The 224,293-nt window shown below is 60.7% G+C and carries 223 protein-coding genes and 2 tRNA genes (1 of these 225 running past the window's edge); 108 read left to right on the forward strand and 117 right to left on the reverse strand.

The annotated features are described in order from the left end of the window. The coding region (locus AC07N4_RS07280; protein WP_493065476.1) for a retention module-containing protein at positions 1–3,304 on the reverse strand (3,304 nt) is incomplete at its 3' end. A 533-nt stretch (positions 3,305–3,837) separates the two neighbouring features. On the opposite strand from AC07N4_RS07280, the gene AC07N4_RS07285 reads away from it, so the two are divergent. The 3 genes from AC07N4_RS07285 to AC07N4_RS07295 are packed head-to-tail and all read left to right on the forward strand — an operon-like array spanning position 3,838 to position 8,757. Next, the gene (locus AC07N4_RS07285) at positions 3,838–5,196 is read left to right on the forward strand and encodes a TolC family outer membrane protein (RefSeq protein ID WP_096819329.1); all 1,359 of its coding nucleotides are present in this window, start codon (positions 3,838–3,840) and stop codon (positions 5,194–5,196) included. A 30-nt stretch (positions 5,197–5,226) separates the two neighbouring features. Continuing rightward, positions 5,227–7,386, forward strand: a complete 2,160-nt coding sequence (locus AC07N4_RS07290) for a type I secretion system permease/ATPase (RefSeq protein WP_096819330.1) — start codon at positions 5,227–5,229, stop codon at positions 7,384–7,386. A 9-nt stretch (positions 7,387–7,395) separates the two neighbouring features. Next, positions 7,396–8,757, forward strand: coding sequence for an HlyD family type I secretion periplasmic adaptor subunit (locus tag AC07N4_RS07295; protein ID WP_102620302.1), 1,362 nt, complete (start codon positions 7,396–7,398; stop codon positions 8,755–8,757). Positions 8,758–8,874: 117 nt separating this feature from the next. Here the strand turns inward: AC07N4_RS07295 and AC07N4_RS07300 are convergent, their stop codons facing one another. Both AC07N4_RS07300 and AC07N4_RS07305 read right to left on the reverse strand, forming a co-directional pair. Beyond that, positions 8,875–9,468, reverse strand: coding sequence for a tRNA-uridine aminocarboxypropyltransferase (locus tag AC07N4_RS07300; RefSeq protein WP_493065475.1), 594 nt, complete (start codon positions 9,466–9,468; stop codon positions 8,875–8,877). A gap of 18 nt (positions 9,469–9,486) precedes the next feature. Continuing rightward, the gene (locus AC07N4_RS07305) at positions 9,487–10,380 is read right to left on the reverse strand and encodes a LysR family transcriptional regulator (protein ID WP_039772530.1); all 894 of its coding nucleotides are present in this window, start codon (positions 10,378–10,380) and stop codon (positions 9,487–9,489) included. A gap of 296 nt (positions 10,381–10,676) precedes the next feature. Here AC07N4_RS07305 and speB point away from each other — a divergent pair, with 296 nt between their 5' ends. The 6 genes from speB to AC07N4_RS07335 all read left to right on the forward strand — a co-directional run bounded on the left by speB (position 10,677) and on the right by AC07N4_RS07335 (position 16,192). Next, entirely contained in the window at positions 10,677–11,627 is a 951-nt protein-coding gene (speB, locus tag AC07N4_RS07310) for an agmatinase (RefSeq protein WP_003222717.1), read from the forward strand. Between the two features lie 10 nt (positions 11,628–11,637). Continuing rightward, the gene (locus AC07N4_RS07315) at positions 11,638–12,060 is read left to right on the forward strand and encodes a YybH family protein (RefSeq protein ID WP_192563937.1); all 423 of its coding nucleotides are present in this window, start codon (positions 11,638–11,640) and stop codon (positions 12,058–12,060) included. A gap of 55 nt (positions 12,061–12,115) precedes the next feature. Then, positions 12,116–13,627 (forward strand): purine-cytosine permease family protein, encoded by a 1,512-nt coding sequence (locus AC07N4_RS07320; protein ID WP_493065474.1) that lies wholly within the window; start codon positions 12,116–12,118, stop codon positions 13,625–13,627. 79 nt (positions 13,628–13,706) lie between these two features. Next, on the forward strand, positions 13,707–15,086 hold the full coding sequence (locus AC07N4_RS07325; RefSeq protein WP_096819335.1) for a sodium:solute symporter family protein: 1,380 nt from the start codon (positions 13,707–13,709) through the stop codon (positions 15,084–15,086). A gap of 86 nt (positions 15,087–15,172) precedes the next feature. Beyond that, positions 15,173–15,898 carry an MBL fold metallo-hydrolase gene (locus tag AC07N4_RS07330; RefSeq protein ID WP_493065473.1) on the forward strand — a complete coding sequence of 242 codons (726 nt, stop codon included), beginning with the start codon at positions 15,173–15,175 and terminating at the stop codon, positions 15,896–15,898. 45 nt (positions 15,899–15,943) lie between these two features. Further along, on the forward strand, positions 15,944–16,192 hold the full coding sequence (locus tag AC07N4_RS07335) for a phosphopantetheine-containing protein (protein ID WP_096819337.1): 249 nt from the start codon (positions 15,944–15,946) through the stop codon (positions 16,190–16,192). Between the two features lie 106 nt (positions 16,193–16,298). Here AC07N4_RS07335 and AC07N4_RS07340 read toward each other — a convergent pair whose 3' ends face one another. Further along, entirely contained in the window at positions 16,299–16,427 is a 129-nt protein-coding gene (locus AC07N4_RS07340; protein WP_007914492.1) for a PA1414 family protein, read from the reverse strand. Positions 16,428–16,569: 142 nt separating this feature from the next. Then, positions 16,570–17,463, reverse strand: a complete 894-nt coding sequence (gene ptrR, locus AC07N4_RS07345) for a putrescine utilization regulator PtrR (RefSeq protein WP_493065472.1) — start codon at positions 17,461–17,463, stop codon at positions 16,570–16,572. Positions 17,464–17,567: 104 nt separating this feature from the next. On the opposite strand from ptrR, the gene AC07N4_RS07350 reads away from it, so the two are divergent. Next, entirely contained in the window at positions 17,568–18,749 is a 1,182-nt protein-coding gene (locus tag AC07N4_RS07350) for an MFS transporter (RefSeq protein WP_493065471.1), read from the forward strand. On the opposite strand, the gene AC07N4_RS07355 is transcribed toward AC07N4_RS07350, so the two are convergent. From AC07N4_RS07355 to AC07N4_RS07365, 3 genes are all read right to left on the reverse strand, one after another. Next, positions 18,694–19,626 (reverse strand): DMT family transporter, encoded by a 933-nt coding sequence (locus tag AC07N4_RS07355; RefSeq protein ID WP_493065470.1) that lies wholly within the window; start codon positions 19,624–19,626, stop codon positions 18,694–18,696. The two genes, AC07N4_RS07350 and AC07N4_RS07355, sit on opposite strands and share 56 nt — an antisense overlap. Positions 19,627–19,777: 151 nt before the next feature. Next, positions 19,778–20,188 carry a DUF2177 family protein gene (locus AC07N4_RS07360; RefSeq protein WP_273536862.1) on the reverse strand — a complete coding sequence of 137 codons (411 nt, stop codon included), beginning with the start codon at positions 20,186–20,188 and terminating at the stop codon, positions 19,778–19,780. A gap of 45 nt (positions 20,189–20,233) precedes the next feature. Next, entirely contained in the window at positions 20,234–21,070 is an 837-nt protein-coding gene (locus AC07N4_RS07365) for a CvfB family protein (RefSeq protein ID WP_096819341.1), read from the reverse strand. Positions 21,071–21,420: 350 nt separating this feature from the next. On the opposite strand from AC07N4_RS07365, the gene AC07N4_RS07370 reads away from it, so the two are divergent. The 3 genes from AC07N4_RS07370 (at position 21,421) to AC07N4_RS07380 (ending at position 23,490) form a co-directional block, all read left to right on the forward strand. Beyond that, a complete protein-coding gene (locus AC07N4_RS07370) occupies positions 21,421–21,609 on the forward strand; it encodes a PFL_1563 family small protein (protein ID WP_016985943.1) in 189 nt (62 codons plus the stop codon). A gap of 217 nt (positions 21,610–21,826) precedes the next feature. Beyond that, entirely contained in the window at positions 21,827–22,543 is a 717-nt protein-coding gene (locus AC07N4_RS07375) for a TorF family putative porin (RefSeq protein ID WP_493065469.1), read from the forward strand. A gap of 77 nt (positions 22,544–22,620) precedes the next feature. Continuing rightward, positions 22,621–23,490 carry a DUF6279 family lipoprotein gene (locus AC07N4_RS07380; protein WP_493065468.1) on the forward strand — a complete coding sequence of 290 codons (870 nt, stop codon included), beginning with the start codon at positions 22,621–22,623 and terminating at the stop codon, positions 23,488–23,490. A gap of 82 nt (positions 23,491–23,572) precedes the next feature. Here AC07N4_RS07380 and AC07N4_RS07385 read toward each other — a convergent pair whose 3' ends face one another. Continuing rightward, positions 23,573–23,965 (reverse strand): transcriptional regulator, encoded by a 393-nt coding sequence (locus AC07N4_RS07385; RefSeq protein WP_096819344.1) that lies wholly within the window; start codon positions 23,963–23,965, stop codon positions 23,573–23,575. A gap of 176 nt (positions 23,966–24,141) precedes the next feature. On the opposite strand from AC07N4_RS07385, the gene AC07N4_RS07390 reads away from it, so the two are divergent. The 4 genes from AC07N4_RS07390 to AC07N4_RS07405 all read left to right on the forward strand — a co-directional run bounded on the left by AC07N4_RS07390 (position 24,142) and on the right by AC07N4_RS07405 (position 26,669). After that, positions 24,142–24,876: a DUF899 domain-containing protein gene (locus tag AC07N4_RS07390; protein WP_493065467.1), complete on the forward strand. Its 735-nt coding sequence runs from the start codon at positions 24,142–24,144 to the stop codon at positions 24,874–24,876. Positions 24,877–24,957: 81 nt separating this feature from the next. Further along, complete coding sequence (locus AC07N4_RS07395) at positions 24,958–25,233, forward strand: hypothetical protein (protein WP_493065466.1); 276 nt, start codon at positions 24,958–24,960, stop codon at positions 25,231–25,233. Positions 25,234–25,472: 239 nt separating this feature from the next. Beyond that, a complete protein-coding gene (locus tag AC07N4_RS07400; RefSeq protein ID WP_102620291.1) occupies positions 25,473–26,057 on the forward strand; it encodes a C39 family peptidase in 585 nt (194 codons plus the stop codon). A 12-nt stretch (positions 26,058–26,069) separates the two neighbouring features. Beyond that, complete coding sequence (locus tag AC07N4_RS07405; protein ID WP_493065465.1) at positions 26,070–26,669, forward strand: hypothetical protein; 600 nt, start codon at positions 26,070–26,072, stop codon at positions 26,667–26,669. A gap of 63 nt (positions 26,670–26,732) precedes the next feature. Here AC07N4_RS07405 and AC07N4_RS07410 read toward each other — a convergent pair whose 3' ends face one another. Continuing rightward, complete coding sequence (locus tag AC07N4_RS07410; RefSeq protein WP_096819350.1) at positions 26,733–28,073, reverse strand: DEAD/DEAH box helicase; 1,341 nt, start codon at positions 28,071–28,073, stop codon at positions 26,733–26,735. Positions 28,074–28,264: 191 nt separating this feature from the next. Here AC07N4_RS07410 and AC07N4_RS07415 point away from each other — a divergent pair, with 191 nt between their 5' ends. After that, positions 28,265–29,563 (forward strand): mechanosensitive ion channel family protein, encoded by a 1,299-nt coding sequence (locus tag AC07N4_RS07415; RefSeq protein WP_493065464.1) that lies wholly within the window; start codon positions 28,265–28,267, stop codon positions 29,561–29,563. Positions 29,564–29,625: 62 nt separating this feature from the next. On the opposite strand, the gene AC07N4_RS07420 is transcribed toward AC07N4_RS07415, so the two are convergent. After that, a complete protein-coding gene (locus tag AC07N4_RS07420) occupies positions 29,626–30,270 on the reverse strand; it encodes a hydrolase (RefSeq protein WP_085648570.1) in 645 nt (214 codons plus the stop codon). Between the two features lie 169 nt (positions 30,271–30,439). Here AC07N4_RS07420 and AC07N4_RS07425 point away from each other — a divergent pair, with 169 nt between their 5' ends. After that, the gene (locus AC07N4_RS07425) at positions 30,440–31,345 is read left to right on the forward strand and encodes a LysR family transcriptional regulator (RefSeq protein WP_085605645.1); all 906 of its coding nucleotides are present in this window, start codon (positions 30,440–30,442) and stop codon (positions 31,343–31,345) included. Here the strand turns inward: AC07N4_RS07425 and AC07N4_RS07430 are convergent. The 3 genes from AC07N4_RS07430 to AC07N4_RS07440 all read right to left on the reverse strand — a co-directional run bounded on the left by AC07N4_RS07430 (position 31,290) and on the right by AC07N4_RS07440 (position 33,463). Next, the gene (locus AC07N4_RS07430) at positions 31,290–32,171 is read right to left on the reverse strand and encodes a carboxylate/amino acid/amine transporter (protein ID WP_493065463.1); all 882 of its coding nucleotides are present in this window, start codon (positions 32,169–32,171) and stop codon (positions 31,290–31,292) included. The two genes, AC07N4_RS07425 and AC07N4_RS07430, sit on opposite strands and share 56 nt — an antisense overlap. A 212-nt stretch (positions 32,172–32,383) precedes the next feature. Beyond that, entirely contained in the window at positions 32,384–32,983 is a 600-nt protein-coding gene (locus tag AC07N4_RS07435) for an FMN-dependent NADH-azoreductase (protein ID WP_096819354.1), read from the reverse strand. 165 nt (positions 32,984–33,148) lie between these two features. Beyond that, positions 33,149–33,463: a 3-phosphoglycerate kinase gene (locus AC07N4_RS07440; protein WP_493065462.1), complete on the reverse strand. Its 315-nt coding sequence runs from the start codon at positions 33,461–33,463 to the stop codon at positions 33,149–33,151. A 49-nt stretch (positions 33,464–33,512) separates the two neighbouring features. Between AC07N4_RS07440 and AC07N4_RS07445 the strand changes: the two genes are divergently transcribed. The 5 genes from AC07N4_RS07445 (at position 33,513) to aqpZ (ending at position 38,625) form a co-directional block, all read left to right on the forward strand. After that, entirely contained in the window at positions 33,513–34,436 is a 924-nt protein-coding gene (locus tag AC07N4_RS07445) for a PA3225 family LysR-type transcriptional regulator (RefSeq protein ID WP_007956543.1), read from the forward strand. Between the two features lie 14 nt (positions 34,437–34,450). After that, positions 34,451–35,254 (forward strand): alpha/beta fold hydrolase, encoded by an 804-nt coding sequence (locus AC07N4_RS07450; protein ID WP_096819355.1) that lies wholly within the window; start codon positions 34,451–34,453, stop codon positions 35,252–35,254. A 3-nt stretch (positions 35,255–35,257) separates the two neighbouring features. Next, entirely contained in the window at positions 35,258–35,821 is a 564-nt protein-coding gene (locus AC07N4_RS07455; RefSeq protein ID WP_096819356.1) for a peptidylprolyl isomerase, read from the forward strand. 88 nt (positions 35,822–35,909) lie between these two features. After that, positions 35,910–37,742 (forward strand): ABC transporter ATP-binding protein, encoded by a 1,833-nt coding sequence (locus AC07N4_RS07460; protein WP_096819357.1) that lies wholly within the window; start codon positions 35,910–35,912, stop codon positions 37,740–37,742. Between the two features lie 187 nt (positions 37,743–37,929). Beyond that, complete coding sequence (gene aqpZ / locus AC07N4_RS07465; RefSeq protein WP_192560046.1) at positions 37,930–38,625, forward strand: aquaporin Z; 696 nt, start codon at positions 37,930–37,932, stop codon at positions 38,623–38,625. 15 nt (positions 38,626–38,640) lie between these two features. Here aqpZ and AC07N4_RS07470 read toward each other — a convergent pair whose 3' ends face one another. Then, positions 38,641–39,765 (reverse strand): GNAT family N-acetyltransferase, encoded by a 1,125-nt coding sequence (locus AC07N4_RS07470; protein ID WP_096819359.1) that lies wholly within the window; start codon positions 39,763–39,765, stop codon positions 38,641–38,643. 280 nt (positions 39,766–40,045) lie between these two features. On the opposite strand from AC07N4_RS07470, the gene AC07N4_RS07475 reads away from it, so the two are divergent. Then, entirely contained in the window at positions 40,046–41,377 is a 1,332-nt protein-coding gene (locus tag AC07N4_RS07475) for a putative porin (RefSeq protein WP_096819360.1), read from the forward strand. Between the two features lie 135 nt (positions 41,378–41,512). On the opposite strand, the gene AC07N4_RS07480 is transcribed toward AC07N4_RS07475, so the two are convergent. The 5 genes from AC07N4_RS07480 to aceK form a co-directional block, all read right to left on the reverse strand. After that, positions 41,513–41,749, reverse strand: coding sequence for an anti-sigma factor family protein (locus tag AC07N4_RS07480; protein ID WP_096819361.1), 237 nt, complete (start codon positions 41,747–41,749; stop codon positions 41,513–41,515). Further along, positions 41,743–42,357 (reverse strand): RNA polymerase sigma factor, encoded by a 615-nt coding sequence (locus AC07N4_RS07485; RefSeq protein ID WP_102620240.1) that lies wholly within the window; start codon positions 42,355–42,357, stop codon positions 41,743–41,745. Before AC07N4_RS07485 ends, AC07N4_RS07480 begins: the two co-directional genes overlap by 7 nt. A gap of 80 nt (positions 42,358–42,437) precedes the next feature. Next, positions 42,438–43,559, reverse strand: coding sequence for a beta-ketoacyl-ACP synthase III (locus AC07N4_RS07490; protein WP_096819363.1), 1,122 nt, complete (start codon positions 43,557–43,559; stop codon positions 42,438–42,440). Positions 43,560–43,877: 318 nt separating this feature from the next. Next, entirely contained in the window at positions 43,878–47,789 is a 3,912-nt protein-coding gene (gene hrpA / locus AC07N4_RS07495) for an ATP-dependent RNA helicase HrpA (RefSeq protein WP_493065461.1), read from the reverse strand. Between the two features lie 135 nt (positions 47,790–47,924). Further along, positions 47,925–49,646: a bifunctional isocitrate dehydrogenase kinase/phosphatase gene (gene aceK / locus AC07N4_RS07500; RefSeq protein ID WP_493065460.1), complete on the reverse strand. Its 1,722-nt coding sequence runs from the start codon at positions 49,644–49,646 to the stop codon at positions 47,925–47,927. A gap of 417 nt (positions 49,647–50,063) precedes the next feature. Here aceK and AC07N4_RS07505 point away from each other — a divergent pair, with 417 nt between their 5' ends. Then, positions 50,064–51,689: a methyl-accepting chemotaxis protein gene (locus AC07N4_RS07505; RefSeq protein WP_102620237.1), complete on the forward strand. Its 1,626-nt coding sequence runs from the start codon at positions 50,064–50,066 to the stop codon at positions 51,687–51,689. 84 nt (positions 51,690–51,773) lie between these two features. Then, positions 51,774–52,682, forward strand: coding sequence for a DMT family transporter (locus AC07N4_RS07510; protein WP_096819367.1), 909 nt, complete (start codon positions 51,774–51,776; stop codon positions 52,680–52,682). 57 nt (positions 52,683–52,739) lie between these two features. Here AC07N4_RS07510 and AC07N4_RS07515 read toward each other — a convergent pair whose 3' ends face one another. Continuing rightward, a complete protein-coding gene (locus AC07N4_RS07515) occupies positions 52,740–53,603 on the reverse strand; it encodes a DMT family transporter (protein WP_493065459.1) in 864 nt (287 codons plus the stop codon). Positions 53,604–54,134: 531 nt separating this feature from the next. On the opposite strand from AC07N4_RS07515, the gene AC07N4_RS07520 reads away from it, so the two are divergent. Together AC07N4_RS07520 and AC07N4_RS07525 are read left to right on the forward strand one after the other, a co-directional pair. Further along, positions 54,135–54,581 carry a hypothetical protein gene (locus tag AC07N4_RS07520; protein ID WP_493065458.1) on the forward strand — a complete coding sequence of 149 codons (447 nt, stop codon included), beginning with the start codon at positions 54,135–54,137 and terminating at the stop codon, positions 54,579–54,581. Continuing rightward, positions 54,578–54,775: a hypothetical protein gene (locus AC07N4_RS07525; protein WP_493065457.1), complete on the forward strand. Its 198-nt coding sequence runs from the start codon at positions 54,578–54,580 to the stop codon at positions 54,773–54,775. Before AC07N4_RS07520 ends, AC07N4_RS07525 begins: the two co-directional genes overlap by 4 nt. 60 nt (positions 54,776–54,835) lie before the next feature. On the opposite strand, the gene AC07N4_RS07530 is transcribed toward AC07N4_RS07525, so the two are convergent. Continuing rightward, positions 54,836–55,774 carry an aspartyl/asparaginyl beta-hydroxylase domain-containing protein gene (locus AC07N4_RS07530; protein WP_096819371.1) on the reverse strand — a complete coding sequence of 313 codons (939 nt, stop codon included), beginning with the start codon at positions 55,772–55,774 and terminating at the stop codon, positions 54,836–54,838. A 187-nt stretch (positions 55,775–55,961) separates the two neighbouring features. Beyond that, positions 55,962–56,936, reverse strand: coding sequence for a cysteine synthase A (gene cysK, locus AC07N4_RS07535; protein ID WP_493065456.1), 975 nt, complete (start codon positions 56,934–56,936; stop codon positions 55,962–55,964). Between the two features lie 128 nt (positions 56,937–57,064). On the opposite strand from cysK, the gene AC07N4_RS07540 reads away from it, so the two are divergent. From AC07N4_RS07540 to AC07N4_RS07550, 3 genes are all read left to right on the forward strand, one after another. Continuing rightward, positions 57,065–58,141 carry a DUF748 domain-containing protein gene (locus tag AC07N4_RS07540; protein ID WP_493065455.1) on the forward strand — a complete coding sequence of 359 codons (1,077 nt, stop codon included), beginning with the start codon at positions 57,065–57,067 and terminating at the stop codon, positions 58,139–58,141. Between the two features lie 142 nt (positions 58,142–58,283). Then, on the forward strand, positions 58,284–59,129 hold the full coding sequence (locus AC07N4_RS07545; protein WP_007911294.1) for an AAA family ATPase: 846 nt from the start codon (positions 58,284–58,286) through the stop codon (positions 59,127–59,129). Between the two features lie 12 nt (positions 59,130–59,141). Then, positions 59,142–60,320 (forward strand): vWA domain-containing protein, encoded by a 1,179-nt coding sequence (locus AC07N4_RS07550; protein ID WP_493065454.1) that lies wholly within the window; start codon positions 59,142–59,144, stop codon positions 60,318–60,320. Between the two features lie 86 nt (positions 60,321–60,406). On the opposite strand, the gene AC07N4_RS07555 is transcribed toward AC07N4_RS07550, so the two are convergent. From AC07N4_RS07555 to AC07N4_RS07570, 4 genes are all read right to left on the reverse strand, one after another. Continuing rightward, complete coding sequence (locus AC07N4_RS07555; RefSeq protein ID WP_493065453.1) at positions 60,407–61,324, reverse strand: 5-oxoprolinase subunit C family protein; 918 nt, start codon at positions 61,322–61,324, stop codon at positions 60,407–60,409. Continuing rightward, a complete protein-coding gene (gene pxpB, locus AC07N4_RS07560; protein ID WP_493065452.1) occupies positions 61,321–62,025 on the reverse strand; it encodes a 5-oxoprolinase subunit PxpB in 705 nt (234 codons plus the stop codon). Before pxpB ends, AC07N4_RS07555 begins: the two co-directional genes overlap by 4 nt. Further along, positions 62,022–62,774, reverse strand: a complete 753-nt coding sequence (locus AC07N4_RS07565; RefSeq protein ID WP_493065451.1) for a 5-oxoprolinase subunit PxpA — start codon at positions 62,772–62,774, stop codon at positions 62,022–62,024. The genes pxpB and AC07N4_RS07565 overlap by 4 nt, the downstream gene beginning before the upstream one ends. 61 nt (positions 62,775–62,835) lie before the next feature. Then, on the reverse strand, positions 62,836–64,122 hold the full coding sequence (locus tag AC07N4_RS07570; protein ID WP_096819377.1) for an MFS transporter: 1,287 nt from the start codon (positions 64,120–64,122) through the stop codon (positions 62,836–62,838). 144 nt (positions 64,123–64,266) lie between these two features. Between AC07N4_RS07570 and AC07N4_RS07575 the strand changes: the two genes are divergently transcribed. Further along, complete coding sequence (locus tag AC07N4_RS07575) at positions 64,267–65,181, forward strand: LysR family transcriptional regulator (protein ID WP_493065450.1); 915 nt, start codon at positions 64,267–64,269, stop codon at positions 65,179–65,181. Positions 65,182–65,185: 4 nt separating this feature from the next. On the opposite strand, the gene AC07N4_RS07580 is transcribed toward AC07N4_RS07575, so the two are convergent. From AC07N4_RS07580 to AC07N4_RS07590, 3 genes are read right to left on the reverse strand one after another with little or no spacing between them, the layout of a single operon-like run. Then, on the reverse strand, positions 65,186–65,728 hold the full coding sequence (locus AC07N4_RS07580) for a DUF2937 family protein (protein ID WP_102620227.1): 543 nt from the start codon (positions 65,726–65,728) through the stop codon (positions 65,186–65,188). Positions 65,729–65,742: 14 nt separating this feature from the next. Beyond that, positions 65,743–66,519, reverse strand: coding sequence for a class II glutamine amidotransferase (locus AC07N4_RS07585; protein ID WP_493065449.1), 777 nt, complete (start codon positions 66,517–66,519; stop codon positions 65,743–65,745). 16 nt (positions 66,520–66,535) lie between these two features. Beyond that, a complete protein-coding gene (locus tag AC07N4_RS07590) occupies positions 66,536–67,048 on the reverse strand; it encodes an MFS transporter (RefSeq protein WP_493065448.1) in 513 nt (170 codons plus the stop codon). A 99-nt stretch (positions 67,049–67,147) separates the two neighbouring features. On the opposite strand from AC07N4_RS07590, the gene AC07N4_RS07595 reads away from it, so the two are divergent. Further along, positions 67,148–69,202, forward strand: coding sequence for a S9 family peptidase (locus tag AC07N4_RS07595; RefSeq protein ID WP_493065447.1), 2,055 nt, complete (start codon positions 67,148–67,150; stop codon positions 69,200–69,202). Positions 69,203–69,310: 108 nt separating this feature from the next. Further along, complete coding sequence (locus AC07N4_RS07600) at positions 69,311–69,784, forward strand: cyclic nucleotide-binding domain-containing protein (RefSeq protein WP_096819382.1); 474 nt, start codon at positions 69,311–69,313, stop codon at positions 69,782–69,784. Here AC07N4_RS07600 and AC07N4_RS07605 read toward each other — a convergent pair. Beyond that, the gene (locus AC07N4_RS07605; RefSeq protein WP_096819383.1) at positions 69,781–70,065 is read right to left on the reverse strand and encodes a hypothetical protein; all 285 of its coding nucleotides are present in this window, start codon (positions 70,063–70,065) and stop codon (positions 69,781–69,783) included. The two genes, AC07N4_RS07600 and AC07N4_RS07605, sit on opposite strands and share 4 nt — an antisense overlap. A 79-nt stretch (positions 70,066–70,144) precedes the next feature. Between AC07N4_RS07605 and AC07N4_RS07610 the strand changes: the two genes are divergently transcribed. The 4 genes from AC07N4_RS07610 to AC07N4_RS07625 all read left to right on the forward strand — a co-directional run bounded on the left by AC07N4_RS07610 (position 70,145) and on the right by AC07N4_RS07625 (position 72,390). Next, on the forward strand, positions 70,145–70,831 hold the full coding sequence (locus AC07N4_RS07610; protein ID WP_011332930.1) for a spermine/spermidine synthase domain-containing protein: 687 nt from the start codon (positions 70,145–70,147) through the stop codon (positions 70,829–70,831). Between the two features lie 50 nt (positions 70,832–70,881). After that, positions 70,882–71,253, forward strand: coding sequence for a YajD family HNH nuclease (locus tag AC07N4_RS07615; protein ID WP_007944009.1), 372 nt, complete (start codon positions 70,882–70,884; stop codon positions 71,251–71,253). 208 nt (positions 71,254–71,461) lie between these two features. Next, entirely contained in the window at positions 71,462–71,932 is a 471-nt protein-coding gene (locus AC07N4_RS07620; protein WP_007958066.1) for an RNA methyltransferase, read from the forward strand. 80 nt (positions 71,933–72,012) lie between these two features. After that, on the forward strand, positions 72,013–72,390 hold the full coding sequence (locus AC07N4_RS07625; protein WP_493065446.1) for a YgaP family membrane protein: 378 nt from the start codon (positions 72,013–72,015) through the stop codon (positions 72,388–72,390). Between the two features lie 3 nt (positions 72,391–72,393). On the opposite strand, the gene AC07N4_RS07630 is transcribed toward AC07N4_RS07625, so the two are convergent. Further along, the gene (locus tag AC07N4_RS07630; RefSeq protein WP_493065445.1) at positions 72,394–73,623 is read right to left on the reverse strand and encodes a hypothetical protein; all 1,230 of its coding nucleotides are present in this window, start codon (positions 73,621–73,623) and stop codon (positions 72,394–72,396) included. 81 nt (positions 73,624–73,704) lie between these two features. Next, the gene (locus AC07N4_RS07635) at positions 73,705–74,154 is read right to left on the reverse strand and encodes a YcgN family cysteine cluster protein (protein WP_025110643.1); all 450 of its coding nucleotides are present in this window, start codon (positions 74,152–74,154) and stop codon (positions 73,705–73,707) included. Positions 74,155–74,436: 282 nt separating this feature from the next. Here AC07N4_RS07635 and AC07N4_RS07640 point away from each other — a divergent pair, with 282 nt between their 5' ends. After that, entirely contained in the window at positions 74,437–75,030 is a 594-nt protein-coding gene (locus AC07N4_RS07640) for a nitroreductase family protein (RefSeq protein ID WP_085605592.1), read from the forward strand. 132 nt (positions 75,031–75,162) lie between these two features. Here the strand turns inward: AC07N4_RS07640 and AC07N4_RS07645 are convergent, their stop codons facing one another. From AC07N4_RS07645 to AC07N4_RS07660, 4 genes are all read right to left on the reverse strand, one after another. Then, entirely contained in the window at positions 75,163–76,095 is a 933-nt protein-coding gene (locus AC07N4_RS07645; protein WP_096819386.1) for a D-2-hydroxyacid dehydrogenase, read from the reverse strand. 106 nt (positions 76,096–76,201) lie between these two features. After that, positions 76,202–76,495 carry a YcgL domain-containing protein gene (locus AC07N4_RS07650; protein ID WP_096819387.1) on the reverse strand — a complete coding sequence of 98 codons (294 nt, stop codon included), beginning with the start codon at positions 76,493–76,495 and terminating at the stop codon, positions 76,202–76,204. After that, positions 76,492–77,625 carry a ribonuclease D gene (gene rnd / locus AC07N4_RS07655; RefSeq protein ID WP_096819388.1) on the reverse strand — a complete coding sequence of 378 codons (1,134 nt, stop codon included), beginning with the start codon at positions 77,623–77,625 and terminating at the stop codon, positions 76,492–76,494. Before rnd ends, AC07N4_RS07650 begins: the two co-directional genes overlap by 4 nt. A gap of 131 nt (positions 77,626–77,756) precedes the next feature. Beyond that, the gene (locus AC07N4_RS07660) at positions 77,757–79,406 is read right to left on the reverse strand and encodes a phosphoethanolamine transferase (RefSeq protein ID WP_493065444.1); all 1,650 of its coding nucleotides are present in this window, start codon (positions 79,404–79,406) and stop codon (positions 77,757–77,759) included. Between the two features lie 309 nt (positions 79,407–79,715). Here AC07N4_RS07660 and AC07N4_RS07665 point away from each other — a divergent pair, with 309 nt between their 5' ends. Together AC07N4_RS07665 and AC07N4_RS07670 are read left to right on the forward strand one after the other, a co-directional pair. Then, positions 79,716–80,900, forward strand: coding sequence for a cyanate transporter (locus AC07N4_RS07665; protein WP_493065443.1), 1,185 nt, complete (start codon positions 79,716–79,718; stop codon positions 80,898–80,900). Between the two features lie 212 nt (positions 80,901–81,112). Next, a complete protein-coding gene (locus AC07N4_RS07670; protein WP_096819391.1) occupies positions 81,113–82,048 on the forward strand; it encodes a LysR family transcriptional regulator in 936 nt (311 codons plus the stop codon). A 3-nt stretch (positions 82,049–82,051) separates the two neighbouring features. On the opposite strand, the gene AC07N4_RS07675 is transcribed toward AC07N4_RS07670, so the two are convergent. From AC07N4_RS07675 to AC07N4_RS07705, 7 genes are all read right to left on the reverse strand, one after another. Further along, positions 82,052–82,417, reverse strand: a complete 366-nt coding sequence (locus tag AC07N4_RS07675; protein WP_096819392.1) for a 5-carboxymethyl-2-hydroxymuconate Delta-isomerase — start codon at positions 82,415–82,417, stop codon at positions 82,052–82,054. A gap of 53 nt (positions 82,418–82,470) precedes the next feature. Further along, positions 82,471–83,679, reverse strand: coding sequence for a low temperature requirement protein A (locus tag AC07N4_RS07680; protein WP_493065442.1), 1,209 nt, complete (start codon positions 83,677–83,679; stop codon positions 82,471–82,473). A gap of 62 nt (positions 83,680–83,741) precedes the next feature. Further along, positions 83,742–84,662 (reverse strand): LysR family transcriptional regulator, encoded by a 921-nt coding sequence (locus AC07N4_RS07685; RefSeq protein ID WP_493065441.1) that lies wholly within the window; start codon positions 84,660–84,662, stop codon positions 83,742–83,744. 72 nt (positions 84,663–84,734) lie between these two features. Then, positions 84,735–86,831, reverse strand: coding sequence for a DUF6311 domain-containing protein (locus AC07N4_RS07690; RefSeq protein WP_493065440.1), 2,097 nt, complete (start codon positions 86,829–86,831; stop codon positions 84,735–84,737). Continuing rightward, a complete protein-coding gene (locus tag AC07N4_RS07695; RefSeq protein ID WP_219737340.1) occupies positions 86,828–87,211 on the reverse strand; it encodes a GtrA family protein in 384 nt (127 codons plus the stop codon). Before AC07N4_RS07695 ends, AC07N4_RS07690 begins: the two co-directional genes overlap by 4 nt. Further along, entirely contained in the window at positions 87,211–87,921 is a 711-nt protein-coding gene (locus AC07N4_RS07700; RefSeq protein WP_493065439.1) for a class I SAM-dependent methyltransferase, read from the reverse strand. Before AC07N4_RS07700 ends, AC07N4_RS07695 begins: the two co-directional genes overlap by 1 nt. Positions 87,922–87,924: 3 nt before the next feature. Further along, complete coding sequence (locus tag AC07N4_RS07705) at positions 87,925–88,893, reverse strand: glycosyltransferase family 2 protein (RefSeq protein WP_096819398.1); 969 nt, start codon at positions 88,891–88,893, stop codon at positions 87,925–87,927. Between the two features lie 278 nt (positions 88,894–89,171). On the opposite strand from AC07N4_RS07705, the gene AC07N4_RS07710 reads away from it, so the two are divergent. Continuing rightward, on the forward strand, positions 89,172–89,363 hold the full coding sequence (locus AC07N4_RS07710; protein WP_064383113.1) for a YegP family protein: 192 nt from the start codon (positions 89,172–89,174) through the stop codon (positions 89,361–89,363). Between the two features lie 87 nt (positions 89,364–89,450). Here the strand turns inward: AC07N4_RS07710 and ppk2 are convergent, their stop codons facing one another. From ppk2 to AC07N4_RS07725, 3 genes are all read right to left on the reverse strand, one after another. After that, positions 89,451–90,275: a polyphosphate kinase 2 gene (ppk2, locus tag AC07N4_RS07715; protein ID WP_273539675.1), complete on the reverse strand. Its 825-nt coding sequence runs from the start codon at positions 90,273–90,275 to the stop codon at positions 89,451–89,453. 102 nt (positions 90,276–90,377) lie between these two features. Further along, complete coding sequence (locus AC07N4_RS07720) at positions 90,378–90,710, reverse strand: type II toxin-antitoxin system HicB family antitoxin (protein ID WP_323150934.1); 333 nt, start codon at positions 90,708–90,710, stop codon at positions 90,378–90,380. Next, on the reverse strand, positions 90,707–90,961 hold the full coding sequence (locus AC07N4_RS07725) for a type II toxin-antitoxin system HicA family toxin (RefSeq protein ID WP_111283517.1): 255 nt from the start codon (positions 90,959–90,961) through the stop codon (positions 90,707–90,709). The genes AC07N4_RS07720 and AC07N4_RS07725 overlap by 4 nt, the downstream gene beginning before the upstream one ends. Positions 90,962–91,476: 515 nt before the next feature. Between AC07N4_RS07725 and AC07N4_RS07730 the strand changes: the two genes are divergently transcribed. Beyond that, positions 91,477–91,770: a DUF3077 domain-containing protein gene (locus AC07N4_RS07730; RefSeq protein WP_493065438.1), complete on the forward strand. Its 294-nt coding sequence runs from the start codon at positions 91,477–91,479 to the stop codon at positions 91,768–91,770. A gap of 89 nt (positions 91,771–91,859) precedes the next feature. Here AC07N4_RS07730 and AC07N4_RS07735 read toward each other — a convergent pair whose 3' ends face one another. The 6 genes from AC07N4_RS07735 to dapA all read right to left on the reverse strand — a co-directional run bounded on the left by AC07N4_RS07735 (position 91,860) and on the right by dapA (position 96,395). After that, positions 91,860–92,144 (reverse strand): hypothetical protein, encoded by a 285-nt coding sequence (locus AC07N4_RS07735; protein WP_273539670.1) that lies wholly within the window; start codon positions 92,142–92,144, stop codon positions 91,860–91,862. Positions 92,145–92,705: 561 nt separating this feature from the next. Then, positions 92,706–92,795, reverse strand: a tRNA-Ser gene (locus AC07N4_RS07740). An 83-nt stretch (positions 92,796–92,878) separates the two neighbouring features. Next, positions 92,879–93,592, reverse strand: a complete 714-nt coding sequence (gene purC / locus AC07N4_RS07745) for a phosphoribosylaminoimidazolesuccinocarboxamide synthase (RefSeq protein ID WP_077571533.1) — start codon at positions 93,590–93,592, stop codon at positions 92,879–92,881. Between the two features lie 28 nt (positions 93,593–93,620). After that, positions 93,621–94,379, reverse strand: coding sequence for an MBL fold metallo-hydrolase (locus AC07N4_RS07750; protein WP_096819404.1), 759 nt, complete (start codon positions 94,377–94,379; stop codon positions 93,621–93,623). A 4-nt stretch (positions 94,380–94,383) separates the two neighbouring features. Next, positions 94,384–95,499, reverse strand: a complete 1,116-nt coding sequence (bamC, locus tag AC07N4_RS07755; protein WP_096819405.1) for an NlpB/DapX family lipoprotein — start codon at positions 95,497–95,499, stop codon at positions 94,384–94,386. A 17-nt stretch (positions 95,500–95,516) separates the two neighbouring features. Next, on the reverse strand, positions 95,517–96,395 hold the full coding sequence (dapA, locus tag AC07N4_RS07760; RefSeq protein ID WP_096819406.1) for a 4-hydroxy-tetrahydrodipicolinate synthase: 879 nt from the start codon (positions 96,393–96,395) through the stop codon (positions 95,517–95,519). A gap of 312 nt (positions 96,396–96,707) precedes the next feature. Between dapA and AC07N4_RS07765 the strand changes: the two genes are divergently transcribed. Continuing rightward, complete coding sequence (locus AC07N4_RS07765; RefSeq protein WP_096819408.1) at positions 96,708–97,268, forward strand: glycine cleavage system transcriptional repressor; 561 nt, start codon at positions 96,708–96,710, stop codon at positions 97,266–97,268. A gap of 10 nt (positions 97,269–97,278) precedes the next feature. Then, a complete protein-coding gene (locus AC07N4_RS07770; protein ID WP_096819409.1) occupies positions 97,279–97,752 on the forward strand; it encodes a peroxiredoxin in 474 nt (157 codons plus the stop codon). Between the two features lie 34 nt (positions 97,753–97,786). Here AC07N4_RS07770 and AC07N4_RS07775 read toward each other — a convergent pair whose 3' ends face one another. Both AC07N4_RS07775 and AC07N4_RS07780 read right to left on the reverse strand, forming a co-directional pair. Next, positions 97,787–98,857 carry an AI-2E family transporter gene (locus tag AC07N4_RS07775; protein ID WP_096819410.1) on the reverse strand — a complete coding sequence of 357 codons (1,071 nt, stop codon included), beginning with the start codon at positions 98,855–98,857 and terminating at the stop codon, positions 97,787–97,789. A 32-nt stretch (positions 98,858–98,889) separates the two neighbouring features. Then, entirely contained in the window at positions 98,890–99,129 is a 240-nt protein-coding gene (locus AC07N4_RS07780; protein ID WP_249485001.1) for a sulfurtransferase TusA family protein, read from the reverse strand. A gap of 97 nt (positions 99,130–99,226) precedes the next feature. On the opposite strand from AC07N4_RS07780, the gene AC07N4_RS07785 reads away from it, so the two are divergent. After that, on the forward strand, positions 99,227–100,660 hold the full coding sequence (locus AC07N4_RS07785) for a M48 family metalloprotease (RefSeq protein ID WP_102622211.1): 1,434 nt from the start codon (positions 99,227–99,229) through the stop codon (positions 100,658–100,660). 78 nt (positions 100,661–100,738) lie between these two features. Here the strand turns inward: AC07N4_RS07785 and AC07N4_RS07790 are convergent, their stop codons facing one another. From AC07N4_RS07790 to rpoE, 4 genes are all read right to left on the reverse strand, one after another. Continuing rightward, positions 100,739–102,187 carry a DegQ family serine endoprotease gene (locus AC07N4_RS07790; protein WP_102622210.1) on the reverse strand — a complete coding sequence of 483 codons (1,449 nt, stop codon included), beginning with the start codon at positions 102,185–102,187 and terminating at the stop codon, positions 100,739–100,741. Positions 102,188–102,394: 207 nt separating this feature from the next. Then, on the reverse strand, positions 102,395–103,357 hold the full coding sequence (locus tag AC07N4_RS07795; RefSeq protein ID WP_102622209.1) for a MucB/RseB C-terminal domain-containing protein: 963 nt from the start codon (positions 103,355–103,357) through the stop codon (positions 102,395–102,397). 8 nt (positions 103,358–103,365) lie between these two features. Continuing rightward, a complete protein-coding gene (locus AC07N4_RS07800; RefSeq protein WP_096819414.1) occupies positions 103,366–103,953 on the reverse strand; it encodes a sigma-E factor negative regulatory protein in 588 nt (195 codons plus the stop codon). Positions 103,954–103,984: 31 nt separating this feature from the next. Beyond that, positions 103,985–104,566 carry an RNA polymerase sigma factor RpoE/AlgU gene (rpoE, locus tag AC07N4_RS07805; protein ID WP_003172477.1) on the reverse strand — a complete coding sequence of 194 codons (582 nt, stop codon included), beginning with the start codon at positions 104,564–104,566 and terminating at the stop codon, positions 103,985–103,987. 558 nt (positions 104,567–105,124) lie between these two features. Here rpoE and nadB point away from each other — a divergent pair. Continuing rightward, positions 105,125–106,741: an L-aspartate oxidase gene (gene nadB, locus AC07N4_RS07810; RefSeq protein ID WP_102622208.1), complete on the forward strand. Its 1,617-nt coding sequence runs from the start codon at positions 105,125–105,127 to the stop codon at positions 106,739–106,741. On the opposite strand, the gene AC07N4_RS07815 is transcribed toward nadB, so the two are convergent. Both AC07N4_RS07815 and AC07N4_RS07820 read right to left on the reverse strand, forming a co-directional pair. Further along, positions 106,710–107,162, reverse strand: a complete 453-nt coding sequence (locus AC07N4_RS07815; protein WP_273541121.1) for a protein YgfX — start codon at positions 107,160–107,162, stop codon at positions 106,710–106,712. The two genes, nadB and AC07N4_RS07815, sit on opposite strands and share 32 nt — an antisense overlap. Then, a complete protein-coding gene (locus tag AC07N4_RS07820) occupies positions 107,146–107,400 on the reverse strand; it encodes an FAD assembly factor SdhE (RefSeq protein WP_007957989.1) in 255 nt (84 codons plus the stop codon). Before AC07N4_RS07820 ends, AC07N4_RS07815 begins: the two co-directional genes overlap by 17 nt. A gap of 149 nt (positions 107,401–107,549) precedes the next feature. Here AC07N4_RS07820 and ygfZ point away from each other — a divergent pair, with 149 nt between their 5' ends. Then, positions 107,550–108,491, forward strand: a complete 942-nt coding sequence (ygfZ, locus tag AC07N4_RS07825; protein ID WP_096819417.1) for a CAF17-like 4Fe-4S cluster assembly/insertion protein YgfZ — start codon at positions 107,550–107,552, stop codon at positions 108,489–108,491. Positions 108,492–108,525: 34 nt separating this feature from the next. Continuing rightward, positions 108,526–109,347, forward strand: coding sequence for an HDOD domain-containing protein (locus AC07N4_RS07830; protein ID WP_096819418.1), 822 nt, complete (start codon positions 108,526–108,528; stop codon positions 109,345–109,347). 3 nt (positions 109,348–109,350) lie between these two features. Here the strand turns inward: AC07N4_RS07830 and AC07N4_RS07835 are convergent, their stop codons facing one another. Beyond that, positions 109,351–110,736, reverse strand: a complete 1,386-nt coding sequence (locus AC07N4_RS07835) for a sensor histidine kinase (RefSeq protein ID WP_493065437.1) — start codon at positions 110,734–110,736, stop codon at positions 109,351–109,353. Beyond that, positions 110,729–111,400, reverse strand: a complete 672-nt coding sequence (locus tag AC07N4_RS07840) for a response regulator (protein WP_192560019.1) — start codon at positions 111,398–111,400, stop codon at positions 110,729–110,731. Before AC07N4_RS07840 ends, AC07N4_RS07835 begins: the two co-directional genes overlap by 8 nt. A gap of 237 nt (positions 111,401–111,637) precedes the next feature. Here AC07N4_RS07840 and AC07N4_RS07845 point away from each other — a divergent pair, with 237 nt between their 5' ends. From AC07N4_RS07845 to AC07N4_RS07865, 5 genes are read left to right on the forward strand one after another with little or no spacing between them, the layout of a single operon-like run. Further along, a complete protein-coding gene (locus tag AC07N4_RS07845; protein ID WP_192560018.1) occupies positions 111,638–112,930 on the forward strand; it encodes an OprD family porin in 1,293 nt (430 codons plus the stop codon). 39 nt (positions 112,931–112,969) lie between these two features. Next, complete coding sequence (locus tag AC07N4_RS07850) at positions 112,970–113,947, forward strand: Bug family tripartite tricarboxylate transporter substrate binding protein (protein WP_096819422.1); 978 nt, start codon at positions 112,970–112,972, stop codon at positions 113,945–113,947. Positions 113,948–114,005: 58 nt separating this feature from the next. Beyond that, positions 114,006–114,464 carry a tripartite tricarboxylate transporter TctB family protein gene (locus AC07N4_RS07855; RefSeq protein WP_273539142.1) on the forward strand — a complete coding sequence of 153 codons (459 nt, stop codon included), beginning with the start codon at positions 114,006–114,008 and terminating at the stop codon, positions 114,462–114,464. Between the two features lies 1 nt (position 114,465). After that, positions 114,466–115,980, forward strand: coding sequence for a tripartite tricarboxylate transporter permease (locus tag AC07N4_RS07860; RefSeq protein WP_102622204.1), 1,515 nt, complete (start codon positions 114,466–114,468; stop codon positions 115,978–115,980). Then, complete coding sequence (locus tag AC07N4_RS07865) at positions 115,973–117,007, forward strand: AbrB family transcriptional regulator (protein WP_493065436.1); 1,035 nt, start codon at positions 115,973–115,975, stop codon at positions 117,005–117,007. Before AC07N4_RS07860 ends, AC07N4_RS07865 begins: the two co-directional genes overlap by 8 nt. Before the next feature lie 136 nt (positions 117,008–117,143). On the opposite strand, the gene ung is transcribed toward AC07N4_RS07865, so the two are convergent. Beyond that, a complete protein-coding gene (ung, locus tag AC07N4_RS07870) occupies positions 117,144–117,839 on the reverse strand; it encodes a uracil-DNA glycosylase (RefSeq protein ID WP_085605867.1) in 696 nt (231 codons plus the stop codon). 132 nt (positions 117,840–117,971) lie between these two features. Here ung and dspII point away from each other — a divergent pair, with 132 nt between their 5' ends. Next, positions 117,972–119,084 carry an enoyl-CoA hydratase/isomerase DspII gene (gene dspII / locus AC07N4_RS07875; RefSeq protein WP_273539139.1) on the forward strand — a complete coding sequence of 371 codons (1,113 nt, stop codon included), beginning with the start codon at positions 117,972–117,974 and terminating at the stop codon, positions 119,082–119,084. A gap of 51 nt (positions 119,085–119,135) precedes the next feature. On the opposite strand, the gene AC07N4_RS07880 is transcribed toward dspII, so the two are convergent. After that, complete coding sequence (locus AC07N4_RS07880) at positions 119,136–119,537, reverse strand: hypothetical protein (protein ID WP_096819427.1); 402 nt, start codon at positions 119,535–119,537, stop codon at positions 119,136–119,138. A gap of 177 nt (positions 119,538–119,714) precedes the next feature. Beyond that, positions 119,715–119,978: a hypothetical protein gene (locus AC07N4_RS07885; protein ID WP_096819428.1), complete on the reverse strand. Its 264-nt coding sequence runs from the start codon at positions 119,976–119,978 to the stop codon at positions 119,715–119,717. A 207-nt stretch (positions 119,979–120,185) separates the two neighbouring features. On the opposite strand from AC07N4_RS07885, the gene AC07N4_RS07890 reads away from it, so the two are divergent. From AC07N4_RS07890 to AC07N4_RS07925, 8 genes are all read left to right on the forward strand, one after another. Further along, positions 120,186–121,673, forward strand: a complete 1,488-nt coding sequence (locus AC07N4_RS07890) for a sensor domain-containing diguanylate cyclase (RefSeq protein ID WP_493065435.1) — start codon at positions 120,186–120,188, stop codon at positions 121,671–121,673. Positions 121,674–121,677: 4 nt separating this feature from the next. Beyond that, positions 121,678–121,896, forward strand: coding sequence for a cysteine-rich CWC family protein (locus AC07N4_RS07895; protein WP_493065434.1), 219 nt, complete (start codon positions 121,678–121,680; stop codon positions 121,894–121,896). 33 nt (positions 121,897–121,929) lie between these two features. Beyond that, entirely contained in the window at positions 121,930–122,622 is a 693-nt protein-coding gene (locus AC07N4_RS07900; protein ID WP_096819430.1) for a pseudouridine synthase, read from the forward strand. A gap of 315 nt (positions 122,623–122,937) precedes the next feature. Continuing rightward, positions 122,938–123,822 (forward strand): alpha/beta fold hydrolase, encoded by an 885-nt coding sequence (locus AC07N4_RS07905; RefSeq protein ID WP_249485023.1) that lies wholly within the window; start codon positions 122,938–122,940, stop codon positions 123,820–123,822. Positions 123,823–123,991: 169 nt separating this feature from the next. Continuing rightward, positions 123,992–124,065, forward strand: a tRNA-Gly gene (locus tag AC07N4_RS07910). Between the two features lie 441 nt (positions 124,066–124,506). Continuing rightward, positions 124,507–124,686: a type II toxin-antitoxin system HicA family toxin gene (locus tag AC07N4_RS07915; RefSeq protein ID WP_095049193.1), complete on the forward strand. Its 180-nt coding sequence runs from the start codon at positions 124,507–124,509 to the stop codon at positions 124,684–124,686. A 36-nt stretch (positions 124,687–124,722) separates the two neighbouring features. Continuing rightward, on the forward strand, positions 124,723–125,130 hold the full coding sequence (locus AC07N4_RS07920; protein ID WP_493065433.1) for a type II toxin-antitoxin system HicB family antitoxin: 408 nt from the start codon (positions 124,723–124,725) through the stop codon (positions 125,128–125,130). Positions 125,131–125,365: 235 nt separating this feature from the next. Further along, entirely contained in the window at positions 125,366–126,094 is a 729-nt protein-coding gene (locus tag AC07N4_RS07925) for a class I SAM-dependent methyltransferase (protein ID WP_493065432.1), read from the forward strand. A gap of 40 nt (positions 126,095–126,134) precedes the next feature. On the opposite strand, the gene tam is transcribed toward AC07N4_RS07925, so the two are convergent. After that, positions 126,135–126,905, reverse strand: a complete 771-nt coding sequence (gene tam, locus AC07N4_RS07930) for a trans-aconitate 2-methyltransferase (RefSeq protein ID WP_493065431.1) — start codon at positions 126,903–126,905, stop codon at positions 126,135–126,137. A 373-nt stretch (positions 126,906–127,278) separates the two neighbouring features. On the opposite strand from tam, the gene AC07N4_RS07935 reads away from it, so the two are divergent. The 3 genes from AC07N4_RS07935 (at position 127,279) to AC07N4_RS07945 (ending at position 128,997) form a co-directional block, all read left to right on the forward strand. Beyond that, entirely contained in the window at positions 127,279–127,782 is a 504-nt protein-coding gene (locus tag AC07N4_RS07935) for an inclusion body family protein (protein ID WP_007957947.1), read from the forward strand. Between the two features lie 123 nt (positions 127,783–127,905). Next, positions 127,906–128,445 (forward strand): AidA/PixA family protein, encoded by a 540-nt coding sequence (locus tag AC07N4_RS07940; RefSeq protein WP_493065430.1) that lies wholly within the window; start codon positions 127,906–127,908, stop codon positions 128,443–128,445. Positions 128,446–128,586: 141 nt separating this feature from the next. Further along, a complete protein-coding gene (locus tag AC07N4_RS07945; RefSeq protein WP_102622193.1) occupies positions 128,587–128,997 on the forward strand; it encodes a low affinity iron permease family protein in 411 nt (136 codons plus the stop codon). A gap of 44 nt (positions 128,998–129,041) precedes the next feature. Here AC07N4_RS07945 and AC07N4_RS07950 read toward each other — a convergent pair whose 3' ends face one another. From AC07N4_RS07950 to AC07N4_RS07985, 8 genes are all read right to left on the reverse strand, one after another. After that, positions 129,042–129,545, reverse strand: coding sequence for a DUF4142 domain-containing protein (locus AC07N4_RS07950; RefSeq protein WP_102622192.1), 504 nt, complete (start codon positions 129,543–129,545; stop codon positions 129,042–129,044). Between the two features lie 75 nt (positions 129,546–129,620). Then, on the reverse strand, positions 129,621–129,776 hold the full coding sequence (locus tag AC07N4_RS07955; RefSeq protein ID WP_077045875.1) for a KGG domain-containing protein: 156 nt from the start codon (positions 129,774–129,776) through the stop codon (positions 129,621–129,623). Positions 129,777–129,892: 116 nt separating this feature from the next. Beyond that, positions 129,893–131,242: a sensor domain-containing protein gene (locus AC07N4_RS07960; RefSeq protein WP_493065429.1), complete on the reverse strand. Its 1,350-nt coding sequence runs from the start codon at positions 131,240–131,242 to the stop codon at positions 129,893–129,895. A gap of 77 nt (positions 131,243–131,319) precedes the next feature. Then, positions 131,320–131,958 (reverse strand): LysE family translocator, encoded by a 639-nt coding sequence (locus tag AC07N4_RS07965; RefSeq protein WP_096819439.1) that lies wholly within the window; start codon positions 131,956–131,958, stop codon positions 131,320–131,322. Between the two features lie 60 nt (positions 131,959–132,018). Then, positions 132,019–132,435: a fosfomycin resistance glutathione transferase gene (fos, locus tag AC07N4_RS07970; RefSeq protein ID WP_102622190.1), complete on the reverse strand. Its 417-nt coding sequence runs from the start codon at positions 132,433–132,435 to the stop codon at positions 132,019–132,021. 4 nt (positions 132,436–132,439) lie between these two features. Then, entirely contained in the window at positions 132,440–133,159 is a 720-nt protein-coding gene (locus tag AC07N4_RS07975) for a PA3715 family protein (RefSeq protein ID WP_493065428.1), read from the reverse strand. A gap of 35 nt (positions 133,160–133,194) precedes the next feature. Beyond that, on the reverse strand, positions 133,195–133,926 hold the full coding sequence (locus tag AC07N4_RS07980; protein WP_493065427.1) for a PA3715 family protein: 732 nt from the start codon (positions 133,924–133,926) through the stop codon (positions 133,195–133,197). 20 nt (positions 133,927–133,946) lie between these two features. Then, positions 133,947–134,858 carry a LysR family transcriptional regulator gene (locus AC07N4_RS07985; RefSeq protein ID WP_493065426.1) on the reverse strand — a complete coding sequence of 304 codons (912 nt, stop codon included), beginning with the start codon at positions 134,856–134,858 and terminating at the stop codon, positions 133,947–133,949. A 78-nt stretch (positions 134,859–134,936) separates the two neighbouring features. On the opposite strand from AC07N4_RS07985, the gene AC07N4_RS07990 reads away from it, so the two are divergent. From AC07N4_RS07990 to AC07N4_RS08000, 3 genes are all read left to right on the forward strand, one after another. After that, positions 134,937–135,425 carry a DMT family transporter gene (locus AC07N4_RS07990; RefSeq protein ID WP_493065425.1) on the forward strand — a complete coding sequence of 163 codons (489 nt, stop codon included), beginning with the start codon at positions 134,937–134,939 and terminating at the stop codon, positions 135,423–135,425. A 209-nt stretch (positions 135,426–135,634) separates the two neighbouring features. Continuing rightward, positions 135,635–136,870 carry an aminotransferase class I/II-fold pyridoxal phosphate-dependent enzyme gene (locus AC07N4_RS07995; RefSeq protein WP_493065424.1) on the forward strand — a complete coding sequence of 412 codons (1,236 nt, stop codon included), beginning with the start codon at positions 135,635–135,637 and terminating at the stop codon, positions 136,868–136,870. A 17-nt stretch (positions 136,871–136,887) separates the two neighbouring features. Further along, a complete protein-coding gene (locus AC07N4_RS08000; RefSeq protein WP_493065423.1) occupies positions 136,888–138,054 on the forward strand; it encodes an MFS transporter in 1,167 nt (388 codons plus the stop codon). On the opposite strand, the gene yiaY is transcribed toward AC07N4_RS08000, so the two are convergent. Next, positions 138,051–139,199: an L-threonine dehydrogenase gene (gene yiaY / locus AC07N4_RS08005; RefSeq protein WP_493065422.1), complete on the reverse strand. Its 1,149-nt coding sequence runs from the start codon at positions 139,197–139,199 to the stop codon at positions 138,051–138,053. The two genes, AC07N4_RS08000 and yiaY, sit on opposite strands and share 4 nt — an antisense overlap. 154 nt (positions 139,200–139,353) lie before the next feature. Here yiaY and AC07N4_RS08010 point away from each other — a divergent pair, with 154 nt between their 5' ends. After that, positions 139,354–140,373: a DUF4917 family protein gene (locus AC07N4_RS08010; RefSeq protein ID WP_493065421.1), complete on the forward strand. Its 1,020-nt coding sequence runs from the start codon at positions 139,354–139,356 to the stop codon at positions 140,371–140,373. On the opposite strand, the gene AC07N4_RS08015 is transcribed toward AC07N4_RS08010, so the two are convergent. Further along, entirely contained in the window at positions 140,374–140,916 is a 543-nt protein-coding gene (locus tag AC07N4_RS08015) for a helix-turn-helix domain-containing protein (protein ID WP_085747256.1), read from the reverse strand. 108 nt (positions 140,917–141,024) lie between these two features. On the opposite strand from AC07N4_RS08015, the gene AC07N4_RS08020 reads away from it, so the two are divergent. Together AC07N4_RS08020 and AC07N4_RS08025 are read left to right on the forward strand one after the other, a co-directional pair. Further along, a complete protein-coding gene (locus AC07N4_RS08020) occupies positions 141,025–141,807 on the forward strand; it encodes an aldolase (protein ID WP_007957912.1) in 783 nt (260 codons plus the stop codon). 26 nt (positions 141,808–141,833) lie between these two features. Further along, a complete protein-coding gene (locus tag AC07N4_RS08025; protein WP_273538443.1) occupies positions 141,834–142,715 on the forward strand; it encodes a dihydrodipicolinate synthase family protein in 882 nt (293 codons plus the stop codon). 73 nt (positions 142,716–142,788) lie between these two features. Here AC07N4_RS08025 and AC07N4_RS08030 read toward each other — a convergent pair whose 3' ends face one another. Further along, positions 142,789–143,133, reverse strand: a complete 345-nt coding sequence (locus AC07N4_RS08030; protein WP_096819450.1) for a YegP family protein — start codon at positions 143,131–143,133, stop codon at positions 142,789–142,791. Between the two features lie 156 nt (positions 143,134–143,289). Between AC07N4_RS08030 and AC07N4_RS08035 the strand changes: the two genes are divergently transcribed. From AC07N4_RS08035 to AC07N4_RS08045, 3 genes are all read left to right on the forward strand, one after another. Then, positions 143,290–143,826 (forward strand): RNA polymerase sigma factor, encoded by a 537-nt coding sequence (locus AC07N4_RS08035; protein WP_096819451.1) that lies wholly within the window; start codon positions 143,290–143,292, stop codon positions 143,824–143,826. Further along, positions 143,823–144,782: a FecR family protein gene (locus AC07N4_RS08040; protein WP_493065420.1), complete on the forward strand. Its 960-nt coding sequence runs from the start codon at positions 143,823–143,825 to the stop codon at positions 144,780–144,782. The genes AC07N4_RS08035 and AC07N4_RS08040 overlap by 4 nt, the downstream gene beginning before the upstream one ends. Positions 144,783–144,904: 122 nt before the next feature. After that, entirely contained in the window at positions 144,905–147,463 is a 2,559-nt protein-coding gene (locus AC07N4_RS08045) for a TonB-dependent receptor (RefSeq protein WP_493065419.1), read from the forward strand. A 48-nt stretch (positions 147,464–147,511) separates the two neighbouring features. Here AC07N4_RS08045 and AC07N4_RS08050 read toward each other — a convergent pair whose 3' ends face one another. Beyond that, positions 147,512–148,093 (reverse strand): DJ-1/PfpI family protein, encoded by a 582-nt coding sequence (locus AC07N4_RS08050; protein WP_096819454.1) that lies wholly within the window; start codon positions 148,091–148,093, stop codon positions 147,512–147,514. 169 nt (positions 148,094–148,262) lie between these two features. On the opposite strand from AC07N4_RS08050, the gene AC07N4_RS08055 reads away from it, so the two are divergent. After that, positions 148,263–149,177 carry a DMT family transporter gene (locus AC07N4_RS08055; protein WP_096819455.1) on the forward strand — a complete coding sequence of 305 codons (915 nt, stop codon included), beginning with the start codon at positions 148,263–148,265 and terminating at the stop codon, positions 149,175–149,177. Here AC07N4_RS08055 and AC07N4_RS08060 read toward each other — a convergent pair. From AC07N4_RS08060 to AC07N4_RS08075, 4 genes are all read right to left on the reverse strand, one after another. Next, a complete protein-coding gene (locus AC07N4_RS08060; protein WP_493065418.1) occupies positions 149,167–150,393 on the reverse strand; it encodes a class I SAM-dependent methyltransferase in 1,227 nt (408 codons plus the stop codon). The genes AC07N4_RS08055 and AC07N4_RS08060 overlap by 11 nt on opposite strands. Before the next feature lie 311 nt (positions 150,394–150,704). Next, positions 150,705–151,322: a TPM domain-containing protein gene (locus AC07N4_RS08065; RefSeq protein ID WP_007957902.1), complete on the reverse strand. Its 618-nt coding sequence runs from the start codon at positions 151,320–151,322 to the stop codon at positions 150,705–150,707. Positions 151,323–151,350: 28 nt separating this feature from the next. Beyond that, a complete protein-coding gene (locus AC07N4_RS08070) occupies positions 151,351–152,103 on the reverse strand; it encodes a TPM domain-containing protein (protein WP_493065417.1) in 753 nt (250 codons plus the stop codon). 13 nt (positions 152,104–152,116) lie between these two features. Then, positions 152,117–152,725: a LemA family protein gene (locus tag AC07N4_RS08075; protein ID WP_096819459.1), complete on the reverse strand. Its 609-nt coding sequence runs from the start codon at positions 152,723–152,725 to the stop codon at positions 152,117–152,119. A gap of 260 nt (positions 152,726–152,985) precedes the next feature. Here AC07N4_RS08075 and bglX point away from each other — a divergent pair, with 260 nt between their 5' ends. Beyond that, positions 152,986–155,277, forward strand: coding sequence for a beta-glucosidase BglX (gene bglX, locus AC07N4_RS08080; RefSeq protein WP_192559986.1), 2,292 nt, complete (start codon positions 152,986–152,988; stop codon positions 155,275–155,277). 133 nt (positions 155,278–155,410) lie between these two features. Here bglX and AC07N4_RS08085 read toward each other — a convergent pair whose 3' ends face one another. The 9 genes from AC07N4_RS08085 to AC07N4_RS08125 all read right to left on the reverse strand — a co-directional run bounded on the left by AC07N4_RS08085 (position 155,411) and on the right by AC07N4_RS08125 (position 164,551). Then, on the reverse strand, positions 155,411–156,568 hold the full coding sequence (locus tag AC07N4_RS08085) for a phospholipase D-like domain-containing protein (RefSeq protein ID WP_493065416.1): 1,158 nt from the start codon (positions 156,566–156,568) through the stop codon (positions 155,411–155,413). 1 nt (position 156,569) lies between these two features. After that, positions 156,570–157,160: a YceI family protein gene (locus AC07N4_RS08090; protein ID WP_493065415.1), complete on the reverse strand. Its 591-nt coding sequence runs from the start codon at positions 157,158–157,160 to the stop codon at positions 156,570–156,572. Between the two features lie 81 nt (positions 157,161–157,241). After that, positions 157,242–158,012 (reverse strand): IclR family transcriptional regulator, encoded by a 771-nt coding sequence (locus AC07N4_RS08095; protein WP_493065414.1) that lies wholly within the window; start codon positions 158,010–158,012, stop codon positions 157,242–157,244. Positions 158,013–158,071: 59 nt separating this feature from the next. Beyond that, on the reverse strand, positions 158,072–159,529 hold the full coding sequence (locus AC07N4_RS08100; RefSeq protein WP_493065413.1) for an amidase: 1,458 nt from the start codon (positions 159,527–159,529) through the stop codon (positions 158,072–158,074). Further along, positions 159,526–160,836: a citrate-proton symporter gene (locus AC07N4_RS08105; protein ID WP_096819465.1), complete on the reverse strand. Its 1,311-nt coding sequence runs from the start codon at positions 160,834–160,836 to the stop codon at positions 159,526–159,528. The genes AC07N4_RS08100 and AC07N4_RS08105 overlap by 4 nt, the downstream gene beginning before the upstream one ends. A gap of 79 nt (positions 160,837–160,915) precedes the next feature. Then, positions 160,916–162,091: a M20 aminoacylase family protein gene (locus AC07N4_RS08110; RefSeq protein WP_493065412.1), complete on the reverse strand. Its 1,176-nt coding sequence runs from the start codon at positions 162,089–162,091 to the stop codon at positions 160,916–160,918. Positions 162,092–162,235: 144 nt separating this feature from the next. Then, entirely contained in the window at positions 162,236–162,538 is a 303-nt protein-coding gene (locus AC07N4_RS08115; protein WP_096819467.1) for an amidase, read from the reverse strand. After that, positions 162,535–163,614, reverse strand: coding sequence for a serine hydrolase domain-containing protein (locus AC07N4_RS08120; protein WP_493065411.1), 1,080 nt, complete (start codon positions 163,612–163,614; stop codon positions 162,535–162,537). The genes AC07N4_RS08115 and AC07N4_RS08120 overlap by 4 nt, the downstream gene beginning before the upstream one ends. A gap of 31 nt (positions 163,615–163,645) precedes the next feature. Further along, on the reverse strand, positions 163,646–164,551 hold the full coding sequence (locus tag AC07N4_RS08125) for an acyl-CoA dehydrogenase middle domain-containing protein (RefSeq protein ID WP_493065410.1): 906 nt from the start codon (positions 164,549–164,551) through the stop codon (positions 163,646–163,648). A 153-nt stretch (positions 164,552–164,704) separates the two neighbouring features. On the opposite strand from AC07N4_RS08125, the gene olsB reads away from it, so the two are divergent. Together olsB and AC07N4_RS08135 are read left to right on the forward strand one after the other, a co-directional pair. Next, a complete protein-coding gene (olsB, locus tag AC07N4_RS08130) occupies positions 164,705–165,460 on the forward strand; it encodes an L-ornithine N(alpha)-acyltransferase (protein ID WP_096819470.1) in 756 nt (251 codons plus the stop codon). After that, entirely contained in the window at positions 165,460–166,254 is a 795-nt protein-coding gene (locus AC07N4_RS08135) for a lysophospholipid acyltransferase family protein (protein ID WP_493065409.1), read from the forward strand. The genes olsB and AC07N4_RS08135 overlap by 1 nt, the downstream gene beginning before the upstream one ends. A 14-nt stretch (positions 166,255–166,268) precedes the next feature. Here the strand turns inward: AC07N4_RS08135 and AC07N4_RS08140 are convergent, their stop codons facing one another. Continuing rightward, positions 166,269–166,841 (reverse strand): acyl carrier protein phosphodiesterase, encoded by a 573-nt coding sequence (locus AC07N4_RS08140; protein WP_096819472.1) that lies wholly within the window; start codon positions 166,839–166,841, stop codon positions 166,269–166,271. Positions 166,842–167,012: 171 nt separating this feature from the next. Between AC07N4_RS08140 and AC07N4_RS08145 the strand changes: the two genes are divergently transcribed. The 3 genes from AC07N4_RS08145 to AC07N4_RS08155 are packed head-to-tail and all read left to right on the forward strand — an operon-like array spanning position 167,013 to position 169,594. Then, positions 167,013–167,315: an ArsR/SmtB family transcription factor gene (locus AC07N4_RS08145; protein WP_007957866.1), complete on the forward strand. Its 303-nt coding sequence runs from the start codon at positions 167,013–167,015 to the stop codon at positions 167,313–167,315. Between the two features lie 33 nt (positions 167,316–167,348). Then, a complete protein-coding gene (locus AC07N4_RS08150) occupies positions 167,349–168,512 on the forward strand; it encodes an MFS transporter (RefSeq protein WP_493065408.1) in 1,164 nt (387 codons plus the stop codon). A gap of 32 nt (positions 168,513–168,544) precedes the next feature. After that, entirely contained in the window at positions 168,545–169,594 is a 1,050-nt protein-coding gene (locus AC07N4_RS08155; RefSeq protein ID WP_102621466.1) for an alkene reductase, read from the forward strand. Between the two features lie 250 nt (positions 169,595–169,844). On the opposite strand, the gene emhR is transcribed toward AC07N4_RS08155, so the two are convergent. Next, a complete protein-coding gene (gene emhR, locus AC07N4_RS08160) occupies positions 169,845–170,477 on the reverse strand; it encodes an efflux system transcriptional repressor EmhR (RefSeq protein WP_102621467.1) in 633 nt (210 codons plus the stop codon). A 267-nt stretch (positions 170,478–170,744) separates the two neighbouring features. Between emhR and emhA the strand changes: the two genes are divergently transcribed. From emhA to emhC, 3 genes are read left to right on the forward strand one after another with little or no spacing between them, the layout of a single operon-like run. Continuing rightward, entirely contained in the window at positions 170,745–171,899 is a 1,155-nt protein-coding gene (gene emhA, locus AC07N4_RS08165; protein ID WP_085712979.1) for an efflux RND transporter periplasmic adaptor subunit EmhA, read from the forward strand. A gap of 3 nt (positions 171,900–171,902) precedes the next feature. After that, on the forward strand, positions 171,903–175,052 hold the full coding sequence (gene emhB / locus AC07N4_RS08170) for an efflux RND transporter permease subunit EmhB (RefSeq protein ID WP_102621468.1): 3,150 nt from the start codon (positions 171,903–171,905) through the stop codon (positions 175,050–175,052). Continuing rightward, positions 175,049–176,509, forward strand: coding sequence for an efflux RND transporter outer membrane subunit EmhC (emhC, locus tag AC07N4_RS08175; RefSeq protein WP_102621469.1), 1,461 nt, complete (start codon positions 175,049–175,051; stop codon positions 176,507–176,509). The genes emhB and emhC overlap by 4 nt, the downstream gene beginning before the upstream one ends. Positions 176,510–176,571: 62 nt before the next feature. Here emhC and AC07N4_RS08180 read toward each other — a convergent pair whose 3' ends face one another. From AC07N4_RS08180 to AC07N4_RS08195, 4 genes are all read right to left on the reverse strand, one after another. Beyond that, positions 176,572–178,521 (reverse strand): multinuclear nonheme iron-dependent oxidase, encoded by a 1,950-nt coding sequence (locus tag AC07N4_RS08180; protein WP_493065407.1) that lies wholly within the window; start codon positions 178,519–178,521, stop codon positions 176,572–176,574. A gap of 15 nt (positions 178,522–178,536) precedes the next feature. Beyond that, complete coding sequence (locus tag AC07N4_RS08185; protein WP_493065406.1) at positions 178,537–179,697, reverse strand: aKG-HExxH-type peptide beta-hydroxylase; 1,161 nt, start codon at positions 179,695–179,697, stop codon at positions 178,537–178,539. Positions 179,698–179,712: 15 nt separating this feature from the next. Next, positions 179,713–180,189, reverse strand: coding sequence for a GNAT family N-acetyltransferase (locus tag AC07N4_RS08190; RefSeq protein ID WP_493065405.1), 477 nt, complete (start codon positions 180,187–180,189; stop codon positions 179,713–179,715). A gap of 99 nt (positions 180,190–180,288) precedes the next feature. Beyond that, complete coding sequence (locus AC07N4_RS08195) at positions 180,289–180,549, reverse strand: Os1348 family RiPP precursor (protein WP_096819482.1); 261 nt, start codon at positions 180,547–180,549, stop codon at positions 180,289–180,291. Between the two features lie 586 nt (positions 180,550–181,135). Here AC07N4_RS08195 and AC07N4_RS08200 point away from each other — a divergent pair. Continuing rightward, positions 181,136–182,392, forward strand: a complete 1,257-nt coding sequence (locus AC07N4_RS08200; RefSeq protein ID WP_493065404.1) for an OprD family porin — start codon at positions 181,136–181,138, stop codon at positions 182,390–182,392. Between the two features lie 167 nt (positions 182,393–182,559). Here AC07N4_RS08200 and pcaC read toward each other — a convergent pair whose 3' ends face one another. From pcaC to pcaR, 11 genes are all read right to left on the reverse strand, one after another. After that, complete coding sequence (gene pcaC / locus AC07N4_RS08205; protein WP_025110738.1) at positions 182,560–182,952, reverse strand: 4-carboxymuconolactone decarboxylase; 393 nt, start codon at positions 182,950–182,952, stop codon at positions 182,560–182,562. 10 nt (positions 182,953–182,962) lie between these two features. Then, complete coding sequence (pcaD, locus tag AC07N4_RS08210; protein ID WP_493065403.1) at positions 182,963–183,754, reverse strand: 3-oxoadipate enol-lactonase; 792 nt, start codon at positions 183,752–183,754, stop codon at positions 182,963–182,965. Between the two features lie 12 nt (positions 183,755–183,766). Further along, positions 183,767–185,131, reverse strand: a complete 1,365-nt coding sequence (locus tag AC07N4_RS08215; RefSeq protein WP_493065402.1) for a 3-carboxy-cis,cis-muconate cycloisomerase — start codon at positions 185,129–185,131, stop codon at positions 183,767–183,769. Between the two features lie 46 nt (positions 185,132–185,177). Beyond that, complete coding sequence (locus tag AC07N4_RS08220) at positions 185,178–186,473, reverse strand: MFS family transporter (RefSeq protein WP_096819486.1); 1,296 nt, start codon at positions 186,471–186,473, stop codon at positions 185,178–185,180. Between the two features lie 244 nt (positions 186,474–186,717). Further along, the gene (pcaG, locus tag AC07N4_RS08225) at positions 186,718–187,284 is read right to left on the reverse strand and encodes a protocatechuate 3,4-dioxygenase subunit alpha (RefSeq protein ID WP_493065401.1); all 567 of its coding nucleotides are present in this window, start codon (positions 187,282–187,284) and stop codon (positions 186,718–186,720) included. Position 187,285: 1 nt separating this feature from the next. Then, positions 187,286–187,990: a protocatechuate 3,4-dioxygenase subunit beta gene (gene pcaH, locus AC07N4_RS08230; RefSeq protein ID WP_007957831.1), complete on the reverse strand. Its 705-nt coding sequence runs from the start codon at positions 187,988–187,990 to the stop codon at positions 187,286–187,288. 36 nt (positions 187,991–188,026) lie between these two features. Beyond that, positions 188,027–189,232 (reverse strand): 3-oxoadipyl-CoA thiolase, encoded by a 1,206-nt coding sequence (gene pcaF, locus AC07N4_RS08235; RefSeq protein ID WP_249485078.1) that lies wholly within the window; start codon positions 189,230–189,232, stop codon positions 188,027–188,029. Then, on the reverse strand, positions 189,229–190,008 hold the full coding sequence (locus AC07N4_RS08240) for a CoA-transferase subunit beta (RefSeq protein ID WP_096819489.1): 780 nt from the start codon (positions 190,006–190,008) through the stop codon (positions 189,229–189,231). The genes pcaF and AC07N4_RS08240 overlap by 4 nt, the downstream gene beginning before the upstream one ends. Beyond that, positions 190,008–190,865: a CoA transferase subunit A gene (locus tag AC07N4_RS08245; protein ID WP_003222404.1), complete on the reverse strand. Its 858-nt coding sequence runs from the start codon at positions 190,863–190,865 to the stop codon at positions 190,008–190,010. Before AC07N4_RS08245 ends, AC07N4_RS08240 begins: the two co-directional genes overlap by 1 nt. Positions 190,866–191,059: 194 nt before the next feature. After that, complete coding sequence (pcaK, locus tag AC07N4_RS08250) at positions 191,060–192,406, reverse strand: 4-hydroxybenzoate transporter PcaK (RefSeq protein WP_096819490.1); 1,347 nt, start codon at positions 192,404–192,406, stop codon at positions 191,060–191,062. 294 nt (positions 192,407–192,700) lie between these two features. Further along, the gene (gene pcaR / locus AC07N4_RS08255) at positions 192,701–193,543 is read right to left on the reverse strand and encodes a pca regulon transcriptional regulator PcaR (protein WP_007963153.1); all 843 of its coding nucleotides are present in this window, start codon (positions 193,541–193,543) and stop codon (positions 192,701–192,703) included. A gap of 642 nt (positions 193,544–194,185) precedes the next feature. On the opposite strand from pcaR, the gene AC07N4_RS08260 reads away from it, so the two are divergent. After that, positions 194,186–194,386: a hypothetical protein gene (locus AC07N4_RS08260; RefSeq protein WP_007957826.1), complete on the forward strand. Its 201-nt coding sequence runs from the start codon at positions 194,186–194,188 to the stop codon at positions 194,384–194,386. A gap of 375 nt (positions 194,387–194,761) precedes the next feature. Next, a complete protein-coding gene (locus AC07N4_RS08265) occupies positions 194,762–196,237 on the forward strand; it encodes an inorganic phosphate transporter (RefSeq protein WP_096819492.1) in 1,476 nt (491 codons plus the stop codon). A 566-nt stretch (positions 196,238–196,803) separates the two neighbouring features. Here the strand turns inward: AC07N4_RS08265 and ccoM are convergent. Both ccoM and AC07N4_RS08275 read right to left on the reverse strand, forming a co-directional pair. Beyond that, positions 196,804–196,917, reverse strand: a complete 114-nt coding sequence (gene ccoM, locus AC07N4_RS08270) for a cytochrome c oxidase subunit CcoM (RefSeq protein ID WP_003222396.1) — start codon at positions 196,915–196,917, stop codon at positions 196,804–196,806. 145 nt (positions 196,918–197,062) lie between these two features. Continuing rightward, positions 197,063–197,224, reverse strand: coding sequence for a hypothetical protein (locus tag AC07N4_RS08275; RefSeq protein ID WP_096819493.1), 162 nt, complete (start codon positions 197,222–197,224; stop codon positions 197,063–197,065). Between the two features lie 183 nt (positions 197,225–197,407). On the opposite strand from AC07N4_RS08275, the gene AC07N4_RS08280 reads away from it, so the two are divergent. The 3 genes from AC07N4_RS08280 to AC07N4_RS08290 all read left to right on the forward strand — a co-directional run bounded on the left by AC07N4_RS08280 (position 197,408) and on the right by AC07N4_RS08290 (position 200,042). Then, on the forward strand, positions 197,408–198,274 hold the full coding sequence (locus AC07N4_RS08280; RefSeq protein ID WP_493065400.1) for a LysR substrate-binding domain-containing protein: 867 nt from the start codon (positions 197,408–197,410) through the stop codon (positions 198,272–198,274). An 89-nt stretch (positions 198,275–198,363) separates the two neighbouring features. After that, positions 198,364–198,834 (forward strand): RidA family protein, encoded by a 471-nt coding sequence (locus AC07N4_RS08285; RefSeq protein WP_096819495.1) that lies wholly within the window; start codon positions 198,364–198,366, stop codon positions 198,832–198,834. After that, positions 198,831–200,042 carry an aminotransferase class V-fold PLP-dependent enzyme gene (locus tag AC07N4_RS08290; RefSeq protein WP_493065399.1) on the forward strand — a complete coding sequence of 404 codons (1,212 nt, stop codon included), beginning with the start codon at positions 198,831–198,833 and terminating at the stop codon, positions 200,040–200,042. The genes AC07N4_RS08285 and AC07N4_RS08290 overlap by 4 nt, the downstream gene beginning before the upstream one ends. On the opposite strand, the gene AC07N4_RS08295 is transcribed toward AC07N4_RS08290, so the two are convergent. Continuing rightward, positions 200,012–200,353, reverse strand: coding sequence for an aspartate-semialdehyde dehydrogenase (locus tag AC07N4_RS08295; RefSeq protein WP_096819497.1), 342 nt, complete (start codon positions 200,351–200,353; stop codon positions 200,012–200,014). The genes AC07N4_RS08290 and AC07N4_RS08295 overlap by 31 nt on opposite strands. 241 nt (positions 200,354–200,594) lie before the next feature. Between AC07N4_RS08295 and rapA the strand changes: the two genes are divergently transcribed. After that, a complete protein-coding gene (rapA, locus tag AC07N4_RS08300; RefSeq protein ID WP_493065398.1) occupies positions 200,595–203,441 on the forward strand; it encodes an RNA polymerase-associated protein RapA in 2,847 nt (948 codons plus the stop codon). 204 nt (positions 203,442–203,645) lie between these two features. On the opposite strand, the gene AC07N4_RS08305 is transcribed toward rapA, so the two are convergent. Further along, the gene (locus AC07N4_RS08305) at positions 203,646–204,995 is read right to left on the reverse strand and encodes a spinster family MFS transporter (RefSeq protein ID WP_102621483.1); all 1,350 of its coding nucleotides are present in this window, start codon (positions 204,993–204,995) and stop codon (positions 203,646–203,648) included. A gap of 302 nt (positions 204,996–205,297) precedes the next feature. Here AC07N4_RS08305 and AC07N4_RS08310 point away from each other — a divergent pair, with 302 nt between their 5' ends. Together AC07N4_RS08310 and AC07N4_RS08315 are read left to right on the forward strand one after the other, a co-directional pair. After that, the gene (locus AC07N4_RS08310) at positions 205,298–205,651 is read left to right on the forward strand and encodes a YkgJ family cysteine cluster protein (RefSeq protein ID WP_102621484.1); all 354 of its coding nucleotides are present in this window, start codon (positions 205,298–205,300) and stop codon (positions 205,649–205,651) included. 164 nt (positions 205,652–205,815) lie between these two features. Then, positions 205,816–208,098 carry a putative bifunctional diguanylate cyclase/phosphodiesterase gene (locus AC07N4_RS08315; RefSeq protein ID WP_096819501.1) on the forward strand — a complete coding sequence of 761 codons (2,283 nt, stop codon included), beginning with the start codon at positions 205,816–205,818 and terminating at the stop codon, positions 208,096–208,098. Here AC07N4_RS08315 and AC07N4_RS08320 read toward each other — a convergent pair. Continuing rightward, on the reverse strand, positions 207,989–208,885 hold the full coding sequence (locus AC07N4_RS08320) for an NAD(P)-dependent oxidoreductase (protein WP_493065397.1): 897 nt from the start codon (positions 208,883–208,885) through the stop codon (positions 207,989–207,991). The genes AC07N4_RS08315 and AC07N4_RS08320 overlap by 110 nt on opposite strands. Positions 208,886–209,082: 197 nt before the next feature. On the opposite strand from AC07N4_RS08320, the gene AC07N4_RS08325 reads away from it, so the two are divergent. Then, complete coding sequence (locus tag AC07N4_RS08325; RefSeq protein ID WP_102621486.1) at positions 209,083–211,284, forward strand: hypothetical protein; 2,202 nt, start codon at positions 209,083–209,085, stop codon at positions 211,282–211,284. Positions 211,285–211,577: 293 nt separating this feature from the next. Here the strand turns inward: AC07N4_RS08325 and AC07N4_RS08330 are convergent, their stop codons facing one another. After that, on the reverse strand, positions 211,578–211,883 hold the full coding sequence (locus AC07N4_RS08330; protein WP_096819503.1) for a DUF2288 domain-containing protein: 306 nt from the start codon (positions 211,881–211,883) through the stop codon (positions 211,578–211,580). 352 nt (positions 211,884–212,235) lie between these two features. Here AC07N4_RS08330 and AC07N4_RS08335 point away from each other — a divergent pair, with 352 nt between their 5' ends. The 9 genes from AC07N4_RS08335 (at position 212,236) to AC07N4_RS08375 (ending at position 219,841) form a co-directional block, all read left to right on the forward strand. Beyond that, positions 212,236–213,363, forward strand: coding sequence for a branched-chain amino acid ABC transporter substrate-binding protein (locus AC07N4_RS08335; RefSeq protein ID WP_096819504.1), 1,128 nt, complete (start codon positions 212,236–212,238; stop codon positions 213,361–213,363). A 231-nt stretch (positions 213,364–213,594) separates the two neighbouring features. Continuing rightward, on the forward strand, positions 213,595–214,518 hold the full coding sequence (gene livH / locus AC07N4_RS08340; RefSeq protein WP_085729918.1) for a high-affinity branched-chain amino acid ABC transporter permease LivH: 924 nt from the start codon (positions 213,595–213,597) through the stop codon (positions 214,516–214,518). Then, positions 214,515–215,771 (forward strand): high-affinity branched-chain amino acid ABC transporter permease LivM, encoded by a 1,257-nt coding sequence (locus AC07N4_RS08345; RefSeq protein WP_493065396.1) that lies wholly within the window; start codon positions 214,515–214,517, stop codon positions 215,769–215,771. The genes livH and AC07N4_RS08345 overlap by 4 nt, the downstream gene beginning before the upstream one ends. Next, positions 215,768–216,535, forward strand: a complete 768-nt coding sequence (livG, locus tag AC07N4_RS08350; RefSeq protein ID WP_096819506.1) for a high-affinity branched-chain amino acid ABC transporter ATP-binding protein LivG — start codon at positions 215,768–215,770, stop codon at positions 216,533–216,535. The genes AC07N4_RS08345 and livG overlap by 4 nt, the downstream gene beginning before the upstream one ends. Further along, positions 216,536–217,237 (forward strand): ABC transporter ATP-binding protein, encoded by a 702-nt coding sequence (locus AC07N4_RS08355; RefSeq protein ID WP_096819507.1) that lies wholly within the window; start codon positions 216,536–216,538, stop codon positions 217,235–217,237. 157 nt (positions 217,238–217,394) lie between these two features. Further along, the gene (locus AC07N4_RS08360) at positions 217,395–217,703 is read left to right on the forward strand and encodes a BufA1 family periplasmic bufferin-type metallophore (protein WP_096819509.1); all 309 of its coding nucleotides are present in this window, start codon (positions 217,395–217,397) and stop codon (positions 217,701–217,703) included. Between the two features lie 25 nt (positions 217,704–217,728). Then, positions 217,729–218,616 carry an MNIO family bufferin maturase gene (bufB, locus tag AC07N4_RS08365; protein ID WP_493065395.1) on the forward strand — a complete coding sequence of 296 codons (888 nt, stop codon included), beginning with the start codon at positions 217,729–217,731 and terminating at the stop codon, positions 218,614–218,616. Then, positions 218,613–219,371, forward strand: coding sequence for an HvfC/BufC N-terminal domain-containing protein (locus AC07N4_RS08370; protein WP_493065394.1), 759 nt, complete (start codon positions 218,613–218,615; stop codon positions 219,369–219,371). The genes bufB and AC07N4_RS08370 overlap by 4 nt, the downstream gene beginning before the upstream one ends. Next, a complete protein-coding gene (locus AC07N4_RS08375) occupies positions 219,368–219,841 on the forward strand; it encodes a DoxX family protein (RefSeq protein ID WP_102621489.1) in 474 nt (157 codons plus the stop codon). The genes AC07N4_RS08370 and AC07N4_RS08375 overlap by 4 nt, the downstream gene beginning before the upstream one ends. Here the strand turns inward: AC07N4_RS08375 and AC07N4_RS08380 are convergent. Next, positions 219,832–220,746 carry a LysR family transcriptional regulator gene (locus AC07N4_RS08380; protein ID WP_102621490.1) on the reverse strand — a complete coding sequence of 305 codons (915 nt, stop codon included), beginning with the start codon at positions 220,744–220,746 and terminating at the stop codon, positions 219,832–219,834. The two genes, AC07N4_RS08375 and AC07N4_RS08380, sit on opposite strands and share 10 nt — an antisense overlap. A gap of 103 nt (positions 220,747–220,849) precedes the next feature. Between AC07N4_RS08380 and AC07N4_RS08385 the strand changes: the two genes are divergently transcribed. The 3 genes from AC07N4_RS08385 (at position 220,850) to AC07N4_RS08395 (ending at position 223,871) form a co-directional block, all read left to right on the forward strand. Further along, complete coding sequence (locus AC07N4_RS08385; protein ID WP_102621491.1) at positions 220,850–221,449, forward strand: short chain dehydrogenase; 600 nt, start codon at positions 220,850–220,852, stop codon at positions 221,447–221,449. A gap of 59 nt (positions 221,450–221,508) precedes the next feature. After that, positions 221,509–222,162 (forward strand): COG3650 family protein, encoded by a 654-nt coding sequence (locus AC07N4_RS08390; protein WP_102621492.1) that lies wholly within the window; start codon positions 221,509–221,511, stop codon positions 222,160–222,162. A 95-nt stretch (positions 222,163–222,257) separates the two neighbouring features. After that, the gene (locus tag AC07N4_RS08395) at positions 222,258–223,871 is read left to right on the forward strand and encodes an NAD(P)/FAD-dependent oxidoreductase (protein ID WP_493065393.1); all 1,614 of its coding nucleotides are present in this window, start codon (positions 222,258–222,260) and stop codon (positions 223,869–223,871) included. Between the two features lie 66 nt (positions 223,872–223,937). On the opposite strand, the gene AC07N4_RS08400 is transcribed toward AC07N4_RS08395, so the two are convergent. Then, on the reverse strand, positions 223,938–224,293 hold the final stretch of the coding sequence (locus AC07N4_RS08400) for a PLP-dependent cysteine synthase family protein (RefSeq protein WP_096819518.1). 739 nt of this gene lie beyond the right edge of the window; 356 of the gene's 1,095 nt are visible here — the last part of the coding sequence; its start codon lies beyond the right edge, outside the window — the gene reads right to left on this strand; its stop codon occupies positions 223,938–223,940.

Below are 224,293 nucleotides of genomic sequence, written 5' to 3' on the forward strand. Positions count from 1 at the left end.
TGATCAGAACGTTGCCAGTCAGCGTCAGGCTGGTTTCCGAGGCGGTGCCGGCGTTGCTGTCATCCACGCCTTTCGGCAAGTCGTCGACGATGTTGACGTCCAGCGACGCATTGGCGGTAGTGCCGTTGTCATCCACTACGGTGACGGCGAACTGTTCGCTCAGACTGTTCGCGCCGTTGGCGGTTGGGTGCGCATCGTTGTGATCCAGGGTGTAGCTGTAACTGACGACACCGGTCGTGGCGTTGAAGCCGGTGATGGTCAGCGTGCTGCCCAGCGGAGTCGTGACCGATTGCGGAAAGCCTGCGGCTACACCGTTAGTGACAACGGCAATGCCACCCACGGTCAGCGTGGTCACACCGTCCAGCGCCGTGATGGTGAACGTGCCGCTCTGAGTCAGGGCGGTGGCATCCGGTGCGCTACCGGTGCTGAGGTTTTTCTCGAAGACGGTGAGTTCACCGCCGTTCACATCGAGGCCACTGATGGTTACCGGATCGTCGTTGTTGTGGATTTGCAACACCAGATTCGCGGTGCTGGTATCGCCGTCGGAATCGGTGATGGTGTAGGTGAAGGTTTCAGTACCGTTGCCATTGCCGTGCAGGTTTTTGAAATCCGCATCGTTGGTGTTCAGCGTGTAGGTGTAAGTGCCGTTGGCGTTCAACACCAGCGTGCCGTAGGTCCCAGTGAAAGTACCGGCAGTGATCGGCCCGGCATTCGGTCCAGTTGGGACGCGGTCGGCGCCTTGTACATCGTTGGTCAGGACGTTGCCGGTCAGCGTCAGGTTGGTTTCCGAAGCGGTGCCGGCGTTGCTGTCGTCCACGCCTTTTGGCAGATCGTCGACGATGTTCACGTCGAGGTTGGCGTTGGCGGTGGTGCCGTTGTCATCCACCACGGTGACGGCGAACTGCTCGCTCAGACTGTTCTCGCCGTTGGCCGTCGGATGGGCATCGTTGTGGTCGAGGGTGTAGCTGTAACTCACGACGCCAGTCGTGGCATTGAACCCGGTGATGGTGAGCGTGCTACCCAGCGGAGTCGTGACCGATTGCGGGAAGCCTGCGGCTACACCGTTAGTGACAACGGCGATGCCGCCGACAGTCAACGTGGTGACACCGTCCAGTGCAGTGATGGTGAACGTGCCACTTTGGGTCAATGCGGTGGCGTCCGGCGCACTGCCGGTGCTGAGGTTTTTCTCGAAGACGGTGAGTTCACCACCGTTCACGTCGAGGCCGCTGATGGTCACCGGATCGTCGTTGTTGTGGATCTGCAGAACGAGGCTCGCAGTGCTGGTATCGCCGTCCGAATCAGTGATCGTGTAGGTAAAGGTTTCAGTCCCATTTCCGCCGCCGTGCAGCGCTTTGAAGTCCGCATCGTTAGGGTTGACGGTGTAGGTGTAAGTGCCATTGGCATTGAGCACCAAGGTGCCGTAAGTCCCGGTGAAAGTACCCGCAGTGATCGGGCCGGCATCAGGGCCGGTTGGGACGCGGTCGGCGCCCTGCACGTCGTTGGTCAGGACGTTGCCAGTCAGCGTCAGATTGGTTTCCGAGGCAGTACCGGTATTGCTGTCATCCACGCCTTTTGGCAGGTCGTCGACGATGTTGACGTCCAGCGATGCATTCGCGGTGGTGCCGTTATCGTCCACCACGGTGACAGCGAACTGCTCGCTCAGCGTGTTCGCGCCACTGGCAGTCGGATGAGCATCGTTGTGGTCGAGGGTGTAGCTGTAGCTCACGACACCAGTGGTCGCGTTAAACCCGGTGATGGTCAGCGTGCTGCCCAAAGGGGTGGTGACGGATTGCGGAAAACCCGCAGCCACGCCATTGGTGACCACGGCGATTCCGCCAATGGTCAGCGTCGTGACGCCATCGAGAGCTGTGATGGTAAACGTGCCGCTCTGAGTCAACGCCGCCGAATCCGGGGCGCTACCGAGGGAAAGGTTTTTCTCGAAAACCGCCAGTTCGCCACCCTCGACGTTCAAGCCGTTGATGAGCACCGGATCGTCGTTGTTGTGGATCTGCAACACCAGATTCGCGGTGCTGGTGTCGCCGTCCGAATCGGTGATGGTGTAGGTGAAGTTCTCGGTGCCGTTGCCACCGCCGTGCAGGTTTTTGAAGTCCGCATCGTTGGTGTTCAGCGTGTAGGTGTAAGTGCCATTGGCATTCAGCACCAAGGTGCCGTAAGTCCCGGTGAAAGTGCCCGCAGTAATCGGGCCGGCATTGGGGCCGGTTGGGACGCGGTCGGCGCCTTGTACGTCATTGGTCAGGACGTTACCGGTCAGCGTCAGGTTGGTTTCCGACGCGGTGCTGGCGTTGCTGTCACCGACCGCTTTTGGCACATCGTCGGTGATGTTCACATCCAGCGAGCCGGTGGCGGTGTCGCCATTGCTGTCGCCAGCAATCACCGTGAAATGTTCGCTGAGGCTGTTGGCGCCGTCACCTGCCGGATGGGCGTCGTTGCCGTTGAGGGTGTAGCTGTAGCTGACCGTGCCGTTCGCCGGGTTGTAACCGGTGATGGTCAAGGTGTTGCCCAATTGCGTGGTGATCGATTGCGGGAAACCGACGGGCACGCCGCCGACGATCACGCTGATGCCGCCGATGCTCAGGCTGGTCAGACCGTCAGGCGCCGAAATGCTGAAGCTGCCAGCCTGGGTCAGCGCGCCGGGATTGGCGGCGGAGCCATCCGGCAGATTGGCTTCATTGAGCGTCAGTTCCCCCCCCGGCACGTCGAGGCCCGTGAGGGTGACCAGGTTGTTGACCGGTGGCGGGATGACCGGCGCAGGCGTGTTGTCACCGTTGTCGATGACCGCGTTGTGGCGTTCTTCCGGAAACTCGGGAATGCCACCAAAACCGGCCGTGGGGAAACCGATGACCGGATCGACCCGGCCACCCACTTCGGTCAGCAATACGAAACTGTGGCCGCCACCCTTGCCGCCGTTGGTGTCACCGGGGGCATCGGGGCCTGCGGCAGTGGCTTCGGCAGATTTGGTCGGGTCTTCACCGGCGGCGATGGCTTTCTGGATCTGGGCGACATCGGTGAGTTGAGCATCGCTCGGGGTCAGCGCTTCCGGGGCATCCACATGCGGCGCATGGTTGGCCAGCAATTGTCCGGTCATGGTCAGGCTGCTGTCCCGGCCCAGGGTCAGTTCCTGGCCGTTTTGCAGATGGACGGCGACCGCCCCCTCCGCGCCCGTGATCAATTGATCTCCGGCAAACAGTCGATCGCCTTCAACCAATGCGCGCCGACTTCCGTCAGCCGATTGAGCGAAAACCTGACCGATGACTTTAGTGACGATCCCGATGAGCGTTGCCATGTGCATTTCCTCCGCTGCCGACCACCGTCGGCACTGGTTCGCGAAGCAGCCCATGGCTCAAGCGGGTTGTCGGGGCGACGCTCGCACCTCGACAGTTCGTTTCGCAGGGTATGCAAATTCAGAAACCCCAGCGCCATCAAGCACTTGGAATCCCTGATCGATGCAGCACGCCCACTAGCGCTACGTAACGGTGGTGAATCACCCGAGTGACAAAAAACTGTCGCTCATTGGCCGCTACGCGTCCCTCCCCTTTAGCAGTACTTCGCCCGTATGTCGCAAAGTGAGTGGAACTTTCCTCAAGCCTTTCTGCACTCCCTAAAGCACATAAAACAAAGGCTTTCGAGAGGAACAATGTGCTGGATTTGGCGAAGCGCATAAGTTTTTTTTGGCATAAGCCATATGAAAATTTTTTCTTAGCTACGCTTCAGGATGTTCTTAGCTCTGTTGTAACAGCGATGAAACGCCAAACCTAAAAAATATCGTCAATAAATTGGCGACAGCAATACACCATCAGGACTCAGGGAGATGCACCCATGCGCGTTCTAACCCCCCTTTGCAGTGCGGTTTTGCTGGCCATGGCTTGCACTTCTCAAGCCCAGGCCATGAACCTCACCGAAGCGATACAAAGCACCATCGCGACCCACCCGGAACTGGCTTCGCGCGTAGACGCCAAACTGTCGGCCGATGAACAGGTGAAAGTCGCCAAGGGCGGCTTCTATCCATCGGTGGATCTGAACGCCGCTTATGGGCGCGGTTACAGCGACAACACCAACACCCGGGCCCTCGGTAACCACCACACCGAAATTCTCAACTACACCCAGTCCGAGCTGCGTCTGCGGCAGATGCTGTTCGACGGTTTCAATACCGCCAACGAAGTCGAGCGCACCAAGGGCGTTTCCAACTCGCGCGCGTACTACGCGCAAGGCACCGCCCAGGACCTGGCCCTGCGCACCATCGAGGTCTATCTCGAAGTGCTCAAGCGCCGCGAACTGGTGACCCTGGCCAAGAACAATCTGCAGGCGCATTTGCGCGTCAATGACCAGATCGGCCTGCGCACCCAGCGCGGCATCGGCAGCACCGCCGACTCCGATCAGTCGGTCGCCCGTAAGGCGCTGGCGCAGAACAACCTCGACACCGCCGAAGTCGATCTGGCGGATGCCGAATCGAACTTCTACGCCGTGGTCGGGCGCATGCCCGATGAACTGGAAGCGCCGGCTTCGACCCGTGGTGAATTGCCCACCAGCCTGCCCGAAGCCCAGCAGAGCATGGTCGAGAACAACCCGTATCTGAAATCCGCCCAGGCCGACGTGCAATCGGCCGAGAGTCAGTACGAAGTCGCCAAGTCGCCGTTCTACCCGCGCTTCGATGCCGAAGCGGCGGTCGGTGCCAACAACAACGTGCAGGGCGACGAGGGCCACGACAATGAATGGCGCGTCGGCGTGGTGATGAACTACAACCTGTTCCGTGGCGGCAGCGACAAGGCGCGACTGGCCTCCGATGCGCACCAGATCAACCAGGCCATGGACATCCGCAACAACGCCCTGCGCCAGCTCAACGAGAACATTCACCTGGCCTGGAACGCCATGGTCAACGCCAAGAAGCAGACCCCGACCGCCCGCGAATACGCCGAAACCACCAAGCGTGTACGCGCCGCGTATCAGGATCAGTTCGGCCTCGGCCAACGCACCCTGCTCGACCTGCTCGACAGTGAAAACGAGCTGTACAACGCCAATCGCCGCTACACCGAAATCCGCTACACCGAGGAGTTTTCGATGTACCGCGTGCTGGCGAACATGGGTCAGTTGCTGAGCAAGCAACGGGTGGTGCTGCCGGCCGACGCGATTGCCGCTGCCGAAGTGAAGAACGAGGCGCGCTTGCCCGAACTGAAGTAGTCCCGATGATGTAGCCAGGGAGCGATCAATATGACCAGCATGGAACCCGGTGTTTCCGGGGTCGATCCGCGGCTGAGCTTCGATGATCCGTTACTCGACGGTCTGTTGATCCTCTGCAAACTGCACGGCGCGACAGTCAGTCGCGCCAGCCTGAGTGCCGGGCTGCCCCTGGACAAACAACGCCTGAGCCTGGACCTGCTGCCCCGTGCGGCGGCCCGGGCCGGTTTGCAGGCGCGGCTGCTGCGCCGCGACCTCAAGGACATTTCCCCGCTCAACCTGCCGGTGCTGTTGCTGTTGGGCAATGGCCGCACCGCCGTGCTGCGGCGTTTTGCCGATGACGGCAAAGCCCTGATTCTGCCCAGTGAAGCCGATGGCGGCGAACAGTGGGTCAGCCACGAAGAACTCACCGAACACTACACCGGCCAGGCCCTGTTCGCCCGGCCACGGCATGAACTGGAAGACCTGCGTTCACCGTTGGTGCCAAGGGTGCAAGCGTGGTTTCGCGACACCCTGAAGCTGTCGAAATGGCTGTACAGCGACGCGATCCTCGCCAGTTTCCTGATCAACCTGCTGGGCCTGATGGTGCCGCTGTTCGTCATGCAGACCTACGACCGCGTGGTGCCGAACCAGGCGACGTCGACCCTGTGGGTGCTGGCCATCGGACTGCTGATCGGCACCGGTTTCGAACTGGTGCTGCGGGTGGTGCGCGCTCACCTGCTGGACACCGCTGGCAAGAAGACCGACGTGATCCTTTCCGCGACTTTATTCGAACGCATCACCGGCATGGCGATGAAGGCCCGGCCGGCGACCATCGGCGGATTCGCCCAGAGCATTCATGACTTTCAGGGCCTGCGGGAGTTTCTCACCGCCGTGACCCTGACCAGCCTGATCGACCTGCCCTTCGTGGTGCTGATGCTGGTGGTGATCGGCCTGCTGGGCGGCTGGCTGGTGGTGATTCCGCTGCTGGCGTTTCCGATCACGATCGTGTTCGCGATGATCATTCAGGTTCGCCTGCGCGACACCGTGCAGAAAAGCCTGAGCCTCGGTGCCGAGCGTCAGGCATTGCTGATCGAAACCCTCGGCGGACTGGAAACCCTCAAGGCGTGCAGCGCCGAAAGCGAGCGCCAGCACAAGTGGGAAAGCACCCACGGCGCCCTCACCCGCCTCGACAGCCACGCACGCAACCTCTCGGCGCTGGCCACCAACGGCACGCTGTTCATCCAGCAGTTCTCGGGGATGGCGACCATCGTCGCCGGGGTTTACAGCATCATCGCCGGCAACCTGAGCGTCGGTGCGCTGGTAGCCAGTTACATGCTCGGCAGCCGCGTGCTCGCGCCACTGGGCCAGATCGCCGGGTTGATAACCCGCTACCAGCAAGCGCAACTGACGATGAAAAGTACCGACGCCCTGATGTCTTTGCCCCAGGAGCGCGACGGCAAACAACGGCCGCTGGAGCGCACGCAATTGCAAGGGGCGCTGGACGCCAATGCGGTGACCTTCCATTACAACGGCCAGAACGCCCCGGCCCTGAGCAACATCAGTTTCAGCGTCAAGCCCGGCGAGCGGATCGGCATCATCGGCCGCAGCGGTTCCGGCAAGAGCACCCTCGCACGGCTGGTCATGGGTTTCTACGAACCGGAAGAAGGCCAATTGCTGCTCGACGGCCTCGACCTGCGGCAACTGGATGTCGCCGACCTGCGCCAGCAGATCGGTTACGTCGCCCATGACCTGCCGCTACTGGCCGGCAGCCTGCGTGACAACCTGACCCTCGGCGCCCGTTATGTCAGCGATTCGCGGATGCTCGAAGTCGCCGAACTGACCGGCGTCACCGAGCTTGCCCGCCAGCACCCGCAAGGCTTCGACCGACCGGTGGGCGAACGCGGGCAATTGCTTTCCGGCGGTCAACGCCAGGCAGTCCTGCTGGCCCGGGCGCTGTTGCTCGATCCGCCGATCATGCTGCTCGACGAACCCACCAGCGCCATGGACAACAGCAGCGAAGACGTCCTGCGCCAGAAGCTTCACGGCTGGGTGCAGGGCAAAACCTTGCTGCTGGTCACGCACCGCACCTCGATGCTGAGCCTGGTGGACCGGTTGCTGGTGCTGGACAACGGCCGGATCGTCGCCGACGGTCCGAAAGAAGCGGTCATCGATGCACTGCGCAAGGGCCGGGTCGGCTCGGCGGCGGTCTAGGAGTTGCCCATGTCTGCTTCCTCATCGTCAAAACAGCGCGGTTACTTCGACAGTTTCGGCAAAAGCGCCGAAGCCGAATTCATGCCGGAAACTGCCGGCGCTTCGTTGCAGGATTCGCCGCGCTGGTCGCGCATCACCGTGTGGCTGGCGGCGGCACTGCTGATCAGCGCGCTGGTCTGGGCCAAATTCGCGGTGCTCGAAGAAGTGACCATGGGCGAAGGCAAGGCGATTCCGTCGAGCAAGGTCCAGGTGATCCAGAACCTCGAGGGCGGGATCGTCACCGAGATCTTCGTGCGTGAAGGGCAAATGGTGAACAAGGGCGACACCCTGCTGCGCCTGGATGACACGCGGTTTCTGTCGAACAAGGGTGAGAGCGAGGCGGATCGCTATGCATTGATGGCCCAGGTCGAGCGACTATCCGCCGAGTCAGAAGGCCGGCCGATGAAACTCTCGGACGAAGTCGTCAGCAAGGCGCCACAAGTGGCCGAAGACGAACGTGCGCTGTACGACCAGCGTCAGCGGCGGCTGGCCAGCGAACAACGCACCCTCACCGAACAGTTGCGGCAGAAGACCCAGGAGCTGGCGGAGTTTCGCTCCAAGCAGGGTCAGTACAGTTCCAGCCTGGCGCTGCTCCAGCAAGAAATGAACATGTCATCGCCACTGGTAGGCACCGGGGCGGTGTCGCCAGTGGAGATCTTGCGACTCAAGCGCAGTGCGGTGGAAATTCGTGGCTCGTTGAACGCCACGACCCTGGCCATTCCCCGGGCCGAATCGGCGATCAACGAGATCAAGAGCAAGATCGACGAATCGGAACAGACCTTCCGCTCCGACGCGGCCAAGGACCTCAACCAGAAGCGCACCGACCTGTCGAAAATCACGGCGTCGAGCATCGCCATCGACGACCGCGTCAGCCGCACCACCGTGACCTCGCCGGTACACGGGGTGATCAAGCAGTTGAAGGTCAACACCATCGGCGGCGTGGTCCAGCCGGGCAGCGACATGGTGGAAATCGTGCCGCTGGAAGACAACCTGCTGATCGAAGCCAAGGTCCGTCCGCAGGACGTGGCGTTCCTGCATCCGGGCCAGAAAGCCATGGTCAAGTTCAGTGCCTACGACTACACGATCTACGGTGGGCTGAGCGCCAAACTTGAGCTGATCGGTGCCGACACCATCACCGACGACAAGGGCAACAGTTTCTACCTGATCCAGGTGCGCACCGACAAAAACCATTTGGGTGGGGATGTGAAACCGTTGCTGATCATTCCGGGGATGGTGGCGACGGTGGACATCATTACCGGGGAGAAAAGCGTGCTGGATTACTTGCTCAAACCGGTGCTGAAGGCGCGCACCGAGGCGATGCGCGAACGCTAGCCTCATCTGATCGCTCCCACGCTCCGCGTGGGAATGCCGCCCGGGACGCTCCGCGTCCCTTCGCGACGGTGACGCAGAGCGTCACTGTATGCATTCCCACGCAGAGCGTGGGAACGATCAGTATCCGTGATTCTTTTGGAAAGTCTCCTCCCCCATCGCCGCAATCTGCCCTTCAATCAGCGCCTCAAACGGCTTGAGCAACGGATCGAAAGAGACCGGCGCTTCCAGGGTCTGCAACGCCTGAACGATCGCCTCGATGGTCGACAACGCCCCCGGCCCCGGTGCCTTGCGCAGCCGATACCGCGAAACCCCGCCCTCCGCCAGCGTCACCCGTGGCAACGCCGCCAACAGCGGATTCAGATGCAACATCTTGCGCGCCTTGCGCCACGTGCCGTCCGGCACCACCAGCAACAACGGTTCATCGGACGTAGCATAAGCCTGCATCGGCTGCGCATCGTCCGCCGGAAACAGCAACCGCGCCCGATACCCCGGCCGATTCAGCAGCACGGGCAGATCCTCGAACACTTCGCCGACGATCAGTTCGGCATTGTTCAAACCGAGCGCTGCCAGCCGTGCAGTGTTGAGCGCGTGATTGACCTCGCTCGGGTGCTGCAAGAGCAACACCCGAGTGCGGCTGTCGAGGCTGGGGATCAGCGGGCACAGGCAGTGGGTTTGTGGGCGCAGGCAGCGCGGGCATTGAGGTCTGGACATACTTCTTGTTCCTGAAAGCTAGGCCTGATTGAGCTGCGCTTTGAGCAGATCGCGGAACGTCTGGATCAGCGGCTCGCGGCTGCGGCCACGGCGCATGATCATGGAAAACGGCGCCTGATAACCGAAGGTCGCCGGCAGCAGCACCCGCAAATCACCCTTGTCGGCCCAGGCCTGAGCGTAGTGCTCCGGCAGATAACCGATGTAGGCACCGGACAGCACCAGAATCAACTGCGCTTCCATACTTTCCACAGTCGCGGCGCTGTGTTTGAAACCGTGGCGCGCCAGTTCCGCCTGGCTCCAGTAACCGCGCCCGACCATGCGTTGCTGGGTGATGACCTGCTCGGGAATCCGCCGTTCGTTGAACAACGGGTGACGGTTGCTGCAATACAGCCAGTGCTGCTCGCGGTACAGCGGCATGTACACCAGACCGCTCATGCGTGTGGAAAACGCGCCGATGGCCAGATCGAGGCGGTTGTCCTGCACGCCAAGTTGCAGTTCGTAAGGGCTCATCACCGACAGGTGCAAATGCACCGCTGGGTGTTCCTGGCTGTAGGCGCCGATGGCTTCGGCGAACGGCAGGGCCTTGTCACTGACGGTGGAGTCGATCACCCCGAGGTTGAGCGTACCGCGCAGTTCACCCTTGAGCGCCGCGGCGTATTGCTCGAAACCTTCGAGTTCGGCCAGCAGGCGCAGGGTTTCCTGATGGAACAGCTCGCCTTTGCTGGTCAGGCTGAAACCGCCGCGCCCGCGATGGCAAAGCACCAGACCGAGCGCGGCTTCGAGCTGGCTCATGTAGGTGCTGATCGCCGAGGTCGACAGGTTGAGTTCCTGCTGCGCGTTGGCAAACCCCTGATGACGCACGACGCTGACGAAGATGCGCAAAAGTTTCAGGTCGGGTAAAGCGTTGGCCATGTCTACTCCAAGGATCGTTCCCACGCTCTGCGTGGGAATGCCGCCCGTGACGCTCTGCGTCACCTGTGATTACGGCTGGACGCGGAGCGTCCGTGGATGCATTCCCACGCAGAGCGTGGGAACGAGCACGTAGGGGGGAAGTCTGGCATTAGTTTAGAAAAATCTGAACTAAGTATTTGCCCGTAGCGATTCTTCCGCCTCACTGCATTTCGCAGAATCGGCCCCACAGCGGTGCCCGTGACCTTGCGAATGCGGTGCGCCGACATAAATAAAACAAAGACGATGAGGCCCTACCCGTGGACAAGATTCTTCACCAACCACTGGGCGGCAACGAAATGCCGCGCTTCGGCGGCATCGCCACCATGCTCCGACTCCCCCATGTACCGACCGCTGCCGGCCTGGACGCTGCCTTCGTTGGCGTGCCACTGGACATCGGTACTTCGCTGCGCCCCGGCACCCGCTTCGGGCCACGCGACATCCGCACCGAATCGGTGATGATCCGCCCGTACAACATGGCCACCGGCGCTGCGCCGTTCGACTCGCTGTCGGTTGCCGACATCGGTGACGTGGCGATCAACACCTTCAACCTGCTCGACGCCGTGCGCATCATCGAAGAAGCCTACGACAACATCCTCGAGCACAACGTCATCCCGATGACCCTGGGTGGCGACCACACCATCACCCTGCCGATCCTGCGTGCGATCCACAAAAAGCACGGCAAGGTCGGTCTGGTACACATCGACGCTCACGCTGACGTGAACGATCACATGTTCGGCGAGAAGATCGCCCACGGCACGACCTTCCGTCGCGCCGTCGAAGAAGGCCTTCTGGACTGCGACCGCGTGGTGCAGATTGGTCTGCGTGCGCAGGGTTACACCGCTGACGACTTCAACTGGAGCCGCGATCAGGGCTTCCGCGTTGTTCAAGCCGAAGAGTGCTGGCACAAGTCGCTGGCACCGCTGATGGCCGAAGTGCGCGAGAAAGTCGGTGGCGGCCCGGTGTACCTGAGCTTCGACATCGACGGCATCGACCCGGCCTGGGCGCCTGGCACCGGCACCCCGGAAATCGGTGGTCTGACGACCATTCAGGCAATTGAAATCGTTCGCGGCTGCCAGGGCCTCGACCTGATCGGCTGCGATCTGGTAGAAGTCTCGCCCGCTTATGACACCACCGGCAACACCTCGCTGCTGGCCGCCAACCTGCTGTACGAAATGCTCTGCGTACTGCCGGGCGTCGTCCACCGCTGAGGGTCGGGTCATGAACGAACGCGATCAGGTTCTGAAAGCGGCCGCCGATCTGGTGTCCGCCTTCGCCCGCAACGATCGCGAAGCCTACTTCGGCGCGTTCAGCGCCGATGCGAGCTTCGTGTTCTACACCCTCGAACAGCCCCTGCTGTCGCGCGATGCCTATCAGGCGTTGTGGGACAGCTGGCGCGCCGAGGATGGCTTCGAGGTGCTGTCCTGCATCTCGAGCAACGCCTTCGTCAGCCTGCAGGGTGACGTGGCGATTTTCATCCATGACGTGGCCACCGAGCTGCGCATGCAAGGGGAGCAACACTTCAGCCAGGAGCGCGAGACGATTGTTTTCAAGAAACAAGCGTCAAGCCTAGAACAACAAGGCCATTGGCTGGCCTGCCACGAACATTTGTCCGCAATGCCGGAAGGGCTGCCATCCCCTTAGCCAAGACAGGTGACGCTCACGCACGATGAGCGCGCCTTTATGATCGGAGCAGATCATGAATAACAACAACAAAGACCAAAGCCTTACGCAGATTGAAACCCACGGGGTCGAACAGATCCCGGACAACGAACGCACCGCCGGTCCCGTGGATTTGTTCCGCATGATCTTTGGCGGCGCGAATACCTTTGCCACCGCCGTGCTCGGCAGTTTCCCGGTGCTGTTCGGCCTGTCCTTTCAGGCGGGCGTCTGGGCGATTGTCTCGGGCGTACTGCTCGGCTCGCTGATCCTCGCACCGATGGGCCTGTTCGGCCCGATCAATGGCACCAACAATGCGGTGTCGTCCGGTGCGCACTTCGGCGTGCACGGGCGGATCGTCGGTTCGTTCCTGTCGCTGTTGACCGCCATCGCCTTCTTCTCGCTCTCGGTGTGGAGTTCGGGGGATGCGTTGATTGGTGGTGCGAAACGCCTGATCGGCCTGCCGGAAACCGACCTGACCCTGGGCCTGGCCTACGGTCTGTTCGCGATTCTGGTGCTGACCGTGTGCATTTACGGCTTCCGCTTCCTGCTGTGGGTGAACAAGGTCGCGGTGTGGAGCGCGAGCCTGCTGTTCCTGCTGGGCATCTTCGCTTTCGCCGGTCCTTTCGATTCGCACTACGCCGGCACCGTCAGTCTCGGCCAGCCAGGCTTCTGGGCAGCCTTCATCGGCGCCGCGCTGGTGGCGATGAGCAACCCGATTTCCTTCGGCGCGTTCCTCGGCGACTGGGCCCGCTATATCCCGCGTGAAACCTCGCGTCAGCGGATCATGGCAGCGGTGATTTTCTCGCAGATCGCCACGTTCATTCCGTTCCTGTTCGGCCTGACCACCGCGACCATCGTAGCGATCCAGGCACCGGACTACATCGCGGCCAACAACTACGTCGGCGGCCTGCTGGCGGTGTCGCCGAGCTGGTTCTTCCTGCCGGTGTGCCTGATTGCGGTGATTGGCGGCATGTCCACCGGCACCACGTCGCTGTACGGCACCGGGCTGGACATGTCGAGCGTGTTCCCGCGCCTGCTGTCGCGGGTCAAGGCGACGTTGCTGATCGGCGTGCTGTCGATTGCCTTCATCTTCATCGGGCGCTTCGCGGCAAACCTGGTGCAGAGCGTGTCGACCTTCGCCGTGCTGATCATCACCTGCACCACCCCATGGATGGTGATCATGATCATCGGCCTGGTGGTGCGTCGCGGCTTCTACTGCCCGGACGACCTGCAAGTGTTCACGCGCGGCGAGCAAGGCGGACGCTACTGGTTCAGCCACGGCTGGAACTGGCGCGGCCTGGGCGCGTGGATCCCGAGCGCGGCGGTCGGCCTGTGCTTCGTCAACCTGCCGGGGCAGTTCGTCGGCCCGCTGGGTGAACTGGCCGGCGGCATCGACATCAGCCTGCTGGTGACCCTCGGTCTGGCCTCGGTGATGTACCTGATGCTGCTGAGCCTGTTCCCGGAACCGGTGCTGGTCTACGGCCCGAAGGATCCCCGGAGCAAAGGCGTGCATGCGCCGGCTGAAGCGGCGCTGCGTCAGGCTGCCTGAATAAACGAATCGCCTGTGGGGGTCAGCCTTCTCCCACAGAGTTCCACCCCATAAAAAAGACAATCGGAGACACGCCATCATGGCTTTGGATTTATTCGTCGTCCTCATTTACGCCGCCGGCATGCTCTTGCTCGGCTACTTCGGCATGCGCAAGGCCAAGACCAACGAGGACTTCCTGGTTGCCGGGCGTAACCTCGGCCCGAGCCTGTACATGGGCACCATGGCTGCGACCGTTCTCGGTGGCGCGTCCACCGTCGGCACCGTCCGCCTGGGCTATGTGCACGGCATCTCCGGTTTCTGGCTGTGCGCGGCACTGGGTTGCGGCATCGTGGCGCTGAACCTGTTCCTGGCCAAGCCGCTGCTGAAACTGAAGATCTACACCGTTACCCAGGTGCTGGAAAAACGCTACAACCCGATGGCCCGCTCGGCGAGCGCGGCGATCATGCTGGCCTACGCGCTGATGATCGGCGTGACCTCGATCCTCGCCATCGGCACCGTGCTGCAAGTGCTGTTCGGCCTGCCGTTCTGGATCTCGGTACTGCTCGGCGGTGGCGTGGTGGTGGTGTACTCGGCTATCGGCGGCATGTGGTCGCTGACCCTGACCGACATCGTCCAGTTCATCATCAAGACCGTCGGCCTGATGTTCATCCTCCTGCCAATCTGCCTGTACCGCGTCGGCGGCTGGGACGAGCTGGTGCTGAAACTGCCGGCCACCGCCTTCAGCTTCACCACCATCGGCTGGGACACGATCATCACCTACTTCATGATCTACTTCTTCGGCATCCTGATCGGTCAGGACATCTGGCAACGGGTGTTCACCGTCAAGACCGCTAAAGTCGCTCAATACGCCGGCAGCATCGCGGGCATCTACTGCATCCTCTACGGTCTGGCCTGCGCCCTGATCGGCATGGCGGCACACGTGCTGATCCCGGATCTGGACAACGTCAACAACGCCTTCGCCGCGATCGTCAAACTGTCGCTGCCGGACGGTATCCGTGGTCTGGTGATCGCCGCCGCCCTGGCCGCGATGATGTCCACCGCCAGCGCCGGCCTGCTCGCCGCCGCCACCACCCTGACCGAAGACCTGCTGCCGAAACTGCGTGGCGGCAAACAGTCGAGCCTGGGCATCAACCGCCTCTTCACTCTGCTGACCGGTGTCGTGGTGCTGGGTATCGCTCTGGTGGTCAACGACGTGATCAGCGCCCTGACCCTGGCCTACAACCTGCTGGTGGGCGGCATGCTGATCCCGCTGATCGGTGCAATCTTCTGGAAGCGCGCCACCACCGCCGGCGCCATCGCCAGCATGGGCACTGGTTTTGCCACCGCCCTGCTGTTCATGGTCAAGGACGGTCTGGACGCCAACACCCCGATCTACTACAGCCTGGCTGTGGGTCTGGTGAGTTTCGTGGTGGTCAGCCTGATGTCCCGCCGCCCAAACGTGGTGGCCAGCGCGATCTAAGCTGGAACATAACGACTTGATGCTTTCTTCGACGGGTGTGGCGTCGGTTGCCACACCCGTTTTTTTTCGTCTGGAGAAAATGCTTTATGAAGATTGTTTCTCGCGATCAGTGGTTCGAAGTGCAGCACCTGAGCGACGGCATTCGCCTGATTCACGAGCCGTACATCCGTCCCTTCTACCGCTGCAACCTCTGGCATGTTCAGGGGCGTGACAAGGATCTGCTGCTCGACAGCGGTTCCGGGCTGGTCAGCCTGCGCGAACAACTGCCGTGGCTGACCGAGCGGCCGCTGGTGGCGGTAGCCAGTCATTGCCACTTCGACCACATTGCCGGGCATCACGAATTCACCGAACGACTGGTGCATCCGGCCGAAGCGGACATTCTGGCGGCGCCGGATGGCGAGAATGACTTGAGCCGTGCCTTCGTCGGCGACGACATGTTCGAAGCGCACCCGGATTGCCCGCTGTGCTACGCCGAATACCGGGTCAAGGCTGCGCCGGCCACCGGATTTGTCGAGGACGGCGATGTGCTGGACCTGGGCAATCGCACGCTGCAAGTGCTGCACACACCGGGGCATTCGCCGGGCGGCATCAGCCTCTACGAAGCGACCAGCGAAACCCTGTTCAGCGGCGACATCATCTACGACGGGCCGTTGATCGAGGACGCCTACCACTCGAATCTTGAGGATTACGCCGCCAGCCTGCAGCGTTTGCAGGCTCTGAAGATCCGCACCGTGCATGGCGGGCATTTCGGCAGTTTTTCAGGGGAGCATCTGCGTTCGATGATTGACGAATGGTTGCGCCGGCACGCCTGAGGCCTGCTGTACTCCAGTCAGACCCACCACTTTTGAAAATCTGCCATGAGAAGAGCTGCCGTGCGTGCCGCCGTGCACAGGTTCATCAAGCGTCTGCTGGAAAACCGCGAATTCAATGACCGCACCAGCCTGGCGGAGCTGGGTCTGGAGAAGGCGGATATCGAGGATCTGATCTTCCATCTGGAAGATGAATTCGGACTGACGGCATTCACCGCCGAGGAAGATCACATGCTCAAGACCGCGAAAACCGCGAACGACTTGAGCCGGTTTCTGATCGAGATCGGGCGACACTGAAAAGCAAAAGATCGCAGTCTTCGTCAGCGCCTGCACATTTTCATGCAGGCGCTGACGAAGACTGCGATCTCTCTATCTTCAAATCCTTGTTATTCAGATCGGGGCATTAGCGCCGACGCTGCTGACGCCGACGCTGTTCGTCATCAGTGCGAATCGGGACCGGTTGCAGAGGCGGTTCGATCAAGCCGAGGGCAACACCCAAATCGTGCAGCCAGTTTTGAATTTTCTCTTTCATCGTCATGCCCCCTTCAGGGTGGTGCTGAGCGTCCGGAATTCTGAGGCCGCTTCGCACTGATAATAGTCCGAAGTCCTACGCAATGCTCGGTGAAATCCGCAATGATCTGTTACCAGATTGATCAGAATCCCTGACCGATCGCTCAAGCGATTTCCCGGGTGTCTTCGCCAGCCACGGGATAGAGCGCCTGCTGCTGTTCAATCCACGCATTGAGATTGGCGCCGACCATGCCCCGGCGCCACATGAGCCATGTTGTCGCACTGGCAAACGGCTCGGCCAGCGGATGCACCGCGACACTTTCGCGGCCCGGCAGGCTGGCGAGCATCGACTCCGACATCAGCGCCACACCGCTGCCGGCAATCACGCAAGCCAGCATCCCTTGGTAGGACTCGATCTCCATCGCCCGGCCCATTGCCGCGTGATAATGCGCAAACCACGACTCCAGCCGCGCACGGTAGGCGCAGCCATGGCGAAAGGTGAACACCGCCCGCCCCTCGACATCCTTGGCACTGTGCACCGGCGGGTGATCCGGCTCGCTGATCAGCACCAGCCGTTCATTGCACAGCGGCACTCCGTCGATCCCGGCCAACTGCGGCGGGCCGTCCACCAGCGCCGCGTCGAGACGCCCGGTGAGCAACCCTTCCAGCAATTCGCCACTGGGCCCGGACTGCACCTGCAGATTCACCGCCGGATATCGCTTGTGATACCGCGCCAACAGCGCCGGCAAATGAATCGCGGCGGTGCTGTACAGAGTGCCGAGCACGAAATCCCCCGCCGGTTGCCCGCCCATCACCGCCGCACTGGCCTGATCGCGCAGGGCGAACAGTTTGCCGGTGTAGTCCAGCAGGACTTTTCCTGCGGGCGACAACTGCAAACGCTGACGCTCGCGGACGAACAGTTCGACGCCCAATTGCTCTTCGAGCTGTTTGAGCCGGGTCGACAGGTTCGACGGCACACGGTGCAGGCGTTCGGCGGCGCGAGTGATCGAGCCCTCCTCCGCCACGGCCTGGAAGATCCGCAATTGGCTGAACTCCACAACCATTCTCCTGAACTGAACAAGTTACTCACTATTATTCAATTTTAAAGAAAGTCAATCAGTCCTAGCCTGACGGTCATTGAACCTCCAACGGAATCCAGACCATGTCGCCGCTGATTCGCTTATCCGCCAGTTTCATTGCCCTGATGATGGCCATGGGCATCGGGCGTTTCGCCCTCACGCCGCAACTTCCCCACCTGATCAGCGAAGGGCAGATCGACCTGACCGCCGCCGGTCTGATTGCGGCAGCCAACTACCTCGGTTATCTGCTCGGCGCGATAGACGCGATGTTTTCCCGTCGACCCGATCAGGTGCAACGACGTCTGCACAGTGGCTTGTGGTTATGCATGCTGCTGACGCTGGCGTCGTTCTGGGCCAATGGTTTCTGGTCGCATCTGCTGCTGCGCTTCGGCACTGGCGTGGCGAGTGCGTGGGTGCTGGTGATGATCACTGCACTGAGCCAGCCGTTGGCTGCGGCGGCCGGTCGTCCGAGATTGGGAGCGCTGGTATTTGCCGGGCCGGGGCTGGGGATTTTTCTGACGGGGTTGCTGGCGCTGTTCTCACATCTGGCGCAGCAGACTTCCGCCACCCTGTGGCTGATCTATGCCGCCGTGGCACTGGTGATGTTGCTGGGAATCGTGCGGATCCTGCCGCAATCGGGCGTCGGCGCAACCGTCACACCTTCCGTCGTCAATCATTCGAATCACGGCATTGCGCGGTTGGCGGTGGTATATGCCTTGTACGGCGTGGGCTACATCATCCCGGCCACGTTCCTGTCGCAGATGGCCAACGCGCAGTTTCACGGGCAATGGCAGGCCGATCTGTTCTGGCCATGCTTCGGCCTTGGCGCCGCAATCGGTGTGTTGCTGGTGAGTTTGCGTCGGCATGATCCGGACACCACCCGTCACTGGTTGATGGCGACGTTGTGGCTGCAGGCCGCCGGGGTGTTTGCCTGCCTGTTGGGCAGCGGCCTCGGTCTGGCTTTGGGCGTGATCCTGTGCGGCACGCCGTTCCTGGCCTGCATGCAACTGGTGATGCAACGTTCCCGGGAACTGGCGCCCCACGCCACCCAGCGCAACGCCGGTCTGCTGACCGCGTGCTTCGCCGTCGGTCAGCTCAGCGGGCCGCTGCTGGCGGCGGTCAGCAGCCACTTCAGCGGCGGCCTGCAACCGGCGCTGGTGATCGCCGGCAGCGGGCTGCTGATTGCCGGTGGCCTGGCGTGGAAACCGCTTACGACTGGCCGAGCGCTTTGCGCAAACGCCGACGTACCCACTGTTCCGCGCTGACGAAAGTGATGCCGAGCAACACCAGCACGGCACCGATGATGAAGTTCATGCTCAGCTTTTCACCGAGCAACACCACGCCGAACGTGACGCCGAACAACGGCGTCATGAAGGAAAACACTGCCAGATTGGCTGCCAGATAACGGCGCAGCAGCCAGAACCAGGTCAGGTAACTGAAGAACGACACCACCAGGCCCTGGAACAACACGCTGCCCACCGCCACGACGGTCAGGCTGACGTGGGTGATCTGGCCGCTGAGCAGTGCGATCAACAGCAGGCCGACGAAGCCGACAATCAGTTGGTAAAAAAGCGTCAACGTCACCGGCGCTTCCGACAGGCGCGAGGCGCGCACCACCACGGTGGTCGCGCCCCAACTGGCCCCGGCCAGCACGCCGAGGGCATCGCCCAACAGCATGCGGTGATCGAGGTTGTCCCACGACACGCCGCCGGCAAAGGCCACAGCGATCCCGACGAACGCCATGAAAATCCCCAGCCATTGCACCGGTCGCAGACGCTCGCTGGGCAACAGGAAATGCACACCCAGCGCGGTGAAGATCGGTGCGGTGTAAAGGAACACCGACATGTGCGCGGCCGTGGTCAACTGCAAGCCTTCGGAGATAAACAGGAACTCCAGACCGAACAAGGCACCGGCCAGCAAGCCGCCGCGCCATGTGGTGCCGACCTGATCCCAGCCGCCCTTCCAGCAGATGAGCAGTCCTACCAGCAATGCGGAAATCCCCGACCGCCCCGCCGCCTGCATCACCGGCGCGATATCGGTCGCCGCCCACTTGATCATCACCTGCTGCACGCCCCAGATCAGGCACAGGCCGACCATCACTTGCAGCGCAAACCCGTCGGCACTGCGCCGACTGACGCTCACCGCAACACCTCGAACACACACAACATGGCAGTTTTTCCAAAGGTCAAAACAAAGCCCCGGCTCTTCGTCCGGGGCGAAAAATGATGCGTGGATTATTAACCAGTCAGCCAGAAAAAGCCGTCTGGAAGAGACATTTCATGCTCCTCAAACGTCAGCGGTGAATGGCTGATCTGCCAAACCGGCCGGCCACGACAAATCCGACCGAACAGGCCAGCGCCGTGGCAAACGTCCCCCATGCCCAATCCATCAATGTCACCTGCACCGACCAGCCGCGCAACGTCGCCCAATTGGTCAGGTCATAAGTGCCATAAGCGACCAGCCCGAGCAGCGCGCCCATGCGGGCGGCTCGCTGCCAGCTCACTGCCGGCAACACCACAAACGCCACACAGCCGAAAACGTACAGGCAATAAAAAACCGCTGCTGGCACCAGCAACGGTTTTTCGAGCATCAGCGAACCGAGCAGTTCGCGATAGGTCGGCGCCATCAGCACGCCGAGCCAGATGCCGTCGAGCAGAAGAAACGTCAGCAGCGTGGCGACGTAGGCAATCAACGTTTTTTTCATCTGCCCGACCTCAAGTGAGCCCATGCAACATGGGCCACGTCAGGCTCAGGTTAGTTCAATGCGATCGGCATGAATGACGATCTTGCCTTCCTTGTACAACGAACCGATGGCCTTCTTGAAGTTGCCCTTGCTGACACCGAACAGGCTGCTGATCAGCGCCGGGTCGCTCTTGTCGCTGACGGCCAGGGTGCCATCGTTCTCGCGCAACTTGGCGAGGATCTTCGAACTCAGGCTGCTGGCCGCTTCCTGCCCCACCGGTTGCAGGCTCAGGCTGATCTTGCCGTCGGCACGCACTTCCTTGATGAAACCTTTCTCGCGCATGCCGGAACGCATGAACTTGAAGATTTCGTTCTTGTGAATCAAACCCCAGTGCTTGTTGTTGATGACGGCCTTGAAACCCATGTCGGTGGATTCGGCCACCAGCAGATCAACTTCCTGGCCCACGCTGTAGTTGGCCGGGGTCTTGTCGAGGTAGCGATCAAGACGCGCGGTGGCGGTGATGCGGCGGGTGTGTTTGTCGAGGTAGACATGCACCACGCAGTACTCGCCGGCGGTCATCTGGCGTTTTTCTTCGGAGTAAGGCAGCAGCAGATCCTTCGGCAGGCCCCAATCGAGGAACACACCGATGCTGTTGACTTCAACAACTTTCAAACTGGCAAATTCACCGACCTGAACTTTTGGTTTTTCAGTGGTGGCAATAAGTTTGTCATCGCTGTCCAGATAAATGAAAACATTGAGCCAGTCTTCATCTTCGCTGGGAATATCTTTAGGGATATAACGGTTGGGCAAAAGAATTTCGCCGTCGGCACCGCCGTCCAGATATAAACCGAAGTTAGTGTGTTTAACCACTTGCAAACTGTTGTAGCGCCCGACTAAAGCCATTTCCAATACCCTCATTGCGTGGGCGGCATTCTACCCGGTTTTGCCGGGTTCGTTGGCCGGCAGATCCTCCCGCCGACGGAAATTTGCGCGAAGCCTTGATTTTCCTTGGTTTGCCGCCGAGCGGGCGCCACTCGTCAGACTACCTGGAGGACTTCCCGGCGCGCCGCCCCCTCGAAAAAGCCACCGATCCCGATAAATGTTGTTATTTAAAACAGCAGGTTAGCGGGATATTTCGAATAATTAATCGAGAATAATCCACCCGCACGCTGGGTTATTCCGGGGGATATTTACCAAGCAATTGTCAAGTTATTCCTGTACGATGCCTGGCCGAGTTACTTTTCTACAGGTTAATGGCCGCCATGCGTGTAAAAGCATCCACCAGCAAAGCAAAGCCAGCTCCAGCCGTTGAAACCAGCGAATCGATCAACGATCAGATCGCGGCATTCCTCAAGTCCGGCGGCGAAATCCAGCAAATTGCCAAGGGCGTCAGCGGCCAGACGTTCGGCCCGTCCAAGCAGATCAGCCTGGGCAAGAAGTAACACCCCGCAACACACCAGTCCCAAGGCGCTTTGAGCTTCGAAGCGTCTGGACCGGAACCCTCGCAAGACCTCTCTCGCGTTTAATCAAACTCAACAAAACAACAGAAATCGACGAACGGCCCTCGATGCCGATCATTCGCCGGTATCCTTGCACGCGTCTGGATCAAGCGTTTCAGCAGTCTTTATCGCACTGCGCTCGCTGTTCAAGGAGTGACGCATGCTCAAACCCCTCTGTTTATTTCTTGCAGGCCTGCTGGCGAGCCCGATGACGCACGCGCAGATTTTCCAGCGTGAACTTGGCGACTTCGACCTCAAGCTCGGCACCACGCCCAGCCGCAGCATGGCCCAGGGACTGGTCAAACCTTCTGCCGCCGGTTCGTTCCACGGCGGCCTCGATCTGAGCCATGACAGCGGCCTCTACGTCGGCCAGTACGCGCCGAGCATGGGACTGACGCCGGGCAAGAATCTGGAGATCGATTCCTACGTCGGCTTTAAACAACCCTTCGATCAAACCCTCGGCTACGAAGTCGGGATGATCCACTACAGCTATCCCAAGGTCGACACCCTCGACAGCCAGGAATTGTTCGGCGGCCTGACCCTGCTCGGCAGCCGTTTCGGCATCGCACTGAGCAACGATCCGGACAAACAGAACAACACCTTGTTTGCCGATCTGCGCGGCAACCAGCCGTTCGGCATCGGGATCAGCATGAAATACACCACCCATCAGCTCAATACACCGGTCTCGGTGGACGGCGGGTATGTCAGCAGTTTTACCGACTGGTCGGTGAAATTTTCCCGGCCGGTGATGGGCATCGACCTGGATCTGATCTACAGCAACTCCAGCCTCAGCGGCAGCGATTGCTCTGCCTATTCCGGGCACAACAGCCAGTGCGACGGGCTGGTCACGCTCAAGGCCGAACGCGCGTTCTATTGATTGGCTGAACTGCCGGGCTCATCCTGCGTTCACATAAGCATCAGACTTCGAAGCCAGGCTCACGCAAGGATTCGCCCATGTCTCGCTGGTTCAAACAGATTGCCGCCCTGCTGGCTTTCACCCTCGCCCTCGGCGCCTGCAGCCGCGTAGGCCTCGCCTATCGCAATCTCGACGTGATCATTCCGTGGACGCTCAGCGACTACCTGGACATGAACGGCGAGCAGAAAGGCTGGTTCAACGAACGCCTCAAGGAACACCTGAGCTGGCACTGCAGCACGCAGTTGCCGGGTTATCTGGACTGGCTCGATCGCCTGCAAACCATGGTCGAGACCAATCAGGTCACCGACGCCGCGCTCCAGGCCCGTACCTTGGAGGCCAAGCAGGCAATTGCCGAGACCGCCCGAGAGATCACGCCGTCGGCCATTGAGTTGCTGCAAGGACTGGATGACAAACAGGTCGCGGAAATGAACGACGCGTTTGCCAAGGATCTGCGCAAACGCCAACAGGAATATGTGAAGCCACCCCTGGCCCAGCAGATTGCCGAACGCGGCGCACGCATGGACAAACGCCTCAACGACTGGCTCGGGCCGCTGAGTCCCACACAAGAACAACGCGTGATGGCGTGGTCGACAGCATTGGGCGACCAGAACACTCAATGGATCGCCAACCGCGCGCACTGGCAACAGCAGTTCAGTGCAGCCGTCGCCCAGCGCAACAGCCCGGAATTCCCACAGCGGATCGAGACCCTTCTGGTCTATCGCGAGCGCTTATGGACAGCGGATTACCGCAAGGCCTACGCCGACACCGAAGCCCAGGCACGCTCGCTGGCGGTGGATCTGATGGCTGAAAGCACACCGCAACAACGCCAGCGCTTGTTGAAGAAAATCGAAGGGGTGCGCAAGGACTTCAATGATTTGAAGTGTTTGAAGGCCGCTAAACAGAATTAGAAAACCACAAGATCGCAGCCCTCGGTAGCTCCTGCAGAATTTGCGAAGCTACCGAGGGCTGCGATCTTTTGCTTTCCTGGATTCAGGCAATCTGCGCCTTGGACGCCACACGATCGAACGTCGCCTCATCCAGCGCATCCTGCTGCTCATCCAGCACCTGGCGCGGATGATCATTACCGGGAATGCTGCTGTCGATCAGGCTCAACAGACTTGAACCGCGCGGGGTCAGGCTGAAGTTGTTGCCAGTGCTGCCCTCATCCTCCCCACGGGGCCCGATGTAACCGCGCAGCAGCAACAGTTGCTCATATTGGCAGGCGATGGTTTTCAGATGATCCAGATTCTCGATCGGCTCGCCCGCCGCCGCTTTTTCCGCCGCATAGTCTTCTGCGTAAGAGCGCGGTGCGAAGCTGTGGCCTGCGCCGTTCTGTACTTCATGCAGCAGGCGTTCAATCAAATCCCAGTTATACGTCGTCATCCTGATTCAACCTCCGGTGCGCGTGATTAATGGCGCCTTCAAAGGTTGTGACCCGAGCGGACAAGAGCCGTTCAGCTTCATTTACCGCCCCGGCCGACCGGCGGTCTGTCGATTTCCGACAGCGGCGAGCGACTAGTCTGAGACAGACGGTTTCAACCCCCGCAGGAGAAATCATCATGAACGTTGAGAATCATCCGGTGGTGTCGCGCGAAGAATGGCTCGCCGCCCGCAAGCAGCATCTGGCCGATGAAAAGGCCTTCACCAAAGAACGCGACCGCCTCAGCGCCAAACGTCGCGCCCTGCCCTGGGTGAAGGTCGACAAGGATTACCGCTTCATGGGGCCGAACGGCGAATTGAAACTGGCTGACTTGTTCGGCCAACACAGCCAACTCGTCGTTTATCACTTCATGTTTGCCAAAGGCTGGGAGGAAGGCTGCCCGGGCTGCTCGTTCCTCAGCGACCACATCGACGGCGCCAATCAACACCTGGCCCATCACGACATTGCGCTGGTGGCGGTGTCCCACGCGCCATTCGCCGAATTCCAGGCCTTCAGGCGGCGGATGGGCTGGAAATTCGACTGGGTGTCGTCGGACGGCTCCGATTTCAACTACGACTTCGGCGTTTGCGCCCACGCTGATGATGCCGAAGCCGGAAAGGCTACATACAACTACGAAAAGACTGACAGTGGCGAAGAGGAAATGCCGGGGCTGAGCGTGTTCTATCGCGCCAACAACGGCGAGATTTTCCACACCTACTCGACCTACGCTCGAGGCCTGGACATGCTGGTCGGTGCCTACAACTACCTCGATCTCACACCAAAAGGCAGGAACGAGGACGAGATCATGGAGTGGGTGCGGTATCACGATCGGTATGACGGAGAACAAAAATCCAGTTGCTGTCACGAGGACTGAGCCAACAAAGATCCTGAACTTTTCATTGGCCACAGCCCTCAACCGGTTAACCCGCCTTAACCGGATCTGAGGCCTGCCGCCATGAAAACCCTGCTCAAACTCACACTCGCCGCCACGCTCGCCTGCGCCCTGCCCGTCTGGGCCTGCACCCCGGAAGAAGCCACCGTCAAGCGCGAGCAACTGGCCAGGGAAGTCGCCAAGCTCACCGAGCAAAACCCGACCAAGGCCAAGGAAATCAACGCCGAGTTGCAGAAGATGGACCTGGACACGGCAGCCGCCGACCTGCCGGACAAATGCCAGTTGATCAATCAGCGGCTGAAGGAACTGGATTCGGCCGAGAAGAAAACCGAGGGCTGACATCTCGCTCAACGCCGCAGGCTTCGGCATCAACCGGTCAGAATCGATGCCAAAGCCCGCGTCCTTTCGTCTGGATATTTGCATTAATGCATTTTTATATTTGCATAAATGCATATTCAGACCTAGGGTTACCTCGAGCCTGATCGGAACCGGCCATCGGAGATGGCAACCCATTCACCACCGATCGCTCGCAACATCCACACGTTGGACGTTTGTTTTCATTCATGGAGGATTGAAAAATGTTAACCACTGAAACAACGCAATTCACCGGCAACACGTTGCCCGGGTGCCTGACCGGCCATCTGCTCGATGCGCAACTGGTCGAAGTCGAAGCGGCCCCACAGGCCAAGGCCCTGGCCGCCTCGAGTCTCAACTTCACGATGCAGCAACAGACCCAGACCAACTGGTGCTGGGCCGCGGTTTCCGCTTCGGTCGGCAACTATTACGGCACCGGGTCCTGGACCCAGTGCGGCGTTGCCAGCACCCAACTGAACCGCAACTGCTGCAGCCAGCCGGGGCCGTGCAACGTCTACGGCTATCTGGATTCGGCCCTGCAAACCACCCGCAGCTACAACGGGATGAATCAGGGTTCGTTGCAGATGTCGGCCATCCAGAACCAGATCAACATGGGCCGGCCTGTCGGTCTGCGTTGCGCCTGGTACGGCGGCGGTGCGCACTTCCTGACGATCTACGGCACCAACGGCAACTACGTGCTGGTCGCGGATTCGATCTACGGCTATTCGACCCGCGCGCTGAACTCGTTCCCCGGTTCCTACAACGGTGGCGGCAACTGGACTCACACTTACTTCACGGCGAAAAACTAGGAGGGCGACATCATGCAACTGACTTATCCAAAGGCGCCTTCCAACGGCGTACAGACCTTGCGTCCGGTGTTGCAAGCCGCGCTGCAAACCCAGGGCTTTGGCATCAATCGCCAGTTCGCCAGTGCTGCACCGGCGAAAATCAGCCTCAGCGAAGCCTATCGCGGCTACTCGCTCAGCCTGGAAGACCTGAGCAATGGCAAAGGCCTGAAGGACGCCCGGCTCGGCGACTGGCATTACCTGGTGTTTGCCGACGGTGTGTCGATTGCCGATGCGCAATTGGCCGAAGTCCGTGGTCACGTCGAGTTCGCCTCGTTGAACCACGGCAACCTGGCGGCGGCCACGGTCGATGCACTGAAACTGGCCGAGCAATCTCCACAGTTGCAGGGCAAAACCGTTGAGCTGCGAGTGTTGTTCGTTTCGGCTCTGCACGTTGTTGCGATCTGGCTGCACGCGGCGGGTGAAGATGTGCTGATCCCGATCGAACCGACACCCAAGGAACTGGCTCTGACCGGTTTGTACAGCGAGGCAGCCCTGCTCGCACAGCTCAAACCAAAAGCGGATCAGGCCAAGCAGCGCTTTGATGCCGACACCCGTGGGCAGCTGGGCAGCTGACAAACTCAGGGAATAAAAAAACCCGGACAGTGTCCGGGTTTTTTATTGCCTGCCTGAAACGCCTTACTCGGCCGCAGGTGCAACCGGCTTGCGGCGCTTGAGCGGAGCCATGCCGTCGCTGCTTACCAGAGAATCCGGCTTCGGACGGTTGGCGCTCTTGCGCTTGGTCGGGGTCTTGGCGGCGGTTTTCTTCTTGTCGCCCTTGGCGTCGGTCTTTTTCTTCTTCACGCCGACGGCCTTGCCCGAGGCCTTGACCTTTTTCGGTCCGCCGTAGGTGCCTTTGACTTCCTTGATGGTGCGGCGCTCGAAGCTCTGCTTCAGATAACGCTCGATGCTCGACATCAGGTTCCAGTCGCCGTGGCAGATCAGCGAGATCGCCAGACCGTCGTTGCCGGCACGGCCGGTACGGCCGATGCGGTGCACGTATTCGTCGCCGCTGCGTGGCATGTCGAAGTTGATCACCAGATCCAGACCATCAACGTCCAGACCACGGGCCGCGACGTCGGTAGCCACCAGGATCTTCACGCCGCCCTGCTTCAGACGATCGATCGCCAGTTTGCGATCCTTCTGGTCTTTCTCGCCGTGCAGCACGAACGCCTTGTATTCCTGGGCGACGAGGCGACCGTAGATGCGGTCGGCCATGGCCCGGGTGTTGGTGAAGACGATGGCCTTCTGGTAGGTCTCGTTGGCCAGCAGCCAGTTCACGATCTGTTCTTTGTGCTGGTTGTGGTCGGCGGTGATGATCTGCTGACGAGTGGTCGAGTTCAGCTGGCTGACCGCGTTGAGCTGCAGATGCTCAGGGTTGTTCAGCACCTTGGCGATCATCTCGCGCAGGCCGGAACCGCCGGTGGTGGCGGAAAACAGCATGGTCTGCTGACGGTTCGGGCATTCGTCGACCAGACGCTGTACGTCTTCGGCGAACCCCATGTCGAGCATGCGGTCGGCTTCGTCGAGCACCAGCACTTCGACTTCTTTCAGGTCGAGGTTGCCGGCGTTCAGTTGCTCGATCATCCGGCCCGGGGTGCCGATCAGGATGTCCGGCACCTTGCGCAGCATCGCTGCCTGGACCTTGAAGTCTTCACCGCCGGTGATCAGGCCGGACTTGATGAAAGTGAACTGCGAAAAGCGCTCGACTTCCTTCAGGGTCTGCTGGGCCAGCTCGCGGGTCGGCAGCAGGATCAGGGTCTTGATGCTGACGCGGATCTTGGCCGGGCCGATCAGGCGGTTGAGGATCGGCAGGACAAACGCGGCGGTCTTGCCGCTACCGGTTTGCGCCGTCACCCGCAGGTCACGCCCCTGAAGCGCCAGCGGAATGGCCGCGGCTTGCACAGGCGTTGGCTCGACAAATTTCAGCTCGGCCACGGCTTTGAGCAGGCGTTCGTGCAGGGCGAATTGGGAAAACACGGGTGCTACCTCGAAGATATGCAAAAAATCAGCTGCATAGGTTACCGGTTTCGAGCGCTCAGGCCGAGTTTCTTTGTGAAATCAGCCGTAATCAGTGGCTTTTTTGTTGCTCAATTTGTCTCCAACGGTAATACACAGCGTCTTAAATGCTCTAATCGTCCGTCGCGTCTTACAGAAGAATCGTCTCTCTCATGGATTTCAAACAGCTCTGGCTCAACGCCCAAGACCTCTGGGGTGCCCTCGATCAGCACCCGCTCCTGCACGCCGGCCTGGCGCTGATCCTGCTGCTGGTGATCGCGCTGGTTCTCGGACGAGTGGCGCGTTACCTGATCCTGCATGCCAGCCGCATGCTCGGTCGCCAGCCCGCCCTGCACTGGCTCAACGACTTTCGGCATAACAAGGTGTTCCAGCGTCTGGCGCAGATGACGCCATCATTGGTAATCCAGTTCGGCCTGCACCTGGTGCCGGAACTGAGCAAGACCGCCACGGTGTTTCTCGGCAATGTCGCGCTGGCGTTCACCATTCTGTTCCTGCTGCTGTCGGTCAGCGCCCTGCTCAATGCCCTGCTGGACATCTACGCCCGCACCGAACACGCCCGCACCCGCTCGATCAAGGGCTACGTGCAACTGGCAAAAATGGTCTTGTACGTGTTCGGCGCGATCATCATCGTTGCCACCCTGATCGACCGCTCGCCGCTGTTGCTGCTGTCCGGCCTGGGTGCGATGTCGGCGGTGATCCTGTTGGTCTACAAGGACACCCTGCTGTCGTTCGTCGCCAGCGTGCAGCTGACCAGCAACGACATGCTGCGGGTCGGCGACTGGATCGAAATGCCGCAGGTCGGCGCCGATGGCGATGTGGTCGACATCACCCTGCACACGGTCAAGGTGCAGAACTTCGACAAGACCATCGTCTCGATCCCGACCTGGCGCCTGATGTCCGAGTCGTTCAGAAACTGGCGCGGCATGCAGCAGTCCGGCGGGCGGCGGATCAAGCGCAGTCTGTTCATCGACGCCAGCGGTGTGCGTTTCATCCGCGACGATGAAGAAGAAAAACTCTCCCAGGTACACCTGCTGACCGCCTACATGGGCCGCAAGAAAGCCGAGCTCAAGGCCTGGAACGAAGCGCAGGGCAATGTCGCGGCGATGTCGGCCAACCGCCGGCGCATGACCAACATCGGCACCTTCCGCGCCTATGCGCTGGCCTATCTGAAGAGCCACCCGGAGATTCAGCCGAACATGACCTGCATGGTCCGCCAGATGCAGACCACAGCCCAGGGCATTCCACTGGAAATCTACTGCTTTACCACCACCACGGTGTGGGCCGATTACGAGCGGATCCAGGGGGATATTTTCGATTACCTGCTGGCGGTGCTGCCTGAGTTTGGCCTGAGTCTGTATCAGCAGCCGAGCGGCGGGGATCTGCGCTCCGGGTTGTTGCCGGCAGTCCTGGGTGCAAGCCACATTCCCGAGGCCGAAAAACAACGAATGTAGACCTTTCTCGCGGACAACAAAAAAGACGCAACCCCGGTTGCGTCTTTTTTTGTCCTGCCGACTTACTTGGCCTGCCGCTGCGGTGCCTTGTGCACCATGGTGTAGGCGTAGTCGACGCCCATTCCGTATGCGCCGCTGTGTTCCAGCACCAGGTCCATCACCGCCTGATAAGTGTCTTTGTGCGCCCAGTCACGCTGGTACTCGAGCAGGACTTGCTGCCAGGTCACCGGTACGGCGCCGGCCTGAATCATTCGCTGTACCGACATGTCGTGGGCTTCTTTGGTAGTGCCGCCGGACGCGTCGGTGACGATGTACACCTCGTAGCCTTCGGCCAGGGCTTCCAGGGCCGGGAAGGTCAGGCAGACCTCGGTCCACAGCGCGGCGATGATCAGCTTCTTGCGGCCGGTGGCCTTCACCGCGTCAACCAGCGCCTTGTCTTCCCAGGAGTTCATCGAGGTGCGCTCGATCGGCTTCTGCTCCGGATGCACCGCCAGCAGTTCCGGCCAGATGTAGCCGCTGAAGCTTTCGGTTTCGACCGAGGTGTAGATGGTCGGCACGTTGAAGATCTTCGCTGCCTTGGCCAGGCCGACGGTGTTGTTCTTCAGGGTCTGACGGTCGATCGACTGTACGCCGAAAGCCATTTGCGGCTGGTGGTCGATCAGGATCAGGGCGGAGTTGGTTGGGTTGAGCAGTTCACGGATAGACATGGCGCGTTCCTTTTGATGTCGATTCAGAGTTTCGATTGAGTAATGAGTGAGTCGAGTCGCTTGCCGTCTTCGGCGTTGTTGTCTCGGCTTGGATGTCACTTTAGGGGCTAGCCGATAAAGGGACAATTCCATAAAATCGAGAATCATTGATTCTAAAACAGGGACAATCATGGATCGTATCGAATGCATGCGCGCCTTCGTGGTGACGGTCGGCGAAAACGGCTTCGCGGCTGCCGCCCGGGCCATGGACGTGCCCCGGTCGAAAGTCAGCAAACAGATTCAGGCGCTGGAAGAAGCCATCGGCGTACAACTGCTGCAACGCACCACCCGCAGCCTGCACCTGACCGAGGCCGGCGCCGAGTATTTCGAAGCAGCACGGGAAGTGATTGCGGCATTGGACGAGGCCGAGCAGCGAGCCCGGGACGGGGTTGGCGAATTGCGTGGTGTGTTGCGGGTGAACGCGCCGATGTCGTTCGGCCTGCGGCGCTTGGGCAAGCTGATCCCGCTGTTCCACGAGCAGCACCCGAACATCGAGCTGCAACTGGTACTCAGCGATCAGCAGGTCGATCCGGTGCGCGGCGGGTTCGACGTGACCATCCGCATTGCCAGCCTGCCCGACTCGACCATGATCGCCCGACAACTGGCGCCAGCGCCGCGAATCATGGTCGCCTCCCCCGCTTACCTCGAACGCGCGGGCACGCCGCAGACCCCGCAGGATCTGCGCTCGCATCAATGCTTGAACTACGGCTATCTGCAGAGCGGCGTGAGCCTGCAACTGTGCAACGGCAAGGAGACCCAGCGAGTCAACGTCACCGGGCCGCTGCACGCCAACAACGGCGACCTGCTGGCGCAAGCGGCGGAGGCCGGCATGGGCATTGCGCTGCTGCCGGACTTCATCGTCGAAGAAGCGCTGGCCGCCGGGCGGCTGGTGCCGGTGCTGTGCGAATGGCAAGCCCCGGCGATCACCATCAACGCGGTGTATTCGTCAGCACGGCGGGTGCCGCAGAAGACCCGGGCGTTTATCGAGTTTCTGGTGGGGCAACTGGCGCCGGCTTGCGAATCCCCAACCGGCTGATCCACACCGCCGCCAGAATCACGCCGCCACCGAGGAACAACCGCCCCAGTTCCTCATGCTGATTCCAGATCAGCAGGTTCAGCAGCAGCCCCACCGGCACGTGCAGGTTGTTCATCACCGCCAGGGTGCCGCCGTTGACCAGGCACGCGCCCTTGTTCCACCAGTACAGACCGAGTGCGGTCGAGACCAGGCCCAGGAACACCAGCACGCCCCATTGCAACGGCGCTTCGGGCAGGAAGTTGGATTTGCCGAACAGCAGGAACGCCGGCAACGCCACCGCGAGTGCGCCGAGGTAGAAGAAGCCGAAGCGCCGGTAGTGCGGCAGATCGCTCGGGTGCTTCGCCACCAGATGTTTGTACAACACCTGCCCGGCGGCGTAGGTGAAGTTGGCCAGTTGCAGCAGCAGGAAGCCCATGAAGAAGTCCGGGTTGATCCGGTCATAGCGAATCACCGCCGCACCGCACACGGCCACCAGCGCCGCGATCAGCGCCCATGGATTGAAGCGGCGATTGAGCGCGTCTTCGATCAGGGTCACGTGCAGCGGCGTGAGGATGGTGAACAGCAGCACTTCCGGCACCGTCAGCACCCGGAAGCTCAGGTACAGGCAGACGTAGGTCACGCCGAACTGCAACGCGCCGATCAGCAACATGCCGCGCATGAACGCCGGCTCCACCGAACGCCAGCGGGTCAGCGGGATGAACACCAGCCCGGCCAGCACCACGCGCACCAGCACCGCGAAGTAGCTGTCGACATGCCCGGCCAGGTATTCGCCGATCAGACTGAAGGAAAACGCCTGGATCAGCGTGACAATAAGTAGATAGCCCATGGTCGCCTCGATTTCGAATGGCGGCGACGATAGCGGTTTTTCCCGGCCATCGCTAAATCCCGGGCAAAAAAAAGCCCGATCTCGCTAAGGCGTTCAATCGGGCTACAGCACTCAGGAGCAACAAGTGCAAAGGGAGGTTCGATGCGCGTAGAGCCTTGAAGGGGTTGCGCCAGGTCACTAGAACAATCGGCGATTATCTGGCGATTAACATATCAAGCGACCTGGGACAGTTTGGCGTTGGCCTGGTTGAGGCCCTTCTCCTGGAAGTCGCCGCCCAGGTTCATGCCTTCGGCGTGGATGAAGGTCACGTCGTGGATGCCGATGAAACCCATCACCTGACGCAGGTACGGTTCCTGGTGATCCGCCGGGCCGCCGGCGTAGATGCCGCCGCGAGCGGTCAGCACGTAGGCACGCTTGCCGCTGAGCAGGCCTTGCGGGCCGGTTTCGGTGTACTTGAAGGTGACGCCGGCACGCAGTACGTGGTCGAGCCAGGCTTTCAGGGTGCTTGGAATCGCGAAGTTGTACATCGGCGCGGCCATCACCAGCACGTCGGCGGCCAGCAGTTCATCGGTCAATGCGTTGGAACGATCCAGCGAGGATTGCTCGCTGTCGTTGCGCTGTTCGGCGGATTTCATCCAGCCGCCCAGCAGGTTGATGTCCAGGTGTGGCACCGGGTTCACGGCGAGGTCACGTACGGTGATCTGATCAGCCGGGTGTGCCGCTTTCCACTGACTAATGAAGGTCTGGGTCAGTTGACGGGATACCGAGTCTTGCTGGCGGGCGCTGCTTTCGATGATCAGAACGCGGGACATGGTGTGTAGCCTCCATCCGAGAATGTTGTAAGTCGATGGAGTGAAGGTTAAACAGAGTCGTATCGATGAAAAAGCGCAAATAACTGCTATAAAGCATCGATAAATTCGTTTATAAGCTGACGCATACCTTGTGGGAGCACACGGGCTCCCACAACGAGGCGGGTGTTATTTCGGGTTGCAGCTCAGTTCGACGCGCAGCTTGATGATCTCGCGGGAGAACTTGGCGGTGGCATTGGTATGTTTGCCGGCCGGCACTTCGATATTGCGAGTGCGCGGCGCCTCCGGGCCGTTGCTGAATACGACTTTGCAGAGTGCGTCGACCTCGCCGTAGTTGGCGACCCGGATGGAGCCGATGTCTTTATCGGTATCGAAGGACTCGTAGTCGATCTTCAGGCCATTGAGATTCTTCTGCACATCGATCGGATACGCAAACGCGGTCAGCGGCAGCAGCGCCAGCACCACACAACAGAATTTTTTCATTCGGCAGTCTCCATGAGGGACAGCCAGCTTAGGACAAGAGGAGCTATTGATGAAAGCGCCCCGCGTGACCCTTGATCAATGGCGAACGTTGCAGGCGGTGGTCGACCACGGCGGATTCGCCCAGGCCGCCGAGGCCCTGCACCGTTCGCAATCGTCGGTGAGCTACACCGTCGCCCGCATGCAGGACCAGCTCGGTGTGCCATTGCTGCGCATCGACGGCCGCAAGGCAGTGCTGACCGAAGCCGGCGGCGTGTTGCTGCGGCGTTCGCGACAACTGGTGAAGCAGGCCAGCCAACTGGAGGACCTCGCCCATCATATGGAGCAAGGCTGGGAGGCCGAAGTGCGGCTGGTGGTCGATGCCGCCTACCCGAGCGCCCGCCTCGTTCGCGCACTGACCGCGTTCATGCCGCAGAGCCGTGGCTGCCGCGTGCGTCTGCGTGAAGAAGTACTGTCGGGTGTCGAGGAAGTGTTGCTTGAAGGTGTAGCCGATCTGGCCATCACCGGTCTGAGCATTCCCGGTTACCTCGGCGCGGAGTTGAGCGACGTGGAATTCGTCGCCGTCGCCCACCCCGAACACGCGCTGCATCGGCTGAACCGCGAGCTGAATTTCCAGGACCTGGAAACCCAGATGCAAGTGGTGATCCGCGACTCCGGCCGCCAGCAACCCCGGGACGTCGGCTGGCTCGGTGCCGAACAGCGCTGGACCGTCGGCAGCCTCGCCACCGCCGCCAATTTCGTTTCCAGCGGCCTGGGCTTTGCCTGGCTGCCACGGCACATGATCGAACGTGAATTGAAGGAAGGCCTGCTCAAGCTGCTACCGTTGGATCAGGGCGGCAGCCGCAATCCGAGTTTCTATCTGTATTCGAACAAGGACAAACCGCTGGGCCCGGCCTCGCAGATCCTCGTCGAACTGTTGCGCACCTTCGACACCTTGCCGCTGGACGCACCGTTCGCCGCCCCCGAACAAGCCTGACACGGAGTTCACCGATGGCGTATTTCGAGCATGAAGGTTGCAACCTGCACTACGAGGAATATGGCCACGGCGATCCGTTACTGCTGGTTCACGGGCTCGGTTCCAGCACGCTGGACTGGGAAATGCAGATCCCGGCACTGGCCGCGCAATACCGGGTGATCGTCCCAGACGTGCGCGGCCATGGCCGTTCCGACAAGCCCCGCGAACGCTACAGCATCGCCGGGTTCAGCGCCGACATCGTCGCCCTGATCGAACACCTGAAGCTCGGCCCGGTGCACTACGCCGGGCTGTCCATGGGCGGCATGATCGGTTTTCAGTTTGCCGTCGATCAGCCGCAGATGCTCAAGAGCCTGACCATCGTCAACAGCGCGCCCGAGGTCAAGGTGCGCAGCCGCGACGATTACTGGCAGTGGTTCAAGCGCTGGAGCCTGATGCGCCTGCTGAGCCTGGCCACCATCGGCAAAGCCCTTGGCGCCAAGCTGTTCCCCAAGCCGGAGCAGGCAGATTTGCGACAGAAGATGGCCGAGCGCTGGGCAAAAAACGACAAACGTGCTTATCTCGCCAGCTTCGATGCGATTGTTGGCTGGGGGGTTCAGGAACGACTTTCGAGGATCTCCTGTCCAACGCTCGTCGTCAGCGCCGACCGGGACTACACCCCCGTTTCGCTGAAAGAAACCTATGTCAGACTGCTGCCCGATGCGCGGCTGGTGGTGATCGCCGATTCACGCCACGCCACCCCGCTCGATCAACCCGAACGTTTCAATCAAACGCTGCTGGAGTTTCTCGCCACAGCCGATATTCACCCTCAGGATCACTGAACCATGCTGAAAAAAATCGCCCTCGCCGCCGGCACCGTGCTGTTCGCCGCCAACCTGATGGCTGCCACGCCGGCCAAGGCGCCACACGTCGAACTGGTGACCACCAACGGCACCATCGAAATCGAGCTGGACCCGGTCAAGGCGCCGATCAGTACCAAGAACTTCCTTGAGTACGTCGACAGCGGCTTCTACACCAACACCATTTTCCACCGCGTGATCCCGGGCTTCATGGCTCAGGGCGGCGGTTTCACCCAGCAGATGGCACAAAAAGACACCAAGGCACCGATCAAGAACGAAGCCAGCAACGGTCTGCACAACGTTCGCGGCACCCTGTCGATGGCCCGTACTTCCGATCCAAACTCGGCCACCAGCCAGTTCTTCATCAACGTTGCCGACAACGCGTTCCTCGATCCGGGCCGCGACGCCGGTTACGCCGTGTTCGCCAAAGTGGTCAAGGGCATGGACGTGGTCGACATCATCGTCAACTCCCAGACCACCACCAAACAGGGCATGCAAAACGTGCCTGTCGACCCTGTGATCATCAAGTCGGCCAAGCGCATCGACTAAGCTTTACAGGGCGTATCGAGCGGCGCTGACCTGATGTCACGCCGCTCACACTGATAAAAGGAGAGCCCGTACTCCGGGCGGTTATCTGATGCTCTATCGCCGTTTCGAACAACTGATCGACATATTCCGTGACGCCCCGACGGCGGCTCCGCCGAACCGTGTTCTGCCCTTCTATACCTATTACCTGAAACAGGTCTGGCCAAGTTTCGCCGCCCTGCTGGTGGTCGGCCTGTTCGCCGCACTGATCGAAGTGGCGCTGTTCAGTTACCTGAGCCGCATCATCGACCTGGCCCAGGGCACGCCGAACCCGAATTTCTTCCACGACCACGCGTTCGAACTGACCTGGATGGTGGTGGTTGCACTGGTGCTGCGCCCGATCTTCTTTGGCCTGCACGACTTGCTGGTGCACCAGACGCTGAGCCCGGGCATGACCAGCATGATTCGCTGGCAGAACCACAGCTACGTGCTCAAGCAGAGTCTGAACTTCTTCCAGAACGACTTCGCCGGGCGCATCGCCCAGCGCATCATGCAGACCGGCAACTCGCTGCGCGACTCCGCCGTGCAGGCGGTGGATGCGCTGTGGCACGTGCTGATCTACGCGGTCAGTTCGCTGGTGCTGTTCGCCGAGGCCGACTGGCGCCTGATGATCCCGCTGCTGACGTGGATCGCCGCTTACATCGGCGCACTCTATTACTTCGTGCCACGGGTCAAGGATCGCTCGGTCGCGGCTTCGGATGCGCGTTCGAAGCTGATGGGCCGGATCGTCGATGGTTACACCAACATCGCCACCCTGAAGCTGTTCGCCCACACCAATTTCGAACAGCACTACGCCCGCGAAGCCATGCAGGAGCAGACCGAAAAGGCCCAGATGGCCGGGCGCGTGGTCACCAGCATGGACGTGGCGATCACCACCATGAACGGCCTGCTGATCGTCGGCACCACCGCGCTGGCGCTGTGGCTCTGGTCGCAGTCGCTGATCACCGTCGGCGCCATCGCCCTGGCGACCGGTCTGGTGATTCGCATCGTCAACATGTCCGGCTGGATCATGTGGGTGGTCACCGGGATCTTCGAAAACATCGGCATGGTCCAGGACGGTCTGCAGACCATCTCGCAGCCGGTCAGCGTCACCGATCACGAACAGGCCAAACCGCTGGCCGTGGCCCGTGGCGAAGTGCGTTTCGAGCACGTGGATTTTCACTACGGCAAGAAGAAAGGCATCATCGGCGACCTCAACCTGACCATCAAACCGGGGGAAAAGATCGGTCTGATCGGCCCGTCCGGTGCCGGCAAATCGACCCTGGTCAACCTGCTGCTGCGCCTGTACGACGTCGAGGGCGGGCGGATCCTGATCGACGGCCAGAACATCGCCGAAGTCGGCCAGGAAAGCCTGCGTGCACGGATCGGCATGATCACCCAGGACACTTCGCTGCTGCACCGTTCGATCCGCGACAACTTGCTGTACGGCAAGCCTGACGCCACCGACGCCGAACTCTGGGAGGCGGTGCGCAAGGCCCGTGCCGATGAGTTCATCCCGCTGCTGTCGGATGCCGAAGGTCGCACCGGTTTCGATGCCCATGTCGGCGAGCGCGGGGTGAAACTGTCCGGCGGCCAGCGCCAGCGGATCGCGATTGCGCGGGTGCTGCTCAAGGACGCGCCGATCCTGATCATGGACGAAGCGACCTCGGCGCTGGACTCGGAAGTCGAAGCGGCGATCCAGGAAAGCCTGGAAACCCTGATGCAGGGCAAGACCGTGATCGCCATCGCCCACCGCCTCTCGACCATTGCCCGAATGGATCGGCTGGTGGTGCTGGAAAACGGCAAGATCGCCGAAAGCGGCAACCATGCCGAACTGCTGGCCCATGGCGGGTTGTATGCGCGGTTGTGGGCGCACCAGACCGGAGGGTTTGTCGGCATCGACTGACCCTGCGCGAAACACAAAAACCGCCACAGCCCCTCTGCCACGGGCTCTGGCGGTTTTTTATCGCCTGCTGGAAATCCCTTGAATCCCTGCTGTAATCAGCGAAGGTTCTGGAGATGAACCTGTCGTAATTCTGCAAGGAAGCACAACTCGATGCAGTCTCGATAGCACGTCTATCAAGGACACTCTCATGTCTCTGTTCAAACGTTCAGTCACTGAGTTGTTGGGTACGTTCTGGTTGGTGTTGGGCGGGTGTGGCAGTGCGGTGATCGCCGCGTCTTCACCTACGGGTATCGGCGTGCTGGGGGTCGCCCTGGCGTTTGGTCTGACGGTGCTGACCATGGCGTTTGCCATCGGCCACATCAGCGGATGTCACCTCAACCCGGCCGTGTCGGTCGGTCTGGTCGTCGGCGGTCGGTTTCCGGCCAAAGAGCTGCCTGCCTACATCATCGCCCAGGTGATCGGCGGGATTCTGGCAGCGGCATTGCTCTACCACATCGCCAGCGGCAAGGAGGGTTTCGACATCGCCGCCGGCCTTGCCTCCAACGGCTATGGCGAGCACTCGCCGGGCAAATACTCGATGGCCGCCGGGTTCGTCACCGAACTGGTGATGACTGCCATGTTCGTGGTGATCATCCTCGGCGCCACCGACAAGCGCGCGCCGGCCGGACTGGCACCGATTGCCATCGGCCTGGGCCTGACGCTGATCCACCTGATCTCGATTCCGGTGACCAACACCTCGGTCAACCCGGCCCGCAGCACGGGCCCGGCGCTGATGGTCGGTGGCTGGGCGATCGCACAGTTGTGGATGTTCTGGGTCGCGCCGTTGCTGGGCGCGGTGGTTGGCGGCGTGGTCTATCGCTGGCTGGGCAAGGAAGACAGTTGAGGGCAGCGGCGAGGATCAGGCTTGCCGATACGGCAAGGCGCTCCTCGCCTCTTCCGCGTAAGCCAGAACACCGGCGCGTTCCTGCTGAAGGAAATCCTTCACGGCGGCTTTCAGGCCGGGATGACGCAGGTAGTGCCAGGAATGGGTGATCACCGGTTCAAAGCCGCGAATCAGTTTGTGTTCGCCCTGGGCGCCGGCGTCGAAGCGCTGGAAACCCTGGGCAATCGCGTAGTCCATGCCCTGATAGAAACAGGTTTCGAAATGCAGCCGGTCGAACTCGGCCAGGCAACCCCAGTAACGGCCGTAAAAGCTGTCGCCGCCCACCAGACTGAAGGCCATCGCCACCGGCCTTGAGCCCTGTTTGGCCAGCACGACACGAATCGATTCCGGCATGCGCTCGGCCAGCAGGCTGAAAAACTCTCGTGTCAGATACGGCGCCTGACGACGCACCGCATAGGTGTTGGCGTAGCAGGCGTAAACAAAATCCCACTGCGCCTCGTCCAGTTCTCGTCCTTCCAGCCACTCGAATTCGAAGCCCTGCCCCGCCACTTGCTCGCGCTCCTTGCGCATCTGTTTGCGCTTGCGCGAACTGAGCACGTCGAGAAAGTCCTGAAAATCGCGATAACCGCGATTCTGCCAGTGATATTGACAGCCGATGCGTTGCAGCCAGCCCGGTTGTTCGGCCATGGCAGCGTCGGTGAAGGGGTCAGTGAAATTGATGTGGGCACTGGAGAGTTCTTCGATTTGCAGATAGCCCGGCAGGCTCTTGAGCAATTCGAATCCGTCCTCGACGTTCGCCGCCAGCAACCGCGGACCACTGACCGGGCTGAAGGGCACGGCGCTCAGGAACTTGGGGTAGTAATCAATGCCGGCGCGGGCGCAGGCATCGGCCCAGCCGTGATCGAACACGTATTCACCGTAGGAATGCCACTTGCGATAACCGGGCAGTGCCGCGATCAGACGCCCGTCTTCGACATGCAGCAAATGCTCCGGCTGCCAGCCGGTGTGCGGGCCGACACTGCCGCTGTCTTCCAGCGCGCCGAGGAAGGCATGGCGCAGAAACGGCTGGTTGTCCGGCACCAGTGCATCCCAGAGCGCCGGTTCGATTTCCGACAGTTTTTGCAGGCGCTGCAACGGCATTTTCCTCTCCACATCCGGGCCTGAAAGCCTCGCGAGTATCGCCCATCGCCTTGATCTTGCACACGACCAATTGCGCGACAGCGCTCTAAATCAATAGTTCACGGAAGTTTTGTATCGTCATCAACCTGCCATCATCGTGCCACTGCTCTGTCATAAACCATCGCGATACTGGCGCCTGTTTTTAGAGCGCCGGGTTCTACCCGGACACAGTTTTCCGACGTTCAAATCGTCGGTTGTGCCCAGGATGGTTCAGCCATCCCTCTCATCTTCGGAGATTGCTATGCGTCTTGCTTCCACGAAAACTGCGGCAGCCCTGTGCGGTGGCCTGTTGCTGGCCATGAGTGTTCCGGCCAGTGCCGCAGTCGACGCCAAACTGCTCGAAATGCTCAAGGCCAACGGTTCCATTACCCAGGCGCAGTACGTAGAACTGCAAACTGAACTGGCCCAGGATCAGAAGGCCCAGCAAATCGCGCAGCAGGCGCAGCAAGAGACCAACGAGCAGATCGCGGCGACCGCGAAGAAAACCAACGAACTGAGCACCTTCGACCAGAAACTGGCCTGGGCTGCCAAGACCCAGTTCAAAGGCGACGTGCGTTTCCGTCAGGAAACCGTCAAGAACGATGGCGTACCGAACGCCAAGGACCAGGACCGTCAGCGCATTCGTGCCCGTCTGGGTGCCTACACCGAAATCAACCCGCAGGTGGACACCGGTATCCGTATCGCCACCGGCAGCAGCGACGACGCCCGCTCCACCAACCAGGACCTGAACAACTACTTCGACAAGAAGCAGATCTGGCTCGACCAGGGTTACGTCGACTACCACCCTGACGCCATCAAGAACCTGCACCTGATCGCCGGTAAAATGAACCAGCCTTGGGTGAGCATGGGCGACATCATCTGGGACAGCGACATCAACCCGGAAGGCCTGGCCGTCACCTACAAGTACCCGCTGAACGGCAGCGCCGAGCTGTTCGGTAGCGCCGGTCACTACACCCTCAAGGACAACGTCGATGGCGAAGGCGTGCAGTTCAAGCACGACCTGCGCCTGTACGCCGGCCAGTTGGGCGGTCGTTTCGCACTGACCGACAGCCTGAAACTGACCCTGGGCGGCAGTATCTATTCCTACGACAACGACAAGGACAGTGCCTGCCCGACCACCGGCACCGTGACCGCGCCATGCGCCCTGGCCGTCAACGGCAACAGCCCGAACGAAACCTTCAAACTGTATGAAGGCTTTGGTCAGCTGGACGTCGCCAACCTGCCAGTACCGCTGTCGATCTACGGTCAGTACGTCAACAACAACGACGCCAGCAACGACCAGGACACTGGCTGGCTGGCCGGCGTCAAGACCAAGGTTTACGGCTTCGGGATCGACTACAACTACCGCGACGTACAGCGTAACGCTGTGGTGGGTGCCTTCACCGACTCCGACTTCGCCAACGGCTACACCGGTTCGCGCGGCAGCAAGCTGAAAGTGAGCTACGAGCTGGACAAGAACTTCACCCTGGGCGCCACGTATTTCATGGCTAACTCGGACTACACCAACGCCAGCCTCAAGAAGACTGACTCCGACATCAACACCCTGCAACTGGATGCCGAAGCCAAGTTCTAAAACAGCAATGCCAGGCTTCAAGCCGCGAGTGAATGCCTCACTTGTCGCTTGAAGCTGCTTTTCTCCTACAGCCCGGCGCAGCAGCAGCGATCCCCATCATCCGTTCGCCGCTGTTGTGCCGGGCTGTTTTTTGCCTCAGGAATTGTCTTTTCGTCGCTGCTCGGCCAAGCGCTCGGCCAATGCGTCCAGATCCCCTTCCGGTTTCTCCGGCATCTTGCGCAACGTCGCCTGCATCAGCCGCATCTGGCGAATGAAACGCCGGCAATTGGGGCAGAACATCAGGTGATGACGCACCATCAGCTTCTCGCGAAAGCTCAATTGGCCATCGAGATAATCGCTGGATCGTGCCACTTGCTCCTTGCAGGTCAACATTCGCCGGTCTCCTCAAAATGTTCCACGGTCGCGAAGACCTTCAAGCGTGCCCGATGCAGCAGCACACGGACATTGGAGAGCGAGATCTCCAGAAGATTACAGATCTCTTCCAGCTCCAGGCCCTGACGCTCGCGCAGCAACAGCACACTGCTTTGCAGTTCTGACAGGCTCAGCAGCGTGTGCTCCAGGCATTCGCGCAGTTCATTCTCGGTGAGCAGCGCTTCGGGCGTGTCCTGGTGCCAGGCGAACGGTGCGACCAGCCAGTGACCGTCGCCGGGAGAAAAACGGTCGTCGTCGATGGTGCCGTGGGGCGACGGCAGATCATCCATCAGCACTTCCCGGCGATTCTGCTTGTAGCGACCCTTGGCCGAGTTGGCGGTGATGGTCAGCAGCCAGGTCTTGAGACTGGAGCGGCCCTCGAAGCTACCGATATGGCGCACCACCGACAGCCAGGCGTCCTGCACCACTTCTTCGACGTGGCGCTGGCCGACAATCGCATAGGCCACCGCGCGCATGGCGCTCTGGTAGGTGGTGACCAGTTCCTTGAAAGCCTTTTGCTCGCCAGCCAGCAGGCGTTCGAGCAATTGAGTGTCATCCGTTGCAGCCATCGATACCTCACGGGCAAAAAAAATCGCAGCCTGCGACGGCTCCCGAAGAAGCGCGCAGGCTGCGATCTTTTAACACGGACTCAGCGTTTGCGCAGAATCACGCTACCAATCGAATAACCGGCACCGAACGAGCTCAGTACCGCCAGCGAACCGGCCGCCAGATCGTCCTGATACTTGTGGAAAGCAATCACGGAACCGGCGGAGCTGGTGTTGGCGTAGGTGTCGAGAATCACCGGGGCTTCTTCTTCGGTGGCTTCGCGGCCCAGCAACTTGCGCACGATCAGGTGGTTCATGCTCAGGTTGGCCTGGTGCAGCCAGAAACGCTTCACGTCGCCAACGTTGAGCTTGTTCTCTTCCAGATGCTCGCCGATCAGCTCGGCCACCATCGGGCAGACATCCTTGAACACCTTGCGGCCTTCCTGCACGAACAGTTTGTCGCGGGCACCGATGCCCTCTTCCGCCGCGCGGTTGAGGAAGCCGAAGTTGTTACGGATGTTGTTGGAGAACTTGGTCAGCAGTTTGGTGCTGACCACGTCGAACTGGTGTTTCGACGTCGCCGTATCGGCACGCTCGATGACGACGGCGGTGGCGGCGTCACCGAAGATGAAGTGGCTGTCGCGGTCGCGGAAGTTCAGGTGACCGGTGCAGACTTCCGGGTTGACCATCAGGATCGCCCGGGCCTGGCCCAGTTGCACGGTGTTGGCGGCTTGCTGGATGCCGAAGGTCGCCGACGAGCAGGCGACGTTCATGTCGAAACCGAAACCCTGGATGCCCAGTGCTTCCTGGACTTCGATGGCGATGGCCGGGTAGGCGCGTTGCAGGTTGGAGCAGGCGACGATCACACCGTCGATGTCGGCGGCGGTCTTGCCGGCACGCTGCAGGGCTTGTTCGGCAGCGCCGATGGCCATCTGGCAGAGCACCGACCACTCGTCGTTGGAACGCTCCGGCAGGCGTGGCGCCATGCGCGCAGGGTCGAGAATGCCGTCCTTGTCCATGACAAAGCGGCTCTTGATGCCCGAGGCTTTTTCGATAAACGCGGCACTGGATTCGGTCAGGGCCTGGATTTCACCGCTGGCAATAGCGTCAGCGTTGTCGGCGTTGAACTGCGCGACGTAGGTATTGAAAGACTGCACCAGCTCTTCGTTGGAGATGCTGTTGGCCGGGGTGTACAGGCCGGTGCCGCTGATGACGACGTTATGCATGGTCGTTTCTCTAATCTGTTCAGGCAGAAAGTGCTGGCACCGACGTGCCAACACGCAAAGGGTCTATTCCCATAGAGGGGACGCAAAAACCTGGCATCGCTTTATTCCGACCTCGCCCGCGGCTGACAAGGCTCAAAACCGCGGGGCCGGCGTTTATAGGCGCGAAGTTTGCCATAAACCTTGGCATTTGGCGCCTTTTGGTGATCGTTCCCACGCTCCGCGTGGGAATGCAGCCAGGGACGCTCCGCGTCCCAAAAGCGGACGCAGAGCGTCCGGGGAAGCGCTACCACGCAGAGCGTGGGAGCGATCAGGCACTCGCTAGGGTTCGACCTGTGTCCACTGTTTGTTCAGGCGCTTGTCGGAGATCGGCACTTTCGTCCCCAACTGCTGGGCGAACAGCGAAACCCGATACTCTTCCAGCCACCAGCGATACAGCTCGAGCTGCGGATCGCGTTTGCCTTCCTGAGCATGTTTGGCCGCGCGCGTCTGGTATTGCGTCCAGAGCCCGGCGAGCTCGCCGCTCCAGACCCGATCCTTCTGCACCTGTGCGCCAAGCTTCTCGAAACGTTGCTCGACGGCCTTCAGATAACGCGGCAACTCCTTGAGCCACAGCATCGGCGTTTCGCGGACGAAGCCCGGATACACCAGATGGCTGAGCTGCAGCTTGATGTCGTTAAGCGCCACCGCCTGAGCCAGGTCGATCTTGCCCTTGAAGCGTTTTTGCAGACCGTGCCAGAGCTTGAGGATTTCCAGGGTCAGACGCGCCACCCGTTCGGCGTGCTCGGTCCAACTGCCACGCTTGCGCTCGGCCAACGCGGCCAGCCCTGCGCCGTCACGAGGCAACGGATCTTCGCCATCAAGAATGCAGCTGTCGAGGCTGGCCAGCAGAATGTCTTCCACCAGCGCATCGACCCGGCCCAGTTCGCGGTACAACAAGCCCAGTTCGGTCAGGCCCGGCAACTTGCCGCGCAGGAACTTGGCCGGTTCAGCCAGTTGCTGCATCAACAGTCGCTGCAAGGCGCGGCGATGCTGGAACTCGGCTTCGGCCGGGGTCGAGAAGCGACCTTCCTTGACCGTACCGCCCTCCTCCACCAGCGCCGGATAGACCGTCATCGACAGCCCGGCAATCTTCTGCTGAGTCTTTTCCGCCACCGCTGCGAAGACCTTGGCTTCCACCGGTTGCTGGCTTTTCGCGCTCTGCGGCACGGCCAATGCAGCCTGGCTGGCTTCGGCGAAACGTGCCGTCAGCTCCGCCAGATCACGCCCTTCGCCAAGGAACTTGCCCTGGCCGTCGACGATTTCCAGGTTCATCCGCAGATGGCTTTCGACCTGTTGCTCAGCTTCCGCCCAGGCTTCGTCGCTGACCCGCGCACCGGTCATGCGCAACAGTTCACGGCCCAGCGCCTGCGGCAACGAACCTTCGGCAAAGGTCATGCGTTGCAGCGCAGCCTTGATGAAGTCCGGCACTGGCACGAAATTTTTGCGCAAGGCCTTGGGCAGGTTGCGCACCAGCGCAATGCACTTGGCCTCGATCAGCCCCGGCACCAGCCATTCCAGGCGTTCCGGCGGCAGCATCGGCAACAGCGGTGCCGGTACGCGCAGGGTCACGCCGTCACGCGGGTGATTCGGTTCGAAGTGATAACTCAGCGCCAGTTCCAGGTCGCCGATGTGCAGTGTGTCCGGGTAATGCTGGGCGGTGACTTCGCTGGCTTCGCGGGCCAGTACGTCTTCCTCGCGCATGATCAGCAGTTGCGGGTCTTTCTGGCTTTTGACGCGATACCAGCTGTCGAACGTCGCGGTCTGGTGGATCTCCGCCGGCAGTCGCGCATCGTAGAACGCGAACAGGGTTTCCTCGTCGGCCAGAATGTCCCGGCGGCGAGCCTTGGCTTCCAGTTCGTCGAGTTGTTCCAGCAGTTGCTTGTTGGCCATCAGGCATTTGGCCCGGGACTGAATCTCGCCACGCACCAGGCCTTCGCGGATGAACAGCTCCCGCGAGACCACCGGATCCACCGGCCCGTAATGCACCGGCCGGCGACCGACCACGATCAGCCCGAACAGAGTGATCTGTTCGAACGCCACAACCTGGCCGCGCTTCTTCTCCCAGTGCGGTTCGAAGTGGTTCTTCTTGATCAGGTGCCCGGCCAGCGGTTCGATCCAGTCGGCGTCGATCTTGGCCACCATCCGCGCATAGAGCTTGGTGGTTTCCACCAGTTCGGCGGTCATCACCCACTGCGGGCGCTTCTTGCCGATGCCCGACGACGGGTGAATCCAGAACCGCCGCTGACGGGCGCCAAGATAGTCGCCGTCCTCGGTTTTCTGACCGATCTGGCTGAGCAGACCGACCAGTACCGCTTTGTGCAGCTTCGGATAGTCCGCCGGCTCTTTATTGAGGCTCAGCTGCAAGTCGCGGCAGATCAGGCTCAACTGACGATGGGAATCGCGCCACTCGCGCAAGCGCAGGTAGTTGAGGAAATTCTTGCGGCACCAGTTGCGCAGCGGGCTCGCCGTCAGCGCCTGGCGCTGCTCTTCGAAACCGCGCCACAGATTGACCAGACCGGCGAAGTCCGAATCGATGTCCTTCCACTGGGCGTGGGCCTGATCGGCCGCTTGCTGACGCTCCGGCGGACGCTCGCGTGGGTCCTGAATCGACATGGCGCTGGCGACGATCAGCACTTCCTGCAGACTGCCAAGCTTGGCGGCTTCGAGCAGCATGCGGCCCATGCGCGGGTCCACCGGCAGGCGCGCCAACTGGCGGCCGAGCGGGGTCAGCTGACTGTTGCGATCCACCGCCGACAGTTCTTGCAGCAGGTTGAAACCGTCGCTGATCGCCTTGCCGTCCGGCGGCTCGATGAACGGGAAATCCGTGATCTCGCCGAGGCGCAGATGCAGCATCTGCAGGATCACTGCAGCAAGGTTGGTGCGCAGGATTTCCGGATCGGTAAATTCCGGGCGACCGAGGAAATCCTCTTCGCTGTACAAGCGCACGCAGATACCCGGCTCGACCCGGCCGCAACGACCTTTACGCTGGTTGGCGCTGGCCTGGGAAATTGCTTCGATCGGCAGCCGCTGGACCTTGGCGCGGTAGCTGTAGCGGCTGATGCGCGCGGTGCCGCTGTCGATCACGTAACGGATACCCGGCACGGTCAACGACGTTTCGGCGACGTTGGTCGCCAGCACCACGCGACGGCCCGGATGGGACTGGAAAATCCGCTGCTGCTCGGCCGGCGACAGGCGCGCGTACAGCGGCAAGATTTCGGTGTGTTTGAGCTGGGCCTTGCGCAACATATCGGCGGCGTCGCGAATCTCGCGCTCGCCGGGCAGGAACACCAGCACGTCGCCGGGACTGCGACGTTCGCTGCGCTCATAGGCGGCGATTTCGTCGAGGGTGGCGAGGATCGCCTGATCCACGGTCAGATCGTCCTCGACGCGGTTGCCCTCTTCGTCCTGCTCCAGGGTCAGCGGGCGATACCAGGTGTCCACCGGGAAGGTGCGGCCGGACACTTCGACAATCGGTGCATCATCGAAATGCTTGGAGAAACGCTCCAGATCGATGGTCGCCGAGGTGATGATGACTTTCAGGTCCGGACGGCGCGGCAGCAGGGTTTTCAGGTAACCCAGCAGGAAGTCGATGTTGAGGCTGCGTTCGTGAGCTTCGTCGACGATGATCGTGTCGTAGCGTTCGAGGTAGCGGTCGTTCTGGGTTTCCGCCAGCAGAATGCCGTCGGTCATCAGTTTGATCAGGGTGTTGGAATCGCTCTGGTCTTCGAAGCGCACCTGATAGCCGACCAGCGCGCCCAGCGGCGTACCGAGTTCTTCGGCGACCCGGCTGGCCACGCTGCGCGCCGCAATTCGACGCGGCTGGGTGTGGCCGATCAGGCCATGTTGGCCGCGACCGATTTCCAGGCAGATTTTCGGTAACTGGGTGGTTTTACCCGAGCCGGTTTCGCCCGCGATGATCAGCACCTGGTGCTTTTCCAGGGCCTTCTTGATTTCGTCACGCTTGGCTGCAATCGGCAGGCTGTCGTCGTAACGGATCACCGGCAGGCTGGCCTTGCGCGCCAGCACCTGATCGCAGGACGCCTGCATGCGCGCCACCCACTGGGCCAGTTTGGCCTCGTCGGGTTTCTTGCGCAGCTCAAGCAACTGCCGCCGCAGCCGGTGGCGGTCGGCGAGCATGGCGTGATCGAGGTTTTTCAGCAGTTTGTCGATGGAGGGCGATTCGTCGGTCATCGGGTACGCAATTCGGTCGTCTAGTGGCGCAAGGACGCGATTGTCGCAGAAAAGCAGCTACAAGCGCCAAGCTACAAGCCGCAAGTTGAAAGCGGCCTTTGACTTGACGCTTGTAGCCTGCTGCTTGCGCCTGCTTTATTCGTTATCCAGCCCCTTGCGCCGATACGGAAAGACGTCGATAACCTTTCCGGCCCGGATCGCCTCCTGCAAGCCCTTCCAGTAATCGGCGTTGTACAACTCGCCATGCAACTGATCGAACAGTTTGCGCTGCGCCGCATCGGCAAACAGGAACGGCGGAAACTCTTCAGGGAACACATCCAGCGGACCGATCGAGTACCACGGTTCGGAGGCCATTTCGTCCTCTGGCGTGCGGGGTGCCGGGATATGACGGAAGTTGGCTTCGGTAAGAAAGCAGATTTCGTCATAGTCGTAGAACACCACCCGACCATGACGGGTGACGCCAAAGTTCTTCAGCAGCATGTCGCCGGGGAAGATGTTGGCCGCCGCCAGTTGCTTGATCGCCAGACCGTAATCCTCCAGCGCTTCGCGTACTTGGGCTTCGTTGGCGTTGTCCAGATAGAGGTTCAGCGGGGTCATCCGGCGTTCGGTCCAGCAGTGGCGGATCAGCACGGTTTCGCCTTCTAGCGACACCGTGGACGACGCGACTTCCAGCAATTCCGCCAGACACGCCGGATCGAATTTGCTCAGCGGAAAACGGAAGTCGGCGAACTCCTGGGTATCGGCCATGCGCCCGACGCGGTCGACGCTTTTCACCAGTCGGTACTTCTCGATCACCGTGGCGCGGTCGACGTTTTTCGACGGCGAGAAACGGTCCTTGATGATCTTGAACACGGTGTTGAAGCCCGGCAACGTGAACACGCTCATGACCATACCGCGCACGCCCGGCGCCATGATGAATTGGTCATCGGTGTTGGCCAGGTGGTTGATCAGCGCGCGGTAGAACTCCGATTTACCGTGCTTGTAGAAACCGATCGAGGTGTACAGCTCGGCGATGTGCTTGCCCGGCAGGATGCGTTTGAGGAAGCCGATGAACTCCGCCGGCACCGGCACATCCACCATGAAATACGAACGGGTGAACGAGAAGATGATCGATACATCGGCTTCGTCGGTGATCAACGCGTCGATCTGTATCCCCCGCCCTTCGCGGTGCAACAGCGGAATCACCAGCGGCCACTGATCGTCGTTGGTGTAGATGCGTCCGACCAGATAGGCACCCTTGTTGCGGTACAGCACCGAGGAAAACAACTCGACGCTCAGTTCCGGGTCCTTGCACACCCAGTCCGGCAGGTTCTCGCGCAGTTGCGCTTCCAGGCGCTGCAAGTCGCGGGGCAAGTCGGCATACGCCTCGCTGAAACGGTAATCGGCAAAGATGCTCGCGAGCATGCCCGACAACTGCCCTTGTGGCTTGTAGGTGCGGGTCTGTGCCGCCCGGGCGCGACGCAAACTTGGCCGGGTGGTGTGGATGAACATGCAGCCGTCGCTGATCAGGTCGTGGCTGAACAGGCCGCAGAAAATCGAGTTGTACCAGGTCTCGGAGAGTTCATCGTCGAAGCGCAGGTCGATGATGCTGATGTAGGCGCTTTTCACCAGCGGCCAGCAACTGACCTCCATCAGCGTGTCCGGCTCGAAATACTCGCGCAGGCGCGCGATGGTTTCGTTGACCTTGTCTTCGTAGAGGTTGATCCGCGCCGCCGACGCGGTTTGCGTCTCCTGCCACCGCGCCTGCTCGAAGCGTTCCCGGGCGCCGTCGGTGATCCGCCGGAAATGCTCGCGGTAATCGTCAAAGCCATCGAGGATCATGCGGGCGATGTCGGTGGCTGGCCATTGCTGCGGCATAGATGAGACCTCTGCGGGAATTGAAGAATCTGCGCTCGAAGGCCTGAGCTTAGCCACGGAAGCGGGGGCAGGAGAAGTGCAATTTCTGCCAAATCCTCGACCGGGTTGTACAGCGACACAGTTTTTATCAAAGTTTTTTGAATCGACCGTTCGGTCAGTAAACATCCCGAACGGCACTTCCCCCTGCACGGCGCCAGCCCGCGTTTTCTCTGGGTTTCGGATCCAACTTATCAACGACATCTCTAGTCCGCGCCTTTGCACGAGGTGTTCACGCCTGTCCATTCCTCGCGGCGTCGATCAAAAACGGCCCTTACCAAGATACTGGCACTTTGATATACAGCCCGCCATCACCCGCCTCACAACAAGATCCTCGGCCCACGAGGACGACCTCTCCCCCAATGCCCAAGGAGCACATTGATGTCTATCCGGAATCTGCGCATAGGTTTGCGCGCCAGTTTGAGTTTTGCCGTTCTGGCCAGCCTGCTGGTGGTGGTTGGCCTGTTCGGCCTGGGACAGATGAAAACCCTGCGCGAGAGCGCGGCGGTGATTGAAGAATCGTGGATGCCCAGCATCGAAAGCATCCATGACGCGGCAGCGAACATCGCCAGCATCCGCCTCGAATCCCTGCGCCTGATCACCAGCACCCAGGCGGCCATTCGCGAACGAAGCAAAGGCATTCTCACCGCGCAACGCCAGGAATTGCTCAAACGCCTCGACGACCATAAAGCCCTGATCGCCAACGATCAGGAACGGGCGATGCTGGAAGGTCTGGGCGCCGACACGGCCAAGTACCTGAGCATCCTCGACCAGATCCTCAAGCAGATCGACGCCGGACAGAACGATCAGGCCTACGCGCGCCTGACCAATGAACTGGCGCCCCAGGGCACGGTGCTCGACAAGACGCTGGAGCAAATGATCAGCCTCAATCAGCAAGGCGCAGATGCCGCCGCCAGGTCTGCGGCGGCGATGTACCAGCAGGCGCTGTGGATCGTCGCCACAATCATCGTCATCGCCCTGATCGCCACGTTATTGCTGGCCTGGTTGCTGACCCGCAGCATCACCGCGCCGATCAATCAGGCGCTGAACGTGGCGCGGCGCATTGCCTCGGGAGACCTCAGTGGTCGCATCGACAGCGAGGGCCGGGACGAAGCCGCGCAGTTGCTCAACGCTCTGGCTGAAATGCAGGGCAATCTGCGCTCGACCATTCGCGGCATCAGCGAGTCAGCCCAGCAACTGGCCTCCGCCGCCGAGGAAATGAGTTCGGTGATGGAACAAAGCACCCGCGGCCTGCAACAGCAGAACGACCAGATCGAACAAGCCGCCACCGCGGTTACCGAGATGAGCACGGCGGTGGATGAAGTCGCGGCCAATGCGGTGTCCAGTGCCGAAGCGTCCGAAGCCTCGAACGAAGACAGCAAGCACGGGCACGTGCAGGTCAGCGAGACCATCAACTCGATTCAGGAACTGGTCAGCGCGGTGCTCGGCGCCTCCGAACAGGCTGAGGGTCTTGCGACCCAGGCCCAGGACATCAGCAAGGTGCTGGAGGTCATTCGCGGCATCGCCGGGCAGACCAACCTGCTGGCACTCAACGCCGCCATCGAAGCGGCGCGGGCCGGAGAGGCAGGACGTGGATTTGCAGTCGTCGCCGACGAAGTCCGTTCGCTGGCGCAACGCACGCAAAATTCCACCGAAGAAATCGAGCTGATGATCAGCAGCATCCAGCAAGGCACCGGCGCCACCGTCGGCGCGTTGCAAAGCAGCGCCGAACAGGCCAGCCAGACCCTGCGCCGAGCCAACAGCGCGGGCCATGCACTGGAGAAAATCACCGCGTCGATTTCGCAGATCAACCAGCGCAACCTGGTGATCGCCAGCGCCGCCGAACAACAGGCGCTGGTGGCCCGGGAAGTCGACGAAAACCTGGTGACCATCCGCGACCTGTCGACCCAGACCGCCGCCGGTGCGACCCAAACGTCTGCCGCCAGTCAGGAACTGTCGCGCCTGGCCGTCGACCTGAACGGCCTGGTGACGCGCTTCGTGCTCTGACGGGAAAATTAAATGCCCGTTTAGCGGTTGCCATCGTCAGGGCGCTCGGCAACACTCTCGTCCCCATCAAGGAAGGAGTTGCCCGTGAGCCCTGTCGATATTTTCCGCATGTTGTCGCTGGCCGCGATCTGGGGTGCGAGCTTCCTGTTCATGCGCATCATCGCCCCCACGATCGGCACCGTTCCTACCGGATTTTTCCGGGTCTCGATCGCGGCGGTCGGTTTGCTGGTGATCCTCGGCCTGATGCGCATCAGCTGGGACTTCAAAGGCAAACTCAAGACCGTGATGCTGCTGGGTGTGATCAACTCCGGCGTTCCGGCCACCCTGTATTCCGTCGCCGCCCAGGTGCTGCCGGCCGGGTACTCCGCAATCTTCAATGCCACCACACCGCTGATGGGCGTGTTGATCGGCGGGCTGTTCTTCAGCGAAAGACTCACAGTGGCCAAACTGGCCGGGGTTTTCCTTGGCCTGCTTGGTGTGGGCGTGCTGACCCGCGCCGGCCCGGTCGCGTTCGACCTGCCGCTGTTGATGGGCGCTGTTGCCTGCCTGCTCGCAACGACCTGCTACGGCTTCGCCGGGTTCCTCGCTCGACGCTGGCTGGATCAGGCCGGCGGGCTCGACAGCCGTCTTTCGGCGCTGGGCAGCATGCTCGGTGCGACGTTGTTTCTGCTGCCATTGTTCGGCTACAGCGTCATCACTCAGCCGCCGGTGAGCTGGGGTGGCTGGAATGTCTGGCTGTCACTGCTGGGCCTGGGTCTGGGCTGCACCGCATTTGCCTACATCATCTACTTCCGCCTGCTGAGCTCCATCGGGCCGGTGAAATCGATGACGGTGACCTTCATGATCCCGCCGTTTGGCGTGCTGTGGGGCGCGTTGTTTCTCGATGAACCGCTGTCGATGGCCCACGTGTATGGCGGGGTATTGATCGCGATTGCGCTGTGGCTGGTGTTGAAGCCGGCGGCGGTGAAACCGGTAGAAGTCGCGACTCGCTGATCGGCAGATGTAAAAAGGCCCGGGAGTTTCCTCCCGGGCCTTTTTCATGCGCGTTTCTTATGCCGACTTACGGAAGACAAATACCAGACCGACGATGATCAACAGCATCCCTAACACGCTCAACGCCGCCAGGCGATTGCCGAAGATCAGATAATCCATCACCGCCGTCACCGCCGGTACCAGATAGAACAGACTGGTGACATTCACCAGATTGCCCCGGGCGATCAGGCGGTACAGCAGCAAGGTCGCCAGCACCGACACCACCAGTCCCATCCACAACACCGGCACGATGAAGCCGGCGCTGTGCTCGAAGTGAAAAGGCTGGAACGGCACGAAGATCCCGCACAACAACAGCCCCGCCAGATACTGCACCGGCAGCGTGCCGAGGGGATTGTCGGTGATGCGCTTCTGCATGATCGAGCCGAACGTCATGCTCGCCAGTGCCAGCAGACCGAACAGCATTCCCGCCAAAGACATCCCGGCCAGACCAATGCCCTGGTAGACCACCATGATCAGACCGGCCAGTCCCAGCGCCAGACCGAAAATGCGGCTCGCCGAGCGCTGACGCTCCATGATCACCACCGTGAGAATCGGTTGCACACCCATGATGGTGGCCATCACGCCGGGGGTGACCTTCAGGTCCAGTGCCAGCAGATAGAAGATCTGGTAAGCCCCCAACAGCACCACCCCGGTGGCCATCGCATACAGCATCGGCTTGCCACCCTTGGGCAGCTTCAACTTGAGCAACGGCACCAGCAGCACCAGCCCGCACAGGGCAATCACAAAACGGATCAGCAGAAAGGCAAAGAGCGAAGCGTGGGCCAGCCCCCACTTGGAGAAGATCGCCCCGCTGCTCCACAGCAGAACGAACAGGCTCGTGGACGCCGCCGCGAGCGCGGACTTTTTCGAAAGGACAAACATGAATACCACCTGTAGTCAGGCAAATAGCCAACTCAGCCGAAGCTGAAATTCAGTAGGTTTTTTCAGGCAGGCACAGGGGTCAGCAGAAAACGCTGATCAGCCCGAAACGCCAACGCCCGGCGGTGATACGACTGCGCACACCGGCGTGCTACTGACAGGTGGGGGGTAATGACTGATCTGCACAGGCTGCTGATTCCCGCACGGCACGACGCCAGCGTTGACCGCTGAATCGACTACCGCGTTGATGAGGGATGCAGGCATTGGGCTGATCTTTTTTGAAGGGTTGAAAGGTGAGCCGTAGAACTCACGAGCGCCGACTATAACCAGCCCGCGACATGGATTGCAATGAGTTGGGCAAAGGGCCGCTAGCGACGGATGGACCCGAGCTGAATAGGCTGATGAGCAACGGCTAGACCCACTGATGGGGAGACATGGAATGCTCGAAATCATATGCCAAGAGAACGGACGTATTTGCGGTATCAGTTGTATCGATCAGAGGCCAGAAAGCAGGCAGGTATCGCTACTCACAGAATGCAGTTTCATGAAGGAGCAGATTTTTCGAAGATCCGCTTCGAACCTATTGATGCCATAGCACTGAGCGCGTTCGAGCTTTGGGAGAGTCCGCATTTTTGCTGGCGAGAGATTGCCACATGGAAGTCACGAGAACCCTTGTCCCTGGATATCGCGATCTGGTTTGAAGAACAGCTGTGCGGACTGTGTTTCGTCAACCCGAATAAAAGCCGTCAGAGAATTCGAATCGTACGATTGGAGGGACAACCCGGAGCGTTTCACCCGCTTAAAAAGCGTATTGCGGTTTTGGCGATGATAGCCATTGATCAGTTTGCGCAGATAATCGGCAGTCAGTGGATTGAAGTCCAGGAGCCGCTACAAGAGGCAATGCCTGTTTATACAAAACTCGGCTTCAAATTTGATTTAGAAGGCCGCCTTGTCCTCGCAGTGGAGAGTAAAGTATCGTGAAAACTGTTCAAGTAATGATCAACGAGGGCGGGCTCATGCGCAAATCTGTGAAAAAATCCCCCACTAAGAAAAGATCAATCAAAACGGATGAAAAGCTTATCTCCTCTGAGCTCTCAACCAATCAGCAGCGCTTTCTTCAGCTACTGATTACGGGTATCGAAGACGAGCCCGACGTTCTCGCTGGACGGCGCTGACTCGCAGACAATAAAAAACCGCTCACAAGGAGCGGTTTTTTTACGCGTCTGCATTCAGCCTCAACCAAACAGCCAATACCCCAGCAACGTCAACACCACCACCGCCAGCACCGGCCGCATTACGCGGTAGGCCTTTGGATTGCGGCGTTTCCACTGTTTGACCACACCGCTGAACCGGTCGCTGAAGTTCTTGGTCCAGGCATAAGCCTGGTTGATCCCGCCGACGCGTTCGTCGTCGAGGTTCTGCGGTGCGGTGGCGCGACCCAGCCAGGCGCTGATGAAGCGGTTGATGCGGGTCATCAGGCGGTTGCTCAGCGGACGCTCGATGTCGCAGAACAGGATGACGCGGGTCTTTTCGGTTTCGTTCTTGACCCAGTGCACGTAGGTCTCGTCGAACATCACATCCTCACCGTCGCGCCAGGCGTAGACCTGACCGTCGACGAAGATCCGGCAATCGTCGGAGTTGGGCGTCGACAGACCGAGGTGATAGCGCAGGGAACCGGCGAACGGATCGCGGTGCGGGTTCAAATGGCTGCCGCCCGGCAACAGCGCGAACATCGCGCCCTTGACGTTGGGGATGGCACTGACCAGCGCCACGGTCTTCGGGCACAGGGTTTCGGCCGATGGCAGCGGTTTGTCGTACCACTTGAGGTAGAAACGCTTCCAGCCCTTCTTGAAGAATGAGCCGAAACCGGCGTCGTTGTTCTTCTCGGCGGCGCGGATGTAGCCCTCGTCGAACAGGTGCATCGCTTCGTCGCGGATGGTTTCCCAGTTGTCGCGCAGCACGTCCAGTTCCGGAAACTTGCTGCGATCCAGATAGGGCTTGGACGGCACGCCGGAGAACAGGTACATCAACGCGTTGTACGGAGCGAACAGCGCCGAATGGTTGACGAACTGACGCAGCACCGGCAAACGCGCCTTGCCGCGCAAATGCACGTAGAGGATGCTGCCCACAAACAGCAGCAACACCGACACCTTGGCGGCTAACGAAAAGGTCATCAACAACTCCTTGAAAAAAGACAACGCCACGCAATGTCATTTACCCGACATGGCGGCCGGCCATGATAAACACTACCGGCTCCGGGAAAAACCCGCCCGACCCAAGATTCAGTGTTAAGAATTGCGCAACAAAGCATTAATTAACATAACGGTCCTGAACCCTGGCTGACCTGAATCAACGGGACGCTTACTGCTGGTTTTCCTGATCGGTGAACAGATCGCTGAACAGCATGCTCGACAGATAACGCTCACCGGAGTCCGGCAGCACCACCACAATGGTCTTGCCCTGCATTTCCGGGGTTTCCGCCAGGCGCACTGCAACGGCCATCGCGGCACCGCAGGAAATGCCGCACAAGATCCCTTCCTCCTGCATCAGGCGCAAGGCCATCGTCTTGGACTCTTCATCAGTCACGCGCTCGACCCGGTCGACCATCGACAGATCCAGGTTCTTTGGTACGAAACCGGCGCCAATGCCCTGAATCTTGTGCGGGCTCGGCTTGATCTCTTCGCCGGCCAGCGCCTGAGTGATCACGGGCGAAGACACCGGCTCCACCGCCACCGAGATAATCGGTTTGCCCGCCGTATTCTTGATATACCGCGACACACCGGTGATGGTTCCGCCGGTGCCGACGCCCGCCACCAGTACATCGATCGCACCGTCGGTGTCGTTCCAGATTTCCGGACCGGTGGTTTTTTCGTGGATGGCCGGGTTGGCCGGGTTGTCGAACTGGGACGGCATGAAGTATTTGCCCGCGTCGCTGGCGACGATCTCGTTGGCCTTTTCGATTGCGCCTTTCATGCCTTTGGCGGGCTCGGTCAATACCAGCTCGGCACCCAGCGCCTTGAGCACCTTGCGCCGCTCGATGCTCATCGAGGCCGGCATGGTCAGCATCAATTTGTAACCGCGAGCGGCCGCCACAAAGGCCAGGCCGATGCCGGTGTTGCCCGAGGTCGGCTCGACGATGGTCATGCCCGGCTTGAGTTTGCCGCTGCTTTCGGCGTCCCAGATCATGTTCGCGCCGATCCGGCACTTCACCGAATAGCCCGGGTTGCGACCTTCGATCTTGGCCAGGATGGTCACGCCACGGGGCGCAATGCGGTTGATCTGCACCAGCGGCGTATTGCCGATGGAATGGGCGTTGTCAGCAAAAATGCGGCTCATGGCTGGGTCCTTATGCAGCGTTGAATTCAGCTCTCCAAGGTAAGCCTGTTGCTCCTGCCAGTCCAGTCGGGTCGAACGTCTGCTACAGGCGGCAGTCCATCGCTTAACACCGTTCGGGAATTGCCGCCATGAAGCGTCGCTACCGCTGGCCGTTGTGGATCCTCGCCACTATCGTTGTGCTACTGATCGCCCTGCACATCGCCCTGCCCTTTCTCGTGCGCGACTATCTGAATGACAAGCTGGCCAACATGGGCGACTACCGTGGGCAGGTCACCGATGTGGACCTGGCCCTGTGGCGCGGTGCGTACAAGATCAACGGACTGAAGATCGTCAAGGTCGACGGCAAGGTGCCGGTGCCGTTCGTCAACGCACCGTTGATCGACCTGTCTGTGAGCTGGCATTCGCTGTGGTACGACCACGCGGTAGTAGCGCAGGTGAAGTTCTTCAGACCCGAAGTCAATTTCGTCGATGGCGGTGCCAACAAACAGAACTCCCAGACCGGTAAAGGCACTGACTGGCGCGCGCAGTTGGGCAAGCTGCTACCGATCACCCTCGACGAAGTGCAGATCAATGATGGCCGCATCAGCTTCCGCAACTTCAACTCGAAACCGCCCGTGAACATGAACGCTACGAACGTCGAAGCGAGCATTTACAACCTGACCAACGTCGTCGACACCCAGGGCAAGCGTGATGCCCGCTTCGAAGGCAAGGCCCTGCTGCTGGGCCAGGCGCCACTGGAAACCTCCGCCACCTTCGACCCGCTGAGCAATTTCGAGGATTTCGAATTTCGCCTGCGCGCCCGTGACCTCGAACTCAAGCGCATGAACGACTTCGCCTCGGCCTATGGCAAGTTCGACTTCAGCGCCGGCCACGGCGACGTGGTCATCGAGGCCCAGGCCAAAAAAGCCCAGCTGACGGGCTACATCAAGCCGTTGCTGCGGGATGTCGAAGTGTTCAACTGGCAACAGGACGTGGAAAACAAGAACAAAAGCATTTTCAGATCAGTCTGGGAGGCGCTGGTTGGTGGTACTGAAACCGTGCTGAAGAATCAGGCCAAAAACCAGTTCGCAACCAAGGTCGAACTCAGCGGCAGCGTCCATCAGCAAGATATCAGCGCGTTCGAAGCGTTTTTGCAGATTTTGCGCAATGGATTCATCCAGGCATTCAATGCCCGGTATGAGCGTCCGAAGCCGGATGCGGGTTGAGTCAACATGTGACGCCCCATTCAGAGACTGAATAAGCCGTCTGCGTTCACAGTCGACCGGGCCGCGCGTTATAGTCGGGCATCCGATTATTTCGCCCCCGCCCTGCCCGTTCAGGTCGGCGTTACCGTTCGAGGATTAGCAGATGAAGTTCGAAGGCACCCAGGCCTACGTCGCCACCGATGACCTGAAGCTGGCGGTCAACGCCGCCATCACCCTGGAGCGGCCGCTGCTGGTCAAGGGCGAGCCGGGCACCGGCAAGACCATGCTCGCCGAGCAACTGGCCGAATCGTTCGGCGCCAAGCTGATCACCTGGCACATCAAGTCCACCACCAAGGCCCATCAGGGCCTGTACGAGTACGATGCGGTCAGCCGTCTGCGCGACTCGCAACTGGGCAATGAAAAAGTCCACGACGTGCGCAACTACCTGAAGAAGGGCAAGCTCTGGGAGGCGTTCGAGTCTGAAGAACGCGTGATTCTGCTGATCGACGAAATCGACAAGGCTGACATCGAGTTCCCCAACGATCTGTTGCAAGAACTCGACAAGATGGAGTTCTACGTTTACGAGATCGACGAGACCATCAAGGCCAAGAAGCGTCCGATCATCATCATTACCTCCAACAACGAGAAAGAGCTGCCGGACGCCTTCCTGCGCCGCTGCTTCTTCCACTACATCGCGTTCCCGGACCGCACCACCCTGCAGAAAATCGTCGACGTTCACTACCCGGACATCAAGAAGGACCTGGTCAGCGAAGCGCTGGACGTGTTCTTCGACGTGCGCAAGGTGCCGGGCCTGAAGAAGAAGCCGTCGACCTCGGAACTGGTGGACTGGCTGAAACTGCTGATGGCCGACAACATCGGCGAAGCGGTGCTGCGCGAACGCGATCCGACCAAAGCCATCCCGCCGCTGGCCGGTGCGCTGGTGAAGAACGAACAGGACGTGCAACTGCTTGAACGCCTGGCGTTCATGAGCCGTCGCGGCACCCGCTAAGAGGCTGACGCCATGTTGCTCAACCTGTTCAACGAAATGCGTGCAGCCAAGGTGCCGGTGTCGGTGCGCGAGCTGCTCGACCTGATCAACGCGCTGAAACAGCGCGTGACGTTCGCCGACATGGACGAGTTTTACTACTTGTCCCGAGCGATTCTGGTGAAGGACGAACGGCATTTCGACAAGTTCGACCGTGCGTTCGGCGCCTACTTCAACGGCCTGGAAAAACTCGACGACCACTTGCAGGCGCTGATTCCCGAAGACTGGCTGCGCAAGGAGTTCGAGCGTTCGCTGACCGACGAGGAACGCGCACAGATCCAATCCCTCGGCGGCCTGGACAAGCTGATCGAAGAATTCAAGAAACGCCTGGAAGAACAGAAAGAACGCCACGCCGGCGGCAACAAATGGATCGGCACCGGCGGCACCAGCCCGTTCGGCTCCGGCGGTTTCAACCCGGAAGGCATCCGGGTCGGCGATGCCGGCAAGCGCCAGGGCAAAGCGGTGAAAGTCTGGGATCAGCGCGAGTACAAGAATCTCGACGACTCGGTGGAACTGGGCACCCGCAACATCAAGGTCGCCCTGCGCCGCCTGCGTAAATTCGCTCGTCAGGGCGCGGCGGAAGAGCTGGATATCGACGGCACCATCGAGCACACCGCCAAGGACGCCGGCCTGCTGAACATCCAGATGCGCCCGGAGCGGCGCAACACGGTGAAACTGTTGCTGCTGTTCGACATCGGCGGTTCGATGGATGCCCACGTGAAGATCTGCGAGGAACTGTTCTCGGCCTGCAAGACCGAGTTCAAGCATCTGGAGTACTTCTACTTCCACAACTTCATTTATGAATCGGTGTGGAAGAACAACATGCGCCGCACCTCCGAGCGCACCTCGACCCAGGATCTGCTGCACAAGTACGGCGCCGACTACAAAGTGATCTTCATCGGTGACGCTGCAATGGCGCCCTATGAAATCACCCAGGCCGGCGGCAGCGTCGAACACTGGAACGAAGAGCCGGGTTACGTGTGGATGCAGCGCTTCATGGAAAAGTACAAGAAGCTCATCTGGATCAACCCATACCCGAAAGATACGTGGGGCTACACCTCATCGACCAATATCGTGCGGGATCTGATCGAGGATCAGATGTATCCGCTGACGTTGCGCGGGCTGGAAGAAGGGATGCGGTTTCTGTCCAAGTAAGCGGATCGTTCCCATGCTCTGCGTGGGAATGCATCAAGTGACGCAGAGCGTCCCGGGCGGCATTCCCACGCGGAGCGTGGGAACGATCAAGTAAAGCGCTGTAGATATTCGATATGTTCCCGGTGTGCAACTTCTTGTACCACCGGGCGCAACCTGACCTTCGCCCCCGGCAGACACTGCGCCAGGCGTGCCAGCGCCAACGGCGTCAACGCTCCCAATCGCGGATACCCGCCAATGGTCTGCCGATCATTGAGCAACACGATCGGCTGCCCGTCCGGCGGCACCTGCACCGCGCCCAGCGGAATGCCCTCGGAAATCATTGGCTGGCCCTGATACTGCAACGCCGCCCCCAATAGACGAATGCCCATGCGGTCGGCACGGCTGTCCAGCGTCCAGGCGCTGTTGAATGCATCGAACAGGCTCTGTCCGCCGAACTGGCCGATTTGCGCGCCGAGCACCAGATCGAGCGGTGCGTCGAGGCGCAGATCCGGCCGATGCTGTGCCGAAACCTCACGCACCAACAGGGTTTCGCCCTGATAACTCAGCGAAGCACCCTTGGCCAGCGGCAAGCCAAAACTATCGAGGCCGCCGAGCTCTTCGCGCACCACCGTGGCACTGCTGCCCAACACTTTCGGCGCAGTGAAACCACCGGGCGCCGCCAGATAGGCCCGAGCCCCCAACAACGGTTGGGTGAACTTCAAGGTCTGCCCTTTGCGCAATTTGAAACTGCGCCACGGTGCCAACGTTTCACCGTCAATCTGCGCGCCAAGATCGGCGCCAGCCAACGCCATTAGACAGTCGTCCTCAGCCACAACCGTAAACCCACCGAGGGTGATTTCGATCACCGGCAAATCCAGGCCATTACCCAGCAGCCAGTTGGCCCAGGCCATCGACCGCCAGTCCGCCGCGCCGCCCTGGGTCACGCCCAGATGCCGCACGCCGAATCGTCCGGCGTCCTGCAACAGACACAGCGGTGTGCTCGCTTCAATTGTCAGTCGGCTCATGCCAATGCCTCCAGAGGCGTGTCGTCACCGCCAAGACGGATGAATTCGGCGTGGCTCACTGCTTCGAAACGCACGGTATCGCCGGGCTGCATCAGGCTGTAGCCCTCGCGTTCACGGTCGAACAGTTTTGCCGGCGTGCGACCGATCAGGTTCCAGCCGCCGGGAGACACCACCGGATACGCGGCAGTTTGCCGTTCGGCGATGCCGACGCTGCCGGCGGCGACTTTCTTGCGAGGTGTGTTCAGACGCGGGGCCGCCAGGACTTCGTCCACCAGCCCCATGAAGGCAAACCCCGGTGCAAAACCCAGGGCGAACACCTGATATTCACGCGCACTGTGACGGCGGATCACTTCTTCCACCGACAAACCACTGCGCTGCGACAGCAGGCTCAGTTCCGGGCCGACACTCAAGTCGTACCACACCGGCAGCACGTGACACTGGCCGCCGGTGTGCGCATTCGGCGACAGGTCGATCAAGGCTTCGGCAATCAAATCCCGAGCCTGACTCGGATTCAATTCGGTCAGATCGTAATGCACCATCAATGTGGTGTACGACGGCACCAGATCAATCAAATGCTCGCCGAACACCGCGCGCAACCGCTCGCTGGCGGCGAGCATCCACGGCATGTTGGCTTCGGCGATTTCATCGAACAGGCGCAGCATCAGGCAATCCAGTGCCACCACTTCCACCCGCGGATTCATGGCGCGCTCTGCTCGTTCAAGGCCTGACGAATGCGTTGCACGGCCGCAACCGAACTGGCGTTGTCGCCGTGTACGCACAAGGTGTTGGCTTGCAGGTGCAGCGCGCTGCCGTCGCTGGCGGTGAGATTGTCGCCCCGGGCGATGGTCAGTGCTTGCCCGATGATGGTTTCGGCGTCGTGATGCACCGCCCCCGGCAGTTGCCGCGACACCAGTCGGCCAGCGCTGTCGTAGGCGCGGTCGGCGAAGGCTTCGAACCACAGGGTCACGCCGTATTCGTCACCGATCTGTTGCGCCGCCGTGTTGTCGCGGGTTGCCATCAGCATCAGCGGCAAGCTGCGGTCGTAAGCTGCGACTGCCTGGATCACCGCCCGCAACTGCGCCGGGTTGGCCATCATGTCGTTGTACATTGCGCCGTGGGGTTTGACGTAACTGACTTTTCCACCCTGGGCACGGCAAATGCCGTCGAGGGCGCCGATCTGGTAATGCAGGATGTCTTGCAGTTCCTGGGCGGTGTACGCCATGGAGCGCCGACCGAAACCCACCAGATCCTGATAGGCCGGATGCGCGCCGATCTGCACGCCATGACTCAAGGCCAGGCTGACGGTCTTGCGCATGATGCTCGGGTCGCCGGCGTGGAAACCGCAGGCAATGTTGGCGCAATCGATGAAGGGCATGACCTCCGCGTCCAGACCCATGGTCCAGTTGCCGAAGCTCTCGCCGATGTCACAGTTCAATAGCAGGCGGCTCACGGTGAACACTCCTGTAGCTGTTATCTTTTTATGCTGTAGGACAGTTGTCGCAGGTTATCAGTTACTGCGCGTCCAGTTGCTTGCCACGGGTTTCCGGCAGGCTCAATGCCGCAAGAATCACCACGCCGTAGGACACTGCCGCAAAGGCACCGATGCCTACACTCAGCGGCACCTTCTGGCTGAGCAGCCCGATCAGCAGCGGGAACAATGCCGCCAGCGCCCGGCCGATGTTGTAGCAAAAGCCCTGCCCCGAACCGCGAATCCGCGTAGGGAACAGCTCGGTGAGAAACGCGCCCATGCCGCTGAAAATCCCCGAGGCAAAGAAGCCCAGCGGGAAACCCAGCCACAGCATCACGCCGTTGCTGACCGGCAATTGGGTGTAGAGCAGAACGATGGTGAACGAGCCGACCGCGAACAGGATGAAGTTCTTCTTGCGCCCCAGCAGGTCGGTCAAATAGGCGCTGATCACATAACCGACGTAGGAACCGACGATCACCATCGCCAGATAACCGCCGGTGCCGAGTACGCTCAAGCCGCGTTCGTTCTTCAGAAAAGTCGGCAGCCAGGAGGTGATCGCGTAATAGCCGCCGAGGGCACCAGTAGTCAGCAACGAAGCACGGATCGTGGTGAAGAGCATGCCGGGGGCGAAGATCTCGTAGAACTTCGACGGGCTTTCCGGAGTTTGCCTGGCCTTGGCTTCGCGGTAGATCTCCGGATCTTTCACCAGTCGGCGGACGAAAATCACGAACACCGCCGGCACGATGCCGAGGATGAACAATGCGCGCCAGGCATCTTCCGGCGGCAGCACCGAGAACAGCAGCGCATACAGAATGGCCGTCAGGCCCCAACCCAACGCCCAGCCGGATTGCACCATGCCCACCGCCTTGCCGCGATCCTTGGCCCGGATCACTTCACCGATCAGCACTGCGCCGGCGGTCCATTCGCCGCCGAAACCGAAGCCCATCAGGGTGCGGGCGATCAGCAATTGCTCGTAGTTCTGGGCGAAGCCGCAGAGGAAGGTGAAGAAGGCGAACCACAACACCGTCAGTTGCAGGGTGCGCACGCGGCCGATGCGGTCGGAGAGAATCCCCGCCACCCAGCCGCCGATGGCCGAGGCGATCAGAGTACTGGTGTGAATCAACCCGGCCTGACCGGTGGTGATGCCCCACATCGCGATCAGGGTCGGCACCACGAAGCTGAGCATCTGGGTGTCCATGCCGTCCAGACCGTAGCCGATCTTGCAACTCCAGAAGGTGCGACGCTCCTGCTGATTGATGTTGCGATACCAGTCGAACGGTCCGGGACGGGCCGTGGCCTTTGACAAAGGGAGGGTGTCGGGAGCACTCATGGCAAATCTCCGCAATTATTATTGGTCTTGTTCGTAGCCCCGACGACGCCTATCGTGGGACCGGATGCGTCGATTTTTGGGTGCGTCACCCGGTCGCGTCCAACGAATAAAAACCCGCCCAAGACATAAGAAAAATTTGTTGCCATGAACCTGAAGTTTCTCGAGACCTTTGTCTGGGTCGCCCGGCTGAAGAGTTTTCGCCTGACCGCTGACAAGCTGTTCACCACCCAGGCTTCGATCTCCAGCCGGATCGCGGTGCTCGAGGGCGAGCTTGGGGTGAAGCTGTTTCTGCGCGACTCACGCGGTGTCAGCCTGACCCCCGAAGGCCTGAAAGTGCTGGAATACGCCGAGCAGATGCTCGACACGATGCAGGCGCTGAAGCAGTCGATCGAAACCCGATCGAGCAAGGTCGGCCGAGTACGCATCGGGGTGATGGACACGGTGATTCACACCTGGCTCAGCCCGCTGGTGGCGCAGATGACCGATCTGTATCCACGGGTGGAAATCGAGCTGGTGGCGGATACGTCGCTGAACCTCTGCGATCAGCTGCAAAAAGGCTTTCTCGATCTGATCCTGCAAACCGATCTGGTACGCCATGAAAGCGTGCGCAGCCTGGAACTGGCCAGTCACCCCATCGGCTGGATCGTCGCCAGCAATTCGATCTACAACCGTGACTACGCAAACCTCGCCGACCTGGCGCAGGAACGGATCATCACCTACTCGAAAAACTCCCGGCCACATCAGGACATTCTGGCGCTGATGCAGGCCCAGGGCGTGCTGGCGCCACGGTTGAACTGTGTGAATTCGGTGTCGGCGATCACCCGGTTGTTGCGTGACGGTTTTGGTATTGGCGCGCTGCCACCGGTACTGGTGGCCGAGGAACTGGCGCGGGGCGAACTGACCTTGCTCGACATCGAACAGCGCCCGCCGAACCTGCAGGTCGTGGTGTCGTGGCGGGTCGGTGTGGAATGGGTCGAGGAGATTGTGACGCTGTGTCAGCAAGTGCTGGAGGGGTACGCGCAAAAAATGGGCGAGAACTACGTCGTCCTCGCCCCTTGATCAGTTACAGCCCGCGCACATCCCGGTCTTCGATCGGCCGGCTCTGGCGCAGGCGCTTGCCGCCCAGCACCACCCAGTCGATCAGACGGAACAGGCATTCGAGGCCGAACGACAGCAACAACGCGCCACTCATGCCCCAGATCATCGCTTCCGGCGTCAGCAGAATCTGATAGCTGTAGCCGTTCCAGGTCTCCTTGCGGATGTCCGGATCAGCGGCCAGCGCCACTTGCAGCACACGGATGTACCACGGGCCCTGCATGGCCTGGAACTGCTTATCCAGTGCGGTCTGACGCGCGAGCAAAGTGCTCAGGCTGTCGGCATCGCTGCGAAACACAGGGTCTTCACTGGCGCGATAATGAGCGACCAGGGCCTGAATATCACCTTTGAAAAACTGCTCGGCAGTGCCCTGGAAGCCGCGCAGACCGGTCTGCGCCTCGATCAGATGCGCTTCGACCCGTTTGGCGTAATCGTTGATGAATCCCGGCACCTGGACACCGATCAACAGGCCCGCCGCAAACAACACCAGCCGTAGATAACTGAGCAACATCGGGGAGAGATCCTTTATTCGGTCGTGCCCTGGCTTACGCATTCGCCGCGTCGCCACAGGCTCCATTGGCCCGGTTCGTAGCGGGTCCAGGTTTCATTTTCGGTCAAGGGTTCGGTGGCAATCACCGTGACCACGTCGTTGGGCGTGGTTTCGGCCTGGAAGTCGACAATCACATCGACGTCCTTGAGCCGCGCCGGGCCGAACGGTGCGCGACGGGTGATCTGCGCAAGTTTGGTCGAGCAATAGCAGAACAGCCAGTCGCCGTCGCTGAGCAGGCAGTTGAACACGCCTTTGCTGCGGTATTCGGCGCAAGCGGCGACCAGATCCGGCAGCAGCACTTCTATATCGACCGGTTCCGGAAACGCTGCACGTACACGGTTGAGCAAATCGCAGAACGACGCTTCGCTGTCGGTATCGCCGACCGGGCGGTAGAAACTCTTGATCGGGGTGAAATCGGCGAGCTGGCCATTGTGTGCGAAGCACCAGTTGCGCCCCCACAGTTCGCGGACGAACGGGTGGGTGTTGGACAGGCAGACCTTGCCGACGTTGGCCTGGCGGATATGGCCGATGACCACTTCGCTCTTGATCGGATAACGCTGCACCAGATTGGCGACTTCCGACTCGCAGCTGGCCGCCGGGTCCTGGAACAGCCGCAACCCGCGACCTTCATAGAACGCGATGCCCCAGCCGTCGCGGTGCGGGCCGGTGCGACCGCCGCGCTGCATCAGCCCGGTGAAGCTGAACACGATGTCGGTCGGCACGTTGGCGCTCATGCCCAATAGTTCACACATGTGCGGACTCTCGTGATTACAGACGCGGCTCGACGCGCATGCGCTGCGGATTGTTCGGCAGCGGTGGACGGCCATAACGATCATCGCCGGCGGCGCCGAACGGTTGATCGCCGTCGCGTTCGTCGTCGGCACGGGCGGCAGCGCGGGCGGCAGCGCGGGCGGCCTCGGCCTGTTCCTTGCGAGCCTTCGAAGCGCGTTCGATCGGGAAGCGGATCAGTACGAAAATCAGGTACAGGCCGAACGCGATCATGGCGTACATGAGCAATTCGGAAATCGCACGAAAGGCGTTGTTGCCCACCTTGAACGCCAGATCCAGCGCCGTGATGGCGATGGACGGGGCGAATTTTTCCTTCACCGGGTCGATGATGGTCGGGCTGAACAGCAGCACCGCCATCAGCACACGCAGCGGCTCGCGCAGCCAGCGCCACATCCAGCGGGTCATGCGCATCCACACCAACAGGCAGCCCACGGCGGCAAAGGCATAAAGGCCCCAGGCGATCAGATAGTCGTTCTCGGTCATGGTGTCCATGGCAAGGCAGGCAAAGAGGCGCTTATAGTAACGACTTTTCGCACATCAGGCTTCCCCGCCGTCCGTGCGGTCCTCATTTGTCATGTTCGAGAGCCCTCCATGCCCGTATCCGCCAACGTCACCAGCGCCCCGATTGCCCGCAAGGATGCCGGTCACGACCCGTATGCCTGGCTGCAGGAACGCGACACCGACGCGGTGCTCGACTACCTCAAGGCCGAAAACGACTACCAGCAGGCGCAGACCGCCGATCAGACCGGACTGCGCGAAACCCTGTTCGAAGAGATCAAGGGCCGGATTCTCGAAACCGACCTGTCCCTGCCGTCGCCATGGGGCCCGTATCTGTATTACACGCGCACCACTGCGGGTGACGAATACCCCCGCCACTACCGCTGCCCGCGTCCGGCCGACGACAGCCTGACCCTCGACGAAAGCCGCGAACAGCTGCTGCTCGATCCGAACGCCCTGGCCAATGGCGGCTTTTTCTCCCTCGGCGCGTTCAGCATCAGCCCGGATCACCAGCGTCTGGCCTACAGCGTCGATGCCTCGGGCGACGAGATTTACACGCTGTTCGTGAAGGAACTGTCCAGCGAGCGTGTCAGCGAACTGGAATTCCAGGACTGCGACGGCAGCATGACCTGGGCCAACGACAGCCTGACGCTGTTCTTCGGCGAGCTCGACGACACCCATCGTCCGCACAAGCTGTTCCGCTACCGCCTCGACGGCACTGCCGCCGAAGAGGTGTTCCATGAGCCGGACGGGCGTTTCTTCCTGCATTGCTATCGCGCCAGCTCCGAACAGCAATTGCTGCTGTCGCTGGGCAGCAAGACCACCAGTGAAGTCTGGGCACTGGATGCCAATCAGCCGCACCAGCCGTTCACCTGCCTGGCACCACGGGTAGAAGATCACGAATACGACGTCGACCACGGCAAGCTCGACGGCGAATGGACCTGGTTCATCCGCACCAACCGCGACGGCATCAACTTCGCCCTGTATCAGGCGCCGGACACCGGCATCGCGCCGAGCGAAGCCGACTGGCAGAACCTGATTCCCCACAGCGATTCGGTGATGCTCGATGGCGTGACCCTCAACGCCGAAGCTCTGACCCTGAGCCTGCGCGAAGGCGGTCTGCCGATCATCGAAGTTCGCCCACACGGTCTGGCGCCTTATCGCGTGCAATTGCCGGACGCGGCCTACAGCCTCTATGTGCAAAACAGCCTGGAATTCGAAAGCGACCGTATCCGCCTGCGCTACGAGGCGTTGAATCGTCCGGCTCAGGTTCGGCAACTGATCCTCGCCAGCGGCGCGCAGGAAGTGCTCAAGGAAACCCCGGTACTCGGCCCGTTCGACGCCGACGCCTACGTCAGCCAGCGCCTGTGGGCCAGCGCACCGGACGGCACGCTGGTGCCGATCAGCCTGGTGATGAAGCGAGAAATGGTCGGCAAACCGGTGCCGCTGTACCTGTACGGTTACGGCGCCTACGGTTCGAGCCTCGACCCTTGGTTCTCCCATGCACGCCTGAGTCTGCTGGATCGTGGCATGGCGTTCGCCATCGCCCACGTGCGCGGCGGCGGTGAACTGGGCGAAGCCTGGTATCGCGCCGGCAAGCAGGAGCACAAGCAAAACACCTTCAGCGACTTCATTGCCTGCGCCGAGTTCCTGATCCTCAACGGCATCACCACCGCGCAGCAACTGGCAATCAGCGGCGGCAGCGCCGGCGGTTTGCTGATCGGTGCGGTGCTTAACCAGCGCCCGGATCTGTTCGGTGTGGCGATTGCCGAAGTGCCGTTCGTCGATGTGCTCAACACCATGCTCGATCCGGATCTGCCACTGACCGTCACCGAATACGACGAGTGGGGCAACCCCGAAGAGCCTGACGTCTACGAGCGAATCAAGGCCTACGCGCCGTACGAAAACGTTACCGCGCAGGCTTATCCCGCAACCCTGGTGATCGCCGGCTACAACGACAGCCGCGTGCAGTACTGGGAAGCGGCCAAGTGGGTGGCGAAATTGCGCGCGACCAAGACCGACGACAACCCGTTGCTGCTCAAGACCGAACTGGGCGCCGGCCACGGCGGCATGAGTGGTCGTTATCAGGGATTACGTGACGTAGCCCTCGAATATGCATTTGTTTTCAAGGTTCTGGGCATCGCCTGAGGAACTCCGCCGGTCAGTCAGGTCTTAATTCCCGACGCCGGGCGCCGATAATCAACTCGGCGCCCGCTCGCGAGCCTGCAAACCGACACAACAAAAAGACCGCACGACATGTCAGAACCAACCCTGCTGAACAACGAAATCCGCGACTGGCTGATGGACTGCGGCCTGTTCGATCAATTGCAACTGGCGGATTTCGCCGCCGCTTCGGGCTACTTCAGCATCAGCACCGTGGCCGAGGGCGAAGCGATCTTTCGCGAAGGCGACGCCGGCAGTTTCATGTGCATCATCCACACCGGCCAGGTGGCCGTGCAGAAAACCGGCAGCGACGGCCAGGTCGTGACCATGGCCACCCTGCGCAGTGGCCGGGCGTTCGGCGAAATGGCGGTGCTGGATGGCGAACGCCGCTCAGCGACTTGCGTGGCGGCGAGCAACTGTCAGTTGCTCAACCTCGGCAAGGATTCACTGGAAAAAATGCTCAACGACGCGCCGAAAATCGCCGCCAAGATCATCCGCGCCCTCGCCGTCTCCCTGTCCAAACGCCTGCGCATGGCCGACGGCCAACTGGCGGCGCAACAGATCTAGCCGCCGGGGGATTTGCTCTTGCCGTCGTTCTGTTCGAGGCCCGGCAATGGCTGATCCTTGGACGGCGGGCTGGGCATCTCGATCGGCACCAGCGGTGGCCCGCCACTGCCGGAACCAGTCTTGGGAATCGGTACCGGGCTGATCTGCGGATACGGGGTTGGCGTCGCGGTGCCGGGCGAACCCGGTTGCGGCGTCGGGCTGACGGGAATCGTCTGTTGGGCCTGCACTGCAGTTATCGAGAGCGCGGCCAGGGTAATGACCGTTAGAATGGTGCGCTTCATCAAGGGCTCCGTTGGCCTGAAGTCTGCGTTCAGGCTACTCCCAACGCGCCTGCTTGCCTCCCCCTCTTTAGAGATTTCCATGAAACGTTTCGTTCTGCTCGACACCACGCCGATCCCTGACAACGGCGGAGCCCTGTGCCTGTTCGAGTATGGCGAGGACTTTGTCATCAAGATCCAAGGCGGCGACGGCGGGCAATTGATGAACACCCGCATGCACGGTTCCGAAGACGCACTGGCCGAGATCCCGTGCCGCAAGGTTGCCGGCCGACCGAACTCGCGCGTGCTGATCGGCGGCCTGGGCATGGGCTTCACCCTCGCTTCCGCGCTCAAGCATCTGGGCAAAAGTGCCGAAGTGGTGGTCGCCGAACTGGTGCCCGGTGTCGTTGAATGGAACCGTGGCCCGCTCGGTGAAAAGTCCGGGCGCCCGCTGCTCGACCCACGCACCGTGATCCGTCAGGAAGACGTGGCCAAGGTGCTGCAAAGCGAGCCGAACGGTTTCGACGCAATCATGCTCGACGTCGACAACGGTCCCGAAGGCCTGACCCAGAAGGCCAACAGCTGGCTGTATTCCGCCGCTGGTCTTGCCGCTTGCGCCAAGGCGATGCGGCCCAAAGGCGTGCTGGCGGTGTGGTCGGCCAGCGCCGACCGGCAGTTTTCCGACAAATTGAAGAAGGCCGGTTTCAAGGCCGAGGAAGTGCAGGTCTTCGCCCACGGCAACAAGGGCACCCGCCACACGATCTGGATTGCCGAGAAGCTCAAGGGCTGAGCTAAACTTGCGTCATAACCGTCATTTAGTCTTTCTACAAAGGTGAACCCATGAGTTCGTCCACCCCGACCAACACTTCGAAGCTGGATCGCATCCTCGCCGACAACCAGCGCGACAAGGAAATGGGCTACCGTGACAAGGCCCTGAAGATGTACCCGCATGTGTGCGGCCGCTGCGCCCGTGAGTTTTCCGGCAAGCGCCTGAGCGAGCTGACCGTGCATCACCGCGACCACAACCACGACAACAACCCGCAGGACGGTTCCAACTGGGAACTACTGTGCCTGTACTGCCACGACAACGAACACTCGCGCTACACCGACCAGCAGTACTTCGGCGAAGGCTCGCTGAGCACGCCGAAAATCGCCAAGGCCACGCACAACCCGTTTGCGGCGCTGGCCGGGTTGATGAAGAAAGAAGACTGAGTCCACCACTCTGATCGTTCCCACGTCGAGGCGTCGAACCGTCCGCGTGGGAACGCCTCTTCGGACGCTCCGCGTTCGGCTTTGAAGGGGACGCGGAGCGTCCCGGGCTGCATTCCCACGCGGAGCGTGGGAACGATCTGTCCTGAATCTGCCCGCCCTCCCCCAATCCCCGTATAATCGCCCTCTTTTTCCCGAAGGCACCCCGCTCGTGGCAGACAAACGGTACAGCTGCATTGGTTTGTATAACCCCAAATCACCGGAAAACGTCGGTTCGGTGATGCGCGCCGCAGGCTGTTACGGCGTGTCGACCGTGTTCTACACCGGCAAGCGCTATGAACGCGCCGCCGATTTCGTCACCGACACCAAGCGCGTGCACTACGACATCCCGCTGATCGGCATCGACGACCTGAAAAAGATCCTGCCGCTCAATTGCGTACCGGTCGCCGTGGAACTGGTCGACGGCGCCCGCCCGCTGCCGGAATACACGCACCCGGATCGCGCCCTGTACATCTTCGGCCCCGAAGACGGCTCGCTGGATCAAGAGATCCGCGACTGGTGCGAAGACGTCGTGTACATCCCGACCACCGGTTGCATGAACCTCGCCGCCACGGTCAACGTCGTGCTTTACGACCGCATGGCCAAAGGCTTGAACACCCGTTCCGGGCCGAAATTCCGCTGAAACGCCGCACATCCGATGGAACGAGCTGACCGCCCACGCAGTCAGCTTGTTTATCCATTACTCATTCCTGGAGAAAGATCATGACCGAGCTCAAACGCGTCGAGCGTATCGAATCCACCCCGTTCCAGACCCGCTCCGAGCAGAACGTCGAAGGCTGGGAGCGCATCGGCTCGCTGGCCGGCGGCGTGATCATGGTCGGCAAGGGCCTGCGCCGTGGCGGCGTGTTCGGTTTGATTCAGGTGGCGATTGGCGGCGTGGCCATGGCCCGTGGCATCACCGGGCACAGTTCGGTGAAAAGCCTGCTGGAGAAAAGCCGTCAGGACATGAACAACGTGCGCACGAAGATCGAGCGGGCCGGTGAAGAGCTGAGCAAGCTGAAAGCCAATGCCGAAGTGGCGACCAGAACCGCCACCATGACCGGCAATGATTCGGTGAAATCGCCGAAGGCCGGGGTCTGATCGCTACTGAAGCAACCCGCTATCAAGCACCTTGGACGACTCGCCGATGACACTCTCGGCGAGTTGCACAAACGCCTTGGTATCCACCGTCCCCAGATGCATCGCCCCGCGCAGCACATCGTCCAGCGACCGTTTGTTGCGGGTCTTCAGACGGATTTCGCGATCCAGTTCCTGTAACAGCAGAACCGCTTTGGAGACCTGCGCCGAGCTGATCTGCTCACCACGCAGCGTGCTGACCTTTTGGCTGTCCTTAGCCAGTTTTACCTGCAATGCCTGATAACGCTCGTCGCTCATGCCGCCAGCACGACGCACCAGTTCGACGGCGTAATACTCGGCGAAACCTTCCTTGATCCAGTCACTGCGCTGCTCGTCGTTGATCCGCCCGAACACCTGCGCCAATTCCCGAACCAAAGGGCTGCTGCCGCTTTCGCTGACCAGCGGCAACCGGGTGTTGAGGTAGATCGACTCCCGCGCCGCCAAGCTGCCGCGCCACATCGGGTCGTTGGCACCGACGATCAGCAGTTTGGTCGGATGGCGGGGAAACACCGCTTGCACCTGCGGCCAGACAAACGTCAGCAATGTCAGCACGTCCATCCGGCGCATGCCCTGCCCCTGCGGCGAAGCCACCGTCACTTCGGTTTCCCCCAGCCGCGTGCGGCGGCTGCCGAGGTGCCCGGCGAGCATCCAGCCAGTGGGCCGGTCGAACAGACGGGACGGATTGTCGATGCGGAATTTGTTCTTGCCGATGCGCGGCCAGGCAGTTTCGACGCTTTTCCAGCCGTCGGGCAGATCGAAGTGCAGGCGCGAGACCAGTTCGATGCCGTCCTGCTGATCGAGCCTGGCTGGCGGCACCAGTTCATCGCCGCGCATCAACGCCCAGGTCGGGGTCATGCGCGTGTCGAAGCTGCCGTTCTTGCGGCCGTGGCTGATGCGTACGCGGTAGGTCAGGCTGGCCTTGTCCGCCGTCGGGCGCCATATGCCGCGCGCCTGCTGGCCCGGCGTCAATTGCCATTGGCCGTCGGCCTTGAAGTCGCTGTAGTGGCTGCCGTCGCCGAGGTCGAAATCCAGACTGCGCACGGCCTCGCCTTTGGCAAGGGTCAGGCGCACTTCCGCCTGATCGCTTTGCGGCAACAGACGCACGTGGTAATCCAGATCGACCTTCTTCGCCGCCCACACCGGCGCGCTCAGCATCAGCAGTCCGACGATCAGCGTCCGGCGCAATCCCACAGCCATACACACTCCTTGTTGAAACTTGAATCCTCGGCGGGGCTTATTCCTCAGAACTTAACTCCTCAGAACTTAGCCCCTCAGAACTTAGCCGGCCCGGAAAATCAGGTGATCTTCCCAATCGTCTTCCGGCACGCTGCCTTCGGCGAGCATGCGCCCGGACTGGGAAATCCGTTCGTGGTGCACGGCGTCGCGATCACCGCAGACCAGGTGGTGCCACAACGGAAGATCCTTGCCCTCGCTGACCAGCCGATAACCGCAGGTCGGCGGCAGCCATTTGAACTCTTCGGCCTGGCCCGGGGTGAGCTGGATGCAGTCCGGGACAAACTTGATGCGGTTCGGGTAATCGCTGCACTGGCAGGTTTTCAGGTCCAGCAGTTTGCAGGCGATGCGCGTGTAGTAGACGCTGTTGTCTTCTTCATCCTCGAGCTTCTGCAGGCAGCACAGGCCACATCCGTCGCACAGCGATTCCCATTCCTCGTGATCCAGTTGATCGAGGGTTTTGCGTATCCAGAACGGTTCGACTTTGGCGGCCATGGCTCAAGCATCTACATCAGGTGGTGAAAAGGCCGCCAGTCTAGTGCCCAAGGCCCCGTGGGCCAAGCGCTGGCGACTGCCGGTTGTGCGGGGCTTGTCAGTTTTTGCGCGGCCAAGTAGCTTTGCCAGTCTCAAGAAGCCCTGGCTGGGTGCCATTAACGCTCGACCGCGTTGCATTCCGGTGAACTGCACGGCTTCAGATACAGCCCCCATCGTTCAGCCCAACTGATCCCGCCGGGTTTTGCTTCAAACCTATCCTCAAACGTAGCAAGGAATCTCTCGATGAGTGCCAACCCTCGCGTTGCCGAATACGCCATTCACCCGCAGTTCACCGATCGCTGGTCGCCCCGCGCCTTCACCGGCGAAGCGATTTCCGAGGAAACCCTGCTGAGCTTCTTCGAAGCCGCGCGCTGGGCGCCATCGGCGTACAACTCGCAGCCGTGGCGTTTTCTCTACGCCCGTCGCGACACGCCGAACTGGGAGCGTTACCTGGGCCTGCTCAACGAATTCAACCGCAGCTGGGCGCAGCACGCGTCGGCGCTGGTGATCGTGATTTCGAAAACCACCTTCACCGCACCGGGCGCCACCGAAGAAACGCCGGCGCTGTGGCACACCTTCGACACCGGTTCCGCGTGGGGCCACCTGGCGCTGCAAGCGAGCCTGAGCGGCTGGCACACCCACGGCATGGCCGGCTTCGATCAGGAGCTGACCCGCAAGGAGCTGAACATTCCGGAAGGTTATGCGCTGCACGCCGCTGTTGCGGTAGGCAAACTGGGTGACAAGGCAACCCTGGCGGATTACCTGCAAGCGCGAGAAACACCGAGCCCGCGTCGTCCGCTGAGCGAGCTGGCGGCTGAAGGGGATTTCACCCTCTAAAGCTTCACCACGTGATCGTTCCCACGCTCTGCGTGGGAATGCAGCCCGTGACGCTCCGCGTCACTGGACGCGGAGCGTCCCTTGAGGCATTCCCACGCAGAGCGTGGGAACGATCTCTCACGATCTTCGTAGTCAGTAACCGCGTGCGAAATCCACTTCCCCACGCAACGTTTCACCCGCCTGATATGCCCGCAAGTTATCCAGAAACAACTGCACCATCATCGGCGGCGATGTCGGTGCCGAGCTGTGCCCGGTCAACAGCAGGCCCCACGCGGTCCAGAACGGATGACGTTGTGGCAACGGTTCCTGACGGCAGACGTCAATCACCGCGCCGGCCAGATGGCCTTCCTTCAACGCTTCGACCAGATCCGCATCGACGACGGCCACACCGCGCCCGGCGTTGATGAACAACCCGGTCGGCTTGAATTGCTTGAACAGCGCCGCGTCGTAGATGTCGTGGGTGTGCTCGGTGTTGGGCAGCAGATTGACCACGTAATCCACCTCGCCCACCAGCCGTGGCAGGTCCGCCATCGAACCGACTTCGACAAACGGCGCCTGCTCCCGGGCGCTGCTGGCGATGCCGTACAACTCGACGCCGAACGGCAGCAGAAACTGCGCCACGCTCTGGCCGATGTCACCGGTGCCGACGATCAGCACCTTGCGCCCGACCAGACTCTGGCCGGTGCGACTGTCCCACTTGCGCTCGACCTGGCTGACCAGCCGGGCCAGCACTTCGCGCTCGTGACCGAGCATGTAGGTCAGCACGTACTCGGCCATCACCTGACCGAAAATGCCGACCGCCCGGGTCAAGCGGTAATCCCGGCGCAGGCCGTCGGCCAAGAGCGGCGTAATGCCGGCCCAGGTCGATTGCAGCCATTGTGGCTGATGGCCCTGACGCAGCAGAGTCGCCAACAGATCCGGCTGACCCAGCCACACCGGGCAATCGACTGCCTGGCGAGCCAGCTCGGCAGAGTCGCCGCTGGTCAGCACTTCAAGCTCCGGGGCCGCCTGACGCAGCAGTCGGGCATATATCGCGTGGTCGTGTTCAGCAATCAGAACGCGCATGTTCAAACCTTTCGCAAACCGTGCAGACGGCCGCCCACTTCGTGGCGGTCGTCGCCGTAAAAACAGTTCCAGGGATTACAGGAGGCCCAGGACAGGGCCTCGCAGGTCAGACCGGGTCGTTGCGTCGCAGCAACTCTTCGGGCAAGTGTTCGATGTACTCGTCCTCGGCCGGCGGCATTTGCAGGTGGTAACCCTGCTTGTCGAGGTTTTCCAGCACGACGACGATGTCTTCACTGGCCAGCTTGCGCTCGGGAGTCAGCACCAGATCGAAGGAGTGCCTGGCCTTGCCGAACGCCAGCATCAAGGCTTCCGGCACACGCTCCAGCGCATCGCTCTTGAGCACGTAAAGGTACATGCCGCTGCGTTTCGAACTTTGGTAAATCGAGCAAATACGTTTCAAGGCTGTTCTCCGGCGGTGGCCAGGCTGTCGAGCAGCATCTGGCCCATCAATTCGCGGCGCCAGCCACGCAGCGAATCAGGCAATTGGTAAGGCCCCTCGGGGAAGCCGCTTTTGACCAGCGCTTCGAGGGTTTTCTTGCGCAGCATCAGTTCCGGCGCGATGCTCAGGCGTTCAGCTTCGGCCTGACCGAGCGCCCGCAGCTGTTTGATCAGCGCAGCGGCTTCGATCGGCAGCGGCTCTGGCACGGCTGGCGGCCATTGATCTGGCCCCACACTGCCAGAGCGCTTGATCAGATCAAGCAGAAACTCGCCGTCCTGACGCACGGTACGCGGGTGCATGTCTTCGATCTTGCCCAGCGCGCTGAGGTTGTCCGGTTGCGTGCGCGCCAACGGCCACAACGAATGCTCACGGACGATGCGGTTGCGCGGCAGATTGCGGGCACGGGCCTCGCGCTCACGCCAGGCGCACAGCTCGCGCAGAACGGCGAGTTGGGCGCGGGACAGTTTCCACGCCAGCTTCGCCTCGCGATACACCTCGTACGGATCGGTCTCACGGCGCAGGTTGGCGACCAGTTCGGCGCCGTCCTCCAGCACCCAGGCGTATTTGTCGTCGGACAGTTTCGGACGCAGTTGTACGAAAACCTCCGCCAGATGCACGGCATCTTCTGCGGCATAGCTGATTTGCGTGTCGGACAACGGGCGCTGCAACCAGTCGGAACGGGTTTCGCCCTTGGGTAGTTCGATGCCTAGCACTTCCTGCACCAGACGCGAGTAACCCATCGAGAACCCGAGGTTCAGGTAGGCGGCGGCCAGTTGCGTGTCGAACAGCGGCGCCGGCAGGCTGCCGGTCAGGCGCAGCAGGACTTCGAGGTCTTCGCTGCACGCGTGCAGGACTTTGAGCACCGCCGGGTTTTCCAGCAACGCCGCCAGCGGTTGCCAGGCGTCAATGGTCAGCGGGTCGATCAGATAGGCGCGTTTGCCGTCGCCGACCTGCAACAGGCCGGCAATCGGGTAGAAGGTGTCGACCCGCATGAATTCGGTGTCGAGGGCAACGAAAGGCAGCTGCTGCCACTCGGCGCAAAACTGCGCGAGGCTATCGTTGTCGCGAATCCAGTGAATATCGATGGCCACACGGCTCTCCCTTCAAGAATGGCGCGCAGTATATATCGCCACCGGCGCTTTCTGCGCCTCCGCAGGGCAAGTGCTTTGATGAAATCTCCTGCTGGATAGCAAGAATAGTCTTACAGAAAGATTCCGCAGGCTCAGTCCTTGGCCAGAACCCCGTCGATGACCGCACCGCGGCAACCGGCAAACATGTCCAGATCGTGCTGATAGACCTGGCTCTGCACTTCCAGCAAACCGAGCATCGAATGGAACAGGTTGTCCTGGCTCAATGGCTTGTTGCGGCTCAATTGCAGGCAATGGGTGTCGACCGAGTAGGACTTCTGATAGCTGTCGGAGAACCAGGCCAGCATCGCCACATGTTTCTGTTGTTCCGGCGCCAGCATGTAAGGCGTGCCGTGCAGGAACAGGTTGTACTCGCCCAGCGACTCGCCGTGATCGGAAAGATACAGCATGGCGGTATCGACTTTTTCCTGATTACTGCGCAAGACATCGATCAGGCTCGACAGCACATGGTCGGTGTACACCAGCGTGTTGTCGTAACCGTTGACGATGCTGTCGCGGCTGCAATTGTTCAGTGCGTTGCTTTCACACACCGGGGTGAAGTGTTCGTATTCCTTCGGATAACGCTTGAAGTATTCCGGGCCGTGGCTGCCCATCTGGTGCAGCACCAGCACGGTGTCCTTGTCCAGGTGATCGATGAAGCTCTGCAGGCCTTGCAGAAGGATTTCGTCGCGGCATTCGCTGTTGGCGCACAACGCCGGATCTTTCAGATTGCTCACGTCCTGCAGGGTGACGCGATCGCAGGTGCCTTTGCAGCCCGACTGGTTGTCGCGCCAGATCACATCGATGCCGGCACGCTTGAGCACGTCCAGCAGCCCTTCTTGATTCTTCGCCTTGCTGGCGTCGTAATCCTTGCGGCCCATGTTGGAGAACATGCACGGCACCGACACGGCCGTTTCAGTGCCGCAGGAATGCACGTCGGTGAAGGCGATCAAACCGGCTTCCTTGTCCAGTTTCGGCGTCGTATCACGTCCGTAACCGAGGATGCCGAAGTTCTCTGCCCGGGCACTTTCGCCCACCACCAGCACGGTCAGCGACTTGCGCGGACGGTTTTGCAATGCAGGGTTGCGCTGGGCGTCTTCACCGATCTTGATGAACGGTTGCTGGGCGGAAACCACCTGTTCACGCAGATAGCCGGCCGACGCGCCGATGTAATTGCTCGGCACCAGCATCAGGCGCAATTCATGGTGGTTACGAAACAGCGAGGACAGGCCCTGATAGTTGGCCAGTGCCACACCGCCAATGACGGCGACCGATGCTGCACACACCACAACTTTGCTTAATAACTCTCGGTGCCAGCGACGATAGTTGACGGGCAACTTCCACAATAACCAGGACGGCAGGACACCCAGGAACATGATATAAGCGAACAACTTCAACGACAGTAGATCGCGAACTTCCGTGGCATTGGTTTCAGCGAAGTTGCGAAACATGCCGGCGTCTATCATCACGCCATATTGGCTCATGAAATAAGCCACGCCGGCACTGATCAGAAACAGTACCGTCAACACCGGTTTCAATACCGGGCGAAAGCTCAGAAACGTCAGCACGATGTTGTACGCCGCGAAGATCATCACCCCGAACGCAATGCGCATGGCGATGCCCTTGCCGTCGGCCGCAGTAATCTCGAAGAGGTGTTCCCAGAGTACGAAATTGAATCCGGCCAAAAGAAAGGCGCTGGCAAACAACGTCACCCATTCCGGGCGCACGGCTTTTAACTTGAACATGATGAAGAGGCGATTTCCTGAAAAGAAGCGCCTTCGCCAATTGTGAAAATTTCATTGACTAAGGCGACAAAAACTCTACGCAGAAAACCATCAATATTTTGTGAAAAAGAAGCCAACGATTAGTTAGCTCATGAAATAACCATGAAACTTGAAAATGCGTCAGGCCTGATTCAGTAAAAAATCGCTGCTGGCTTGCGCAGAGGGCTCGGGAGACGTATCGACTTTTTAAATACCCCTCGGGATTTTCTGATTTGCCGGCCCCCGCACCACGCCCGCCTAATCGACAGCCTCTGATTCAAAGGTCTGAAGATGGAAAACGTTCGCGCCACTGCCCGCCCCGCCATCTGGCTGATGCTCGGTATCGTCCTTGTCGCCCTTAACCTGCGCCCGTCGATGGCCGCCGTCGGGCCTTTGCTGTCGGCGATTCGCGGCGACATACCGTTGAGCTTCAGCCTCGCCTCGCTGCTGACCATGCTGCCGGTGATGGCAATGGGGCTGGCGATGTTTTTCGGGATAGGCATCAGCCAGCGCCTGGGCGAGCGACGCGCGGTGGTGCTGTCGTTGTTGATCATCGGCCTGGCAACCCTGTCGCGGCTGTTTCTCGACTCGGCGGCGCAACTGATCGTCAGCGCCGTACTCGCCGGGATCGGCATCGCGCTGATTCAGGCGTTGATGCCAGCCCTGATCAAATCGCGTTTTGCCGACAACGTGTCGCTGTGCATGGGGCTGTATGTCACCTCGATCATGGGCGGCGCCGCGCTGGCCGCCTCCTTTGCGCCACGGGTGATGCTCGACACCGGCAGTTGGCGGGCAGGTCTGGCGATCTGGGCGGTACTGGCGTTGCTCGCGCTGCTGTTCTGGTTGTTGCAAGGCAACGACACAGCGCCTGTCACAGCCACCAAGGCAAAGAAAGAAACCTTCTTCACCCATTCCCGCGCGTGGCTGCTCGCAATCTTCTTCGGCCTGGGGACGGCGTCCTACACCTGTGTGCTGGCATGGCTCGCACCGTACTACGTGGAAAACGGCTGGAGTGAACAGAACGCCGGTCTGCTGTTGGGTTTTCTGACGGCCATGGAGGTGATTTCCGGACTGGTGGTTCCCGCTATCGCCAACCGCAGCCGTGACCGACGCCGGGTGCTGGGTGCCCTGCTGGTGCTGATCATTGGCGGTTTTTGCGGCTTGATCCTCAGCCCGCAACACCTGAGCCTGCTCTGGCCGTGTCTGCTGGGTCTGGGGATTGGCGGGTTGTTCCCGATGAGCCTGATCGTCTCCCTCGATCACCTCGACAATCCGCAGCGCGCCGGCGGTCTGACCGCCTTCGTGCAAGGCATCGGCTATCTGATTGCGGGCCTTTCACCGCTGCTGGCAGGGATGATCCGCGATCGACTGGGCAGCTTCGAATGGGCCTGGTGGTCACTGACAGCCATCATGGTGCTCATGCTGTTGATCGTGTGGCGCTTTGACCCTCGGCATTACGCCCGGCACTTTCGCTGATCGGGCGTTGTGCACGGGGCTCACCCCTCTAGCTAAAGGCTTCTGGCCATCTTTGCCAGGTTTGATTCGACACGTCGTATTCCTAAAACTTTCTGTCCCACAACTGTCCGTGAAAAATCCTACAGGGCTTTCTCCTGGGACCATCGTTCCGTTACGATCATGCGCACACGTTTGCGCGGATTCAGCGCAAGGAGCACAGCGAGACAGAACGGATGCTGAACAGTAACTTGCTTAGAAAGCTCGACATGCAGGATCTCATGGTGTTTGTCGCCGTGTATGAGCAAAGCAGCGTCACCGATGTGTCGGAGGCGCTGTTTGTCAGTCAGTCCACCGTCAGTTACTGCCTGAAAAAACTGCGCACCAGTTTCGAAGACGAATTGTTCGTCAACACCCGCACCGGCATGCGCCCGACCTACAAGGCCAGCAGCATGTATGGCCATGTGCAGAAGATCCTCGAAAGCATCAACCTGTGCCACGCCGGCGCCCCGACTTTCGACCCGATGGCGCAACCGGTGACGTTCAACATCTGCGCACCGGAATACTTCGAACAACTGATCCTGCCGCGGCTGTTGAAGCGTTTCGACTTCGACGATCTGCCGGTGATGGTCAACATGCACAAGTTCGAAACCGACGTGCCGGCTGAAGAACTGCGCGATGGCAGCCTCGACCTGGTGGTCTGTTTCGGCCCCAACTTCCATCGCAGCCATACCGATCTTAAATCCCGGATGTTGCTGGAAGATGACCTGGTCTGCGTCTTCGATAAACGCGCAACGCCACTGGAGCCGCGCCTCAGCCTGCAAGCCTTCACCGAACGCCGGCATGTGTTCCCGACGCCCTGGACGTCCACCACCAACATGGTCGATGGCTGGCTCGCGCGTCAGGCGCAGAAGCGCCAGATCGTCGCCCGTTCCAACAGCTACAGCGCCGCGTTGAAGATGATCACCGGCACCGATTTCATCCTTACCCTGCCCCGGCGGATCCAGCGTTTGCTGACCAACGACGCGGTGTTCAATCACTGCGAGGCGCCGAACGGCCTGCCGGGTTTCACCCTCGACATGCAGTGGAGCCACAGCGTCGATCAGGACAGCGCCAATCTGTGGCTGCGCGAGCAGGTCATCAAGACCTGCGCGGAGCTGGAGGCGGCCTGAGTCTTACACGCCGATGGCGACTTTGCTGTAGGACTCGCGATCGATGTCGAGCAGTTCCACACTCAACTGCACTTCGACACCGGCCGGCCATTCGCACAGGTCCTGCAGCACCGCCAACAGGTTTTGCGAGAGTTGTTTCTTGATCTCCGGGGAACGACCGCTGAGCAGCGCCAGCCTCACCGCCACAAAGGCACGCTCACTCATGGCGGTACCGACCTTGAAGGATTCCACCTTGACCGCACGGCTCTTGATATCGAACTCCGCCGCGAACTGACCGGAACCCACCAGGGTGTTATTGAGCCGGATCAACGCCACGTCGGCGTTCAGTTGCGGCAGGTTGGCGGTGTATTCCATGTGCAGGTGTGGCATCGGGAGACTCCAGTCAGTCGGCAGAAAGGTCGTACATATAACACAGCCCCGCCCTACTCTCCTGCGGCTTTTTCCGACGCGGGAACCGGTAGCGCCCGACGCAGCGCCAGGGTTTCCCAGATCGCCACCAACACCACGGCTGCCGTGGTCAACGCACCAAGCGCCAGCGCCGAAAACCAGTGATTCAGTGCCAGCGGCAACAGCAGCATGAGCGCTATCAGCCCGACCACATGCGATAACGGTGGAAACGGTCGGTCAGCCATGACCCACTTGAACAATGCATTGCCGAGCAGGAACAACCACGGCCCGGCAACGATCACGACGATGCCGGCGTCGCTGGCGTGATCCGGATGAACCAGCACCAGTTCATCGGCCACCGCGCTGACAATGACCCCGGCGACGATCAGCACATGCAGATAGGTGTAGGCGATTCGCGCTTGTCGCCCGGGGTCGGCGGAATGGGCGATACGGTGGTGCGCGCGCTCCGCACCGCTGTCGAAGTACACCCACCACATGGCGATGCTGCCCAGTACCGCCACCAGAAACGCCAGCAGTCCATCGCGGCCCGGCGTCAGCTCGGCGAAGGTCGCGCCAGTCACCAGCAACGATTCACCCAAGGCAATGATCACGAACAGCGCGCAACGCTCGGCCATGTGATTGCCTTCGACGTTCCAGTCACTCAAAGACGATCGGCCCAGTCCCGGCACCCAGAAATACAGCGACGGCGAAATCAGTTCGATCAGCAGTGCCAGCGCCCAGCAGAACAGCCGCTGTTCGCCTTCGACAAACGCTCCGCCGATCCAGAACACCCCGGACAACGTCAGCCACGCGAGGATGCGCTGAAAGTTGCGGGTCATGTTCAATGACTCCCCGCGAACCGCCCAGATCGCGAACGACGTGCGCCCGACCTGCATGAACACGAACGCGGCCGCGAACATCAGACCGCGCTCGGTGAACGCCTTGGGGATCGAAGACGAAAGCAGCAAACCGGCGATCATCAGGCCGAACAGCCCGAGGCGCACCGGCAGCTTTTCCGGGTCGAGCCAGTTGGTGATCCAGGACGTGAAGATCCACACCCACCACACGGCGACCATCAGCAGCGCCACGTGTACCGCGCCCTCGATCGACAGGTGCGCGAGCAGCGTGTGGGACAGTTGAGTCACGGCAAACACGAACACCAGATCGAAAAACAGCTCGACCATGCCGACCTTGCCACTGTCGAGACTGCCGCGCCCACGCAGCAAACCACGGGAAATGCTCATGGGTGGAGGCTCCGCCGAATTCAGGTGTACTCAGCAAAGCAGCCGGACAACAGGTCGGCAAGTCAGAACGGCGCGTGCGGTCGCTCGCTCATGAATTGCTCCAGCCGCGAGCGCAGCCAGCGCTCGGCCGGGTCACTGTCGACATGGCTGAGCCAGACCATCGACAGGTCGAGGGTCGGGGTCTTGAACGGGAACGGTTCCTTGAACAGCAGGCCCGAGGCAGCCATGGCTTCGGCGGCGTAGTCCGGCAGGCTGGCGATCAGGTCGGTGCCGGCCAGCAACGCCGGCAACGAACTGTACTGCGGCACCGACAGCACCACCTGACGGGTGCGACCGATGTCCGCCAGCCATTCATCGGCATAACCACTGACATTGGCGGTGTGAGAAACCAGCACATGGGGGCGTGCGCAATATTCATCGAGGGTCAGCGGCGCGTCGGACTTGTCGGCGCGCAGGATGCTCGGCTGGATATGCCGCAGCAGTTTGCGCTTGGCATTGGCGGGCAGGCCACGGGTCTGACTGATGCCGACGGTGATATCGCCAGCGGCCAGCAGATCGGGAATCCGCCAGTAATCGACGTGCTGTACCACGAACACCACGTTCGGTGCTTCCTGGCGCAAGGCGCGCAACAGCGGCGGCAGCAGACCGAATTCGACATCATCCGACAGACCGATGCGAAAGGTCATGGTACTGACGGCGGGATCGAAATCACGGGTCAGGCTCAACGCCACCGACAACGAGTCCAGCGCGGGTTTGAGATGGCGATAGATGTCTTCGGCGCGGGCCGTCGGTTCCATGCGGTGGCCGACGCGGATGAACAGCGGATCGTTGAGCATGGTGCGCAAGCGATTGAGCGCCGAACTGATGGTCGGCTGGCCGAGAAACAGCTTCTCGGCGGCCCGGGTCACGTTGCGTTCGAGCATCAAGGTTTCGAACACCACCATCAGGTTGATGTCGGCCTTGCGAAGTTCATTGCGATTCATCCCTTGCCCCCGGTCCCCAGATTGTGGGCAGTGTAGAAAGGCTGCCGGGGCAGCGTCCATCAAAACGGTGCGTCATTGCACCGTCAACGTCTTCAGGCCCATGCCCATGACCCGCGAATCATCGTTGATCCCCAATTGCTGAGGGCTGATGGCATCCGGCAGCTGCAATTCGATATCGAGTCTGTCATCGCGCACGAGGCTCTGACTGAGCGAAGCACTGATTGGAATTTCCAGGCGATTACCCTGAAACTGCGTCAAGCTCGTGCTCAGCACCTGCTCGCCGTTGAGGCTCACGATCACTCGCTGGGAAGGATGCTGTGGCAGTATGAACGCCAATGTGTCGAGCACGATCGAACGCGCTTGCGGCAACACCCGCATTTCGATTTTCGCCTGCCGCCCCTCCGTCCACGTCCCCCAGTTTTCCGCCGCCGACCAGCCGTTGGCCAATTGTCGACTCCGGTAGTTGAACGTCAGCGTTTGCCCAGGCCCAGAGAGGGGAATCACGGACATCCGCCGTCCCTCATCCCGCATCGACAGACACTGCGCGCAGCGCTTCCACCCCGGCGCAAGGACCACCAGTCCATCCACCCGGGTCAGCAGATCGGTTTCACTGTTGATGCTTTTTGCGGCGTCCGCCAGGACATCGTCGCTCAGGATGTACAACGAATCCGCGTCGTATTGCCCCGAGTCGAGCATGCGTCGGGCTTTCTGCTGTGCCAGCGCCAGTGCTGAAGAACTCACTCGCGCAAGATAGACAGCGTCGGTCTTCATGCCGTGAGCCGCTGCAAATCCGGCAATCATTTGCCAGCGATCGTTCTGATTCTGCGGCATCAGGCCGCGTACATTCGCGTATCGTCCGGCAGCGCTTGTCCAGAACGGATCGCGCAGCGGGCTGTTCCAGGCCGCCGATGGCGCAACCATTTTCCCCTGTCTCAGGCCAAGCCAGCCGGCTCGAGTGTCGGCGACCTGAACCACCAGCGCTGTAGCGAGCAAAAAAATCACAACGCGCGGGCGATAACCGCGCACCACCAGAAAAATCATGGCCAGGATGAGGGCATACAGCACCGGCCAGAACATCCGCCCCGAGGCGCGGAAGACATTGGCCAGGCCGATGATCATCTTCGGCAGCGGATAGCCGACGGTCGTTGCACCGATTCCGATCTGATTCGACAGCGCAAAAAGCCATAGCCCGAACAAGGCCATCAACAGCCATGGTCGAGCGCGCAACTCGTCCTTCAAGGGTTGCCTGTTTCCAATCCAGGCAATCAGCGCCAGCGGCACCAGCAAGAGAACGCCCAGCCCCATGTAGTTGAAGCCTTCATAGTCGCCCTCACCCTTGGGCAGACTGGGCAAGATCCGGGACCAGCCTGCCGGATCGAACGGCGACAACAAATTCATCCGGTACAAACCGAAACCGCCGGACGCTGCGCCGTCGGCAATGCTGAAATAACCCGCCTGCCAGCAGCACACACTCACCAGCGCAAACAGCAATCCACCTTCAATCAGCGCCTGACGCCGGGTCAATTGTCGGCTGAATGCCTTGCCCAGCAAGTCCGCCAGCCAGATCAGGGCCACCATCGCCAGCAAGTACGCGTGCACCCATGACGTCACCGCCAGCAACGAGCCCCAGGCCCAATGGCGTCGACGCAGGTCTGGCACCAGCGCCAGATACAACGCTGCCAGAATCAGGAAATGCCCCGCCAGAGAAAGGTGCCCGCCCATGCGCAGAAACATCGGCGGCGAGAACACCAGTAGCCCGGCTCCCAACAGACGAATCACAGGATTGCCGGTGATCAGCCCGAGCAGTTTCCAGCCAAACCAGGCTTGCAGGACACAACACGCCAGTAGCCACAACCCGAAATACTGGAAGGTATCCGGCAACCACGCACTGAAGGGTTTGAACAACAGCGCCAACAGTGGATTGGAGTCGGAAAAGATGATCGAACTGCTCAACTCCATGCCATAGAACGGGTTGAGCCCGACTGGAAATGTCCAGGGCGAATGTCGGAAGAATTCCCAACCCAGGTAATGCGTCGCCGGATCCCCCTGTTCCAGCCAGGCAATGTTTTGCGGATTCAGCGCTTGCGGCCCGATCGCCAGAAAAAACACCAGCGCCCCCAACAGCAGCGGCAGTAAAAATAGTGCCGGGTGCTCTCGCGAATCCTTCATCGATATGTCCAGAAATTGTGTAGTACGAAAGTGAATGCCGGAATGGTCAACGAGACGGCCACAATTCCCAGCAGATAGTGCAGACCGGCCATCTGGGCAGCCCAGGCCACGAACATCGCCAACACGAATCCTCCCGCCGAGACCATCAGGAAGCGCAGCAGGGTCCGGCCGTGCAACCTTGCGGAAAAACTCCAGGTGGTATTGATCACGTAGGACACCACCGTCGCCACGACAAATGCCACACCATTGGCCAGCGGAGGTTGAGGGCTCACGAAGTTGATGAACAACACCGCCACCAGCGCATGCAGGGCCGTGACAAATAACCCTGTCACGGCAAAGCGCAAACCGCGCTGGATCAGTTCGGACCGTTGCGTCGCCATCACGGTTTGCGCGCCAGCACGAAGACACTCAGGCCGGCCAGGCGGTTCATGCCCATCAAGGGCAGCTCGAGGCGGCACAGGGTTTTCAGCAGCGAATTGACCAGCGGGTGATGCTTTTTCAGCTGCGAACGTGGCGCCGTACCGCCTGAACCGCCGGGTATCAGGCGCGACGCAACGGCAATCGGGAACACCGCCCCGAAATAATAGGCGCCCCGCTCGACCGTCAATCCGGAGTTTTTGGTCAGGGTTTCGAACTGCCCGAGGGTGTAGCGACGTTTGTGTTCGAGGAAATCATCGTGCCCGCTCCACATGAACTGGAACGCCGGTACGGTCATCAGGAAGCGACTGCCGGACGGCACTTTATCGACGTAGGACTTGAGCAGGCCGAGGTCGTCGTCAACGTGTTCCAGTACATCCATCAGCAACACCAGATCGGCGTCCACGGTATCGATCGAGCGGCGGTAATGCACCGGTTTACCGGCGGTGGTGGCGCTGGAGTCGGCCGGGTAACTGATGTCCACACACCATGCTTCGCGCGCAGCGGTGTGGGTCAATAAATGATGGGAAAAGAACCCTGAACCGGCGCCGACGTCGAGAATTCGCTTGATCGGTGCTTCCCCCAGCAATCGGCGGGTCGCCGCTGCTTTGGAACAGTAATACCAATGCTCGCCGATGCTGTCGCCGAGGATGTCGGTTTCCTTGAGATCCATGCTTCAGTCCTTGGATTCGTAAATGCGGCGCACCAGGAAAACCGGCCGGCGCTTCGCTTCAATGTAAGTGCGCCCCAAGTACTCACCCAGTACGCCGATGCCGATCAGCTGCAAGCCGCCGAGAAAGGTCACCGCGACCATCAGCGAGGCATAACCGGGCATGTCGACACCATGGATCAGTGTGCGCACCACAATGAACATGGCGAAGGCAAACGACACAAGGGACACCATCGCCCCCAGGTACGTCCAGATCCGCAAGGGTTCGGTGCTGAAACTGGTGATGCCTTCAAGTGCGAAATTCCACAGCCGCCAGCCATTGAACTTGCTGTGCCCCGCCGCTCGCTCCGGGCGCTCGTATTCGACCTGGGTGGTGCGAAACCCGACCCAGGCAAACAGGCCTTTCATGAACCGCCGCGACTCCGGCAGCGTCAGCAGCGCGTCGACCACGCAACGATCCATCAGCCGAAAATCGCCGACGTTTTCCGGCAATGTCTGTTCGGCAATCTTGTTGTGCAAACGATAGAACCAACTGGCGGACGTCTGTTTGGCCCAGGAGTCGTTACGGCGGCTGATGCGGTGACCAAGCACCACTTCGTAACCTTCACGCCAACGCTCGATCATCTGCAGAATGACTTCGGGCGGGTCCTGCAGATCGACATCGATCGGCACCACGATCTGCCCCGTGGCAATCTGCAAACCGGCGGAAAGCGCTGCCTCCTTGCCGAAGTTGCGGCTCAGATCGACGATACGGATCGTCGAATCGCTCTGCTGACAGCGCAGCAGGCGCTCCAGCGTCGTATCGGTGCTGCCGTCGTTGACGAACACCAGTTCAAGGCTGATCTGCGCCTCACGCTCGAACACCTGACGAATGCGCAGGAGAAAGCCGTCGAGGCTGTCCTCTTCATTGAATACGGGAACCACCAGCGACAACGTCACCGGCCCCGCGTGTTGCGTTCCATGCGAGTGGGTCAATGGACTGCTCTTTCTTATAGTGTTTGTCGGTCGCCGAACGAAATTCGACGCCATGAGCCGCACCGTATTAAGCAGCACCACTGTAGGTCATGCAAGGGTGAAAAAAGGACGTACTCGCCAATCAGAAGGCCGATCCCGACGCTCTGCCCCGCGTGTCGCAGAAACATTAGCCAACGATTGGAAACACATCCCCGATAGCCAAATGACAAGGCTCCGCTAGGCTTGCGACCATGCGCCAAACAGGTTGTCGCAATATCCCATCGCATGGAGCGAACTGAATGTATTTCGAGATTTACAGGCAATCCAAGGGCACCCCGAGCACCGGCAAGGGCCAATGGCGCTGGCGCCTGCGGGCGGGAAACCATGAGACGGTTGCCAGTGGGGAGTCGTATGTGAACAAGGCGGATTGTCTGCACGTGATCGAGTTGATCAAGGGTGTGCAGGGGGATACGCCGGTCAAGGAGATTTGAGGGCTGGCTGACACCCCTGCAGAAACGAAAAAGCCCCGCGGATTTTCATCCACGGGGCTTTTCCGAGACTGACGCGAACACCCGTCTTCAGAATTTCTCGGGGATGTGCCGGAAGGGATAATCCGATTCCTTGTAGCCCCCTGGCTTCTGCCGCTTGGGCAACTCAACCTTCTCGCGCGAAACACTCTTGTACGGAATGCGGCTGAGGAGATCGGAGATGATGTTCAGGCGCGCTCGCCGCTTGTCATTCGAGTCGGCCACCAGCCAGGGTGCATATTCGGTATCGGTCGCCTTGATCATGTCGTCACGCGCCCGCGAATAGTCATACCAGCGGCTGTACGACTTGAGATCCATGGGCGACAGTTTCCAGATCTTTCGACCGTCCTTGATACGCTCCTCCAGCCGGCGCGTCTGTTCCTCCTGGCTGACGTTCAACCAGTACTTGAGCAGAATCACCCCGGAATCGACGATGGCATGCTCTACCAGGGGCACCGTCTTGAGGAACTTTTCGACCTGATTCTCGGTGCAGAACCCCATCACTCGTTCGACACCGGCGCGGTTGTACCAACTGCGATCGAAGATCACCACCTCACCGGCCGCCGGCAGATAAGGCAGGTAGCGCTGCAGATACATCTGGCTCTTCTCACGCTCGCTCGGGGCCGGTAATGCTACGACCCGAAAGACCCGCGGGCTGACCCGATCGGTAAGCGCCTTGATCGTCCCGCCCTTGCCCGCACCATCACGCCCTTCGAAAATCACACAGACCTTGATGCCCTCGGCCCTCACCCACTCCTGCAGCTTGACGAGCTCAACGTGCAGTCGACGCAACTCCGCCAGATAGTCTTTGCTCGACAATTTCGGGTGATCTGCGGGGGTGTTTTTGGGGGAGACTTTCTTCTTTCCCTTTGCCATGACCGAACCTCATGCATTGAAGGGGGTGACCGCCGGAGACCCGGTGGTCCATGACCTGGAATGCAGGAGTTTAGTCAGTTAATTCGGAATGTGAGCCGCGACTCAGGCGTGTGCTTCTCGATCAAGCACTTCAGCGACCCACTGATTGATACTCTTTCGAGCCAGCTGTGCCTTCACGGCAACAGTCGCGTGAAGCGCGGGCGCCAGACGCAGGCTGAGATTGCCCGAATAAGGTTTCTGTGGCGCCCTTCCGAGCTTGGCGCAGGTTTCCAGATAGTCAGTGACAGCCTCCTCAAATGCCTGTCGGAGCTCTTTGACTGACTCGCCATGAAAACCCACAACATCCTTGATTCCCGCGATGTGGCCAACAAACAGACCGTCCTCGTCACTGTACTCAATACGGGCGGCATAGCCGTTGTAGTTCATCACGTTCATGGTGTGACTCCTGCTTGTTCGAGGAAAGCCCGGGCATCACGAACCTGATAGGGCTTTGCTTCTTTATCTGGATGGGGTCGGTGAAAAGTGGCGACCACACCATTCAATTCGAAACGTACACGCGATCCATTGCCTTCGATCGTTCTCGCGCCCACCGCGCCGAACAGAGATTCGATGCGGGCCCACTCCAACGTGGCTGGAGTCGGTCTTGAAAATACGGCTTTGAGGGTGCTCAGCTGTTTATTATTCATAGTATTACATCATGATACCGCGCAAGGGCACAGCGACTGTGATTCACACCGCTGATGCGTGAAGTAAAACCCTCAAAACATGCGAAAGCGCCGCTTTTCCTGAGTCAGCAAAGCGGCGTTTCGATAGGAGTTATTCAGAGTCTGTTTGGCACGGTCATCAGAATAATCGGGTGACTCTCAACGAGGTTGTAGGCAAAATCTGCGAGTTGCGTGCGAACAGACGATTGCTGCGCAAAGCGGCTGGTTACCGCCTTGTTGGGCCTCATTTCGTCGGGATACTCTCAAGACGTCGCTGCACATCAGCGACCGGGCTTGGAAACCCGACGAGTCACGCAACAGCGCCCCTGACAAATGCTGGCGTTTTCTTACGCCCGTAAATTTGCTTTATGGCGGCTGTGCGTGGGACGCCCTCGGGCGTGCCGGTCTCCTTGACTCCCGGTTTCCAACCTGCGCACAGCTGCCACCCATTCGCTTGGAAACGAAAGTGGCAGCTCCTCACAGTCAAGGAGTTACACATGCATGATGCACCTGAAGAAAAAACCGCTGGGACTACGCCCTTCCTCTATTGCTCCGACACTCCGCTGTTTCATGTCAGCGCAGGAGTACCTGTCACTCAGGCACTTGCCCAAGCTTCCGACCTGCTTGCCCTCGCCCAGGCACTTGCAGAAGATGCGGCGTTCATTAGAGAAACGGACCGATATGCCTGGGCTGCGCATTTTTTGACGGAGATGGGTAAGGCGGTTGTTGATGATGTGGTGAGGGCTGTTTCGTCGAAGGCCATAAAAACGTCGCTGAAAACAGCGAAATGATTGTTACCTCACCCGGAATCTAGCCGGCTCTTCTTTGCAACAAGGAAGCCCCGTAATCCTTCATCTACGGGGCCGTTTTTTACGAGCACTCATTCGTCATCATCGTTTTCTTCATCGCTATCATCGTCCGTTGAAATAACGCCGCCGCCTCCTTCAACAAACGACTGACAACCTTCGTTAAAGGACTCTGAGGGGGTGCTACAGGAATTTTCATCGCCAATTCCCTTTTCCTCGGCCCAGTCATAACCGGCTTGATGCCCAGAGCAATCATCCGTGCATTCGTAGCCATCAAATGTATCAGCGGAAATTGTTGTGCTCCCCAGCATCAAGGCAAGCAGCACAGTTGAGTAAAGTGCCCTCTCCAGCAGCTTCATACCTACTTGCCATCACGAGGTTTGGTGCCGAATTTTCCAGTGTACGGATTCACATTTCCCCTAGTGCTGTAGTTATTGTTCCTAGTGGAGTCTGGGTTTGTAGCATGAGAGGGTCGAACATACGTTCCATTGCTTCGCGTATACCCACTAACCGAATGGTCAGAACGACTTCCGCTGGAGTAGCCGGACTTGAACGAGGAATGACTGCCGAAGCTACTTCCACGTGCGTAAACGTTCCCTGAAAGCGCTACCGAGATGGCTATAACGGCTACAGAAAAAACCTTTTTCATACAAACCTCCATTTTTCCAACGATGGTAGCTCAATGGAATCACTTGGAAAGCACAGGCGACAAAGGGTCTTGGGAGTATGGGCGTTAACGCAAACCTTTTGGAAAGGATCACACGCAGGCAGAGTTGGCTTTTCAGAGAAAGCGACTTGAATGTTGCTGGCCTGTATTGAGCTAGAGATCCAACTCTAATGCGTCAATAAACGATCCGAGTAAAAACCCTCAGAAACAAAAAAGCCCCGTAGTTTCTCAGCTACGGGGCTTTTTCTATGTATGGCGGAGAGATAGGGATTCGAACCCTAGGTACCGGTGAAGGTACAACGGATTTCGAATCCGTCCCATTCGGCCACTCTGGCATCTCTCCAACGGCGCGCATCATAACAACACTTTTACCGAAAGCAAACCCTCTTTCGAAAATTTCTTCGTGCTATCAGATGCTTGCGTCGATTAAAGCGGTACGCCCAGACGGTTGGCGACTTCTTCGTAGGCTTCGATGACGTCACCGAGGCCCTGACGGAAGCGGTCCTTGTCCATCTTCTTCTTGGTGTCCTTGTCCCACAGACGGCAGCCGTCCGGGCTGAACTCGTCGCCCAGGACGATGGAGCCGTCGCTGAACACGCCGAATTCAAGCTTGAAGTCCACCAGCAGCAGGCCGGCGTCGTCGAACAGTTTGCTCAGGACTTCGTTGACCTTGAGCGACAGTTCTTTCATGCGAACCAGTTGCTCGGCGGTGCCCCAGCCGAATGCCACAACGTGGGATTCGTTGATGAACGGGTCGCCCTTGGCGTCGTCCTTCAGGAACAGTTCGAAGGTGTAAGGGTTGAGCTTCAGGCCTTCTTCAACGCCCAGACGCTTGACCAGGCTGCCGGCGGCGTAGTTACGCACGACGCACTCGACCGGGATCATGTCCAGCTTCTTCACCAGAACTTCGTTGTCGGCCAGCAGTTTGTCGAACTGGGTCGGAATGCCGGCCGCTTCGAGTTTCTGCATGATGAAGGCGTTGAACTTGTTGTTCACCATGCCTTTGCGGTCGAGCTGCTCGATGCGCTTGCCGTCGAACGCCGAAGTGTCGTTGCGAAACAGCAGGATCAAGCGGTCAGCGTCGTCGGTCTTGTAAACCGATTTGGCTTTGCCGCGGTAGAGTTCTTCACGTTTTTCCATGATGGGCTCCGCTTGCTAAGTAGATGGGCTAGGCGATGTGGCGCCAGTCGAGCCCTGAATCTTGATCGGCCAGTTGCAGCCAGTCCGGGTCGCACCCGAGGGTGTCGACAAAACATTGCCGGGCCAGCTGCGGCAGGTTGTTCTTGCTGCTCAGATGGGCCAGGACCAGGTGTTGCAGGCCTTGCCAGCCCAACTCGGCCACCAGGAATGCCGCCTGATGGTTGTTCAAATGTCCCAGCTCGCCGCCCACCCGTTGCTTGAGAAAGTACGGGTAATGACCACGGGCCAGCATGTCGCGACAATGATTGGACTCGATCATCAACGCATCGAGGTCCCGATAACCGTCCAGCACCCGCTCACAGTATGAACCCAGGTCGGTCAACAGGCCGAAACGCCGCTCACCATCGCTGAATACATATTGAGTCGGTTCCTGTGCATCATGGGCCACGGCAATGACCCCGATGTCCAGAGCACCGATCTGCAGCTGCTCGCCGCCGGCCACGAAGCCTGCGGGTTCAATCGGTTTGCGCATCCCGCGCAGTGTGCCGCGACTGAGGTAGACCGGTAGATTGTAGCGCCGAGACAGTAAACCCACGCCATGCACGTGGTCGGCATGTTCGTGGGTTACGAGTATCGCGCTCAGTTGCGCCGGGTTCACACCCAGGCGCAGCAGGCGTTTTTCGGTTTCCCGCAGGGAAAAACCACAATCCACCAGCACATACGTATCAGCACTGGCGATCAGCGTGCCGTTCCCTTGGCTACCGCTGCCGAGAACGGCAAAACGCATTGGATCAGCCCAGATTGTCCTGAATCACGCTCAACACTTTGCGGGCCACATCGGCCGGGGCAACGGTGTTGATGTTTTTCTCGACGGTGACCTGAACGTTGTCGCCAACCTTGCTCAGGCGAACCTGATAACGCTCGGCACGGGCTTCAACTTCTTCCTTGGTCGGCGCACTGCCGAACAGGCTGCTGAAGAAACCAGGCTTCTCGTCTTTCTTCTCGGCTTTTTCGGCCAGGTTGATGTAGTACAGGCCCAGGCTGCGGTTGATGTCTTCAACGCGCCACTGACCTTGCTCCAGCGCACGACCGACGCTCGACCAGGCACGATCCAGATCCGAACCGACGTTCAATACCGGGTTGCCACTGCCGTCTTCGCTGAGGCTGACACGGCTCGGGGTATCGAAATCACGCGACGCCAGCATCGACACCGAACCGCCCTTCTCGGAAGTGCGGCTCATGCTCGCGAGCATGTCGTCGACCAGCGCAGCGTCCAGGCCAGTGTTGACCGAACGGTTGGTGAAATCGACATTGGCGGTGCTGCCGGCAGGACGCTCGGCGCTGACCACGTAAATTTCACTGGTATTGCGCTGCACGCCCGGCTCGATGCGTACCCGCACGCGGGTTTCGCTGTCGGCACCGACGCCGGCGGCGCTCAGGCGCTTGGCCATGGCGGCGGACAGTTCGTCGGAATGCTGCCAGGTGGTGGTGAATTCGCCGGTTTGCGGACGCTGTTCATCCAGACGGAAACCGTTGTCCTGGAAGAACTGCACAGCCACTGGCCAGACTTCGGCCGGTGGATGCTGGCCCATGACCCAGCGCGAATCACCGCTCTTCTGCAGCGAGTAGTCGCTGGCGTCGGCAATCGCCGACAGCGGTTGAGGACGCGGAACCACATATTCGCCGGTAGCGGTGTCGTCGGCTACGTTACGCGGGATCGGCAGCAGCGGATCCAGGCGTTTGGAGGTGCTGACATCCGGTGGCAATTGCATCGGTGCAGTCTGTTTCGCTTCCAGGTAGTCGCTACCACGGTCACGGAAATAACCTTCCGGGCCCCAGATCCATCCGCAGCCACTGGTGCTGGAGATAATCAAGGCAAGTGCGGAAAGTCCGGCCATTCGCTTCATGCGTTGTACTTCCTCAATTAAACCAGGACGCTGCACTGGCGCAGGGCCGAGCGCAACGTTTCATGACAAGGAGCGCTCAGCCAGGTCAGCGGCAGGCGGATGCCTTCGTGCATCAGGCCCATTTCGACCAAAGCCCACTTCACCGGAATCGGGTTGGCTTCGATGAACAGGTCCTTGTGCAGCGGCATCAGTTTTTCGTTGATGGCCCGTGCGGTCTCGGCGTCGCCCTTGAGCGCGGCCTCGCACAGGTCGGCCATTTCGCGCGGGGCGACGTTGGCGGTGACGGAGATGTTGCCTTTGCCGCCCAGCAGGATCAGCTCGACGGCGGTCGGATCATCGCCGGACAGCACGATGAAGTCTTTGCTCACGCCGTCGAGGATTGCCTTGGCACGCTTCAGGTCGCCAGTGGCTTCCTTGATACCGATGATGTTCGGCACGGTGGACAGACGGATCACGGTCTCGGCCTGCATGTCGCAGGAAGTGCGGCCAGGCACGTTGTAAAGGATCTGCGGGATGTCGACCGCTTCGGCGATGTGCTTGAAGTGCTGGTACAGGCCTTCCTGGGTCGGCTTGTTGTAGTACGGGACTACCAGCAGGCAGGCATCGGCGCCGGCCGCCTTGGCGTTGCGGGTCAGCTCGACGGCTTCGCGGGTCGAATTGGCGCCGGTACCGGCGATGACCGGAATACGACCAGCCACCTGTTTGACCACGGCTTTGATGACGGCAATGTGTTCTTCTACATCAAGGGTTGCCGACTCGCCGGTTGTACCGACCGCGACAATGGCATGGGTGCCGTTCTTGAGATGGAAGTCCACGAGTTTGCTGAGGCTGTCCCAGTCAAGACGCCCTTGTGCATCCATGGGTGTGACCAGTGCCACCATACTGCCCGCAATCATGAAACCGCTCCTGCCGGAAAAAGAGAGCGGTAATGGTACTGGCGCCAAGATGCTTGCACAAGCGAAGTACTGCGCCGCCATTCCCCTTGGCGCCGCTTTTCGCTACCCTTCAGACTTTGATCGGTACTGATCAGCTTGTACGCCGGGTTCCAGCCCCCCGTTTCGGCCTCCCAGGCCCCGTTCCAGTGTCGCCGCCTTACGCTTCCTTATTATTGGAGCCGTAGCGATATACGAATCGGGCCTTCCGGACAGGTATGTCCCGGCACTCAACGCCCTCACCCTACCGACCGCTCATCGCTTTAGGAATGCTGCATGTCCACCCCCACAGTTCGCGAACAATTCCTTGTCGTCAGTGCCCTCGGCGCCAATCCCATGGAGCTGACCAACGTCCTGTGCCGCGCCAGCCATGAAAACCGCTGCGCGGTCGTCACCTCCCGCCTGACCCGTCACGGCGAGTGCAGCGCGCTGATCCTCGAGATCTCCGGCAGCTGGGACGCCCTGGCGCGCCTGGAAGGCAGCCTGCCGGGCCTGGCCAAGAAGCATGCTTTCACCGTAAATGTCGTGCGCAGTGCCGCCCTGGAAAACCGTCCTCAGGCCCTGCCGTACGTGGCTTACGTGTCCTCGGCCTATCGCCCGGACATCATCAACGAGCTGTGCCAGTTCTTCATGGATCACAACGTCGAGCTGGAAAACCTGACCTGCGATACCTATCAGGCTCCGCAGACCGGCGGCACCATGCTCAACGCCACGTTTACCGTGACCCTGCCGGCCGGCACTCAGATCAGTTGGCTGCGCGACCAGTTCCTGGACTTCGCCGATGCCATGAACCTGGATGCACTGATCGAACCGTGGCGCCCACAGAACCCAATGTAAGGAAGCTTTCATGGCCGTAGCTATCGATCAACCGGTTGCCGATTTCGAAGCGCCCGCCACCAGCGGGCAGACCGTCAGCCTTTCGGCCCTCAAGGGCAAGCAAGTGGTGATCTACTTCTACCCGAAGGACAGCACCCCGGGCTGCACCACCGAAGGTCAGGGCTTTCGTGATCAGTACGCGGCGTTCAAGGCTGCCAACACGGAAATCTTCGGCATCTCCCGCGACAGCCTGAAGTCCCACGAGAACTTCAAGTGCAAGCAGGAGTTTCCGTTCGAGCTGATCAGCGACAAGGACGAAGCCGTCTGCCAGCTGTTCGACGTGATCAAACTGAAAAAGCTCTACGGCAAGGAATACCTGGGCGTTGATCGCAGCACGTTCCTGATCGACAAGAATGGCGTACTGCGCCAGGAATGGCGCGGCGTGAAGGTGCCGGGCCACGTTGATGCAGTTTTGGCTGCTGCTCAGGCGCTGAACAAGGCCTGATCCTTTCGGCGCCCTGGCGGGCGCCGAATCGCTTTCAGAGTAGCGGCGCCACCACCGGCTCCTTGCGCGGCCACGCATCCAGCACAGCCTTGAACAGCGTCGCCAGCGGAATCGCGAAGAACACACCCCAGAAACCCCACAACCCGCCGAACAACAGCACCGCGCAGATGATCGCCACCGGGTGCAAGTTGACCGCTTCGGAAAACAGCAACGGCACCAGCACGTTGCCGTCCAGCGTCTGGATGATCCCGTAGACCGCCATCAAATAGATGAACTGATCACTCCAGCCCCACTGGAACAGCGCAATCAGCATCACCGGCACAGTCACCACCACCGCCCCGACATACGGCACCACCACCGACACGCCCACCAGCAACGCCAGCAGCGCCGCGTAGTTCAGCCCGAGGGCGACGAAGGCGATGTAGGTCACCCCGCCACAGATCACGATCTCGATGACCTTGCCACGAATGTAGTTGGCGATCTGCCGGTTCATTTCCTCGGCAACCCGAGTGATCAGCGCCCGCTCACGCGGCAAATAGCCGCGCACCCACTCGCCGATCATCACCCGATCCTTGAGGAAGAAGAACACCAGAATCGGCACCAGGACCAGGTAAATCATGATGTTCACCAGCAGCGGCAGGCTCGACAACGAGAATGTCAGTGCCCACTGGCCGAACTTTCCGATCTCGCCACGCGCCGCTTCGATGGCTTGCAGCACCTGCTCGTCGGACACCAGATGTGGATAGCGCTCCGGCAGCAGCAACAGCAGCGATTGCCACTTGGCGAGCATGCCCGGTAGCTCATTGAACAACGTGATCAATTGATGCCAGAGCAGCGGCAGTACGACGACGATGAACAGCATCAGCACGCCCATGAACAGCGCAAACACCAGCCCCACCGCTGCGCCACCGGGCATGCGCAGACGCTCCAGGGTAACCACCAGCCCCTGCATCAGGTACGCCAGCACCATCCCCGCCAGCACGGGCGCGAGCATTCCGCCAAGGGTAAGCACGGCGGTGAAGGCGAGAAACAACAGCACCGCCAGCACCACGGCTTCCTCATCGGAAAAGTAGCGCTGAATCCAGTCGCGTAACACTTTGAACATCAATAATCCTTAGGTCTTTTACGCTGTCGGTTTCAGGCTTTTTTCAACCAGTAACGGTAGACGCCCGCCTCGTCTTCTTCACGCAGCAGCGTATGACCGGCCAACCGGGCAAAGGTGCGGAAGTCGCGTTGCGAGCCGGCGTCAGTGGCGATCACCTTGAGTACCGCGCCGCTGGGCAGCTTGTTCAATTCCATCTTGGCCTTGAGCAACGGCAACGGGCAATTCAGGCCGCTGGCGTCCAGTTCACAGTCATGGGCTACAGCGTCGATCATGCGTTACTCCGGTTCAGAGGGTCAGGCTGCCTAGAATATCTGGTCGCAAGCCCGGTGTCCGGCTACAGTAAGGTCTTTGTCGACTAAGGCTTTGTGCATGACATTTTTGCGCCCTACCCTGCTGACGCTCGCTTGCCTGCTCGCCTCACCGGGCTTTGCCGACGACCTGCCGTCACTCGGTGACGCCAGTTCTGCCATCGTCTCGCCACAACAGGAATACCAACTGGGCCGCGCGTGGTTGGCGCTGCTGCGCAGCCAGGTTTCACAGCTCAACGATCCACAGCTCAAGGACTACGTCGAGTCCAGCGTCTATAAACTGGTGGAAACCAGCCAGGTCAACGACCGACGCCTGGAATTCATCCTGATCAACAGCCCGCAGCTAAACGCCTTCGCGGCACCGGGCGGGATTGTCGGGGTCAACGGCGGTCTGTTCCTCAATGCCCAGACCGAAGGTGAATATGCCTCGGTACTGGCTCACGAACTGGCTCACTTGTCCCAGCGCCACTTCGCCCGAGGCGTCGAGGCGTCCCAGCGGATGCAGGTGCCGATGATGGCCGCGTTGCTGGCCGGGATCGTCATTGCGGCCGCCGGTGGTGGCGAGGCCGGGATCGCGACCATCGCCGGCACCCAGGCGGCGGCGATCCAGTCGCAACGGACCTTCTCGCGCCAGAACGAACAGGAAGCCGACCGCATCGGCATTCTCAACCTGGAGAAGGCCGGCTACGACCCGCGCTCCATGCCGACCATGTTCGAACGCCTGATGCGCCAGTACCGCTACGACGCCAAGCCGCCAGAATTCCTGCTGACTCACCCGGTGACCGAATCGCGGATCGCTGACACCCGCAACCGTGCCGAGCAGGCCAAACCCGGCGGGATCGAAGACAGCGTGCGCTATCAACTGATTCGCGCGCGGGTGCAACTGATCTACGAGGAAACCCCAGGCCTTGGCGCCAAGCGTTTCCGTGCACAGCTGGATGAGAACCCGAAAAACGACGTGGCCCGTTACGGCCTGGCGATCGCCCAGATCAAGGGTGGCCAGTTGAATGAGGCGCGGGAGAATCTCAAGCAACTGCTGGAGAGGTCGCCGAACGAGATCATCTTCAATCTCGCGCAGGTCGATCTGGATATCACCAACAATCGCCTGGCGGAGGCGCAGTCGCGGGTCGACCGCATGCTGACGCAGTATCCGGGCAACTACCCGTTGAATCAGGTGCGAGTCGATCTGTTACTGAAACAGAATCGCACCGCCGATGCGGAAAAAGCCCTCGAAGGTCTGCTCAAATCACGCCCGGACGATCCGGACGTCTGGTATCAGGTGGCTGAAACGCGCGGTCTGTCAGGCAATATCATCGGCCTGCATCAAGCTCGCGCCGAGTACTTCGCGCTGGTTGGCGACTATCGCCAGGCCATCCAGCAACTGGACTTCGCCAAACGCAAGGCTGGCAGCAACTTCCCGCTTTCGTCGCGTATCGATGCGCGTCAGCGCGAGCTGATGGAGCAGGAACGCATGATCAAGGACATGATGGGATAAGCCTGATCCAGGAAAAACGCCGGACACAAAAAAACCGCCTCTTTCGAGGCGGTTTTCTTTTACTCAACCGCTATTGAATCATTCAGCCAGCTTGAACGTGATGAAGCTGGCACGACCCTGACGCAGAACCCGCATCGACACGGAGCGATTCTTCGGCAGTGCCTTGGCGATCTCGGAGAACTCCTTGGCCGAACCAATGGCCTGGTTGTTCAGGTGAGTGATGATATCGCCTGGCTGCAGGCCGATCAGGGCGGCAGGACCGTCCTGCACCTCCTTGATCACCACACCACCCTTGAGGTCGTAGGTTTTCTTCTGCTCGGCAGACAGTTCAGCGACCGAAACACCCAGACGATTGCTGTTGGTCTCGACACCGGACTTCGGCAGGGCATCCAGCTCCTTGTCTTCGTCAGGAATCGCGCCGACGGTCAGCTCGACATTCTTGCGCTTGCCTTCACGGATCACTTCCAGATTGGCCTTGGCGCCAGCCTTCAGCGCGCCGACCAGATGAGGCAGGTCAGCGGACATGACGATCGGTTGACCGTTCATGCTCAGGATCACGTCGCCCACTTGCAGCCCGCCCTTGGCAGCTGGACCGTCATCCTGGATCTGCGCCACCAGCGCACCGGCCGGTTTTTCCAGACCGAACGACTCGGCCAGATCCTTGTTCACTTCCTGAATGACCACACCCAGCCAGCCACGGCTGACTTTGCCACCGCTTTTCAACTGGTTGGATACGTCCATGGCAACGTCGATCGGAATGGCGAACGAAACGCCCATGAAGCCACCGGAACGGGTGTAGATCTGCGAGTTGATCCCCACCACTTCACCGTTCAGGTTGAACAGCGGACCACCGGAGTTGCCCGGGTTGATCGGCACGTCGGTCTGAATGAACGGCACATAGTTTTCGTTTGGCAGGCTGCGGCCAACGGCGCTGACAATGCCTTGGGTCACCGTGTGATCGAAGCCGAACGGCGAGCCGATCGCCACGACCCACTGGCCGGCTTTCAGATCCTGAGATTTGCCGAGTTTGAGTACTGGCAGATCCTTGCCTTCGATTTTCAGCAGGGCCACGTCGGAGCGTGGGTCGGTGCCGATCAGCTTGGCTTTCATTTCACTGCGATCCGCCAGACGAACGAGGATTTCGTCGGCGTCGGCAATCACGTGGTTGTTGGTCAGGATGTAGCCATCCGGCGAGATGATGAAGCCCGATCCCAACGATTGAGCTTCACGCTGGCGATCACCCCGGGGAGAACGCTGTTGCGGCGGCATCCCGCGCTCGAAGAACTCGCGCAGCATCGGCGGCAAGCCTTCCAGGTCCGGCATCTGCTGGTTCACTTTGCGATCCGGCAGCTTTTGCGTGGTACTGATGTTCACCACCGCAGGCGAGGCCTGTTCGACCAACTGGGTGAAATCCGGCAGGTTGGCCGGGCTGGCCGCTTCAGCCGCCTGGGCTGCAGGAACAGCCTGACCGAGCACCAGCACGGTGGCGACGATGGAGAGATAAGACTTCAAGCTTGGTATCGACATACAGCTCCCGTTACGACGAGCAGGGTTAAGCGATATGGAGCAAGGAACACCGGGAACTACAGGCCGGCATTTTTGTTCCGGGAACAACAAAACAAGGCCAGAGCCGTGAGGCTCTGACCTATAAAAAATTTTCGGATTATTTGCAAATGAAAATGCTCAGCAAACATTTCACGTCTCGAAAACGAGGTGGAAACAGCTGGAATCAGCTCACTGCTTGCTGGTTGCAGCGCCATCATTGCGTATCGACAAGGCAATCCGCTCAGCGGTGCCGATTGGAATCTCGCCGACAACCGTCACCATCACTTCACCTTGAGGCGTGGTCAAGCGACGGGATACGGCAACGGTAGGGCCCAACTGAGTCCGGGTATCGGTGACGGTTGCACCGTTCAGCGGCTCGAGGAATACAGAGAAACGCGCCAGACCATCGTCATACAGCAGGCTGTTGACCTGCGTCTTGGTCTCGGGATCCTTGTGCGAAGAACTGCTGGTGAGTTCAAAGCCAGGAGGCAGCCAGTCAGAGCGCCAGACCTGAGCGGTCTTGACGGCAGAAGCCTTGTCGCCTTCAAGGTTCACAGGCTTGCAATCGGAATCGGCCTGGAGATCCTTGTCGGACGGAACCTCAGAAGTCTCCAGTCGAGTGAACTGGAACCTTTCAAGCAATTGCCCGTTGTCGTTGAGCAGCAATGACTTGAGCGGCAAGCCCGTTTCCTTGTCCAGATGCAGCTCGAATCCATAGCGATGCTGATCGCGTGGCGTCAGCGACACGATCACCGCCTCACGCCCGGCCACACGCGACTTGCCGATGACGGCAAGGTCATACCAATTCTTCAGCTTTTGAGGATCAAGAGGACGAGCGGCAGAGCTGGGAGAGTCCCCCAGTCCCGCAATCAGGGTGCCGCTGACGCATTGAGTATGCCCATCAACGCGCACGACTTCCTGAGCCGAGCCGTCGAGCTGAAGCAAACGCTCGCGGACCTGACCATTCTGGACACGATGCCAGATGTTATGGGTAGAGAAACTACCGTTACGCTCGTAAACGAATGTGCCGTGAAAGCTTTGCTGCTGCTCGGCCTGGCCCAGACGGGTCAGCCAATCCTGGGCCTCATCGGCGTGGGCTGGAACGATGAACCAGCCACTGAGCAGAAGCGAAAGTAGAGGTATGGCGCGCATGATCCTCCTTAACGGTTTTCCAGGCTTGCTGCACGCGCGTAAGGCAATGCGCTTTCAGTACCTTTCAGCGCAGCTTGTTGAGCGTGTTGGCGCAGGTAACCTGGTAGACGCTGATCGTGCCAGCCTGGCTGGCCTTGCAGCACACCATTGGCCATAGGGCCGGTGGCTTCCGAACTCTCATTGTAGCCTGCCAATACAGCCGGGCCTTTGACTTGAGGAACGGCCAATGCAGGCTGATTGGATTGCTGCGCCAGTTCAACACCGGCAATTTCGTCGTGGTTATACAGACGAACACCCGCCAGAACGGCAACGGTCACCGAGGCTGCAACGGCCAGACGACCCAGGCTGCGCCATGGACCGCGGGACACTTTGGCTGGAGTGGCTTCGTCTTCCAGCGCAGCAGACACTGCCGCAGCGAGATCCAGGCGTGGAAGCAGCAGATCCTTGTGCATGGCTGCCCGAGCGATCTGATAACGAGCCCAGGTTTCACGGGTTTCAACATCGTCCAGTGCATTGAGCACCCGACGCAATTCCAGTTCGTCCGCTTCGTTATCCATCACTGCGGACAGCGATTCCTGCAGGGCTTCACGACTCATGGCGTTCCTCTCTTGGCTGTCGCCGCTGTCTTTAGTTTTCCTGCAACAACGGCTGCAGGGCTTTATCGATGGCCTCCCGGGCGCGGAAAATCCGGGAGCGCACGGTACCAACCGGACATTGCATGACGCTCGCGATGTCCTCGTAACTCAGACCGTCGAATTCGCGCAAAGTTAAAGCCGTGCGCAAATCCTCTGGCAGTTGCTGAATGGTTCGATGGACGGTGCCTTCGATCTCATCCCGCAGCAATGCGCGTTCAGGAGATTCGAGATCCTTCAGGCCGTGATCGCCGTCATAGAACTCTGCATCTTCGGAACTGACATCGCTATCCGGCGGCCGGCGGCCGCGTGAAACCAGATAGTTTTTCGCCGTGTTGATGGCGATGCGGTAAAGCCACGTATAAAACGCACTGTCTCCGCGGAAATTTCCTAGTGCCCGGTAAGCCTTGATAAAGGCTTCTTGAGCAACATCCTGGGCTTCATGGGTGTCGTGCACGAAACGCACGATCAACCCGAGAATTTTGTGTTGATACTTCAACACGAGCAGATCGAAAGCTCGCTTGTCACCGCGCTGAACGCGCTCGACCAGCTGCTGATCCTCTTCCTGGGTTAGCATGAACACTCCTCGATAAACTCGGAGGAAGCTTGCATGACTAAACGACCGGACTTGCAAACATAGACTCGGGCTTTTCGCAAAAGTTCTCCCCCTCCAAGCAAGTTTCCTGCGGGCTCTGATTTGGCACGCACGAAAAACGCAGCGCGGGATAAACCGGCTGCGCGAATAATCTTTTAATCGGCTCGCCGGCTAGAACCCAACCGCAGGTTCCGCATTGAAGCCGACACTGTCCCTTGTTTCGGGCAACTGTCTATTGATCTTGGCCCTCTGGCAAAAGTTCCAAATATTTATAGACGCGCCACGCCGACATTGGGCAACCGTGAGCGGAAAAAGCGTGTTTCATCTGCGATACAGTCGCTTTTTCCCAAAACCGGCGAAAAAAACATCCGACAAAGCGTCCGTATTTTTCCGTCACGGTAGTTTCACAATGCCATATCGGCCCGGCTATTGTGCCGCCCCACCCCTCTATATACTAGTGGGCTGTGTGGCTGTCTCGACTCGCCCATCCGCCTGTCTTGCGCCAACCCCGACCCGGGTCGCTTTGAGCGGAATCCTGAAATGAGCCAACAGTTTCAACACGATGTTCTGGTGATTGGCAGCGGCGCTGCCGGTTTGAGTCTCGCGCTGACCCTGCCCGGTCACTTGCGCATCGCCGTATTGAGCAAGGGCGATCTCGCCAACGGTTCGACCTATTGGGCCCAGGGTGGCGTCGCGGCCGTGCTGGATGACACCGACACTGTCGAATCCCACGTCGACGACACGCTCAATGCCGGTGGCGGCCTGTGCCATGAAGACGCGGTACGTTTCACTGTCGAGCACAGCAAAGAGGCGATCCAGTGGCTGATTGACCAGGGCGTGCCGTTCACCCGAGATGAGCAGTCCGGCACAGAAGATGGCGGCTTCGAGTTCCATCTCACCCGCGAAGGCGGTCACAGCCACCGCCGCATCATTCACGCCGCCGATGCCACCGGTGCTGCGATCTTCACAACCTTGCTGACCCAGGCCAAACAACGCCCGAACATCGAGCTGCTGGAACAGCGCGTCGCCGTCGATCTGATCACCGAACGACGCCTGGGACTGGACGGCGACCGCTGCCTCGGCGCCTACGTGCTCAACCGCAAGACCGGCGAAGTCGACACCTACGGCGCCCGGTTCGTGATTCTGGCTTCTGGCGGTGCCGCCAAGGTCTACCTCTATACCAGCAACCCCGACGGCGCCTGCGGTGATGGCATCGCCATGGCCTGGCGTTCGGGCTGCCGGGTGGCGAACCTGGAGTTCAATCAGTTCCACCCCACTTGCCTGTATCACCCGCAGGCCAAGAGTTTCCTGATCACCGAAGCCCTGCGCGGCGAAGGCGCGCATTTGAAACTGCCGAACGGCGAGCGCTTCATGCAGCGTTTCGACCCGCGCGCCGAACTGGCGCCACGGGACATCGTCGCTCGGGCCATCGACCATGAGATGAAGCGCCTGGGTGTCGATTGCGTGTATCTCGACATCAGCCACAAACCCGAAGCGTTCATCAAGACGCACTTCCCGACGGTTTACGAGCGTTGCCTCGGATTCGGCATCGACATCACCAAGCAACCGATCCCGGTTGTTCCGGCGGCGCACTATACCTGCGGCGGCGTGATGGTCGACCAACAGGGCCGCACCGACGTGCCCGGGCTGTACGCCATCGGCGAAACCAGCTTCACCGGCCTGCACGGCGCCAACCGCATGGCCAGCAACTCGCTGCTGGAATGCTTCGTCTATGCCCGTTCCGCAGCCGCGGACATTCTCGAGCAGTTGTCCGATATCGGCATCCCCCGCGCCCTGCCCGCCTGGGACGCAAGTCAGGTGACCGACTCCGACGAAGACGTGATCATCGCGCACAACTGGGACGAGCTGCGGCGCTTCATGTGGGACTACGTCGGCATCGTACGCACCAACAAACGCCTGCAACGCGCACAACATCGCGTGCGTCTGTTGCTAGACGAAATCGACGAGTTCTACAGCAACTATAAAGTCAGTCGCGACCTGATCGAGCTGCGCAACCTGGCGCAAGTGGCGGAATTGATGATCCGCTCAGCCATGGAGCGCAAAGAGAGCCGAGGCCTGCATTACACCCTCGACTACCCGGATCTGCTGCCCGAAGCCCTCGATACTATTCTGGTGCCGCCCACCTACGCCGGCTGAACTTGAGGCGTACTCGCAGGCGTCGATGCAAATCCGCCGCCTGCGAGTCCCGGGGCACGCAGATCGACCTGACCCGCCACTCCCCACGCAATCGAAAGCGCAAAACCACGATCAATGGCAGCGCCAGGCTGTCCGGGCGCAACTGCACCGGCTGCCAGCCATCGGCCTGATTCCACAGCTGCCAGCCATCGGCGTCACGACGCAATCCGCAGAAAGCCTTGGGATGACTCAACAGAATCTGGCGGGGCAACACCCATGCGGCATGGCTCAGACAGGCTACCGCCCCAAGCAGACTGACCCAGAAAGGCAGGACAAGCAGAAACAGAGCGCACAGGGCAAACGCCTGGGCCAGGAGATACGCCGCCAGCAATTGCCGTGAGGCCTGCCAGCGGCATTCGAACGTGTTACTTGGGCTGGACACGATCCAGAATCATGCGAACCATGCGTTGCAGCTCGGGGTCTTCAGACTCGCTGCGCTCCATGAACCAGCCGAACATGTCCTGATCCTCGCACTCGAGCAGGCGGACATACAGCGCGCGATCCACCTCGTTCAGATTCGCGTAGACCTCTTTCACGAACGGCACCAGCAGCACGTCAAGTTCAAGCATGCCGCGACGGCTGTGCCAAAAGAGGCGATTCAGTTCAACTTGTTCGACCATGGAGCCCTCCTCAAATAGGCGGCAAGTATACAGGCCCGACACGGGGCGAACAGTCGGCTTTGGTCGGGCACCACCGATCCTTTATGAACTACCCATTTCAACACCACCCCCTTATGATGTGCCCCAGTCTATTTACCCTGCGATGACCCATGGCCGATTCTGCTTTTTTCTGCACCCTGTCTCATGAAGGCGTTCTCGCGGTTCGCGGCGCGGATGCCGGCAAATTCCTGCAAGGCCAGCTGACCTGCAACATCAATTACTTGAATGATACCCAGGCCAGCCTCGGTGCCCGCTGCACGCAGAAAGGCCGGATGCAGTCGAGTTTCCGCATCGTGCTTGAAGGCGACGGCGTGCTGCTGGCCATGGCCGGCGAGCTGCTGGAGCCGCAACTGGCGGATCTGAAAAAGTACGCGGTGTTCTCCAAATCGAAACTGACCGACGAAAGCGCCTCCTGGGTGCGCTTCGGCCTCGATCATGGCGATGCTGCCCTGAGCAGCCTGGGTCTGGAACTGCCGGCAGAAACCGACAGCGTGGCCCGCCACGAAGGCCTGATCGCCATTCGCGTCTCCCCGAACCGTGCCGAACTCTGGGTGCCGGCCGATCAGTCCGACAGCATCAAAGGCAAACTGTCCGCACAACTGAGCGAAGCCGAACTCAATCAATGGCTGCTGGGCCAGATCCGCGCCGGTATCGGTCAAGTCATGCCGAGCACCCGTGAGCTGTTCATCCCGCAGATGCTCAACCTGCAAGCCGTCGGCGGCGTGAGCTTCAAGAAAGGCTGCTACACCGGCCAGGAAATCGTTGCGCGCATGCAATACCTGGGCAAGCTCAAGCGTCGCCTGTACCGCGTGCAACTGGACGCCAGCGAACTGCCGGAGCCGGGCACCCCGCTGTTCGCCCCGAGCCACGGCAGCTCCATCGGCGAAGTGGTGCTGGCCGCCCGCGCCGAGAAAAATATTGAACTGCTGGCGGTGTTGCAGGCCGAAGCTGCCGAAGCGGGCGATTTGCATCTGGGCACGGCCGAAGGTCCGACGCTGCACTTGCTCGACCTGCCTTACGAACTGGATCGCGACCGCGAAATCCAGCGTTGATCGCAGTATTTGTGCAACACCCTAGAGAAACGACATGAGTGAGCTGGCGGATAAGGTCCAACAGGATTTGGTTGAGGCCATCGATAACGATGACCTGGTTCTGCCAACGTTACCGGAAGTGGCCCTGCAGATTCGCAAGGCCGCTGAAGACCCGGATATCAGCGTCAGCGACCTGAGCAAAGTGATCGGCCGTGACACGGCGCTGTCGGCGCGCCTGATCAAAGTGGTCAACAGCCCGTTGCTGCGCGCGACCCAGGAAGTCACCGACCTGCACACCGCGATCACCCGGCTGGGCGTCAACTACAGCAGCAACCTGGCGATCGGTCTGGTGATGGAGCAGATCTTCCACGCCCGCTCCGACGTGGTCGAACAGAAGATGCGCGAAGTCTGGCGCAAGAGCCTGGAAATCGCCGGGGTCAGCTACGCACTGTGCCGCCGCTATACCCAGCTCAAGCCTGATCAGGCCGCGCTGGGCGGACTGGTGCACCAGATCGGTGTGCTGCCAATCCTGACCTATGCCGAAGACCACTACGAATTGCTGTCCGACCCGGTCAGCCTCAACCATGTGATCGACCACATTCATCCGCTGCTGGGCGACAAATTGCTGCGGGTCTGGGAATTCCCCGAGCGGCTGGTGGAGTTGCCGGGGCTGTATCAGGATCTGAAACGCGATTCGTCGCAGATCGATTACGTGGATCTGGTGCAAGTGGCCAGCCTGTATTGCCACAAGGACACTGACCACCCCCTCGCCCGCATCGACCCTTTCAGTGTGCCGGCCTTCCGCAAACTGGGGATCGATCCTGACAACAAAGTGCTGTGTGCCGACCTGGAAGAATCGCGGTCGATGTTTTACTGATCCCTAGCCGGCAATAAAGCTCACCCGCACCTTCAACCCCGCCCGCTCGCCATCGTGCAGCGTGATCTGCGCCAGATGCGCGCGGCAGATTTCCCCGACAATCGCCAGCCCCAGCCCGGAACCGGCGACCTGCTGGTTGCGTCGGTAGAAACGCTCGAACACCCGGTCACGCTCATCCTGCGGAATGCCCGGGCCGTCGTCTTCAACCTCCAGCACTGCCGGCGACAGCACCCGCAAGATCACGTTACCGCCCGACGGCGTGTGCGCCAGCGCGTTGTCCACCAGATTGCTCAACAGTTCGTTGAGCAATGTCGGCTCGCCGCGCAGCCAGACCGGTTCGTCCGCTTCCAGCGCCAACGCCACGCCGCGAGCATGGGCCAGCGGCGCCATGGCCATGCCCAGCTCCCGGGCCAATTGGCTCAGATCAAGCAACTGCGCGCCGCCCTCGGCAATCGCCCGGGCGCCGTTCTCCACCCGTGCCAGTGATAGCAATTGGTTGGCCAGATGGGTCAGGCGATCCGTGCTTTGCGCCGATGATTCCAGCGTGTCGCGCCAGGTCTGCGGCTCGTTTGAGCGCAGGCCCAACTCAAGTCGCGCCTTGAGCGCCGCCAGCGGCGTGCGCAGTTCGTGGGCCGCATCGGCGATGAATTGCGCCTGACGCTCGAACTGCCCGCGCAAGCGCTCGGTGAAGTGATTGAGCGCCCGCACCAACGGCCACAGTTCGTGCTGCACCTCCACCAACGGCAAGGGCCGCAGATCGTCGGGCTGACGCTCTTCGACCGCGGTGCGCAAACGCTCGATCGGACGCAACGCCGCGCTGACCGCAAACCACACCAGCAACAATGCGCCAATCGCCAACATGCCCAATCGCAGCAAGGTGTCGGCCGCCAGACTGCGGGCCATGCTGACGCGTGCTTCGTCGGTTTCGGCGACACGGATTTCCGCCATGCCGTTCATGTTCGGCTCGGTCACGGCTTTCAACAGACTGACGACGCGCACGTTCTGCCCCTGATACGTGGCGTTGTAAAAACGCGCGAGCGCCGGGTAGCTGTCGGTTCTCGGCGTCCCCGGTGGTGGGCCTGGCAGGTTTTCGTAACCGGAAATCAGCTTCTGATGGATGTCGTTGACCTGGTAATAGATGCGTCCCGCGCTGTCGTAGGCGAAGGTGTCGAGGGCCACGTAAGGCACGTCGGCGCTGAGGCTGCCGTCTCGCTGCGAGAGGCCGGCGGCGATGGTCCGCGCCGATGCCAGCAAAGTGCGGTCATAAGCGGTGTCGGCAGCTTCGCGACCGTTCCAGTAAGCGCTCAAGCCGCTGGCCAGCATCAACACCACCAGCAACAGCGCAAGGTTCCACAACAACCGCCAGCGCAGGCTGCTGGGCTTATGCATCACGGCTTTCCAGCAAGTAGCCAAGACCGCGGAAGGTCACGATGGCCACCGCATGGCCGTCGAGTTTCTTGCGCAGGCGATGCACGTAGATTTCGATGGCGTCGGGGCTGGCCTCTTCGTCGAGACCGAACACTTGCGACGCCAGTTGTTCCTTGCTCATCACCCGGCCCGGGCGCGCGATCAGCGCTTCAAGCACCGCTTGTTCGCGGGAGGTCAGCGTCAGCAGTTCTTCGCCGAGGGTGAAGCGCCGGGTATCCAGATCGTAAGCCAGCACCCCACAACGCTGCTGCCGTTCGCCGCCGAGCACACTGCGGCGCAGCAGGGCTTTGACCCGCGCCTCAAGCTCGGTCAGTTCGAACGGTTTGGCCAGATAATCGTCGGCACCGAGATTGAGCCCATGGACCCGATCCTTGACGTCGCTGCGGGCCGTGAGCATCAGCACCGGCAGGTTCTTGCCCCGGGCCCGCAGACGCGCCAGCACTTCAAATCCGTCCATGCGCGGCAGGCCGACATCGAGGATCGCCATCGCGTACTCCTCGCTGCCCAAGGCCAGGTCAGCGGCCACGCCATCGTGCAACACGTCCACGGTCAGACCGGTGCTCTTGAGCGCCTGGGCGACACTTTCGGCCAGTGGCAAATGGTCTTCGACGAGCAGAACACGCATGGATCTCTACCTCATTCAGGGATGGCCGACGCCATTCTTTGCCGCGGAGTTTACAGCCGCAACCGCCGCTGTGAAGCCCGAAATCCGGGAAAGTCAGCTGAAAGGTTAGCGAAAGGTTAGGCCGTTAGAGTCGGCCCACGGACAGTTCCGACTGCCGTCGCTGATGCCACACAGCGATAAGAAAAACGCCTCGAAGCGTTTTCGACCAATAAGAACAATAAACGGAGTACACCTCGCATGCCGTCCTTGCAGACCAAGGCTCTTACGCCTGTTCGTCCTTCCCGTTTCAGCCACACCGCCCTTGCCAGTGCCGCCGCCCTCGCCGGTTTCGCGCCGATGAGCTACGCCGATTTCATCGAAGACAGTTCCGCCACCTTCGAAACCCGCAACATGTATTTCAACCGCGACTTTCGCGACGGCACCAGTGCCCAACAGTCCAAACGCGACGAGTGGGCACAGGGGTTCATGCTCAACCTGCAATCGGGTTACACCGACGGCACCGTGGGGTTCGGTGTCGATGCGCTGGGGATGTTGGGGGTCAAGCTCGATTCGAGCCCGGACCGCACCGGCACCGGCCTGCTGCCGACCCACGATGACGGGCGCGCGGCGGACGAATACTCCAAGGTCGGCCTGACCGGCAAAGTGAAGATCTCCGCCACCGAACTGAAGATCGGCAGCCTGATTCCGGAATTGCCGATCCTCAAGCCGAACGACGGGCGCATCCTGCCGCAGACCTTCGAAGGCGGCTTGCTGACCTCCAAAGAGATCAAGAACCTGACCTTCACCGGCGGGCGCCTGGACAAGGCCAAGGACCGCGACAGCACCGATTTCGAGGACATTGCCCTCAACAACAAGAACGGCCGTTTTGCTGGCACCGTTGCCGGCAAGCACTTCGATTTTGCCGGCGTGGACTACAAGTTCACCGACAAGATCACCGGCAGTTACCACTTCGCGCAACTCGACGAAGTCTACAACCAGCACTTCTTCGGTTTGGTCGCTTCGCGGCCGATGGGCCCGGGCACTTTCGCCACCGACCTGCGCTTCGCCGTCAGTGACGATCAGGGCGCTGCCCGTGGCGGCGAGATCGACAACCGCTCGCTCAACGGTCTGGTCAGCTATGCCCTGAGCGGCCACAAGTTCACCGCCGGTTATCAGCACATGTCCGGCGACAGCGCGTTCCCGTATGTCGATGGCAGCGACCCGTACCTGGTCAACTTCGTGCAGATCAACGACTTCGCCGGCGCCGAAGAACGCTCCTGGCAGGCGCGCTACGACTTCGACTTCGCCAAACTCGGCATCCCCGGCCTGAGCTTCATGAGCCGCTACTTGAGCGGTGACAACATCAAGCTCAAGAACGGTGACGAAGGCAAAGAGTGGGAGCGCAACACCGAGATCAAATATGTAGTACAAAGCGGCGCCCTGAAGGACGTTGCCGTGCGTTTGCGTAATGCCACTTACCGTTCCAACTACTCCGCTCGCGATGCCGATGAAGTGCGTCTGCTGGTGAGCTATAGCGTTGCCCTTTGGTAATTCAGTACGTCCATAACAACAACTCCCAAGGAGACATAGATGAACTTATCACTGCGTAAAGTTGCTCTAGCCGCTGGCGTCATGCTGTTCGCCGGCCAACTGATGGCCGAACCCAAGCGCCCGGAATGCATCGCCCCGGCCTCCCCCGGCGGCGGTTTCGACCTGACCTGCAAACTGGCGCAAAGCGCGCTGGTCAACGAAAAACTGCTGACCAAACCGATGCGCGTGACCTACATGCCCGGCGGCGTCGGCGCAGTGGCGTACAACGCGGTGGTGGCCCAGCGTCCGGCGGATGCGGGCACGCTGGTGGCGTGGTCCAGCGGTTCACTGCTGAACCTGGCGCAAGGCAAGTTCGGCCGCTTCGATGAAAGCAACGTGCGCTGGCTCGCGGCAGTCGGCACCAGTTACGGTGCCATCGCGGTGAAAAGCGATTCGCCCTACAAGAACCTCGACGATCTGGTACAGGCGCTGAAGAAAGATCCGAGCAAAGTGGTGATCGGTTCCGGCGGCACCGTTGGTAGCCAGGACTGGATGCAGACGGCGTTGATCGCCAAAGCCGCCGGGATCAACCCGCGCGACCTGCGTTACGTCGCCCTCGAAGGTGGCGGCGAGATTGCCACCGCCCTGCTCGGTGGCCACATCCAGGTTGGCAGCACCGACATCTCCGACTCCATGCCGCACATCCAGAGCGGTGACATGCGCCTGCTGGCAGTCTTCGCCGAAAACCGCCTCGACGAGCCGGAAATGAAAGGCATCCCGACCGCCAGGGAACAAGGCTACGACATCGTCTGGCCGGTGGTTCGCGGTTTCTACCTCGGGCCGAAAGTCAGCGACGAAGACTACGCCTGGTGGAAGGACGCCTTCGACAAACTGCTGGCCTCCGAGGACTTCGCCAAGCTGCGTGATCAGCGCGAACTCTTCCCGTTCGCCATGACCGGCCCGGAGCTGGACACCTACGTGAAGAAGCAAGTCGCGGACTACAAAGTGCTGGCCAAAGAGTTCGGCCTGATCCAGTGATCGTCTCTGTCTAGCGGTCATGGCCTCGCGCATCGAGGTCATGGCCCAGGAGTTCCTCATGCTGATTCAACGCATTTTTGCCTCGGTGTTGCTGCTGGCCTGTGCCGGCCTGGCACTGATGGCCTGGCCTTATCAGGCTGCGTTTTCCTACGAGCCGGTCGGCCCACGGGCGTTTCCCCTGCTGATGCTTGGCCTGATGAGCCTGGCGCTGCTGTACATGGTGTTTCGCCCGGCACCGATCAAACACAGTGAAGACGAGCCGCCGCTGGACCGCGAAACCCTGACCAAGATCGGCACCTGCGTGCTGTTGCTGCTGGTGTTCGCTGGTCTGTTCGAGCCCCTGGGTTTCATCCTCAGCAGTTGCCTGATCGGCATCCCGATGGCGCGCCTGTACGGCGGCCGCTGGTTGCCCAGCATCGTGGTGACCACGCTGATGGCCATCGGTCTGTACCTGCTGTTCGACCGCCTGATGGACGTACCGCTGCCCCTCGGCCTGCTCGACGTTCTGGAGAACTGATATGGATACGCTCGGATATTTGGGACAGGGCTTCGGCGTCGCGCTGAGCCCGTACAACCTGGTCACGGCGCTGACCGGCACGCTGATCGGCACCGTGGTCGGGCTGTTGCCGGGCCTGGGCCCGATCAACGGTGTGGCACTGCTGATTCCGATCGCCTTCGCCCTGGGTCTGCCGCCGGAGTCAGCGCTGATCCTACTGGCGGCGGTGTACCTGGGCTGCGAATACGGCGGCCGGATCAGTTCGATCCTGCTGAACATTCCCGGCGAAGCCTCCACCGTGATGACCACCCTCGACGGCTACCCGATGGCGCGCCAGGGTCTGGCCGGGGTCGCGTTGTCGCTGTCGGCATGGAGCTCGTTCATCGGCGCATTCATCGCCACCTGCGGCATGGTGCTGTTCGCCCCGTTACTGGCGAAATGGGCGATTGCCTTCGGGCCCGCGGAATATTTCGTACTGATGGTGTTCGCAATTGTCTGCCTGGGCGGCATGGCCGGTGACCGACCGCTGAAGACGTTTATTGCGGCGTTGATCGGTCTGTTCCTGTCCAGCGTCGGCATCGACGCCAACAGCGGTGTGTACCGTTTTACCGGCGACAACATTCACCTGACTGACGGCATTCAGTTCGTGGTGCTGGTGCTGGGCCTGTTCTCGATCAGCGAAATCCTTCTGCTGCTGGAGAAAACCCATCGCGGCCAGGAAGCGGTGAAAGCCACCGGGCGGATGATGTTCAACTTCAAGGAAGCGGCGTCGGTGTTCGTGGTGAACATCCGTTGCGGCCTGCTCGGCTTCATCATGGGCGTATTGCCGGGCGCCGGCGCGACGTTGGCCAGTGCCGTGGCCTACATGACCGAGAAGCGCATCGCCGGTGCCGACGGCAAATTCGGTGAAGGTGACAAGCGCGGTCTCGCCGCCCCGGAAACCGCCATCGGCGCATCCGCTTGCGGCGCGCTGGTGCCGATGCTCACCCTCGGCGTACCGGGCTCGGGCACCACGGCGGTGATGATCGGCGCGCTGTCGCTGTACAACATCACCCCGGGCCCGCTGTTGTTCCAGCAACAACCGGACATCGTCTGGGGGCTGATCGCCTCACTGTTCATCGCCAACATCATGCTGGTGATCCTGAACATCCCGATGATCCGCATCTTCACCCGCATCCTCGCCGTACCGAACTGGGCGCTGGTGCCGGTGATCGCGATCATTACCGGGATTGGCGTGTACGCGGTGCATGCAACCACGTTCGACCTGTTCCTGATGGTCGGCATCGGCATCTTCGGCTACATCCTGCGCAAGCTGGACTTCCCGCTGTCGCCGGTGCTGCTGGGGTTCATCCTCGGTGGTCTGATGGAGCAGAACCTGCGCCGTGCGCTGTCGATCTCCAACGGTGCGCTGGAAATCCTCTGGTCGAGCCCGATCACCTTCGGCGTCTGGGTGCTGACCGCGATCATGTTGCTGATGCCGCTGCTGCGTATCTGGCGCAAACGTTCGGTCGCGCGGCGTGCTGTGGCCGATGTTTGATCGGTCCTTCAAAACCTGGTGGGGAACCCCGCTGGTCGGTCTGCTGGGCGGCTATGTCGCCAGTCAGATCGGCTGGCCGCTGCCGTGGATGGTCGGCTCGTTGCTGGCGATCATCCTGGTGCGCTGCCTGACCCCGTGGCAACTGACGGAAATCCCTGGCGGCCGCAAGTGCGGCCAGTGGATCGTAGGGATCGGCATCGGCCTGCACTTCACCCCGCTGGTGATGGAGCAGGTGCTGAGTCACTTTGGCCTGATCTTCTTCGGGGCGCTGGTCACCAGCCTGTCGGCGGTGGTCGGCGTGTGGCTGATGCGCCGCACCGGCGAAGACCGCGCCACAGCGTTTTTCTCCAGCATGCCCGGCGGCTCCGGCGAGATGGTCAACCTCGGCGCACGCAACGGCGCGATGCTCAGCCATGTCGCGGCCGGGCAAAGCTTGCGAGTGCTGGTGGTGGTGCTGTGTGTGCCGGCGGCGTTCAAATATCTGCTGGGTGACGGCACACCGATTTCACATGCTGGCAGCGTCGATTGGCGCTGGCTGGCGATTCTTTTTCCGGCGGGTGGCTTGCTCGCCTGGCTCTGGCAACGTCTGCGTCAACCCAATCCTTGGCTGTTCGGGCCGTTGCTGGTGAGTGCGACAGTTAGCATCGCCTGGGACTTACACATCAGTCTGCCCAATGGCGGCAGCCAGATTGGCCAGTGGCTGATCGGCAGCGGACTGGGTTGTCACTTCAACCGCCAGTTCTTCCGCCGGGCGCCGTCGTTCATGGGGCGTACGTTGATCGGCACAGCGCTGACCATGCTGATCGCGACGCTGGCGGCGTTGGGACTGAGTGCAATGACGCATCTGGATCTGCGATCGTTGACGCTGGGCATGATGCCCGGCGGGATCGCAGAGATGAGCCTGACGGCGGAAACCCTGCAACTGTCGGTGCCGCTGGTGACGGCGATGCAGGTGATGCGGCTGTTGTTTGTGTTGTTTCTGGCGGAACCCTTGTTCAAATACTGGAACCGTAATCCCGAAGCCTGATCCGGTTACTGATCGTTCCCACGCTCTGCGTGGGAATGCAGCCCGGGACGCTCCGCGTCCCAAAGCGGACGCAGAGCGTCCATAGAGGCGTTCCCACGCGGAGCGTGGGAACGAGATTAGCCGCCACCCCAGAGCATCAGACCACCGACGGCAAACGCCACTCGATCGGCGCTTCGCCGTTCTGCTCGAGGAATTTGTTGGTTCGGCTGAAGTGCCCGCAGCCAAGGAAACCGCGATAGGCCGACAGCGGCGACGGGTGCACCGACGTCAGCACCAGATGCTTGGTGGCATCGATCAGCTTCTGCTTGCTCTGCGCATGCGCGCCCCAAAGCATGAACACCAGATGCGGTTGCTGCTGGCTGACCACTTCGATGATCCGGTCAGTGAAGAACTGCCAGCCCTTGTCCTTGTGCGCATTGGCGTTGGCGCGCTCGACGGTCATGGTGGTGTTGAGCATCAACACGCCCTGATCGGCCCAGCTCTGCAAGTAGCCGTGGTTGGGAATGTCGATGTTCAGGTCGCGTTTCAACTCTTTATAGATGTTGACCAGCGACGGCGGCGCCGGCACGCCCGGTTGCACCGAGAAACACAAGCCGTGAGCCTGGCCCGGGCCGTGGTACGGGTCCTGGCCGAGAATGACCACTTTCACCTTGTCCAGCGGTGTCGAGTTCAGTGCATTGAAAATCATCGGGCCCGGCGGATAGATTTCCTTGCCGGCCGCCCGCTCCTGCTGCAGAAAAGTGCGCAACTCTGCCATGTAGGGCTGGTCGAATTCGGCACGCAGTGCCTCCTTCCAGCTCGGTTCGAGTTTGATACGGTCGTCAGCAGTCATGGTCATATCCGGCAAAAACAATGGGGCGAACCCTAGGAAAGCCGACCACGCTTGTCAATTGATCTGACGCAGATCCGGCACTTTCCCACACAGCGATCATACTGATCGTTCAAATTCCCGATCGAGGTCACGATGAATCTGCACTTCGAAGAACTCACCGGCACCGACGGCGCGCGCATCGGCGTGGCCAGTCTGGATGCCGAAAAGTCGCTCAATGCGCTGTCCCTGCCAATGATCCATGCCCTGAGCGACAAACTGAACGCCTGGGCCAAGGATCCGCAAATCGTCTGCGTGCTGCTGCGCGGCAATGGCGCCAAGGCCTTCTGTGCCGGTGGCGAGGTGCGCAGCCTGGTGGAGGCCTGTCGCGCACACCCCGGCGAAGTGCCGCCGCTGGCCGCACAGTTTTTCAACGCTGAATACCGGCTGGACTACAGCCTGCACACCTACCCGAAACCGTTGATCTGCTGGGGTCATGGTTATGTGCTGGGCGGCGGCATGGGTCTGCTGCAAGGCGCGAGCATCCGGATCGTCACGCCGAGCAGTCGTCTGGCGATGCCGGAAATCAGCATCGGCCTGTACCCGGATGTCGGCGCCAGTTGGTTTCTGTCACGCCTGCCGGGCAAGCTCGGTCTGTTCCTTGGTTTGACCGGCGCGCACATGAACGGTCGCGATGCGATCGATCTGGATCTGGCCGACCGCTTCCTGCTCGACGAACAGCAGCAGGAACTGATCGATGGCCTGCTGCAACTGAACTGGCAGGAACAGACCGCCATGCAACTCAACAGCCTGCTCAAGGCGTTGCAGCAGGAAGCGGTGGCGCAGATGCCGGAAGCGCAGTGGTTGCCGCGCCGTCGGCAGATCGATGAACTGCTGGATGTCAGCGACGTGACCTGCGCCTGGAAAGCCATCAGCCTGCAACGGGACAGCAACGATCTGTTGATTGCCCGGGCGGCGAAAACCATGAGCGAAGGCTCGCCGCTGACGGCGCATCTGGTCTGGGAACAGATTGTCCGCGCCCGCCACTTGTCGCTGGCCGAAGTCTTTCAGATGGAATACACCCTGAGCCTCAATTGCTGCCGGCATCCGGAGTTCAGCGAAGGGGTTCGGTCGCGTTTGATCGACAAGGATCACAAACCGCACTGGCATTGGCCGGACATCACACGGGTGCCGGATGCGGTGGTCGAGGCGCACTTTCACAAGGTCTGGGAGGGGCGGCATCCGCTGGCGGATCTCTCCAGTTACTGAAATCCGGGCACAAAAAAGCGGCGCTCAATGCGCCGCTTTTTTTGCGGGTAGTTACCAGCGGTTACCGCGCCAGTGATCGCCTCGTCCACTATGGCGGTCATAGTCGCCACGACCCCGGTGATCATCCCAACCACCGCGGCGATGGCCATCCCAGCGTCCACGATCATCGCCATGCCAGCGGCGGCTCTCATAATAGCGCGGGGCCGGTTGGTAGTAACGAGGCGCCGAGTAATAACGTGGAGCCGGTTGGTAATAGCGTGGCGCTGGCTGGTAGTAACGCGGGGCCGAATAGTAGGTGCTGCCGCCGCTGTAATAAGTGCCACCGCTGTTGTAGTACGAAGGAGACTGGGAGGTGTAGACCTCTGAGGTGTAGTAGCCATCTCCATAGGAATAAGGGACGCAACCGCCAATCGAAAAAAGCATCACGGCAAGCAGAAGAATTCGGCGATACATGGCGGCCTCCTGGACCGCGGGTAGCCACACCAGCGACGCTGGCAGGCGTCAGTCTTTCATTCGGCGACTGACGAAATATCTGACAGCGTTTTCCGAATCTGGTGCGTTTCAGTAACAACTTGATACAAGTGATTCATGAAATCTTGTTCATCCGCAACGCCGCCATTCAGCCGCTGATTAGTGGTGGCCGCCGTGGTATCCACCACCGTGATAACCCCGCCCGTAACCCCCACGATACCCATAGCCGCCGTAGTAATAGCGGCCGCCACCGTAGTAGCGCGGGCCGTAATAGCCACCGTAGTAATAGGGCGAGTAGTAACCGGGGTAGTAGTAAGGCGGGGAGTAAACATCGTAGCCGCCACCGTAGTAGTAACAACCGGACAGCCCAAGACCGAGTACTGCTCCCAGCAGCACCCGACGCAGCCATTTTGAAATACGCATGACGGCCTCCTGAAAGACCTGCGACAGCAGTCGGCACAGACCGGCTGACAAGAGTTTTGACTGGCAAACCGTTACCGAGTGCCAACTTCCAGCGCCCTTCGGATCAGCGGCGCAACAGGCGGCTCATTTCAGACCAATATGCCGCAACCTTTTCCCCGTCACTGCCACTAGAATGCTGCCATCGGGCCACCGTCGACGGAATTGCCAATGCCGCTCAGATCTGCGTTTTACTCCCAACGTTCGCTGGTACTGACGCTGGTCGCCCTCCTCGGCGCAGGCTTCCTCGCCACCTCGCTGCTCAGCTACTACGCCTCGCGGGCGTCGATCCGCGACAACATCGTCAACACCGAACTGCCGCTGACGTCCGATACGGTGTATTCGGAAATCCAGAAAGACCTCGTCAGACCGATCCTTATTTCCTCGATGATGTCCCGCGACACCTTCATGCGCGACTGGGTGGTGAACGGCGAGAAAGACAACGACCAGATGACCCGCTATCTCGACGAGGTCATGACCCATTACGGCGCCTACACGGCGTTCTTCGTCTCCAACAGCAGCCACACCTACTACCACGCCAAGGGTGTGCTCAAGCAGGTGAAAATCGACGAGCCGCGCGACGCCTGGTACTTCCGTGTGCGCGACATGAAGGATCCGTACGAGATCAACGTCGACCCGGACCTGGCCAACAAAGACAACATGACCTTCTTCATCAACTACAAGGTCTACGACTACAACGATCGCTTCATCGGCGCCGCCGGCGTGGGGCTGACCGTGGATGCGGTCATCAAGCTGATCGACAAGTACCAGCAGCGCTATCAACGCAGCGTTTACTTCGTCGACACCTTCGGCCGGCTGGTACTGACCGGCGCCGAGGGCGGGCCGGAAGGTGCGCGGGTCGGGAAAAGCCTGACGGATCTCGACAGCATGAAAAGCCTGGTCGCCCAGTTGCCCAAACCTCACAGCGGCAGCTACGAATATTCCGCCCACGGCCAGGGACATTTCCTCAACGTGCGGTTCATCCCGGAGTTGAACTGGTACCTGTTCGTCGATAAACGCGAAGACGGCGCGCTCAGTGAAATCCGCCAGTCGCTGTACCTCAATCTGCTGATCTGCCTGCTGGTGACGCTGATCGTGCTGGCCCTGGTCAACCGGTTGATCCGGCGCTATCAGGAAAAGATCCAGGCCCAGGCCACCCTCGACAGCCTGACCGAACTGCCCAACCGGCGCGGCTTCGACCTGCTCGCCGTGCAAGCTCTGCACGAAGCCCACCGCGAGCCGAAACCATTGACGGCGTTGCTGCTGGATCTCGATCACTTCAAGGTGTTGAACGACACCTACGGGCACATGGCCGGCGATCAGGTTTTGATCGGTTTTGCCCGGGACCTGCAAAGCTGCCTGCGCCATTCCGACATCGTCTGCCGTTGGGGCGGTGAGGAATTTATCGTTCTGCTGAAGGAAACCGACGGCGAGACCGGTCAGAAGATTGCCGAGAAGATCCGCCAACACGTCGAACAGCAGGACTATGCCTACAACGGTCACACCCTGAATCTGACGGTCAGCATCGGCGCCACCACCCTGCAACGGGATGACACCTTGCACAGCCTGCTGTCCCGGGCCGATCATGCGATGTACCGGGCCAAACAGACCGGCCGCAACCGCACCTGCGTGGAAATGCACCAATCGACCTATGCCTGACAACATGAACAAACCTGACCTCTGCCCGGCCTGCGGCGCCCGCAACGACTGCACTCTGGCCGACCCGCGCACCGCCGACCGTGCCTGCTGGTGCTACGGCGTGAGCATCGACCCGGCGGTCCTCGAAGCCCTGCCGCCGGAACTGCGCGACCAATCCTGCCTGTGCCCGCGTTGCGCCCAGGTCGAGGCGCAACTGCAAGCGGCAAAGCGACCGATCCCGTAAGATGCGCGCCCCGCTACCTGCCGATTCCTGATCATGCGCGTCGACCGTTTCCTCAGTAACTTGCCCCGCTACAACCGCAAGCAGGTTCGCCTGTTGCTAGTGGAAAAGCGCGTGCGCATCGACGGAAAAGTCGTCAGCGACCCTCACAGCGAAGTCCTGGAATTCAGCCGCGTCGAAGTCGACGACGAAGTGCTGCAAAGCGGCAAACCGGCGCGCTATTTCATGTTGTACAAACCGCAGGGCTGCGTCAGCGCCACACGCGATCCCGAGCACCCGACCGTCCTCGACCTGATCCACGAACCGGACAAGGACGACCTGCACATCGCCGGGCGCCTGGACTTCAACACCACCGGCCTGATGCTGATCACCAACGACGGCACCTGGTCCCGGCGCCTGACCCAGCCGCAGACCAAACTGCCGAAGGTCTATTACGTCGAGACCGAACAGGACATCGGCCCGGAATATGCGATCAAGTTCGCCGAGGGGATCTACTTCGCCTTCGAGGACCTGACCACCCAACCGGCGCAGTTGGAGCTGCTCGGCCCGCGAACGGCGCGACTGAGCATCGTCGAGGGACGCTACCACCAGGTGAAGCGCATGTTCGGCCACTTCAACAACAAAGTGCTGCGCCTGCACCGCGAATCCATGGGCCCGCTGCCGCTGGATCACGCGCTAAAACCGGGCGAGTACCGCGCCTTGCGCACCGAAGAGATTCATTTGTTCTAAGCAGCCGACCGCTCAGCAGAAGTTGTCGAACAATTTACCAACGGCACTTGCGCGATCCGGATCCCCCTGCTTGAATCAGGACGTCGGCCAAATTGTGACCGATGAGTCACACATAACCTCTAAGAAACTTTTTGTCGGTAGAGAGCCTCAAGGCTCCGCCTCAGCCGACAGACTGCCCGCCAATAACAATACCCGTCGACCTGCCGTAACGGATCGACATGGGCTCCAAAATTCCAGGCGTATGCCTACCTGTCACAAAGCTCGTGCAATCTCTATTTGCGCGCATACCCGCTTGCTTGCCAGGAGTCTTATGACATGAGGCCAGAAATCGCTGTGCTGGATATACAGGGTCAGTATCGGGTTTACACGGAGTTCTATCGCGCAGACGCCGCAGAAAAGACCATCATCCTGGTCAACGGCTCGATGGCCACGACTGCGTCGTTTGCACAAACCGTGAAAAATCTGCACCCGCAATTCAACGTGGTCTGCTACGACCAGCCCTACGCGGGCAAGTCGAAAGTCCATAACCGCCACGAGAAACATCTGACGAAAGAAGTCGAAGGTCTGATCCTGCTGGAGCTGATCGACCACTTCGCGGCCGAACACGTGCTGTCGTTTTCCTGGGGCGGCGCCGCGACCATGGTCGCCCTTGCGCACCAACCCCGGCGCATCGAAAAAGCCGTGATCAGCTCGTTCTCTCCGGTGGTCAACGCGCACATGCTCGATTACCTTGAGCGCGGCGTCGAATGCCTCGGTAAACGCGACGGCGACCGGGTTGGCCATTTGGTCAACAACACCATCGGCAAACACCTGCCGTCGCTGTTCAAGCGCTTCAACTATCGCCATGTCAGCAGCCTCGCCGAGCACGAATACGGGCAGATGCACTTTCACATCAGCAACGTGCTGCACAGTGATCGCCAGTGCTATTTGAACGCGGCGAAGAAAATCAACGTACCGGTGCTGTTCATGAACGGCGAATGGGACGAATACACCGCCGCCGAAGATGCGCGCCTGTTCGGCAACCATGTGGCGCAGAGTACCTTCACCACCCTGCAAGCCACTGGTCACTTCCTCGACATGGAACACAAGTCGGCCTGCCGTGACAGCCAGAACGCCCTGCTCGGTTTCCTGAAACCGGCGCAACAGGCCAGCCGAACGCGTTACCAGTTAGTCCAGGATCACCATGCATTGGCCATTTGAAACAGTGTCGTCGCGAGCAAGCCTGCGAGGCTGAGATTCAGCCGTCCTCCAGCCCGTAGCGCTTGCCCGTGATTGACCGATCTGGCTCTGATTCAGGCTTTTCCGCTCGCCACACGCAAAGAAAACTTCAAATCCGTGGCCGAGTCTGGTACAAAGTCAGCCGCTCTGAGCGGGTGTCGTATAATGGCATTACTCCAGCTTCCCAAGCTGATAACGAGGGTTCGATTCCCTTCACCCGCTCCAATCGAATTTATGTCCTGCGTCGTGGTTTGACGGGGGATACGGAAACAGAAAAAACCGGCCTTGATGGCCGGTTTTTTTGTGTCTGGGATTTGGAGCGAATCCCCCCAATACGCCGGGGGCGGACATTACTTCGACTGCTTAACTCCATTTAACTGTGGGTTATCGCGCTCAAATCGGGATAAGCCCCAAAATATTGGAGTTAGAACCTGCCTCAAAAATTTACTTTGATCAGGGACCCACGTCTGTTCAGCCTCAACACCAACCCATTGGATTTCATGGAAACGGCCCGCAATACACTCCCAATCCTGCTGAAGTATCCCCACCTAGACTCCTTCGTGAACACCAGCTCCATCAAAGGATGATGACCGCTCGGTGGTTATAGTGTTGATCGAGAAAAAATCGTGGGTATAGTACCCACCAAGCACACCACAAGGAGGTGTTGTGAATAGCCGTTTTCTAATTGGCCAACTCGTCGCAGACGGTTGGTATCTGGTGCGGATCAAGGGTAGTCATCATCACTTCAAGCATCCGACCAAACCTGGTCTGGTTACGGTGCCTCACCCGAAGAAAGATCTGCTCAAGAAAACGGCCATCAGTATTTTGCAGCAGGCGTTGCTTTGACTCGCTCGGTCAGCAGCGTCCAGGAGGACAACACATATGCTTTATCCGATCGCGATTTCAATGGGTGATGAAGGACATGCCTGGGGAGTGGAGGTGCCGGATATTCCGGGCTGCTTCTCCGCTGGAGATGATCTGGACGACGCAATGGCCATGGCCCGAGAAGCCATCGAAGGCCACTTCGAGATTCTGGCCGAAGACGGTTCACCGATCCCGCCCGCCAACAAGGTCACGCTGCATGCTGCCAACCCTAAATACGCCGGCTGCACTTGGGCGGTGGTGGATATCGATGTGACCAAATACCTGGGCAAAGCTCAGAAACTCAACATCACATTGCCGGGATATTTGCTCAACCGTATCGATGAGTACGTGTTGCACCATCCGGAGGAAAAAAGCCGCTCCGGGTTCTTGGCTTCGGCGGCGCTCAAGGTGTTGCAGCAGAGTTGATCTGAATACTGAAAGCCGGTCTTGATGACCGGTTTCTTGCTTCTACGAAAAACCGCGATTACAGATCCCCAACACTCCGCCGGTTCTCACCCTCACCACGACCCGCTAGCATTTCCCCATCGCCCACCACCCTCCCCCTGCGCGGCCATCGACGAATACGCGCCATCACCTTTCGAGGGATTCAAAACCGTGGCCCCCAAGCCTCCCAAATAAAATCCGAAAGAGCACCAAACCCATGACCCAGAACATCTACGACGACCCCGAATTTTTCCAGGGCTATAGCCAGATGAACCGCTCCATCGGCGGCCTCGATGCCGCCCCGGAATGGCCGGCGCTGAAGGCCTTGCTGCCCTCCCTCCACGGTTTGCAAGTGGTGGACCTGGGCTGCGGCTACGGCTGGTTCTGCCGCTGGGCCAGTGAACAAGGCGCAGCCGACGTGCTGGGGCTGGATGTCTCGGAGAAAATGCTCGAACGGGCGAAGGAAACCACCTCAGCCGCGAACATCCGCTACGAGCATGCCGACCTGGAACACCTCGACTCGCCTACATGCACTTTCGATCTGGCCTACAGCTCACTGGCGCTGCACTACATCAAGGATCTTTCGGGGCTGTTCGCCAAACTGCATGCGGCGCTTAAACCCGGTGCACATTTTGTGTTTTCCATCGAGCACCCGATATTCATGGCGCCGCGCAATCCGGGCTGGCTGATCGACAGCGAGGGCCACAAGCGCTGGCCGCTGGACAGTTATCAGATGGAAGGCGAGCGAGTGACGAACTGGCTGGCCGACGGGGTGATCAAGCAACATCGCACTGTCGGGACGCTGCTCAACGCGCTGATTGGCGCCGGGTTCACCATTCAACACGTCAATGAATGGGGCCCGAGCGATGCTGAAGTGGCCGCGCAACCGGCTCTCGCCGAAGAGCGCGAGCGGCCGATGATGATGCTGGTCGCCGTACAGCGCTGATTCCAAAAGAAAGGGCCGATCAAATCGGCCCTTTTTCGTATCAACGTGTGGCGACAATGAACAACCGAGGGAACGGCAACAACACCGAACCATCCGCCAACGCCGGATAAGCCTTGGCAACCTCCACCAGATATTGCGCCAGATACTCCGCCCGCTCCGTTTCCGTCAGCGGACTGAGGAACGGAATCAAACCGCTGCCCTTGAACCATTCAACGACGCCTGAAGCCCCGCCCGCCAATTGATGGTGATACGTGGTGCGCCACACATCGACCCGCGCGCAATGCGGGCGCAGCATCGAGAAATAGGCACTGGCATCCGCCATTTCGGTCCGTTGCCCCGCCGCACCCGCCAGTTTGCTGGCCCACGGTCCATTAGCGGCCACTTCGCGCATCAACCGGTGAGACGGCTCATTCAGGTTGTCCGGCATCTGGATCGCCAGACTGCCACCCGACGCCAACTTGCCTGCCAACGTCGGCAGCAACGTCGCGTGATCCGGCACCCACTGCAACACCGCGTTGGCAAAGATCACATCGAATAGCCCTTCATCGGCCCATTTATCAATGTCCGCCACCTCGAACTGCAACTGCGGCAGACGCTTGCGCGCGGCGTCGATCATGTCGGCCGAGCTGTCGAGCCCCTGCACTTTCGCCCCCGGAAAACGCGCCACCAGAAGCTCGGTCGAGTTGCCGGGTCCACAACCGATATCAACCACGGAACGCGCCTCGGGCGTGGGAATCGCCGCCAACAAGTCACGAGCCGGGCGGGTGCGTTCATCTTCAAAAGCGACGTATTGCTTGGCGGACCAGGTCATTGCGTTCTCCTGTCGGGGCATTCCAGCGGTTCGTTACGATACAGGCTGGGCAGCACTCAGCTCCAGACCGACAGATTGCAAACCATGTCCGGCGTTTCGCTGCTTATCGCCAAATCGCTGGGAGTTATCACTCAATTGACCGTCCGTCGAACTGATTAAACGCAATTTTGACAGCCTGCAATACCTGCCTATAGTCAATTTGCGGCAATCGGAAGGAACCCGATCTATCAGTTGTCCTGCAGGGAGCAGGTCCGCTCATCTCTCGTGACCGATGGGTTCCGGCAGTAGTGTGCTCGCAACGGCCGAATGGCAAGCAACGTTGTCGTGCCTGAAAAAAAACATCAGGCAATCACTATGAACAAGGAGCTTTACCATGTCTCGAGTCACGGATGTGCTGGTCACTATCGACACCGAAACCATTCTGAAAAAGTATCCCGGCATCAGCAAAGACCCGAAGAACCCGACGCTGATCGACTGGCATCATGTGTACATGGTCACCAACCAGGACAACGTGGTCAGCGGCCAGGCCGGTGGTGAACTGGACCTGAAGGCACAGGTCGGCGATTTGATTCGCTGGCGTGAAACCAGCCTGTCGCAAAGCTTCGAAACCGCCGTGATCTTCTACAAATTCATCGGCAACCAGGGCGCCGACCTGATCTCCCCACCCTCGCCGCGCAAGGCTACGGCCTGTGTTGCGGTGCCAAACACCAGCAATCCATCGGTGCCCAGCTGCCAGAAAGTCGATAACCACTACTGGTCGTCGGAAACCCTTTCGTGCGGTCGTGTGACCTATCACTTCCACTTCCTGATCGTTGACCGCAACTGCCAGATCATCGGCTGCTGCTCGTGGGATCCGTTCATTTCCATTCACAACTGACGTTGCCTCGGGCTCCTTGGCGACAAGGGGCCCGACGGATTCGCTACCGCCTCGGCCATACCAGGATGCACGGCCGGCCGAAGCGGTTGGCGTCTTGCGCCAACATCATGAAAGGAATCCATGATGACCTCCGAACCGATCCCCTCACCGTCTTCCGTCACCGAGAACGCGCACAACATTCTGTTGATCGTCGATGCCGAATCAATACGCTCGCGCTATCCGGCCCCCAGTCTGGATGCCAGTTCACCGACGAACATCAGCGATGGGTTCATCTTTTTCGCTACAGATGACAGCTCTCAAAAAAAAGCCAGAAATGACAGCAATATAACCTTGCATATCGACATTGGTCGTATTGTTCATTTGCGCGGGAGAACCGTCAGCCTCATCGCCGAATACAGCGTTGTGGTCTACGACATGACAATCGATACCAGCAACGTCCTTTCAGGGCTTCACCTGGAAGTTCACCCGGACCTCACCATTCCCGCTCCCAACCCCAGCGCTCCAACCGAACCCGTTAGCCAGAAGGCCCACGATCATTTCTGGGCGTGCACGACCAAGGCATCGGGCATGGCCAGACTCGAAATGAACTTCATGCTGGTCAATCAGCAATGTGAGGCCGTGGGGTATTTCAGGTGGGTTGCAAACATAGAGGTGACGAACTAGTCGTAAAAAACCGGCCACTTGGGCCGGTTTTTTGTCAGTCGTAGTAGCCGACTGTCGCGTGGCAACCAAGGGTTGTCCGTAGAATTTTCACACCCGCCCCGCTGTCTGAATTTCAAGCGCTCCCCTACAAGGAACACAGCCATGAAATTCGCAAAGATTTCGCAAACGCTGGCACTCTGGGCCGGCAGCCCCAAGACGTTCATGGGGGCTTTGATTCTGATTGGGTTGTGGGGGTTGAGCGGGCCGTTTTTTCATTTCAATGACACCTGGCAGCTGATCATCAATACCTCGACCACGATCATCACGTTTCTGATGGTGTTCCTGATCCAGAACACCCAGAACCGCGATACCGACATCCTTCATTTGAAACTTGATGAGTTGCTGCGGGTGAACAAGGAGGCGCAGAACGCGATGCTCGGGCTGGAGTCGCTGGACCTCAAGCAACTGGAAGCGTTGCGCAGGCACTATCGGTCGCTGGGGGAAAACGAAGTGTTTGAATTGGAGGGGCTCGGCCACAAGAGCAAACCGAAGCAGGACTTGAATGAATGCTGAGCAGAAAAAACGGCGCCTGAGCGCCGTTTTTATTTAACCCGATATCAGCGGCTAGCCTGTAGAGCCCGGGCCATCTGCAGGTGATTTTGCAGTTTCGGCAGGGTCTCGTCGGCAAACGCCTTGATCTCCGGCACGTCGGTGGTCTGGGCTTCCTGTTGAATCTGTTCGATGGCCTCTTCCGTGGCTTTGACCTGACTGGCGGCGTAGGCCTGATCGAAGGTCGCGCCGTCCTTCACTTCCGGCATCAATGCCTTGGCCTTGTCGGCGACCTCTTCACGGGGGGCGACCGGCAGATCCAGTTTCTTGGCGATTTTCGCCAGATGCTGATTGGCGGTGGTGCGGTCGTTGATGACCACAATGGTGTAGTCCTTGACCTCTTTGGACTCGGACTTCTGGTGCGCCAGACGACTGACCTCGATGTCTGCCATGCCTTTGGCCGAAGCTTCGTTGATGAAGTCGGCGGGCGACTGGGCGAACGCACTGCCGGCGCACAGCCCCAGCAGGGTGACAAAACTGAAGTTACGTACTCGGGTGGCCATCCGGTTCATGGTCGCGCCCTCCTTCTCTCGAAATTCAAGCGGGAGCTTTCGCCCCCGCCTCTCAATCAAAACAACCTTCGCCGACTACTTCGATTTCTGAGCGGGCTTGCGGCCCATGTCGGTTTTTGGCTCTTTGTCGACCGTCGTGGTGGTGGTTTTCCCACCTTTGCGACCGGCTTCAGACGCCTTGGTTCGATCGTTGGCGAAGTTTCCCGAGTTCGAGTTTCTTGAGTTAGGCATGATTCTCTTCCTCTTGGTGTTGATCGTGGCGAGCAGGTGCCCGCCTGGATTGAGAATTCGCCAGCCGCCAAAGGTTTAGAAAAATTGCCGTTGCCGCGACGAACGGATGATGTCAGTCAGATATCCCGCGCCCGGTGATTCTGCCGTTTGGCGGCATACATGGCCTGGTCGGCGTGGCGGAACAGTTGCTGTTCTTCGTTGCCATGCTCGGGATAGCGGGCGACGCCGATGCTCGGCTCGATGTGCAGGTTGTGCCCGTCCAGACGCATCGGTTGCACCAGAATCTGTCGGATTTTTTCCGCCACGCTGTCGGCATCTTCGGCGGCGTGAACGCTGTGCAGCAGCACCACGAATTCATCGCCACCAATGCGCGCCACGGTGTCGGTGTCGCGCACGCAGCCCTTGAGGCGGTTGGCCACGGTTTGCAGCAGCATGTCGCCAACGGCGTGGCCGAAGGTGTCGTTGACCTGTTTGAAGCGATCCAGATCGACATACAGCAGCGCCATGAACCCCGACTGCTCCCGCGCACCCGCAAGCGCAGCCTTGAGCCGATCACGCAGCAATTCGCGGTTGGGCAACTGGGTCAACTGATCGTATTGCGCCATGCGCCGCAGACGGGCGTGCAATTGCTGGCGCTCGATGGCCGTGGCGACCTGGGCGCAGACGTATTGCAGCAGTTCCTTGTCGCGCTCGGTGTAGCGCTCGCCGCCGGCCAGGCTTTTGACGATCAGCGCGCCGATGGTGCCGTTCTTCGAGTTCAGCGGCACGCCGAGCCAGCACGGCGATTGCTGCCCCGCCACCAATGCTTCGAAACCTGGCGGTGCGTGCGAGCAATCCGGGGTCAGCAGGATCGGCTGGCCGCTGCGGATCACCTCGGCGCACAGCCGTCCGGTCACGGTGCCGGGCTGCTCCGGTTGCAACTCGTCATCGTCGACGTGATAGGGAAAATTCAGCTGTGCGCAGTGTTCGTCGTACAGCGCCACGGAGAAATTCAGCGCCGGCAACCACTCGCCAATAATCATGTGGATGCGTTTGAACAGTGCCAGCAGATCCTCCGCCGCATGCGCCGCTTCGGAGATCGCATACAACGCCGCCTGACGGGATTCGGCGAGTTTGCGCTCGGTGATGTCCCGAGCCACGGCAATGCGCAGTTGATCGACTTCAGACCAGCGCGCCGACCACAGAATGTGCACGACGCTGCCGTCCTTGCGCACGTAGCGGTTTTCGAAATTGTGCTTGGGCTCACCGCCCATGATGTCACTGGCGGCGGACAAGGTGCGTTCACGGTCGGCGGGATAGACGTAGTCGATCATCGACTGGCCGATCAGTTCGTCAGGCGTGTAGCCGAGAATCCGCTCGCAGGCTGCGCTGACAAAAACGAAACGGCCCTGCTTGTCGACTGCGCACACGGCGTCCAGCAACAGATCGATATAACTCGCCAACGGTGCAGAATTTCGACTTTCCATGGTTCAGCGTGGGTGTCCGGGCAATGCAGCACTGATCAACCGTCCCTGACCTCGACCTCGCATCCCAGCGATCACATTCAAGTCTTGTTCGGCATCAGCCCCGGTAGCGCATGCACCAGGGCGTTGATGGCGAAACCGATAAACATTACCCCGCACAACCGGGTGATGGCCAGTTCATGGCGCTGATACAGCGTGCGCACCTGTCGGGCGCCAACAATGCCAATGAGAATAGCGTAGGCGAGCAATCCACCGAGGAAGCTCAAAGCGATCAGCATCGGCAGCATCGACCAGTTGAGCAGTTCGGCGCGGCTCGACAGCAGCGCGGTGAACGTCGCCACCGCCACCGGGTAGGCCTTGGGGTTGGTCAGCCCGAACAGGATGCCGTGCCAGAACGGCTGACGCGCAGCGCCCTGTGGCTGATCGCCGTTGCTGCGTTTGGCCCGCACGGCGCGCCAGCCGAGCCAGAACAGGTACAGACCGCTGAGTACACCGAGCACATCGAACGCGGTGCTGCCGATTTCCCGGGCGCCAACAATCGCGATCAATGCCGTGCTGCACCAGATCACATCGCCCAGCAAATGCCCGCACAGGAACCCCGCCCCGGCCCGCCGGCCCCGCGCAGCGCCGATGCCAAACACCGCCAGCACACCCGGCCCCGGCGTGATGCCGTAGATGAAACCCGAGGCCAGCACGGCCATAAGCAACGATGGAGTCATGGAATACCTGCAAGCGCCGGAAAACGTGGCCGCCAGTCTATTCCAGCGGTTTGTGAATATTCACGATTCGTTGAAAAAACGCATGCCTGCGTAGGGCTTTTGCCGACACGCGGCCAGTCGCGAGGCCAGATCGCCAACATGCGCTTCGAGCTTGTGGCCGTCCGGATCGAGGAAGTAGAACGACGCACCTTCGCTGCGGTTGTCGCGCCATTCCTGCACGTTCGCGGCGCGAAGCTTTTGCACGAACCGTGGAAAGTCCGCGGCGTCGAGGCTGAAGGCGTAATGGGTGTAGTCGGCGGCGGGTTCGGATTTGCGTTGCGCGTCGAGCGACAGGCACAACCACAATCCAGGGAGCGACAGGTAGGCACCGGCGTCCCACGTGGCCTCGACCCGCAGATGCAGCACGTCGCGGTAGAACGCGAGGCTGCGATCCAGGTCGCTGACGGCGAGGGTCAGGTGGTTGAGGCCGGTGAGCATCGGGTCAATAACCTCGGAGGTCTTCGGGGACGAGATATTGCTTGCCGTCGTAGGTCAGGGTGATTTGGGTGTTCTTCAGGTTGGTGGTTTTGGAAACGCACTCTTTGCCTGACTGGGTCGATGTGTACACCACACCACTTGAGGAAACGATCAGATCAGCGAAACCGTTATGGCTGGACGAGCCGATTTCCACGCTTCTGAGGATTTTCGTGTCCTTGGTATCGCACTCACCGCTACCCTCGCCAAACTCCTTGCGAATGACCAGACCTTCCAGCACCGGCCGCAACTTGCTGCCTTCACGTACATACAGCGCCAGATCGGTTTTCGCGTAGGGATTGGCTCTTGAGAGATGGTCGGCGAAATCCGAACGCAGGCCAAAGGCGCGAACGTCCGACGCCAGACGGTATCGAGCGGTATCGATCTTCAAGTCATTGAAGCTGATCGCGTCGGAATTGTAGGCGCCAGGCTTTACGTAAGTCGCCAGCGGTTTGGCGTCGGAAGCGTTGAGGAGCGACAGCTCCAGGTCGAACACACCGTCGTGGTCACCTTCGGAGTCGGACACGAACGTGGACTTCGCCGAGATCGCCTTGTCCGGGAAGGCCGGCCACACTTTGCAGCGTGACAGGGAGTGACCGTCGAATTTCTTTACCTCACAGGCGGCGTGGGCCTGAGTGGTGATGGCCAGAAAACCGAGGGCGATGAAATGTCGGGTTGGGGTGAGCATTGTTCTTCCTTGATAAGAGTCGCGTTGGTTCTGTATCACTCGATGGCCTGAAAACCTTTAGGCAAGACGTATGATTTTCCGTCGTAGTGAATTGTCGTCAACACCGGACTGCCGACACTGGTCTTGTCTTCACAATCATCGCCTTTGACGACATTGGTCGTCCCTGTCTGTCGGGTTTTGATAATCAGGTCGGCATAACCATGGGAGCTGGTCTTGGCGATTTCTACCGTTCTGGTTGTCTCATATCGCTCGCCGGTGCATTCACCGTCCCATTCGCCGCCGTACTGATAAACCACTAATCGCTGCAGGACGGGGCGCAACTTGGCGCCGTCTCTCACATAAAGAGAGAGATGCGTTTCTTCAAGCGGAATGAGGCGAGATCCGTTGGTGAACTGCACCCGGACTCCAAAAGCTCGAAGATCAGGGGCGAGCGTGTATCGAGCCGTATCGAGCGCAAGTTCCCGGAACGCTATGCCATCTGTTTTGAAGGCAGAAGCCTGGTGATGAGTTGCAATCGGATCCGTTTGGCCGTCTTTCAGAACAGACACATCCAAATCGTAGGAAGCGATCATCTCGGTATTTTCAGGTGCATCGACGCGCTCCGATTTGGCGTTGATGATCAGCCCGGGATAAGCCGGCCAATCCTTGCAAACAGAAAAATCCCGCTCGTTCGCCACCGGCGCAGGCACACAATCAGCCAACACCTGCCCCGCCATCAACGCGCCGCAAAGCGCCAGACACCCCATCATCCCAGACTTCACTGTCACGCCCCGCTCCTTGATGTTTTTCAGCCGCGCACTATCCCCTCCCCGATCCGCCGATTCAACCAGTTCAACGCCTGATCCCCACCCCGCCGCTTGTGCCACGCCGAGACAAAGGTGAACGGTGCGATCTCGAACGGTGGTGGCACAACGATCAGCGCCTCTTCATCAATATCGTTCAACGCCCGAGAGGCCACAGTCAGGATCAGATCCGTGCCGCTGATGAACTGCGGCGCAACGCTCCAGTGCGGCAGGCTGATGGCGACACGGCGGCGCTCACGCAGAGCGGTCAGGGTGCGTTCGATTTCCGGGGTGCCGCTGCCGCGCATTTCCAGCAGGACATGGGGTCGGGAAAGGTAGGTTGGCAGGTCGAGAACACCCCCGGCGGGAAGGCTCTGGCGATCCAGCAGGCAGACGTAGCGTTCCTCAAACAGCGGCGTGCTGTGCAATTCACCGGGGAGTTCCGGGAGCACACCGGCAGCGAGGTCAATGTCGCCGTTGAGCAAACCTTCAACCATGCCTTCACGGCTGGCGTGGCTGATTTGCAGATCGATGCCCGGCGCTTCTGTGCGCAATGTACGAATCAAGCCAGGCAAGATGATCGCCGCGCCGTAATCCGACATCGCAAGCCGAAAGGTCCGGCGCGCGCTGGCCGGGTCAAAGGTGTTGGGCGCCAGCAGCGATTGCACCTGGGCCAGGGCCTCGGCCAGCGGCGCTACCAATTCAAGTGCCCGAGCGGTGGGCACCAGCCCCGAACCGGCCCGCACCAGCAATGGATCACCGAGCAAGTCACGCAGTCGGGCCAACGCATGGCTGACCGCCGGTTGACTCAAGTGCAACCGCTCGGCGGCGCGGGTGACGTGCTGCTCGCTGAGCAAGGCGTCGAGGATCACCAGCAGGTTGAGATCGATGCGCCGTAGATCATTCATCTGATGCATGTTCCGGATGACAAAACAGAATTTAAATCTGCGCGACGAATACCCTAGAGTCCAGCAAAACCTTGCTGGAGAACGATCATGAGTACGTTGCAGTGGGCCGGCCTGTTGTTGCTGGCGGCATTGGCCGGGGCCGTCGTGCCCTTTCAAAGTGCGATCAACACCAATCTGGCCCGGGGCCTGGGCCATCCGTTGTGGGCGACATTGGCGTCTTTGCTGGTCAGCGTGCTGGTGTTGTTGCCGGTGATTGCCGCGCTGCGACTACCGCTGCCGTCGCTGGCTTTCATCGGCAAGGCACCGCTGTGGATGTGGGCCGGTGGCGCGTTCGGGGTGTGCTTTGTGGCATTGGCGGTGATGCTGGTGCCGAAACTCGGGGCATCGGGGTTTGTCGCGCTGGCGCTGGCCGGGCAGGTGCTGGCTTCAATGTTGCTGGATCACTTCGGATTGTTCGGGCTGTTGGAGAAGCAACTCACATTGTCTCGGGTATTCGGCGCGGTGCTGTTGATGGCGGGCGTGGTGCTGATCCAGTTTTCCCCGGCGCTGGAAAAGAGCGCCGCAGCCGTTGGATAACAGGGCAAAGGTAAGCCCTTCACTACAAGGGTTGTCGGGCATTTCATCGCCTTACAACCCGGCAAGGCATCGCCCTACAAACAAAACTCCAGCAGCCCTCAGCACTATCGGATACAGCCGATTCTGACCCTGCAAAGCTCTCTGTAAAGTCTGGCAACACACACAAATTGAAACACCCAATGGATTGCCATGCTCAAGGAGAGCTGCCTGTGAATCATCTGCCGGAATCCGCCAACACCTTCTCCAACTATCGCAAAGTCATCGCGCTGGCAGACCACGACTGGGAGGCTGCCGAAGCCGGAAAAATCGCTGCTCTCAACGTCGAGGTCAAAGGCTGCAATCACTTGCTCGACCAACACGGGCGTCAATTCCATCACTTCTGCACCACGTCCTATCTGGGCCTCGACCATCACCCGGCCCTGCTTGAAGGTGCCATATCGGCCCTACGGGAAACCGGCACACTGCGCGTTGCCAACTCGAAAAACCGCTGCAAGCTGGCGCTGCTCGATCAATACGAAAGCGAGCTGTCGCAATTGTTTGGCGCGGTGTGTCTTAGCAGTCTGTCCTGCAGCGCCGCGAGCGCCGGTATCCTGCCGCTGCTGGCCAGTGGCGTGTTCACCCAAAACCGCCCACCAGTGATGGTGTTCGATCGCCTGGCCCACTATTCGATGCATCACCTGAAAGCCAGCTGCGCCGATGAAACTCAAGTGCTGACATCGCCCCACAACGACATGGATTTTCTCGAATCGGTGTGCCAGCGTCACACCACCGTCGCCTACATCGCCGACGGTGCCTACAGCATGGGTGGTGTCGCCAATCTGGACGGTCTGTTGTATCTGAAGGAACGCTATGGCCTGCTCCTGTACCTGGACGATTCCCACGCGTTGTCGGCGGTCGGCAGCAACGGTGCCGGTCTTGTACGGCCAAGATTGCCGGCACTGGAAGAGGACTGTCTGATCGTCGCTTCGCTGGCAAAATCGTTCGGGGCCAGCGGTGGCCTGGTGATGCTTGGTAACCCACGGCAGAGGACATTGATCCAGCGTTACGGCGGTCCGAGCAACTGGTCGCAAAGCCTCAATTGCGCTGCCATTGGTGCGGGACTTGCCTCGATCCAGCTGCACCGCAGCGCAGAATTGCGGATTTTGCAGATTCGGCTCCAGGCCAATATTCGCCTGTTCGACAGCCTGCTGAGCACCGAACAGCACGGCAGCCCCATGGCCATTCGTTTGATCAACTGCGGCGAGGCCGCCCTGGCCACTCGAATTGCCATTGAACTGGCCGAACACGGCTTTTTCACCAGCGCGGTGTTTTTCCCGGTGGTGGCTCAAGGTAAAGCCGCGATCCGCGTTACTCTGCGTGCCGACATGGAAACCCCATTGATCCACCATTTCTGTGATCTGATCATCGAACTGTTACTGACTCACGGCGGCCATCGCGACCGCTGAACCTTCACGGACGACTCATGAACCCCAGCCTCATCTTGCTCATCACCTGCTCCACCGTGTTCCTCGCCCAACTGGGCATGAGCATTTACCTGCCGGCGTTGCCACAGATCGCCGGGCACTTGCAGGTCGATGCAACGCAGGTGGCCTGGGGCTTGTCGCTGTACCTGATCGGCATGGCGCTGCCGATGCTGCTCTGGGGAAGTCTGGCGCAGCGCATCGGCCGTAAACCGGTGCTGTTGGCGGCGCTGGGGATTTATGGGCTGGCGAATCTGGTGCTGCCGCTGGGTTCGACACTGGAGTCGTTCCTGCTGATGCGCCTGCTTCAGGGGATTGGCGCCAGCGGCATTTCGGTGATGGCGCGGGTGTTGATTCGTGACAGTTTCCAGGGTGATCTGCTGGCGAAAGCGCTGTCGTGGATTTCGATTTCGTTCGTTGTCGCGCTCGGGATCGGGCAATACGCCGGCTCGCTCATTCAGGTGACGCTGGGTTGGCAGGCGATCTTCTATTTGCTGGGTGCGGTCAGTCTGATGATGGCCGCGATTGTCTCGCGCCTGAATTTTCCAGAACTTGTCGAAGCGCCTACAACCGCTTCGCCCTGGGCGGTCTATCGAATGATTCTGGTCCATCGAACGTTTCTTCTGCCGGCGCTCGCGGGCGGTCTGGGTTATGGCGTGATCATCGCGTTCAACAGCGCTGCGCCGTTGATTCTGCAAGGCCCGTTCAACTGGTCGACGACCGAATACGGGCTGTTGGGCTGGCCGATCAGTGCGGCGTATTTTCTGGGTGCGCTGGCGGTCAACCGCTTCGTCCTGCGCACCGGTCAGCTCTGGTTGATGGCATTGGGGGTGGGGTTGGTGCTGGCCGGCTGTGGCGTGATGCTGGCTGGTAGCCTGTTGGCCAGTTCGATGGCCTGGTTGCTTTGGCTGCCTTACTGCGTTGCCGTGTTCGGCCAGTCGTTGAATTATCCGATCAGCCTGTCACGGGCCAACGATGGAGCGCCGATTGCCGGCGCCTACGCGATGGCCCTGAGCGGTTTCATCCACCAGTTGATGGCCGCACTGATCGGTGCCGTGGCCAGCCTGTTCGCCAGTCCGCAAGCGTGGCCGCTGTCGCTGTTGTGTTGCGCTCTGGCGTTGGGCGCGGTGCTCTGCACGAGGTTCGCGCCCGGTCGCCAGCCCGCTTAAAACGCGCTGCGGAAAATCTCTTCGATCTGCCGTTGATCCGCCGCCCGCGGGTTGGTCAAACCGCAGGCGTCTTTCAGGGCGTTGGCGGCGAGTATCGGGATGTCGGTGCATTTGGCGCCGAGGTCACGCAAGCCACCGGGGATATCGACGTCCTTGGCCAGGCAACGGATCGCGGCAATCGCGGCTTGCGCGCCCTCCTCCGGGCTGAAACCACGAATGTCGGCGCCCATGGCGTGGGCGACGTCGGTGAGGCGGTCGGCGCAGACCAACGCGTTGAACGTCTGCACATGCGGCAACAACACCGCGTTGCACACCCCGTGAGGCAAATCGTAGAAACCGCCCAACTGATGCGCCATCGCATGCACAAAGCCAAGCGATGCATTGTTGAACGCCATGCCGGCGAGGAACTGCGCATACGCCATGTTTTCCCGTGCGGCGAGGTCACTGCCGTCGCGAACTGTCAGGCGCAGGTTGTTGCTGATCAGGGTCATCGCCTTCAGCGCGCAGGCGTCGGTGATCGGGTTGGCGGCGGTGGAGACGTAGGCTTCGATGGCATGGGTCAACGCGTCCATGCCGGTGGCGGCGGTCAGGCTTTTCGGCATGGCGACCATCAGCGCCGGGTCGTTGACCGACAGCAGCGGCGTGACATTACGGTCGACAATGGCCATTTTCACATGGCGGGTTTCATCGGTGATGATGCAGAAGCGGGTCATCTCGCTGGCCGTGCCGGCGGTGGTGTTGATGGCGATCAGCGGCAATTGCGGCTTGGCCGATTGATCGACGCCTTCATAGTCGCGGATCTGCCCGCCGTTGGTCGCGCACAGGGCGATGCCCTTGGCGCAGTCGTGGGGCGAGCCGCCGCCGAGTGACACCACGAAATCGCAGCGACTGTCCTTGAGCAGCGCCAGCCCGGCCTCGACATTGGCGATGCTCGGATTCGGTTTGGCGCCGTCGAAGATCACCGAATCAATGTCCTGCATCGCCAGTTTCTCGGCGATCATGGTCGCCACGCCGGCCTTGGCCAACCCGGCGTCGGTGACAATCAGCGCCTTGCGAAAACCGTAGTTGCGGATGGCATTCATGGCTTCGTCGAGGCAGCCGCTGCCCATGATGTTGACCGCGGGAATGAAAAAGGTGCTGCTCATGGTGCGTCTCCTGACAGGGGCCGAATCGACTCCTGCGATTCGGCGGATGCATACAGGATCGACCGATCGGTCACGGCGGATGTTGATCTGGCTCAATGCCCGCTCGTGATAAAGTCGCCGCCCATCTGCCCCTTGTTTTGAGACGTGCCCTGCAATGACCGATTTTCTGGATGTCGACGCCACACTCGAAGACTGGAACGCGTTGCGCGCCACCACCGACTTCCGTGGTTTGCTGGTGGGCAACGGCGCCAGCCGCGCGGTGTGGGACGATTTCGGCTACGACTCGCTGTTCGAAAGCGCCCGCACGGTGGAAGAAAAACCCCTGAGCCCGTCGGAACTGAGCGTGTTCGACGCCATGCAGACGCGCAGTTTCGAACAGGTACTTGGCGCCCTGAAAACCACCAGCCGGGTCAACAAGGCATTGGCCGTCAGCTCGGCCGCGCCGCGCAATCGCTACTACGCGATCAAGGAAGCGCTGATCAATGCCGTCCACGATTTGCACATTCCGTGGCGACTGGTCGACGCCTCGACCCTGAGCATTCTGAACCGTGAACTGACGAGTTACCGCACGGTGTTCACCACCAATTACGACCTGCTCAATTACTGGGCCCTGCAACACCAGAGCGAGGCCATCGACGACCTGTTCAACGGTCCCGACGCCAGTTTCGACTTGTGCGAAAGCCACACCGAAAAACCGCGTCTGCTGTACCTGCACGGTGGCCTGCATCTGGTGCGCAACCTGAACGGCAGCGCCCGCAAAATGACCGCCACCGAAGGCACGCTGCTGGGCAGTTTTGCGATCAACAACACGATCAAGACGCTTGATGATGTGCCGCTGTTCGTCAATGAAGGGCCGAGCGTGGACAAGCTCAAGACCATCCGCAGTTCCGATTACCTGTCGTTCTGCTACGACCAGCTACTCGCGCACGGCGACAGTCTGTGCATCTTCGGCCATGCCCTGGGCGAGCAGGACAGCCACATCGTCCGCGCCCTGCGCCTGGCGAAACCGCAGACCGTGGCGATCTCGATCTACCCGCGCAGCGCAGCGTTCATCCAGCACCAGAAGCGCCACTACGCAAAAGTGTTCGAAAGCACAGGCGCCGAGTTGCGGTTCTTTGATTCGAAGAGCCATGCGCTGGGCCATCCAAAGCTTTCGGTGCCCGTCGAGGTCTGATCACTCCTCGCTGCTGTGCACCACCACCAGCAACTGCGCCTGCACCTCGCCCACTGAGCGAATGCGATGGGGTTTCTGCGCATTGAAATGCAGCGCGTCGCCCCGCTCCAGCAGCACCCGTTCGTTCACGAAGTCCACTTCGACCCGGCCTTCGTGGACGAACAGGAACTCCTCGCCCAAGTGTTCCTTGAAGGTCTTGTCGGTGAACTCGCTCGGCGGGTAAATGATGAACGGCAGCAGACTGCGCTCGCTGACCTGATGGGCCAGCACCGCATAACCCGGGCTGTGATCGTTGGCCGCCAGCGACTGGCGCTCGTGGCTGCGCACCAGGCTGTAGCTGTCGAGGCTGACGTTGTCTTCGGAGAACAATTCCTCGACCTTCACGTTCAGCGCTTTCGCCAGTTTCAACGCGGCGGCAATCGACGGCGTGTTCAACCCGCGTTCGACTTTCGACAGATAACTCTTGGTCATGCCGGATTTCTCGGCCAGCGCCTCAAGGGTTACGCCAAGTTTTTTTCTCAATAATTTCAAACGGATAGACATGCGAAGCGATTAATCCAGCAAAGGAAAGACGATTTGTCCTTGCCAATGACACAAAGTGTCATATAGCCTCTTAAGTGTCATCCATGGCAACCACCACAGGACACGGATATGGCGAAGACATTAGCACTACCCAAAGACGAACTGGTCAAGCAAGCGCTGACCCAGATGCAAAAAAGCCTGGCGGATAATACGTGGACAGACCGGCAAAAGCTGGCCCTGACCTGCCGGATCCTCTTCGAGAACGGCCACGACTCGGGCCTCGCCGGGCAGATTACTGCCCGTGGTCCGCAGCCGGGCACTTACTACACTCAGCAACTGGGGCTGGGCTTCGACGAAATCACCGCGAGCAATCTGCTGCTGGTCAACGAAGACCTGGAAGTGCTCGAAGGCCACGGCATGGCCAACCCGGCCAACCGTTTCCACAGCTGGGTGTACCGCGCACGGCCGGACGTGAACTGCATCATCCACACCCACCCGACGCACATTGCCGCGCTGTCGATGCTCGAAGTACCGTTGCAGATTTCCCACATGGACCTGTGCCCGCTGTACGACGATTGCGCGTTCCTTGAAGGCTGGCCGGGCGTGCCGGTCGGTAATGAAGAAGGCGAACTGATTGCCGGCGCGTTGGGCGATAAACGGGCGATCCTGCTTTCCCACCACGGGCAACTGTCCACCGGCACGACCATCGAGGAAGCCTGCGTCATCGCACAACTGATCGAGCGCGCCGCCAAACTGCAATTGCTGGCGATGGCCGCCGGGACGATCAAACCGATCATTCCCGAGCTGGGTCGCGAGGCCCATGACTGGGTGTCGAAACCCAAACGCCACGCCGCCGCCTTCAACTACTACGCCCGGCAGAACCTGCGTCAGCACGCCGATTGCCTGAACTGAACACCTCATCCTTGCGGAGCACTCTCATGTCCAACATTCACGGCATCATCGGCTACACCATCACCCCGTTCGGCGCCAATGGCGAAGGTCTTGATCTGCCGGCCCTGGGTCGTTCGATCGATCGGCTGATCGACGGCGGCGTCCACGCCATCGCGCCGCTGGGCAGCACCGGCGAAGGCGCCTACCTGAGCGACGCAGAGTGGGATCAGGTCGCCGAGTTCAGCATCAAACACGTGGCCAAACGCGTGCCGACCGTGGTCAGCGTCTCCGACCTGACCACCGCCAAAGCCGTGCGTCGCGCACGCTTTGCCGAAGCCCACGGCGCCAATGTGGTGATGGTGCTGCCGGCGTCCTACTGGAAGCTGACCGAAGCGGAAATCCTCGCCCATTACCGCGCCATCGGCGACAGCATCGGCGTGCCGATCATGCTCTACAACAACCCGGCCACCAGCGGCACCGACATGTCGGTGGAACTGATTCTGCGCATCGTCAACGGCGTGGAAAACGTGACCATGGTCAAGGAGAGCACCGGCGACATCCAGCGCATGCACAAGCTGCAACTGCTCGGCGAAGGCCAGGTGCCGTTCTACAACGGCTGCAATCCACTGGCGCTGGAAGCCTTTGCGGCCGGGGCCAAGGGCTGGTGCACGGCAGCACCGAACCTGATTCCGCAACTCAATCTGGATTTGTACGAAGCCACACTGGCGGGGGATCTGGGCAAGGCGCGGGAACTGTTCTACCGCCAGTTGCCGCTGCTGGATTTCATCCTCAAGGGCGGGTTGCCGGCGACGATCAAGGCCGGTCTGCGTGATACCGGGCTGGAAGTCGGCGATCCACGCTTGCCGGTGTTCCCGTTGAGCGAGGCCGGGCGCAACCAGTTGCAGGCCATTCTCAAAACCCTGCGCTGACCTTCAAGCACGACAAAAAACCTGTGGGATCGGCACGCTGCCGGTCCCACAGGTTTTTGTGCTGGAGGTGAACTCAGAGCACCGGCAACGTCTTGTCCTTGATCACTGTCGTAGGCCCGTTGGCCTTCACGGCGGCGATGCCTTTGGCGCACGCTGCCTCGGACGAATAGGATTCGCTGCTGCCGATGATCTGGTGATTGGCCGCCTTGAGGTTGAAATACGGATGCCCGTCCTTCGTCGATTTCTTCTCGTAGCGCTCGTCCAGCGGGCTGTTGACCTGCACCGAGGCGATGCCGTTATCGGCGGCGCTGCGGGTGGTGTACAGCTCGCTGGTCAGAATCGTTTCGGCGTTTGCCGCTTTCAGCACGAACCTGAACTGGCCGTTGCTGCTTTTACTCAACTCGTACCATCCGGACATGTCGCTGCTCCTGTCGATTGAATCCCCGCAAGTAAAGACCGTTTCGACGGTTTAGCCACTCCGCACTGACAGGCGCGAATGTGAACATGACAAATGACAATCATTCTCATATCATCCGCGACTTTCTGCACCCCCGCTTCGTCGAGAAGGATAGTCATGCCCCGCCTCACGCCCGATCCTCTGTCGGCCGATTCGTTTCGCCGGTTTTACGGGGACATCCTGCATTACCTGCGCAAACGCACGGACAATCCCAGTGACGCGGCGGACATGACCCAGGACGTGTTCACCCAATGGCTCGACTATCGCGACCGGGCCAAGGTCGAGCAACCGCGGGCCTTTCTGTTTCAAATGGCGCGCAACCTGCTGCGTGACCACTGGCGCCGCCAAAAGGTGCGGCACATCGTGCAGCCCACTCAAGACAACGATGCCGAACCACTGGCCGATGAGCATCACGATCCGATGGCGGCCGCGCAGCGCCAGCAACGGCTGGAGCAACTCAAAGCCGTGCTGGGCGAACTCTCGCCACGTCGGCGCGAGGCGCTTGTGCTGCACCGCTTCGAAGGCCTGAGTCAGGCGCAGATTGCCGAGCGCATGGGGATTTCGCTGAGCATGGTGGAAAAACACATTGCCTTCGCACTGCTGCATTGCAAGCAACGCCTGGATCACGACAACGGCATGGAGCAGCCAGAATGAACCGTTCTCACGACTTCACCGAGGAACTGCCCGACGACAGCATCGACGCTCAAGCCGCCGCCTGGTTTACCCGCAATCGTCAGGATCAGCAGCCCGCAGAGCGCCAGGCATTCGAACAATGGCTGCGCGAGCCGGCACATGCCAGCGCCTATCGTTCATTTGAAGTGTTGTGGGCCGAGCTTGGTGAATTGCAGCAACTGAACCGGCCAACGCCGCTGCCGGTAAATCGCTCAAAAAACCGCTGGCGACCCGCGCTGGCGATGGCCGCCGCGCTGATCGTTGCGGTACTGGTTACGCCTCTGGGCACGTCACATGAGGTCTATCAGCAGCAGATTGCTGCCCACGCCAAAGGTCTGCGCACCTTCGAACTGCCTGACGGCAGCTCCTTGTCGGTGAACGCCAACACGCAACTGCGTATCGACTTCGACAGCCACCAGCGCCGGCTCATTCTCGATCGCGGACAGTTCTACATCGACGTTGCGCCGGACAAGGAACGGCCGCTGTGGGTGCAGACCGGCGACGCCACGATCCGCGTGGTCGGCACCGGTTTTGATGTGCGGCGCAGCGAGCGACAACTGGTGGTCAGCGTCGCCCACGGTCAGGTCGCGTTCACACCGGACAGCCGCGCACCGCTGCTACTCGGCGCACAACAGCAAGTCGCGGTCGACCTGGCCAGCGGCGCCTTGCAGCAACACAGTCTTGCAGCCAGCCAGGTCGCCGACTGGCGCACCGGGCATCTGTCCTTTCGCAACCGTGAGCTGGCCAGTCTGGTGGATGAGCTGAACCTCTATCGCCCGCGTCCGGTGCTGCTGGCCAACGCAAAACTGGGGCAGATCAAGGTCTCCGGCAACCTCGACGTCGAGGACCCGGACGCCCTGATCAACGCCCTGCCAGCCCTGGTACCGGTGAGAACCGTCGCGCTGGCCGATGGCAGTATCCGCCTCGAAAACCGCTGACAAAGCCTCACATGAGAATATTTTGCATTCGCATGTGAGGTTTTTTTTACCTGCCGCGTCTTCCTCCGGTCTGCGCTTCGTACGCAGGCCTTTCTGGCCTTTTCGCCGCCCTGGGGGATTCCATGTTTCGCGTGTTTTCGCCGTACCCGCTCACCTGCCTTCGACCGACCCTGCTCGCCACCTGCCTTGCGTTCAGCGTACAAGCCCATGCCGCTGACCTGAGCCTGCATTTGCCGGCGCAACCCTTGGCAACGTCGCTGAGTCAGGTCGCCCAACAGGCGAAGATCCAGTTGCTGTTCGATGAGGCGCAACTGCGCAACCTCAAGGCCCCGGCCCTCGACGGTGAATACAGCGCGGAAGCGGCGATTCGCACGTTGCTCGACAACAGCCAGTTCGGCCTGATCAAGGTCAACCAGACCTACGTCGTGCGCCCGGAAGAGCCGGTCACCAGCAGCGGTGACGGCATCCAGCTCGACGCCCTGAGCGTGATCGGCAGCGGTACCGAAGTCGACTCCAGCACCGTCGGCCGCTCGACCCTGACCCAGGCCGACATCGACCGCCACCAGCCAAACAACATTCCCAGCCTGCTGGCGACCCTGCCTGGCGTGAGCATGGGCGGTTCGATGAAACCGGGCGGCCAGACCATCAACATCTGGGGCCTGGGCGATGCCGAGGACGTGCCGTTGACCGTCGACGGCGCCACCAAAAGCGGTTTCGAGCGCTACCAGCAAGGCACGATTTTCATCGAACCGGAGCTGATCAAACGCATTGAAGTGGAAAAAGGCCCGCACTCGATGCTCACCGGCAACGGCGGTTTCGGGGGCACCGTGCACATGGAAACCAAGGACGCACCGGACTTGCTGCAGGAAGGTCGCAACAGCGGTGCGATGGTCAAGTACGGTTACGCCAGCAACGACCATCAGCAAACCTACACCGGTGCCGTGTTCGGTCGCACCGACGACGGTCGCGCCGATGCGCTGGTGTACCTGACCAAACGCGATGGCGGTGACATGAAGCTGGCCGGCACCCCGCCCGATCCGGACAATCAGTACCCGATCAACCCTCGGCGCCTGCCCAACAGCGCGCTGGATCTGGACGGCCAACTGCTCAAGTTCAACCTGCACCTGAACGACGAGCACAGCGTCGGCCTGTCGTACTCGCGCTCGCAAAGCGAGCGCTGGGCGCCGTTCTCGTCGGCCAGTTATCCGACCCCGCCGACCCGCGCCAACATCAAGCAATACGGCTACGAAAACGCCCTCAAGCGTTTCCTCGCCAACCGCGAGACCACCGACACCACGTGGTCGGCCAAGTATCAGTACCAGCCGCTGGACAATCGCCTGATCGATTTCAAGCTGAGCTATTCCGAGTCCAACACCGATCAGACCGACGAGCGCGATGCCACGGCGTTCTTCCAGACGTCCACCGGCGGACGCAAGATGGACACCGCCTACAAGGACCGCATCGTCGAGGCGAGCAACATCAGCCTGTTCGAAACCGGCGTGCTGTCTCACGCGGTCACCGGCGGTGTGCAAATCCGCAAGCACAGCCGCGACACCGAAATGTGGATGCCGGGCAAGACCTACGAAGTGCCGAAGTACAACTACGGCTACTTCCAGCCGAGTTTCATGCCCCAGGGCAAGGTCGACACCAACAGCGTCTATCTGCAAGACGCGATCACACTGGGCGATTTCACCCTGACCCCGTCCGTGCGCTACGACCATGTGCGCAATCGCGGCGAAGCCAACGACGCGCCTTACTACGACAACCCGGACCCGAGCTTCGGCCACGACTACAGCGACCGCACTTACACCGGCTGGTCGCCGCGCCTGTCGGCGTTCTGGCGGATGACCCCGGACGTCGGCTTCTTCGTCGACTACAGCAAGACCTGGCGCGCGCCGGTCATCGACGAGCAGTACGAAGTGCAGGGTCTGGGCAGCCGCACCGCCACCAGCGTCGACCTCGACCCGGAACACATCACCGGTTGGCGTGCCGGTAATATCAGCCACTTCGCCAACGTGTTCACAGACCACGACAACGTGCAGGCCCGCACCACGCTGTTCCGCAACAAGATCGACGACGAGATCTTCAAGGCCACCGGCATAGGCTGCGAGAACCAGGCCATCAAGGGCGGCAGCATCGCCTCGGACTGCAAGGGTTCCGGCCCCATGGGCAACTACCGCAACATCGGCGGGCTGACCATCAAGGGCTTTGAAGTCGAAAGCTTCTATGACTCGACGTACCTGTTCGGTTCGCTGTCCTACTCGTGGATGACCGGCAAGCACGAAGGCGCCTACACCAATCCATGGGGACCGGACGTCTGGGTGCGGGACGTTCCACCGAGCAAATGGATTGCCGTGCTCGGCGTGAAGATTCCGAGCTGGGATGCCCAGGTCGGCTGGCAAGGAGAGTTCGTGCGCCAGACCGATCGCCTGCCGAGCGACAAGTACGGCTCGAGCAAAAACACCCTGGGTGACGTGTTCTACGACCAGTACGCCAACGACCGCTACAACGTGCAGGGTCTGTTCGCCAAATGGACACCGCAGCAGCCGTACCTCAAGGGCACCGAGGTCAACCTCACCGTCGACAACCTGTTCAACGAAGATTACCGCCCGGCGCTGAGCGGTGATCGGGCTTACAGTCAGGGACGCAATGCCAAGGTCAGCGTGACGCGGTTCTTCTGATCCGTCCGGGCTTGCCCATCGCGAACACGCTCGCGATGGGCCTCTCGTTCACAGGGTGATTTTGGTTCCGAGCAACCCGAGGAAACCGGCCAGCCAGTTCGGATGCGCCGGCCAGGCCGGGGCGGTGGCCAGATTGCCCTGGACGTGGCCCTCGGTCACCGGAATATCGATGTAGGTGCCACCGGCCAGCCGCACTTCCGGGGCACAGGCCGGATAGGCGCTGCACTCGCGGCCTTCGAGAATCCCCGCCGCCGCCAGCAGTTGCGCGCCATGACAGACGGCAGCAATCGGCTTGCCGGCCTTGTCGAAGGCTCGCACCAGTTCCAGGACTTTTTCGTTCAGCCGCAGGTATTCCGGCGCACGACCACCGGGCACCAGCAACGCGTCGTAGTCTTTGGCATCGACCTTGGCGAAATCGAAGTTCAGGGCAAACTGGTGACCGGGTTTCTCGCTGTAGGTCTGATCGCCTTCGAAATCATGGATCGCGGTGCGCACAGTCTTGCCGGCGGCCTTGTCCGGGCACACGGCGTGCACGGTGTGACCGACCATTTGCAGGGCCTGGAACGGCACCATCACTTCGTAGTCTTCGACGTAATCGCCGACCAGCATCAGAATCTTTTTCGCGGCCATGGACAGGACTCCTCTGGTGAATGCACAGGAGTATTCAAAGTAGTCCAAGGTTCGCGATGACGTCCGCAAACTGTATGGATAACTCTGCGCCTGACTGTAACAGCACGATGCGCAAGGTTTGTGCCTAGATGAAGCCACCTCCCTGCCACCTTCTAATCGGGTTGCCCTCATGTCTTCGCGCGAAAACACCGGCATGGCCCTCGGCCTGCTCGGCGTGGTGATTTTCAGCCTCACCCTGCCCTTCACCCGTATCGTGGTGCAGGAACTTCACCCTCTGCTCAACGGCCTCGGCCGTGCGTTGTTCGCGGCGATTCCGGCGGCGTTACTGTTGTTGTGGCGACGGGAAAAGTGGCCGACCTGGCAACAGGTCAAAGGCCTGAGCCTGGTGATCGCCGGGGTGATTCTCGGATTCCCGGTGCTCTCCGCATGGGCCATGCAGACCTTGCCGGCGTCCCACGGCGCGCTGGTCAACGGTTTGCAGCCACTGTGCGTGGCGCTGTACGCCGCGTGGCTGTCCCATGAACGACCGTCGAAAGCCTTCTGGGCCTGCGCTGCGTTGGGCAGCGCGCTGGTGCTGGGTTATGCGTTGTACACCGGCGCCGGCAGCATTCAGGCCGGGGATTTGCTGATGCTCGGGGCGATTGCGGTGGGCGGTCTGGGTTATGCCGAGGGCGGACGCCTGGCCCGGGAAATGGGCGGCTGGCAGGTGATCTGCTGGGCGCTGGTGCTGTCGACGCCGTTGCTGATCGGCCCGGTGCTGTATCTGGCGATCCAGCATCAGGGCGCGGTGTCGACGAAAACCTGGTGGGCCTTCGGTTACGTCGCGCTGTTTTCGCAGTTCCTGGGTTTCTTCGCCTGGTACGCCGGGCTGGCCATGGGCGGCATTGCCCGGGTCAGTCAGATCCAGTTGTTGCAGATCTTCTTCACCATCGCGTTTTCCGCGTTGTTCTTCGGCGAACACGTGGAGCCGATCACCTGGCTGTTCGCCTGCGGGGTGATCGCGACAGTGATGCTCGGACGCAAGACGGCGGTGCGCCCGGCTCAACCGGGCACGTTACCGGCCGGAGTTCAGCTCAAGCCTTGAGCGGCAGCAGGCCATCGGCGAGCAGCAGGGTTTCCAGGCAGTGCTCGCTGATGTGGTAGAACGCTTTGAGCTCCTGAATCTTCACCAGCAACTGGGCCGGGTCCACCGGCTCGGCGCGCTTCACAGCGAGGATCATCTTGTTCTTGTTGGTGTGGTCCAGCGAGATGAACTCGAACACCTTGGTCTCGTAACCACAGGCTTCGAGGAACAGCGCACGCAGACTGTCGGTGACCATTTCCGCCTGCTGCCCCAGATGCAGGCCGTATTGCAGCATCGGCTTGAGCAGCGCCGGGCTCTGGATCTGCAAGCGGATCTGTTTGTGGCAGCACGGCGAGCACATGATGATCGATGCGCCCGAGCGGATGCCGGTGTGGATCGCATAGTCGGTGGCGATGTCGCAGGCATGCAAAGCGATCATCACTTCCAGCTCGCTCGGCGCCACGCTGCGCACATCGCCGCACTTGAACACCAGCCCTGGGTGTTCCAGCTTCGCGGCGGCGGTGTTGCACAGATTGACCATCTCTTCGCGCAATTCAACGCCGGTGACTTCGCCCTCGGCCTTCAAGGTGTTGCGCAGATAGTCATGGATGGCAAACGTCAGGTAACCCTTGCCCGAACCGAAATCCGCCACCCGCACCGGTTTGTCCAGGGCCAGCGGCGACGAGGTCAGCGCATGGCTGAAAACTTCGATGAACTTGTTGATCTGCTTCCACTTGCGCGACATCGCCGGGATCAACTCGTGTTGCGCGTTGGTCACGCCCAGATCCTTGAGGAACGGTCGGTTCAGATCAAGGAAGCGGTTCTTCTCACGGTTATGCTCGGCGGACGGCACTTCACGCAATTGCTGGGGTTTGCTCATGAACAGCGAACTCTTGCCCTTTTTGCTGTATTCGAGCTGGGCTTCGTCGGTCAGCGTGAGCAAATGCGCATTTTTGAACGCCGCCGGCAGCAGCTCGGCGATCGTCATTACAGCTTCGTCCAACGGCAGGTTCTTGGTGATGTCGCGGGTCTTGTAGCGATAAACGAACGACAGGCACGGCTGCGCCTTGACCGTCACCGGTTTGATGATGATCCGCTGCAGGTCCGCTTCTTCGCCGACGTACTTGGCCAGCACCAGTTTGATGAAGCCGGTCTGTTCGAGGCTGGCTTGCAGCAGCTCGATGAACTGGGCGTGGTGATCGGGCGCCGGTTTGGCAGATGGGGCGGTAACGGACATGGGAAAAAGCGGCCTCGGACGGGCAAATCGGGAATGGTGGGTAGTTTAGGGGGGATGGGGATTGGGGACACGCTCTTATTTACCGAACGGCTTTTAAAAGCGGCCCTCACCCCAGCCCTCTCCCGGAGGGAGAGGGAGCCGATTGCGGGATATTGAGGAGATACGCCGACTTGAACGATTGGCTTTGAATCCATAATCGACTCGATATTTCAGGTCGATGGATCGCGGCAGACAACTCGGTCGGCTCCCTCTCCCTCCGGGAGAGGGCTGGGGTGAGGGCTGCGATCTCAAGTCCTATAAAACTGCCGAAACTATCCCAGCACCACCAGACGATTGGGCAACTCATTGCGCACCTGCGTCACCGGCACATGCACCTTGAGCAACTCGCCGCACGCTTCAATGCAGGTGACAAATCCCTGCAACGTCTGGCCCTGCCGCACCTGCTCGGTAAACGCCGCGACAATCGAATCCCAGCTCTTGTTGTCCAGTTTTCTGGAAATCCCTTCATCCACCAGAATCTCCACGTACCGCTCGGCCTCGCAGACAAAAATCAGCATGCCGGTGCTGCCTACCGTGTGATGCAGGTTCTGTTCGAGAAACTGCCGCCGCGCCAGGTTCGAGGCACGCCAGTGGCGGACGTGGCGCGGAATCAGATGGGTGGTGACCTTGGGCAAACGAAACACCAGGCACAGCACGACAAAACTGACCCACTGCACCAGCAGCAGACTGTGCATCGTCAGCCAGCCGGTCAGGTAATGCACGATACCCGGCACCACCAGCGCCAGCAGGCTGGCCCACAGCAGCGGGATGTACGCGTAGTCGTCGGCGCGGGCCGCCAGCACCGTCACCAGTTCGGCGTCGGTGTCGCGCTCGACCCGGGCGATGGCCTCGGCGACCTTGCGTTGTTCGTGTTCAGTCAGTAATGCCATGTCGTGAAGTGCCTGCTCATTATTGTTATCACCAGCCGCCGGAAGACCCGCCCCCGCCGAAACTGCCACCGCCGCCGCTGAAGCCCCCGCCTCCACCGCCGCCGCCAAAACCACCGCCACCAAAGCCGCCCCCTCCTCCGGAGCCGCCCCGGCCGGCGGGAAGGATACCGAGCATCTGGCAGATAAAAACAGTCAGGATGAACAACATCACCAGAAATACGAACAACGCCGGGTGCCGCGAGACGAAATCGTCCGACGGATCGCCGGCCGATTCATACACCGTGGAAGGTTCGTCCAGTGGATTGCCGCCCAGCACCACCAGCATCGCCGCCACGCCGTCGCTGATGCCCTTGCTGAAATTGCCGGCCTTGAACGATGGCGTGATCACCTGATGAATGATCACCGAACTCTGGGCATCGGTCAGGCGATCCTCCAGCCCGTAGCCGACTTCGATGCGCAATTTGCGCTCGTCCCGGGCGACGATCAACAGTGCGCCGTTGTTCTTGTCCTTCTGGCCGATGCCCCAATGCCGGCCCAGTTCAACGCCGTAGTCCTCGATGGTAGTGCCTTGCAGGTTCGGCAACGTCACGACCACCAACTGCTCGCCGGTCGCCTGTTCGTGGGCCTGCAACTGCTGGTTCAGTTGCACGCGCACCGAGGGCTCGATCATCTGCGCGTCGTCCACCACCCGCCCGGTCAGCGCCGGAAAGGTCAACTCGGCCCGGGCGCTGACGGCGAACAGCCACAGCATCAGCACCAGGCCCATCTTCAACACACGCATGGGCATCCCCGGCTCAGAACTTCACTTCCGGGGCCTTGTCCGCGCCGGGGCTGGTGGCTTCGAAGGTCTCGCGGATCGGCAGGTCGCTGTACATCACGCTGTGCCACAAGCGACCGGGAAAGGTGCGGATCTCGGTGTTGTATTTCTGCACCGCCAGAATGAAATCGCGGCGGGCCACGGCGATGCGGTTTTCCGTGCCCTCAAGTTGCGATTGCAGGGCGAGGAAGTTCTGGTTGGCCTTCAGGTCCGGATAACGTTCGGACACCACCATCAATCGGCTCAAGGCACCGGTCAGTTGATCCTGGGCCTGCTGGAACTGCTTGAGCTTTTCCGGGTTGTCGAGGGTGCTGGCATCGACCTGGATCGACGTCGCCTTGGCCCGGGCCTCGACCACCGCCGTCAGGGTTTCCTCCTCGTGCTTGGCATAACCCTTCACGGTTTCCACCAGGTTGGGGATCAGGTCGGCGCGGCGCTGATACTGGTTCTGCACCTGGCCCCAGGCCGCCTTGGCCTGTTCGTCGAGGGTGGGAATGTTGTTGATGCCGCAGGCGGTCAACAGCGTGGCCAGCACCAGCAAGGTGGCGACCTGCAAACGCGAGCGGTAGACAGGACTGACATTCATCGGACGGGTGCTCCCTTGCACATTTCATGAATAATGACTCGCGAAACATTCTCAGCCGGCGGTTGGGGCATAATCGCCCGCGCCACTGGATTGCGGCGGGCCGATGGGCTAAAAAGAGGCCCTGCGCGATCACGTCGTCGAAACTGACGATGTACATTCGGCTGTCGTTTTCTGAATCAGCACCCGAACAACAATAGTCGCTCCCTAAATTTTGGCTGGCCGGCATTGCAACGCCGTTTAGGCCCTTGAGAAAACTATTCATGAAGAAGCTGTGTTTGCTGGGCCTGTTCGTCAGCCTGGCCAGTCATCAAGTACTGGCCGCCACGACCCCGGTACCCCTGGAAAACAAGGATGCGTTCATCAGTAACCTGATGAAACAAATGACCCTCGACGAGAAGATCGGCCAGTTGCGCCTGATCAGCATCGGCCCGGAGATGCCTCGCGAACTGATCCGCAAAGAGATCGCCGCCGGCAACATCGGTGGCACGTTCAACTCGATCACCCGCCCGGAAAACCGTCCGATGCAGGACGCTGCCATGCGCAGCCGCCTGAAGATCCCGATGTTTTTCGCGTACGACGTGATCCACGGCCACCGTACGATTTTCCCGATCCCCCTGGCCCTGGCCTCGAGCTGGGACATGGACGCCATCGGCCAGTCCGGGCGCGTGGCCGCCAAAGAGGCCGCAGCCGACAGCCTCGACATCACCTTCGCGCCGATGGTCGATATTTCCCGCGATCCGCGCTGGGGCCGCAGCTCCGAAGGTTTCGGTGAAGACACCTACCTGACCTCGCGCATCGCCAAAGTCATGGTCAAGGCCTATCAGGGCGACACGCCGAGCGCGGCCGACAGCATCATGGCCAGCGTCAAGCACTTCGCCCTGTACGGCGCGGTCGAGGGTGGTCGCGACTACAACACCGTCGACATGAGCCCGGTGAAGATGTACCAGGACTATCTGCCACCGTACCGCGCCGCGATTGATGCCGGCGCCGGTGGCGTGATGGTCGCGCTGAACTCGATCAACGGTATCCCGGCCACCGCCAACACCTGGCTGATGAACGACCTGTTGCGCAAGGAATGGGGCTTCAAGGGCCTGGCGGTCAGCGACCACGGCGCGATCTTCGAGCTGATCAAGCACGGCGTGGCAGCCGACGGTCGCGAAGCGGCGAAGCTGGCGATCAAGGCCGGCATCGACATGAGCATGAACGACACCCTGTACGGCAAAGAACTGCCGGGGCTGCTCAAGTCTGGTGAGATCGAACAGAAAGACATCGACAACGCCGTGCGCGAAGTGCTCGGGGCCAAGTACGACATGGGCCTGTTCAAGGACCCGTACCTGCGCATTGGCAAAGCCGAGGATGATCCGGCCGACACCTACGCCGACAGCCGCCTGCACCGCGCCGACGCCCGTGACGTCGCCCGTCGCAGCCTGGTGCTGCTGAAAAACCAGAACGAAACCCTGCCGCTGAAGAAATCCGCGAAAGTCGCGCTGGTCGGTCCGCTGGCCAAGGCCCCGATCGACATGATGGGTAGCTGGGCCGCTGCTGGCCGTCCGGCGCAATCGGTCACCCTGTTCGACGGCATGAGCAGCGTGATCGGCGACAAGTCGAACCTGATCTACGCCCGTGGTGCCAACATCACCAGCGACAAGAAGGTCCTCGACTACCTGAACTTCCTCAACTTCGATGCGCCGGAAGTGGTCGATGACCCGCGCCCGGCCAACGTGCTGATCGACGAAGCGGTGAAAGCCGCCAAGGACGCTGACGTAATCGTTGCGGCCGTGGGCGAGTCCCGTGGCATGTCCCACGAATCGTCGAGCCGTACCGACCTGAACATCCCGGAAAACCAGCGTGAGCTGATCCGCGCCCTGAAAGCCACCGGCAAGCCGTTGGTGCTGGTGCTGATGAACGGCCGTCCGCTGACGATCCTTCAGGAAAAGGAACAGGCTGACGCGATTCTGGAAACCTGGTTCAGCGGCACCGAGGGCGGCAACGCCATCGCCGACGTGCTGTTCGGCGACTACAACCCGTCGGGCAAACTGCCGGTAACCTTCCCGCGCTCCGTGGGCCAGATCCCGACCTACTACAACCACCTGAGCATTGGTCGGCCGTTCACGCCGGGCAAACCGGGCAACTACACCTCGCAGTATTTCGATGACACCACCGGGCCCCTGTTCCCGTTCGGTTACGGCCTGAGCTACACCGATTTCAGCCTGAGCGACATGGCGCTGTCGTCGACCACCCTGAACACCACCGGCAAGCTCGACGCCAGTGTCACGGTGAAAAACACCGGCAAGCGTGACGGCGAAACCGTGGTGCAGCTGTACATCCAGGACGTCACCGGTTCGATGATCCGTCCGGTCAAGGAGCTGAAGAACTTCCAGAAGATCATGCTCAAGGCCGGCGAACAGAAAGTCGTGCACTTCACCATCACCGAAGATGACCTGAAGTTCTACAACGCCCAGCTCAAGTACGCCGCCGAGCCTGGCAAGTTCAACGTGCAGATCGGCCTGGATTCCCAGGACGTGACGCAGCAGAGCTTTGAATTGTTGTAATCCCGCGCCCAGATCGTTCCCACGCTCTGCGTGGGAATGCCTCAATGGACGCTCTGCGTCCGCTTTGGGACGCGGAGCGTCCCGGGCTGCATTCCCACGCAGAGCGTGGGAACGATCAATCGGGGGTTGGCGACTATCCGCGTCTGTCCAGCAAGTTGACCACCACCCGATCCACCCAGCCCCACACCCGCTGTTTCACTCGCCGCCACAACGGCCGGCGCTGCCATTCCTCCAGACTCACCTGCTGACTCAGGCCGAAGTCCTTCTCGAAACTCGCCACCACCGCTGCCGTCAGTGACGGATCCAGCGCCTCCAGATTCGCCTCAAGGTTGAAGCGCAAATTCCAATGGTCGAAATTGCATGAGCCGATGCTCACCCAATCGTCCACCAGCACCATTTTCAGGTGCAGGAAACACGGCTGATATTCGAAGATCTTCACCCCGGCCTTGAGCAGGCGCGGGTAATAGCGATGCCCGGCGTAACGCACCGAGGGATGATCGGTACGCGGCCCGGTCAGCAGCAGGCGCACCTCGAGGCCACGGGCGGCGGCTTTGCGCAGGGAGCGGCGGATTTTCCAGGTCGGCAGAAAATACGGCGTCGCCAGCCAGATGCGCTTCTGGCCGCTGTTCAGTGCGCGGAACAGTGATTGCAGAATGTCGCGATGCTGGCGGGCGTCGGCGTAGGCCACACGGCCCATGCCCTCACCGGTGTCGGGCACACGCGGCAAACGCGGCAGGCCGAAATTCGCGTGAGGCTTCCAGGCCCGGCGATGGCGGTTGGCGATCCATTGGCGGTCGAACAGCAATTGCCAGTCGAGCACCAAGGGGCCTGTGATCTGCACCATCACTTCGTGCCATTCGCTGGTGTCGTGGCCCGGGGTCCAGAATTCGTCGGTCACCCCGGTACCGCCGACCACCGCCAGACGCTGATCGACCAGCAACAGCTTGCGATGATCGCGATAGAAATTGCCGACCCAGCGCCGCCAGTTCAGCCGATTGTAAAAACGCAGCTCGACCCCGGCACCGGTCAGCCGCCGACGTAGCGTGAGGGTGAACGCGAGACTGCCGTAATCATCGAACAGGCAACGCACCCGCACGCCCCGCTCGGCCGCCAGCACCAGCGCCTGAACCACGGTTTCGGCACAGGCGCCGGCCTCTACCAGATACAGCTCCAGTTCGATCTGCTCCCGGGCGCGGGCGATTTCCTCAAGCATGCGCGGGAAGAATTGCGGGCCGTCGATCAACAGTTCGAAGCGATTGCCGTCACGCCACGGGAACACTGCGCCGCGCATGTCAGCGCGCCGTGAAGATCAGCACCGCACCCACCGGCACCGACAGACTGATGGTCGACAGGCCGGCCATTTTGCGCAAGCTTTCCAGCCCTGGCAGCAGATCGAAATCCTCGGCGCTGATCACCAGCGGCTCCAGCGTCACCACTTGAAAACGTCGGTCATCAAGCCGAGTAGCGAGCAGTTCAGCGGGGTATTCGTGCTGTTTGCCGTGCAGGTTGACGGTCAGTGGCAGGCGCAACTCAAGTTGCGCGCCGGGGGCCAGATCGTTGATCGGGCGCAGGTCGATTTGCGTGATGATGGTCGCCTCGGGAAATTGCTCGATCTGGAACAGTTCCTTGCGCATGCGTTCGTCGCGCAGCGGGATGCCGCTGTTGATCGAGTCCAGCTCGACCTCGACTTCGGCGCGGCCATCGGGATCGACCTTGCCGTGCAGCACCAGAAAGCGCTGCACTTCGGACACGTTGGCGTTTTTCGTGCTGACGAATGACAGCCGCGACGACTCGCCGTCCAGATACCAGTTGGCCTGGGCCGGCAGCGCGACGGCGCCCAGCAGCAGGCCGGCGAAGGCGTTGCACAGAGAACGGTTGAACATTGAAGACTCGTGGGGCCGATAAACCTGCACGAACCTTAACTGGCCGTGGCGCTATTGCAAACTGTCAGTCTGTGCAAAGGCTCAGACCAACGCCTGCTGCACCTGGCCAATAGTCGCCGCGAGGCTGTTGAGGTGCAGGCTCAGCACCCGCTCCACCGGCGCCTGATCCATCGGCCAATGCAGCGCCATGCTGCCGACCAATCGCCCTTGCGCACGAATCGGCAACGCCACCGCACGAATCAGGAACGGCAGGCGCACCGGGTATTCCCAATAACCTTCGGTGCGCTGACCGAAACCCTGATGCAGGGCTTGCTCGGTGGCCTGGAACACACCGTCATCCGCCAACTGTTCGCGCTCGGCCAGGCGCCGCACGTCCTGGCTGTCGAGCTCTCCCAGACAGGCCCGGCCCATCGCCGAATGAAACAGGCTCGCGTGATGACCGACGATCTGACAGTTGTTCGGGTAGCGTTTGCGCAGCACTTGCGGGATCGCGCTTTCCATCACTTCAACCCGCTCGCCGTCGAAGCACGACAGATCCGCCACCAGCCCGGTGCGCTCGCTGAGTTCGAGCAGCATCGGCGCGGCGCTTTCCACCAGATGGCGCTTGAAGCGTTGCTGACGATCACCGAACAGCCGCTTGGCGCACAACCGGTAGCGACGGTCGCTGAGGCCGCGATAGATCCAGCCCTGCTCCTGCAAGGTGGCGAGCATCCGCGACACCGTGGCTTTGGGCAGGGTGGTCAGGTAGTGCAACTCTTCGAGTCCCAACGCCTGATGCTCGCCGAGCAACTCGACGATGGCCAGCGCCCGTTCGACCGAGCGCACGCTGCCGGTGTCTGCCTTGCTGCCCATGTGTTCGACCTCCGTGGATGCGGGTGAAAGATCACTTCGCGCAGCAAGATGCGGGCCGCTCAGGCCGATTGCAGGCACGCCGGCGGTCGCCGTTCGACCCAGCGCGTCAGTTGCTCATGAGCATAGGCCAGTTGCAGCACCGCCCGATCCGCCTGGGCCGGGCCGATGATTTGCAGGCCCATCGGCAACCCGGCCGGGTTGAAACCCACCGGCACGCTGATGCTCGGAAGCCCTGCCAGTGTCGGGCCGATCACCACCTCCATCCAGCGGTGATAGGTGTCCATGGTCTGCCCGCCGACGACTCGCGGCCACGGTTGCTGTGCATCAAAAGGGAACACCTGGGCGGTGGGCAGCAGCAGGAAATCGTAACGCTCGAACAACTCGCTCACCGCGCGATACCACTCGCTGCGCGCGACCGATGCCTGATAGACCTCGGCAGCGGTCAGACGCAAACCACCCTCGATTTCCCACTGCGCTTCGGGTTTGAGCAGCGCCCGTTTTTGCGGGTCGGCATACGCCGCGCCGAGGCTGCCCTGCACCAGGAAATGGCGGTGCGTGAGCCAGGTCTGCCACAAGCGCTCCATGGAAAACTCCGGCTGACAAGCCTCGACCTGACAGCCCAGCGCACTGAAATCCGCCAGCGCCGATTCGCACAGGCTCAACACGCCATCGTCCATCGGCAGATAGCCGTTGTAATCGCCGAGCCAGCCGAGGCGCACGTCGGTGAAGTCCTGTTGCAGATCCAGCCCGAAATCCCGTGGCTCATCAGCCAGCGACAGCGGCACGCGCGGATCGTAACCGGCCTGGGTCGAGAGCAATCGCGCGACGTCGGTGACCGTGCGCCCCATCGGCCCTTCGGTGGCCAGTTGCTGGACGAACACTTCCGGCGCCGGTCCATGGGGCACGCGGCCCTGGGACGGGCGGAAACCGAACACGTTGTTGAACGCTGCCGGGTTGCGCAGCGAGCCCATCATGTCGCTGCCATCGGCCACCGGCAGCAGGCGCAGGGCCAGTGCCACCGCCGCCCCGCCGCTGCTGCCGCCGGCGATCAGGTTCGGATCGTAGGCGTTGGTGGTGGTGCCGAACACGCTGTTGTAGGTCTGCGAACCGAGGCCGAACTCCGGGACGTTGCTCTTGCCGATGATGATCGCCCCGCAATCGCGTACCCGCGCCACGCTGATCGCGTCGTGCTGCGGCACTTGCTCGGCAAACAACGGCGAACCCAGAGTGGTGCGCAACCCGGCGGTGGCCGCCAGGTCCTTGATCGCCTGGGGCATGCCATGCATCCAGCCCCGGGACTCGCCGCGATCCAGTTGCCGGTCGCATTCATCGGCCTCGATCAACAGCACGTCCTGCGGGCGCAACGAGACCAGCGCGTTGACCGCCGGATTGAAGCGATCGATGTGCGTCAGGTACGCCTGCATCACCTCGCGGCACGACACCTTGCGGGCATGGATCGCCCGGGACAGCGCATCGGCGTCGAGGGCGACAATCGGATCAATGGCTAACGGACTCACGGTTTCACTCCCAGGTTGAGCGCAACGGGTTTCTTTGCACGCGGGGCCTCCTGCAAACAGTAAGTACCGAGCAGGGTCAGCAGGCAAGCGAACAACACATAAAACGATGGCGCCACAGGGGTGTTCAGAACTTTGCTCAGCCAGGTGACGATCAGCGGCGCGAAACCACCGAACACCATCACCGCCACGTTGTAGGCCACCGACACGCCAGTCGAGCGCACTTCAATCGGGAACTGCTCGGCCAGCGCCGTCGGGGCCGGGCCGAAGAACCCGCCAATCGCCGTGCACAGCAACAGTTGCATCACCAGCAAGCGTTCGATCGAAGGCGCCGCCGCGACCCACACATAGAGCGGATAGACCATGACGAAAAACGCCAGGGTGAACGCCATCAGCACCGGCCGCCGACCGAGGCGATCGGACAGGGCACCGGACAGCGGAATCACCACGGTCATCAGCCCCACCGCAAGCATCTGCACCAGCAGCACCTGATCCAGCGGCAGGCCGAGGTTTTTGTGGGCGAAAGTCGGCATGTTCACCAGCACCACGTAGAACGACACCGTCGCACCGCAGGCCAGGCCCATCGATACCAGCAGGCTGCGGCGATGTTCACGCAGCACCTGCCAAAGGCCGGGCGCGGCGCCTTTGGCTTTTTTGCGCGCTTCGAGAAATTCTTCCGGCTCTTCCATGTGCTTGCGAATCCACAACCCCACCGGGCCGATCAGCAGACCGAGCACGAATGGAATCCGCCAGCCCCAACTGTCCAGCGCTTCGGGGGAAAACAGGTGCGTGACCAGCGCCACCATCGCCGCACCGCTGAATACCGCCAGGCATTGCCCGACCAGTTGCCACGAGCCATACAAACCCTTGCGATGGGCCGGCGCGCTCTCCACCAGAAACGCCGTGGCGCTGGCGTATTCGCCGCCCGTGGCAAAGCCCTGAAGCATCCGCGCTACCACGATCAGCAACGGCGCGCCCATGCCGATGGCGGCGTAGTTCGGCGCGAACGCGATCAGGGCGATGGACACGGTCATCAGACGGATGATCATCTGCATCGCGGCCTTGCGCCCTTTACGGTCGGAGTAGATGCCGAGCAGGATGCCGCCCACCGGGCGCATGAAAAAGCCGACGCCGAAAGTCGCCAGCGCCATCAGCAGCGAGGCGTAGTCGTCGTCGGACGGGAAAAACTGCCGGGCGATGATGCTCGCCAGAAAGCCGTAAACGATGAAGTCGTACCATTCCAGGGCGTTGCCGATGACGGCGGCGACCACTTGCCGGGTGCGCGAAACGCCTGCGTTCGAAATCTGCATGGGGATTCTCCAGAAGCTGTGGGTTGACCACGCAGGCACGTGCGCACCTGCGCTTCAGCGGCAGCAAAAAGTGAAGAAGTCAGGCCGGCTTGAGCCAGCTCTCGGTGAGCGCGCCCCAATACGCCGCGCCGGTCAGCAGAATGTCGTCGTTGAAGTCGTAGGCCGGGTTATGCACCATCGGCCGCGCCACGCCGTTGCCGATGAACAGGTAGGCGCCGGGGCAGCGCTGGAGCATCCAGGCGAAGTCCTCGCTACCCATCAGTTTTGGTGTGTTGCCATCCACGGCATCGGCGCCGACCAGTTCGACGCCGACCTGACGGGCGAACTCGGTTTCGGCAGCGTGGTTGACCAGCACCGGATAGGCCGGGCGGTGTTCGAGGGTCGAGGTGCAGCCGAAGCTTTCGGCCTGGGCTTCGATGATCGAGCGCACGCGGTCCAGTGTCTGAACGCGGACTTCGGCGTTCAGCGCACGCAGACTCAGGCGCAGGATCGCCTGTTGCGGAATCACGTTTGCCGCTTCGCCAGCCTGCAATGCGCCGACCGTCACCACCGCCGCCTGCTGCGCATCGATGTTGCGCGCGACCACGGTTTGCAAAGCCATCACCACACTGGCCGCAGCGACCAGCGGATCCACCGCCAGATGCGGCATCGATCCGTGGCCGCCGACGCCTTCGATGGTCACCGTGAGCAGATCCTGCGAAGCCATCATCGGCCCTTCGCGAAAGCCCAAGTGCCCCGCCGGCAGGCCCGGCATGTTGTGCATGCCGAACAGCGCATCGCACGGGAAGCGTTCGAGCAGGCCATCGGCGAGCATCGCTTCGGCCCCGCCCTGCCCCTCTTCGGCGGGCTGGAAAATCAGCGTCAGGGTGCCGTCGAACTGACGGGTCGCCGCCAGATAACGCGCGGCGCCGAGCAGCATCGCGGTGTGCCCGTCGTGGCCGCAGGCGTGCATGCAGCCCTGATGACGACTGCTGTAGGCGACACCGGTATTCTCGATGATCGGCAGCGCATCCATGTCGGCCCGCAGCCCGAGTTTGCGTGTGCTGCTGCCGTTGCGCAGCACGCCGACCACGCCAGTCTTGCCGACGCCAGTGTGGACTTCATAGCCCCACTCTTCGAGCGAGCGGGCGACCAGCGCCGAGGTGCGGCTTTCCTCGAAACCGAGTTCAGGGTGGGCGTGAATGTCCTGGCGGGTGGCGTGCAGGTCGCCGGCCACGTCGTTGAGCCAGGCCAGAATGTGCTGATGTCGGGGCATGACGGTTCTCCTCGCGCGGGTGTTTCCCGGTCTTGTTGTTCGGTGTTGTTTCACGACACATGAACGGCAGGTCGTGCTCACCGCCAGATAACCGCGAGACACGCGAGAGGACAATCGAATGTGGTTCCACAGGGTGGAACCGGATCAGGGTTGCAGGCGACAGCCTTGGCGTTCGCCTTGCCACCGGGCGCTGTTGCTGCGCCCCATGCCGCTGGCGGTAACCAGTTTTTGCGTTCGGTCATCGGTCAGTTCGCTGGGCAACCATTGCTTCACGTAGCCACGGCAATACTCGGCGTCGTTGTTCATGACGTAGCGGCACGAACAATATTCCTTGGCGGTGTAGGCGCTGATGATGTCCGGGAAGGCCCACAGGTTCTCGCGCTCGTGCCAGCCCCAGCCCAGCAGCACGACCAGCAGCACCAGCAGGATTCGTCTGAACAACTTCATGGCCGCACCGCCCCGAGCACACGCTTGAGCAATTCGTTGTGGCGATAGCTGCCGTCGCGGTCATCGCCGTAGCGCACGATCACCAGTTTTTCGCTCGGGATCACGTACAGCGCCTGGCCCCAGTGGCCGAGGGCGGCAAAGGTGTCGGGGGGTGCGTCGGGCCATGGCGAGGGGGCACCGTCTGCCGGTCGATTGAGCCACCAGTGGCCGCCGGGCACGGCTTCGTCCTGATTAGCCTTGTAGCCGGCGAAGGGTTGGCGATTGAAGGCGACCCAATCCTTGGGCAACAGCTGCCGGTCGTTCCAGCGTCCGTCCCGTTCCATCAGCAGGCCGATTCGCGCCAGATCCCCCGCCGTCAGGTAGGCATAAGAAGACGCGACGAAGGTGCCTGTGGCATCAGTTTCCCAGGTGGCATGGCGGATGCCCAAGGGATCGAAAAGTGCCGTCCATGGATAGTCGGGATACCGCTGCGGGCCGACGATGGTTTTCAGCGCAGCTGCCAACAGATTGCTGTCGCCGCTGGAATAGCGGAACGCCTGACCCGCTGGTGCGTAGCTGTCGTGGTCGGCGGTGAAGGCGGCCATGTCGCGATGACCACGGGTGTAGAGCATGGCCACCACCGAGGATTTCAGCGGGGCGTATTCGTAGTCTTCCTGCCAGTCGATACCCGAGGCCCAGTGCAGCAGATCCTGGATCGTGATGGCCGGGTGTTTTTCCAGCACCGGGTAAAACTTCGCGACGGGATCATCGAGCTTGAACAAGCCTTCGCCGTACGCCACGCCGAACACCGTGGCCATCAGGCTTTTGCTGATCGACCAGGTCAGGTGCGGTGTGTCGGCGGTGGTCGCAGCGGCGTAGCGTTCGTAGATGAGCTGGCCGTCGCGGATCACCAGCAAGGCGTCGGTGCGGATGCCCTGGCGGGTGTTGTCATCGCGGGTCGGGAAGGCGTAGGCCTCCATTGCATCGACGGCCGGGCCGGTGAGTTTCGGGCCACTCGGCCACTGCTCGCCCGGCCATTGTTCGGCCTGAACCGTGAAGCTGATCAGCAGCAGAAACAGAGACAGGCCTTTGAACATGGTGAGGGCTCTGGGGATGAACCTGACAAGACTAGCCGACGTTCATGACAGATGTGTTTTGACTTGCCGCCAACGCCTTGGCCAGACGCTTGGCCCGCGCACCTGCGGCCAGTTGCATGACCGACTGATCGCGCTGCCACATCGCTGCCCATTCCGGATTACCGTCGAGCAGCGCCTGATCGACTTCCGCTTTAAGCCCGTCGAACTGCGCAAACAAGCCACCGAGCAACACATGCCCCGCCGGATTGTTTGGCGGCTGGCGACTGACTTCCGCGCAACCGGCCAACAGCGCCAGCAAGCGCAATTGCAGCGGCTGCGGCCAGCCGCTGTCCTGACCGACGCCGTACAGCCACGCGGTCATTGCGCTGAGCACATAGACATCTTCAAGGCTGCGGAACGGTTTGACGTAGGCATCCCAACCGTCCCCGGCGAGCAACTCACACAGAGCCTCGTCGAGGTACAAGCGGCCATGGCTGATGTCCGGCATCAACGGCAGCGCCGGGAGCTTTTCCACGCGCACGCCGGACTCGCCGGGGTACACCACCGCCAGACTCAGGCGCGGCGATTCGCCGGGTTGCTCACTGCGCGCGGCGATCAGCAACCAGTCTGCCGCATCGCCGGCGGTGACGAAATCCTTTTGCCCGCTCAGGCGCAGCTCCGTGAGCCGGGTCTGCATGTCCGCCGGTCGCAGGCTGCGCTGTTCGGTCGCACACAAAGCACCCAGGCTCGGCGGCGCGCTCGGCCAGAGCATCCGCAACGCCGCCTGATAGCCCACCAGAAACGCCAGCCCCGGCGTCGCCATCCGCCGCCCTCCCGCCACCGCCAGTTCGAACGGCGTAACGCTGCCCAGTTGATGCAGCAGCGTGGCGAAACCCTCCGCCAGATCGGCAACGGCGGGCAGGCGTTCGCGACATTCAAGCAGGGTCGACCAGGTCATCAGAGGCTCCTCGTGGGCTGTCATATAAGCATCACCAAACATTCATGGCGATGACACCGGGGCTACATAGCCTGACTTTGCACAACACGGCTGCATAAAGAAAGTCGATCGGCTGTAACCCACGACGGGTTAAAGGCCCGTACGGAGATTCAAATGACTCAGATCGCCCGCATCAGCGACACCGGCAATGAACGCCGTCTGCAAGCCGAACGCCTGATCGGCGCCGAGGCCTTGCAGCAAGCCCAGGCCTTGCGTTTCAACGTGTTCAGCGGCGAGTTCAACGCCAAGCTGAAAGGCGCGGAACTGGGTCTGGACATGGATGACTATGATGTTCACTGCAGCCACATCGGCGTGCGTGACCTGAACACCGGCCGCCTGGTGGCGACCACCCGTTTGCTCGATCACACCGCCGCCAGCAGCCTGGGCAAGTTCTACAGCGAAGAAGAATTCAGCCTGCACGGCCTCGCCGGTCTGCAAGGCCCGATCCTGGAAATCGGTCGCACCTGCGTCGACCCGGCCTACCGCAACGGCGGCACCATCGCCGTGCTCTGGGGCGAACTGGCCGAAGTCCTCAATCAGGGCGGCTACAGCTATCTGATGGGTTGCGCGAGCATCCCGATGCAGGACGGCGGCGTACAGGCCCACGCGATCATGCAGCGCCTGCGCGAACGTTACCTGTGCACCGAACACCTGCGTGCCGAGCCGAAGAACCCGCTGCCAACCCTGGATATTCCGTCGAACGTGATTGCCGAAATGCCACCGCTGCTCAAGGCCTACATGCGCCTGGGCGCGAAGATCTGCGGCGAGCCGTGCTGGGACGAAGACTTCCAGGTTGCCGACGTGTTCATCCTGCTCAAGCGCGACGAACTCTGCCCGCGTTACGCCAAGCACTTCAAGGCGGCCGTGTGATGAGCCGGCTGCGGGTGTACGCGCGGATCGCGCGGGTGCTGCTGGTGGTGACGCTGGGTTTGAGCATGGCCAGTGTCTTCGGAGTTTTCGAGCGTCTGGGCTTGGCCCATTCGATGCAACGCCGGCAGCGCTGGTCGCGGTTTTTCATGGCGCGCCTGAGCAATGCCCTGCCCTTTCGCGTGACCGTCCACGGTGAGCTGCCGAAACAGCCGATGCTGTGGGTCAGCAACCATGTGTCGTGGACTGACATTCCGCTGCTCGGGATGCTCACGCCGCTGTCGTTTCTGTCCAAGGCCGAAGTGCGCACCTGGCCGGTGGCCGGTTGGCTGGCGGCGAAGGCCGGCAGCCTGTTCATCCGTCGCGGTTCGGGCGACAGCCAGTTGATCCGCAAGCAGATGACCCGTCACCTGCAAACCGAACATCCGCTGCTGATGTTCCCGGAAGGCACCACCACCGACGGTCGTTCGCTGCGTACCTTTCATGGTCGTCTGCTGTCGGCGGCGATTGATTCGGAAGTGAAGCTGCAACCGGTGGCGATCCGTTATCTGCGCAATGGCGAGATTGATTCGCTGGCACCGTTCATTGGCGACGACGATCTGCTGTCACACCTGATGCGTCTGTTCAGCAACGACTGCGGCGATGTGGAAGTTCATCTGCTCAAGCCGATTGCCTGCCAGGGCCGGGAACGCGCGGCGCTGGCGTACGAAGCCCAGCAAGCGGTGCAGAAAGCGTTGTTCGGCGAGGTGGCCAAACCGGCCGAACCGCGTCGTGCAGGCGAGATGATCGCTGCCTGATCGTCAACATCTGCCTACAGCTGCCGGCCTGCGAAGTCCTGCAGCTGTGGGTAGAACAAGCGAAAGTCGTCACTGAGCGGTTCGTACAAACGCCGCAATTCCTGCATCGCCCCCGCCAGTTCTTCAGGTTTGCTCAGGCGCCGGGAAATCCCGCGCAGCACCTGCTCCAGCACTTCAAATTCCTGATACGAACCCAACCAGTCATTGGCCACCATGTGCGGGGCGATCTTCGCCAGGCGCTCGGGCAATTGCCGCTCGCTGGACAGCACTCGGTATACGTCAGTGGTGAATTGCGCCAGCGGTCGGTCGGCGTAGAGCGCCCAATCGCGGGCCAGGCAATGGTCGAAGAACACGTCGAGGACGATGCCGGCGTAACGGCGACGGGTCGTGGAAAAACGCGCCAATGAAGCGTCCACCAACGGGTGGCGATCGGTGAACACATCGATCTGACGATGCAGGGCAATCGCCGCTTCGATCTCCGGATCGAACTGCCCTTGCAGCCGTCCTTTGACGAAATCGCCATACAGACTGCCGAGCCATTGACCGGGACGCTGGCCACCGAGGTGCAAATGTGCGAGATAGTTCATGGGCGCAGCTTAGCACCGCGCCCGCGTTTGTTTACACCTCACATATCGTTATAACCCGATATACCGATTTATGCGGTCGTCAGATCGAATTCATATTGGTATATCGCGAAATACCGATTTAAAGTTCGCCTCATCGCGATATAGCGCTACATACATCACGAGCAACCAGCCATGAACATTGACCTCGACGAAATAATAAAAGCCCTGGCACACCCAGTACGGCGAGACATCCTCAACTGGCTGAAAGACCCGAAAGCCCAGTTTCCGGAACAGATCCACAACCACGAGTACGGCATCTGCGCCGGGCAGATCGATCAACGCTGCGGCCTGTCGCAATCGACCGTCTCCGCGCACCTGGCCACCCTGCAACGCGCCGGGCTGATCAGCAGCCAGAAAGCCGGCCAGTGGCACTTTTTCAAACGCAACGAGGACGTGATCCAGGCGTTCCTCAGCACCCTCAGCAAAGAGCTCTGACCCTTAACGTCAGCCAGCCAAAAGGACCCAACGATGCCCCTCTCGCTTCTCATACTCGCCTTGAGCGCCTTCGCCATCGGCACCACCGAGTTCGTCATCATGGGCCTGCTGCCCGATGTGGCGGCCGACCTCGGTGTGTCGATTCCCGGCGCCGGCTGGCTGGTGACCGGTTACGCCCTGGGCGTGGCGATTGGTGCACCGTTCATGGCGATGGCCACCGCAAGACTGCCGCGCAAGGCTGCACTGGTCGCGTTGATGGGCATCTTCATTATCGGCAACCTGCTCTGCGCCATCGCCACTGACTACGAAGTGCTGATGTTCGCCCGAGTCGTCACCGCCCTCTGCCACGGTGCGTTCTTCGGCATCGGTTCGGTGGTCGCGGCCAACCTGGTGGCGCCGAACAAACGCGCCTCGGCCGTGGCCCTGATGTTCACCGGCCTGACCCTGGCCAACGTACTCGGCGTACCGCTGGGCACCGCACTCGGTCAGGAAGCCGGCTGGCGCTCGACCTTCTGGGCAGTGACCGTGATCGGTGTGATCGCGCTGATCGGCCTGATCCGCTTCCTGCCGGCCAAGCGTGACGAAGAAAAACTCGACATGCGCGCCGAACTGGCCGCGCTCAAAGGCGCCGGGATCTGGCTGTCCTTGAGCATGACCGCACTGTTCGCCGCCTCGGTGTTCACCCTGTTCACTTATGTCGCACCGCTGCTGGGCGATGTCACCGGCGTCTCGCCCCGTGGCGTGACCTGGACCTTGATGTTGATCGGCCTGGGCCTGACCGTCGGCAACATCATCGGCGGCAAGATGGCCGACAAAGGCCTGGCCGCGACGCTGATCGGCGTGTTCATCGCCATGGCCGTGACCTCCACCGTACTGACCTGGACCAGCATCGCGCTGATCCCGACCGAAATCACCCTGTTCCTCTGGGCCACCGCGTGTTTCGCCGCCGTGCCAGCCCTGCAAGTGAACGTCGTGACCTACGGCCAGGCCGCACCGAACCTGGTGTCGACCCTGAACATCGGCGCCTTCAACGTCGGCAACGCCCTCGGCGCCTGGGTCGGCGGCAGCGTCATCGCCCACGGCTACGGCCTGACCAGCGTACCTCTTGCTGCTGCGGCGCTCGCGATCCTGGCACTGCTGGTCACCCTGATCACCTTCCGCCGGAACGGCAATCCCGAGCTGACCACCGCTAACTGATTCACTCACTTACTTCACGAGGGTTGTATCTCATGGCAACAATTTTCGATCCGATCAAACTGGGCGATCTCGAACTGTCCAACCGCATCATCATGGCGCCGCTGACCCGCTGCCGCGCCGACGAAGGCCGCGTACCGAACGCGCTGATGGCCGAGTACTACGTACAACGCGCCTCGGCCGGCCTGATCCTCAGCGAAGCCACTTCGGTGACCCCGATGGGCGTCGGCTATCCGGACACTCCGGGCATCTGGTCCAACGATCAGGTGCGTGGCTGGACCAACGTGACCAAGGCTGTTCACGCGGCTGGCGGCAAGATCGTCCTGCAACTGTGGCACGTCGGGCGGATTTCCCACCCGTCGTACCTGAACGGCGAAACCCCGGTTGCACCGAGCGCCATCCAGCCTAAAGGCCACGTCAGCCTGGTTCGCCCTTTGGCCGACTTCCCGACGCCTCGCGCGCTGGAAACCGCTGAGATCGCCGACATCGTCGACGCCTACCGCGTCGGCGCAGAAAACGCCAAGGCTGCCGGTTTCGACGGCGTGGAAATCCACGGCGCCAACGGTTACCTGCTCGACCAGTTTCTGCAAAGCAGCACCAACCAGCGCACTGACAACTACGGCGGCTCCCTGGAAAACCGTGCCCGCCTGCTGCTGGAAGTGACCGACGCGGCCATCGAAGTCTGGGGCGCCGGCCGTGTCGGCGTGCACCTGGCACCACGCGCCGACTCCCATGACATGGGTGACGACAACCTCGCCGAGACCTTCACCTACGTCGCTCGTGAACTGGGCAAGCGTGGCATCGCCTTCATCTGCTCCCGCGAGAAAGAAGGCGCCGACAGCCTCGGCCCGCAACTGAAAGAAGCCTTCGGCGGTGCTTACATCGCCAACGAACGCTTCACCAAGGACAGCGCCAACGCGTGGCTGGCCGAGGGCAAGGCTGACGCTGTGGCATTCGGTGTGCCGTTCATCGCCAACCCGGACCTGCCGGCACGCTTGAAGGCCGATGCACCGCTGAACCAACCGCACCCGGAAACCTTCTACGGCAAAGGCGCGGTCGGCTACCTCGACTACCCGACGCTGTAAGGCACACTGCAGAAACGCAAAAAGCCCTCGACTCGTGAGAATCGGGGGCTTTTTCATGGTCGCGGGACAGGTGGGCCGCTCACATTCGTTCACAGGCTCGACACAAAATCCCTACAAAATACGTAGTTCGCTACGTATCAACTCGATGGGTTGAGGTATATAAAAGCAATCCACTGCGGCGAGGCGAACGAACAGGGATCTTCATCCGCCTCCTTCGTTGACATAACCTGATCCAAATACGCATTTTGTTTCATTTGCGCAGGCTGGGGCTCCAGCGCAGCATATCCAGCCCTGTATCGACCCAGCGCTCGGCTTCGGCATACAGCTCGAAACTGTCCGGGGCCAGCAGCCATTGATACAGGATGCCATCGATAAAGGCGTGAATGCTGATGGCCGCGCGGGCGGTGTCGAGGTCTTGCGGCAACTGCCCACGATTGACTGCATTACTCAACGTCAGCGCGATCCGCACATTGCAATCGAGGCTGGCCGTCCGACGCTGTTGGCGCAGGTCGCACATTTCATCGGTGAACTCGCACTTATGAAACAGAATTTCGTTGATACGCCGGGTTTTCGGGTCCAGCGCAACTTGATGAAACAAATGAATCAGCAATTTGCGCATGCAGCCCAGCGGGTCTGGCTCGTCCTCGCTTTCGCTGGCCTTGGCCAGCTCGTCCAGCGGTTCATGCAGCGTATCGAGCATCGCCTGCAACAAGTCGGCCTTGTTGCTGAAGTGCCAGTAGATGGCGCCACGCGTCACGCCGGCCATCGTCGCGATGTCCGCCAGCGTCGTGCGCGCAACGCCCCGCTCATAAAAAGCTTTCTCGGCCGCTTCGAGTATCTGGCTTCGTGTCTCTTGAGCTTCCTCTTTGGTACGACGGACCATGGCAGTAAAACCTCAAACAGGATGTTTCAGGGATGGCTGAATATCCGCTGAATAAAAAGGGGTGGATCTCTCGCGGATCGACTCCCCCGGCCTACAATTTCAGACCTTGCGACGACTTTTGTAACCAGGTGGGTACGCGGCAAAGGTATTTACAAACAACCATGAACGTAAGTATATTCCTTAGCAAGCTACTTATCCACCCGGTACCCTATTTTTACCCTTCCACACTTCTTGTGCGCTTTTCGCGCGCCTGACCCGAGGATCTTCATGCAATTCAAGCCAGCTGTTACCGCTCTGGTCACTGCCGTCGCCCTGGCATCGCTGCTCAGCGGATGTAAAAAGGAAGAGGCGGCTCCCGCCGCACCACCTCCTCAGGTCGGCGTCGTCACCCTGCAACCACAGGCCTTTACCCTCACGTCGGAACTGCCGGGGCGCACCAGTGCGTTCCGCATTGCTGAAGTCCGTCCGCAGGTCAACGGCATCATTCTCAAGCGTCTGTTCAAGGAAGGCGGCGATGTCAAAGCCGGCCAGCAGCTGTATCAGATCGATCCGTCGGTCTATGAAGCGACCCTGAAAAGCGCCGAAGCCAACCTGCGTTCGACCAAGTCGATCTCCGACCGCTACAAGCAACTGGTCGACGAGCAGGCCGTGAGCCGTCAGGAGTACGACACTGCCGTGTCCAACCGCCTGCAATCGGAAGCTTCGTTGCAGAGCGCGCAGATCAACGTGCGTTACACCAAGGTCTACGCGCCGATCTCCGGGCGTATCGGTCGTTCTTCGGTGACCGAAGGCGCACTGGTCAGCAGTGGCCAGGCCGATGCGATGGCAACCATCCAGCAACTGGACCCGATCTACGTCGACGTCACGCAGTCTTCGGTCGAATTGCTGGAGCTGCGCCGCGAACTGGAAAGCGGCCGCCTGCAGAAGGCCGGCGACAATGCCGCAGCGGTCAAGCTGACCCTGGAAGACGGCAGCCAGTACAAGCTCGACGGTAAGCTGGAGTTCTCCGAAGTGTCGGTCGACCCGACCACCGGCTCCGTGACCCTGCGCGCCGTGTTCCCGAACCCGGATCACACTCTGTTGCCAGGCATGTTCGTTCGCGCCCAGCTGCAGGCCGGTGTCAACGCCGCCGCCATCCTGGCGCCGCAACAAGGCGTGACCCGTGACCTCAAGGGCACGCCGACCGCGCTGGTCGTCGGTGCGGACAACAAGGTCGAACTGCGTCAGCTCAAGGCCAGCCGTACCGTCGGCAGCCAGTGGCTGATCGAAGACGGCCTGAAAGCCGGCGATCGCCTGATCACCGAAGGGCTGCAATTCGTCCGCCCTGGTGTTCAGGTCAATCCGACCGAAGCGACCAACGTAGCCAAGAACCCGGCACCCGCCAAGGCAGCTGACAAAGCCTACGGCGGCAAAGGGGAGTAACTCATGTCGAAATTTTTTATCGACCGTCCGATTTTCGCCTGGGTAATTGCCCTGGTGATCATGCTGGTCGGGGCTCTATCGATCCTCAAGTTGCCGATCAACCAGTACCCGAGCATTGCGCCACCGGCCATTGCGATTTCCGTGACCTACCCGGGTGCTTCGGCACAAACGGTTCAGGACACCGTGGTGCAGGTGATCGAGCAACAGCTCAACGGTATCGACAACCTGCGTTATGTGTCGTCGGAAAGTAACTCCGACGGCAGCATGACCATCACCGCGACCTTCGAGCAAGGCACCAACTCCGACACCGCGCAGGTCCAGGTCCAGAACAAGCTGAACCTGGCCACCCCGCTGTTGCCGCAGGAAGTGCAGCAACAGGGTATCCGCGTGACCAAGGCAGTGAAGAACTTCCTGCTGGTAATCGGCGTGGTATCGCGTGACGGCAGCATGTCCAAGGACGACCTGTCCAACTACATCGTGTCGAACATGCAGGACCCGATCTCCCGGACTGCCGGTGTCGGTGACTTCCAGGTCTTCGGTGCCCAGTACGCGATGCGCATCTGGCTCGACCCGGCCAAGCTGAACAAGTACAACCTGACCCCGGCCGATGTCAGCGCCGCGATCTCGGCGCAGAACGTGCAGATTTCCTCCGGTCAGCTCGGCGGTCTGCCGGCGCTGCCAGGCCAGCAACTGAACGCCACGATCATCGGCAAGACCCGCCTGCAGACTGCCGAGCAGTTCAAGGCGATTCTGCTGAAGGTCAACCAGGATGGCTCGCAAGTGCGTGTCGGCGATGTTGCCGACGTCGGCTTGGGTGGTGAGAACTCCAGTATCGCGGCGCAGTTCAACGGCAAACCGGCTTCCGGTCTGGCGGTGAAACTGGCCAACGGTGCCAACGCCCTCGACACCGCCAAGGCCCTGCGCAAGACGATTGACGACCTCAAGCCGTTCTTCCCGCAAGGCATGGAAGTGGTGTTCCCGTACGACACCACCCCGGTGGTGACCGAATCGATCAAGGGTGTGGTTGAAACCCTGGTCGAAGCGATCGCGCTGGTGTTCCTGGTGATGTTCCTGTTCCTGCAGAACTTCCGCGCCACTGTCATCACCACGATGACCGTGCCGGTGGTATTGCTCGGTACGTTCGGCATCCTCGCGGCCGCCGGTTTCAGCATCAACACCCTGACCATGTTCGGTATGGTGCTGGCCATCGGCTTGCTGGTGGACGACGCCATCGTCGTGGTGGAAAACGTCGAGCGGGTGATGGCCGAAGAAGGCCTGTCACCGAAGGAAGCGACCAAGAAGTCCATGGGCCAGATCCAGGGCGCACTGGTCGGTATCGCCCTCGTGCTCTCGGCGGTACTGCTGCCGATGGCGTTCTTCAGCGGTTCCACCGGTGTGATCTACCGTCAGTTCTCGATCACCATCGTCTCGGCCATGGCCCTGTCGGTAATGGTCGCGCTGATCTTCACCCCGGCACTCTGCGCCACCATGCTCAAGGCGATTCCGAAAGGCGAGCACGGCACGCCGAAACGCGGCTTCTTCGGCTGGTTCAACCGCAACTTCGACCGTAGCGTTCGCAGCTACGAGCGCGGTGTCGGCAACATCCTGCAGCGCAAGGCGCCGTACCTGCTGGCCTACATTCTGATCGTGGTCGGCATGATCTGGCTGTTCACCCGCATTCCGACCGCGTTCCTGCCGGAAGAAGACCAGGGCGTACTGTTCGCCCAGGTACAGACGCCTGCCGGTTCCAGTGCCGAACGCACGCAGGTGGTGATCGATGAAATGCGTACCTACCTGCTGGATAAAGAATCCAGTTCGGTAGCCTCGGTGTTCACCGTGAACGGCTTCAACTTCGCCGGTCGCGGCCAGAGCTCGGGTCTGGCGTTCATCATGCTCAAGCCATGGCACGAGCGTGACGCGAACAACAGCGTGTTTGCCCTGGCCCAGCGTGCCCAGCAGCACTTCTTCAGCTTCCGCGATGCGATGGTGTTTGCCTTCGCCCCGCCGGCCGTACTGGAGTTGGGTAACGCCACCGGTTTCGACGTGTTCCTGCAGGACCGCGCCGGTATCGGTCACGACAAGTTGATGGAAGCCCGTAACCAGTTCCTCGGCATGGCCGCGCAGAGCAAGGTGCTCTACCAGGTCCGTCCGAACGGCCTGAACGACGAGCCGCAATACCATCTGGAAATCGACGACGAGAAGGCCCGTGCCCTGGGCTTGAGCCTTTCCGACATCAACAGCACCCTGTCGATCTCCTTCGGTAGTAGCTACGTCAACGACTTCATCGACCGCGGTCGTGTGAAGAAGGTTTACGTACAAGGTCAGGCCGGTGCTCGCATGAGCCCTGAAGACTTGAAGAAGTGGTACGTGCGCAACAGCGCCGGCACCATGGTTCCGTTCTCCGCGTTCGCCAAGGGCGAGTGGATCTACGGTTCGCCGAAACTGGCGCGCTACAACGGTGTAGAAGCGATGGAGATCCTCGGTTCTCCGGCGCCGGGCTACTCGACCGGTGAAGCGATGGCCGAAGTCGAAGCGATTGCCGCCAAGCTGCCGCCAGGTGTCGGTATCTCCTGGACCGGTCTGTCCTACGAGGAACGTCTGTCCGGCTCGCAAGCGCCAGCGCTGTACGCTCTGTCGCTGCTGATGGTGTTCCTGTGTCTGGCGGCGTTGTATGAAAGCTGGTCGATTCCGATCGCGGTCATGCTCGTGGTGCCGCTGGGGATCATCGGTGCGCTGATGGCCACCAGCCTGCGCGGCCTGTCGAACGACGTGTACTTCCAGGTAGGTCTGTTGACGACCATCGGTCTGGCGGCTAAAAACGCCATTCTGATCGTCGAATTCGCCAAGGAGCTGCACGAGCAAGGGCGCAGTCTGCGCGATGCAGCGATCGAAGCCTGCCGCATGCGTCTGCGACCGATCATCATGACGTCGCTGGCCTTCGTCCTCGGTGTTGTACCGTTGGCGATCTCCACCGGCGCAGGCTCGGGCAGTCAACACGCGATCGGTACCGGCGTGATTGGCGGTATGCTCACGGCCACGATCCTGGCGATTTTCTGGGTCCCACTGTTCTTCGTCACTGTGTCGTCCATGGGCCAGCGCAAAAACGCCGGCAAGGATGACGCCATAGAAACTCCTAAAGAGGCTGGCCAATGAGCAAGTCGCTACTCTCCATCGCAGTCGCCGCCTTCGTGCTGAGCGGTTGCTCGCTGATACCGGATTATCAGCAGCCGCAAGCACCGGTGGCTGCGCAATTCCCGCAGGGCCCGGCGTACTCGCCGGCCCAGGCACCGGCGCAGGCCGCTGCCGAGCAAGGCTGGAAGCAGTTTTTCCATGACCCTGCCCTGCAACAGCTGATCCAGGTCGCCCTGGAAAACAACCGCGACCTGCGTGTCGCGGCGCTGAACATCGACGCCTATGCCGCTCAGTACCGCATCCAGCGTGCCGACCTGTTCCCGGCGGTGTCGGCCAATGCCAGCGGCAGCCGTCAGCGGGTTCCGGCCCGTGCGTCGCAGACCGGTGAAGCGAACATCACCAGTTCGTACACCGCCACCGTCGGCATCAGCGCCTACGAACTCGATCTGTTCGGTCGGGTTCGCAGCCTGAGCGAACAAGCGCTGCAACAATACTTCGCCACCGAAGAAGCGCGCCGCAGCACCCAGATCAGCCTGGTGGCCAGCGTGGCCAACGCCTACCTGACCTGGCAGGCCGACAAGGAACTGCTGAAGCTGACTCAGGACACCCTCGGTGCCTTCGAGGAAAGCTACAAGCTGACCAGCCGCAGCAACGAAGTCGGTGTGGCTTCGGCGCTGGACCTGGCGCAGTCGCGCACCTCGGTTGAAAACGCCCGTGCACAACTGGCGCGCTACACCCGCCAGGTGGCTCAGGACGAAAACAGCCTGACCCTGCTGCTCGGCACCGGCGTGCCGGCCAACCTGCAAGCGGCCAAACCGCTGTCGGATGACCTGCTCAGCGATGTGCCGGCCGGTCTGCCGTCGGATCTGCTGCAACGTCGTCCGGACATCCTTCAGGCCGAGTACAACCTGAAGGCCGCCAACGCCAACATCGGCGCGGCCCGTGCAGCGTTCTTCCCGAGCATCAGCCTGACCGCCAACGCGGGCAGCCTGAGCCCGGACCTGTCCGGCCTGTTCAAGGGCGGTTCGGGCACGTGGCTGTTCCAGCCGCAGATCAACCTGCCGATCTTCAACGCCGGCAGCCTGCGCGCCAGCCTCGACTACGCCAAGATCCAGAAGGACATTGGCGTGGCGAACTACGAGAAGTCCATTCAAACGGCCTTCCAGGAAGTCGCCGACGGCCTGGCCGCGCGCCAGACCTACACCGAGCAGTTGCAGGCGCAGCGTGACTTCGTTCAGGCCAACCAGGATTACTACCGTCTGGCCGAGCGTCGCTACCGCATCGGCGTCGACAGCAACCTGACCTTCCTCGATGCCCAGCGTCAGCTGTTCAGCGCCCAACAGGCCCTGATCACCGACCGCCTCGCGCAGCTGACCAGTGCGGTCAACCTGTACAAGGCACTGGGTGGTGGCTGGAATGCGCAAACAGCGCAGAACGAGCCGCTGAAAGAAGAAGCGCCGAAGATGAAGTTGTTCTGATCGTCTCGCGATAAACAAAAAGCCCACCATTCGGTGGGCTTTTTGTTGTCTGCGCAACGCCTTCAGCCGCCGACACCGTTGAGCAGAAACACCGGTTCTTCCAGATAATCGAGCCCCAGGCGGTTTTCGAACATTTCATCGCGCAGGGCCGCCGTGGTGAAACACCCGAGGTTCAGCGCGGTGGCCACCAGTGAAAACGTCTGGCTCAGGTGTCCGGCATCCATCAGCGCTACCCGCAGCGCCCGGCTGAACTCGTACTTCCAGGACAACCGCTCGACCCGCGCGGTGGACACGAACACCGCGGCCGCGTCCTTCACCCAGGGTTGCCCGCCACTGGCCTCGCTGATCCAGGTTCTAGGATCTTCCCGCGACAGCAACTCCAATCCGTGACGACGTACGGAGTAGTGATAAAGCCCCCGCTCGAAACCCTGCACATTCATCAGCACCGCATACACCTCGGTGGCTTGCAGCGAGCCGCCGGAGGGCGAGGTTTTCTTCAGAAAATAGTCACCCATGCCGTTCGGCTCCATCGCCGTCACGCCCCAGGTGTAATAGAGCAGCAAGGACAATTGCGTCGGGGTCAACGGCTTGCCGCTGAACGCCCGAGACGTACGCCGGGCGCACAGCGAATCAAGCAGTGTCGTTTCGGCGAGGGTCTCGCCGGGCACCAGCAGTGGGTTTTCCAGGGCAATGAAAGGATGAGAGTGATAGTCCTTGAAGGATGACGGCTGACGCTGCTGCGAAGCCTTCTGTTCAAGCTCGGCCTCAAGCTCGACGACGCTGACGTAGGGCGTCTGCAAACCGGTGCGGGTGCTGAGGTAAAACTCCAGCGCAGCCTCCCAGCGCGACCAGAGCTTGAGCGGTTGCCTGTGCACCCTGTCCCGCGGACCTGCGGCAGACTGCACAATCCCGTGACTCACCAGCGCCTGCAAAAAAGCCAGATGACTGCCCTGCTCCGGGCTATTCAAGACGCCCGGCAGCATCAGCGCACTCTCAAGCGAATGCGGGGTCATGAAGTGGTTCAACAACGGCAGCAACGTCAGACAGAAGTCCAGACTCAGGCCCGACTGCCGATCCCGCAGCACAAAGGATGAAGACCCGACACTGAACCACACGCTTTCCCTGAGTTTGAGCAACGAGCCGGGCTCGAGGGCCGGAGTGTCCGGCGCTGGCGGCGGCTCGCGGCCCTGCCAGAACATATCCCTGGGCTTGAGGCGTTTGATGTCGCGAATCAGGACCTCCAGTTGCGCATCGTCGGCCCTGTCGGCGATGTCCCACTCCAGCGTCACCGCCCTGACCGGGGACACCGCAAACAGCTGCGCCAACAAGTCCCAGTCCCGACGCGGATGCCCGGTGTGGATTTCAATCAGCCGATCCAGCGGCAACGAACGCAAGTAATCCTTGAAGTCGTAACCCAGCGCTTTGGCGGTGGTGATGGCGCTGTCCAGATCCAGCAGAAACCCCGCACCGCTGCGCTGCACCACGCTTGAAATGAATTCGCCTTCCGACTGCTCGGGGGCGTCAGCCAATGAAAACAGACGTGGCGCGTTTTCCAGCACCAGCGGTGTCGCGGTCAGCGCTTGCAGTTCAAGGGCGTTGGCAACCACCGTGTCGGCCACTTCCGCTGCCAGGGTCGGCAAGATGAAGTGCTGGGTGTCGCCGCCGTGAAACCGCGACCAGGAAATGTGCTCGGCCAGCCAGGGTGATCGGGTTCTGTCGCACAGCCGTCGGGTCATCTGCAGAAACTCGCGATCCATCGCGATCCCTACACTGCCGAGAGACAGGCTGGAGGAATGCAACAGACTGGGCGTCTGCTCCCCGACTTCAAGCAGTCGCGGCTCGAGGATGCTGTGGGTCGGCTGAAACTCCAGGTAATCGAAATACGGCAGGCCTTCGGCGAGGATCCGTTCGAGGGCCGGATCGACTGCATGATCCGCAACCCGGTGCCGGGGCAAGTGATACTCCAGCCCTACCCCGGCCTCGGGAAACCGCGAAGCATCAAACATCGTCATGATTGCCTCCCGGGCTCAGGCCGTTGCACCCAATACCGGTGGCGTCGTGGTCAATGGCGCCGCAGCGGCGAGCCGTCCGGAGTATTTGCTCTCCATGGCCCGCACCTCGGCGGCAAGGTTTTCCAGCAACTGGCGCCCGTGGGGCGTGAAATCTTCACTGCCTTGAAGGTCCGGCAAGGCCCGGATCAACCCCCGCAGAATGAACAGCAGACGGTTCTGCGCCCGCTGCAATTCCTCGTCGGAACGCGACCGCACCCGTTCCATGTACTTGACCAGCGCGATGTACACGTAAAACGCATGAAAGTAGCCATACAGGTCACGCTTCTGGCCCGACCACGGCAAGCTGAATGACGCCTCCTGCGAAGCATCGGGGTCGACGACCGCCGACACCTCGACGACGTGATAAAGCAACTGATGAGTCGCCTCATGCACCAGGGATTCCTCAAGATCGAGAATCGAGTCATCCCGGCTCGCCAGAAGGATGACGCCGGTGTAGCGCGAAGCCGAACAACTGCGAAAGGTACCGTCCGGCAGGTAACAAATGGATTTGATCAGAGACTTCATCTGTTCACGGCAGGCCGGCCACGTGTGTTCGATCCGCAACAGAGCAATCTTCACTACGTCAGCGAAGAACCGACTGGAAACACCGCCGCGCTCCAGACGCTTGCGGGTCGCCTCGTCTTCCGGGAATTCATAACTGGGCGGCGTGGCCTGCATGATCAGCGGATCGGCGTCGAACCGGTAGACCGGCGGATCGTTCTGAACCATGTCCGACTTGCTCCGGGACTTGACCCTGTCGAGCATCTCGGGAAACTCGAATAATGTCTTTTCCAGTTCGGCAGTACTCTCTGACTTTCCGACCAGAAAGTGATTGGTTAAACGAAACGCCTGCCCGGTCCATATCTGAAAAACCGGGTCATTGATAATCGAAGCCTGCTCACGGGGTGGCAGCAATACAAGTTCCACCGCCTGTTCGAAAAACACCGAGCACCGCGACTCCCCGGAAAATAACTTGAATAATTCGGCATATAAAACCATGAAGATGGTGAAACGATTGCGACTGACATGTTCAAGTAATATTTCAAATCTTGAATATCTGGCATCAGCAAGAAATGTGTTCCCTTTAAACAAGTCATCAACCGTCGAATCAAATTCGCCGTGGTTTCCAATATCCATTTTTCAACCATCCTTTCAGGCAGGCGGCAATGGTTTCGCCATGGTCAGACTGGCGATGTCATAGCCCAATTGTTCATAAAGACCACGTGCCGGCAGGTTGCGGCCAAACACATGCAGACGCATTTCCTCGCAGTCGTTCTGGCGCGCCCAGGTTTCGGCGGCCAGCATCGATTGCCGGGCATGACCCTGACGGCGCTCGCCAGGCTCGATGTAGATATCCAGGATGAAGGCAATCGGCTTCGTGCCGACATGTCGGCGGGCGATCCACAACTCGCCGATGCGTCGCTGGTCGTCCCGGATCACCCAGAGCTGATGGTTTTCGGTCAGCCGTCCCTTGTCCAGCAACTGCGCGAAAGCCGTGGCGGATCGGTGCGAGGCTTCTGCCTGGCTCCATTCTCCCGAGGCGACCATGCCCTGGGCGTACTCTTCGACCGCCCTTTCGGTGAACGTCACAAAGTCCGCGTCGTCCATGGGAATCAAGGTGACAGACATACGTCGCTCACTCCCTGTGCATGCACTTTGCAATCGGGCCATTTGGCGCGCACAGAGCCGGATCGCCGCTCCACGACACGCCAAACAGCCCCCCGGGCATCAGTCCATCCGTGCCTGAATCTGTTGTTGCTGGTCAAAGATCGCAGCCGTTCCCAGTTTGTCGCGAATACCCGCCCCCGCGGTGCCCAGTTTTGCCACATCAATATTCTTGACGGCGCTCAGTTCGGTTGCGCTCAAGTGCACACCAATGCCCTTGGCCGCGCCTTCAGCATCCTTGTGCAACTGTTCCGCAAAGTCCTTATCAATAAGGGCACGACCAACCACCGTCGCGAGACGTTCCTGATTCACTTTTGCAGGCATGTTATCTCTCCTTGTTTTCAATAATTAATTCTCTCGAGAGCGACAACAAACCTCCCTGCCCCTTTCGAGAATTTTGAATATAGCAATGCCTGTTTCCTTTGCCAGTTACAACGCAGCTTCCCGTTAAACCTTTTCACGATAAGCGATAACGCCAATTATTAAGTTGAACCCGCGATGATTGAGAGAGCCCTTATTACAACAATTACTGTAGGTAATTTCCTACAACTAAAGAAATAAGCACATCCACAATCGCCATTAATAGAACGCCGCCGGAACAACTCGTTAATACGAAACATAAACACGGGATTTCATTAAGAATGCGCTGAGAACGGAAAATAAAACCCTCGCCGATTAGCGTTCGATAATCGCACAAAACCCTGTTTACCCCGATTGAATCCCCGTGCCGATCCCCCTCACCATTGCCCACACCAACAAAACCAATAAAAACAGGTTCATCCCCATGACCACGCGTCCTCCCCGCTCGGGCTGATCCCGCCCTTCGTTTCATCGAGTCCGTTTCTTGTCTGCAACCTCCGGTTGCGGCTGCGAACTGCTTCATCCCAAACAATTAGAGAGACCCGAGCCCATGACACGTTCCACAACACCTTACGCACTCAGCCTGATCGCCCTGGCACTGGCCGGCGCCGCTTTGCCCGTCGTGGCCGAAGAAGCCGGTTTCGTCGACGGGGCCAAGGCCGATCTGAACCTGCGCAACTTCTACATCAATCGCAATTTCACCAACCCGACCAAGGCTCAGGGCAAGGCCGAAGAGTGGACGCAAAGCTTTATCCTCGATGCCAAGTCCGGTTTCACCCAGGGCACCGTCGGTTTCGGCATGGACGTGTTGGGGCTGTACTCGGTGAAGCTCGATGGCGGCAAAGGCACCGGCGGCACGCAACTGTTGCCGCTGGATCATGACGGTCGCCCGGCGGACAATTTCGGCCGTACCAACGTGGCGTTCAAGGCCAAGCTGTCCCAGACCGAAATCAAGGTCGGAGAATGGATGCCGGTGCTGCCGATCCTGCGTTCGGACGACGGCCGCTCGCTGCCGCAGACCTTTCGCGGCGGGCAGATCACCTCGAAGGAAATCGCCGGCCTGACCCTGTATGGCGGCCAGTTCCGCGCCAACAGCCCCCGCGACGACAGCAGCATGAGTGACATGTCGATGTTCGGCAAAGCCGCGTTCACCTCCGACCGCTTCAACTTTCAGGGCGGCGAATACGCGTTCAATGACAAGCGCACGCAGATCGGCCTGTGGAACGCCGAACTCAAGGACATCTACAGCCAGCAGTACGTCAATCTGATCCACAGCCAGCCGCTGGGCGACTGGACCCTCGGCGCCAACCTCGGTTTCTTCTACGGCAAGGACGACGGCAGCGCCCGGGCCGGCGAGCTCGACAACAAGACCTGGTCGGGGATGTTCTCCGCGCGATACGGCGGCAACACCTTCTACGTCGGCCTGCAAAAACTCACGGGCGACAGCGCCTGGATGCGCGTCAACGGCACCAGCGGCGGCACCCTCGCCAACGACAGCTACAACTCAAGCTACGACAACGCCCGGGAACGTTCCTGGCAACTGCGCCACGACTACAACTTCGCCGCCCTCGGCGTGCCCGGTCTGACCCTGATGAACCGCTACATCAGCGGCGACAATGTGCACACCGGCACCATCACCGACGGCAAGGAATGGGGCCGCGAATCGGAACTGGGTTACACCGTGCAGAGCGGCACGTTGAAGAATCTGAACGTCAGATGGCGCAACTCGACCATGCGTCGCGACTTCAGCAACAACGAGTTCGACGAGAACCGGTTGATCATCAGTTACCCGATCAGCCTGCTCTAGGTCGCTGTGCCATCCGTCAGGATTAATGGCACGCCGCCAGCCGCCGAGTAGAGAGGGAGCACCTGAAGGACTCAGGTGACCCACCCTCTTCGCTTCCCTGGGTTTGATTGATCAGAGCCGCGACCGCCATCGCGAACCGGCTCGCGATGGCGTCCGCTGGAACGCTTTCACTCTCGGGATTCGACACCCAACTCATCCCACACCGACTCGGCCAGATGAAAGGTCGCATTCGCCGCCGGAATTCCGCAGTAGATCGCGCTCTGCATGATCACTTCCTTGATCTCGCCACGGCTCACGCCATTGTTGGCCGCTGCGCGCAGGTGCAACTTGAGTTCGCCTTCGCGGTTCATGCCGATCAGCATGGCGATGGTGATCAGGCTGCGGGTGTGACGCGGCAGGCCCGGACGGGTCCAGATATCGCCCCAGGCGTGACGGGTGATCATCTCCTGGAATTCCGAGTTGAACTCGGTCAGCGTAGTCAGGCTGCGATCGACATGGGCGTCGCCGAGGACCGCACGGCGCACTTGCATGCCGTCGTCGTAACGTTGTTTCTCGTCCACGGAAATCCCCTCAAGCGGTCAGCAGAAATGTCAGCACGCGGTCGCTGAACGCGTCGCCGGCCTGAACGTTGGAAAGGTGTGCGGCATAAAACTCGGCGTACTCGGCGCCGCGCACATGTTCCTGAATGAAATGTCCGCCGGACGGCGGCGTCACTGCATCTTCAGTACCGGCGATCACCAGTAGCGGCGCCTTGATCGACGATAACTGCTCACGGAAATCCGCATCGCGCACCGCCGCGCAGTTGGCGGCGTAACCTTCAGGATTGGTCGCGGCCAGCATGTCGGTGATCTGCTTGGCCGCTGCCGGATTGGCTGCCGAAAAATCGGGCGTAAACCAGCGGGCAATCGATGCATCGCGCAACGCGACCATCGCCGCCGGGCCGTCGCGCAGCACGGTTTCGATGCGCGGATTCCACACCGACGGATCGCCGATTTTCGCGGCGGTGTTGCACACGATCAGCTTATTCAAACGCTGGCCGGCATTGATCCCCAGCCACTGGCCAATCAAGCCGCCCATCGACAGACCGCAGAAATGCGCACGTTCGATGTGCAGCGCATCCAGCAGTGCCAGCACGTCGCGGCCCAGTTGCTCGATGCTGTAAGGACCCGGCGTCACCAGCGACTGGCCGTGGCCACGGGTGTCGAAACGCAGCACGCGAAAGTGCTCGGTGAACGCTGGCATCTGGGCGTCCCACATATGCAGGTCGGTGCCCAGTGAGTTGGACAGCACCAGCACCGGCGCATCGGCCGGGCCTTCCAATGTGTAATGCAGTTCGCCATCGGCGAGTTGAACGAAAGCCACAGCCCTCTCCTTTCAGTCAGACAATGCGTTGTGTTCGGCCACCGCACGCTCGACCCAGACCTGCGCCTGACCGAGGTAATGGGCGGGATCGAGCAGATGATCCAGTTCGGTTGCGCTCAGTTCGGCGGTCACCTGTGGCTCGTCACCGAGGACCGCTCGCAGGTGACGCTGTTCGGCCACCGCCCGTTTGCAGCATTGTTCGAGCAGATGATGCGCGGTGTCGCGGCCGACCCGTTGCGCAAGGACGATGCTCACCGCTTCGGCCAGCACCAGGCCTTGGGTCAATTCCAGGTTGCGGGCCATGCGCGCGGCATCGACTTCCAGACCGTCGGCCAGCAGTCGCGCCTGTTGCAGCGCGCCCGACACCAGGCAGCAGATGTCCGGCAGGGTTTCCCATTCGGCGTGCCACAAACCGAGGCTGCGCTCGTGCTCCTGAGGCATGGCGCTGAACAGCGTCGAGACCAGACCAGGCACGCGGGTCGCCGCACCGATCAACACCGCCGCGCTCACCGGGTTGCGCTTGTGCGGCATGGTCGAGGAACCGCCCTTGCCCGGCGCTGAAGGTTCAAATACTTCTGCCGCTTCGGTCTGCATCAACAGGCTGATGTCGCGGCCGAATTTGCCGAGGCTGCCGGCGATCAGACCGAGCACCGCGCCGAACTCGACGATGCGATCACGCTGGGTGTGCCACGGTTGTTCCGGCAGGGTCAGTTGCAGTTCTTCGGCCAGCGCATGGGCAATTGGCAATGCCTGTTCGCCCAGCGCCGCGAGGGTGCCCGAGGCGCCGCCGAATTGCAGCACCAGCAGGCGCGGCTTGAGTTCGCGCAGACGCTGACGGCTGCGGGTGACCGCGCCGAGCCAGCCGGCGATCTTCATGCCGAGGGTCACCGGCGTCGCGTGTTGCAGCCAGGTGCGCCCGGCCAGTGGCGTCGCCGAGTAGCGTTGCGCCTGGGCCGCGAGGGCGTCGGCCAATTGCGCCAGCTCCCCTTCGATCAGTTCCAGCGCCTGACGCAATTGCAGCACCAGCCCGGAATCCATCACGTCCTGGCTGGTGGCGCCCAGATGCACATAGCGCTCGGCCTCGACGTCGGTTGCGGCAATCCGTTTGCCCAACGCCTTGACCAGCGGAATCGCCGAATTACCCGCCGTGGCGATGGCTTCGCCCAATGCGGCGAAATCAAACAGCTCGGCGCGACAGGCGTTTTCGATGGATGCCACAGCACTCGCCGGAATCACCCCGACCCGCGCTTCGGCCCGGGCCAGCGCCGCTTCGAAGTCGAGCATCGCCTGCACCCGGCCCTGATCGCAGAACACGTCGCGCATATCGCGGGCAGTGAAATAGGCATCGAACAATTGATTGCCCGGTCGCTGAGTCATAAACAGTCCTTGCAGGCGCGGGCCGTTGTGACCCGCGCACTTCGGTTTAGAGATCGTGGTGCAAGTAGGCGGCCTGCTTCGGCAGACGCAGGCTGAACAGGAACGCCACCGCCATCATCACCGTGACGTACCAGTAGAAGGCGTTTTCCATGCCCCCGGCTTTCAGGCTCAGGGCCACGTATTCGGCCGACCCGCCGAAGATCGCGTTAGCCACCGCGTAGGCCAGGCCGACGCCGAGGGCGCGGACTTCCGGCGGAAACATTTCGGCTTTCACCAGACCGCTGATCGAGGTGTAGAAACTGACGATCGCCAGCGCCACGGTGATCAGCACGAAGGCCAGGAACGGGCTGCTGACGCTTTTCAGGCTCAACAGGATCGGCACAGTGAACAGCGTGCCGAGAGCGCCGAACCAGAGCATCGAGTTACGCCGGCCGATCTTGTCGGCGAGCATGCCGAACAGTGGCTGCATGCACATATATAAGAAGAGCGCGCCGGTCATGATGAAGCTCGCGGTCTTGGCGTGCATGCCGGCGGTGTTCACCAGGTACTTCTGCATGTACGTGGTGAAGGTGTAGAAAATCAGCGAGCCACCGGCGGTATAGCCGAGGACGGTGATGAACGCAGCCTTGTGATCGCGGAACAGCGCACGGATGCTGCCGGCGTCTTTGTGTTCGCGTATTTCCTTGTTGGTGGTTTCTTTCAAGGCGCGACGCAGGAACAACGAAATCAGCGCCGCCACCGCCCCGACCACAAACGGAATCCGCCAGCCGTAGGCCCGTAGTTCGTCTTCAGAGAGGAACTGTTGCAGGATCACCACCACCAGCACCGCCAGCAGTTGCCCGCCGATCAGCGTCACGTACTGGAAGGAAGCGAAGAAACCGCGCTGTCCCTTGAGTGCCACTTCGCTCATGTAGGTCGCGGTGGTGCCGTACTCACCGCCCACCGACAAGCCCTGCAACAGGCGCGCGAACAGCAACAGCACCGGCGCCCAGACCCCGATGCTGTTGTAGGTCGGCAGACAGGCGATGAGCAACGAGCCGAAGCACATCATCAGAATCGAGATCAGCATCGAGTTCTTGCGCCCGTGCTTGTCCGCCACCCGGCCGAAGATCCAGCCGCCGATCGGTCGCATCAGGAACCCGGCGGCGAACACGCCTGCGGTGTTGACCAACTGCACCGTGGGGTTGTCCGAGGGGAAAAACGCCGGGGCGAAATAGATCGCGCAGAAGGCGTAGACGTAGAAGTCGAACCATTCGACCAGGTTGCCGGACGAGGCGCCGACAATGGCGAAGATACGCTTGCTGCGCTCCTCGCCGGTGTAATGAGCTGTGGTGGTTGTCATTGTTTTTCACTCGATAGGGACAGTGAGAGTCTAGACACACTTCGCAACAGTCCCGTTCCACATCCTGTATTGATCGTTCCCACGCAAACGCATTCGGCGCCTCGACGTTGATCGTTCCCACGCTCTGCGTGGGAATGCCGCCATGGACGCTCTGCGTCCACTGTGACGCGGAGCGTCACGGTATGCATTCCCACGCGGAGCGTGGGAACGATCAGTACTCTGCGCGGGAAGGTGCAGTGTTCTTTCAATAATCGAAGAACACGGTTTCCGCGTCAGTGCCCTGCAGGATCACATTCCACTGATAAACGCCCGCCGCATCCGGCTTGGCCAGCAACGTGGTGCGGCGCTCGGCCGGTACGCATTCGAGCAGCGGATCATTGACGTTCGCCGGATCGCTCTCGAAATAAATCCGCGTCAGCAAGTGCTTCACCAACCCGCGCGCAAACACCAGCACCACCAGATGCGGCGCCTGGGTCGAGCCTTTCAGGCCTTCGACCGTGCCCGGTTTGATCGTGGTGAAACGGAAGCGCCCTTCGGCATCCACCGGCACCCGGCCGAAACCTTCGAAATTCGGGTCCAGCGGTTTGGCCTGTTCGTCTTCCGGGTGATCGTATTTGCCGGCGGCGTTGGCCTGCCAGACTTCGAGCATGGCGTCGTTGACGACATCGCCGTTGCCGTCCACCACTTGCCCGGTGATCGCCACGCGCTGGCCGAGGGTCAGTTCGTTGGCGAGGTTTTCGCGGTTCAGCCAGGTCAGGCCGATGTGGTAATACGGCCCGACGGTGTGGGACGTGGTCGCAGTCAGGGTCATCTCATTTCTCCATCGGCGTGGCTTCGCGGCCGCGCAGCACGATGTCCCAGCGATAAGCGAGGGCGTAGGACGGAATGGTTTTTTCCAGATCGAAAGCGGCGATCAGGCGTTCCTTGGCCGAGGTGTCCGGCACGCAGTTGTAGATCGGGTCATACGGCAGCAATGGGTCGCCGGGGAAATACATTTGCGTGACCAGACGCGTCAGGATGCTCGGCCCGAACAGCGAGAAATGCACATGCGCCGGGCGCCAGGCGTTGTGGTGGTTGCCCCACGGATAGGCGCCGGGCTTGATGGTCTGGAACTGATACCAGCCGTCGGCGTCGGTCACGGTGCGGCCGGTGCCGGTGAAATTCGGGTCCAGCGGTGCATCATGCAGATCACGGGCGTGGTTGTAGCGACCGGCGGCGTTGGCCTGCCAGATCTCCACCAGAATCCCCGGCACCGGCAGACCGTCTTCATCGAGCACACGGCCGTGAATGATGATCCGCTCACCAAGGGGCTCGCCCTGATGCTGGGCAGTCAGATCGTTGTCGGTGTCGGCCACTCGTTCGGCGCCGATGGTCGGGCCGGTGATTTCCGATAGCGAATGCGGCAGGAACACCAACGGCTTGGACGGCGAGCGCAGATTGGTGGATTGATAATTCGGGTGCAGGTACGGCGGCTGGGTGCCTTCCTGCGGGCGGCGGTAACCAGGCTTGTCAGTCATTTCGCTTTCCTCTGTTCTTGTTCGTCACGGCTTGCGTCAGACGCGTTCGATGGCCAGGGCCAGACCCTGGCCGACACCGACGCACATGGTCGCCAGACCTTTCTTGCCACCGGTTTTTTCCAGCTGATGCAGGGCGGTCAGCACCAGGCGCGCGCCGCTCATGCCCAACGGATGACCGAGGGCAATCGCGCCGCCGTTCGGGTTGACCTGGGCTGCGTCGTCCGCCAGTCCCAGTTCGCGTAATACCGCCAGACCTTGGCTGGCAAACGCTTCGTTGAGTTCGATCACATCGAAATCGCTAACTGCCACGCCAAGGCGTTCGGTGAGTTTGCGCACCGCCGGCACCGGGCCGATGCCCATCACCCGTGGCGCGACCCCGGCACTGGCCATGCCCAGCACTTTGGCCCGAGCGGTCAAACCGTGTTTTTTCACAGCTTCAGCCGAAGCCAGAATCAGCGCGGCGGCACCGTCGTTGACGCCCGAAGCGTTGCCGGCGGTGACGGTCTTGTCCGGGCCGTTGACCGGTTTCAGCTTGGTCAGGGCTTCAAGAGTGGTGTCGGCGCGAGGGTGTTCGTCCTGGCTGACCACGGTTTCACCCTTCTTGTGGGCGATCCGCACTTCGACGATTTCCTCGGCGAAGTAGCCGGCAGCCTGAGCGGCGGCCGTCCGTTGCTGACTGCGCAAGGCGAAAGCGTCCTGATCCTCGCGGGAGATTTCGTAGTCGTCGGCGACGTTGTCGGCGGTCTGCGGCATCGCGTCGACGCCGTACTGCGCCTTCATCAGCGGGTTGATGAAGCGCCAGCCGATGGTGGTGTCTTCCAGCTTCATGTTGCGCGAAAACGCCGCGTCAGCCTTACCCATCACGAACGGTGCGCGGGACATCGACTCGACGCCTCCGGCAATCGCCAGCTCCATTTCGCCGCTGGCAATGGCGCGGAACGCCGTGCCGATGGCGTCCATGCCCGACGCGCAGAGGCGATTGAGGGTGACGCCAGGCACGCTGTCAGGCAGCCCCGCCAGCAGCAGCGCCATGCGCGCCACGTTGCGGTTGTCTTCGCCGGCCTGGTTGGCGCAGCCGAGGAATACTTCGTCGATGGCGCTCCAGTCCACCGATGGGTTGCGCTCCATCAGGGCCTTGATCGGCACGGCGGCCAGGTCGTCGGCACGAACAGCCGCCAGACCGCCACCGAAACGACCGATGGGGGTACGAATCGCATCGCAGATATAAACGTCGCGCATCATGCTTCTCCCGGTGCCTGGCCGTGGGCCGCTGCTGTGCGGGCTTCGAGATCGCGCAGGGCGGTCAGTTCGACCTCGGTCGGTTCGGCGCTGGTGGCAACGCTGTCGGCAAAACGGATCGCCCAACCGGTGGCGGCGACCACTTGCTCGCGGGTCACGCCCGGGTGCAGTGCGGTGACCACGAATTCGTGGGTGCCCTCTTCCGGCTCCATGATGCACAGGTCAGTGATGATCCCGACCGGGCCGGCGCCCGGCAGGCCCAGACGTTTGCGCGAATCACCGCCCTCGCCATGGCCGACCGAGGTAATGAAATCGAGCTTGTCGACAAACGAACGCGCCGACTGTTTAAGGATGATCAGCACGCTTTTCGCGGAGCCGGCGATCTCCGGCGCGCCACCGGCACCCGGCAGACGCACTTTCGGCTGGTGATAATCGCCAACCACGGTGGTGTTGATGTTGCCGAAACGGTCGACCTGCGCTGCGCCGAGGAAACCGACGTCGATGCGTCCGCCCTGCAGCCAGTAGCGAAAAATCTCACCGGTAGGGACGACGGTGTCGGCGGTTTCCGCCAGTTCGCCGTCACCGATGGACAGCGGCAATACGCTGGGTTTGGCACCGATCGGGCCGGATTCGTAGATCAGCACCACGTCCGGCGACGAGGTCAGGCGCGCCAGGTTGGCGGCTTTCGACGGCAGGCCGATGCCGACGAAGCACACCGAGCCGTTCTTCAGGCGACGGGCCGCGGCGACGGTCATCATTTCATTAGTGGTGTAAGTCATTACTTGGCCTCCGAGGCAGCGGCCAATTTGGCCTGGAACTCGCTGAAGTCAGCGCAGCCATGGATGTATTCGTTTATCCATGCGGTAAACGTCTCACGGTCGCGGGCGATCGGATCCCACGCCTGATAGAAGCGGTTGTCACGCTCGGTGTAACCGTGGGCGTAGGACGGATGCGCGCCACCGGGCACATGGCAGACCGCGCTCAGGGCCCAGGTCGGCAGCACACAGGCGTTCATCGGCGCGTTGAGGTTGTCGACGATTTCTTCGACGGTGACGATGCAACGCTTGGCGGCCAGCGCGGCTTCTTTCTGCACACCGAGAATGCCCCACAGCAACACGTTGCCCTGACGGTCGGCTTTCTGGGCGTGGATCACGGTCACGTCCGGACGCACCGACGGCACCGCTGCCAGCACTTCACCGGTGAACGGGCACGTCACGGACTTGATCAGCGGGTTGACCTTCGGCAGGTCAGAACCGGCGTAGGCCCGCAGCACCGCAAACGGTAGGCCGGAGGCGCCGGCGACGTAGGCATTGGCCAGGTCGGCGTGGCTGTGTTCTTCGATTTCCAGCGCGTGCGGCCATTGTTTCTCGACCGCGTCGCGCAGACGGTGCAGCGAACCCACGCCAGGGTTGCCGCCCCAGGAGAAGATCAGCTTGCGTGCACAGCCGGCGCCGATCAGTTGGTCGTAGATCAGGTCAGGCGTCATCCGCACCAGGGTCAGATCTTTCTTGCCCTGACGAATGATTTCATGACCTGCCGCCGTAGGGATCAGGTGAGTGAAGCCTTCGAGCGCGACGGTGTCGCCGTCGTTGACGAATTGCTTCACCGCGTCGTGCAGTGAAAGGATCTCAGCCATGGAGCGGGCTCCCGTTTTTGTAGTGGATCGCCAGTGATAAAAAGGCGCGAGGTTGTGCGCCGGAGTCACTGAAGATTAAGCCGCTGATTTTCGCCAAACAATCCGATAATCGACTGAGTGTTCGTTTATCGAACAGATTGTTATCAACCTAATGATCACTCCCGCACCCGGTACGGGAGTGAGCGGAGTGGATATCAGGTCGCGTCCGCGTGACTGACCAGGCCCTTGATCACCACCGCTGCCGTCGCCAGCCCGGCCGGGATCACCAGCGCCGTTAGCACCTGTTCGAAATTCCAGCCCAGGCCCAGCAGGGTCGCGCCCATCCACGCCCCGAGAATCGCACCGAAGCGGCCGATCCCGAGCATCCACGAGACACCGGTCGCCCGGCCCTGGGTCGGGTAAAACCGCGCCGCCAGCGACGGCATCGCCGATTGCGCGCCGTTGACGCACATGCCCGCCACCAGCACCAGCGTCGCCAGCAGCGTGATGTTGCCCAGGCTCTGCCCGACCGCGTAGGCAAACACCCCGGCCAGCAGGTAGAAAATGCCGATGACCTTGTGCGGATTGAAGCGGTCCATCGCCCAGCCTACGCCGACCGCGCTCAACACCCCGCCGAACTGGAACAACGCGCCGATGAACGCCGCTTGCTCCATGCTCGCGCCGCTGTCGCGCATCAGGGTCGGCAGCCAACTGGTCAGCAGGTACACGATCACCAGGCCCATGAAGTAGGTCAGCCACAGCAACAGCGTGCCGGTGCTGTAGGTGCCGGAGAAAATCACCGCGAATACGTTGCGTGCCTTGACGGTTTTCTGTTCCGGCACGCTGAAACTCGCCGCCTGGGCGACGGTGGCCGGGTCGATCGGTGCGAGGGTCTTGCGGACTTTGTCGGTACCGCGATTACGCACCACCAGGTAACGCGCCGACTCCGGCAGCCAGACCAGCAACACCACGGCGAGGATCAGCGGCAGAATCCCGCCGATCAGCAACAAACTGTGCCAGCCGAACGCCGGAATCAGCTTGGCCGAGATGAACCCGCCGCCGGCCATACCGAGGTTGAAACCGCAGAACATGCTGGTCACCAACAGCGACTTTTTGCGCTCCGGGGTGTATTCCGACAGCAGCGTGGTGGCGTTCGGCATGCCGGCGCCCAGTCCCAGACCGGTCAGGAAGCGCAGCACCAGCAATTGCTCGACGTTGGTGGCGTAGGCCGACGCCAGGCTGAAAGCACCGAACAGAAAGACCGCACCGACCAGTACGACCTTTCGCCCGAAGCGGTCAGCCAGCGGCCCGGAGCCCAGTGCGCCGAAGACCATGCCGATCAACGCGGCGCTCATCACCGGGCCGAGGCTGGCGCGGTCGATGCCCCAGTCCTGGGACAGGGCCGGTGCGATAAACCCCATGGCCGCGGTGTCGAGGCCATCGAGGAACACAATCAGAAAACACAGAATCACCACGCGCCACTGATAGCGCGAGATCGGTTGGGCGTTGATGAAGGACTGCACGTCGAGGCAGTTACCCACAGCGGACTGAGGCTGGTTCATTATTTTTATTCCACGCAAAAAACGCAGTCGAACGGCGACCGGCCAAAGACTGGCACGGACACAAGCATATAAGGAGGGAATCAGGCGTTGCGCTAAAACCGGCAACAGGAACGGGAGCGGCGACAGTCGGGGAACGTGCGCATGGGAAGTTGCCTCTTGTCATTATTATGGGAGTCGACGATCCGGCGGGCTCATTCACAACAGCGCCGGATGACGCTGCCGCGACATTAATGATCCGGGGGTTTTAGCGTCAATTCGATAAACGCAACTCTGTGCGTTTATCGAACAGCTTCATCAGGCGAACAACTGCGCGCTGAGGTCGCGGCTGGCACTCAACAGGCCCGGCAGAAAGCGCTGTTCCAGTTCGGTACGGCTGACGCGACCGGCGTGGGTGCTGACGTTGAGCGCGGCCACCACCTGGCCGGAGGCGTCGTACACCGGCACCGCAATCGAACGCAGGCCTTGCTCCAGTTCCTGATCGACGATGCACCAGCCCTGCTGCCGCACTTCCTGCAGACATTCGAGCAAGGACTCGGGGGTGTGCAGTGTGCGACTGGTCTTGGCCACCAGTTCAGCGTGGTCGAGGTACTCGCGCAACGACGTGTCGTCCAGCGCCGCCAGCAGAATCCGCCCCATGGACGTGCAATACGCCGGCAGACGCCCGCCCACCGACAGGTCCACCGAGATCAGGCGTTGAGTCGTGGCCGAGCGGGCGATGTAGAGAATGTCGTCACCTTCCAGCGTGGCCATGTTGCAGGCCTCGTGGAGTTGCTCACTCATGCGGTCGAGGTAAGGCTGAGCGGAAACCGCCAGCGGCGTCGAAGACAGATAGGCGTGACCGAGGGTCAGCACTTTGGGCAGCAACGAATATGTACGGCCGTCGGTGGTGGCGTAGCCGAGCTTGATCAGCGTGTGCAGGCAACGGCGCACGGCGGCACGGGGAATTTCCGTACGGTGGCTGATCTGGGCGATGGTCAAGTGACGCTTGCGCTCCTGAAACGCCTGGACCACCGCCAGGCCACGGGCCAGAGAGGTCATGAAGTCCGGATCGCCGGTCAGGGCCTGGATGCGTTTGGCCGGTGAAGCAACGATCGGCGGCGCCACCGACGTAAAGGAATTGCGCATTTGATCGTTCATGTCAGGTCCTTTTTCCTGTACGGATCGACGGCTATACAAGCGGCTCGCAGACAGATGCACAAGCGCCAGATCGCCAACACCGGGCGATTATCGAACCGTCGACCGATAATCGCAACGATCCCTGCACCCCGGCGGGAATCGCTCACGACCGTTTTAAACTCGGTATCACCTCATGCACCCGGCGCCTTAGTTGTTCGGCTAAATGGCGCCAGAAACACAACACCCGACAACAACGATGCAACTATGGGTAAAAGTTGCGAGTCACAAAACAATCACACATCCGGAACCGTTTTTAACTTGGCAAAGATAGTCAATCCCGAATCGGCCGCTATAATGCACCTCAGTGGCGCCGCACTTTTATTTGCCGTCGACGCCATTCGCTGAGGCGATGTCCATTGCCTTCAGCCCCGGCCAGCGCCTGATGATCATCACCCATGCACCGCCAGCGCGCTCGCTGAAACAGGAAACTGATGCTGCGTCAGTTTTAATCTGGTGCCGTAGCCGCCTGTAACATGGAAGTCTTGACCGCCCTGCCGATAACACCGCTGCCTGTTCAGGCCGTGGCTTGTTGGCGAACCGGTTCAATCGATTCGTTGCAGTGCGTTTCACCAGACATTTATCTCAACTCATACAGGTAGCACTGTGACGAAAGACGAACTGCGCGCGGAACTTGAGCGCCAGGAACAACGTTACAAGGAAGTTTACGGCGGGGAAGTCACCACCTACGCCGCCCAGCCCGAACCGGAACGCAAAGCCTGGCGTAAACGCCCCACCGTTCAGGATCAGGTCTTCCAGCAAGAACTGAAAAAAATGGAAGAGGAACTCAAAGCCGAAGAGCCTTGACGCCTTCCTTTGAGACTTTCGAGGGTAAGCGTACTCACCGGGTTACAAGCACGGTGGACTGACGATGCCTTGCGCGCCCGCTACCCGCGGGCAGCGGCCAACTCCCCTGTATTGCACAGGTTTGGAGCATGTCAGACACGTTTCTCAGATATTTCATACACGCTTCTGCCCCCTCTCGCACACCGGCCAATCCGCCGACGCTTCGCATTTTTTCCAATTGAATCAACACCTTGCAAAACCCTGTAAAAAGCTTGGGTAATGCACCTTGATACAAATTAATTTGGCGAAGAAGGTTACCGATGAGCAGGTAGGGGATCGATTTCCAGTCTTTTCTGGCATAATCGCGCCCCCTTATGACCGGGTCAGAAAACCTTCATGATCGATTTATTCAGCGGACTGGATGCCTGGGTGCTTGTGAGCCTCCTGCTCGCCCTGACATTTGTCCTCGCCTTCGAGTTCATCAATGGATTTCATGACACCGCTAACGCGGTAGCCACTGTTATCTACACCAAAGCGATGCCGCCTCACCTGGCGGTGTTCTTCTCGGGCGTGTTCAACTTCCTCGGCGTACTGCTGGGCGGTGTCGGCGTGGCGTATGCCATCGTCCACTTGCTGCCGGTAGAACTGCTGATCAATGTGAACACCGGCCATGGTCTGGCAATGGTGTTCTCGCTGCTCGCCGCCGCCATCGCCTGGAACCTGGGCACCTGGTACTTCGGTATCCCGGCCTCCAGCTCCCACACCCTGATCGGTTCGATCCTCGGTGTCGGTCTGGCCAACGCCCTGATCAACGAGATTCCACTGGCCGACGGCGTCAACTGGCAGAAAGCGATCGACATCGGCGCCTCGCTGGTGTTCTCGCCGATGGCCGGTTTCCTGATCGCCGCGCTGATCCTGATCGGCCTGAAATGGTGGCGCCCGCTGTCGAAAATGCACAAGACGCCTGAACAGCGCCGCAAGATCGACGACAAGAAGCACCCACCGTTCTGGAACCGTCTGGTCCTGGTGATCTCGGCCATGGCCGTGAGCTTCGTGCACGGCTCCAACGACGGCCAGAAAGGCATCGGCCTGATCATGCTGGTACTGATCGGTATCGTGCCTGCGCAGTTCGTACTTGACCTGAACAGCACCACTTACCAGATCGAACGGACTCGCGATGCGACCCTGCACCTGAGCCAGTTCTACAAGCGCAACGCCGATACCCTGGGCGAGTTCCTGGCACTGGGCAAAAGCGTGGAAGGCGACCTGCCGGAGAAATTCCGTTGCAACCCGCAACAGACCGAACCGACCATCAACGCCCTGCTCGACACCCTCAAAGGTGTAGCGGACTACCACTCGCTGTCGTCGGAAAGCCGCATCGAAGTGCGTCGCTACCTGCTCTGCCTGGACGACACCGCGAAGAAAGTCAGCAAACTGCCAGGCCTCGCCGCTCGTGAAAAAGCCGACCTGGACAAACTGCGCAAAGACCTGACCACCACCACCGAATACGCCCCGTTCTGGGTGATTCTGGCAGTCGCCCTGGCCCTGGGCCTTGGCACCATGGTTGGCTGGAAACGTGTGGTACTGACCATCGGCGAGAAGATCGGCAAGCAAGGCATGACCTACTCGCAAGGCATGTCGGCCCAGATCACCACCGCCAGCCTGATCGGCCTGGCCAACATCTTCAGCCTGCCGGTGTCCACCACCCACGTCCTCTCCTCGGGCGTGGCCGGCACCATGGTCGCCAACAAAAGCGGCCTGCAAGGCGGCACGGTGAAAACCATCCTGCTGGCCTGGGTCCTGACCCTGCCAGCCACCGTAGCCCTGTCGGCCGGCCTGTTCTGGCTGGCGTCGAAGGCGCTGGGTAGCTGATAGATCGTGGTAATGAAAAAGGCGTGATTCGAGAGGATCACGCCTTTTTTGTTGCTTCCAGAAATGGAACGCGGAGCATCCCGGGCTGCATTCCCACGCAGAGCGTGGGAACGATCAAGCTGTTAGCTTCCGCTTCCCACCACTCAACACGATGAGCGTTAGCTCGAGTACCGCTTTTGACGTGCCGGCCCCTTCGGCAGGCTGAGTGGAGGGATTCATCCGGGGGTGGGCGCGTAGCGCCGTTCGACGGAGTCGAACACATCGAGAGGAGGTGCAGCGAAGCAAACCGGAGGCGATGCCCCCGGATGAATCCCGGAGCGAAGGAACGCCGAGCCTCAGCGAGGCGCCGAACGCCGGGGCCAAGCCTTTTGCTTACTTTTTGGCGTTTGAAAAAGTGAGCCGCCGTAAGGGCGGAACCGCCAGCGGCAACACCCGCAGAAACGGATATTCACAAAAAACACCCACAACATGGTCGGCCCAGAGGCCGCCAAGAAGACAAAAAAAAGGGGCAACCGAAGTCGCCCCAAAATGCCTTGCGTGCTCATCAAATCCAGAAAGACCCAACTTTACTTCTTGCGCTTATTCGCATCTTTCCAGATAAAAAATCCAAACCCTGCAAAAAACAGAACCATCAGGCCCACGGTCAGGACCCCGGCAAACACCACGTTATCGAAAAACATGACTGGCCTCCTGGCCCCTGCTCTGCTGCGATGGAACTAAGTTAACCAATCAGGCAGGCGCAGGAATTGACCGGGATCAATGCCGGTCAACACGCGAGAGAAAGGAGGGGAAATAACTGACCTGCATCAACGGATGCAGGGGAGATCAACGCTTTTTCGGTTTGTTTTTCGACTTTTTCTTCGGTTTACCCAACGGCATGGCCTGCTCGAACGCCTGTCGCACTTCATTCAGGCGCTTCTCGTTGAGGTCATGAACCCGCTTGGCGCGTTCGGTGCTGAGGTCGATCAGTTTGTCGTCTTGGCTCATGGCGTTCGGTGCATCGCTTGGACTGAATCACAACTGCCGGATCACCGACAGGACTGCGCCAATAATGCGGCCTCGCGCCGGCGCTGACCAGCCATCGACGCAGGCGCTATACAACAAATCGTGTACCGGCCAGCGCTTTTGCCCGCACACTCTGCGCTTTGCACTGTTCCGAGGATGTCTGCCGTGCCCTTGCATCAGGATCTGCCGCCGCTGATGGCCCTGCGCGCCTTCGAGGCCGTGGCCCGTCACTTGAGCTTCATCAAGGCTGCCGACGAACTGTCGGTGACGCAAAGTGCGATCAGCCATCAGGTGCACAAACTCGAGGAGTTCCTCGATCAGCCGCTGTTCGTGCGACGCACCCGGGCGATCGACCTGACGCCGGCCGGCGAACAATACTACCGACAGATCGAGCCCGCCCTCGCCGCGATTGCCGCCGCCACCCACGACTTGCGCGGCGAGCGCCCCACCACCCTGCGCATCGGCCTGCTGGCTTCCTTCGCGACCTTGTGGCTGGCGCCGCGCCTGGCGGACTTCAACACCAAATACCCGAACATCCACGTCGAACTGCTGCCCGCCGTACAACTGGCCGATGTCGACGGCGGCGAGGTGGATCTGGCGATCCGTTACGGCAAGGGCGGCTGGCCGAAAGTCCAGGCACGCCGGTTCATGACGGAAACCCTGACACCGGTGTGCAGCCCGGCCTTCAAGGCCCGCGGCGTGCAAAACGGCCCGCTGTTGATGGCCAAGTCGCACCAGCCGTTCGAATGGATCGACTGGCAGCAACACAGCGGCATCGACCTGGCGCAAGTGCCCAGCGTCATGCTCCACGATTACAACATCGTGGTCGAAGCGGCGGTGGCCGGCCAGGGCATCGCCATGGGTCGCCAATGCCTGATTGATCGTCGACTCAAGGAAGGCGCACTGGTGCCAGCCTTCGACACTCCGCCAATGTCCGGCGAAATCGGCTATTGGCTGGTCACTCCGGAGCGCCCGCCAAGCCCGGCGGCACAGGCGTTCAGCCAATGGCTGGAGCAAATCGTCGACGCATGAGTTTTTTGGATACGTCGAATCAAATCTATCCGTTTGTCGCCCACCCTCCTGCGCCAACATGCTGGAGTCCTCATTCAGGAGGACTCCACATGACCGACTCAATCAAACAACGCGTCCAGCAACTCGGCCTGCAACTGCCTGCGCCAAGCCAGCCGGTGGCCAACTACGTCAGCCACGTGATCAGTCAGAATCAGTTGTACATCGCCGGGCAGATTCCCATGCTCGATGGCAAACCTGCATTCCTCGGGCGCCTCGGCGAAGCGATCTCCGACGAAGAAGGTGTCAACGCCGCCGAACTTGCCGCATTAGGCCTGCTGGCCCAACTCAGCGATGCCTTGGGCGATGACCTGTCAAAACTGGTGCGGATCATTCGGCTCGGCGCGTTTATCGCCAGCACCCCGGACTTCCCGCGCCAGGGCGTGATCGCCAACGGCGCCTCGAACCTGCTGGTCAACGTCCTCGGCGACAAGGGCCGCCATGTGCGCACCGCCGTCGGGGTGTCGAGCCTGCCGGCCGGCGTGGCGGTGGAAGTCGACGCGATCTTCGAGCTCAAGCCGTGAACGTCGACGAAGTCCTGCGCCTGCGCGACGCCACGCCCGGCTGCGCGCAGGTGATCCATTTCAATCACGCCGGGGCCTCACTGCCGAGTCAGGCCACCCTCGACGCGGTGATCGGGCAACTGCAACGCGAAGCGCTCGGCGGGCCGATGGAGACGGCGGACATACAAGTGCAGGAACGCGCGCGCAGTGCCGCAGCCGCCCTGCTCAACGCCCAACCCGAAGACATCGCCTTTGCCAGCAGCGGTTCGGCGGCGTGGAGCCAGGCATTCAACGCATTGGGGCCGTGGCATCCCGGCGAACGGATTCTGGTCGGACGCCATGAGTGGGCCGGCAATCTGGCCTGCATGGCCGAAGCGGTGAAGGCCGGTGCGCGACTGGAAGTGATCCCTTGCGATGCCCGTGGCGCCGTCGATCCACAAGCTCTGGCGCAAATGATTGACCGCCATGTGCGCCTGATCGCCCTGACCTGGCTACCGGCCAATGGTGGCCTGATCAACCCGGCGGCGCAGATCGGAGCGATATCCCGTCGCCACGGCATTCCTTATTTCGTCGACGCCGGACAGGCGCTGGGGCAGTTGCCCTGTGACGTCCAGGCCTTGCAGTGCGACATGCTCAAGGGTGCGGGGCGCAAGTTCCTGCGCGGGCCGCGCGGTACGGCGTTGATGTACATCCGGCCGCAATTCCTGCAACGACTGTTGCCGGTGCAGCGCGACGTGCTGTCGGCACCGTGGGATGGCCAGCGCTTTACCTTGCGCGACGACGCCCGCCGCTTTGAAACCAGTGAAGTGTCGCTGGCGCTGCTGGCGGGACTGGCCAACGCGCTGGAGGAACATCAGCGCATCGGGCCCATCGCGATTCGGCAGCGGATCATTGAACTGAGCCAACCCCTGCGCCGGCGTATGAAGGAGATTCCCGGGCTGACACTGCGAGATCTCGGATCAGCCAACGAACAATCCGGACTGATCGCCTTCACGCTGGAAGGCTGGGATTGCGTGGCGCTGAAGCAGGCGCTGGCCGAGCGGCGAATCAACATCGGCGCCAATGGCGTGGCCTACACACCGCTGGACATGCAGGCGCGCGGGCTGAACTCGATTGCGAGGGTGTCGGTGAGTTATCTGAATACCGCAGAAGAAATCGACATATTGCTGACGAATCTGGCTGAACTGGCCGCGCAGCCTCAGATCTCGATGTCGACCCACAAGCCCTGACGCGGCTGGTCTTCCATCAGCGGCACAACCGGTACGGTGTTGTCGGCATTGAGTTCGGTGCCCGGTACGGCGAGGTGCGCTTCGGGGTCGTCGTCGGCTTCACGACGACGACGATCACGCTCCTGCTGGCGGCGCTGCTCTTCGCGCAGCAGATAACCGTCTTCTTCCGGATCGCGCTTTTGCAGGTCGATCGTGCTTTCGTTGGAGCTTTCCTGCACCGGCACCACCGGAGGAATGTCCGGCCGCTGGCGGATCGGGTCCTGCTGGGAAGTGATCGGCACGGCGCTCAAGGGGAGCATCGGTGGCAGCATATGAAGGGTCTCCTGTCAGCAGGCTATCGGCTGCGGCATCGGCGCCTTGAGCCATCGGTCGCAAACTTGTGACCGGATCGGCACTCGGTTGTGCCGCAATCGCTCGTAAAACCGACGCATGACCTAATCTTCCTTCAGTTGGCCGTCGGCATTTAATAGCCGCACGCGACGCCTAATCCTTTGGCCTCAGGGCCTCATTCCGTTAAGATAGCCCGCTTTTTCAAGGTGGGAGTCAGGCAGCATGGCGCAGCAGTATCAACCGGGGCAACGCTGGATCAGTGACAGCGAAGCAGAGCTTGGTTTAGGCACCGTTCTGGCACAGGACGGCCGCTTGTTGACCGTGCTTTACCCGGCCACTGGCGAAACCCGCCAGTACGCGCTAAGGAATGCGCCCCTGACCCGCGTGCGATTCTCGCCGGGCGACTCCATTACCCACTTCGAAGGCTGGAAGATGACCGTGCGCGAAGTCGAGGACGTCGATGGCCTGCTCGTCTATCACGGTCTGAACGCCGAGAACGAAGCCGTCACCCTGCCGGAAACCCAGCTGTCGAACTTCATTCAGTTCCGTCTGGCCAGCGACCGTCTGTTCGCCGGCCAGATCGACCCGCTGTCGTGGTTCTCCCTGCGCTACCACACCCTGGAACACACCAGCCGCCAGTTGCAGTCTGCGCTCTGGGGCCTGGGTGGCGTGCGTGCACAGCCAATTGCTCACCAGTTGCACATCGCCCGTGAAGTCGCCGATCGCATCGCACCACGGGTTCTGCTGGCGGACGAAGTGGGTCTGGGCAAGACCATCGAAGCCGGTCTGGTGATCCATCGCCAACTGCTGTCGGGTCGCGCCAGTCGCGTGCTGATCCTGGTGCCGGAAAACCTCCAGCACCAGTGGCTGGTGGAAATGCGCCGCCGCTTCAACCTTGAGGTCGCGCTGTTCGACGAAGAACGCTTCATCGAAAGCGATGCCGTCAACCCGTTTGAAGACACCCAGCTTGCCCTCGTGGCGCTGGAGTGGCTGGTCGACGACGAAAAGGCCCAGGACGCCCTGTTCGCTGCCGGCTGGGATCTGCTGGTCGTCGACGAAGCACACCACCTGGTCTGGCACGAAGAGAAAGTCAGCCCGGAATACTCGCTGGTCGAACAACTGGCTGAAGTCATTCCCGGCGTGCTGCTGCTCACCGCCACCCCGGAACAACTCGGCCAGGACAGCCACTTCGCCCGTCTGCGCCTGCTCGACCCGAACCGTTTCCATGACCTGGCTGCCTTCCGCGCCGAAAGCGAGAACTATCGCCCGGTGGCCGAAGCCGTTCAGGAGCTGCTGGACAAGGGGCGCCTGTCTCCTGCCGCACACAAGACCATCCACGGTTTCCTCGGCAACGAAGGTGAAGCCCTGCTGACCGCCGTCAACGATGGCGACACCGAAGCCAGCGCCCGCCTCGTGCGTGAACTGCTCGACCGTCACGGCACCGGCCGCGTGCTGTTCCGTAACACCCGCGCCGCCGTACAGGGTTTCCCGGAGCGCAAACTGCACCCGTACCCGCTGCCGTGCCCGGACGAATACCTCGAACTGCCACTGGGCGATCACGCCGAGCTGTACCCGGAAGTCAGCTTCCAGGCCCAGCCGGATGCCAGCGAAGAAGAACGCTGGTGGAAATTCGACCCGCGCGTCGAGTGGCTGATCGATCAGCTGAAAATGCTCAAGCGCACCAAGGTACTGGTGATCTGCGCCCACGCCGAAACCGCGATGGACCTGGAAGACGCCCTGCGCGTACGTTCCGGCATCCCGGCCACGGTGTTCCATGAAGGCATGAACATCCTTGAGCGTGACCGCGCCGCCGCCTACTTCGCCGACGAAGAGTTCGGCGCGCAGGTGCTGATCTGCTCGGAAATCGGCAGTGAAGGTCGCAACTTCCAGTTCGCGCATCACCTGGTGCTGTTCGATCTGCCGTCGCACCCGGACCTGCTGGAGCAGCGCATCGGTCGTCTGGACCGGATCGGCCAGAAACACATCATCGAACTGCACGTGCCGTACCTGGAAACCAGCCCGCAAGAGCGTCTGTTCCAGTGGTATCACGAAGCACTGAACGCGTTCCTCAACACCTGCCCGACCGGCAACGCCTTGCAGCATCAGTTCGGCCCGCGCCTGCTGCCGCTGCTGGAAGAGGCTGACGATGGCGAGTGGCAGACGCTGATCGACGAAGCACGCACCGAGCGTGAGCGTCTGGAAGCCGAGCTGCACACCGGTCGTGACCGCCTGCTGGAACTCAACTCCGGCGGTGCCGGCGAAGGTGAAGCGCTGGTCGAGGACATCCTCGAGCAAGACGATCAGTTCGCGCTGCCGATCTACATGGAAACCCTGTTCGACGCGTTCGGCATCGACAGCGAAGACCATTCGGAAAACGCCCTGATCCTCAAGCCGAGCGAGAAAATGCTCGACGCCAGCTTCCCGCTGGGCGACGACGAAGGCGTGACCATCACCTACGACCGCAACCAGGCGCTGTCGCGCGAAGACATGCAGTTCATCACTTGGGAACACCCAATGGTGCAGGGCGGCATGGATCTGGTGCTGTCCGGTTCGATGGGCAACACCGCCGTCGCGCTGATCAAGAACAAGGCACTCAAGCCAGGCACTGTCCTGCTGGAACTGCTGTACGTCAGCGAAGTGGTGGCTCCGCGCGCCCTGCAACTGGGCCGCTACCTGCCACCGGCCGCCCTGCGCTGCCTGCTCGATGCCAATGGCAACGACCTGTCGGCCCGTGTGGCGTTCGAAACCCTGAACGATCAACTGGAAAGCGTGCCACGCGCCAGCGCCAACAAGTTCATCCAGGCCCAGCGTGATCAGCTGACGCCACGGATCAACGCCGGTGAAGAAAAAATCACCCCGCGTCACGCCGAGCGCGTGGCCGAGGCCCGCCGTCGTCTGGCGGCCGACACCGACGAAGAACTGGCACGCCTGACTGCGTTGCAAGCGGTCAACCCGACCGTGCGCGACAGCGAACTGGTTGCCCTGCGCAAACAGCGCGAGCAAGGCCTGGCCATGCTCGACAAGGCGGCGCTGCGACTGGAAGCGATCCGGGTGCTGGTAGCGGGTTAAACCGCCCTGCTCCTCCGCCACACATGAAAAGGCCCGCAGCGATGCGGGCCTTTTTGTTTGTCTGCCCCGCCGATCGTTCCCACGCTCCGCGTGGGAATGCCTCAAGGGACGCTCCGCGTTCCAGCTCTCGAATGGGACGCAGAGCGTCCCGGGCTGCATTCCCACGCGGACGGTTCGACGCCTCGACGTGGGAACGATCAAACCTTAGGCCGTGACCGCTGCACCCTCAGGCTCAACCACCGCCACCAAGCCCTCCTTCATCCGCTTCGCATCCCGCACAAAACACCGCGCCGCCAGAAACAGAAACACCATGGTCAGGAACAGTGCCACCGGGATCAGGTACATCGCGTCATGCAGGCCGACCGCCTTGAACGCCTCGGTCATCTGCTCGGCGCCCGCCGAAATCATGGCCGACTTGGCAAAGTGATCGGACAAACCACCGACCACCACCGGCCCCAGACCACCGCCCAGCAAATACAACCCGGCAAAGAACAGCGCCATCGCCGTGGCCCGCAGGCGCGGTTCGACCACGTCCTGAATCGCCGTGTAGACGCAGGTGTAGAAGTTATAGGCAAACAGCCAGCCGACACTGAACAGCGCGACAAACACACCGATCTCGATCCGCCCGGCGTGCAGTGCCCAAGCGGTGCACACGGTGGAAATGATCAGGCTGAACGCCGCAAACAGCAGCCGCCCGTTAGCCACGCGCTGATGGATCTTGTCGGCGATCCAGCCGCCGAGCGTCAGGCCGATCAGTCCGGTCACGCCGACGATCAGCCCCGTGGCCACTGCCGCTTCCTGCAACGGCATCAGAAAATAGCGCTGGAGCATCGGCACCAAAAACGAGTTACAGGCATACGTGGCGAAGTTGAAGCACAACCCGGCCATCACCAGCCACAGAAAAGTCGGCACCGCGAGAATCCGGCGGATCGGCTTGTCGACTTTCTCCTGCGACACTTGCACAGTCTCCGCCGCGCCGCGCTTGGGTTCCTTGATGAAAAACATGAACACCGCCAGCAGCAACCCCGGCACGGCAGCAATAAAGAACGGCGCACGCCAGCTGTCGAACGCCTTGACCATCGCGCCGATAGTGAAAAACGCCAGCAGCAGGCCCAACGGCAAGCCCAGCATGAAGATGCCCATGGCCCGCGCACGACGGTGCGCCGGGAACAGGTCGCCGATCAGCGAGTTGGCGGCGGGCGCGTAACTGGCCTCACCGATGCCGATGCCCATGCGCACCAGCAGGAAACTCCAGAAACTGCCGACCAGGCCGTTGACCGCCGTCAACGCGCTCCAGGTCGCCAGCCCCCAGCCCATCAGCTTGCTGCGCGAGCCGGTGTCGGCCATGCGCCCCAGCGGCAGGCCGGCGATGGCATAGACGATGGTGAATGCGGTGCCGACGATCCCCAGCTGAAAGTCGCTGAGGTGCCATTCCATGCGGATCGGCTCGATGATGATCGCGGGGATGGTGCGATCGAAGAAATTGAACAGGTTGGCGAGGAACAGCAGGAACAGAATGCGCCAGGCATTCGCCGCTTGGGTCGAGTTCTGCATGGGTCCGTCTCTTTTATTGTTATAGGGCTTCACTGCCGACGCATCCGAGCCCGGAACCTGCAATCTAGTCACGCTCGTCGGGACTGTCTGTGATCATTCGTCAGCCTGATGACGGGCCATGGCCGTGTAACGAAACGTAAGCCCTTGAAATGCTTCGAATCCCCCGAAAACCGGGGGTTTTGCGGAAAAATCCGGCAATGAAAAAATACTTTCACGCCCCCCTTCCCAACGCCGTGGCAAAGCCTAGAATGGCCGCCGGATCCGTCCGGATCCTGCCGATCAATCCCTTTGATGCCCCCCTAATGTCCGAAGTCAGTCCGTGTCTGAGTTGCGGTGCCTGCTGTTCCCATTTTCGTGTTTCATTTTTCTGGGGGGAATGCGCATCCTCCGGCGGGACCGTACCCGATGAACTGGTCACCCAGATCACGCCCAGCCGGGTCGCGATGATCGGTACCGACCGCAAGGCGCCGCGCTGCACCGCGCTGGAAGGCGACGTCGGAAAATCGGTGGCCTGCACGATCTACGACAAGCGTTCCAGCCCTTGCCGCGAGTTCGAGGCGTCATGGGAAAACGGCGAGCAGAACACCGACTGCGACAAGGCGCGTGCCCGTTTTGGCCTGCCGCCATTGCAACCGCACTGGAACGAAGTCGCCTGAGCTACCGAGCGTACGAGGCTTAGCGCCAATCGCTATGACGCTCATGCCAAAATCATTAGAGCCAATGTGCCACCACCGCTTGCGCCCCGAAATCGGCCTCTATACTGCATTCATTCGCCTGCGTTGATGACGCAGTAAGGAAGCACTCAGAGACGGGGCATGCTATGGAGTGGCTTGGTTTGCAGTTTGTTGCCGAGCTGCCGGAGAGCGGGCAGGTCATTCTCAATTGCACACACAATCCCTTGCTGGTGCTGATCGCCTATCTGGTGGCCTGCGCCGCAAGCTTCGCTACCCTCGACATGGCGGAACGCGTCGGCCATGCCGAAGACCCCGGATCACGCAGGATCTGGCGCTGGATCGGGGCCACCTGCCTGGCCGGTGGCATCTGGGCCATGCATTTCATCAGCATGCTGGCGTTCCAGACGCCGATCGACATCCAGTACGACCAGTCCATCACCCTGTTTTCCCTGCTGATCGCCGTGCTGGCCTCCTGGCTGGCCATGCACACGCTGAGTGAGCCGCAGCCCAGTCTGCTGCAATACCTCAAGACCGCCATCGTCATCGGCCTGGGCATCGCCGGCATGCACTACGTCGGCATGGCCGCCATGCAATCGGCGGCCACGGCCTACTACGACCCGACCCTGTTCGGACTGTCGATCCTGATTGCAATCGGTGCCAGTTTCGCCGCCCTGTGGGTGGCCGGGAATTTGCGTGAAGGCAGCGGCCTGCACAACCAGATGCTCAAATATGTGGCCACATTGATTCTCGGGGCCGGCATCATCAGCATGCACTTTACCGGCATGGCGGCGTTGCATCTGGTCCTCCCGGAGGGGAGCATTCCCACACTGAAGGTCGACTCCAGCCATCTGCAACTGGGGCTCACCGTCGCCTTTATCACCCTGCTGATCCTCGGCAGCGCCATCAGCGCAGCCCTGGCCGACAAGAAACTGCAGAACAAGGAACAGGACCTGCGCCGGGTCAACATGTTGCTCAGCCAGCTCGATCAGGCGCGGATGTCGCTGCAGCAGGCGGCCAATTACGACGCCCTGACCAACCTGATCAACCGTCGCGGTTTCAACCAGCTCTTCGCTGAAAAGCTCAGCCAGAAATCCACCGAGGGCGGCATGCTCGCGGTGATGTTTCTCGACATCGATCACTTCAAACGCATCAACGACAGCCTCGGCCATGATGCCGGCGACGAGCTCCTCAAAGTCATCGCCCAGCACATCAAAGGTTCGGTGCGCGGCCATGAAGACGTGGTCGCCCGTTTCGGCGGCGACGAATTCTGCATCCTGATCGGCCTGCGCGACCGCGAAGAAGCACGCAACCTGGCCCAGCGCATCATGCTCAAGATGAAGGAGCCGATCGAACTGGCCGGGCGGCGCATGGTGATGACCACCAGCATCGGCATCAGCCTGTTTCCCGAAGACGGCACCACCTGTGATGAACTGCTCAAGCACGCGGACCTGGCGCTGTATCAATCCAAGGGCGCTGGACGCAACGGCGTGCACTTTTTCGATTCCAACCTGAAAAACCGCGCAAGCCTGGAGCTGCAACTGGAAGAAGAACTGCGTCTTGCCCTGCGCGAAGAGAACGGGCTGATGCTGTATTACCAGCCGATCTTCGAACTGAAGACCGGCAAGGTCACCAAGCTTGAAGCGCTGATTCGCTGGCAGCACCCGGTGCACGGCCTGCTGACCCCGGATCGCTTTATCGCCATCGCCGAAAACAACGGCCTGATCGCCGAACTGGACAACTGGGTGTTGCGCAAGGCCTGTGAAGACCTTGGCGAATTGTCGCGCCATGGTTGTGATGACCTGAAGATCGCCTGGAACTGCTCACCGCTGAATCTGGCCCGGGAAGAACTGGCCAATGAAATCGAACACGCCTTGCGCAGCGCCGGCGTTTCCCCCGAACGGCTGGAGCTGGAGGTGACCGAGAACGCCCTGATGGGCAACATCGCCAACACGCTGGTGCTGTTGCGGCAGATCCGCGCCCTGGGCGTGTCGTTGTCGATTGATGATTTCGGCACCGGTTATTCGTCGCTGGCCTACCTCAAGCGACTGCCGCTCAACACACTGAAAGTCGACCGCTCATTTATCCTCGATATTCCCAAAGCCACCGCCGACATGGAAATCGTCCAGGCGATCATTGTCATGGCCCACACCCTGCACTTGCAGGTGGTCACCGAAGGCGTGGAAAGCCTGGAGCAATACGAATTCCTCGAACGTTCGGGCTGCGACTTCATTCAGGGCTACCTGCTCAGCCGTCCGGTGCCGCTGGACGAACTGCGCCCGGTCCTGGAAGAGATCAATCAGCGCAAACACTCCCACGCGGTCAATCCGCTGACGCTGGCTCGCGGTACATTTTCACCAGTGTTGATGGATCTTTCGCCAAAAAGCCCTGCGCCCCATGCAGGCGCATCAGTTGTGCGGCCAATCCGCTGATCGGCGTGGCCGAGCCCACTTCGCGAGAAAACTTCACCGCCGTGTCGAGATCCTTGAGCAGCGTGCGCACGTGCCATTTCACCGGTTCGAAACGGCTTTCGGCCATTTGCGGGGCGAGGATCTGCAACGGCTTCGAATCGGCGAAACCACCGGCCAGTGCCTCGGCGATCAGACTGGCGTCGACACCGGACTGCTCGGCCAGCGCGACCACTTCGGCAATCACCAGCGCATTGCACGCGACGATCATCTGGTTGCAGGCCTTGGTCACCTGGCCGGCGCCGACGCCGCCCATGTGCGTGACGCGCTGACCGAGGGCGAGCAACACCGGGCGTACGCGATCAAGATCCGCTGCATCGCCGCCCACCATGATCGCCAGACTGCCAGCCTCGGCCCCGACCACGCCGCCGGACACCGGTGAATCGAGCCATGTCATGCCGGCCTTATCGGCCAACTCAGCCGCCATCTCGCGAGTCGCCGTCGGTTCCAGGCTGGAAAAATCCACCAGCAACTGACCGCGCTTCGCACCCTCGGCGACTCCGGCCGTGCCAAACACCACCTCACGCACCACCGCCGTGTCAGCCAGGCACAGCATCACCACATCGGCGTGCCGACACAGCTCGGCGGGCGTCGCCACCTGCCGGGCACCGGCCTCGACCAGCGGCGCGCATTTGTCCGGGTTACGGTTCCACACGGTCAGCGGATAACCCGCTGCCAGCAGACGCCGGCACATCGGCAGGCCCATCAGACCGATTCCGGCAAACCCCAACGAAGGTAGCGTTGACATCATTTAGCCTCCTTTTGATTAAAGATCGCCGAATAATGGCCGATCCATCATCAATCAGGAAAGGATTCCCCCGCGCGGCACTCAGGCCAGACCCCTGACGCACGGGCCAAATACGCGCAGTAAAAAGACGCGAGATTCCCATTCCGTGAGGCTCGACGACACCGGTCGCCGAACCAACCAGTCCAGGTATATGGCGCACAATGACTTCTAAAAACAATCCGGCCACTGCGGTATCCGATCTGACCCTGAGCCCAGCAGCGAACAGCCCTGCCCCGATGAAGCCATTGCCTCCTTCGCGCCCGTTGGGCACCCAGCAATACCTGTATTTCACCGAAACCAACACCGACCGCATCCTCGACAACCTCGATGGCCTGCGTGACCTGGTGTTCCCGCGCCCGCCGCACCTGGAAGGCGACAACGAGCAGCACAACGATCAGGAATTCCCGTCGGTGTGCCTGATCGGCCTCGGTCGCTGCGGCTCCAACATTGCCCTCGACGTGGCGGAGCTGGTGTACAACGCGCGCAAGTTCTACCTCAACGAATTCAACAACGAAGATCGCGCGGCTGACCGGCGTCTGGCGACCGACAAAGGCTACAGCCCGGCCCAGTGGATCAAGCAGAACCTGCGGATCGGCCCGAACAAGTCGACCAAACCGGTGTTCCTGGTCGAGCCGCTGGTGATGCTCGGCGACCTGGACAAAGACATTGCCGGGCGCATCCGTTTTTCGCGCAAGGGCGAGAAAAGCGGCTTCCTGCGCGACTACAGCAAAATGAAGATCATGGACTTGTCCGAAGTCCACGCCGGCGGCGCCGGTAACGCGCCGATCCTCGGCCAGTATCTGGCGAAGATCATCCTGAACAAGGATACCCAGCGTTTCTCCAGCCCTGACTGGAAAATGATCCACTCGTACCTGATCGACAGCTGCGGCATCAAGGCCAACCAGTCGCGCCTGTATTTCTCGATCTTCAGTGCCGGCGGCGGTACCGGTTCGGGCATGGCCTCGGAATTCGGCCTGGCCCAGCAGCACTCGTACATGAACAAGACGTTCGACACCAAGCCGATGGACGAACATGACGGCAAGAGCGGTCATTCGTTCGTGTTCGAGCCGATCTTCACCAGCGGCATCTGCGTGCTGCCGAACATTTCCGACCACCGCAGCGAAATGTCCGAGGCGCTGCACATCAACGCCGGTCGCCTGCTGTGCAAATACCTCTCGGAAGAATGGGATTTCTCGTACAACTTCGCCAACGAAGACAGCAGCGAAGCCAGCGTCATGGGCCGTATCCGCCCATGGAACGCGATGATGCTGATCTCCAACGACATCATGCGTTACGCCGAAGAGAGTGATGACGGCAATATCCAGAACATTGATGTCAATGCGATGGAGAAGCACGCCAACCAGTACATCTCGCAACAGATCTTCAACATTCTGACGGCCCAGGCGGTCACGACCGACTACGACCAGAACTATTTCCGTCGTGCCGGCATCGACATCGGCGAGACCATTCGCCTGGACGCCAACGACCTGTTCATGAGTCTGGCCGGCCCGGTGGCGATTGCCTACGCAGAATCCGTGGTGCCGGAAACCCCGCCGCCGAGCAGCGACAAGTTCAAGGTGTTCGACAAAGAGCCACAGCGCCTGAACATCGACGACCTGTTCTTCCGTTCGATCGACCTGCCGCACTTCAACAAGGTCACCCAGGCCATCGAAGGCATCAGCCTGCTGCCGATCGAATCCAAGCGTTATCGCGCCTCGCTTGAGCAGTACAAGAACTCCGGCTACGACGCCGCTGCGCTGCATGACCTGCACTTCTTCAAGAACTGCTCGTCGGTGGTCTCGATCGTTTCGCTGCCGAAAGACTACAAACTGTCGTACATGGACCTGAACCGGTTGAAGACCCACCTCAACAGCCTGTTCCCCAACACCACGCTCAAGCGTTACGCACTGGTGATCGGCGCCTCGGCCAACCTGTCGTTGACCACCCTGATCGCCAAGAGCCCGTGTCTGTCGGACGACTTCCTGACCCTGATCGTAGCGTTCATCAAGCGTTGCTTCGCGAAGAACCCGTACCGTTTCGACGAGACCCTGGACAACTCGATCCTCGACTTCATCATCAATGAAGAATTCGACGAAGACCGTATCGACGAACTGCTCAACGAATTCGAGAACCCGGCGAAGATCCTCGATACCAACTGGTACGCGATCAAACCGATGTACGAGAAGAAGTACCGCGAGCTGATCAACGACAAAGAGAAGTTTGTCTCGATCAACGACATCCGCCTGTCGCGCGATTGCGTGAAGAAGTCGATCAAGTACCTGCGCGAGATCTACCGCCACCGGATCGGCAAGACCAAGGTCATTTCGCTGAATAACCATACTGGCAAGACTTACTCGGTCTGACACCAGACCGAGGCTCTCCCATCGAGAGCAGGCTCGCTCCCACATTGGAAAACATTCCCTGTGGGAGCGAGCCTGCTTGCGATGAGGCCCTCGAATTCCCCGATGTATTCAGCCTTTCCAACATCCAGAAACAATTAAGCAGCCGTTAGGCTGCTTACTAAACTGTGCCCGTTACGTTTACGTCACCGTTATGCCACCCCCGCTTGTGGCATTTCTCTACGGCAACGTGCCATCACGCTACTCGGCTACACACTTTTCCTCGGCGATCGCGCGCACCAACAAGGTGCGCCACCTCAGGCAGACGCCCTTTCCTGGACCAGAATCCATGGCCGAACCACGACCGCCCACATCTGCGGATCACGTTCAAAAATATCCAGCGCCCGCGTTTCAGACAGCTTGGCGACTTTGTCTTCGGCCAGCCAGGCAGCGACTTTCTCGCCTTGATCCGATGCCACGGCCTCGGCCACGGCGATCAAATCCAGGTCAGCGTCGACCCACAATAGGGCACCCTGGGCGTAGAAGCGCTCCAGCTCCTTCCAGGTAATAGATGCGGTTTCACCAAGCAGCTTGGCATAGAGGGTGCTAGGTTCTTGATTCATGGGACTGTCCGGAAAAGAAATCGGCGCGAATGATAACGTCGGTGGTCCGGCAGAAAAACCCGGTTGTAAAAGGCTGTACCGAACGAAAAGAGCAGGAAGGCCAGGGAATGCTGATGATTGGGGTATAAGCCCTCTGAACGTCCCGCCGCAATTCTGTCTTTTTCTTTCATTAAAGCGACATCTCCAGAATTTGCCCCTGGGCGCCAGCTTCCCAGGCCAACAACCGGCGCTCTACACTGTACCGGTACAGTTGCCGGGGGCATTTCCGGACGATATCGCGATGATATCTGGCCCGGTTCTGCTGCTACGGCGTCAGGACTCTAAAAAAATACAACAGTAAGAGTGGAGCACTATGACTAAGGCTACTAAGCAGATTTCCAAACTGTTTGCCGCTATGGTACTGGCCGGGGTTGCCAGCCATTCGTTCGCAGCTGACACCATCAAGATCGGTATCGCCGGCCCTAAAACCGGCCCGGTAGCCCAGTACGGCGACATGCAGTTCAGTGGCGCCAAAATGGCCATCGAACAGATCAACGCCAAGGGCGGCGTCGACGGCAAGAAGCTCGAAGCCGTTGAATACGATGACGCTTGCGACCCGAAACAAGCGGTAGCCGTTGCGAACAAGGTCGTCAACGACGGCGTCAAGTTCGTGGTCGGTCACCTGTGCTCCAGCTCCACTCAGCCTGCTTCGGACGTTTACGAAGACGAAGGCGTGATCATGATCACCCCGGCTGCCACCAGCCCGGACATCACCAGCCGTGGTTACAAAATGGTGTTCCGCACCATCGGTCTGGACAGCGCCCAGGGCCCTGCCGCCGGTAACTACATTGCCGATCACGTGAAACCGAAAATCGTTGCTGTTCTGCACGACAAACAGCAATACGGTGAAGGCATCGCCACCGCCGTGAAGAAAACCCTGGAAGGCAAAGGCGTCAAGGTTGCCGTGTTCGAAGGCGTCAACGCCGGCGACAAAGACTTCTCCTCGATGATCTCCAAGCTCAAGCAAGCCAACGTCGACTTCGTCTACTACGGCGGCTACCACCCAGAGCTGGGCCTGATCCTGCGTCAGTCCCAGGAAAAAGGCCTGAAAGCCAAGTTCATGGGTCCGGAAGGCGTGGGTAACGACTCCATCTCGCAGATCGCCAAGGACGCGTCCGAAGGCCTGCTGGTGACCCTGCCGAAGTCCTTCGACCAGGATCCGGCCAACGTTGCCCTGGCGGATGCATTCAAGGCGAAGAAAGAAGACCCGAGCGGCCCGTTCGTGTTCCCTTCCTACTCGGCGGTTGAAGTGATTGCCGGCGGTATCGCCGCTGCCAAATCCGAAGACCCTGCGAAAGTGGCGGCTGCCATTCACGCCGGCACCTTCAAGACCCCGACCGGCGACCTGAGCTTCGATGCCAAGGGCGACCTGAAGGACTTCAAATTCGTGGTCTACGAGTGGCACTTCGGCAAACCTAAAACCGAAGTTTCGCCTCAGTAAGGCGCTGCCTGACTGACTGCCAATAAAGCCCACGGCGTGCCGTGGGCTTTGTTTTACGAATGTATTGGGCCGCGCTGGCGTGATCCGCCAGTCTCCCCACCTGAAAATCTCAAAACCGTCATCAGCGGTTCGCTGGCAAAACCCGGATTCGAAGTGGATAAAGATCCACGGGGCCGGGCGGGAAAATGACTCCACCAGTGAAATGCGTATCAGGTTTTTAGGAGCGCTGTAATGCCTGACATCTATCACTTCTTCCAACAGCTGGTTAATGGCATGACCATTGGCAGCACGTATGCCCTGATCGCCATCGGCTATACGATGGTCTACGGCATCATTGGAATGATCAACTTCGCCCACGGCGAGGTTTACATGATCGGCTCCTACGTGGCCTTCATCGCCATCGCCGGGCTGTCCATGATGGGACTCGACAGTGTTCCACTGTTGATGACCGCCGCTTTTCTCGCAACCATCGTCGTGACCAGTGCCTACGGTTACAGCATCGAACGCGTCGCCTACCGTCCCTTGCGCGGCAGCAACCGTCTGATCCCGCTGATTTCCGCCATCGGCATGTCGATCTTCCTGCAGAACACGGTTCTGCTGGCGCAAGACTCCAAGGACAAATCCATCCCCAACCTGATCCCCGGCAACTTCTCCATCGGGCCAGGTGGCGCACATGAAGTGCTGATTTCCTACATGCAAATCGTGGTGTTCGTGGTGACCCTGGTCGCCATGCTCGGCCTGACGCTGTTCATCTCCCGCTCTCGCCTGGGTCGCGCCTGCCGTGCCTGTGCCGAAGACATCAAGATGGCCAACCTGCTGGGCATCAACACCAACAACATCATCGCCCTGACCTTCGTCATCGGTGCTGCGCTGGCGGCCATCGCGGCCGTGCTGCTGAGCATGCAATACGGCGTGATCAACCCGAACGCCGGTTTCCTCGTCGGCCTCAAGGCCTTCACCGCCGCGGTACTGGGCGGCATCGGCAGCATCCCCGGCGCCATGCTCGGCGGGCTGGTGCTCGGTGTGGCGGAAGCCTTTGGTGCCGATATCTTCGGCGACCAGTACAAGGACGTCGTGGCGTTCGGCCTGCTGGTTCTGGTGCTGTTGTTCCGGCCAACCGGCCTGTTGGGTCGTCCGGAGGTTGAGAAAGTATGACTAGGAATCTTAAACAGGCGCTGTTCAGCGCCCTGCTGGTGTGGGCGGTGGCCTACCCGGTACTCGGTCTGAAGCTGACCATCGTCGGCATCAACCTCGAAGTGCATGGCACCAGTACCTCGACATTGATCACCATTGCCGTCTGCTCGGTACTGATGTTCCTGCGAGTGTTGTTCGACCAGCAGATCGGTGCGGCGTGGAAATCCTCACCGAACCTGCCCAAGATGCCGGCCAAGGCCAGCAGCTTCCTGACCCTGCCGACCACCCAGCGCTGGATCATCATTGCGCTGATCATCGGTGCACTGGTCTGGCCGTTCTTCGGCTCTCGCGGCGCGGTGGATATCGCCACGCTGGTGCTGATCTACGTGATGCTCGGCCTCGGCCTGAACATCGTGGTCGGCCTGGCAGGCCTGCTCGACCTCGGTTACGTCGGCTTCTATGCCGTCGGCGCCTACAGTTATGCGCTGCTGTCGCACTACTACGGCCTGAGCTTCTGGATCTGCCTGCCGATCGCCGGACTGATGGCGGCCACCTTCGGCTTCCTGCTCGGTTTCCCGGTACTGCGTCTGCGCGGTGACTATCTGGCGATCGTGACGCTGGGCTTCGGTGAAATCATCCGTCTGTTCCTGCGTAACCTCACCGAGATCACCGGCGGCCCGAACGGCATCAGCAACATTCCGAAGCCATCCCTCTTCGGGTTGACCTTCGACAAGACGGCCGCAGAGGGGATGCAGACCTTCCACGAGTATTTCGGCCTGACCTACAACCCGGTGAACAAGGTGATCTTCCTTTACCTGATCGCGGTGTTGTTGTCGCTGTTCGCGCTGTTCGTCATCAACCGCTTGCTGCGCATGCCCCTGGGTCGTGCCTGGGAAGCGTTGCGCGAGGACGAAATCGCTTGCCGCGCGCTGGGCCTGAATCCGACGATCATCAAGCTCTCGGCGTTTACCCTGGGTGCCTGCTTCGCCGGTTTCGCCGGCAGCTTCTTCGCTGCCCGTCAGGGTCTGGTGACGCCGGAGTCGTTCACCTTCATCGAGTCGGCGACCATTCTCGCCATCGTGGTGCTCGGCGGCATGGGCTCGCAGCTGGGCGTCGTACTGGCCGCGGTCGTGATGATCCTGTTGCCGGAAATGATGCGTGAGTTCAGTGAGTACCGCATGCTGATGTTCGGCGCCCTGATGGTGCTGATGATGATCTGGCGACCTCAAGGTCTGCTGCCCATGCAACGTCCTCACATGGAGCTGCGCAAATGAGCCGCGAGATCCTGAAAGTCGAAAATCTGAGCATGCGCTTCGGCGGCCTGCTGGCGGTCAACGGCGTGGCCCTGACCGTGAAGGAAAAAGAGGTGGTTGCACTGATCGGGCCGAACGGCGCGGGCAAGACCACCGTGTTCAACTGCCTGACCGGTTTCTACAAGCCGAGCGGCGGCAGCATCGTGCTCGACGGCGAGTCGATCGAAGGCCTGCCGGGCCACAAGATCGCCCTCAAAGGCGTAGTGCGTACCTTCCAGAACGTGCGGTTGTTCAAGGACATGACAGCGGTCGAGAACCTGTTGATCGCCCAGCATCGTCACTTGAACACCAACTTCCTGGCCGGTCTGTTCAAGACCCCGGCGTTTCGCAAAAGCGAGCGCGAGGCCATGGAATACGCCGAATACTGGCTGGACAAGGTCAACCTCAAGGAATTCGCCAACCGTCCGGCCGGCACCTTGGCCTACGGTCAGCAACGTCGTCTGGAAATCGCCCGCTGCATGATGACCCGTCCGCGGATCCTCATGCTCGACGAACCGGCCGCCGGCCTGAACCCGAAGGAAACCGAAGACCTCAAGGCGCTGATCAGCGTGCTGCGTGAAGAGCACAACGTGACCGTGCTGCTGATCGAACACGACATGAAACTGGTCATGAGCATTTCCGACCACATCGTCGTGATCAACCAGGGCACGCCTCTGGCCAACGGCACGCCGGAACAGATCCGCGACAATCCTGAAGTGATCAAAGCCTACCTGGGGGAAGCGTAAATGCTGCAGTTCGAAAACGTTTCCACCTTCTACGGCAAGATCCAGGCCCTGCACAGCGTCAACGTCGAAGTCCGCCAGGGCGAGATCGTGACCCTGATCGGCGCCAACGGTGCCGGCAAGTCCACCCTGCTGATGACGCTGTGCGGTTCGCCGCAGGCGCACAGCGGCAGCATCCGCTACATGGGTGAGGAACTGGTCGGCCAGGAATCGTCGCAGATCATGCGCAAGAGCATTGCCGTGGTGCCGGAAGGCCGTCGGGTGTTTGCCCGACTGACCGTCGAAGAGAACCTGTCCATGGGCGGATTCTTCACCGACAAGGGCGACTATCAGGAACAGATGGACAAGGTTCTCGGACTTTTCCCACGCCTGAAAGAACGCTTCAACCAGCGCGGCGGCACCATGTCCGGCGGTGAACAGCAAATGCTCGCCATCGGCCGTGCGCTGATGAGCAAGCCGAAACTGCTGCTGCTTGACGAGCCGTCGCTGGGCCTGGCACCGATCATCATCCAGCAGATCTTCGACATCATCGAACAGCTGCGCAAGGACGGTGTGACGGTGTTCCTGGTTGAGCAGAACGCCAACCAGGCGCTGAAAATCGCTGACCGTGCGTACGTTCTTGAGAACGGCCGGGTGGTGATGCAAGGCACCGGTGAAGCGCTGCTGACCGACCCGAAAGTGCGCGAGGCGTATCTCGGCGGTTGATCGATTGCGTTAAGCAAAAAACGGCCTTCGGGCCGTTTTTTTTGCGCTTTGAAAATTATTTTCGCGATCGCTGTAACGCATCGCCAGGTCGTTTCTCTAGTGGGGTAAGCAAGCGCACATCGCTTGTTCCAACCCAAGTTGAAACCGGAGAAACATCATGACTGCTACCACCCGCACCCTGTCCGCCACCGCCCTGGTTCTGGCCCTCGGTTCCGCCCTGAGCATGGCCGCCGTTTCGACCGTCCAGGCTGCCGACAACACCAACATGGAAAAATGCTTCGGCGTGGCCATGAAAGGTCATAACGATTGCGCCGCCGGCGCCGGCACCACCTGCGCAGGCACGGCGAAAATGGATTACCAGGCCAACTCCTGGAAGTTCGTTCCGAAAGGCACCTGCGCCACCACCGAAAGCAAAACCTCGCCGACCGGTTTCGGTCAGATGGAAGCCTTCAAGGCCAAGTCCTGATCCGGCGGCTGTCCGAGTGTCGACCATGATCACTTCCTGCGACCATGCCTCCACCCGCACTCGGGCAGCCCTCCCCGGGCTCCCGCCCCGTGCCGGGCTGGGGCTCAAGACCGGGCACTTTCGTGAAGTGCTCGGTTCTTTACCGGACATCGGTTTCTTCGAAGTCCACGCCGAAAACTACATGGTGGCCGGCGGCCCCTTCCATCACTTTCTGGGTTTGATCCGCGAGGCGTATCCGCTGTCGCTGCATGGCGTCGGCTTGTCCATCGGTGCCGAAGGCCCGCTGGATGTTCAACACCTCAAACGCCTGAGCGCGCTGATCGAGCGTTATCAACCCCAATCCTTTTCCGAACACCTGGCCTGGTCGAGCCACGGCCCGGTGTTTCTCAATGATCTATTGCCCCTGGCTTACGACACGCCGACGCTGAATCGCGTCTGCGATCACATCGACCAGGTGCAGAACACTCTCAAGCGCCCGATGCTGCTGGAAAACCCGGCGACGTATCTGGCATTCCAGCGCTCGACGATCGACGAAGCGGACTTCATCCGTGAAGTCATCCGGCGCAGCGGCTGTGGTTTGTTGCTGGACGTGAACAACGTCTATGTCTCGTGCATCAACCATCAGCGCGATCCCCTGGACTACCTCGACGCACTGCCATTGCACGCCGTCGGCGAGATTCATCTCGCGGGTTTTGCCGAAGATTCCGACAGCCTCGGTGATCGCTTGCTGATCGACGATCACGGCGCACCGATCGATCAGGCCGTCTGGTCGTTGTACCGGCAAGCGCTGGAACGCGTCGGCCCGGTGGCGACGTTGATCGAACGGGACAATCAAGTGCCGGCCTTCAACGTGCTGTTTGCCGAGGCGCAACAGGCCGATGAGCTTCTGCGTTGCGCAGGAGGTCGGCGATGAGTATCCAAGCCACTTTCAGCGCAGCACTCCTCGACATTAGCCAGCCCTGCCCCGACGGTTTGTGCAGCGCCAATGGGGCCGATCCAGCCAGTCGATTCGCGGTGTACCGCAACAACGTGCAGGGTTCGTTGAGCAATGCACTGGCCGACAGTTATCCCGTGGTAATGCAGTTGGTAGGAGAGGAATTCTTCCGCGCCATGGCCGGAGTTTTCATTCAAAACCATCCACCACACAGTCCGTTGATGAGCGACTACGGCAGTGATCTGGCGGACTTCATCAGCGGATTCGAACCGGCATCGAGCGTTCCTTACCTGGCAGATGTTGCACGGCTGGAGCGCCTGCGTACGCTGGCCTATCACGCCGCCGATGCATCGCCGTTGAGCCAGGAACAGATTGCTGCTGCATTCGCTGATCAAGAGGCTCTGAGCAATCTGCGAATCGGTCTGCATCCTTCGCTGCATGTGCTCGATTCAGCCTTTGCCGTGGTGGATATCTGGGCCGCGCACCAGCACGACAACACGCTGGCCGGTATCGATCTGAATCACGCCCAACAGGCGCTGGTCCTGCGCAACGGGCTGGAGGTCGAGGTGTTCGCCGTGGATCACGGCGCCAGCCAGTTCATTCGCCAACTCAAGGCCGGCCTCTCACTCACCCAGGCACTGGAATCCACAGAAGCCTTCGATCTCAGCCAGACCCTGGCCCTGTTGATCAGCCGTCATGCCATCACCCATTTACATCACAAGGTTTCGCCATGAACAGCCTCGTTGCCCGTGCCATTGCACTGCTGGAAAAAATCCCACACAGCCTGATCGCCTTCATCGCACGTTTTTCCATCGCGGCGGTGTTCTGGAAATCCGGGCAGACCAAGGTCGAGGGTCTGGCCATCGACCTGATCGACGGCACCTTCCAGATCGGCTGGCCGCACTTGGCCGACTCGACGATTCCGTTGTTCCAGAGCGAATACCACGTGCCGCTGGTGTCACCGGAAATTGCCGCTCACCTGGCCGCGTTCGCCGAACACTTTTTCCCGATCCTGATCCTCGTCGGCTTCGCCACTCGGTTTTCGGCGCTGGCATTGCTGGGCATGACGTTGGTCATCGAGTTGTTCGTGTACCCCGACGCCTACCCGACTCACGGCACCTGGGCCGCCGTTCTGCTGTACCTGATGACCACCGGGCCGGGCAAACTGTCGATCGATCATCTGATCGCCCGCCGTTACCGCTGAAGCCGGTCCAGCGCCTCGCCGCTGCGCTTGAACCAGCCGATCAGGTAGTCCGCCAGCACTTGGGTACGTTTCGGTAACCCGCCCTGATACGGATGCACCAGGTACATCGGCATGCGCCGGGTCTGAAAATCACGAAGGAGCCAGCGCAATCGGCCGTCAGCCAATTCCGCCTGCAACAGATAGGACGGCAAGCGTGCGATGCCGGCGCCGGCCAGTGCGGCTTTCTTCAACAGGTTGTAGTGATTGCTGGCGAACGGCCCCGATACCCGCACCCGCAACAATTCGTGCTGCTGGTGATACAGCCACTCTTCGCGACCGCTGTAATGACTGTTGAGCAGGCAACGGTGTTCGACCAGTGCCTGCGGCGTCAGCGGCTCGCCGAAACGCTCAAGATACGCCGGACTGGCACAGGTCATTTCCTGCCAGGCAAGCAAGGGCCTGGCTACCAGTCGCTCGTCGTTGGCGACTTCCGTGCGAATAGCCAGATCGAAGCCATCGCGGGAGAGATCGCGGTAGCTGTTGTTCAACTCCAGCTCGATCTGCACTTCCGGGTATTTCTGGGAAAACTCCAGCAACAGTCCATCAAAGAACGTTTCCCCCAGCGACACCGGCACCGTCATACGCACGGGACCGGCCATGTCGTCCTTCAATCGCGCCAATGCCTGACGCGCCCTTTCGACCTGGACTACAAGCGCCTGGGCCTGCGGTAACAGCGCCGCCCCCGCCGCTGTCAGGCTCAACCGACGCGTCGTGCGCTGCAACAACACCACGGAAAACCGCGTTTCCAGCTGACTGATGCGCTTTGACAACTGCCCCTTGCTGCACCCCAGTTGCTGCGCCGCCAAGGTAAAACTGCCCGCCTCGATCAACACCGCGAACGCCGCCAGATCATCCATCTCGCTCATGGATTGTTTCCATTTGAAAACCAAAGGTTGCCCATTAGCGCGCTTATCAGCAGAAAAAACCACTCTAGACTGAAACCTCGTTCAATCACTTGAGGCAAGCACGATGAAAATTCTGTTGATCGGCGCAGGCGGCACCATCGGTTCGGCCGTGGACAAAGAACTGTCGCAGCGTCACGAAGTCATTCGCATCGGCCGCAGCAGCGGCGATTTCCAGGTGGATATCAGCGACAGCGCATCGATCCGCAAGCTGTTCGAAAAGACCGGCAAGTTCGACGCGCTGGTGTGCGCCGCCGGCAACGTGACCTTCGCCCCGCTGGGTGAAATGAACGAAGACAGCTTCGCCCTCGGCCTGAAAGACAAACTGATGGGCCAGGTCAACCTGCTGCTGATCGGCCGCGAGTTCGCCAACGATGGCGCGTCGTTCACCTTTACCACCGGCGTACTGAGCCACGACCCGATCCGCAGCGGTGCTTCGGCTGCACTGGTCAACGGCGCGCTCGACAGCTTCGTCCGCGCCGCCGCCATCGAGCTGCCACGCGGCCTGCGCGTGAACTCGATCAGCCCGACCGTGCTGGTGGAAGCCATGGGCAGCTACGCCCCTTACTTCCGCGGCTATAAGCCAGTTCCTGCGGCGGATGTGGCATTGGCCTACGCCAAAAGTGTCGAAGGCTTGCAGACAGGTCAGACATTTCACGTGGGCTAAACCCTTGTGATGAGCGGTCAGCCTGCGTAACGTGGCGGCACTTGTCTGGAGAGCCAAAGATGCGTGTTGCCCGTTCCTTGATCGTTGTTGCCCTGCTCCCTCTGTTTGCCGCGTGCCAGTTGTTCGATGGCGCGCGGGAAAGCGCCTCCCACGTCGGCCAGACGCGGATGCAGGGGCAACTGACCGCTGCCGACGGCAAACTGGTGTTCCAGGCTTGCGGCGAGCAGCGCCAATACGTGGTCAACGACATCGGCGGTACCAGCGTCCTGCAAGAGGCCGCCACGCTGGCCGATCAACAGGGCAAGCTGTTCGCCGACGTGCGCGGGAAGATCGCCGGTGACCGCCTCGACCTGACCCAGTTGTATCGCGTCGAACGTTCCGGCACTGCCTGCGATGATCCGAACTTCAAGCAACTGATCCTGCGCGCTGCCGGCCATGGCCCGGAATGGAACGTCAAGGTCAGCGGCAAAGGCATGGTCATCGACCGCGAAGGCCAGCCACCGCTCGCCGTGCCTTACGTCGAAGAGCAACTGGGCGACGGTCGTTTCAACCTCAGCAGCGAAGCCAACAACCAGCGCATCGAGTTGTGGGTGGCGCCGCAGCGTTGCGTCGACAGCAACACCGGCAGCGTGCAGCACATGAGTGCCGAGCTGCGGATCGACGGCAAGGTGCAGCGTGGTTGCGGGTATTTCGGCGGTTCGCGCAACGACTGATCGTTTTACCCTCACGGGATCCGGCCGTTGCGGCTTATAATCGCCGCCTTCAAACGCCCTGGCGCAGTTGTGCGCCCCGCGAACCGGATCCTGTCATGTTACGAATCACTGAACTCAAGCTGCCGATCGACCATCCCGACGAAGACCTGCGCGCTGCCATCGTGCAACGCCTGGGCATCGCCAGCGATGACCTGCTCGATTTCACCTTGTTCAAGCGCAGCTACGATGCGCGCAAAAAGTCCTCCGAACTGTGCTTCATCTACACCATCGACCTCGAAGTGCGCGACGAGGCGAAAGTGCTGAGCAAGTTCGCCGATGACCGCAACGTCAACGTGGCGCCGGATGTCAGCTACAAATTCGTCGGCCAGGCGCCGAGCGACCTGAGCCAGCGTCCGATCGTGGTCGGTTTCGGCCCGTGCGGAATCTTCGCCGGCCTGCTGCTGGCGCAGATGGGCTTCAAGCCGATCATCCTCGAACGCGGCACCGAAGTGCGCCAGCGCACCAAGGACACCTGGGGCCTGTGGCGCAAAAGTGTGCTCAACCCCGAGTCCAACGTGCAGTTCGGCGAAGGCGGCGCGGGCACGTTCTCCGACGGCAAGCTGTACAGCCAGATCAAGGATCCGAAATTCCTCGGCCGCAAAGTCTTGCACGAGTTCGTCAAGGCCGGCGCCCCGGAAGAGATTCTTTACGTCAGCAAGCCGCACATCGGTACGTTCCGTCTGACCGGCATGGTCGAGACCATGCGTGAAGAGATCCGCGCCCTGGGCGGCGAAGTGCGCTTCCAGGAGCGCGTCACCGACGTGCTGATCGAAGACGGCCAACTGGTCGGCGTCGAGCTGGCCAGCGGCGAAACCCTGCATTCGAAACACGTGGTCCTGGCCCTCGGCCACAGTGCCCGCGACACCTTCCGCATGCTCCACAGCCGTGGCGTGTTCATGGAAGCCAAGCCGTTCTCGGTGGGTTTCCGTATCGAGCACCCGCAATCGCTGATCGACCGTGCGCGACTGGGCAAGTACGCCGGTCACCCCAAGTTGGGAGCCGCCGACTACAAACTGGTGCACCACGCCAAGAACGGCCGTTCGGTCTACAGCTTCTGCATGTGCCCGGGCGGCACCGTGGTCGCGGCGACTTCCGAGCCGAATCGCGTGGTCACCAACGGCATGAGCCAGTACTCGCGTAACGAGCGCAACGCCAACTCCGGCATCGTCGTCGGCATCACCCCGGAAGTCGATTATCCGGGCGGTCCGCTGGCCGGGATCGAGTTGCAGGAGCGTCTGGAGTCCCACGCCTTCATCCTCGGCGGCAGCGACTACAAGGCGCCGGCGCAACTGGTCGGCGACTTCATCAACGACATTCCTTCGACCGAACTGGGCGAAGTCGAACCGTCGTACAAACCGGGGGTAGCGCTGGGCGATCTGGCCCTGGCGTTGCCGGATTTCGCCATCGAAGCGATTCGTGAAGCACTGCCGGCGTTCGAGAAGCAGATTCGCGGTTATTCGTTGCACGATGCGGTACTGACCGGGATCGAGACGCGCACCTCGTCGCCGCTGCGCATCACTCGTGATGAGACGCTGCAGAGCATGAACGTCAAAGGTCTGTTCCCGGCCGGTGAAGGCGCGGGTTATGCGGGCGGGATTCTGTCGGCGGGTGTTGACGGGATTCGTATCGCGGAAGCTGTCGCACGCGACATCCTCGGCCTGAAAGACTGATCTGCAATACCTGAAACAATGCAAAAACCTGTGGGAGCGAATTCGCTCCCACAGTCGTATTCGGCGTCAGATATTGGCGCGCAGAACCGAGGCCGGCAGCGCTTCACCCTTCTCGGCACTCGCCGCAACAGCGGCCATCAATCCATCCAGCTCATAGCCCTGCGCCTTGAGCCACGCCTGATCGTAATACGTGTCCGCGTAGCGCTCGCCGCCGTCGCACAAAATCGCCACGATCGACCCCGACTCCCCCGCCGCTTTCATCTGCTGCGCCGCCATCAGCGCGCCGATCAGATTGGTGCCGCTCGACCCGCCCACATGCCGGCCCAGACGCTGCGCCAGGTAATGCATGGCCGCCAGCGACAAGGCATCCGGCACCTTGACCATCGCATCGATCACCTTGGGCAGGAACGACGCTTCCACCC

It is taken from the genome of Pseudomonas sp. GW821-FHT09E04 (genome assembly GCF_059416185.1).

Bases quoted from the DNA above. Each gene is read 5' to 3' on its own strand.
- AC07N4_RS07285 (WP_096819329.1), top strand. From the start codon at position 3,838: ATGCGCGTTCTAACCCCCCTTTGCAGTGCGGTTTTGCTGGCCATGGCT.
- AC07N4_RS07290 (WP_096819330.1), top strand. From the start codon at position 5,227: ATGACCAGCATGGAACCCGGTGTTTCCGGGGTCGATCCGCGGCTGAGC.
- AC07N4_RS07295 (WP_102620302.1), top strand. From the start codon at position 7,396: ATGTCTGCTTCCTCATCGTCAAAACAGCGCGGTTACTTCGACAGTTTC.
- AC07N4_RS07300 (WP_493065475.1), bottom strand. From the start codon at position 9,468: ATGTCCAGACCTCAATGCCCGCGCTGCCTGCGCCCACAAACCCACTGC.
- AC07N4_RS07305 (WP_039772530.1), bottom strand. From the start codon at position 10,380: ATGGCCAACGCTTTACCCGACCTGAAACTTTTGCGCATCTTCGTCAGC.
- AC07N4_RS07315 (WP_192563937.1), top strand. From the start codon at position 11,638: ATGAACGAACGCGATCAGGTTCTGAAAGCGGCCGCCGATCTGGTGTCC.
- AC07N4_RS07320 (WP_493065474.1), top strand. From the start codon at position 12,116: ATGAATAACAACAACAAAGACCAAAGCCTTACGCAGATTGAAACCCAC.
- AC07N4_RS07325 (WP_096819335.1), top strand. From the start codon at position 13,707: ATGGCTTTGGATTTATTCGTCGTCCTCATTTACGCCGCCGGCATGCTC.
- AC07N4_RS07330 (WP_493065473.1), top strand. From the start codon at position 15,173: ATGAAGATTGTTTCTCGCGATCAGTGGTTCGAAGTGCAGCACCTGAGC.
- AC07N4_RS07335 (WP_096819337.1), top strand. From the start codon at position 15,944: ATGAGAAGAGCTGCCGTGCGTGCCGCCGTGCACAGGTTCATCAAGCGT.
- AC07N4_RS07340 (WP_007914492.1), bottom strand. From the start codon at position 16,427: ATGAAAGAGAAAATTCAAAACTGGCTGCACGATTTGGGTGTTGCCCTC.
- AC07N4_RS07350 (WP_493065471.1), top strand. From the start codon at position 17,568: ATGTCGCCGCTGATTCGCTTATCCGCCAGTTTCATTGCCCTGATGATG.
- AC07N4_RS07360 (WP_273536862.1), bottom strand. From the start codon at position 20,188: ATGAAAAAAACGTTGATTGCCTACGTCGCCACGCTGCTGACGTTTCTT.
- AC07N4_RS07365 (WP_096819341.1), bottom strand. From the start codon at position 21,070: ATGGCTTTAGTCGGGCGCTACAACAGTTTGCAAGTGGTTAAACACACT.
- AC07N4_RS07370 (WP_016985943.1), top strand. From the start codon at position 21,421: ATGGCCGCCATGCGTGTAAAAGCATCCACCAGCAAAGCAAAGCCAGCT.
- AC07N4_RS07375 (WP_493065469.1), top strand. From the start codon at position 21,827: ATGCTCAAACCCCTCTGTTTATTTCTTGCAGGCCTGCTGGCGAGCCCG.
- AC07N4_RS07380 (WP_493065468.1), top strand. From the start codon at position 22,621: ATGTCTCGCTGGTTCAAACAGATTGCCGCCCTGCTGGCTTTCACCCTC.
- AC07N4_RS07385 (WP_096819344.1), bottom strand. From the start codon at position 23,965: ATGACGACGTATAACTGGGATTTGATTGAACGCCTGCTGCATGAAGTA.
- AC07N4_RS07390 (WP_493065467.1), top strand. From the start codon at position 24,142: ATGAACGTTGAGAATCATCCGGTGGTGTCGCGCGAAGAATGGCTCGCC.
- AC07N4_RS07395 (WP_493065466.1), top strand. From the start codon at position 24,958: ATGAAAACCCTGCTCAAACTCACACTCGCCGCCACGCTCGCCTGCGCC.
- AC07N4_RS07400 (WP_102620291.1), top strand. From the start codon at position 25,473: ATGTTAACCACTGAAACAACGCAATTCACCGGCAACACGTTGCCCGGG.
- AC07N4_RS07405 (WP_493065465.1), top strand. From the start codon at position 26,070: ATGCAACTGACTTATCCAAAGGCGCCTTCCAACGGCGTACAGACCTTG.
- AC07N4_RS07415 (WP_493065464.1), top strand. From the start codon at position 28,265: ATGGATTTCAAACAGCTCTGGCTCAACGCCCAAGACCTCTGGGGTGCC.
- AC07N4_RS07420 (WP_085648570.1), bottom strand. From the start codon at position 30,270: ATGTCTATCCGTGAACTGCTCAACCCAACCAACTCCGCCCTGATCCTG.
- AC07N4_RS07425 (WP_085605645.1), top strand. From the start codon at position 30,440: ATGGATCGTATCGAATGCATGCGCGCCTTCGTGGTGACGGTCGGCGAA.
- AC07N4_RS07430 (WP_493065463.1), bottom strand. From the start codon at position 32,171: ATGGGCTATCTACTTATTGTCACGCTGATCCAGGCGTTTTCCTTCAGT.
- AC07N4_RS07435 (WP_096819354.1), bottom strand. From the start codon at position 32,983: ATGTCCCGCGTTCTGATCATCGAAAGCAGCGCCCGCCAGCAAGACTCG.
- AC07N4_RS07440 (WP_493065462.1), bottom strand. From the start codon at position 33,463: ATGAAAAAATTCTGTTGTGTGGTGCTGGCGCTGCTGCCGCTGACCGCG.
- AC07N4_RS07445 (WP_007956543.1), top strand. From the start codon at position 33,513: ATGAAAGCGCCCCGCGTGACCCTTGATCAATGGCGAACGTTGCAGGCG.
- AC07N4_RS07450 (WP_096819355.1), top strand. From the start codon at position 34,451: ATGGCGTATTTCGAGCATGAAGGTTGCAACCTGCACTACGAGGAATAT.
- AC07N4_RS07455 (WP_096819356.1), top strand. From the start codon at position 35,258: ATGCTGAAAAAAATCGCCCTCGCCGCCGGCACCGTGCTGTTCGCCGCC.
- AC07N4_RS07460 (WP_096819357.1), top strand. From the start codon at position 35,910: ATGCTCTATCGCCGTTTCGAACAACTGATCGACATATTCCGTGACGCC.
- aqpZ (WP_192560046.1), top strand. From the start codon at position 37,930: ATGTCTCTGTTCAAACGTTCAGTCACTGAGTTGTTGGGTACGTTCTGG.
- AC07N4_RS07470 (WP_096819359.1), bottom strand. From the start codon at position 39,765: ATGCCGTTGCAGCGCCTGCAAAAACTGTCGGAAATCGAACCGGCGCTC.
- AC07N4_RS07475 (WP_096819360.1), top strand. From the start codon at position 40,046: ATGCGTCTTGCTTCCACGAAAACTGCGGCAGCCCTGTGCGGTGGCCTG.
- AC07N4_RS07480 (WP_096819361.1), bottom strand. From the start codon at position 41,749: ATGTTGACCTGCAAGGAGCAAGTGGCACGATCCAGCGATTATCTCGAT.
- AC07N4_RS07485 (WP_102620240.1), bottom strand. From the start codon at position 42,357: ATGGCTGCAACGGATGACACTCAATTGCTCGAACGCCTGCTGGCTGGC.
- AC07N4_RS07490 (WP_096819363.1), bottom strand. From the start codon at position 43,559: ATGCATAACGTCGTCATCAGCGGCACCGGCCTGTACACCCCGGCCAAC.
- hrpA (WP_493065461.1), bottom strand. From the start codon at position 47,789: ATGACCGACGAATCGCCCTCCATCGACAAACTGCTGAAAAACCTCGAT.
- aceK (WP_493065460.1), bottom strand. From the start codon at position 49,646: ATGCCGCAGCAATGGCCAGCCACCGACATCGCCCGCATGATCCTCGAT.
- AC07N4_RS07505 (WP_102620237.1), top strand. From the start codon at position 50,064: ATGTCTATCCGGAATCTGCGCATAGGTTTGCGCGCCAGTTTGAGTTTT.
- AC07N4_RS07515 (WP_493065459.1), bottom strand. From the start codon at position 53,603: ATGTTTGTCCTTTCGAAAAAGTCCGCGCTCGCGGCGGCGTCCACGAGC.
- AC07N4_RS07520 (WP_493065458.1), top strand. From the start codon at position 54,135: ATGCAGTTTCATGAAGGAGCAGATTTTTCGAAGATCCGCTTCGAACCT.
- AC07N4_RS07530 (WP_096819371.1), bottom strand. From the start codon at position 55,774: ATGACCTTTTCGTTAGCCGCCAAGGTGTCGGTGTTGCTGCTGTTTGTG.
- cysK (WP_493065456.1), bottom strand. From the start codon at position 56,936: ATGAGCCGCATTTTTGCTGACAACGCCCATTCCATCGGCAATACGCCG.
- AC07N4_RS07540 (WP_493065455.1), top strand. From the start codon at position 57,065: ATGAAGCGTCGCTACCGCTGGCCGTTGTGGATCCTCGCCACTATCGTT.
- AC07N4_RS07545 (WP_007911294.1), top strand. From the start codon at position 58,284: ATGAAGTTCGAAGGCACCCAGGCCTACGTCGCCACCGATGACCTGAAG.
- AC07N4_RS07550 (WP_493065454.1), top strand. From the start codon at position 59,142: ATGTTGCTCAACCTGTTCAACGAAATGCGTGCAGCCAAGGTGCCGGTG.
- AC07N4_RS07555 (WP_493065453.1), bottom strand. From the start codon at position 61,324: ATGAGCCGACTGACAATTGAAGCGAGCACACCGCTGTGTCTGTTGCAG.
- pxpB (WP_493065452.1), bottom strand. From the start codon at position 62,025: ATGAATCCGCGGGTGGAAGTGGTGGCACTGGATTGCCTGATGCTGCGC.
- AC07N4_RS07570 (WP_096819377.1), bottom strand. From the start codon at position 64,122: ATGAGTGCTCCCGACACCCTCCCTTTGTCAAAGGCCACGGCCCGTCCC.
- AC07N4_RS07575 (WP_493065450.1), top strand. From the start codon at position 64,267: ATGAACCTGAAGTTTCTCGAGACCTTTGTCTGGGTCGCCCGGCTGAAG.
- AC07N4_RS07580 (WP_102620227.1), bottom strand. From the start codon at position 65,728: ATGTTGCTCAGTTATCTACGGCTGGTGTTGTTTGCGGCGGGCCTGTTG.
- AC07N4_RS07585 (WP_493065449.1), bottom strand. From the start codon at position 66,519: ATGTGTGAACTATTGGGCATGAGCGCCAACGTGCCGACCGACATCGTG.
- AC07N4_RS07590 (WP_493065448.1), bottom strand. From the start codon at position 67,048: ATGGACACCATGACCGAGAACGACTATCTGATCGCCTGGGGCCTTTAT.
- AC07N4_RS07595 (WP_493065447.1), top strand. From the start codon at position 67,148: ATGCCCGTATCCGCCAACGTCACCAGCGCCCCGATTGCCCGCAAGGAT.
- AC07N4_RS07600 (WP_096819382.1), top strand. From the start codon at position 69,311: ATGTCAGAACCAACCCTGCTGAACAACGAAATCCGCGACTGGCTGATG.
- AC07N4_RS07605 (WP_096819383.1), bottom strand. From the start codon at position 70,065: ATGAAGCGCACCATTCTAACGGTCATTACCCTGGCCGCGCTCTCGATA.
- AC07N4_RS07610 (WP_011332930.1), top strand. From the start codon at position 70,145: ATGAAACGTTTCGTTCTGCTCGACACCACGCCGATCCCTGACAACGGC.
- AC07N4_RS07615 (WP_007944009.1), top strand. From the start codon at position 70,882: ATGAGTTCGTCCACCCCGACCAACACTTCGAAGCTGGATCGCATCCTC.
- AC07N4_RS07625 (WP_493065446.1), top strand. From the start codon at position 72,013: ATGACCGAGCTCAAACGCGTCGAGCGTATCGAATCCACCCCGTTCCAG.
- AC07N4_RS07630 (WP_493065445.1), bottom strand. From the start codon at position 73,623: ATGGCTGTGGGATTGCGCCGGACGCTGATCGTCGGACTGCTGATGCTG.
- AC07N4_RS07635 (WP_025110643.1), bottom strand. From the start codon at position 74,154: ATGGCCGCCAAAGTCGAACCGTTCTGGATACGCAAAACCCTCGATCAA.
- AC07N4_RS07640 (WP_085605592.1), top strand. From the start codon at position 74,437: ATGAGTGCCAACCCTCGCGTTGCCGAATACGCCATTCACCCGCAGTTC.
- AC07N4_RS07645 (WP_096819386.1), bottom strand. From the start codon at position 76,095: ATGCGCGTTCTGATTGCTGAACACGACCACGCGATATATGCCCGACTG.
- AC07N4_RS07660 (WP_493065444.1), bottom strand. From the start codon at position 79,406: ATGTTCAAGTTAAAAGCCGTGCGCCCGGAATGGGTGACGTTGTTTGCC.
- AC07N4_RS07665 (WP_493065443.1), top strand. From the start codon at position 79,716: ATGGAAAACGTTCGCGCCACTGCCCGCCCCGCCATCTGGCTGATGCTC.
- AC07N4_RS07670 (WP_096819391.1), top strand. From the start codon at position 81,113: ATGCTGAACAGTAACTTGCTTAGAAAGCTCGACATGCAGGATCTCATG.
- AC07N4_RS07675 (WP_096819392.1), bottom strand. From the start codon at position 82,417: ATGCCACACCTGCACATGGAATACACCGCCAACCTGCCGCAACTGAAC.
- AC07N4_RS07680 (WP_493065442.1), bottom strand. From the start codon at position 83,679: ATGAGCATTTCCCGTGGTTTGCTGCGTGGGCGCGGCAGTCTCGACAGT.
- AC07N4_RS07685 (WP_493065441.1), bottom strand. From the start codon at position 84,662: ATGAATCGCAATGAACTTCGCAAGGCCGACATCAACCTGATGGTGGTG.
- AC07N4_RS07690 (WP_493065440.1), bottom strand. From the start codon at position 86,831: ATGAAGGATTCGCGAGAGCACCCGGCACTATTTTTACTGCCGCTGCTG.
- AC07N4_RS07695 (WP_219737340.1), bottom strand. From the start codon at position 87,211: ATGGCGACGCAACGGTCCGAACTGATCCAGCGCGGTTTGCGCTTTGCC.
- AC07N4_RS07700 (WP_493065439.1), bottom strand. From the start codon at position 87,921: ATGGATCTCAAGGAAACCGACATCCTCGGCGACAGCATCGGCGAGCAT.
- AC07N4_RS07710 (WP_064383113.1), top strand. From the start codon at position 89,172: ATGTATTTCGAGATTTACAGGCAATCCAAGGGCACCCCGAGCACCGGC.
- ppk2 (WP_273539675.1), bottom strand. From the start codon at position 90,275: ATGGCAAAGGGAAAGAAGAAAGTCTCCCCCAAAAACACCCCCGCAGAT.
- AC07N4_RS07720 (WP_323150934.1), bottom strand. From the start codon at position 90,710: ATGAACGTGATGAACTACAACGGCTATGCCGCCCGTATTGAGTACAGT.
- AC07N4_RS07725 (WP_111283517.1), bottom strand. From the start codon at position 90,961: ATGAATAATAAACAGCTGAGCACCCTCAAAGCCGTATTTTCAAGACCG.
- AC07N4_RS07730 (WP_493065438.1), top strand. From the start codon at position 91,477: ATGCATGATGCACCTGAAGAAAAAACCGCTGGGACTACGCCCTTCCTC.
- AC07N4_RS07735 (WP_273539670.1), bottom strand. From the start codon at position 92,144: ATGAAGCTGCTGGAGAGGGCACTTTACTCAACTGTGCTGCTTGCCTTG.
- purC (WP_077571533.1), bottom strand. From the start codon at position 93,592: ATGGAAAAACGTGAAGAACTCTACCGCGGCAAAGCCAAATCGGTTTAC.
- AC07N4_RS07750 (WP_096819404.1), bottom strand. From the start codon at position 94,379: ATGCGTTTTGCCGTTCTCGGCAGCGGTAGCCAAGGGAACGGCACGCTG.
- bamC (WP_096819405.1), bottom strand. From the start codon at position 95,499: ATGAAGCGAATGGCCGGACTTTCCGCACTTGCCTTGATTATCTCCAGC.
- dapA (WP_096819406.1), bottom strand. From the start codon at position 96,395: ATGATTGCGGGCAGTATGGTGGCACTGGTCACACCCATGGATGCACAA.
- AC07N4_RS07765 (WP_096819408.1), top strand. From the start codon at position 96,708: ATGTCCACCCCCACAGTTCGCGAACAATTCCTTGTCGTCAGTGCCCTC.
- AC07N4_RS07770 (WP_096819409.1), top strand. From the start codon at position 97,279: ATGGCCGTAGCTATCGATCAACCGGTTGCCGATTTCGAAGCGCCCGCC.
- AC07N4_RS07775 (WP_096819410.1), bottom strand. From the start codon at position 98,857: ATGTTCAAAGTGTTACGCGACTGGATTCAGCGCTACTTTTCCGATGAG.
- AC07N4_RS07780 (WP_249485001.1), bottom strand. From the start codon at position 99,129: ATGATCGACGCTGTAGCCCATGACTGTGAACTGGACGCCAGCGGCCTG.
- AC07N4_RS07785 (WP_102622211.1), top strand. From the start codon at position 99,227: ATGACATTTTTGCGCCCTACCCTGCTGACGCTCGCTTGCCTGCTCGCC.
- AC07N4_RS07790 (WP_102622210.1), bottom strand. From the start codon at position 102,187: ATGTCGATACCAAGCTTGAAGTCTTATCTCTCCATCGTCGCCACCGTG.
- AC07N4_RS07795 (WP_102622209.1), bottom strand. From the start codon at position 103,357: ATGCGCGCCATACCTCTACTTTCGCTTCTGCTCAGTGGCTGGTTCATC.
- AC07N4_RS07800 (WP_096819414.1), bottom strand. From the start codon at position 103,953: ATGAGTCGTGAAGCCCTGCAGGAATCGCTGTCCGCAGTGATGGATAAC.
- rpoE (WP_003172477.1), bottom strand. From the start codon at position 104,566: ATGCTAACCCAGGAAGAGGATCAGCAGCTGGTCGAGCGCGTTCAGCGC.
- nadB (WP_102622208.1), top strand. From the start codon at position 105,125: ATGAGCCAACAGTTTCAACACGATGTTCTGGTGATTGGCAGCGGCGCT.
- AC07N4_RS07820 (WP_007957989.1), bottom strand. From the start codon at position 107,400: ATGGTCGAACAAGTTGAACTGAATCGCCTCTTTTGGCACAGCCGTCGC.
- ygfZ (WP_096819417.1), top strand. From the start codon at position 107,550: ATGGCCGATTCTGCTTTTTTCTGCACCCTGTCTCATGAAGGCGTTCTC.
- AC07N4_RS07830 (WP_096819418.1), top strand. From the start codon at position 108,526: ATGAGTGAGCTGGCGGATAAGGTCCAACAGGATTTGGTTGAGGCCATC.
- AC07N4_RS07835 (WP_493065437.1), bottom strand. From the start codon at position 110,736: ATGCATAAGCCCAGCAGCCTGCGCTGGCGGTTGTTGTGGAACCTTGCG.
- AC07N4_RS07840 (WP_192560019.1), bottom strand. From the start codon at position 111,400: ATGCGTGTTCTGCTCGTCGAAGACCATTTGCCACTGGCCGAAAGTGTC.
- AC07N4_RS07845 (WP_192560018.1), top strand. From the start codon at position 111,638: ATGCCGTCCTTGCAGACCAAGGCTCTTACGCCTGTTCGTCCTTCCCGT.
- AC07N4_RS07850 (WP_096819422.1), top strand. From the start codon at position 112,970: ATGAACTTATCACTGCGTAAAGTTGCTCTAGCCGCTGGCGTCATGCTG.
- AC07N4_RS07855 (WP_273539142.1), top strand. From the start codon at position 114,006: ATGCTGATTCAACGCATTTTTGCCTCGGTGTTGCTGCTGGCCTGTGCC.
- AC07N4_RS07860 (WP_102622204.1), top strand. From the start codon at position 114,466: ATGGATACGCTCGGATATTTGGGACAGGGCTTCGGCGTCGCGCTGAGC.
- AC07N4_RS07865 (WP_493065436.1), top strand. From the start codon at position 115,973: ATGTTTGATCGGTCCTTCAAAACCTGGTGGGGAACCCCGCTGGTCGGT.
- ung (WP_085605867.1), bottom strand. From the start codon at position 117,839: ATGACTGCTGACGACCGTATCAAACTCGAACCGAGCTGGAAGGAGGCA.
- dspII (WP_273539139.1), top strand. From the start codon at position 117,972: ATGAATCTGCACTTCGAAGAACTCACCGGCACCGACGGCGCGCGCATC.
- AC07N4_RS07880 (WP_096819427.1), bottom strand. From the start codon at position 119,537: ATGTATCGCCGAATTCTTCTGCTTGCCGTGATGCTTTTTTCGATTGGC.
- AC07N4_RS07885 (WP_096819428.1), bottom strand. From the start codon at position 119,978: ATGCGTATTTCAAAATGGCTGCGTCGGGTGCTGCTGGGAGCAGTACTC.
- AC07N4_RS07890 (WP_493065435.1), top strand. From the start codon at position 120,186: ATGCCGCTCAGATCTGCGTTTTACTCCCAACGTTCGCTGGTACTGACG.
- AC07N4_RS07895 (WP_493065434.1), top strand. From the start codon at position 121,678: ATGAACAAACCTGACCTCTGCCCGGCCTGCGGCGCCCGCAACGACTGC.
- AC07N4_RS07900 (WP_096819430.1), top strand. From the start codon at position 121,930: ATGCGCGTCGACCGTTTCCTCAGTAACTTGCCCCGCTACAACCGCAAG.
- AC07N4_RS07905 (WP_249485023.1), top strand. From the start codon at position 122,938: ATGAGGCCAGAAATCGCTGTGCTGGATATACAGGGTCAGTATCGGGTT.
- AC07N4_RS07920 (WP_493065433.1), top strand. From the start codon at position 124,723: ATGCTTTATCCGATCGCGATTTCAATGGGTGATGAAGGACATGCCTGG.
- AC07N4_RS07925 (WP_493065432.1), top strand. From the start codon at position 125,366: ATGACCCAGAACATCTACGACGACCCCGAATTTTTCCAGGGCTATAGC.
- tam (WP_493065431.1), bottom strand. From the start codon at position 126,905: ATGACCTGGTCCGCCAAGCAATACGTCGCTTTTGAAGATGAACGCACC.
- AC07N4_RS07935 (WP_007957947.1), top strand. From the start codon at position 127,279: ATGTCTCGAGTCACGGATGTGCTGGTCACTATCGACACCGAAACCATT.
- AC07N4_RS07940 (WP_493065430.1), top strand. From the start codon at position 127,906: ATGACCTCCGAACCGATCCCCTCACCGTCTTCCGTCACCGAGAACGCG.
- AC07N4_RS07945 (WP_102622193.1), top strand. From the start codon at position 128,587: ATGAAATTCGCAAAGATTTCGCAAACGCTGGCACTCTGGGCCGGCAGC.
- AC07N4_RS07950 (WP_102622192.1), bottom strand. From the start codon at position 129,545: ATGAACCGGATGGCCACCCGAGTACGTAACTTCAGTTTTGTCACCCTG.
- AC07N4_RS07955 (WP_077045875.1), bottom strand. From the start codon at position 129,776: ATGCCTAACTCAAGAAACTCGAACTCGGGAAACTTCGCCAACGATCGA.
- AC07N4_RS07960 (WP_493065429.1), bottom strand. From the start codon at position 131,242: ATGGAAAGTCGAAATTCTGCACCGTTGGCGAGTTATATCGATCTGTTG.
- AC07N4_RS07965 (WP_096819439.1), bottom strand. From the start codon at position 131,958: ATGACTCCATCGTTGCTTATGGCCGTGCTGGCCTCGGGTTTCATCTAC.
- fos (WP_102622190.1), bottom strand. From the start codon at position 132,435: ATGCTCACCGGCCTCAACCACCTGACCCTCGCCGTCAGCGACCTGGAT.
- AC07N4_RS07975 (WP_493065428.1), bottom strand. From the start codon at position 133,159: ATGCTCACCCCAACCCGACATTTCATCGCCCTCGGTTTTCTGGCCATC.
- AC07N4_RS07985 (WP_493065426.1), bottom strand. From the start codon at position 134,858: ATGCATCAGATGAATGATCTACGGCGCATCGATCTCAACCTGCTGGTG.
- AC07N4_RS07990 (WP_493065425.1), top strand. From the start codon at position 134,937: ATGAGTACGTTGCAGTGGGCCGGCCTGTTGTTGCTGGCGGCATTGGCC.
- AC07N4_RS08000 (WP_493065423.1), top strand. From the start codon at position 136,888: ATGAACCCCAGCCTCATCTTGCTCATCACCTGCTCCACCGTGTTCCTC.
- yiaY (WP_493065422.1), bottom strand. From the start codon at position 139,199: ATGAGCAGCACCTTTTTCATTCCCGCGGTCAACATCATGGGCAGCGGC.
- AC07N4_RS08010 (WP_493065421.1), top strand. From the start codon at position 139,354: ATGACCGATTTTCTGGATGTCGACGCCACACTCGAAGACTGGAACGCG.
- AC07N4_RS08015 (WP_085747256.1), bottom strand. From the start codon at position 140,916: ATGTCTATCCGTTTGAAATTATTGAGAAAAAAACTTGGCGTAACCCTT.
- AC07N4_RS08020 (WP_007957912.1), top strand. From the start codon at position 141,025: ATGGCGAAGACATTAGCACTACCCAAAGACGAACTGGTCAAGCAAGCG.
- AC07N4_RS08025 (WP_273538443.1), top strand. From the start codon at position 141,834: ATGTCCAACATTCACGGCATCATCGGCTACACCATCACCCCGTTCGGC.
- AC07N4_RS08030 (WP_096819450.1), bottom strand. From the start codon at position 143,133: ATGTCCGGATGGTACGAGTTGAGTAAAAGCAGCAACGGCCAGTTCAGG.
- AC07N4_RS08035 (WP_096819451.1), top strand. From the start codon at position 143,290: ATGCCCCGCCTCACGCCCGATCCTCTGTCGGCCGATTCGTTTCGCCGG.
- AC07N4_RS08040 (WP_493065420.1), top strand. From the start codon at position 143,823: ATGAACCGTTCTCACGACTTCACCGAGGAACTGCCCGACGACAGCATC.
- AC07N4_RS08045 (WP_493065419.1), top strand. From the start codon at position 144,905: ATGTTTCGCGTGTTTTCGCCGTACCCGCTCACCTGCCTTCGACCGACC.
- AC07N4_RS08050 (WP_096819454.1), bottom strand. From the start codon at position 148,093: ATGGCCGCGAAAAAGATTCTGATGCTGGTCGGCGATTACGTCGAAGAC.
- AC07N4_RS08055 (WP_096819455.1), top strand. From the start codon at position 148,263: ATGTCTTCGCGCGAAAACACCGGCATGGCCCTCGGCCTGCTCGGCGTG.
- AC07N4_RS08060 (WP_493065418.1), bottom strand. From the start codon at position 150,393: ATGTCCGTTACCGCCCCATCTGCCAAACCGGCGCCCGATCACCACGCC.
- AC07N4_RS08065 (WP_007957902.1), bottom strand. From the start codon at position 151,322: ATGGCATTACTGACTGAACACGAACAACGCAAGGTCGCCGAGGCCATC.
- AC07N4_RS08070 (WP_493065417.1), bottom strand. From the start codon at position 152,103: ATGCGTGTGTTGAAGATGGGCCTGGTGCTGATGCTGTGGCTGTTCGCC.
- AC07N4_RS08075 (WP_096819459.1), bottom strand. From the start codon at position 152,725: ATGAATGTCAGTCCTGTCTACCGCTCGCGTTTGCAGGTCGCCACCTTG.
- bglX (WP_192559986.1), top strand. From the start codon at position 152,986: ATGAAGAAGCTGTGTTTGCTGGGCCTGTTCGTCAGCCTGGCCAGTCAT.
- AC07N4_RS08085 (WP_493065416.1), bottom strand. From the start codon at position 156,568: ATGCGCGGCGCAGTGTTCCCGTGGCGTGACGGCAATCGCTTCGAACTG.
- AC07N4_RS08090 (WP_493065415.1), bottom strand. From the start codon at position 157,160: ATGTTCAACCGTTCTCTGTGCAACGCCTTCGCCGGCCTGCTGCTGGGC.
- AC07N4_RS08095 (WP_493065414.1), bottom strand. From the start codon at position 158,012: ATGGGCAGCAAGGCAGACACCGGCAGCGTGCGCTCGGTCGAACGGGCG.
- AC07N4_RS08105 (WP_096819465.1), bottom strand. From the start codon at position 160,836: ATGCAGATTTCGAACGCAGGCGTTTCGCGCACCCGGCAAGTGGTCGCC.
- AC07N4_RS08110 (WP_493065412.1), bottom strand. From the start codon at position 162,091: ATGCCCCGACATCAGCACATTCTGGCCTGGCTCAACGACGTGGCCGGC.
- AC07N4_RS08115 (WP_096819467.1), bottom strand. From the start codon at position 162,538: ATGAAGTTGTTCAGACGAATCCTGCTGGTGCTGCTGGTCGTGCTGCTG.
- AC07N4_RS08120 (WP_493065411.1), bottom strand. From the start codon at position 163,614: ATGTTCAAAGGCCTGTCTCTGTTTCTGCTGCTGATCAGCTTCACGGTT.
- AC07N4_RS08125 (WP_493065410.1), bottom strand. From the start codon at position 164,551: ATGACCTGGTCGACCCTGCTTGAATGTCGCGAACGCCTGCCCGCCGTT.
- olsB (WP_096819470.1), top strand. From the start codon at position 164,705: ATGACTCAGATCGCCCGCATCAGCGACACCGGCAATGAACGCCGTCTG.
- AC07N4_RS08135 (WP_493065409.1), top strand. From the start codon at position 165,460: ATGAGCCGGCTGCGGGTGTACGCGCGGATCGCGCGGGTGCTGCTGGTG.
- AC07N4_RS08140 (WP_096819472.1), bottom strand. From the start codon at position 166,841: ATGAACTATCTCGCACATTTGCACCTCGGTGGCCAGCGTCCCGGTCAA.
- AC07N4_RS08145 (WP_007957866.1), top strand. From the start codon at position 167,013: ATGAACATTGACCTCGACGAAATAATAAAAGCCCTGGCACACCCAGTA.
- AC07N4_RS08150 (WP_493065408.1), top strand. From the start codon at position 167,349: ATGCCCCTCTCGCTTCTCATACTCGCCTTGAGCGCCTTCGCCATCGGC.
- AC07N4_RS08155 (WP_102621466.1), top strand. From the start codon at position 168,545: ATGGCAACAATTTTCGATCCGATCAAACTGGGCGATCTCGAACTGTCC.
- emhR (WP_102621467.1), bottom strand. From the start codon at position 170,477: ATGGTCCGTCGTACCAAAGAGGAAGCTCAAGAGACACGAAGCCAGATA.
- emhA (WP_085712979.1), top strand. From the start codon at position 170,745: ATGCAATTCAAGCCAGCTGTTACCGCTCTGGTCACTGCCGTCGCCCTG.
- emhB (WP_102621468.1), top strand. From the start codon at position 171,903: ATGTCGAAATTTTTTATCGACCGTCCGATTTTCGCCTGGGTAATTGCC.
- emhC (WP_102621469.1), top strand. From the start codon at position 175,049: ATGAGCAAGTCGCTACTCTCCATCGCAGTCGCCGCCTTCGTGCTGAGC.
- AC07N4_RS08180 (WP_493065407.1), bottom strand. From the start codon at position 178,521: ATGACGATGTTTGATGCTTCGCGGTTTCCCGAGGCCGGGGTAGGGCTG.
- AC07N4_RS08185 (WP_493065406.1), bottom strand. From the start codon at position 179,697: ATGGATATTGGAAACCACGGCGAATTTGATTCGACGGTTGATGACTTG.
- AC07N4_RS08190 (WP_493065405.1), bottom strand. From the start codon at position 180,189: ATGTCTGTCACCTTGATTCCCATGGACGACGCGGACTTTGTGACGTTC.
- AC07N4_RS08195 (WP_096819482.1), bottom strand. From the start codon at position 180,549: ATGCCTGCAAAAGTGAATCAGGAACGTCTCGCGACGGTGGTTGGTCGT.
- AC07N4_RS08200 (WP_493065404.1), top strand. From the start codon at position 181,136: ATGACACGTTCCACAACACCTTACGCACTCAGCCTGATCGCCCTGGCA.
- AC07N4_RS08215 (WP_493065402.1), bottom strand. From the start codon at position 185,131: ATGACTCAGCGACCGGGCAATCAATTGTTCGATGCCTATTTCACTGCC.
- AC07N4_RS08220 (WP_096819486.1), bottom strand. From the start codon at position 186,473: ATGACAACCACCACAGCTCATTACACCGGCGAGGAGCGCAGCAAGCGT.
- pcaG (WP_493065401.1), bottom strand. From the start codon at position 187,284: ATGACCCTGACTGCGACCACGTCCCACACCGTCGGGCCGTATTACCAC.
- pcaH (WP_007957831.1), bottom strand. From the start codon at position 187,990: ATGACTGACAAGCCTGGTTACCGCCGCCCGCAGGAAGGCACCCAGCCG.
- pcaF (WP_249485078.1), bottom strand. From the start codon at position 189,232: ATGATGCGCGACGTTTATATCTGCGATGCGATTCGTACCCCCATCGGT.
- AC07N4_RS08240 (WP_096819489.1), bottom strand. From the start codon at position 190,008: ATGACTTACACCACTAATGAAATGATGACCGTCGCCGCGGCCCGTCGC.
- AC07N4_RS08245 (WP_003222404.1), bottom strand. From the start codon at position 190,865: ATGGCTGAGATCCTTTCACTGCACGACGCGGTGAAGCAATTCGTCAAC.
- pcaK (WP_096819490.1), bottom strand. From the start codon at position 192,406: ATGAACCAGCCTCAGTCCGCTGTGGGTAACTGCCTCGACGTGCAGTCC.
- pcaR (WP_007963153.1), bottom strand. From the start codon at position 193,543: ATGAACGATCAAATGCGCAATTCCTTTACGTCGGTGGCGCCGCCGATC.
- AC07N4_RS08265 (WP_096819492.1), top strand. From the start codon at position 194,762: ATGATCGATTTATTCAGCGGACTGGATGCCTGGGTGCTTGTGAGCCTC.
- ccoM (WP_003222396.1), bottom strand. From the start codon at position 196,917: ATGTTTTTCGATAACGTGGTGTTTGCCGGGGTCCTGACCGTGGGCCTG.
- AC07N4_RS08275 (WP_096819493.1), bottom strand. From the start codon at position 197,224: ATGAGCCAAGACGACAAACTGATCGACCTCAGCACCGAACGCGCCAAG.
- AC07N4_RS08285 (WP_096819495.1), top strand. From the start codon at position 198,364: ATGACCGACTCAATCAAACAACGCGTCCAGCAACTCGGCCTGCAACTG.
- AC07N4_RS08295 (WP_096819497.1), bottom strand. From the start codon at position 200,353: ATGCTGCCACCGATGCTCCCCTTGAGCGCCGTGCCGATCACTTCCCAG.
- rapA (WP_493065398.1), top strand. From the start codon at position 200,595: ATGGCGCAGCAGTATCAACCGGGGCAACGCTGGATCAGTGACAGCGAA.
- AC07N4_RS08305 (WP_102621483.1), bottom strand. From the start codon at position 204,995: ATGCAGAACTCGACCCAAGCGGCGAATGCCTGGCGCATTCTGTTCCTG.
- AC07N4_RS08310 (WP_102621484.1), top strand. From the start codon at position 205,298: ATGTCCGAAGTCAGTCCGTGTCTGAGTTGCGGTGCCTGCTGTTCCCAT.
- AC07N4_RS08315 (WP_096819501.1), top strand. From the start codon at position 205,816: ATGGAGTGGCTTGGTTTGCAGTTTGTTGCCGAGCTGCCGGAGAGCGGG.
- AC07N4_RS08320 (WP_493065397.1), bottom strand. From the start codon at position 208,885: ATGATGTCAACGCTACCTTCGTTGGGGTTTGCCGGAATCGGTCTGATG.
- AC07N4_RS08325 (WP_102621486.1), top strand. From the start codon at position 209,083: ATGACTTCTAAAAACAATCCGGCCACTGCGGTATCCGATCTGACCCTG.
- AC07N4_RS08330 (WP_096819503.1), bottom strand. From the start codon at position 211,883: ATGAATCAAGAACCTAGCACCCTCTATGCCAAGCTGCTTGGTGAAACC.
- AC07N4_RS08335 (WP_096819504.1), top strand. From the start codon at position 212,236: ATGACTAAGGCTACTAAGCAGATTTCCAAACTGTTTGCCGCTATGGTA.
- livH (WP_085729918.1), top strand. From the start codon at position 213,595: ATGCCTGACATCTATCACTTCTTCCAACAGCTGGTTAATGGCATGACC.
- AC07N4_RS08345 (WP_493065396.1), top strand. From the start codon at position 214,515: ATGACTAGGAATCTTAAACAGGCGCTGTTCAGCGCCCTGCTGGTGTGG.
- livG (WP_096819506.1), top strand. From the start codon at position 215,768: ATGAGCCGCGAGATCCTGAAAGTCGAAAATCTGAGCATGCGCTTCGGC.
- AC07N4_RS08355 (WP_096819507.1), top strand. From the start codon at position 216,536: ATGCTGCAGTTCGAAAACGTTTCCACCTTCTACGGCAAGATCCAGGCC.
- AC07N4_RS08360 (WP_096819509.1), top strand. From the start codon at position 217,395: ATGACTGCTACCACCCGCACCCTGTCCGCCACCGCCCTGGTTCTGGCC.
- bufB (WP_493065395.1), top strand. From the start codon at position 217,729: ATGATCACTTCCTGCGACCATGCCTCCACCCGCACTCGGGCAGCCCTC.
- AC07N4_RS08370 (WP_493065394.1), top strand. From the start codon at position 218,613: ATGAGTATCCAAGCCACTTTCAGCGCAGCACTCCTCGACATTAGCCAG.
- AC07N4_RS08375 (WP_102621489.1), top strand. From the start codon at position 219,368: ATGAACAGCCTCGTTGCCCGTGCCATTGCACTGCTGGAAAAAATCCCA.
- AC07N4_RS08380 (WP_102621490.1), bottom strand. From the start codon at position 220,746: ATGAGCGAGATGGATGATCTGGCGGCGTTCGCGGTGTTGATCGAGGCG.
- AC07N4_RS08385 (WP_102621491.1), top strand. From the start codon at position 220,850: ATGAAAATTCTGTTGATCGGCGCAGGCGGCACCATCGGTTCGGCCGTG.
- AC07N4_RS08390 (WP_102621492.1), top strand. From the start codon at position 221,509: ATGCGTGTTGCCCGTTCCTTGATCGTTGTTGCCCTGCTCCCTCTGTTT.
- AC07N4_RS08395 (WP_493065393.1), top strand. From the start codon at position 222,258: ATGTTACGAATCACTGAACTCAAGCTGCCGATCGACCATCCCGACGAA.